Below are 230,686 nucleotides of genomic sequence, written 5' to 3'. Positions count from 1 at the left end.
CGGTCATATTTATAGGTTCTAAAATTTCCCTGTTGATCAAATCTTCCGAAGGAAATATCAGGATCTGCGGTAGTGGTCATAATATAAAATCCATCTGAGGTGGTTCTGCGCAATTTGCCAATGGGAATTTCTTTGTTGTTCTCAATCCTGAAAATATTTATCCCCTTCTCATCGGGAGTAAACCTGAATTTTTCATCATTAAATGTATAATCTGAAGATTCCTGGATATTGTAATAGGAGGGGCGTTCGTATCCTATTTCTGAATTTTGGCTACTATTATCTTTGTCTTTTGAGGTTCTTTCATTGTTTTGTCCAAAAGTGAATCCTGAGAACAGAATGCACAATAAAATTAATGTCTTTCTCATAATTGCCTGATATTATTGTTCTTATAAAGATAAAACGCATTGCTGTTAAGTCTTAATAAAGCTTCGTTACAATTTTCCTAAAGCTTTGATTTTATCTTCTTTGAAGATGAATAAAGAAAGTTGATATGATCATTTTAGGCTTGTTGATAAACTTCACAATCTCAACATTAAAACCTATCTTTGCAGCCGCAAAAACAAAGCATCAATTCAATATGAAAGCAGGAATAGTAGGACTACCAAACGTAGGAAAATCGACTCTTTTTAACTGTTTATCCAACGCCAAAGCGCAAAGTGCAAATTTTCCATTTTGTACAATAGAACCAAATATAGGAGTGGTAAATGTGCCCGATTCAAGATTGGAAAAGCTGGAGTCACTGGTAAACCCGGAGCGGGTGCAACCTGCAACTGTTGAAATAGTGGATATTGCAGGGCTCGTTAAAGGAGCAAGCAAAGGAGAAGGTTTGGGCAATCAATTTCTTGGGAATATTAGAGAGACTGATGCTATTCTGCACGTCCTGCGTTGCTTTGAAAATGATAACATTGTTCACGTTGATGGTTCCGTTAACCCGGTAAGGGATAAAGAAACTATTGACATGGAATTACAGCTCAAGGATCTTGAAACGGTTGATAAGAAGCTGGAAAAGGTAAAAAGAGCTTCCAGAACAGGAAATAAAGATGCTCAAAAGGAAGAGGCTGCTCTTCTTAAAGTAAAGCAAGGGCTGGAAGCCGGAAAATCTGTTCGGGCAATAGATCTGGAAGAATCTGAAAGAGAAGAATTTATCACCAATTTACAATTGATTACAGATAAACCCGTAATGTATGTGTGTAACGTGGATGAAGGATCGGCTACTACAGGGAATGCTTTAGTTGATCAGGTAAAAGAAGCTGTAAAGGACGAAAATGCGGAAGTTTTAGTACTTGCTGTAGGAACTGAAGCTGATATTACTGAACTGGATGATTATGAAGAACGACAGATGTTTCTTCAGGATATAGGACTGGACGAACCGGGATCAGCAAAACTTATCCGCTCTGCATATCGACTTTTAAATTTACAAACATATTTCACAGCAGGGGTTAAGGAAGTAAGAGCCTGGACCATTCCCGTAGGAGCCAGCGCGCCTCAGGCAGCGGGTGTTATCCATACTGACTTCGAGAAAGGCTTTATTCGTGCTGAAGTTATTGCTTATGAAGATTTCGCCTCTTACGGAAGCGAAGCTAAAGTAAAAGAAGCCGGAAAAATGAAAGTTGAAGGGAAGGAGTACATAGTGAAGGACGGGGATGTAATGCACTTTAGGTTCAACGTGTAGGTTAGTATTGAGATTTTAGTATTGAGATAAGGTTGTTGAAACAGAGGGAGGGGCTTCAAAAGCTCAGACTGACTACAAAGTCCCAATGAGCCTGTCGAAGGGTATTTAGAGTTATTGTTACTTAAAATAAATTTTAACGGGAGTCATTATTTACTCACTACTCACCACTTCTTACTAACATTTTCTCTTAACCCTTTGTTAATTACTTTAAGTGGCCCCTATTTTAACTTTTTAAGGGAAACCTTATATTAGCGACTCAACCGCACCTACTAGTTATGAGTCAAGACACAAAATATACAGAGGATAATATCCGGTCGCTGGACTGGAAAGAGCATATTCGTATGCGTCCCGGTATGTATATAGGAAAACTTGGGGACGGTTCTACTGCCGATGACGGGATCTACATCTTACTAAAAGAGGTCATAGACAACAGTATCGACGAGTTTGTAATGGGCTCTGGAAAAACTATTGAGATCTCAGTTCAAAATCAGCGGGTAATTGTGAGGGACTATGGTAGAGGGATACCGCTGGGAAAAGTGGTGGATGTTGTTTCCAAAATGAATACCGGAGGTAAGTATGATTCCCGAGCCTTTAAAAAATCTGTTGGATTAAACGGAGTTGGAACAAAAGCAGTGAACGCTCTGTCCTCCAGCTTTAAGGTTGAATCCACACGTGATGGGAGGTCCCGTACTGCCGAATTTGAAAAAGGAAATTTGGTAAACGAGGAGGAGCTTGAAGAGACTTCAAGACGTCGTGGCACAAAGGTTACTTTTATTCCGGATGATTCCATCTTTAAAAACTTTAAGTATCGTGACGAGTACATTGAAAAGATGCTTAAGAATTACGTTTACCTCAATCCCGGGTTAACGATAATCTTTAATGGAGAAAAGTATTATTCTGAAAATGGTCTAAAAGATCTTCTTGGTGACAGCATCAAAGAAGATGATCAGTTATATAAGATTATCCACTTAAGGGGAGACGATATTGAAGTGGCTCTTACTCACAGCAAATCTCAATATTCTGAAGAATACCACTCCTTTGTTAACGGGCAAAATACTTCACAGGGAGGGACACATTTAGTTGCTTTTAGAGAAGCTCTTGTAAAAACCATTAGAGAATACTACGGAAAAAACTACGAAGCCTCAGATGTAAGAAAATCTGTGGTTGCAGCAATTAGTATTAAAGTAATGGAGCTAGGTTTTTGAAAGTCAGACAAAGACAAAGCTGGGATCTACAGATATGGGAGGGAAGCTTCCTACTGTGAGAACCTATATTAATGACTTTGTAAAAACTCAATTGGATAATTATCTCCATAAAAATCCTGAGACTGCAGATAAACTACAGCGTAAGATCCTTCAGGCAGAACGGGAAAGAAAAGAACTTTCAGGGATTCGAAAGCTGGCAAAAGATCGTGCTAAAAAAGCTAGTGTCCACAATAAAAAACTAAGGGACTGCCGTATTCACCTTGGCGACAGTAAAAAAGAAAGGTACCTGGAAACTACGCTTTTTATTACCGAGGGAGATTCAGCAAGTGGTTCAATTACGAAGTCCAGAGATGTTAATACTCAGGCGGTTTTCAGTCTAAAAGGAAAACCTTTGAATTCTTATGGGCTTACTAAAAAGATCGTTTATGAAAATGAAGAATTTAATCTTCTTCAGGCGGCGCTTAATATTGAAGAATCTATAGAAGACCTAAGGTATAACAACATTGTTATTGCTACAGATGCCGATGTGGATGGAATGCATATACGTTTACTTCTTATAACCTTCTTTTTACAATTTTTCCCGGAGATCATTAAAGAAAACCATTTATATATCCTGCAAACTCCACTGTTTAGGGTTAGAAATAAAAAAGAAACGATTTATTGCTACAGTGAGATGGAACGTCAATTGGCGGTTAATAAATTAAATGGGAAAGTGGAAATTACGAGATTTAAGGGGTTGGGTGAAATTTCACCAGATGAGTTTAAACATTTTATTGGTGAGGATATTCGTCTTGATCCCGTAATGCTGGATAAGGATATGTCTATAGAAGAATTATTAAGTTTTTATATGGGAAAAAACACTCCGGACAGGCAGGAGTTTATTATAGACAATCTAAAAGTTGAACTTGATCTTATCGCAGAGTAGCCTATGAGATTTAAAAATACTACTGAAACGAAGATAGTACCTTCGGTTTACATCTTAATAGTTGCTGCTTTTGTCACAAATATTTTTGTGAATATAGAAATTATGGCTTCAGATGATGAGAACAACATGACCTTCAGTCATTTTCTTCCGAATATCCTATTGCTTCTGTTCGGAATTTATTTTCACAGAATAGGCCAGTTGTTTGAATTTGATAGCGATGGAGAAACCCTCAATTTTAAGAACAATGGCGTTTTCTTTTCAAAATTTATGGAGTACAGGGTGAAAAGAGCCGAATTTCCGAAGTCAAAATTGATTAATTTTGAAGTCAGCGATTATGGCATCTGGAGCAGCTTGAAAATATTTATTCGCAGTCGTCGAAAAAAGGGCCCGCGAACTTACAGGTTCAATATTACTTTCCTGGGAAAGAAGAAAAAAAGAGGCATGATAGAATCCCTGAGAAAAGTATTGGAAAAAAATAAAGCACTTACTTAATGGACATCGATAATCCTGAAATTATACCCGAAGGCGGGGATGATCAACAAAAAGAGCAACTTATACGTGTTACTAAGCATGTATAAGGATTGGTTCCTTGATTATGCTTCCTATGTAATTTTAGAACGAGCGGTACCTAGCTGTTGAGGATGGTTTTAAACTAGTTCATCGCCGCATTATGCATTCCATGAAAGACCTGGATGATGGGCGGTATAATAAAGTAGCTAATATAGTTGGCCATACCATGCAGTATCATCCTCACGGAGATGCGAGTATTGGAGATGCCATGGTACAGATTGGTCAAAAAGATCTTTTGATAGATGCTCAGGGAAACTGGGGTAATATTCTCACAGGTGACCGGGCAGCTGCACCTCGTTATATCGAGGCGCGTTTATCCAAATTTGCTTTAGAGGTTCTTTTTAATCCCAAATTAACTGAATGGCAATTATCCTATGACGGCCGTAAAAAAGAGCTAGTTAATCTTCCGGTTAGATTTCCGCTTTTGCTTGCACAGGGAGCAGAAGGGATAGCAGTTGGTTTAAGCACCAGGATCCTGCCTCATAATTTTATTGAATTAATAGACGCTTCTATAAAACACCTCAAGGGGAAGAGCTTTAAACTTTTTCCCGATTTTCCCACTGCCGGAGAAGCTGATATCACAGATTATAACGACGGTAAGCGTGGTGGCCGCGTAAGAATTCGGGCGAAAATTTCACAATATGACAAGACCACTCTCGCCATAACTGAAATTCCTTACGGCACAACCACTACCACTCTTATTGAATCTATACTTAAAGCAAATGATAAGGGGAAGATCAAGATCAAGAAGATAGAAGATAACACAGCAGAAAATGTTGAGATTCTAATCTACCTTCCGCCAAACATTTCTCCGGACAAAACTATAGATGCATTATATGCTTTCACAACTTGTGAAAATGCCATTTCTCCTTTGGGTTGTGTCATTATAGATAACAAACCTGTTTTCCTGGGAGTAAGTGAAATATTAAGAAGATCAACAGATCATACTCTGAGTCTGCTAAAACAGGATTTGGAGATTAAGCTGGACGAATTTGAAGAGCAGTGGCATTTTGCTTCCCTGGAGCGAATTTTTATAGAGAACAGGATCTACCGTGACATTGAAGAAGAAGAGACCTGGGAAGGAGTAATAAGAGCTATAGATGAGGGATTAAAACCTCATATTTCGCATTTGAAACGTGCAATTACAGAGGAAGATATCGTTAGGCTTACGGAAATAAGGATTAAAAGGATCTCTAAATTTGACATTGACAAGGCCCAGCAAAAGATTGATGCCCTGGAAGGGGAAATCGCCCAGGTAAAGCATCACCTGGATCACCTTACCGATTATGCAATTGCTTATTTTGAGCGTTTAAAAAAAGAATACGGGGCAGGAAAAGAACGTAAGACAGATCTCCGGCTGTTTGATGATATTGAGGCTTCCAAGGTTGCCATGCGCAACACCAAATTATATGTAAACCGAAAAGAAGGGTTCATTGGGACCTCTCTTAAAAAGGATGAATTTGTCACTGATTGTTCAGATATTGACGATATAATTGTCTTTACAGGAGATGGTAATATGATGGTAACAAAGGTTGATGCCAAGACCTTTGTGGGAAAAGATATTATTCACGTTGCTGTCTTCAAGAAAAAAGATAAAAGAACAATTTATAACCTGGTTTACAGGGATGGGAAAAATGGTTCTTCATACATCAAGCGTTTTGCTGTTACTTCTGTTACCAGAGACAGGGAGTACGAGGTAACACAGGGAAAAAAAGATTCAAAAGTTCTTTATTTTTCAGCTAACCCCAATGGAGAAGCTGAAGTTATTACAGTTTACCTGAGGCAGGTAGGAAGTATTAAAAAGCTGCGATTCGAAGTAGACTTTGCTGATATGATGATCAAAGGCAGAAACGTAAAAGGAAATATTGTTACCAAATACGCAGTCAAAAAAATAGAATTAAAGGAAGAAGGAGTATCTACATTAAAGCCTCGTCGAATTTGGTTTGACGACAGTGTAAAACGACTTAATGTAGATGAAAGAGGAGAACTTCTGGGAGAATTTCGGGGAGAAGATCGTCTTTTGATCATTACCCAGGACGGTGTTGCCAAAACTATTAAGCCGGAGCTAACCACACGCTTTGATGATGAGATCATAGTCCTGGAAAAATGGGTTCCAAGAAAACCAATTTCAGCAATTTATTATGAAGCTGAAAAGGAAAAATATTACGTAAAAAGATTTCTAATTGAAAATCCCGACAGGGAGGAGAAATTTATTGGGGAGCATGAGAAGTCCTTTTTAGAAATTGTTTCTACAGATTACATTCCGCAGGCAGAGCTGGTTTTCTCTAAAATTAGAGGTAAAGATTCAAAACCTTCCGAAGTCATTAACCTTGAAGAATTCATTTCAGTAAAAGGAATTAAGGCTCTTGGAAACCAGTTGACTACAGAAAAAATAAAACAGATTAATCTTTTAGAACCAGTTCTTTACGAACCCGAAGAGCTGCCAACAGAAGAGCTGGAAGTTAAGGACGAGGAAACGGTTGAAGGGCAGGATATATTGGCAGGAGAAATTAGAAAATCAACTCCTGCAGAGAGCCAGACAAAATTATTTGATGAGTAATGGGATTGCTTAAAGAGTTTAAAGAATTTGCCATTAAAGGCAATATGATTGATATGGCGGTAGGTATTATTATAGGTACCGCTTTTAACCGTGTAGTTGATGTCCTGGTAAAGCAGGTAGTAATGCCTCCGCTTTCTATGATGACCGACGGTATTAATTATGCAGATCGTAAAATTGTGCTTAAAGAAGGAGTAGCTGAAGCTCCCGGAGTTGTTGCTGCAGAGGAAGTGGCCATTGGCTATGGAGTACTTATCGAGGCAATGATCGATTTCCTGGTAGTAGGTTTTACAATTTTTCTTGTAGTAAGACTAATGAACTAGGTTTAGAAGAAAAGCTGAAGATCCAAAAAACAAAACTGTTGAAACTCCCAAAGATATTCAGTTACTTTCCAATTTAAATGATCTATTGCAGGAACAAAATGAGATTTTAAAGAGAGGGAACAGCAAGAATTAATCCTGTAGTTTTTTTACCTCTCCTTTTTTCTTATTGCTCTCACCCACAAGACCGTATTCAAAGGTATATGAGTCTTTACTCGTTGTTAGGATTTTCATGTGGATAGGCTGCCTCTCTGCACGATTTTTAGGATTGAGATTTTTTAGTATGTACTCGCAGTTATTTATCCACCGCACCGAAGAAGTGTCGGTTTTTCCTCTAAAATGATCTATTTCTATAGAATCATTCCTTACAAAGGTGGATGTTATCATTTCTCCGTTTAAATAAGATTCAAACTGAAAGGTTCCTGTTTTGAAGCGATCACAGTCCCTTTCGGGAGAATAACAGGCAGTAAAAAGCATTAAAAGAAGTATTAGGTATGGGTAATTCTTCATTATTTAAATAATCTGATTAGTCTCGGGGCAAAGCTTTTATAACTTTCTACAAAATAAAGCTATTTAATCAGGAAATTCAATTTTCAAAGGCATCAAAACTACCATCAGTATAGAAGAAAACGATCTTTTGAATGGCTTTTCCCTTACCCGATCTTTCAGTTATTGTAGAACCAGTGTGATTTTCTTTTTCTATCACTAAGCTTCTCCTGTATAGCAGAAGAAGTGGAAGTGTTAGGCGTGGGTTGATTAGCTTTTTCAGATGGCACAGAAGTATTTCCTTTGGATGGAAAACTTCCTTTTCCATTAAGCAGCCAATATAATTCCACTTCGGGATATGCCTGAACAATTTTTAAGACAAAGTCCAGGCTGGGTTTATTTCTTCCTGAAAGTATATGCGATATAGAAGAGCGTCCTACGTCGATTGCATCAGCAAAAGTAGCAGCAGAAATATCGTAATACTCCAGTATCTTTTGAAGTCTTAAACTGAAATTTTCACTGTTTACCATTGTAAATAAATTACTCTTATTAGTAGTTTACAAATGTAATAATAAATATAATGAAACCAGATATACATTTGTAAACATATCTTAAGCGCTTATTCAAATACTTAAGATAGGTAATACTAATGATCTAAATATTAATGAAATAGAGCTATATAATATTGCTTTAGGATTATTTCCAAAGTTAAGAAGTCAAATTTAAAGGATGTTGTTTACTTCTGTAAACGATAAGCCTAAATTTCCTTGTTTACAATTGTAAAATTTGCTTTATTTACTTTTGTAAACTATGGAAACGACCTCATTATTCATCTCAGACGTAGCAAATAAATATTCCCAAATTAAAGTAGGAAAATTGTATGGCAGGTATATCACTGCTGAGCATATTGAACCAATTCTTGAAAGGCTGAAGTCTTCATTAAAAATTAGGGAGATTGGTAAATCTACCCTCGAAGCTTCTATTAAAATTGTAGAATTTGGTAAGGGGGCCAAAAAAATCCTTGCCTGGTCTCAAATGCACGGAAATGAATCCACAACCACAAAAGCAGTTTTTGATCTCCTAAACTTTTTTCTTCCTTTCCTGATGATCCGGCGGTTAAAATTATAGAAGAGCATTTTACAATCACTATTATTCCAATGCTTAATCCAGATGGTGCGCGGGCATATACCCGGATTAACGCTAATGGAATTGATTTAAATCGTGACGCCCACCAAAAATCCCAGATTGAAAGTCAGATTTTAAATCAAATCTTTTCAGAATTCCAGCCAGATTTTTGTTTTAACCTTCATGATCAACGAACTATTTTTAGTGCAGGCCAGGATAAGGTAATTGCAACGGTTTCATTTTTAACTCCGGCTTTAGATGAGGAATGTACAGTAGCTCCTTCCCGGATCATTTCAATGAAGTTAATTGCTGCAATGAATAATATTTTGCAGCAAACTATTCCTCGACAGGTTGGAAGGTATGATGATTCATACAATATTAATTGTACGGGAGATTCTTTTCAAACTTTAAACGTTCCTACTGTACTTTTTGAGGCTGGACATTATCCTGAGGATTACCCAAGGGAAAAAACCCGGGAATTGATCTTTATATCTCTTGTCACTGCACTTTTGTCTATTGCTACAGGAGAAATGGACGATATAGAATATACAGAATATTTCAAGATACCAGAAAATGACAAGCTGTTTTATGACTTGATTCTAAGGAATGTAAGTATAGAAGATAAGATTGTGGATGTAGCCATTCAATTCAGAGAAATTTTAGAGGAGGGCAGGATAATGTTTCAGCTGTAATAGAGAAAATTGGCGAGTCCTTATCATTTTTTGGCCATAAAGAAATTGAAGGCAATAAAAACGAACTTCAAAATTGGAATAAGGAAACACCAGCCGAAAACGATATAGTTCATAAACTTCTTCTTAAAAGTGAAGTTTTAATTATAAATTATGCAAATTATTGAAAAACGCTACTAAATATTTATCGAATTTGTATTATTTTTGTGTTTCATTAAAAAAGATTAAGAGTTATGGCAAAATATAAATTAGACGATACCGATCACCAGATTCTCGACATGTTAATTGAGAATACCAGGACCCCTTTTACAGATATAGCTAAAAAATTAAATATATCGGCAGGGACAGTTCATGTGAGAGTGAAGAAAATGGAAGAAGCTCAAATAATCTTAGGATCATCTTTGGTTCTTAATTATGAAAAATTGGGGTATGCGTTTATAGCGTATGTTGGTATATTCCTTAAAAATACTTCCCAAACAAAATTTGTTCTGGAAAGAATAAATGATATTCCATTCGTAACCGTTGCACATGTCACTACTAAGCAAATTTAATGTTTTCTGCAAAATACGGGCGCGTAACACCCAGCACGCCAAAGAAATCATATTTCAGCTAGATGATATAGAGGGAGTATATAGAACAGAGACTATGATCTCTTTGGAAGAAAGTATGAATGATAAGAAACGCTTAATGCACTCTATTTTCAAGAACCTGTAACTTCTCCTAAATTTATATTAAAACCCCTTTAAGCTGAAGTGTTTGAAGGGGTTTTTTATACCTTGGTATGGGATGTTTTAATTCTCATTTTAAAAATACAATTATGACACCTGCGCAACTTGATAAATTAGATTATCCGGAATACTATCAAAAATACATACGTCTTCTGCCTCAGGATGATTTGCTGGATCTTTTAAGTTCCCAGGCTGCAGAGATGAAGGAATTTATAAGCAAATTAACCAACAATGATCTTAAGTATTCTTATGCGGAAGGAAAGTGGACAGTAGGGCAGGTGCTGCAGCATATGTTGGACAATGAAAGAATTTTTCAATATAGAGCATTGTGTATCGCCAGGAAAGACCAATCCCAATTGCCGGGATACGACCAGGACGCTTACGTTTCCAATTCACTAATAGAGGAGCGTACAACTGAAGATTTTAAAGAGGAATTTGAGGTGGTACGTAATTCCGGAATTTTACTTTTTAAAAACTTTAATGAAAAAATGCTAAGATTAAGAGGTTCCTCCAACGGTTATCCTTTAAGTACAGCTGCAGCCGGATTTATAATTGTTGGTCATGAAAAGCATCATTTAAACCTTTTTAGATCAAGTTATAATTTATGATTCGGTTAAAAACATTTTGGCGACTGCTAAGAAGGGCCTATGGGAGTTGGGTTAATAATGATCCATGGGCAGAAAGTGCTATTATTGCGTATTACACAATATTTTCTTTGCCTTCACTTCTTATCATTGTAGTAACTATAGCGGGTTATTTCTTCGGAAGGGATGCTGTACAGGGAAGGATTAGTGATCAAATAGCTGAGTTTGTAGGTAATGATGCCGCGACTGCTGTAGAATCTATGATTAGCAGTGCCTGGATCAATAATAACTCAACCTGGGCAGTAATATTTGGGGTGGCTATTTTACTTTTTGGTGCAACAGGAGTATTTTTTAGGCTTAAGATCGCAATGAATAATATCTGGAATGTCGCTGCAAAAAAGGAGAATTTTGGCAGGATGATAATGGATAGGGTGATTTCTTTTGGTATGGTACTCGCCATTGGCTTTCTTTTGCTACTGGCATTGCTAATTTCGACCGCTGTGAAATTTTTGGGAGAATATATTTCCTCTTCTGCTCCTCTTCTTACTTCTTTAGGATTGGATTTTGTAAACTATATTTTATCATTCATTTTCATTACTTTTTTGTTTGGTGCAATATTTAAGCTCCTTCCCGATGTTGTTATAAAATGGAAGATCACATTATTGGGTGCTTCTTTAACTACTGTTTTGTTTTTAATAGGTGAGTTTCTCATTAGTTATTACTTTGGGCAGAGTAATCCCGGATCGGTTTACGGGGGTGCATCTTCTATAATTTTAATACTACTATGGGTAAATTATACCTGTCTTATTTTGTTCTTCGGCGCAGAATTTACTGTACAGTATGCTTTATATAAGAACGAATCTATTCGACCAAACAGATTTGGGCAGCTTAGCCATTTACAAGGAAATTGAAAAGTTACACAGTAAAAAAGTTAAACTGGCCGAGGACCACAGGATCCTAAAAAGGCTTAAGAACAGCCTCGATATTGAAAAACAAAGACCAGATTCAGCCGATTAATAAAGGTTTAACGTCTCTTCTTCATATTTTATAATCACTTTAATAGAGATTCTCTCCTTGAGGGTGTATCTTATTTTGGAATTAATTTAAACAGAAAATATGAAAAAGAGAATAGCCATTTTGGCAACCAACGGATTTGAAGAAAGCGAATTAAAATCTCCAAAAGAAGCTATGGAGAAAGAGGGATTCCAGGTAGATATTGTTAGTACAGAGTCGGGAAAAATTAAAGCATGGAACGATGGTAACTGGTCCAATGAATATAAAGTTGACCATACTCTGGAAGAGGTAACTGCAAAAGATTACAATGCTCTGGTTTTACCCGGAGGAGTAATTAATCCTGATTATTTAAGAAGAAGCGAGAAGGCACTGACTTTCGTTCGGGACTTTTTTGATCAACACAAACCTGTTGCTGCAATTTGTCATGCTCCCTGGACTTTAATAAGCGCAGGAGTTGTAAAAGGAAGAACAATGACTTCCTTTCATTCAATTGGAAAAGATGTTGAGAATGCAGGAGCACATTGGGTGGATAAAGAAGTAGTTGTAGATGAAGGATTTGTGACCAGTAGAAATCCAGATGATTTACCTAAGCCTTTAACTCTAAATTAATTGAAGAGATTAAGGAAGGTAAGCACCAGGAGCAACACGCTTAATCCTTTTAAAAATTAATTGAAGGCTGCTAAGACTTTGCTAAACAATTTCAGCAAAGTCTTAGCAGTCTTTTTTATTTATCATCTTCTTCCTCGTCTTCTCCATCTTCTTCTGCGGTTGCGGTGTCATCGTCTTCCACATCATCTTCCACATCCTCTTCTATACCTTTTTCTGGTATATCTACTATTGGCTCATTAAAGTCTGAATCTTCGTAGTCATCTTCATCATAATTTGCCATCGTATTCTCTAATCTGGTGCTCACTTTTACCAGATAAATTGAATCTTCGGTTCTTACTTCTACAGCTTCAATAGTCTCGTTCTTGGCATTTTTAAAAGAGATAATTTGGTCATCATCGTAACCATCAGGATACTTCTCAACAAGAAGGCTCAGGATCTCGGGAGTAAGTTTTTTGTAATCTACAATAACTCTTTTCATAACTAATTTTTGAGTGTGCAATTATAATAAAAATTGGATGACATGTGCAATTTCAAAAATAATTTATAAAAATTAAATTGAACTGCCACTACAATTAATGCTTTTTAAGATCTATATAGTACCTAAGTGCTTCAAACTGAAGATCCCGGGACACTTCGAGATCAATTACAGGCTTACCAATTTGCTCTAAAAGAACAAATTTGATCTTTCCGTGGGAATTCTTTTTATCGAATTTTAACAGCGCAAGGATCTCTTCAAGGTCCTCTTCTTCAAGGTCTACGCGGAAATACAATTGAAGGATATTATTAGTAATTTCTTCTAGTTCTTCCTCGTTCAAGCCTTGCTGCTTGTGAGAGAGATACGCGGCTATTACAATTCCTGCCGCAACCGCTTCCCCGTGTAGTAAAGTTTTTTTATGCGGGTGTGTAAGAAAATAAGATTCTATTGCATGACCAAAAGTATGGCCAAAATTTAATGTCTTTCTCAGGTTTTCCTCTAAAGGATCTTTCTGTACCACGGCAGATTTAATCTGCACCGATTCTACAATTAGATCATCCAGATCTTCAAGAGTAAGTTCCTTAAGATTTACCGCTTTTCTCCAGTAGTCTTTACTGGAAATTAAACCATGTTTTAAAATTTCGGCAAGGCCACTCCTCATTTCTGCGGAAGAAAGTGTGCTCAAATAATTGGAATCAATCATTACCATCTCTGGCTGAGTAATTACCCCCACCTGGTTCTTTAAATTCCCCAGATCAACACCTGTTTTACCACCAACTGAAGCATCAACCATAGATAGTAAAGTAGTGGGTATATTCACATATTTTATACCTCGTTTAAATGTACTGGCCACAAATCCTCCAAGATCTGTAACAACACCTCCGCCCAGGTTTAGCATAACGCTCTTCCTGTCTGCTTCCAGTTCTGATAATGCATTCCAAATCCCGCTACAGGTGTCAATGTTCTTGTGTTCTTCACCTGCTTCCATTTCAATTACCTCAATGTTTACTGAAGTTTCCAGGCGGGGTAGAAAGTCGGGAAGACAAAATTCCCTGGTGTTGCTGTCCACCAAAACAAACAGGATTGAAGGTGCACTTTCTTTTAGGAATTTATTAAGTTTTTCATAGGCTTCACCGGAGTAATAAACTGGTGCCTGCACTGCGTGGGTTCCCATATTTTTCAAGTATTTGCTGATGTTTTAAAGTTCGAAAATAAGGAGAATTTTAATAAAAATTCATTTACCAATAATTATCTTTGTTGTATTAATAAAACCGCAATGATAACACAAAAAATTTTCAATGATACAGAGACGGCTTTTAAGCTGAAATCTGATGATGAACTCAATAGAGCGTTATTTCTATTTGGGATGATCAACAGGCCTGCTTTGGTGAAAATTGGAACTTCTCTTACCAAAATGTCTTTAAAATTGCATTTGCTTAGTAGAGGGATTAATAAAAGCTACCATCTTTAACCAATTTAGTGGTGGCGAGTCTATGGAAGATTGTTTGCCTACCATAGAAAAAATGTATACTAAAAAACTACACAGTATATTAGATTACTCAGTAGAAGGGAAGGAGCAGGAGGAGCAGTTTGATGCTGCAATGAAGAAAAAGATAAGTATTATTGAATTTGCTGCGAAAAAGAAAGAGTTGCCATTTGCAGTCTTTAAGCCAACAGGTATAGGCCGATTTGAAATATGGGAAAAAGTTACTTCCAGAGTGACCCTTACTCCTGAAGAAGAGGAAGAGTGGAAAAGGGTGCAGCAACGTGTAGAAAATATTTGTGAAGCGGCCTATCAAAATGATATAAGTGTATTGGCAGACGGAGAAGAAACCTGGATGCAGGACTCTGCAGATGAGCTAATGGAACGAATGATGAGAAAGTACAATCAGGAAAAGACGATCGTATTTAATACTTTACAATGCTATAGATGGGATAGACTCCAGTATCTTCAGGATTTACATAAAAAAGGGCAACAAGAAGGATTTAAAATTGGTGCTAAAATCGTTCGTGGCGCTTATATGGAAAAGGAAAATGAACGTGCCAGGAAAATGGGTTATGCATCCCCTATCTGTGAGAACAAAGAAGCTACCGATGTAAGTTTTAATGGTGTACTGGCCTATTGCCTGGCTAATATAGATGATATCTCAGTATTCATTGGAACACATAATGAAGTAAGCAATTATCTCGCTCTTCAAATTATGGAAGATAAGGGCCTTGCAATTAACGATGACAGGGTTTGGTTTAGCCAGTTATATGGCATGAGTGATCATATTAGTTATAATCTTGCAAGAAAAGGATACAATTCAGTTAAACTGGTTCCCTTTGGTCCTGTTAGAGATGTAGTTCCTTACCTTATAAGGAGAGCGCAGGAAAATACATCGGTTCGAGGTCAAACAGGAAGAGAACTGTCTTTGTTAATTGAGGAAAAGAAAAGAAGAAAAGGAGAGACAACAAAAGCTACCAGAGAGAATAAAGCTGTCCGGGTAAAGGAAAAAGTGGAATAAATACCTGCTCCATATTTTAGTTTAAAAAATGAAACCGAAGATTAATCTTCGGTTTCTTCCATTGTATGATAGACGTTTTGAACATCATCGTCTTCTTCGAGCCGTTCTAAAAGTTTTTCTACATCTGCAGCATCTTCCGGAGATAATTTTTTGGTGACCTGCGGGATCCTTTCAAAGCCCGATGACAGAATTTCAATTTCCCGGTTTTCCAGTTCTTTCTGGATAGCTCCAAAACTTTCAAAAGGAGCATAGATGTGAATTCCATCTTCATCTTTAAAAACTTCTTCGGCACCAAAATCTATTAATTCCAGTTCGAGTTCTTCGGGATCTAATCCATCATCGGCAATACGGAAATTACAGGTATGATCAAACATGAATTCTACAGATCCCGATGTTCCCAGGTTTCCATCGCACTTACTAAAATGCATTCTCACATTTGCTACCGTCCTGTTATTATTATCTGTTGCTGTTTCAACAAGAACAGCAATCCCGTGCGGGGCATAACCTTCAAATAAAACAACCTTATAATCCCCCTGGTTTTTATCACTTGCTCTTTTTATTGCACGCTCAATATTATCCTTGGGCATATTGACACTTTTGGCATTTTGTATCACAGCCCTTAAACGAGAGTTGGTATCAGGATCTGGACCTCCCTCTTTAACAGCCATTACAATATCTTTACCAATACGTGTAAATGCTTTGGCCATTGCTGACCAGCGTTTCATTTTTCGTGCTTTTCTAAATTCGAATGCTCTTCCCATAATAGTTTGAAATGTGGCGTAAAAATAAAAAAAACGCTCTGGTTTTCATTAAAAAAACAAGCCTCATATAATATCTTCAGCAGCTTTTAATCGGCATTTACGATTTCTTCAATTGCCTGAGCCAATTTGAAATCTTTTTCGGTAACTCCCCCGGCATCATGAGTAGACAGGGTAATTTCAAGTTGATTATAGACATTGCTCCAGTTGGGATGATGATTAAGAGCTTCAGCTTCAAAAGCTATACGGGTCATTAAAGTGAAAGCTTCTTTAAAATTGGCAAATTCAAAAGAGGTTTGTATACCCGATCCTGAATAGGACCAACCTTCAAGAGATTCTAATTTTGAATTTATTTCCTGTTCTGATAATTTTTTCATTTTTTAAAAATTTAGGTGAATGTGCTGATATGAGTACGAAAGTTACGGAAATTAGTGTAGATGGATTGGCTATTTACTTACTATGCATTTTATATTATAACAGATGCTTTCACGACATCCTGAATGAAAACCTGAAGATTTTTAGGCAATAAATTATCTTTTGGTAAAACGGCCAGAAAACGGTCATAATTAGAATCGTACACCTGTTTTAGCAAAGGATTCTTATACCCCAAAGTTTCAGCTATATCGACAATAAGATCGTGTTGATGGGTTAAATCATTGCTTCCCAAATGAAAAACTCCCTGCTTTTTTCTGTTAATGATATAATGAATTTGCTGTGTTACTTTCATTATATCTGTAGCATTTACTACAACATTTGGAAAAACTTCCAATGCTTCACCAAATTCAATTTTATTTTTAATTTCTACCACCCTGGGAGAATTGGCTCCAAAAACCATGGGTAGTCTAATGATATTATACTTGTCATTAGGTAGCCTTAGAAGCGCATTTTCTATTTTTATTTTGAACCTTCCATAAATACTTTGAGATAATGTTTTATCATATTCGTAGGAAGGATAATTGGTAAAGGCATCAAATACGTTCGCTGAAGAAATAAAAATTAATTTACAGTCATTTCTCAATATATAATCTATAATAGAAAGATGAGTTTGAACCTGCGTCTCAAAATTCCCTCTAATTGCAGAAATTATAACTGTGGGCCGTAAATTTTCCAGGAGTATCTGGATGTTTTCCGTCTCCTGGTCATATTCAAAAAATTTTTTGTTGTTGCTGTAGGGAGAAGAATTATTAAAGTAGGTACCGTAAGTATCAAAATAGGAGCAGAGCTCTTTATATAAGGCGTTGCCTATAAAGCCGCTTGCTCCTAAGATCAATATTTTTTTCAATAGAATTATCCTTTATAAAAAGGCAACTTCACCTGGGTTGCAGGAATAGCCTTTTTCCTTATTTGGATATAGATCTTTTCCTGACTCTTAGCTATTTCTGAAGGAACATAGCCTAAACCTATTCCTTTATCCAGTGACGGTGACATAGTGCCTGATGTGACTACGCCAATAATCCTGCCATTCTTATCTACTATTTCATAGCCGTGTCGTGGAATACCTCTCTCATCCAGCTCAAATGCTATAAGTTTTCGTTTAGGACCTTCTTCTTTTTCTCTCTTCAAATTATCTGCATTGATGAAGTCTTTCGTGAACTTGGTGATCCAGCCCAGGCCTGCTTCAAGAGGGGAGGTGGTGTCATCTATATCATTTCCGTAAAGGCAATATCCCATCTCCAGTCGCAGGGTATCTCTTGCTGCTAATCCAATAGGTTTTATTCCATAATCTGCTCCTGCTTCCATTACGCGGTTCCAAATTTCTTCTGCATCATCATTCTTGAAATAAATTTCAAAACCACCACTACCCGTATATCCGGTAGCAGAAATAATTACATTCTTTACTCCTGCAAATTCTGCAACCTCAAAAGTGTAGAATTTCATCTCCTTAAGATTTACTTCAGTAAGAGACTGCATCGCTTCCGCTGCTTTTGGACCCTGAATGGCCAGTAAAGAAAACTCGTCCGATAGATCTCGCATGGTTGCATCCATGGTGTTATGTTGTGCAATCCAGTTCCAGTCTTTCTCGATATTTGAAGCGTTAACTACCAATAAATATTTTTCAGAATTAATCCTGTAAACAATAAGGTCATCTACAATACCACCCTCTTCATTAGGCATACAGGAATATTGCGCCTGGCCGTCTACAAGTTTTGAAGCATCATTGCTGCAAACTTTTTGAATGAGGTCCAGTGCACTTTCGCCAGTAATTAAAAATTCCCCCATGTGCGAAACATCAAAAACTCCCACTCCTTTTCTTACGGTCTCGTGTTCACTGTTTACTCCTTCGTAAGAGACAGGCATATTATAACCAGCAAAAGGAACTATTTTAGCATTTAGATCCTGGTGAATTTTATTAAGGGCAATTTCTTTCATTTGTGTAAAAATTTGGGCAAATTTATCTATTTCAGACTGATTAAGAAGTAAATTAAGGAAGATTTATAAAGAAATTATAAGTGTGCCGAAATGGCTGATCCCAGGATATCCTATATTTGAAGAAACCGAAAAACTAGAACGTATGAAAATTTTTGATGTTAAGCATTTGGCTGAAGCTGATAAAGTGACAATAGAAAAGCAAGGAATAACATCAGAACAACTCATGGAACGGGCCGCTACTAAAGTTTATGAGGAAGTACATAAAAGACTAAATAATAATCCTTTGCCAATAAAAATATTTTGTGGAATAGGAAATAATGGCGGTGACGGATTGGTTTTAGGGAGATTACTTTTAAAGGAGGGATATAATGTAAAAGTGTATGTAGTAAATTTCACCAACAGACGTTCTCCGGATTTCCTGCTGAATTATAATAGATTCCAGGAAATAAGCAAGAAATGGCCAATACTTTTAAAGGGAGAAGATGATTTCCCTGAAATTGCTAAAGGAGATTTTGTCATAGATGCTATTTTTGGAATTGGTCTTAATAAGCCCGCAGAAGATTGGGTGGCTACTTTGATCAGGCATATTAATAAAAGTGGAGCTTTTATTCTATCCATAGATATGCCTTCAGGTTTATTTTCAAATAAACCTCCGGGTAAAGACGATGCAATTATTTATTCAAATTTTACTCTTACTTTCCAGGCCCCAAAACTAGTTTTCTTTCTTCCCGGCACTGCAGAATATGTTGGTGATTTCCAGGTCCTCGACATTGGTCTGGACAGTGAGTATCTCGCATCGGCTCCTGCAGCGGCACAACTCATCAATAAATCTGAAGCAGTTAATCTTTACAAACCAAGAAAGCAGTTTTCTCATAAAGGAGATTACGGCCATAGCCTTATCATGGGAGGTAGCTACGGAAAAATAGGCAGCATTTCCCTTACAGCTACAGCGGCTTTGAAGGCTAAGTGCAGGAATGGTAACAATTTATGCTCCCTCCTGTGGTTATGAAATCCTTCAAACTGTACTTCCCGAGGCCATGGTGATCACAGATACAGGCGAGAGAGAACTCGAAAATATTCAGGTAGAAATGCAGCCTTCCGTAATTTGCTTCGGGATGGGTGCAGGAACTTCAGAAAAAACCCTGGAAACTTATGCAAAATTTCTTCAGAAGCTAAAGGAGCCTCTGGTTATTGATGCTGATGGTTTAAATATGCTTTCAAAAAATAAAAAATTAATTGATTATGTTCCTAAGGGCTCAGTTTTAACTCCACATCCTAAAGAACTGGAAAGGTTAATAGGGGAGTGGAAAGACGATTTTCATAAAATTAAAAAGGCTAAGGAATTTTCCAGGAAACACGAACTAATACTTGTTCTTAAAGATGCACACACTATAATTGTATCTGGCGACGATCTATATGTAAATAACACAGGAAACCCCGGGATGGCTACGGCAGGAGCTGGTGACGTGTTGGCAGGAATTATTACCGGGCTCATCTCTCAAAAATATGAACCTCTTATTGCTGCCGTCTTTGGAACTTATTTACATGGCAGGGCAGGAGATCTGGCTGCAGCCTCTATGGGTTTTGAAAGTATGGTAGCCGGGGATCTTACCCGTTTTCTTGGAGAAGCTTATAAGGATTTGTTTAAAAATGGTAATTAAAGGGCTTTCACTTGGAAATTTATAATTTATTTTTGCATTTGTTTAATGATGTAAATGATCAATTCTAATTGGCCAATTTACAGATTAAACCTTTTGGGTTAAGATTTTGAAACAGAAGATCCTGTTTTTGTACCCTGGAATTAACTAATAAATATCCCCTTAATGGAGCCCTATCACTATATAAGTTCAGACGTTTTAGACCTGCACATCATTTATAACATTATCAAAGAAAATAAAAAGCTGGAATTAAGTGAAGAAGCCCGGGCAAATATTGAGAAATCCCGGAATTATCTGGATGAAAAGGTAAAAAAGAATGAGAAACCAATCTACGGTATTAATACAGGTTTTGGCTCTTTATGTAACGTAAAAATTTCTGCTGAAAATCTTACAGAGCTTCAGGAAAATCTAGTAATGTCACACGCCTGTGGTACAGGAGATCTTGTGGCAAAACCCATTATAAAACTGATGTTGTTTTTAAAAATACAATCTCTAAGCTACGGTCATTCGGGTATTGCCCTTCAAACAGTAGAAAGATTAATTGAGTTTTATAACCGGGATATTCTCCCGGTCATTTATGAACAAGGTTCTCTTGGAGCTTCAGGTGACCTGGCGCCTTTGGCGCACCTGGCTTTACCATTAATAGGAAAGGGGGAAGTTTATTTTGAAGATAAAATTGTTGAAGGTGGTGAAATTCTTAAGCAATTTAACTGGGAACCCTTAAAACTGAGGTCTAAAGAAGGTTTGGCACTCTTAAACGGGACCCAGTTTATGAGTGCTCACGGTGTATATGCTTTATTGAAAGCCTATAAATTGTGTTACCTCGCCGACCTTGTTGGAGCTATATCTATTGATGCCTTTGATTGTAATATGTCTCCATTTGATGAACTGGTACATATGGTTAGACCGCACAGGGGACAAATCAAAACAGCAGAAAGATTAAGAGAATTTCTGGCAGGAAGTGAAATTGCTGTCAAAGAAAAGGAAACTGTGCAGGATCCTTATTCGTTTAGATGTATCCCGCAGGTACATGGTGCAACAAAAGACACTTTATCCTTTGTGCGAAAGACTTTTAAAACCGAAATTAATTCAGTTTCTGACAATCCCAATATCTTTATTGATGCCAATAAAATAATCTCCGGAGGGAATTTTCACGGACAGTCCCTGGCCCTTGGATTGGATTTTCTCGCCATCGCTATGGCAGAAATAGGAAATATTTCTGAAAGAAGAATTTACCAACTGGTATCAGGTCTCAGGGGTTTACCTACTTTTTTAGTTGAAAATCCGGGCCTCAACAGTGGATTTATGATTCCACAATATACCGCTGCCAGTATTGTTAGCCAGAATAAACTATATGCAAATCCATCCAGTACAGATTCTATAGTTTCCTCAAACGGGCAGGAGGATCACGTAAGCATGGGGGCAAATGGGGCTACAAAAATTTTGAAGGTACTTGATAACTTATCCACCATTCTTTCAATAGAACTTTTTAATGCTTCCCAGGCCCTTTACTTTAGAGAGCCTTCAAGAACATCCTCCATTCTTCAGAAGGTAATTGGAGATTTTAGAAAAAGAGTTCCTTTAATTATGGAAGACCAGGTAATGGCTGTTCACATAAAAAATGCTAAAAGCTTTATAGACTCTTTCGAAATAAAGGAAGACTTACTTTTTGATTAAATTTTGTGCTGTATCCAGTTAAAGGCATTGTCTAAAGTATCAAAGACTTCAAACGAATTAGCATCTTTATAGAACTGCCGCTCAAGTAAAGTATTCTTTTTGCAGGTGTCGTTCGTAGTAACAACAGCTATGGCCTTCAGGTTTTCAACATTGGCTGATTCCAGATACACCATTGGATTAACAGCATAGGAATGGATCCTGTGAGAGATATAACCGTAAGGTTTATTTACATAAAAATTTTTTCCTATTTCAAGAAGTTGACGGTTGTTATCAACGTCAAATAATATTCCTTCATTTAGTTCGGCAATAAGAATATTTTCTCTAAACCAAACTTTTCCAAAGTCCAGGTGAATAATCGATTTAGTCATAAGATTGTAGGGGAAATCATGAGCAACAAATGTAGTAATTAATGTTCTTGAGAAATTAGAAGAATAAAAATTTTTATGAGTTAAATAATAAAAAAATGCTTCCAAATTACTCTGGAAGCATTTAACAAATTATCATATTAAAACAGAGATTTATGACTCTGTTTCTTTTGCAGCTTTCTCAATGCTAATTGAAAGCTTCTCATTGGGCTCATCTAAATCCATAAAGATCTTATCTCCTTCACTTAGGTTTGAAGTAATAATTTCTTCAGCAAGAACATCTTCAATATATTTTTGAATAGCCCTGTTTAAAGGTCTTGCACCATAATCTTTATCAAAACCTTTTTCAGCTATATAATCTTTGGCTTTATCGCTCAAGGTTAATTGGTATCCAATAAGTCCAATCCTGTCATATAACTTCTTAAGCTCAATATCAATGATCTTGTGAATATCCTCTCTTTCTAAAGAATTAAAAATAACTACATCATCAATTCTGTTCAAGAATTCCGGTGCAAAGGCTTTTTTAAGTGCACTTTCAATTACGCTTCGGGTGTTTTCATCAATTTGAGATCGTTTTGCCGCAGTACCAAATCCCACTCCCTGTCCAAAATCTTTAAGTTTTCTGGAACCTATATTAGAAGTCATAATGATTATGGTATTCCTAAAGTCAATCTTTCTACCCAAACTGTCTGTCAAATACCCATCGTCCAGGACTTGTAGAAGCATATTAAAAACATCGGGGTGAGCTTTTTCAACCTCGTCCAGTAAAAGAACCGCATAAGGCTTTCTGCGCACTTTTTCAGTCAATTGTCCACCTTCTTCATATCCAATATATCCCGGAGGCGCTCCAATTAATCTCGAAACTGCGAATTTTTCCATATACTCACTCATATCAATTCTAATGAGTGTGTCTTCATTATCAAATAATTCTTTTGCAAGAATCTTTGCAAGTTGTGTTTTACCAACATCAGGTTTGTCCCAAAAAGATAAATGATCCAATTGGTTTATTAGGATCTTTAAGTCCTGCGCGGTTACGTTGAATTGCTTTTACTACTTTATTTACAGCGTCATCCTGGCCAATAACTTTACCTTTAATACGCTTTGGTAATTCTGCGAGCTTATTAATTTCAGTTTGAGCTATTCTGTTAACTAAGCACACCTGTCATCATAGATACAACATCAGCAACGTGGTCTTCAGTAACTGTCTCTTTATGCTTTTTAGACTCTTCTTCCCATTTTTCCTGGGCTACAGATAACTGCTTTTCAAGATTCTTTTCATCATCCCTTAATTTGGCAGCTTCTTCATATTTCTGCTTTTTAACAACGGCATTTTTACTCTCACGAACCTCTTCCAATTTGCGTTCAAGGTCAAGAATTTGCTTAGGCACTTCAATGTTCGTAATATGTACCCGGGCACCTGCTTCATCAAGAGCATCAATAGCCTTGTCTGGTAAAAAACGGTCGGTCATATACCTGTTGGTTAATTTAACACAGGCATCTATGGCTTCGGGGGTGTAAGAAACGTTGTGGTGCTCCTCATATTTATTCTTAATGTTATTAAGGATCTCCAGGGTCTCGTCTACAGAAGTTGGTTCTACAATAACCTTTTGAAATCTTCTCTCTAATGCCCCGTCTTTTTCAATATACTGCCTGTATTCATCCAGGGTTGTAGCACCAATACATTGAATTTCTCCTCTGGCTAAAGCCAGTTTGAACATGTTGCTCGCATCAAGGCTTCCTGTGGCACCATAAGCACCAACTATAGTATGAATTTCATCAATAAATAAAATGATGTCATCATTCTTTTCGAGTTCATTCATTACAGCCTTCATTCTTTCCTCAAACTGGCCCCGATATTTTGTACTAAGCTACAAGACTTGCCAGATCTAATGTAACTACACGCTTATCAAAAAGTATCCGTGACACCTTACGCTTTACTATTCTTAAAGCAAGTCCTTCTGCAATTGCAGATTTACCTACACCCGGTTCTCCAATAAGTAAGGGGTTGTTTTTCTTTCGTCTGCTAAGAATTTGGCTTACCCTTTCAATTTCCTTTTCTCTACCAACAACGGGGTCAAGCTTATCAATTTCGGCCATTGCAGTTAGATCCCGGCCAAAGTTGTCCAAAACAGGAGTTTTTGACTTCTTATTGGTTTTGCCAGTAGTGCTGCTAAAGGGATTATCTTTTGTAGCATCATCTGTACTGCTGTCTTCATCGCTAAAGGATTCAGCTCGCGGCGCTTCCAAAAAGTCGTCTTCGTTAGTGATCATGTATTTGAATTGGTCTTTAACCCCATCATAATCAATTTTTAGCTTATTAAGGAGTTTTGTTGTAGGGTCGTTCTCATTTCTGAGAATACATAACAGTAGGTGAGCTGTATTTATAGATGAACTTTGGAAAAGTTTAGCTTCCAGGAAAGTCGTTTTTAAAGCTCGCTCTGCCTGCCGAGTTAAATGCAAATTCTTCTTTTCATTAGAAATAGCACCAGAAGCAGGATTAGCGGGACTTAAAATTTCAACTTTTCGCCTTAAATGGCTAAGATCGATATCCAGGGCGTTCAATATATTTATAGCTTTACCGTCTCCGTCTCTAAGTAGGCCAAGCATCAAATGCTCAGTTCCTATAAAGTCATGACCCAGCCTAAGAGCTTCCTCTTTACTGTAGGCTATGACATCTTTGACTTTGGGTGAAAAATTATCATCCATCTTAATTTCCTTTCTCTTAAATTTTTAAATCATATTCAAAGGTTCAAAAACTGTACCTATTAATATGTCGTAAGCTAATTGACAAAATAACTTTTAATAATCAAAATTCAAGTTAGGTAACTTATTAACCACGGCAGCCTAAATATTTGTTAATAAAATTTGCCAAAACACCAGCAGTTACGCCTAATAACAACAGCAAAATGCGTAAATTGGCACGTTAGATTTTTGAACTAAATTAAAGTAATAAATATGGCTGAAGGAGAAAAATTAATTCCTATCAACATTGAAGATGAAATGAAATCGGCCTACATTGATTATTCAATGTCGGTCATTGTGTCACGTGCTCTTCCTGATGTTCGTGACGGTTTAAAACCAGTGCATAGAAGAGTCTTATTTGGAATGCATGAGTTGGGAATACGCTCCAACACTGCACATAAAAAATCTGCCAGGATTGTTGGAGAGGTATTAGGTAAATACCATCCCCACGGAGATACTTCAGTTTATGATACTATGGTTCGTATGGCCCAGGAATGGAGCTTACGTTATATGCTTGTTGATGGCCAGGGTAACTTTGGATCTGTTGATGGCGATAGTCCGGCTGCAATGCGATACACAGAGGCAAGAATGCGTAAGATCGCAGAAGATATGCTGGCAGATATTGACAAAGAGACTGTAGACTTTAGATTAAATTTTGATGATACCCTGGAAGAACCAACTGTTCTGCCAACCCGGGTTCCAAACCTGCTTGTAAACGGAGCCAGTGGAATTGCCGTTGGTATGGCAACCAATATGCCTCCACATAATCTTTCTGAAGTTATAGATGGCACCGTAGCCTATATTGAAAATAACGATATAGAAATAGATGAACTAATTACTCACATTAAAGCTCCCGATTTTCCAACTAGGTGGTACTATTTATGGATATGATGGAGTAAGAGAGGCCTTTAAAACAGGACGTGGAAGAATTATGGTTCGTGCTAAATCTTCACTAGAGGAAGTAAATGGCAGAGAGTCAATAATTGTAACTGAAATTCCCTACCAGGTGAACAAAGCCGAAATGATCAAAAAGACGGCAGATCTGGTAAACGAGAAGAGGATAGATGGAATTGCTTCTATAAGAGATGAATCTGATAGAAACGGGATGAGGATTGTTTATATTCTTAAAAAGGATGCCATTCCAAATATTGTTCTAAACACCCTTTATAAACATACTGCGCTTCAAACAAGCTTCAGTGTTAATAATATAGCTCTTGTAAAAGGTCGACCTGAGATGCTGAATCTTAAGGATATGATCTATCACTTCGTCGAGCACAGGCATGATGTAGTGGTAAGAAGAACTACGTATGAATTACGTAAGGCTGAAGAAAGAGCACATATCTTAGAGGGATTAATCATTGCTTCAGATAATATAGATGAAGTAATAGCCTTGATTAGATCCTCTTCAAATGCTGATGAGGCAAGAACGAAATTAATAGAACGATTCCAACTTTCAGAACTGCAGGCTAAGGCGATTGTAGAAATGCGATTGAGACAGCTTACTGAGTCTTGAGCAGGATAAATTACGTGCAGAATATGACGAACTTCTTAAGACGATAGAAGATTTAAAAGATATTCTTGCCCGTAAAGAGCGAAGAATGGAAGTTATAAAAGAAGAACTTCTGGAGATCAAATCTAAATATGGAGATGAGAGAAGATCTATAATTGAATATGCTTAGGTGGCGATCTAAGTATAGAAGATATGATTCCCGATGAGCAGGTGGTTATTACCATTTCCCATGCCGGGTATATCAAAAGAACTTCCCTTACAGAATATAAAACCCAGAATAGAGGAGGAGTAGGTCAAAAAGGTTCTACAACTCGAAGTGAAGATTTCCTTGAGCACTTGTTTGCAGGAACAAATCACCAGTATATGTTGTTCTTTACTCAAAAAGGAAAATGTTTCTGGATGAGGGTTTATGAAATTCCTGAAGGAAGTAAAACTTCAAAAGGCAGGGCAATTCAAAACCTTATAAACCTGGAGCCAGATGACAAAGTCAAAGCTTTCATTTGTACCCAGGACCTCAAAGATGAGGAATATATCAACAATCACTATGTTATTATGGCCACAAAAAAAGGCCAGGTGAAAAAAACTTCTCTGGAGCAATATTCGCGTCCAAGAATCAATGGGATCAATGCAATTACCATTCGTGAAGATGATGAACTTCTTGAAGCAAAGCTTACCACAGGCAATAGCCAGGTAATGCTGGCCATAAGAAGTGGTAAAGCCATACGTTTTGAGGAAAGCAAGACAAGGCCAATGGGACGTAACGCATCTGGAGTAAGAGGTATTACTTTAGCCGATGATAAGGATGAGGTGGTAGGAATGATTGCAGTAAATGACCAGGAAGCCGATGTACTGGTGGTGTCATCCAATGGCTATGGAAAGCGTTCAAAACTTGAGGATTACAGGATTACCAACCGCGGTGGTAAGGGTGTTAAAACTATATCTATAACTGAAAAAACAGGAGAACTTGTAGCTATAAAAAATGTGACAGATAGTGATGATCTTATGATCATTAACAGGTCTGGTTTGGCTATAAGGATGAGTGTGGACAATTTAAGAGTTATGGGTAGAGCTACTCAGGGAGTTAGACTTATAAAAGTTAAAGGAAATGATGCCATTGCAGCTGTTGCAAAAGTGATGCAAAATGAAGAGGGTGAAGTTGATCTGGATGATGCCGTGACTCCCGATAGCAATGACGCTATAGGAGATGGCACAACAATTGCTAATGATAGTGAAGAATAAATAATCATAAAACCAAAATCAATGAAAACTAAATTATTTTCTATAGCACTATCATTTTTATCGGTGGTTGCTGTAGCTCAAAAGAAGGAGATTCGAGATGCAGGTAAAGCTCTTGATAAAGGTAGTTATGCTGAAGCAAAAACACTTCTTCAACAGGCAGAATCCAGCATTTCAGGTGCGAATGATAAGGTAAAAGCTGATTTTTACTTATATAAAGGTCAGGCTTATCTAGGAGCAGGAGAAAATGCAACAGTTGAGGATTTGAGAACAGCAGCTGAAGCTTACAAAAAAGCGCAGGAATTTGGAAGTGATGAGGCAGTAAATGGTCTTGCTTCTGTAGGAAATGCACTGGTTCAAAGTGCTATTAAAGATCAAAATACCGAAAACTATTCCAGCGCTGCCGAAAAATTGTATACAGGTTACCAATTGAACAATAAGGATACTGTATATCTTTATTATGCGGCTTCAAATGCTATTAATGCTCAGGATTATAAAACTGCATTAAAGTATTACGAAACTCTTAGGGATCTGGGATATACCGGAATTGAAACCGAATATGTGGCTGTTAATAAAGCTACAGGAGAGGAAGAAGTAATGAACCAGGCTCAAAGAGATCTTATGGTAAAATCTGGAGAATATATTAATCCTCAGGATCGTGTTACTCCTGCGAAAAGTGGTGAAATAGCTAAAAACATCGCCCTTATTTACATTGCTGAAGGAAATAATGACAAGGCTGTCGCTGCTATGGAAGCTGCAAAACAAGCAAATCCTGATGATTTGACTCTATTACAATCTGAAGCAGATATGTACTACAAAATGGGGGATAAAGAAAAATATCGTGAGATTATGGAGAGTATTGTAGAGAAAGATCCGAAGAACCCTACTTTGTTTTACAACCTTGGGGTGACTGCTTTTGAAGTTAGTGATCACGATACAGCAATTAAGCATTACAAAAAGGCTTTGGAAATTGATCCTACTATGACAGATGCAAGATTGAACATTGCTGCTGCAATACTTTCAAAAGAAGCCTCTATTGTAGAAGAAATGAACAGCCTTGGAATGAGTAAAGCTGATACTAAAAAGTATGATGAACTTGGTGAAAAACGTAAAGAAATATATCGTGAAGCTTTGCCATACCTCGAAAAAGTAATGGAAAATAATCCAGATAACCGTGAGGCAATGCGTACTACAATGAATATCTACTACCAGTTAGGAGAAAATGCAAAAGCAGATGCCATACAGGAAAAGCTTGGAGAGCCACAGGCTCAGAACTAAAAATTATATTTTTTAGCAAAAAGAAGGCTGCCAAATGGCAGCCTTCTTTGTTTTATGCTTTCCAGGATAGGAATTAAATTATTTTTTTGATTACCCTCAGTTGGTGAGTATGTTTTTTTAAATCAACACTAAAAATTCCGGAATGATCTATTCTGTCAATACGAACTTTTCCGTCTACGTGGATTATATAATTATCTTTCATCATTATTCCTACGTGATTAATAACTCCTTCAGCATCATCAAAGAAAACAAGATCTCCGGGTTCACTTTCCTCAATAAAGCTTAAAGGCTCTCCCTGGGTGGCCTGTTGGGCAGAATCTCTTAGTAAGGAATACCCGTTCAACATATAAACAATTTGGGTAAGCCCACTACAATCAATACCAAATGGAGTTTTACCTCCCCACAAGTAAGGAGTGTTAAGGTAAAGTAAAGCAGTCTCTACAATAAAATCCTTATCTCTCTTTCCTGAAAGGATATTTCCTTCAAACACAAAATCTTCCCGGGCAGCATAATTAAGGACCGAGCCCATTGGAATAGCAAGTAAACTACCTGCCTCTTCAGAAACATATTCAATAAGATCTGAGGAATAGATCCTTGGTGAATTGAGGAATTCGTCAAAAACTTCTTCGCTAATTTTCAGGATTTGCCGATTGCTTATCCAGCCTTCATAAGAATCAAATGCAATACGAATTCTACTCCATCTTCCCCGCTCTTCGAGGATTTTGAAGTATTCACCATAAAGTAACTGGGTAACCATTTCTGCAGTATCGGCTGGTTGAATTCTAACCGGAACGATACTAAGATTGCAAATTCCGTATTGCATCAAGGATAGGGTGCAAAGTTTAACTTAGTCTCTTTGAATAATTATTGCAGAAGCACCACCACCACCATTGCATATGGCTGCAGCTCCTGTCCTGGCATTATTCTGTTCCAGCACACTTAAAAGAGTGATAATAATTCTTACACCTGAGCAGCCGAGGGGATGCCCCAGGGATACAGCTCCACCATTTACATTGGTGTTCTTATCTGTAAGTCCCATTAATTTCATATTAGCCAAACCAACTACAGAGAATGCTTCGTTAAATTCAAAGTAATCGATTTCATCTTTTGATATACCCGCTTTGTCCAGGGCACGTGGTAATGCCTTTGCAGGTGCAGTTGTAAATTTATTAGGATCCTGTGCAGCATCTGCATAACCTCTTATCGCTCCTAAAACTTTTAAACCTAACTCTTTTGCTTTTTCGCGAGACATGAGCACTACCGCACCTGCTCCATCATTAATTGTAGATGCATTTGCTGCAGTTACTGTACCTTCTTTAGAAAAAGCTGGTCGTAAAGATGATATTTTAGAAATATCAACATTCTTATATTCTTCATCTTCCTTTACTATAACTGCATCTCCCTTCCTTTGTGGTACTTCTACAGGGACAACTTCATTATCAAATTTACCTTCTTTCCAGGCTTTGGATGATCTCTCATAGGATTGAATTGCAAATTTATCCTGGTCTTCCCTGGTAAATTCGTGCTCTACCGCACATTCATCTGCACATACTCCCATTGCCATTTGTCCATATGCATCTACAAGCCCGTCCTTTTGGAGTCCATCGACCATTGTCGCTAAGTCCAAATTTTTGTCCGCTTCTTAAATGTATATAGTGAGGTATCATACTCATATTTTCCATTCCTCCGGCCACAATAATTTCAGCATCACCTAAAGCAATAGCCTGAGCTCCCTGCATCACAGCTTTCATCCCGCTTGCGCAAACTTTATTTACCGTTGTACAGGAAACGTTATAAGGAATCCCGGCTCCAAGAGCAGCCTGTCTTGCAGGAGCCTGTCCTAATCCTGCCTGTACCACATTTCCCATTATTACCTCATCTACAAGTTCTGGTTTAAGACCAATTTTATCTAATGCACCTTTTATTGCAATTGAACCTAATTTGGTTGCAGGCACAGTAGATAAACTGCCCAAAAAACTTCCTATGGGTGTACGTGCAGCACTTACTATAACAACTTCTCTCATGGCTTTCATTTGTTGAATTTCATTTGTTGCGAATTTAAACATTTTATGAAGAACAAACCAGGGCTTCCCAATGCATGAGGTTTTTTTATTACTTTTGATTAATTGGATTTTCCTAAATGAAAAACTTCGTCAATAATTTCTATAAAAATCAAGCCTTATTCTACAAGGTTTTTTTGTTTATACTTACCTCGGTATTAATAGTCTATCTTCTACCGAAGGGAGGAAAATTTAAATATGAGGTCACAAAAGGAAAACCCTGGCAATATGAAAACCTTTATGCACCTTTTGATTTTGCAATCCTTAAAACAGATGAGGAAATTGTAAAGGAGAAAGATCAAATAATTTCTAATCATATTCCATACTACAATTATAATGAGGAAGTTGTTGAAAAAGTAAAAGTTGAAGCGGAAGAGAAAATATCAGAAGTTTTCCCAGATAGCATTTTGTCTCGAAGAGAGCGAGCTATATCAAATTTTGTAGATGAAGCTCTGGAGGGATTATATGAAAATGGTATCCTGCAGGAAGATTCTCGTATAGAAGAAGATCAACAGGTATATCTAAAGCGAGGGAACATTGCTGACGAAATTAACTACGGAAAGATTTTTACCCAGGAGGAAATCCCCGAATATCTCACAACCAACATTAATAGAAGCAGTTTGTCTTCCTTACGACCGGAGCTGCTGGAATTGTTTTACGAAGTCATTGAACCAAATGTAACTTTTGACGGTACTTTTACTCAACGGGAATTAGACAGTAAGCTTAATGCCATTTCTTATACCCGCGGAAGCATAGAGAGAGGGACAATTATTATATCAAAAGGAGAAATAGTTGAAGGGGAGAAGCTCGATATTCTAAATTCGCTTAAACAGGAATATGAATCTCAATTATGGAGTGAATCCAGCTATAACTGGATCTTATTTGGGTATAGTCTCCTGGTAAGCCTCGCTTTGTTGATGCTGTTATTGTTTATTAGAAAGTATCGCAGGGAGATCTATGAGAACAATGTTAAGATTACGTTCATCTTTTTCAATATCCTGCTCATGGTCTTCCTCACCACCTTGGTAGTAAATTTTGAAGCCAAATATGTCTATGTTGTACCCCTGTGTATATTACCCTTAACCCTTAAAGCATTTTTCGATTCCCGGTTGGGTCTTTTTTCCCATGTGATCACGGTTCTCATTTTGGGCTTCGTAGTACCCAACAGTTATGAATATATGTTTCTCCAAATTATTGCGGGAATAGTGACTATTCTTACTGTTTCTGAACTTTACAAAAGAGCTAATCTCTTTATTTCGGTTGGGCAGATTACTTCTATATATATTGTTGTTTATTTTGCCTTCACAGTAATTCAGGAGGGAAATGTACTTGACCTGAATTCAGAAATGTTTTTAACTTTTGTTCTGGGAGGTTTGGCTACCCTTTTTGTACAACCTCTTATATATATCTATGAAAAGCTTTTTGGACTTGTTAGTGACATGTCGCTTCTGGAACTTTCAGATACTAATTCGAAGCTTTTAAAAGAATTATCAGAGAAAGCTCCGGGAACTTTTCACCACTCCCTTAATGTTGCAAACCTTGCTGAAGCTGCTGCCAACGAGATTGGAGCAAATGCAATGCTGGTGAGGGTAGGAGCTCTTTACCATGACCTGGGAAAAATGGAAAATCCTTCCTATTTTTCTGAAAATCAGGCGAGCTCCGTCAACTCCCATGATGAACTTTCTCCAAGGGAAAGTGCTGAAATTATCATAGGCCATGTTATCACAGGTATAGAAATTGCCAAAAAGAATAACCTGCCGGATAGGGTGATTGATTTTATTAGGACACACCACGGCACTAGCACAGTTTATTTCTTTTATATGAAAGAAAAACAATTAAATGATGAAGCCCTTGCAGCCGATTTTCGTTACCCGGGGCCAATTCCTTTTAGTCGGGAAACTGCTATTTTAATGATGTGTGATAGTGTAGAAGCAGCAAGCAAAAGTCTTAAAGAACCTACGACGGGAAAAATTAATGATTTTGTAGAGAAAATCGTAAATAAGCAAATGGAAGAGGGGCAGTTTATAAATGCAAATATTACTTTCAAAGAAATCCAGCTCATAAAAAAAATTCTCAAGCAAAAGCTCAAGAATATTTTTCATTTAAGAGTGGAGTATCCGGAATAATTTATTGAACATTAAGGATTTCTATTTCTTCATCGTTCAATTTAAAGGTATCTCCTTTTTTCTTCCCTTTTAATTTTTCAAATATTGGGGCATCTGTAGAAATTACCTGTACAGCACTTCCGTCGTCCATGTGGACTTTTCCCAACGGAACTGCTATGAAATAATAGTTCTTGTCTGTTTCTACTACACTTCCAAATTTTATAGTTTCACTATAATGCTCCCGGTCTACCTGATTTAGAGTTTGTTTCATCTTCCGCGCATTGTCCAGATGAGCTGCACTTCTTTCAAAATCGCCCAGAGTTTGTCCCCCGCTGCCTTCCTGATCATAATCTGTATGAATATCATTAGATGCCATGGACTCTTTTAAACTATCCATTTGATTTTGATATTGTTCTATGAGATTATTTATTTTTTCTAAGCTTTGATAGAAAATCTGTATTTTTTTATTACTCATTACTTTTTGTTTTGTTTTAAAAGTAATTATCCCTTTTCTATTGAAAGAATATTTTACAAAACTTTAATAGGGCCGCCTCATGATAAGAGACATTAGCCTCTATCCTTATTTTAATTCTTTATAAGTCTGTAGCCTAATATGCAATCATTATAAGTTTGTAGACTTATTTTTATTATTTATAAGGATAGGGACTTATTTTTGTTATATTTGATATATGATAGCAGTTCTTACAGCCGATCTTATTGATTCTACTCATTATGAGGAGGAGGTACTTGAAATTGTTCTTAATAAACTAAGGGAAGAATTTCAGGAAATTTATAGACAATATGGGGAAGATATGGTACGCTTCACTATCTACAGAGGAGATAGTTTCCAGGGTATAATTAAAAGACCCGAAGAAGCTCTGCAAATAGCTCTCCAAATCAAATCAGCAGTTAACAGTATTCACCTTAAGAAGACCCGTAAGAGTCGGAACTATTCAAAAATAGCCGACTTTAAATTAGCAATTGGATTAGGAACACAGGAGCTGGACCGGGAGGAGATAACAGAATCCAATGGGCAGGCCTTTCAATTTTCCGGCAGGACCCTGGATGAGATGAAAGGCAGCAGCAGGCATACCGGAATAAAAACGCCGCGGGACGATGTAGATGAAGAATTTAATACTTCCTTTTTACTGCTGGATACAATAACCGATAAATGGAGTACAGCCTCGGCAGAAGTGGTTTATTATCTCTTAAAGGGTTTAAAAGAAAGAGAAGTGGCTTCTGAAATTAATATCAGCCAGTCCGCAGTTAACCAGCGTAAAAAAGCTGCGGGATGGGAGGCAGTGTCACTTTTATTAACGAGATTTCGGGAGGTTATTAAAAAACAATTTATCAATGGAAAGTAGCCTTCTTCTAATACAACTTTTCCTCGCTCATATTTTAACCGATTTTGTGCTTCAGCCCACATCCTGGATTGAACATAAGAGAAAATATAAAGCAAGCTCTTATTTACTTATCATCCATGCCCTGCTGGCAGGAGGACTAAGTTTAATATTTCTTCAAAACTGGGAACTGTGGTATGTAGCGGCTTTTATTAGTATCACACACTATTTGATTGATCTGTGGAAATTGCTGCAGGAAAAAGACAATCTCACCTATTTTTTACTGGACCAGCTTTTTCACCTGGTAATAATTATTCTTGCGTGGCTCTATATAATCCAGGGATTTGATTCTGTTATACCCACTCTGCAATCTCTTCTTAATTCTACAGAATTTTTAGGAATTACGGCAGCATATATAATAGTTATATTCCCGGCAGGATTTCTAATAGGAAAAGCAACCCAGCGCTGGCAAAATGAAATTGCAGAAGAATATCAAAAAAACAGTCTCGAAGCTGCAGGAAGATATATAGGAATATTTGAAAGAATCCTCGTTCTCACGTTTATACTCACAAATAATTTTGCAGCAATAGGTTTGCTTATTGCTGCAAAGTCTATTTTAAGGTTCAGCGACAAATCTGAAACTTAGTGCCAGAAAACAAACTGAATATGTTCTTATAGGAACACTTATGAGTTTTGCACTAACTATTTTACTGGGCCTGCTTGTAAAGGCTCTGGTCCTCTAATAACTGGATATTACTAAAAACCCTCTCTTTTACAATATTCATCATTCTCTTGTTCAGGGCAGAGGAATTCTGGATATAAGTTTCATATTCCTCAAGAGTGAACTGTCCAATCATAATTCCTTTTAAGCTGTTCCTGAATTTAATATCCCTCTGTATGGCATTTTCAATAAACCTCATCTTTTTTTCTACAGTAAAACCGTAGAAAACATTTTTATGTTTAAAGATGTAATTCCTGAAAACTTCCACAAAAAGTTCATCCTGTAGCTTAGCTACGGTCTTAAGGTTTTGTTCTGGAATCTCTCGTCCCGGCTCATATTTTCTGAAATAATTGCTGAAGGAATTTCGGGCCTTAGACGAAGTAATCGTAAATCTCGCTGGTTCATAATAGTTGAGTTTCTTAAATATACCTTTTTCTTGAGCCTGGTCATAGAATTCAGTTTTAACTTTTAAACTACTTTATGAACAAATCCTTCAGTTAAAATCCTCTTAATCGCCCTATCCATTGACTCTCTAATTTTTACCTTTAAACAAACAGGAATAATCATGATCAAATCGAAAAATCCCTATACAGGAGAAGAGTTTGCAGAAGTTGAAGAATTTTCAAAAGATCAAATTGACGAAGCACTTGCAACTGCACAAGAAACTTATAAAAATTGGAAAAATACAGGTTTTGTACACAGGGCAGACTTAATGTCAAAAGCAGCAAAAGAATTGCGAACAAATAAGAAAAACTACTCTGAAACTATTACTAAAGAAATGGGAAAACCTATAACCCAATCTATAGCCGAAGTTGAAAAGTGTGCGTGGGTATGTGAATATTATGCTGAAAATGCAGAAAAACATCTGGCACCCGAAGAAATTGAAACTGATGCTTTAAAAAGCTATGTTTCTTATGAACCAATTGGGATCGTACTGGCGGTCATGCCCTGGAATTTTCCTTTTTGGCAGGTATTTAGGTTTGCGGTACCTTCTTTAATGGCGGGAAATGTAGGGGTTTTAAAACATGCCAGCAACGTCATGCAATCTGCAGGTAATATTCAGAAAATTTTTGAGCGGGCTGGTTTTCCTAAAGGTTGTTTCCAAAATTTACCTATTGGCAGTGACAAGGTGGAGCAGGTTATAAAGGATGAAAGGGTAAGGGCGGTGAGCTTAACAGGCAGTGCTCCGGCAGGACGTGCAGTTGCATCTTCAGCAGGAAAGGAAATTAAAAAATCTGTTCTGGAATTGGGTGGAAGTAATGCGCTCGTTGTTTTAAAAGATGCAAATTTAAAGGAGGCAGTAAAAACCTGTGTACAGGCAAGATTTCAAAATACAGGTCAAAGTTGTATTGCAGGAAAGAGAATACTTCTTCAGGAAAGTATTGCTGAAGATTTTATGAAGAGTTTTGTAGAAGCAGTAAAAGAATTGAAAGCTGGCGATCCTATGGATGAAGAGACTTATGTGGGGGTTATGGCAAGGGAGGATTTAGCTGAAGATCTCGAGGAACAGGTAAGGAAATCAATAGAGGCAGGGGCTAAAGTTGTCCTGGGAGGAAGTCGTCGGGGAACTTTTTTTTGAACCTACAATTCTTTCTGAAGTTACTGCTAAAATGCCTGTTTTTGAAGAAGAAACATTTGGACTGAGTAGTTTCAGTGACTACTTTTAAGGAGGTTCAGGAAGCAATTGACCTGGTGAATACATCAAAATTTGGACTTGGAGTTTCAGTCTTTACTGAAGACCTTAAGAGCGCAGAAGACCTGGTACCGCAGTTCGAGGATGGAGCTGTTTTTATAAATGAACTTGTAAAAAGTGATCCTCGACTTCCTTTTGGCGGTACAAAAGAATCTGGTTACGGGCGGGAACTTTCCCTGCATGGAATTAGGGAATTTGTAAATAAGAAAACTGTTTATATCAATAAATATTAGCAATGAAATTTGGGAAAGTAGAAAACCCGGAAGAGATTGATTTTACTCTGCCACCCACTCATAAGGTCACAAAAGAAACTTTTAAGCGGTACAAGACCAAAAATTTTAAAAATGTACGCGTTGGTTGCGCCAAATGGAACCTAAGCAGGAGCTCAAGAAATTTTATCCAAAAGGAACATCAGATGAGCTTCAGTATTATTCCTCACAATTCAACTCTATTGAGTTAAACGCTTCCTTCTACAGGATGTTCCCCGAAGAACAATTTAAAAACTGGAGAAAAAAAGCCGAAGGTGACTTTCAGTTTTTTCCGAAGGTACCAAGGATCATAAGTCACATCAAGCGATTGAAGAATTGTGAAACTTTGGTGGACGATTTTATAACAAATATTTCACCACTAAAGAAAAAATTAGGAATGGTATTTTTGCAAATGCCTGATAATTTCCAGCCTAAGTATAAAGATCGTTTAGAGCCATTTCTTAAACATTGGCCTAAAGAAATACCTTTGGCGGTTGAATTAAGACATACTTCCTGGTTTAATGATGAAGAAATCAATAAAGAGATCATCTCACTTTTTAAGAAGTATAAGGTTAGCAATATCCTTGTTGACAGTGCAGGCAGAAGAGATATTATGCATATGCAGTTAACAACTCCTACCGCATTTATACGCTATGTAGGGGCTAACCATCATGGTGATTATAAAAGATTGGATGACTGGTTAGATAAATTAGAAGAGTGGTATAATTTGGGATTGAGAAATGTGTATTTTTTTGTACACCAAAATGTAGAAATAGAATCTCCGCTTCTCACCGCGTATTTTATTAAAAACTTCAACAAAAGATTTAAGACCGATATTAAAATTCCAAATATCCTTAACGATGAGTAAACAAAATATTGCTGTAACTGTAGACGTAGTAGTTATCTATCAAAAGGAGGAGCCTATGCTTCTCCTTGTTCAACGGAAGAACGACCCATACAAAGGAAAGTGGGCGTTACCCGGCGGATTTTTAGAGGAGGAAGAAAACCTGGTAGAGGGTGCTATGAGAGAGCTTAAAGAAGAAACCAATCTTAATATCAAAAGCCTTACGCAAATTGGAGCGTTTGGAGAGCCGGGGAAGAGATCCCAGGGGCAGGAATATTTCCATTGCTTACCTGGGTATAGTTGATAATGAAGAGGAGGTAAGGGGAGGAGATGATGCTGCCGATGCAAAGTGGTTTGGATTTTCAGAATTACCCGACCTGGCATTTGATCATTACAAAATAGTCACAGCAGCAACCGCATTATTATAATTTTAAATTCAAAAATAGTTATGAGATTTCATACGAGAAAATGGGTAAAACCTCAGGATTTAAATCCTAATAGATCCTTGTTTGGAGGAAGGGTTTTGGAATGGATAGATGAGGAATGTGCTTTATATGCAATAATTCAATTGGAAAATCCCAAAGTAGTTACTAAATATATGAGCGAGATAAATTTCCAAAGTTCTGCCGTTGAAGGTGATATTATAGAAATAGGAATTGAAGTACTAAAGTTTGGGAGTTCTTCCCTAAGTCTTCGTTGTGAAGTGCGCAATAAAATGACGAGACAAACTATTCTAACAGTAGAGAACATTGTAATGGTTAGCCTGGGAATAGATGGGAAACTTAGCGCCTCATGGAAAAACGCAGGTAGAATTTGTAAAGGATAGATTGAAAGATTAGGATTTTGGGTTCTTTTCATCTTTAGATAAACGTACAGGAAAGTTTTTTTCTGGTCCGTATAGTTTGATTTCCTGAATATCGGCAGGCAGGTAATATCCAGCTTTTTCCAGCTCTTCTTTGACCTTTCTTATTACCATTCCTCTCTGTATAAGCGCGCCTCTTCGAAAATCTGTAGTGTCTACCCAAAAAAATACTTTCAGGTTTACAGTACTTGTTGCAAGTTCTTCTTCAATTACAAAATTTTGATGATCCTCATCCTCGATCACGTCTGGTATTTCTTCTATAACCTTCATAATTATAGCTTTTGCACCATCAATATCATTTTCATAAGCAATACCCACCACAAAATCCCAGCGGAAAAATCCATCTTCAGTAAAATTAGTTACAGGTTCTGTAAGTACATCGCTATTAGGAATATACACATCTTTCCCATCAAAAGTTTTTAATTTAGTGTACCTAAACTCCAGCGCCTTCACTTTTCCGAAGTTATTACCTACCTCAACCGTATCGTTAATATTAAAAGGCCTGTTGAACGACAGTTTTATTCCCGCTATAAAATTTTCACCAATATCTTTAAAGGCAAATCCTAAAACAACAGCACTTGCTCCCGCTGCGGTAAGTATTCCTGTAGCAATACCACCCAATCCTGCTGCTCTTAAACCTATCATTATTGATATTACAATGAAAAGGATCCTTATTGATTTTCCCAGGAATTTACTCATTAAAGGATCCCTGGTCCTGTAAGATATCCTGTTTTTGGCGAAATTTCCTATCCAGGTGCCCAGTAGTACTCCAAGTATAATAATGAGTATTCCCATTCCAATATTTGGAACTTGCTCTATGAAAGAATCATAAAAACTTTTGAAAGCTTCATCAATAGAAGTGACCTGAAAACTATCGTCCTGTTCCATTTCCTGAAGATACAATTAAAGATATTCAACTATTATTAAAGAAATGTTATGTGAGTCTAAGTCTTCTTTTTAGCTTCTTGAGAATTATCTTTTCGGGCTTCCCGGATTTGTTTATTGGCATCTTCTAAATCTTCACCTGAAGCGTCTTCCTGCTCCTGTTGACCTGCGCCTTCTGGTTCCAGGCTAATTTCAAAAACGGCAGGAAAATGATCGGAGCCTATTTCTTCTCCCAGAGTTATAGATTTTAGGCGGAATTCATCTGAAGCAAAGAAATGATCAAGAGGCCACCGCATTAAAGGATTTTTAGCATTGAAAGTATTGTAAAAACCACGTCCCACCCGCGGATCTAAAAGTTCGCTGATTTTCTTGAACATAGAAGTAGATTCAGACCAGGCTACATCATTAAAGTCTCCTGCTACTATTACGGGAATTTCTCTGTTCCTTACCTCTTTTGCAACTAACATCATTTCCGCATCTCTATCGGTAGAAGAAGGATTGTGTTGTGGCATTGGTGGAGTAGGATGAATAGCATAAAGTTTGAATTCCTTTCCATCCCGCAGTTGTATAATTGTATGAATAGAAGGAATACTGTCATCTACCAGATATTTTATTTTTGGATCTTTTAGTGGTAACCGGGAATAGAGCAACATACCGTAAGTATTATCAAGAGGTTCTTCAGCCCGGTATTTATAATCCTTAACAGCAGGTCTAAGTTTATTCATCCACTTACTGTCTGTTTCCATAAACAGTAAAACATCAGCATCTTCTTTTGCTATTTCAGCCTTTATCTTATCATAATTTTCGTTGGTTTGAAGTACATTTGCAATATAGAATTTAACTGAAGGAGCAGTAGTCCCGGAATTTGTTTCCTTCATTTCCACATTTCCGTGTGGAAGGTAGGGCAGGATCCGGACAACCTGAAAGGTAAGGCAGGCACCCAAAACTCCAACTAAAATATAATCCTCAGCTGCTTTTAAATTAAATCTGAAAAAATAAACGAGCAGCGCGACCAGGGTTAAAATGGTAAGTTGGGTATGAGGAAAATCAAAAATCCGAATCCACCAATAATCTGCAGCAATAAAGGGAGCAAGGGTGAGGATGATTGCCACCAGCGCAAAACCTTGTAAAAAGGGCTTTAATTCCATGTGCAATAGTTGTAGTTTTAACTGCTGAAGGTCTTTAATAATCTGCTAAAGTAAAGGATCGTAATCCTTATTTTATGTTCTGCTTTCTGCTGAAAAATACTCCCTGATATCATCCCCGGATGGAGATTCAAACAACTTAAGTCCAAAGTAAGGAACAGCGGCTATTACATGATCAAAAATATCAGCAGAAATATATTCAAAGTTTTCCCATCTTTTGTCCCTGCTAAAACATAAAATCTCCAGGGGTATACCCATAGAAGTAGGGGCGAGGTGCCTTACAATTATATACATCTCTTTATGAACTGCAGAATGTTCGTGAAGGTAAGCATCTACATACTTTCTAAAGATCCCAAGGTTGGTTTGATTTCTTCCGTTTATTGGCAGCTCCTTATTAACATTATTTGATAGATTATATCTCTCAATTTCCTTTTGCCTGTGGTCCAGGTAAGGAGCAATAAGAGATATTCTTTTTAAAATTTCAAGATCATTAGAGTCAACAAATTTTACTGAACTCTGTTTAATAAAAATTGCCCGTTTAATCCTTCTACCGGGTGATTCCTGCATCCCTCTCCAGTTTTGAAAAGAATCTGCAATTAAACTGTAGGTGGGTATTGTTGTATAGGTATTGTCCCAGTTTTGAACTCTTACTGTGGCAAGGTTAATTTCCGTCACCGTACCGTCAGCTCCATATTTGCTGAAGGTAATCCAATCTCCAATTCGAACAATATCATTAACAGAAACCTGTATGGAAGCTACAAAACCAAGTATGGTATCTTTAAAAATTAGCAGCAGGATAGCCGAAGCGGCACCCAGGGAAATTGCGAAATTAATAACAGATCTTCCGGTGATTTCAGAAAAAATAAACATAATTCCCACCACCCATATAAATATAATAACAACCTGGATATAACTATCGATGGGTTTATCCCGGTACTCTTCCTGAATTTTGAGAAAATTCTTGGTAGTTCTTAATAAGCTTCTGCAAATCCATACCCCCAGAATAATTGCATAAATATTGACCAGAAGTTGTACTATCCCAAGTGTCCATTGGTGGTTAATAAGGATGTAAGGAATAGTATAATTTATCAGGATCAAAGGAAAAATTTGTCCTACATATTTGGGGAAGTTACTTTTAACCAGGAAATCGTCAAAAGTAGTTTTGGTTTTGTTTGTAAAGGCATTAAACGTTTCTATGACAAACCTTCTTATAATATAATTTATTATTATAACAAGTAGAACCAGTACAATTAGATTTATGAAGAGGTTAATATAACTTGCCACATAAACGTTCATTCCCTGACGTAAAAAATATTCTTCCAGAAAGCAAAAAACAGAGCTGAATTTGAAAAGGTCTTCCATACCTAAAGGTATTTCTTTTCAATATAAAAAGGACCAAACGGTACTACAGAACATGCTAAAGCAATAGCAAGAGTCTGCTTTTGCCAATTTAGGGGTTTGTACATAATAAATGCTCCCAGGACATAAGCCACAAATAAAATTCCATGCGCCATTCCAACAACCCTCACCATTTGAGGAAGATCAAAAAAATACTTAAGTGGCATAGCCAGAAAAAGCAACACTAAAAATGATATTCCCTCAAGGATACTTATCCATCTAAAAATTCTAATTTGATTTTCCAGACCCATATTTATAATTTTAGGGCAAAGATAAATTTTATAAAGTGAGTTTTGTAATGATTTGTATATATTAAAGCAGTAGAATATGTACCGTTTAATTATACATTAAATCTAATCTCTTATCAAAAAATAAAGCAATATTGAGCATTTTCCTTAATTTGCGCCCCCCAACAAATAACTATTATGAAAGGAAAAATATTAGTAACCGGAGGTCTTGGTTTTATAGGTTCTCACACTGTAGTAGAACTGCAGGAACAGGGTTATGAAGTAATAATTATAGACAATTTATCAAATTCTTCAATTGACGTTCTTGCGGGTATTACCAAAATCACGGGGAAAACTCCGGAGTATGAAAATTTGGATCTTCGCAATAAAGAGGCGGTTATTGATTTTTTTGAAAACCATAAAAATATTGAAGGAGTAATTCACTTTGCTGCCTCGAAAGCAGTTGGAGAGAGTGTAGAAAATCCGCTTTTATATTATGAAAACAACATTTCCACTCTGGTATACCTTCTTAAACAATTGAGCAAAAAAGAGCAGGCGAACTTTATTTTTAGTTCCTCCTGTACGGTTTACGGGCAGGCAGATGAATTACCTATAACCGAATCGGCTCCTGTAAAGCAGGCGATGTCTCCATATGGTAATACTAAACAAATTGGAGAAGAAATAATTAAGGATACCTGTAAAGTCCATCCTGATCTTAGAGCAATATCTTTGCGCTATTTTAATCCTATTGGCGCACATCCAAGTGCCGAAATAGGTGAATTGCCTATAGGTACTCCTCAAAACCTCGTTCCTTTTATTACCCAAACAGCTATTGGAAAACGAGAACAATTAGCAGTATTTGGAGATGATTATCCTACTAATGACGGTACGTGTATTAGAGATTACATTCACGTGATGGATTTAGCAAAAGCGCATGTAATAGCCCTGGAGAAATTGATGAAAAGTAAAACTTCAGAAAATTATGAGGTCTTCAATCTTGGTACCGGAAAAGGAAATTCAGTTCTTGAGGTCATAAAGACTTTTGAGAATGTTACAGGGGAAAATTTGTCCTATAGAATTACTAACAGAAGGGAAGGAGATATAACAGCTGCTTATGCTGATACCCACAAGGCGAATGAAGTGTTGGGATGGAAAGCAGAACAGGGCCTCAATGAGGCTCTTAGAAGTGCCTGGCAATGGGAACAGAAAGTGGCGCGGAAGGAAAAGCAAAATTAAAAAAGGCCCGGTTTAATTTCCGGGCCTCTTTCTTATGATGTTCCATTCACATAAAAAGCGTGAATTATTCCTGGTAACCATCCAAGTGCGGTTAATAGTAAACTTATTAAGAAGGTTGTACCCAGCCCATGTTTTAAAAACACGGCAAGAGGTGGTAGTAAAATATTTAAAATAAGAGTCATAACAGTTTTTTTTGGTTCCATTCTAATTTAAGCATCTTTTAATCCATTGTAAAAAATAGAATGGCCTTTAGTTTAACTTTAACTGGATTGGGACAGCTCGTTAATGTCCTTTAGCATATTTAAAAAATTATCTTTACCAAAAAATTAAAATGGGATTTTCATCACTAGGAGTATCAAAAGAAATAGAGAAAGGTTTGCTGGAAATGGGCATTGTAACTCCCACAAAGATTCAGGAAGCAGCAATTCCTGTTTTAACGACACAAAGAATTGATTTTATAGGGCAGGCGCAAACAGGAACTGGAAAAACTGCAGCCTTTGGACTCCCTTTACTTTCAAAAATAGATCCTTCAAAGGATTGGATTCAGGCTTTAGTACTGGCTCCAACCCGGGAACTGGGGCAACAAATTGCAAGACAACTTTTCAAATTCACAAAGTATTCTGACAAAGTTTTTACTGAAGCTGTTTACGGAGGCGAAAAAATTGATATCCAAATTAGCCGTCTTAACAGGCCTACCCATATAGTTGTAGCAACACCCGGAAGACTTCTCGACCTTTTGAACAAGAAAGCTCTTGACATTTCAAAGATAGAAACTCTCGTATTGGATGAAGCAGATGAAATGCTGAGTTTAGGATTTAAGGAAGATCTTTCCCGAATACTTAAAAAAACTCAGGGAAAGCGGAATGTCTGGCTTTTCTCTGCCACTATTCCAAAGGAACTTGATGAGATAATAAATAGTTATGTGTCACCTGATGCCTTGCGAATAAATATTGATAAGGAGGATGCTGTAAATACCGGAATTGAACATCACTATGTCACCGGGGACGATAATAATAAATTAGATACACTCACGCAATTTTTAAAATCACAGGGAAAAAATAGAGGTATCATTTTTTCTAGGACAAAAGCGGTGGCCAAAGTCCTGGCAAAACAATTGGCATCAAAAAATTATGAAGTGGGCCTTTTGGAGGGGGATATGCATCAAAAAGACCGCGATAAAGTTATGAGAGCATTTAAAAACAAAAATTTACGCCTCTTGGTGGCTACAGATGTTGCTGCAAGAGGAATTGATGTGAGTAATCTTGCTTTTGTAGTTCATTACCAACTCCCGGATCAGGTTGATTATTATACCCACCGAAGTGGCCGTACTGCCCGAGCCGGAAAAAAGGGTATTTCCCTTGTCTTAATTAACAACAAAGAAGTTAACCGTATTTGGGAGCTGGAAAAAACTTTGGGAATAAAATTTCTACGGATAAAATAAGTTATGCTTTAAAATGCTTGTATTTAGCCATCATAAACATATAAACAGCATATCCCACTAATCCTGCCGCTACCAATCCTAATAACCAGGCTCCATAAGAAGAATCCTGTAGAAAAGAAAAAGCTTCCCGTGTAGTTTTAATTTCTGAGGGGTTTGAAGTTATGGCCGCGTGTAAAGCAAAATATCCGGTTATGAGGAAGAGTACTCCTCTGGAGGCCAATCCAGTATATGCAGAATTTTTTATAGTTTTTCGGCGTTTTTCTTCACTTATAGATTTAAAGTCAAACTTCTCCATAAAATCTTTTTTGTATATCCTGATAAATTGATAAATACCCACCCCAATTATTATTAATCCTACGGCACCCAGTACATATAAACCAGTTTCTGTAGCAAGAAAAGATGAGGATTTCCCGGCACTGCCACCTGATCCTTGAGAACTTCCCGATCCAATTACCCTCCATATAGACATTGCAGCCAGACCAAGGTAAATTAATCCACTAATGAAATAGGCAATTCTTTTAACTGTACCTTTTTTATCCTCTCCAATACCTTCAGGATCCTGAATAGATTGTACAAATCTCCAGGCTGCATAACAAAGTAAACCTAATCCAAGGATAATTAATAATACATTTCCAAAAGGCTGTTCGTCCAAAAATTTCAAAACCTGCAATTGTCCTGCCTTTTGCCCGCCCAGGTTAAAAGCAGCTAAAAAAGTGAGAACACTTAGTAATTCCGTAAACACTTCCTTTAGCTATATAACCTGCCCGGGCCATTTTTTTCAACTTCCTGTCCATTTCAATTTTATTTTTGGTTAGTATTTAAAAATAGGGGAAATAGAGGAGGCCGAAGCAGAAATTATAAATACTTTAAGTATTTAAATGAGAAAAATGGAAATTTACACCATTTCGAAGATTACGAGTGCGTAGAGATAGAATCTTACGAATCTTAATAAGCCAAACATCAGATAACTCATAAATGGAAATCTTATAAAACCTGCAGCAATACTTGTCATCGCAAAAGGAATGGGCAATAAAGCTCCCACAATAATTAGAAAACCACCCCACTTCCTGGTATTTTTTATATGCTTCGCAAGGTTGAGCTCCATCTGTATTTTTACAGCGGGGATTTTAGTAATAGATACTCCAATGAAATAAGAAACTATACCTCCAAGATAAGAGGCAGTAGCTAACAGGGTGAGGTAAAATATAGGATACAGAGATTTTCCAGCCCAAGCTATAAAAAGCTCAGGTGGTACAAGCCCCAGGAGGGATTCTGAAAGAAAGAAAACTCCCAATATTCCTGCTGGAGGATAGGTTTCCGTAATGGTAACCAATAACTTATTAAGGTCAATTACAAAGTAATCCAGGGCAAGGATGGCTGCAATGAAAAGTATTATAGGAATAATAGCTTTTTTTACGCTTTTACCAACAAACGAATAAAAACTAGGTATAGCTATAATACTGGTGCAACAATCTCCAACGAGGCTTTTTTTGAGATTTCTCATCCTTGTTTTTCATTCACCTTTATAATTTTAAGAGGGTTCTTTTAAACAAAAGGCCAGGTGAAAATGTTTAAAAAAGAAATATGACGTTATATTAATTTTCTTCTGCATACTCCTGTAGAGCTCTGCTATACTCCCGTAAATCTATCTCGTTATTTTTAATGGAAGTATCACTCATTAGAGAAAGAAGGTAATCAAGACTTTCTTCAGGATTAATTTCTTGTGAAGCAGTAGATTCTTCATTTTCATCTAAAGGTTCATCATCGGGAATTGGAATATCAAAGGTTTGGTATTCTTCTATATGCTCGTAAGTAAGACGAATCACTTTTGCCAGCAGGGGATCTTCATCTTCCACTGCATATGGACGAAGCTCCTTTAGATCGTCAACAATAGTGTTTATAATAAGTCCATTGCGCATTAAATCACGCTGAATTTTATCGAGTAATTTTTGTCCTTTTGGATTTTTCAAGTTTTCCTGATTTTATATATGATTTCAAATTTCTTTTTCAAAAAGCACCTGCTGCTTGTTTTTGAAGCAGCTGCAAAGTTAAGGGTTTAAAGCTTTTTCAAAACATTTTTGGGTAATTTTTATCAAACTATTTCGATCTCTGATAATTTAATATTCTTTATAAAGAGAGCTATTTTTTGATAAGAATTAACAATTAATTAGAACCAAATATTTCTAAGCGATAAGGTTCTTTAGTAGTTTTAAGGATTAAATAAAAAGTATTGAATATGAGATCATTTGAAGGAAAAGTTGCCCTTATTACGGGTGGGAGTAAAGGTATTGGATATGGTGTGGCAGAAGCACTGTTAAACCTGGATATGAGAGTGGCAATTACAAGTCGAAGTGAAGATTCAGCAGTGAATGCTGCAAAACAACTTACTCAATTAGGAAGGGGTAGAGTACTGGGACTTGTAGCAGATGTTAGAAATTATGAAAGCCAGCAGAAGGCTGTAAACGTTATAATGGAAAAATGGGGTCAGCTTGATGTTGTGGTGGCGAACGCAGGAATAGGACATTTTGGCTCTATTGAGGATCTTAGCCTGGAGGAATGGCAAAATACTATCGACACAAACCTTAGTGGAGTTTTCTACAGCATAAAAGCTGCACTTCCTGCACTTAGAAAATCACAGGGATATGTAATAACCATCTCAAGTCTTGCAGGCACTAATTTCTTTGAAGGAGGAGCGGCTTATAATGCAAGCAAATTTGGGGTCACAGGAATGACTCAGGCTATCATGCTGGATGTGAGAAATCATGGGGTGAAGGTAAGTACAATCATGCCGGGATCTGTTGCTACTCATTTCAATGATCACGAACCTTCAGATAAAGATTCATGGAAAATCCAAAAAGAGGATATCGGGGATTTGGTAGTGAGTCTTCTCCGAATGAATCCGAGAGCACTTCCCAGTAAAATTGAAATACGACCTTCCCAACCTCCTCAAAAATAAGTTTGTATTTTAGATAAATGAAAGGTGTATAAATCAGATTTCCGAATTATACACCTTTTATCATTGAATAATATTTCCATAAGGTATAAAATGCCGGGTGCGTTAACCCTTATGTATCATTTTAGCCTGCCTGTCAACTAATTCTGCAATTTCATTATAAACCTCTTCCTGTAAAAAGTGTTTGGAGGGAAGTAAAGAAACTTCTTTTATTCCTGCTATCTCTTTAATTTCCTCCCCGTAATGTTCGTATTTTAAAGCTGGGTCATCTGCGCCCCAAATCGCTTGTATAGGATATGAAACCTGTTTTACTGCCCTATAACACAGCTCCCTGTCCTCATTGGTACCGGGAAAATTGCGCATGATCTTCAAAAATGCTTTTCCGTTATCTTCTTTCTTTAGTAGGTCCACATAAGCTTTTTGCTCTTCCGCCGGAATTTGGTGAGCATTGTTAACCCCCATTTTGGAGAACATTACGGGCCAGGTAGCGTGAGTGATCATTGCCAATTCTGCTTCACCTAATATTTTTTTCTCGAAAGGTCTCATCACCAAAGGCTTTTCAAAATTGACCACATCAATCCAGGTGTTTAAAATAGTAAGAGAAGCTACTCTAAAATTATTATTTGCGGCAAGAGCAAAACCTATTGGTCCACCTAAATCATGTACGATTAGATGAAATTTTTCAATTCCCAGTATGTCAATTGCTTTAATTAAAAAATGAGCAAAATTTTTAAAGTCATAGCTATAGTTTTCCGGGCGTTCTGAAAATCCGAGTCCGGGAAGATCTACTGCAATTGCTCGATAACCTTTATTGGCCAGAAAGGTTACAACTTTTCGATACAGGAAAGATGAAGTAGGCACGCCATGTATACAAATTACTGCTTCCCCGCTTCCTTTTTCAAGAACAAAGGTTTTAATTCCATTTATTTCTATATACCTGCCGGAATTTTCATGTTCCTTTAGTACTTTTTCGACATCCCTACTTTCAGTTTTGCTCATCTTCTTCAATATTTACTTTAAGATAAGTTCTCAATTTTCAAAAACAAAAATTCTCCAGCTAAATAAAAGTTAAGGTTATCCTGAACTAATTCCAGCTTCACTTACATTATAAAACTCTGGTTTATAAATAATTAAATTGTGACAAAACTGATGTTTAATTGAATTTAAATTTCTTGATTTGTAGATTAGGGTAAATTTAAATGGATAGTAGTATGAATACGTACCATATAAATCGGAGACTACAGAATGTGCTGACGTACTTTTTTGTTGCAAGCCTCCTTTTTGGGCTCTTCTCCTGTAAGAACGAAAAGAAAAATCAAACTGAGACAGAAAGTAAACAAACTACACAAGATTCAACAGATGCAATGAAGACAGCAGGAAAGGTTAGGGAACGAACTTTTACAGGCGACATTTCACCAATTAATACTGAGATAAACGGCAATACTGAAGTTAGTGGAACAGTAAAACTCCGATTAGAGGGAAATTTAATGAGGATTGTCGTTACTGCTGAAGGACTTGCACCCAATATGATGCATATGCAACATTTACAAACTTCAGAAGCAGGGAAAAATACTCAATGTCCCGGTAATAATGCAGACTCCAATAATGACGGAATAGTTGATGTTACTGAAGTTTCCCCAAATGCCCGGGGAATTTATATGATCCCTTTGCATATGGGACCATCTTCTTTGGATATGATGGTGGACACTTATCCCAGAACAAATGTGAATGGGGAAATGTATTTTACCAGGACGATTAGTCTTGATAGCCTAAGAGAGGCAGTAGGTGAAAGTTACAAAATGACCGATCTTGACTTTACCAGGTTTAATTATGTAGTCCAGGGCGTTAGAGAAGGAACCGATATACCATTGACCGCCCAAACTGTAACTAAGCATTGCTATGAATTTAAGCATTCCCGTAGGTTGTGCAAGGCTGGAAGAATGATTTTAAACACACAAATCCTCTGAAATCCACCAATTTGATGGCTTATTATATCTATTTTTACAATAGTTTCTCATTATTTTTCCAGGAATAGTAACTTTTAGCAACCGTAATTTAACCATGGTTTATAGTATCTATAAATTATTGATAATTAGGGTTTAAGCTAATTCGTAAATAGGTAGAATTGTAGAAAGAGAGCAGTAGAAAGTAATAAATAATAAAATTCAAATTTTCTTTTCCTCCGGGTTTTTTTCTTATTTTGAGAGTATGAAACCAGCCCTAACTAAAACCTTAATCTATGGAAAGGAAAATTACTATTATGCTGGCTTTCTTATTCTTAACTAGCGCATGTTCTCACGATGGACCCCCGGCCCGGGAAAATATGCTGAAAAACAAAAGTTTTGTTTATTTATTTTTTAGTACAGAAGAAGAGTGCCGGGAAAACCAACCAGAACCTGATTTTTTTCAGAATTGCCACCAACAGGTAGATTTCTACAAAAACAACGTAGTAGAAATCATGCTTACAGACATTATTCACAGAGGAACTTATGATGTTATTGGAAATGTAGTAATCTTACAGTTTGAACCAACTGCCGAAATACCTGACGGTATAATTCTTTTCGAAATTATTAATGGTTCTAAATTGTTTAAAACCGACAATAAGACGATGTGGAAAAAAGTGTCAGGAGATTCCATCTGGAAATAATTAATTAAAAAACGAACTACCTGTTTTAGAGCAGGTAGTTCGTTTTTTTATTGATCAAATTTTTACAACCATTTTACCCTTATTTTTACCTTCAAAAAGGTCTATAAAGGCTTGAGGAATATTTTCAAAACCTTCTACAATTGTTTCAGAATATTTTAATTTATCCTCCTGTAGCCAGGTTGAAAGTTGTTTTATAGCTAAGTCCAAAATCTTTGAGGTAATCCCTCACAGTAAAGCCTTGCATTAATACGCTTTTCTTAATTAAAATACCTTCCGGACGAGGTCCCGTGGGAATTTTGGTGTTATTATATTGAGAAATTGCTCCACAATTTATAACTCTTCCAAACTTATTGATATTGGCGAGGGCGGCGTCTAAAATTTCTCCTCCAACATTGTCAAAATAAACGTCAACTCCATTAGGACAGGCTTTTGAAACAGCAGCTTTTAAATTATTTTCAGCTTTGTAATTTAGTCCTTCATCGAAGCCCAAACTGCCGGAAATTTCATTAATTTTTTCGTCACTTCCTGCAATACCTACAACCCTGCAACCTTTTAATTTACCAATTTGACCCACAATACTTCCTACAGCACCTGCTGCGCCCGAGACTAGTAAGGTCTCTCCAGGTTGTAGCCTTCCAATTTTCTCGAGTCCCAGGTAAGCTGTTATTCCTGTTAATCCCAAAACTCCAAGAAACGCAGATAGGGGTGCACGATCTGGATTAACTTTATTTAAACCGTTTCCTGTAGAAGTTTGTACCAGTTTCCATTTTAGCATCCCGCTTACATATTCTCCCTGTTTAAAATTGGAGTTTCTGGATTCTATAATTTCAGCAACTATGGCCGATTCAATGGGTTCATCAAGATTAAAGGGTGCTATATAAGATTTCTCATCCCTCATACGACCTCTTAAGTAAGGATCTACAGATACATAAATACTTCTTAATAAAATTTCTCCATCATTTATTACTGGTTCCTCTGATGCTTTAATCTCAAAGTCCTGCAAAGAAGGTTTTCCTTCAGGACGTTTCTTTAAATAAATACTTTTATTCATAGTCTTATTATTGTAGTTCAATAATGGAAAATACGGTATTTCCTTCGTATTTTCTAATCCTGATGGGAATGTATTAACCCTTATTTTAATTATATTCTGTTGTTTTTAAACAATAACAATTAGGATATTCGCATTTGGTTATAACTTTGCCATAGAAAAATCTCCAACATTAGTCTTTGTCTTTGAACTTATCATTCTCTCATATTATTCCTGCACTTTCCAAATTTTTCAAAAGTACAGACTTTGTCAAGGGCTGCATTTTAGGTACTGCAATTACATTGCCTATTGCAGTTGGTGTACAGCTGGAGAAATTTGAAATAGGCCTGGCTATTTCTCTTGGAGCTTTACTTAGTTCTCCCAGTGATGTTAGTGGCAGCCAAAGGCATAAGAATTATGGGATTTTTCTATCGGCTATTTGGGCAGTGGTAGGTAGTTTGGCAGGAGGATATTTTATAAAAGATTCTTTGTATGGGTTACCTATTCTGGGCCTGGTTACTTTTTGCTTATCCTATGTTTCAGTTTTTGGTTTCCGGGCTTCTTTTATAAGTTTTTCAGGACTTTTCGCTCTGGTGCTTTCTTTTGCTAATATATCTAATGTTCTAGAGATCTATGAACGTGCATTAATAATAGGAGCCGGGGGATTATGGTATCTCTGCCTTTCAAATCTTTGGCACTGGTTTTATCCAAAAGCCCACACAGATGAAAACCTGGCAGATACTTTTGATCTTACTGCGCAATATCTTCAGGTTAGGGGTAAGCTTATTTCCCAAAAGGAGGATCGAAGCGATAACATCCTTCGCCTTCTTGAACTTCAAACAAGTATTAATGAGAAACACGAAGTTCTTAGGAATATCTTAATATCATCAAGGACCACTTCCGGAAATTCCAATTTTGAAAGAAAAAGGCTTCTTGTACTAATCCAATTAATAGATATTCTTGAACAGGCTATGTCACACCCGGTACATTATGAAACTATGGACAAGCTTAGGGAAAAATACCCCGGTTTAATTGAGAAGTTTGAACACCTCAATTTAAAAATGGCAGAAAGTCTTCGTTCTTTGGGAGCATCAATTTCAACAATTCACAACCTAATCAAATTTAATTTAAATCTTCGATTAAAAGATATAAATCAAGCGATTTTAAGTACCCTTCAAGGCGATGAAGAAGATTATGTAATTCTCCAGAATTTACATGATTACCAGGAAAAGCAAGTGCACAAAATTTCAGAAATAGAACGTCTTCTTCAAAATCCAGATCTTCGGAAGATAAAATTCATGAGGAAGGACGAAGCGGTAAAATTTATTACACCCCAGGAATACGATCCTAATTTACTATTAGAAAACTTCAGCTTTAAATCATCTGTTTTTAAACATTCGCTTCGTATAGCTATAGTTGTAATGGTGGGTTTTATTGTAGGCGCTTATTTTGCTTTACAAAATTCTTACTGGATACTCCTAACGATAATTGTCATTATGCGGCCCACTTATGGGCTCACGAAAACCCGCTTCAGGGAAAGGACCATAGGAACTCTTATAGGAGCTGTAATAGCCACAGGAATTGTTTTACTTACCCATAACCTTATATTGTATGCGATTTTAGGAATACTATCGCTAATCCTTGCCTTTGCAATGTTACAGAAGAATTATCGCGCATCTGCAGTATTTATTACTTTGAGTATAGTGTTTGTCTATGCATTGTTAGAGCCTAATGTAATAAATGTTATAAAATTTAGGGTAATTGATACAATTATTGGGGCAGGGCTTGCCGCTTTAGGAAATACCTTTCTCTGGCCTTCCTGGGAAATTTACGGGATAAAATCTGTGATCGCAGATAGTGTTGCTGCTAACAGGGAATATTTTAAGGAGGTAATAAAATATTATCAGGAAAAGGGAAAAATTCGTACCTCCTACAAGCTTTCACGGAAGCAGGCCTTTTTAAAAATGGGAGATTTAAGTGCTGCTTTCCAACGTATGACCCAGGAACCTAAAAGGAAACAACACAACCTTGATAAATTTTATGAACTTACAGCACTTAATCATAATTTCTTATCTTCACTGGCCTCCATGGGAACCTACATTCAAAATCATACGACTACCGAAGCCTCCGGGCAACTTTTAAACTATGCTGCCGGGATAGGAAAGCACCTCGAAAACTCCCTTGCAGTTTTAAATTCACAAAATAACTTTTCTCAACAAAAAGTTGAAAAACAGGAGGAAGCTGAAGAATATTTCAGGCAAAATTATAAAAGCCTTCAAATTAATGATAGAAATTCAGGTATATCTACAGGCCCTTTTCATGAAAAAATTACAGGAAGCCCAATTAATTTATGAGCAGTTAAGATTGCTTCAGGATATATCAGTAAAACTTGAAAAAGCTATTTTAAAAATTGACCTGGAGTTAAAATGATTAAGAAAGCTTTAAAAAAATACCTATCTACGTTAAAAAAGGAACAACTGGAGGAGCAGGTAATGGATCTTTACCAAAGATTTGGAGATGTGCGTACCTTTTATAATTTCATATTCAACCCCAAAGAAGATAAACTTGTAGGCGAGGCAAAATTTAAAATCTCGAAAGAATATTTCCCGCCTAATAAACGCAGGGCAAAAGCACGGCGCTCTATCGCTCACAAACAAATTAAAAATTTTCTTACTCTGGGAGTAGAGCCTACTTTGGTAGCAGATCTAATGCTCTATAACATTGAAATTGCTCAGACTTACAGTGCAGATAATCGCTTAATTCCGGATGCCTTTATAAAAAGCATTTTCAAATCTTTTGAGCAAGCTGTTGATTACATAATTCAAAATGGTTTAACTTCCCAATTCGTTGTAAGAATACTAAAAGTGAAAGAGGAAGCTAAATTTCAAAGATGGAATAACTCCGAAAAATTTGAAGCTCTTTTGGACAAATTTGAATGATTAGATACGGGGACATTAATTATACTTTGGAATTGATGACAAGATGGTTTTTCTTACTCTTTCTTTTTTGTTCCTCCCCACTTATGGCCCAACTTGGTTTTTGTGAAGGAAGTAAAGGAGATCCAATCTTTCAGGAAACATTTGGTACAGGTGACAACAGTGGTCCCGCATTGCCATCAAACGCTACAAGCTATACCTATGTAACTGGAGATCCCAGCGATGGACAATATACTATCTCTAACAGGATCGGGCAGAACATTCCTTCCTGGCACTCTTATTTTCCCTCTGGTACAGAGTCTAATGGAAAGGCACTTGTAGTTAATGCCAGTTATACATCTGGACAATTTTACAGAACTGAAATTGTCGAGTTTGTGTGAAAATTCGAGCTACGAATTTTCAGCTTATCTATTAAATGTACACGACCCCGGAAGCGGTGTTTGTCCTAATGGAGGAATTCCCATTAACGTGCGGTTTGAAATTTGGGATGAGACTGATACTAATAAATTAAAAGAGGGGAGTACAGGAACTATAAACTCCAGTTTTACCCCAATCTGGAAGCAATATGCTTTAACTTTTCAAACTGTCGCGGGACAAAATTCTGTAATCCTAAAGATGTTCAACAACGGGGAAGGCGGTTGTGGTAATGATTTAGCTATTGATGATATTACCTTTAGATCCTGTGGAGATTTTACTGAAGTGTTAACCGTGAGTGGTGAAAACTCAGTGACTATTTGTGCTGAAGATACTCCACAAAGTTTTACTCTTGAAGCCACTCCCGACTTTTCTGTGTATACCCAACATTTTTTTCAGTGGCAGGAAAGCCTTCAAAACGAAATCTGGACAGATATACCGGGTAAGACAGACGCCGTTTTTGTTACTCCTCAATTGTCCTCTTCAAAATATTATCGAGTCAAGGTAGCAGAAGCTGAAGTAAACCTGGCGAATAATTTATGTAGTTCTGTCTCAGAAGCTTTTTTTGCTGAAGTAATAGAAACCCCTAATCCTCCTGTAAGCTCTGGTGATGTTGTAATTTGTGGTAATGCTGAAATATCTTCCTTAAGAGTGAACGTTTCTTCAGGAGAAGTTGTGAACTGGTACGATGCAGCTTCAGGAGGAAATCTTTTAAGCGCAGGAACTTCTTCGTTTTTACCCACAGAAGAAGGCACCTATTATGCTGAAGCTGTAAAAAATAGTTCCTGCGAACCAAGTTCCCGTACTGCAGTTACTCTCACAATAAATTCTGTTCCTGAAGTGGAGGATGAAATCCTGCAGTTGTGCAGCGAAGGATCCTTAGAGCTAAATGCGGGAGTGGGAAATATGAATTATCTATGGAGTACAGGAGAAACCAGTCAAAGTATAAATACTATGGTTGCAGGAAATTTCAGAGTTACCATAACCACACAGGAAGGTTGTAGTATAAGCAAGAACTTTGATGTTGTACCTGTGGAAGTTCCGGTTATTCAACAAGTTAGATCAGAGGGTAGTACAGTAATAGTTGAACTGGAAAATCCCGAACGCTTTGAATTTTCTTTGGACGGTACGAATTTTCAATTATCAAATGTTTTTAATTCTGTAAGGGGCGGTATATATACGGCTTATGTAAGGGATCTTCAGCAGTGCAATACGTTAAGTCTTCAATTTCCTCATATTGTGGTATCCCAATTTATTACTCCAAATAATGATGGGTCTAATGATTTCTTCGAGCTAAGAGGGGTGGAGTATTTTGAATTTTCAGAAATAAGACTTTTTGACCGTTATGGGAAATTGCTGAAGAGCGGAAAGGGAGTGGGCTTCAGGTGGGATGGTACTTTTAATGGACGACCATTACCTGCTGAAGATTATTGGTACGAAATACTTATAGAGGGTTTCAGAAACATCAAAGGACATTTTAGCTTAGTTAGGTAGATAAACTTTTATGTTTTTAATCCTTGAGAATTCAGCGTCACCACGAACATTCCTGTGAATATTATAAGCATAATAGCTTCAAAAGAGATATTCAGGTCTAATAAAAATCCTACTAATAAGGGACCTAATGCAGTACTAAAAACTATGAACATGATAAAATACCGCGTATTGCATTCATTTTATCGGTTTCATACATCTCGGCTATAACTGCTGTTTTTTACGGTTCCGCCTATGCCCAAAGTAATGCCTGCAAGAATTAAAATTATAAGCGCACAATACTCTCCATAAAAGCAAAAGGTAATATTCCGAGGGTCAATAGAATTAGGAAATACCTAAACATAACTTTTGCAGTGAATTTATCTACCCACATTCCACCAAAAATGGAGAAGAAAAAACCGGGTTACGGCATAAACAGTAAAAATAGCAGCATAAAGGTGAACGGATCAATATAAATAAAAAACCACCCCGTTTAGAGGTGGCAAATTAAAAATGAAAAAAGGATTATTTTTTATCCTTCTTTTGGTTTCCGCTTTGTGAACCGCTTTTTGCAGGTGCTTTCTTTTGATCTTGTTTAGAGTCCTGCTTTTTGTCAGATTTTTGATTCTGTGCCATGATTAAATTTTTAAAATGGTTAATAAGTACTAAAGTAGCCCGAAATCATTTTCGCAAGCTTCTGATTAGTATATTTTTAACAACGCTAAAGCTGTTAAACTTTTCTTCTGAAAAAGCCATGGAAATGTGAAGAATTAAGTATTAGATATTTCTAATAAATTGGGGAAGACTTTCTTTCAGTTACTACAGAAAGCTTAAATTTGAGTACGATAAACCTATGTTGGGAATATGACTCGCAAAAAAATCATTCAGCTAATCCAGGAACAAAAACAGTTACCCAATCTCAAATATGCCATTAAGGAAAAAACCGAAGCTTTTACCAAATTATTATTTTACACTTTGTTTGACGGGGGTACGCTACAGAGAGGAAAATATTGATAAGCTGGAAAAGGACTTCAAGGAACTTGCGGAATTGGTATGTTGGGAACCTGGGAGTAGCTGCAAAGAAATCTGGGAATCGTATTTAGAAAAATTACCTAAGATACTGGAGAAACTTAATGAGGATGCCCGTGCAATAACCGATAATGACCCTGCAGCTAACTCTCTTGAAGAAGTTTACCTTGCATACCCTGGATTTTTTGCTATAGCTATTTACAGGCTTAGCCACGAATTCTATAAGATAAATGTTCCACTGGTGCCTCGTCTTATGACAGAATGTGCCCATAGACTTACGGGGACTGATATTAATCCCGGTGCCGAAATTGGGGTTCCATTCTTTATAGACCATGCAACCGGGGTTGTGATTGGAGAAACAACGGTAATAAAGGATAATGTTAAGATTTACCAGGGAGTAACTTTGGGAGCTTTATCTGTAGAACGAGGCCTGCGAAATACTAAACGGCATCCCACCATCGAGAATAATGTAACTATATACGCAAATGCAACTATTTTAGGTGGTAAGACAACTGTGGGAGCCAATAGTATTATAGGCGGAAACGTTTGGTTAACATCATCTGTTCCCGAAAATTCAATGGTATCTCATAACCCCCAGATCAATATTAAAAACACAGCAAAAACATGAGTAACTCTATTCTTAATCTCATAGGAAACACTCCTTTAGTAGAGACTACCACCTTAATTAAAAATCCTAAAGTTACTTTACTGCTTAAGCTGGAAGGGCAAAACCCGGGAGGGAGTGTAAAAGATCGTGCCGCTTACAATATGATAAAAAGTGCATTAGACCGGGGGGAAATTACAAGGGAGACGAAATTAATTGAAGCAACGAGTGGAAATACTGGAATAGCATTAGCAATGATCGCAGGAATTTTCAAATTAAACATCGAGTTGGTGATGCCCGAGAATTCTACCATTGAAAGGGTGCAAACTATGAAAGCTTATGGTGCTAAAGTTACTTTAACATCTGCTGATTCGGGAATAGAAGGAGCCAGGGATTATGCTGAAGAAAAAGTTGAAAGGGAAAAGCTTTTTATGATCAATCAATTCAGCAACAACGACAATTGGCAGGCACATTATAAAACCACGGGTCCTGAAATATGGCGGGATACTAATGGCCAAATCACACATTTTGTTTCATCCATGGGTACAACCGGAACGATTATGGGAACCTCGACTTTCCTTAAAGAAAAAAATTCACAGGTCCAAATAGTAGGAGTACAGCCCGCAGATGAAGCAAAAATTCCAGGCATTAGAAAATGGCCGGAGGCTTACCTTCCAAAAATATTTGATCCTAAAAAAGTTGATAAGGTATTGGAGGTGACTGAAGATGAAGCAAAAGAGATGACACGCCGCCTCGCTAAAGATGAAGGAGTTTTCGCGGGAATGAGTAGTGGGGGAGCTACTGCTGCAGCGGTACGACTATGTGAGGAAATTGAAGAAGGAGTGGTAGTTTCAATAATTTGTGACAGAGGTGACAGATACCTTTCTTCTGATCTTTTCGGGTAAAAAGCTGTTTGGAAAAGCAGATAATAATTAGGGACAATATTCTTTTTTAGTTAATCCAAAACAGTTCAACAAATATTAATTATCTGCAATTATTGTACTTCTTTCAGGTCATATGTTTATAGCTTTAGAATCTTATTTGTTAACTACTTCCACTTTATAAATTTCATTGTCAATTCAATCCTTTTGACCTGCTGCCACATATGTATAATCAACTAAATCCCCACCTTGATTATTCAAAAAAATCTCATTCCGCAGAGCCACTTGCATACACGCATTTTTAAAAAATGATATACCAGTTTTTACTATTAAGAATGCAGGTGTTTTCTATCCATTTCTTTACGTAATAGAGAGTTAATAAACTTTGAACTGACTCTTTTTCGAGCTTTTTCAAAAGAATACATTCTCTAAGAAAATGATGAGTTTGTAAAAATGTTCCCGTTCATAAACCTTTGTTTAATGAACAGGGGGAATAGTAGAAAAAATAAATATTACGCCTTTTAATGAAGCCAGTATTAGGGAGTTGGTTTAGGAAAAGCTTTTCTGGCGATGTGTAAATTAAAGGTAATAAAAATGAATATTTAGCCTTCAGAAAAAATCATTTTTTTAATTTTTGCTCAGGATTTTCATTTTAGCCTAAAAATCTGCTATTTTTGCAAAATTGCTATTTAGATAAGAGATATGAGCGTGGAGACCTTTGGACTTGAAGAAAAAAAGAATGACAAAACATTATACGATTACCAGCAGGTAGATATAAATAAGATATTTAATGTAATTGATGCCCATCCCCAAAAGTATAACCTACTATACCAGCTACCCACGGGTGGAGGTAAAACAGTTATATTTTCTCAGATAGTCAGGGAGTATATCCAGCGCTATAACAAGAAGGTCCTTATTCTCACCCATAGGATTGAATTGTGTAAGCAAACATCAAAAATGCTATCAGAATTCGGGGTCATTAATAAAATAATAAACAGTAAGGTAAAGGAATTGCCAGATCAGGAAGAGTATATGTGCTTCGTGGCAATGGTAGAAACTCTGAATAACCGTCTTCACGATGAAAAACTGGAGATATCTGATATTGGAATGGTAATTATTGATGAGGCCCATTACAATTCTTTTAGGAAGCTCTTTAAATTCTTTTCCAACTGCTTTATTCTGGGAGTTACAGCGACCCCGCTAAGTTCAAATATTAAACTCCCTATGAAAGACAACTATAGGGAATTGATAGTGGGAGATTCAATTTCATCTCTTATAGATAAAGGTTTTTTAGCCAGGGCAAACGTATATAGCTATGATGTGGGGCTACAATCTTTAAAAGTTGGTATTAATGGGGATTATACTGTAAAATCTTCAGAAGAGCTGTATTCCAATATGTCGATGCAGGAGAAGTTGTTGAGTGCTTATATGGAAAAATCTCAGGGGAAGAAGACGCTAATCTTCAATAACGGAATTAACACTTCCAAAGAGGTATATGAAACCTTCCGCAATGCTGGATTTCCGGTAAGACATTTAGATAACACCACCAGTAAACAGGACCGGAAACAGATCCTTAAATGGTTTAAGCATACCCCCGATGCCATTGTAACTTCGGTAAGTATTCTTACCACAGGATTTGATGAACCTTCAGTAGAAACAATTATTCTGAACAGGGCGACAAAATCGCTTACGCTGTATTTCCAAATGATAGGACGTGGCTCCAGGGTGTTACCGGGAAAAAGTGAATTTACAGTTATCGATCTGGGAAATAATATGGCCCGTTTTGGACATTGGAGCTCACCCGTTGACTGGAAACAACTTTTCCGTTCACCCGATTTCTATTTTGAAAGCCTCTTGAGCGACGAAGAAATTGAAAGGGAATTCAAATATGTTATGCCGCCCGATCTACGGAAGCAATTTGCAAATTCAGATAATGTAGATTTTGATGTGGAAGAGGCATATGATGATGTCATAAAAAGGGGTTTAAAATCCAAAGCCGTCCTGGATTGGTCTATGGAGCAACATGTGAAAATGTGTGTTGAAAATAGCGAAGATGTTTTTGATGCCAGGATACTTGCAAAAGAGCTTAAGGATGATATTTCTTCGCGAATAAAACAATACTCTTACTGTATTAGTAAAAGCACAAAAAATTACAGGGAATGGCTGGAAGAGGATTATTCCAGAAGATTGCGCCTTGAAATTAATAAAGAGTTTTAGACAAAATTTAATTTGCAAAGAAGGCGTTATTATTATCTCATAAAGATCCAGTATTTAGGTTACTACTTCACGGATGGCAGCGACAGCCTAATTTTAAAACCGTTGAAGGACTAATTAAGAAAACCCTGAAATTTGTACTTCCCGGGCAGCAAACCAAGATCCTTGGCAGCAGCCGTACAGATGCCATGGTATCTGCAAATGAATCTGCTTTTGAATTGTTCCTCGAGGAGACGCCTTTAAATAATTTATTGTCTTTTCTGAAGTATTTTAATGAAAATCTTCCACCGGACATAAGAGCGTTACAGATTGAAGAAGTAGATGCTGATTTTAATATTATTCAACATCCCAAACAAAAAGAATACTTATACCTGTTTTCCTTCGGAAGTAAAAATCATCCTTTTTGTGCTCCGTTAATGGCCAATTTTCAGAACGATTTAAATATTAGAAAAATGATGGAAGGAGCCAACTTATTTGAAGGGGAACACTTCTTTAAAAATTATACCGTAGAACCCTCTGAAAACGGGAAGTTTTTACGAACGATAACTACTTCAGAAATTGTAGAAAACACTGTTTATACAGCTAATTTCTTCCCCGAGAAGAGCTATATCTTTAGAGTGAAGGGCAGTGGATTTTTGCGGTACCAGATCAGGTTAATGATGGGAACTTTGATCCAGCTGGGAAAAGGAGAAATAGAAGTTTCAGATATTAAGGAAAGCCTGAAAGAAGGGAACGAAATGCTCATCAATTATATAGCTCCTGCTTCGGGACTTATTTTGAATAAAGTGGATTTTCAGGAAGTGGATCCACCCCAATCTTCGACCACCCATCGATGAGAGGCATCACCACCCCGGTCTTCGACCACCCCTCCATAGGAGGGGAATTTAAAACAGGTTCCTTATATTCCCCTCCGCCGGAGGGGTGCCCGCAGGGCGGGGTGGTCCTTCCTGCGCTGGAAACACCTTCAACTATAATGTTTAATTATAAACTCTTCCAATTCCCGCATGACGTTATGAATATCAAATTTTATTCTTGTAGTTGGAATACGGAAAATCTTTAATCCTAGTTTCAATAAATATTTCTCTCTTCGGGCGTCATACAATTCTTTCCCCTTGTGACTGGAACCATCAATTTCTATTATCAGGCTTAAAGACTTTACGTAAAAGTCAACGATATAATTTCCTATAATTTTTTGTCTGTCAAAATCAATTTTGTAAAATTTTCGACGATGAACCTGCTTCCAAAAGATAACTTCAGGCAGATTTCCGGCTTTTCGTAAAGCCACAGCTCTGGATCTTAATGCCGGATTGGCTAGGTAGGTTTGTAGTGAAGTCGCGGTATACAGGTATAGAATTGATAGTGGTTAAAATGATTCTTTCTCTCTCTTCGGCTCCTGAGGTCGTATCTTGATCCATCTACTTAAGGTAGTGAGAAAAAAGTAATTCGACCACCCCTCCGGAGGAGGCACTGTCCACCCCGGTCTTCGACCACCCCTCCAAAGGAGGGGAATTTTAAAAACGTGTACTTATATTCCCCTCCGCCGGAGGGGTGCCCAACGGGCGGGGTGGTCCTTCCTCCGCCGGAGGGGTGCCCAACGGGCGGGGTGGACAGTGCCTCCTCCGGAGGGGTGGTCAACGGGCGGGGTGGTCATTTTGTACCGTAAGCGAACATTACTCCTCCTTTTCCAGGATAGCCAGTGAGAATTTTATAGTATTATAATCGATCGCTTCTTCAAAGTGTTCAAAATAGGCTCTTAAGGTGTCAGGGTTATTCAAATCTTCTTTTGCTTTCCTTACTGCTTCAAGATCTTCTTTGGACACAAGGCGATGCACATCAATGTCTTCGCCATCAGAATATAATTTAGATAAATGCGAATAAATAGTTGTTGTGGCCAGTTCACGTTTTTGGGAAATTTCTTCCACACTTAAGCCTTCGTTATACAATTTCCGGGTGAGCATATAGGTATTGCCTTTTTCTTTTTTCTTCGGACTTCTTTTTTCCTTTGAATATGCAATGATCTCTTTAATGAAACTATACCCGTAATCCTGCATCTTTTTCTTTCCAACACCAGCAATTTGAATGAATTCCTCATCGGTCATAGGACGCGATTTTTCCATTTCCTTAAGCGTGGCATCACTAAAAATATGGTAGGCAGGAATATCTTCTTCTCTTGCAATTTTCAGCCTTAATTGTCTAAGTTTTTCAAATAATCCGGAAGCTTTTCCTTTTGCCTCATCAGTGGATTTCTGCAGATCTTCAATAGTTTTTTCAGGAGCTTTTGCCAGTTGCACTTTTCCGCTTTCAAAAAGAACTTCCCTCGCCAATGAGGTTAGCCTTAAATGATTGTGAAGGTGAAAAGCTATTTCTATATATCCTAAGTTTATTAGCTGAATAATGAACTGCTGCCAGTCTCTCCAGGATATGTCTTTACCAACACCATGTGTTTTGAGCTCCTGGTAATTTTTCTCTAAAACTGCTTCATTCTGGGAGCCACGAAGAATATCAATAACTGTTGTAATAGGTTCTTTACCTTTAATTCTGTAAATGCAGGAAAGCGCCTTTTGAGCTATAACAGTACCATCAAAAAATTCTGGGGGATTTCTGCAAATATCACAGTTGCCGCAATCTTCCTGCTTAAGTTCTCCAAAATAATTCAGCAATATTTTCCTCCTGCAGGTCATAGCTTCAGAATATTGTTTCATCCTGTCGAGCTTTGCCAGCTGCACCTCTTCATTTTTTGAGTTTGCAGCGAATTTTTGCAGTTGTACCACATCAGCATAACTGTGGAACAAAAGAGTTTCAGAAGGTAGTCCATCTCTTCCTGCCCGGCCTATTTCCTGGTAGTAACCTTCCAGGTTTTTTGGCATGTTGTGGTGGATCACCCAGCGGATGTTCGATTTGTCTATTCCCATTCCAAAGGCAATAGTTGCACAAATAATTTGCTTCCTGTCGTTTATAAAATCGTCCTGAATTTCTATCCTTTCCTGATGTCCAAGATAGCGTGGTAAGCTTCAGCTTTAATGCCTTTGGCCTTTAATCGGGCCGCAATTTCCTCAGTATTCTTTCTGCTAAGGCAATAAATAATTCCACTTTCATTCCTTCTGGCTTCAACAAATTTCAGAATTTGATCAAATCGCTTAATTCCCGGCCTTACTTCCAGGCTCAGGTTTTTCCGGTCAAAAGAGGCAATGTGTTTTTTCGCTTTAGGAATATTGAGCTGGTTTACAATATCCTTTCTCGTGGCTTTATCAGCCGTGGCAGTTAATGCAATGACAGGGGTAGAGGGGAAGCGGCTTTTGAGATAACCTAATTGTGTGTAAGCAGGCCTAAAATCATGACCCCAGCTGGAAATACAATGGGCTTCGTCTATTGCTATGAGACTAATTATTCCCGGATTAACAAATTTGTCAATTATTTGAAGACTTTCCGGAGCTACGTAAACTAATTTCAATTCGTTATCCTGAATTTTAGAAAAGATCTCCTGATGTTCACTTTCACTCTGGCTACTATTAAGAAATGCAGCGGGAATTCCATTGGCAGTAAGACCGTCTACCTGGTCTTTCATTAAAGCAATTAATGGGGAGATGACGAGCGTGATCCCCGGAAGCAAAATTGCAGGAAGTTGATAACAAATCGATTTTCCTCCTCCTGTAGGCATGATGACCAGATTGTCTTCACTTAAGCAAAAACTGAATCAATGATCTTCTTTTGAAGAGGCCGGAAAGTATCATAACCAAAATATTCTTTAAGGGTCTTTAAAAGTTGTTCTGCTTCCATTTTGCAAAGATATTATTCTGAAATCACAAACCCTTCCGCAGCAAGAATTAATCCTACCGGAAAATCGCCACAGCTGCTGTTCAAAAGAATTATTACATTTATAAAAATTTAGTTTTTATGGTTAAACGTACGAGGCTTTTATTAAGGAGGCCCAAAAATACCAAAGCTTTAAATCAGGCGCCGGGAACTGTAACCTACATTGGAAGGAAGGAATCTGTGGAAACCCGGTTGGAAGTAATTGATTATAATAAAGAGAGCTTTGATCGCTACACCTCCTTAAGGCCCGAAGACGCCTTTAATTTTGAGAGTGATGATAAGATCACCTGGATCAATATTGATGGGCTGAGTAATACTGAGGAAATAGTGAAATTAGGTAGGTATTATGAGCTTCACCCTCTCATCCAGGAGGATATCGTAAATACAAATCAACGCCCAAAAATCGATGAATATCAGGATTACATCTTTTTAGTAGTAAAGATGCTTTACTTTCCTAAGGACGTAACAGATAAAAATAATGGCTCCCTTATAAGTGAACATCTGAGTTTTGTTGTAGGAAAGGACTACGTCTTGTCTTTTCAGGAGGCAGACGGGGATGTATTTGATAACGTTAGGGAGAGGTTGGCCAACTCCAAAGGGCGTCTTCGAAGTAATGGATCAGATTATTTATTATTTGCCCTTCTGGACGCTATTATTGACCAATATTTTGAAGTGGTAGATGTAATAGGTGATAAAATCGAATTGCTTGAAGAAAGTCTTTTTCAGTCTCAGCCCAATGATGACATTACTTTTGAGATCCAGGAATTGAAACGAACGATCCTTAGGATTCGTAGGGCAGTATTTCCTTTAAGGGAAGTTTTGAGCAGGCTCGAAAAATTGGATAGTGATTTTATAGATGAGAAGACAAGGAATTATTTTCGCGATCTTTATGACCACGTCATCCAGGTTTCAGAAAATATTGAGATCTACAGGGAAATGACATGGGGCCTGATGGATATGTATATGACGACCATTAGCAACAGGATGAACGAAGTAATGAAGGTGCTTACAATTATAGCTACTATCTTTATTCCTCTTACCTTTATTGCGGGCATTTATGGGATGAATTTTGAATATATGCCTGAGTTACAGTGGGAATACAGCTATTTTATATTATGGGGTATTATGTTACTCATTTTTTTGATTATGCTTTACTATTTCCGAAAAAAGAAATGGTTATAGACTCACTCTTACGTTCAAAATTTAAGTTTTATGAAAAATATATTTTTAAGCTCTCTTTGTTTCACTTTAGTTTTAACCTCCTGCAAATTCGAACCTCAAACAACGGGGGAAGAAGTTGTAGAAAATCCTTTAAAAATGAACCCGGTGTACATAGGAACTTATACCAAAAAAGAGGGCCATGTTGATGGACAGGCCGTAGGTATTTACACAATTTATCAGCAGCTGTAACAGGAGCTTTGGCATTTGGAGACACAGTTGCTACAGTTACAAATCCTTCTTTTGTAAAAACATCTGCAGATAATAAAAATTTGTATGCGGTAAGTGAACTGGGACCAAACGATGGCGAAGCAGGATTTGTGTACTCCTACAAAATCAATGATGATCACAGCCTCGAGGAATTAGGGCGAATTTCTACAGAGAGCTATGCACCCTGTCACATCGCTGAAGACAGGAAGGGTAAGTACATTTTTGTTGCCAATTATATGGGGGGAGTTGTTATGATGTATGAGAAAAAAGCAGATGGAAGCCTTGAGAAGAAACAGAAAATAGTTCTTGAAAATCCGGAAAAATCACATCCACATTCGGTAAATATTTCTGAAGATAATAAGACTGTATATGTAACAGATTTAGGGAATGATCGCATCTGGATCTTTAATCTTAATGAAATCAAAGGGCTACTGGAACCACATAAAAACCCTTTTATACAACTAATACCAGGTGCAGGACCCCGACATTTTGCTTTTTCAAATTCTTTTGAATACGCCTATTCTATTAACGAGTTAAACGGAAGTGTGAGTGCTTTTAAATTAAGGAACAGTGGAGAATTAGAACATATTATGGATATTTCTTCTCTACCAGAAAATTTTGATGGAGAAAATTCTTCTGCAGATATTCACATTCATCCTTCAGGTAAATTTTTATATGCATCTAATAGGGGGCATGACAGTATCGTGACCTTTAAAATAGATGAAGAAACAGGTAAATTAGAAACTGTTGGATTTACTTCTACTGAAGGTAAAGCACCGAGAAATTTCGCGATTTCCCCTGGAGGAGATTTTTTATACGTAGCTAACCAGAACACACATAATATTGTAGCGTTTAGAATTAATTCTGAAACAGGACTTCCTCGATCCATGGAATTGGAATTGGAAGTAAAATCACCCGTATGTATTGAATTTCTGAATTAGAATTCTTGCAGGTATATTTAAATTGGACCATCGACATGAGCTGGTATTTTTTATTTAAGAATAGGTTGAGCTATGCGTGGTAAATCCTAAGGAAATTCGGTAGAATTAGTTTTTAATGTAAACGACCATACCAAACCTGATCTTACAAACTCACTATTGCTCTTTACTAAACTACTAGAATTAAAGGTGATAAAGTGAAGGACTTCTGCGCAAATGGAAGAAATTACGAAAAACCAGGAATTAAAGTGTATTTAAAATCTGGCAATATAGAAGCAGGTGTAGAATAAGTATTGAGAAAAATTATCTGTAGAGTAGCAATATTTTTATTGATTTAATCTAACCTTATTTTCCCATTATAATAGTCTAAATATCAGGAGTCAACGGTGTTTTCAACTTTCCAGTTAGTAAATAACTCTTTTAATAAAATATTTCTACTTACCAGATAAAAAGTTAATGTGTGTATCTCAACGAAAATTATTGAACTTGAACGAATAAATATTAAAGGCTCTAAAAATCTTCATAGATTCGTCTCAATTAACAAGAAAGTCCCCTTGTTATCTTTTTAAAAAGCCGATTTTTTATACCCCCGGGATATCATTGATTGGAACATTTAGTTTTTGATTAATTCAATTTCTATAATGTTTCTAGTCAAATAGATATTATATTCTTACAAATATCCCGATTTAAAAAATTGTGCAGAATCTTCCTACTGAGAGTATATTAACCCAGGTAATTCTGTGTTGATATTCGTCCTGGAAGTATTTCCTAAAGTTGAGGGGTCAATCTTAAAAATTTATAAACCAGAATATTTTATCTGCGCCCCTAAGTAGAGTAATTATTTGGTCTTAATAATTAAATTATGAAAAGATCCTTTTTAATTATTCCTTTCTCTGTGATCATTAATTTAATGATCATAAATGCTACTTTATACATTTTGACTCCCGAAACTTACTTAGAATATGGTGTTGCAGTTTGTCTTAATTTCTCGTGGTTAATTATTGGGATTGGTTTAAATTTTTATAGCATTGAGAGAAAAGAAAAATTTATTACGAAGTATCACAAGTTTTTAAGGCATTACCTGGTTTTTTCTCTCTCCTATTTTTCGGTTTTAGCTTTTGCTAAGATTAATTTTGATTCCCAAAAACAAATTCTTATTTTATCTGTCTTACTCATTTTGCTCTCTATTTACAGAGGATTGTTTTTTGAATTCAGAAAAAGGTACAGACGGGAAGGTGGAAATTACTTAAGAGTAGTGGTTTTAGGAGAGGATAAGAACCTTCCTTTTCTTGAGGAGATCTTTAGTAAACCTGATTATGGCTACAGATATTTAGGATATTTCCACGGGAAATTAAAAAATTCAGGTACTGATGATAAGTATTTAGGAACCTTTCAAAATGCCTTTGACTACATCCTTGAAAATGAGGTTGACGAAATATATTGTGCGATAAGTCAATTTACCGTAGAAGAATTAACCGATCTTCGAAGCTTTGCTGACAATAACTTAAAGAAATTAAAACTAATTCCGGATAACAAGGGCTTTTACACCCATTCTATGGAGTTTGAAATATTTGATAATGTTCCTGTCCTCAACATAAGAAAATCTCCATTGGATAAAAATTATGCAAAGTATGGAAAGAGAATATTTGATATCGTTGGGTCCTCACTTGTAATATTTTTCGTGCTATCCTGGCTTATGCCGCTTCTTTACATTTTAAACAAAATGGAATCTAACGGTCCTTTGTTTTTTAAACAACAACGTCACGGTTTTAATAAGAAGACATTTTGGTGCTACAAATTTAGGTCTATGGCAGTTAATAAGGAGGCAAATATGCAAATGTGCACCCGGAATGACCTAAGGATTACCAAAGTAGGAAAATTCATTAGAAAAACCAGTGTAGATGAATTGCCTCAATTTATAAATGTTTTTCTAGGTGATATGAGTATTATTGGGCCCAGGCCACATATGGAATTTCACACTGTTCAATACCAAAAAAATGTAGATAAATATTTAGTGAGGCATTTTGCAAAACCCGGTATAACAGGACTTGCCCAGGTGAGAGGGTATCGTGGAGAGATCATAAGAAAATCTGACATTGTTAACAGGATTAGAATGGATATTTTTTATCTTGAGAAATGGTCATTTCTTTTGGATCTTAAAATAGTTTATCAAACAATTTACAATTGTCTTCAGGGGGAAGAAAAAGCTTATTAAATTACACAACTATTTTTTATACTTTTAGCCCAATCTACACTTACATGAAAAAATCAATGATCACTTATATTTCTTACTACCTAAGAAGTATAAGAGCTACCTACTCTGTTATACTTATAATAATTTTTATTTCTTTCACCTCTTGCGTTAACCTTAAAAAGGCCAACAACTTTTATAATGTTCCTGAAACGGAATTTAAGTTGAATAACGAAGACCTGGAGCCTGTAATTAAGAAAAATGATTTATTAAGCATTTCGGTTACAAGTTTAAATCCTGAAGCCACTGAAGTTTTTAACGCCTCTAATGTTCCTGTGGCACAATCATCAACTTCAAATCGAACAACTTCTGAAGCATCTGGTTATCTTGTAGACCAGGAAGGTTTTATTCGTTTCCCTATATTGGGTAAGATTAAAGCTGCAGAAAAATCCAAGCAGGAATTAAGAGAAGAAATTACCCAGGAATTGGTAAATAGAAAGCTTTTATTGGAGCCTATAGTCGATATTAGGTATCTTAACTTTAGAGTATCGGTACTGGGCGAAGTAAAGAATCCAACTGTGGTAACCATTCCCAGTGAAAAAGTAACTTTACTGGAAGCGCTGGGATTAGCCGGGGATCTAACCGTATATGCTAATCGAGACAATATTTTATTAATTAGAGAGGAAGATAATATAAGAAAGCTGGTAAGACTCGATTTAACATCTGATGAAATATTTACTTCTCCATATTATAACCTAAAGTCTAATGACATAATATACGTAGAAGCTAATAAATCAAAAGTAGCATCTACTAGTAGAGCTAATCAATGGCTTCCTATTATATTAAGTTCTCTTTCTCTAGCAGTAATTGCCCTGGACAGATTTTTTTAACATCAACCTGAACCATGAATTACAACTCAAAAAACTCTAGAGAGGACAGTCTTTTTAGAGTAATTATTCAGACATTCTTACCATTTTGGCCACTGTTTTTAATACTCATTGTAGGTTCTCTTATTTCAGCCTGGGCTTATTTACGAATAGCCACTCCAATCTATGAAGCATCAGCTTCCATAATAATTAAAGATGAGCAAAAAGGAGTAGATGACTCCCGGATTGTAGAAAGTATGAATCCTTTTGAGTCAAAAAAAATTGTTGAAAATGAAATTGAGGTTTTACAATCAAGGGATTTAATGAATTCTGTGGTAAGAAGCTTATATCTATATTCACCAGTACAGGAAGATGCAGGGATGAAGTCGAAGCCCGCATATACTTCCAGTCCGATCAGGATTATTGTTAAAGAACCTGAAAGGATTGAAATATCCAATGAACCAGAGAAATTTTCATTTAATTATGACAATGAGAAAGAAGAAGTTCTAATCTCTGGTGAAAGATATGGGCTGGATAATTGGATAGAATTTTCCAATGGGCAGACTTTAATGTTTGTTAAAAATGACAGAAGAAACAAGAGCACCTCTGCCTCGCTTTATTTTAATTTGGTAAATCCTAAAATAATTTCAGAAGGATTAGTAGATGGTCTGGATGTAAAGGTTACCAATAAATTATCTTCCGTTGTTAATTTGAGTATAAAAGATCCGGTACCCGAAAGAGCTGAAGATATACTAGACAACCTTATCAAGGAATATAATCGAAAAATAGTAGAGGACAGAAAAGAGCTGGCCTTAAATACTCTTGCTTTTATTGAAGACCGAATAGAAAGTGTAGAAAAGGATCTGGACCAACTTGAAAATAATGTAGAAGAATACAGGTCCAGTGCAGGAGCTATAAATTTAAGCGAGCAGGGAAGATTATATCTTCAGGACGTTGGAGAAAATGATAAACAAATTACAGAACTTGAACTTCAGCTAGCTGTTTTAAATAATGTAGAAAATTACGTTATATCTAAGGGTAGTACAGGAGGCATTGTTCCCTCAACTCTTGGAATTAATGATCCTATCCTTTCCCAGTTGATTGAGAAGCTTTATAACTTAGAGGTTGAGTATGAGAGGTTGAAAAGAACAACCGCTGAAAATAACCCTATTTTGACCTCTATTACTAATCAAATAGAGAAAATTAGACCTGGGATATTAGAAAATGTTAATAGCCAGAGACAGAATTTAAAATCACGATTAAACAATCTAAATTCAAATAATCAAAGATTTAATTCTACTTTAAGCAATATTCCCGAGAAGGAACGCACTCTTTTAGAAATTACCAGAAGAAAAACAGTGAAGAATGATCTCTTCTCTTATTTACTTCAAAAAAGGGAAGAAACAGCATTGTCAAACATACCTTCTAATGAAAACAGTACGATAGTTAATAAGGCAGAGGCATCAATTAGTCCTGTAAGCCCAAAACCACTTTTTGCTTATGTAGTTGCCTTTTGCGTGGCTGTAGTGACAGGAATTGGCTTCGTTAAAGGGAGAGAGGTTTTAAGTGGAGCTGTTCTCTTCAGATCAGAAATTGAAAAGTATACTGATATTCCAATCATTGCTGAAATATTTCACGTAAAAACGGGGAAGTCTAAGAGATTCCAAAAACCTCAGGAATTTATTTTAATTGAACAACTACGGCAGCTAGGCGCCAGGCTTGGTTTATATCGAAGAGACTTCAAGCAAAGAAGAATTTTGATCACCTCAGGAATTTCGGGTGAAGGAAAAAGTTTTGTGAGTTCTAATCTCGCTTATAGTTTTGCTCAGTCTGGTAAAAAGGTAGTTCTTGTGGATATGGATTTTAGGAAACCTTATGTTTCGGAATTATTTGACCTTTCTGCTTCAAAAGGAATTATTGGCTTTCTTAAAAATGAAATAAATTATAAGGACACTATTCATCCCTCCGGGGTACATCCAAATTTGTCAGTTGTATCGACAGGAGCGAGGGGAGATGATTATTCCGAAATATTATTGAATGGAAAACTGGAAATTCTCATGGAGGCACTTTCTGAAGATTTTGAATATGTAATTCTTGATTCTGCTCCTATTAATGTTCTGGCTGAAGTCAATCTACTGGCAGAATATAGTGATAAGACCTTATATGTTGTAAGACATGGACATACTTCCAAGGAAGCTGTTAAAAGGCTTGATGAATCAACCAGTTTGCAGTCTCTTAAGAATGTCTCGATCGTTTTTAATGGTTTAAAAACCCGTGGTATGGTAAAAACAGATTATGGTTATGGATATGATTTGAAACACATGATGAATTACACCAATCAAAAATCCTAAGTACCTTAGTGGTAACTTTTAGTCGGAATAAATAAGTCTGTTTTTTAAATCATTAGATTTTAAAGTTGATGTAACAGAAAACAGAATCTAAGACAAATAGGCGTTCCTTTTCCAGAAAACTGTTTTTCCGGATTTTAAAAAGTACTTATGAAAATGATGTAAATTTCATCTGGAACATTTAATAATATAAACTTATTTCACATAGAATAATTAGGTCACCTTGACTAAAATTTTCTTTATAAAGTGTTACCCGGTTAGTGTTCAGCCCTTGTTATAACTTCAAATGTAAGGAGGTGTGTTATTACCTTTAGTATCTTGCCCCTCAATTAATAATGAATAAATATCTCCAACCTTTATTCTCTTTTTATCAAAAATTCCTGAATAAGGGGCACACACGCAGCATCAAAGCAAAAAAAAATATCATTACCTCACTTTTTATAAAAGGGGGAAGTATTGGTATTACTCTTCTGCTGGTACCACTTACCATTAATTATGTAAACGCTGAACGTTATGGTATTTGGTTAACTATAAGCTCAATTGTCGCCTGGTTTAGTTTTTTTGATATAGGACTCACTCAAGGATTAAGGAATAAGTTTGCAGGGGCAAAAGCTAATGGAGATGATGAAAGTGCACAGGTTTATGTAAGCACAGCATATGCAGCCTTAGGAATTATTTTCATAGTTTTATGGGCGATATTTCTGCTGGTAAATCAATTCCTGGATTGGAGCGATATGCTTAATGTTTCAGCGGAATATACCAATGAAATTTCTTTATTGGCCGTTATTGTCTTTACATATTTCTGCCTACAATTCGTTTTACGAATAATTACAACAATCATTACAGCAGATCAAGAACCTGCAAAAGCATCTTTAATAGATCTTATCGGGCAGGTGGTCGCCCTCTTAATAATTGCAATCCTAGTTTCAACTACACAGGGTTCATTGATCTTTTTGGGTCTCGCTCTTTGTATAGCCCCGATTCTTGCTTTGGCCGGAGCTAATATTTTTTTCTTTTCTGGAAAGTACAAAGCATATAAACCATCATTGACTAAAGTTAAATTTTCCCACGCCAAAAGCCTTTTTAATCTCGGAGGTATATTTTTTATCATTCAAATAGCCAGTATTGTGCAATTCGAATCTGCAAACATTATAATTTCCCGGTATTTTGGCCCAGTCCACGTTACTGATTATAATATAGTATATAAATATTTTGGGGTGCTAAATATGGCATTTATGATTTTTATAAGTCCATTTTGGTCCGCTTCTACTGAAGCTTTTTTAAAGGGAGATCTTAATTGGATTAGAAACAGTATAAAAAAATATAATCTTTTAAATATCCTTTTCGTATTAGGAGGTTTAATTATGTTGTTATTTTCGAAAACCGTTTATACCTTATGGCTGGGGGAGGGAACGGTAGACATAAATTTTGAATTATCTCTGTGGGGATTCATTTACTTCTGCACTATGATGTTCGGGTCTAAATATGTTAGTTTTTTAAATGGAATAAGTGCTTTGCGAATACAGTTTTGGACAAGTATTTTCAGTCCTTTTATATTCATAGGTCTGGTTCTTCTTTTCCTCAATTACTTTAAGATGGGTGTTTATGCATTATTTATGGCTTCTGTATTAGCAAATATTAATGGTTTTATATTAGCTCCGTTGCAATATTATATGATAATTGTTAAGAATAAAAAAGGCTTCTGGCTTAAATAATCATGGATAATTTAAAAATACTCCATCTTCAATATAAGACTACAGAAGCGAGCCCTGCTAACAGGCTTCATAAGGCTTTTTTAAAAGCAGGAATGGATTCCAGCCTGTTGTGTTTGTATAATGAACTGGACGAACAAAAACCTATAACAAGTTTAGGAAAAAAGGCCAAATGGATATCTAAAATAAACACCTGGGCTGAGGCCTTTTTGAAAAGAAAAATGACTTCTCAATATGGTATTTTTTCTTATCCTGTTATCGGGTCAAACATTTCTGAAGTAGAGGTAGTCAGGGAAGCAAATGTTATATATATTCATTGGGTTCTTAACGGATTTTTGAGCCTTGACAGTATTGAACAATTAATGAAGCTCAACAAGAAGATTGTATTTTTCATGCACGATATGTGGACTATTACAGGAGGTTGCCACCACAGTTTTGGTTGTGATAAATACATGGAACAATGCCATAATTGCAAATTTTTTATAGGTGATAAAGAAAAGGATTTGTCATACCAGGAGTTTAATAAAAAGAAAAAATTATTTTCCACCCATGATAATGTATACTTTATAGCTCCAAGTAAATGGCTCTATGATTGTGCAAAGAAGTCTTTTCTTACAAAAAATAAACCTATATTTTATATTCCTAATTATTTGGATAACAACATCTTCAAACCTTTTGAAAAAAGCGTTGCAAAGCATCTATTAAATTTTGATAAGGATGAAGTCGTTATTGCCTTTGGTGCCATTTCTATAGAAAGTCCATATAAAGGTTGGGAGTATTTAAAGGAGGCGCTGGAATTATTACACGAAAATGTTGAATTTCAAAATATTACCATATTAATCTTTGGTAGTGGTTATAAAAAGGAAATTACCGAAGCAATACCATTTAAAATAAAATTTGTAGGATATCTTTCTAATGAATATGCTACAAATCTTATGTATAATGCAGCAGATTTATTTATTGCTCCTTCTCTGGCTGAAGTATTTGGCTATGTCATTCTGGAGTCTTTGAGATGTGGTACATTGTAGTAGCTTTTAATACAGGAGGAATTCCAGATCTAATTGAACATAAAAAAAATGGATATCTGGCAAATTACAAGGATGCTAAAGATCTGGCAGCAGGAATACAGTATTGTCTTAGCAACCACACCAGGGGATATGCATTACCACAATTCGATGAAGCCATAATTACCAACCAGCATATGGATTTAATTAAAAGCATGCAGGATTAAACTGAATGGATAGAAGTTTAAATACATTTCTGCAAACAAGCTACCGGGAACGTGAACTGGTAAATTTAATGTGGATGGGATTTATCCTATACACATTAAGCTATACATTAACCACCACCACTTACGTAAATCCTGTAATTTGCCAGGTTTTACAAATCATTGGCTTACTAATATTTATACCCTCCTTTTTTACCCTGATAAATTTTAGAATAATTAACAATTATTTACTAGTCTTCTTTACCCTTTATATGGTATGGGTTGCATATATAGTCATAAGGGGGGTACCAACAACTGGTGATGGAATCAAATTTATGATTTTTGATGCCTGGTTTGGTGGGATTCTATATTTGAGCCCTCTGTTTCTACTTTTGCCACTCAAACTTTATTATCTAAAAAAACTTTTTCAGTCCATAATTATCCTCGCAATTGCCTTTTTATTTTATGATGTTTTTTTCATAAGGGATCTTTTGAGCCAGGGGGAGAGTCTTACCAGTATGTATATTATTGAGTATTTCTCAAAAACCTTAGCAGTGCTTAGCTTTCTTTCTTTTAATGGCGTATCGGTATCACTCCGGCCAAAGAAAATTTTTACTTATCCTAACATTGCTTGTTACCATTTTTTTCGCTCTTTTAAGGGCTCGTCGTGGGCTACTTTTTATGTGCGGGTTAAGTGCTATGATTTCGTATATACTCTATTTGTCCCAAACAAGAAATAGATATTTTATTGTTATTCTCACTATTATAGTTGGAGGGATACTATTGGTTGTTGGTTTAGAATTTTTTACCTCCAGCAAAAGTGGCATCTTTGAATATATAACAGACCGTGGATTAGAAGACACCAGATCTTCGGTAGAGTTGTGTTTCTATCAGGATTTAAACCCGAAAGAATGGATAGTAGGGAAAGGAATGGATGGTGAGTATTATTGTCCCGGGATAGATCCCGATGATGTTACAGGGTATAGGAAAACTATAGAAACCGATTATCTACAATTAGTACTTAAAGGTGGTTTAGTCTACGTTTTTATTTTCATATTGATCACGATCCCTGCTATAATCAAGGGACTTTTCTTTTCAAAAAACCTATTAACCAAAGCTGCAGCGTGTTGGATCATATGGGTTCTTTTAAATATGTATCCTGCAACCGTGAATACATTTACATTACAGTATATTTTACTTTGGATTGCAGTAGCCATTTGTTTCTCTCCTTTTCTTAGAAACATGGAAGAGGAAGATATGACTACCTATTTTCGAAATCAAAATTTACATAACACTTAAAAAAATTCTCTATAATGGCCCAGCCCCGTGTTCTAATATTAAATCAGCCTTTCGTAGATAATACTGGGGGCGGTATAACACTTTCTAATTTATTTGCTAATTGGGATAGAGATAAATTAGCAGTTGCGTGTTCGGGATATTTGCTTACAGATAATATGAACCACACGCTTTGCAATCATTATTATCAGTTAGGAGATAAAGAACGTAAATGGATCTTTCCATTTAATCTTTTGAGCCGAAAATATTATTCAGGACCTATAATGATTTCTGATGGCGCAGAAAACCAGGACAAAGTTATTGTCAAAAAATCCAAACTTCGCGTTAAGATGATTCTTGATTATATCCTTCCAGTTTTTAATTATGTAGGATTGTCCCATTTTCAGGCAAAAACGGGGGTTTCTCCAGAGTTATGTAATTGGTTAGATAGTTTTAAACCTGATATTTTATACGTTCAGTCTCACACCAGGGAGGATATTTTATTTGCAATTGAATTATATGATTATTTAAAAATTCCTATGGTTTTCCATATGATGGATGACTGGCCTACCACTGTTGGAATAGAAGGCCCAATGAAAAACCATTGGAAAAGGAAAATAGATAAGGAATTTAGACTTTTATTAGATAGAGCAAATTTATGCCTGGGAATTAGTGATTATATGGCTGAGGAATATAAAAGACGTTATGGAAAAAAATTTGTTACTTTTCATAACCCGATAAACTTAGAATTTTGGAAAAAGGCCCAAAGAAACTCTTACGAGCTTCCCACAAGTCCAACTCTTTTATACGCAGGAAGAATAGGACTTGGGATTGACAAATCCCTAAAAATTATAGCTGAAGCGGTAAAAGAGGTTAATAATGACCTAAAATCCAGTATAAAATTTATAATACAGTCTCAGGATGCTCCTACATGGATCAAGAATTTTACGAATGTTTACCATCAGGAATTTGTAGCATATGAGGATCTTCCAAAAGTTTTTGCCCAGGCCGAAGTTTTAATCCTTCCCTACGATTTTAGTCCGGAATCCACCAGTTTTATAAAATATTCCATGCCTACAAAAGCTTCAGAATATATGGCTAGTGGTACGCCAATACTCATATTTGCCCCGCAAGATACTGCCCTGGTTCAATATGCTGAAAAATATTCCTGGGCAGAAGTAGTGACAGAAAATAATATAAAGGTATTAAGTGAAAAATTAAAGGACATGTTTTTGGATGAATCCCGGCGGGAACGAGTGGCAACAACAGCAAAAAGTATTGCCGCAAACCGACATAATTCCACTGTAGTCGCGGGAGAGTTTGAAAAAATAATATCTACCGCGGCTGAAGAAAAGTAAAAGTTGAAAAATAGATCTTTTCTGACAAATGAGATTACTGAAATTTTTAAAATAAAGTACTTCTGCAGCGAAAATTATAATTTTCGAACTGCCAAAAAATTTCGGTATTTGTTTTTTAATTTATAGAGGAGTTTTTTATTACCACTCTGAAGTTGAAATATGAAAGCTCCTTCAGAATATTACATTAATAAAATTGAGATGAAAGGTATAAGCGTAATTATTCCTACTTACAATAGGGAGAAATTAATTGGTGAAGCTATTAAAAGTGTGCTGGATCAGGACTATAACGGGAATGTGGAAATAGTTATTTCTGATGATGGCTCAACAGACAATACCGTGGAAGTTGTATCATCCTTTGGTTCTAATGTTACCTTCTTACACAAGCCAGTCGATTGCCTATCACAGGGAGCGTCAGGTGCCCGAAATCGTGGGATTTTAAAAGCTTCACAGCCCTATATTTGTTTCCTCGATTCTGATGATCTTTATCTACCGGGACATTTGAAAAAAATGGTTTCGGCTTTAGAAGCTAAAAGTGAATTTTCCTTTGCAATATGTAACTCTTTAGAAATGGTTGAAATAAATAACAAAAGAGTTTATCGCTTAAGTGGACAAAAGCCAATATTGACAATAGGGACCTGGAAAATCTTTCTATAACAACAATTCATTTTGCAAACAGTAATGGTTTTATGTTTAAAAGAAATGTTTTTAGTGAGGTAGGTCTTTTCAATGAAGAAATTATAGTAGGTGAAGATTCTGATATGTGGATGAGGATCAATGAAAATTTTAAAGGTGTACATTCAAACCATTATGGATCCGTAATTCGAAATCATAAGATGCAACAGTTAACCGATATTCCAAAGAGTAGTTTAAGGGAGAGTCATTATGCCGTTTATAGAAATGCTATTAAACGATATCACGAAAAAAAATTAAATAATTCCTATCGGCTACAGGCTCTATGGTTTCTTGCGATTAAATATAAAATAAGCCTATTGCCTATATTTAGTTCCTTTTATATTTATATGAGTAACCGTAATAACCGGAAAAAAAATGAGATTATTCCAGATACCTCATGGCATTCTCTTGAATTTTTTAAAGGTTGAAAAAAGGATTAGCCTCCAATTTATTAATTATTATTCCCGGGTAACAAATAGGTAAAATATGACTTCAGATAAATTATATGATTTATGCGTGATAGGAAGTGGACCTGCAGGTATAATTACTGTTCTTGAATATAATAGAATAAATCCCCAAAAGACCATCCTTCTTATAGAATATGGTTTTAGTGGCCAGCCTGAGAGAAACAATTTAGATGATTCAATTGACGTTAAAAACCCTGAAAATCATCATAACCCCTATAATTGTACAAATAAAGGTTTAGGTGGTACTTCATTAACCTGGGGAGGACGATGCGTGATGTTTGATGATATAGATTTTATGAAAAGACCTTTGATCGATGAAAATTGTACCTGGGATTTAAACTTTTTTGAGGAGGTAAAACCTCATACTTCTAAAGCAGCAGAATATTTTGAATGCGGGGAACCTATATTTGACCTTAATCAAATAGCTGATTTTAAAAATACGACAATAGCAGAAAACTTTGAAGATGGCTATGTAACAGATAAGAATGTAGAAAGATGGAGTATGCCTACTCGTTTTGGGAAACGCTATAGGAAAGACCTGGAAAAGGCTGAAAATATTAAAATCCTGGAAGGTTACCAGGCGCAAAAATTTGGGGAGCTCGATGAAAACGGGAAAACAGGTTCTATAACAATAAGAAATGTTAGAAGTAATGAATTATGTGATGCGCAGGCGAAAAATTTTGTAATCGCCGCAGGGACCCAGGAGAGTACCAGATTATTACTAAAGAACAAGCATCTTTTCAAAAAATTAGAACAAGTTCCAACTGCACTTGGAAAGTTTTATCAATGCCACCTTCTTGGTAAGATCGCTTCTGTTATTTTTAATGGAGATCCTAAAAAAACAGATTTCGGTTTTTTAAGAAATCAGGATGGAACCTATATGCGAAGGCGCTTACAGCTTACAACCCAATATTTAAAAGACAATGATCTTCTAAATACGGTATTGTGGCTAGATAATCCTTTGTATTATGACCCCAAGCACAAGAATGGGGCTATGTCTTTTATGTATTTAGCCATGTTAATTCCTTTTTTAGGAAAAAAGCTTGCGCCTCCGGCGATTGCTCACAGTATTACAAAAGGAAAAACAATTGGTGTTCGTAAACATTTATGGAATTTATCCAAAGATTTACCGGGTTCTTTAGTCACTCCTGCAAAAATTTTTTATAAACGTTATCTTATAAAGCGAAAGCTTCCGGGTATATTTTTGTTTAGCCCATTGAATAAATATGCGCTCTATTTTCATTCAGAGCAATTACCAGTTTTTGAAAACCGAATGGAACTAAGCAAGGATGAGGAAAAATTAAATATATATTATGATTTTGCCGATAAAGACATTGATTCAGTTATTAAAACACACCAGGCTATAGATAAATATTTGAGGGACATTAATTGCGGGAGATTGGAGTACTGGTACAAAGAAGAAGATCTTCCCCGGGTTATTAGAGAAATCTCTATGGATGGTGTACACCAAATTGGTACTACGAGAATTGCAGATTCTCCAAAAGATGGTGTGGTAGATAGAAACCTTAAAGTTTATGGGACTGAAAATGTTTTTGTGTGTAGTAGTTCAGTTTTTCCAACATCAGGGCAAGCAAATCCAACTTTTTTTTTAGGAGCATGCGCTATTCGATTGGCTAATTATTTAAAAAAAGAAGATGAAGAAAATTGAACTGGCTAAGGGAATCAATGCATCTGTAATTGGTTTTGGTTGCTCTCCAATAATGGGTCCTGTTGATTCAAAACAAGGAAAATACGCAATAGATCTGGCTCTTGAACATGGTATCAATTATTTTGATGTAGCAAGGTCTTACGGTTATGGAGAAGCAGAAGGATTTTTAGGTAGAATTTTAAAGAATAAAAAAAACGAAGTTTACGTAGCTACTAAATTTGGTATTAATCCTAATTGGAAAGCAAATTCCTTTAAGAAGTTAAAACCTTTATTTAGATATGTTCAAAGCTTAAAATCAAAAGAACCTGCAAATCCTGAAGTAAAAAAAACAGCTCCCTCAGAACTTTCCAAAAAATTACTGGATCGCATTGAACCCTTACGTGGTAAAGATATGAGGAAAAGTTTGGAGAAAAGTTTAAAAGAACTTCAGCGGGAGTATGTAGATTGCCTGTTTATTCATGAGCCCCATCATTCATTAAAATATGTGCAGGAACTGAAAGAAACTGCAGAAATTCTTAAAAAAGAAGGGAAAATTCGCAGCTTTGGACTTTCAGCCCTTCATTCTCAAGAAAAGCTTCACAAGAAATACCTGGACAAATTCGATCTTTTACAGTATGACAATCCCATGGTAAGAGACGATTACGATGAGTACAAAGACAGTGGAAATGAACAACCGGACATTATATTTTCTCCTTTTAAGGGTGGACTTAGCCAGCTTAAAACCAACTCAAAAACTTATTAAACTTTTAACTGACTTTCCTAATAGTGTGATCTTATGCTCCATGTTTAACCCAGATCATATTAAACAAAACATTAAGATAGCTTTGGATGTGACAGACTAAAATCCCGATGATACATAAATAGTGTTGAATCCAGGTTGTATTTAAAGTACAGTTACCATTAAAGGTTTTAATAAATCAAATCCCAGAGGCCACAATATTTAATTTATTGTGGAAAGTACAATCCTTTGAAATGATCAATTATTTTCTTTACTGCTTATTTGGAAATGGGTAAAATTTATTATTAAGGACAAAGACAATCCGTCTATTATAAATAAAAATTCCTGTGTTTAGGCTTGGTAACTATTTACCAATGTTGGTATATTGCTGCCCATTCCATAATCGTTTTGTTGTGAAAATTTTCGATATTAAAAATTTTAAGATCACATAGATCTTTCCGGAAATATTCAAATTTTGATCTGTTAGCTGTTTATTATGAAAGTATTGTTTATCTGTTCTAATAATGTAGAAATGATTTCCGGTGGAGGCTCACAATGCACAAACCGAAATTATTTATCACTTAAGGAAATCGTTGGACCAGAAAATATAGAAATTGTTCAGTTAACCCCTAAATTAAATTTTACATTTGCCTCTGTTGTTTCAAGAATATTCAATTATTTATCCGGCTTTAACGCGGGGCTAAGCAAGAGAGAAATTCAGAGAATAATCGAGCTTTCTAAGAATTCTCAATTCGTATATATTGACACATCTGAACATGGAGCCATTTGTTATCACCTGAAAAAAAACAATTATAAAGGGAAGATTATTACCTTCTTCCATAATGTGGAACATAGCTTATATCTTCAAAGGGTTAAAAAAAATCCGTTGCTTTTCTGGAGGAGTATAATCATTTATTACAATGAGAAGCTTGCTGTAAAATATTCTAACAGGATCATTGTTCTTACTTCCCGGGATCGGGGGAATTAAAAAGTGTCTATAAAAATTTAAAAATTCCCGAAACTTTTGTTATACCTATCAGTTTTAAGGATAAATATCAGGAAAGGTCTTCTTCAGGTAAGATGGGATCTCCACTCACATGCTTGTTTGTGGGAGATGCCTGGTTTGCAAACTTACATGGAATCCAGTGGTTTATAGATAATGTCCTGGATAAAGTAGATATAAGACTTCAAATCGCTGGTAAAGCTTCAGAAGTATTAAAGCAACAGAGCACGCATGAGAAGATTGAATATTTAGGTTTCGTTCCTAATCTATCAACTGTAATTATTGATGCTGATATTGTCCTGGCACCAATTTTCAAAGGTGGGGGTATGAAAGTTAAAATTTGCGAAGCATTAATGTTCGGTAAACATATTTTAGGTACTGAAGAAGCATTTAACGGCTATGAGATAGATTTGGAAAAAGTTGGAGCTGTTTGTAATACCGAGATAGAATTTGTGAATGCTATCAATAAATTTTCCAATTCCAGGGAGGAGAAATTTAATGAGTATAATAGGAATTGCTTTCTGAATAAATATTCTTTCCAGGCAACCTACAAAGAATTTAATAAAGTTCTCTTTGACGGAAATCAACAACAGTAAATTAGGTTAAACTATGAAAATATTGGCTGTAGCCTCTGGAGGAGGTCATTGGATGGAGCTTCTAAGACTTTTACCTGCATTCGAGCACGAGGAAGTGATTTTTGCATCAACCAAAAAGTGTTATAAGGAAATGGCAGCAGGTTTTAAATTTTACGCTGTACCAGATACCAATCGTAATAAACCACTGTATTCTATTTATTCATTTTTTAAGATATTTTACGTTGTCGTAAAGGTTTGGCCTAATGTAATTATATCTACAGGTGCTTTACCTGGTTTAATAGCTCTAATAATTGGAAAAATCTTGGGAATGCGGACTATATGGGTGGATAGTATTGCTAACGTAGATGAATTGTCCTATAGTGGTAAAATAGCTTCAAAATTTGCAGATAGAACCTATACGCAATGGCCAGAGTTAGCTAGTAAAAACTGTTTGTTTCACGGAAATATTCTCTCATGATTTTTGTCACTGTAGGCACACAAGAACCTTTTGATAGGTTAATAAAAGCGATAGACGAAGTTTACTCTGAGATGGAGGACAAAGATTTAATCGTGCAGGCTCCATTAGAAAATTTTGAACCTAAAAACTTTAAAACAGTTCAGTTCATTAATCCATCTGAATTTTCTGATATTTTCGAGCGTGCTGATTTAATTATAGGCCATGCTGGTACGGGAACAATACTTTCTGCATTAGTGAAACAAAAGCCATTAATTATTATGCCCCGCATTTGTAAATATGGGGAACATAGGAATGACCATCAACTTTCAACAGTACAAAAATTTGGTTCATTTGAAAATATTCATGTCGCAGAAGATGAAGAAGCTTTAAAAAAGTTACTTATTGATGTAAGTCCAAATGACATAAATGCTTCTAAAAAATTATCAGAAGGTGCCTCTGAAGAATTAATCTCTTCTATAAGAGACTATATAAACAGGAAATGAAATCTATAGAGGCTTAAATTTATTATTAAAGGAGTCTGGATAAAATCTTATGGAATTACGTTTTCTCGGTTTAAATAGGGGGATTGTCCTATAAATCCAGGTTAATATTTCCCCCGTCTAAATCAGAGTATACACTTCCTCCAGTACCTTCCTTGTTAACCTGATTTCTTATTAAAGTATTGGCAGTTGCTCCGGGATAGAAAACGATTGTACTGGCGTTATCTCTGGTCGTAGCTAAAGTGTTATCAGAAAATGTATTATTACTACTTTGATTTTCTGCGTATAGTCCAATTCCACCATCAGATGAGTGGAAATTTTCTGTAAAAGATGAATTTTTCACTTCATTCAGATGAAGAGCATCAGCATAGAAGGAATTTTTTTATAAACTAAACCATCACAATTATTAAGTTCAATTAAATGAGATCCTGCACCGCTTACTCTTCCGGAATTTCTTATAATTATAACGTTTGTCATAAATTTGCTTCCCCCAGCTCTTCTGTTCATTGATATAGGATCATACACGTTACGTTCAGAAGAAAATGTATTGTTTTCTACCAAAACATTATTCCATGCCACATTTTCAATCCCAATGTCATTCGCATCGAAAATCACATTATTAGAAATAATTGCGTTTTGTCCCGTACCACTCAAACTTACGGCCATCCCAAAGGGTGATTGTAAGCCCAATCTTTCAAAATTGCATTCCGTTACTTTAATATCGGTTATTCTAAGAATATCGTCTGGATGATGATTAACGGTTTCAATGGCCATTCTACCTATATCATAGAAATTGCACTTGTAAATAGTTATATTTTTTGATCGAGAGCTTTGGTAGGCCGCAAATTTTAAAGCATTTGAAGCCACTCCGGGGCAGGTGAAATTACAATTTGCAATGGATATATTTTCTACACTTCCATCAAAATATACAATGCCGGGACCATAATCGGCATTTGTTTGGTTGGAAGTAGATTCAAAAGAAATATTATCAAAGCTTATATTATTAGTGGTACCTCTAAAATGTAACAAGGTTTCTAAACTTCCTGTAATAACTGCTCCCTCAGCACCAGCCACTTTAAGATTAATGATATCGTAAAGATAAAGGGTATTGTTTAACTTATAATTACCAGCTTTCAAGTACAAGTTTCCTCCAGATTTTAGTCCTGCTATTAGTTCGTCAACATTACTAATTACAGTTACATTGTCTGGAGGGGTTTCCTCAATTTTATTTAATGAATAATAATAGTTTTGCGCAGTTAGAGAACCGCAGCTAAAAATAAAGAGTAGGACCAGGAATTTTTTCATTAATGTATAATGTAAAATTTATTAGCTGTTAATTTACGCTACGTAATCTTTTTGGTTATATAAATAATTTATCCGGCTTTTCTCTTAATTTAGAGCTACCCCTGTTTTTCTAATGCTTTGACAATACTAATCGGGATGATATACTCTAATGTAATCTATCTCTAAACTGGCGGGAAATAAAGAGGGATCAACTCCATCTCCTCCATACTGTCCTCCTATAACTATACTTAGTTAATAAATAGAAAGGTTTATCAAAAGGCCAGTTTTGGTCAGTAGGTGTAGAGGGTCTTAAAAAAGTATAGGTAATATTTTCTGAATTGTCAATGTAGAATTTGATATACTTATTTGTCCATAATATCCCATAGACATGAAAATCTGCTCCAGGAGATTCCAGGGAATATTCAGAACTAATTAATGTTCCGTTTGCACCATTGTTAGTGCCGCTATGTATATAATTATAAATTTTATTAGGGTCGTTTGTAAAGTGCTCTACAACATCAATTTCCCCCGCAAGAGGCCATCCTGCAACATCTATATTATCACCAATCAAAGCCATTTTTGTCCAGAGACCTTTGGTTTGCTGCCGGGGCAACTTTGCATTTATTTCAATTCTCCCATATTGAAAGGCATATTTACTGGTTAACCGGGCAGAAGTATAATCTCCAGTTTTCTCCTTTGCCAGGATCTTTAAAGTTCCCCCGTTCATTACCACATTTTCCTTCTGGTAAGTCTGCAATTCGTCTGCAGTATTAGGATTGTTGGGATCGTTAGATTCAAAAAACCATATATCCTCCAACTTTGTTGAGCCATCAAATTCTTCATTCCAAACTAATTCAACATTGCTCCAATCAATGTCACCTTCATCTGGAATAGGCATTTTTACCCTAATTCTTTCCTGAAGTGGTTCTGGTTCCTCAGAATCATCACTGGAACTACATCCTAAAAGGACAGTATTAAGGATAACCACTACAATTGCACGAAAATAAAACTTACCCTTTTTCATTGTATACTAAGATTTTTCTTAAGTGATCAGTATTCTTTTGTCTTAAATTTTTATTTTATTATGGGCGCGAATATAATTAAATCTGCTACTATTTTACAATTCATTTCGCCTACCCAGTTTCTTTCCTTTTGCACATATATTAGTTCCCGGCACATTTTATATTGTCCATTTTCCGGGGTGTACTTATAAATTTACAGGTGATAAGGGTAATAGAAAATGAAACATTTTATTATAAAACAATATAAGAGTTGTTCGCTATTTTTCTTATGAGCCCGTAAGTATAAATTTCATTGTTCCCAATGCTTTTGTTACCGCCAGATGTTCCGTTTATAACTACCCCTGTTCCTCCGGTAACTGTTAGAGTAGTACCGTGAACTTCTAAATTAATAATGTCTCCAATCTGCATTCCTGAAAACGTTGAAGTAATAGTTAATGTTGCTGAAGTTATACAGGCAAGAGTATTACCTACATCAGTACTAATTGCATTCCTGGAAGAAGACAATGAGACTACACGTGCCTTTGGAGAATAGTTCTCTTTTACATGTACTAATATTTCAGCTTTTATAGCATCAACTTCCTCCTGGGTATAAACCTTAGGTGCACCATTTAAGCTAGCGTATTCTCCGTCAAAATCATCTGCTGCATTGGTATCCCAGTTTTCAAAAGAAATAGAATTCCCACCGGAAATAGTTAAGGTTTGACCTTCCAGATTTAGGTTTTGAGGAGAACCTCCTGTTGATTCTATACCTTGTATTAGATTGTCTATTTCTGATTTACTATATAATTCAGGTTTATTTTGAAGATCAACATACTGACCAGAGAACAATACTGGCTTATTCTGAAGATCCTCATAAGAACCCGAAAAATCGTCTGCGGCATTGGTATCCCAGTTTTCAAAAGAAATAGAATTTCCACCGGAAATAGTTAAGGTTTGACCTTCCAGATTCAGGTTTTGAGGAGAACCTCCGGTTGATTCTATACCTTGAATAAGATTGTCTATTTCTGTTTTACTGTATAGCTCAGGTTTATTTTGAAGGTCATCATAAATACCCGAGAAATCATCTGCTGCATTAGTATCCCAATTTTCAAAAGAAATTGAATTCCCACCGGAAATAGTTAATGTTTGACCTTCCAGATTCAGGTTTTGAGGAGAACCTCCTGTTGATTCTATACCCTGAATAAGATTGTCTATTTCTGTTTTACTGTAGAGCTCAGGTTTGTTTTGAAGATCCTCATACTGGCCAGAGAACAATACTGGTTTATTCTGAAGATCCTCATAAGAACCCGAAAAATCATCAGCTGCATTAGTATCCCAATTTTCAAAAGAAATAGAGTTCCCACCGGAAATAGTTAAGATTTGCCCTTCCAGATTTAGGTTTTGAGGAGAACCTCCTGTTGTTTCTATTCCCTGTATAAGATTGTCAATTTCTGTTTTACTATACAGTTCAGGTTTATCCTGAAGGTCCATATACCTTCCCGAGAAATCATCTGCTGCATTGGTATCCCAGTTTTCAAAAGAAATAGAATTTCCACCGGAAATAGTTAAGGTTTGACCTTCCAGATTAAGGTTTTGAGGAGAACCTCCGGTTGTTTCTATACCCTGTATAAGATTGTCAATTTCGGATTTACTGTATAATTCAGGTTTATTTTGAAGATCAACATACTGGCCAGAAAACAATACTACTTTATTCTGAAGATCCTCATAAGAACCTGAGAAATCATCTGCTGCATTAGTATCCCAATTTTCAAAAGAAATAGAATTTCCACCGGAAATAGTTAAGGTTTGACCTTCCAGATTAAGGTTTTGAGGAGAACCTCCGGTTGTTTCTATACCCTGTATAAGATTGTCAATTTCGGATTTACTGTATAATTCAGGTTTATTTTGAAGATCAACATACTGGCCAGAAAACAATACCTACTTATTCTGAAGATCCTCATAAGAACCTGAGAAATCATCTATGGCATTAGTATCCCAGTTTTCAAAAGAAATAGAATTTCCACCGGAAATACTTAAGGTTTGACCTTCCAGATTCAGGTTTTGAGGAGAACCTCCGGTTGTTTCTATACCCTGTATAAGATTGTCAATTTCTGTTTTGCTGTAGAGTTCAGGTTTATTTTCGAGATCAGTATATTGACCGGAAAACAAAATGGGCTTATTCTGAAGATCCTCATAAGAACCCGAGAAATCATCTGTGGCATTAGTATCCCAGTTTTCAAAAGAAATTGAATTCCCACCGGAAATAGTTAAGGTTTGACCCTCCAAATTCAGGTTTTGAGGAGAACCTCCTGTTGTTTCTATACTTTGTATAAGATTGTCAATTTCTGATTTACTATACAATTCTGGTTTATTCTGAAGGTCATCATAAATACCCGAAAAATCATCTGTTGCATTTGTATCCCAGTTTTCAAAAGAAATAGAATTTCCTCCGGAAATAGATAAAGTTCCCCCTTCCAGATTAAGATTTTGAGGAGAACCTCCCGTTGTTTCTATACCTTGAATTAGATTGTCAATTTCTGTTTTACTATATAGTTCAGGTTTATCCTGAAGGTCTATATACCTTCCTGAAAAATCATCTGCTGCATTTGTATCCCAGTTTTCAAAAGAAATAGAATTCCCTCCGGAAATGGATAAAGTTCCTCCTTCAAGATTTAGGTTTTGAGGGGAACCTCCAGTTGTTTCTATACCCTGTAAAAGATTGTCTATTTCTGTTTTGTTGTAAAGTTCTGGTTTATTCTGAAGGTCATCATAGAGACCTGAAAAATCATCCACTGCATTTGTATCCCAGTTCTCAAAAGAAATTGAATTCCCTCCGGAAATAGATAAAGTTCCCCCTTCCAGATTTAGATTTTGAGGAGAACCTCCGGTTGTTTCTATACCCTGAATAAGATTGTCTATTTCTGTTTTGTTATAAAGTTCTGGTTTATTCTGAAGGTCATCATAGAGACCTGAAAAATCATCTGCGACATTGGTGTCCCAATTTTCAAAAGAAATTGAATTCCCACCGGAAATAGACAGCATATCTCCTTCCAGAGTAAGATTTTGTCGGGGAACTCCTGTTGTTTCAATACCCTGAATGAGATAGTCTATTTCTCTCTTGTTATAAATTTCCGGTTTATGCTCAAGATCGTTATAATTTCCCGAAAAACTTGAAAGAGGGGTTCTTTCAGTAACAACATTTAGAAAAATTTCATCTATTTCATCAGCTGTATAAAAATCGGGTAACTGCGAAGGGGAGATTATACCTTTGAAGGAATCGGCTGATTTGGCGTGTAAAGCATATGGTACACTCAGAAGTTGGCTAACACCATTGAGTTTATAATTAAAACTCCCTTTGGGATCTACATGAGTTTCGATAAAAAAGGGCCCTTTAGCCCAATTTATCTCATTAAAATGACCCTTACTTATGGTCCCAGAACCAATTTCGAGAGATAAAAGCCCATTTTTATTAGTCATTATATTATGCAATTCTTCATATACTGTGGCTCCATTTGAAGAACCCTGTCGTAGAACAATTTTTAAATTAACTTTTGAATTTTCAATAAGGACTCCATTATTATCCCTTATTACAGCCTGGTAGCTAATTTTTTCGGGAGTTTGTCCAAAGGCGCTAATATGAATTAACATCATTAGCGAAAATTTAAAAATCCATTTCATTTTTTTATTTTTTTATTATTTTAAAAGTTTTAATACGTTCTGAGCCATTTGTTATGTGTAATAGATAGACCGCTACGGCTAATCCCGATACATCTACTATGGCACCGGGATCTAGAATACGGCCCTCTTCAATGAAATTACCGTGCAGATCTGTTAAATGATATTTCAGGGATTGACCAAGATAGGTAGAAGCCTCTATTTTAAAATAATTGGTAGTGGGGTTGGGATAGGCAGCCAAATTTATGACTTCTTTATCTTCTACAATTTCTTTTGGACTTATGGAAATAATAACCTAGGGGTTGCTGGACACCTTCGGCGGTATAAAGGCTATTCTCATTATAGGATAAATAGTTAACCTGGCCAATTGAATAAGAAATACTGCCTTCTTCGCCAGATATATCTCCACCAGATGTGTTTATCGAACTATGTAGATGTTTGTTTGTAGTATCGTTGTTTGGGGTATTTTGACTTTGACATAACAGTGGAGAGAGTACAATGAGTACTATAATATAATATTTCATAGGGTCGTAGGGTTGGGGGGAGATTAAGGATTTCCATTAAGTTTATTTTGTGTAATATTTAATACTTCCTTAACTGATACTTCGGCTAAAATAGCATAAAAATCGGACGAAATACACTTTTCTATACTTAACATCAATAGTTTATGATTTTTTGTAGGAATATAATTACAAGGGAAATTATAATTATAACTTAAAGGATTCAAAATAGTGCCAAGTGTAAATCTACCTTCTTAAAAAAATTAGATGTCAACAGCTATAGGACCGGGCGGGACTGTTAAAATTTTATCAGCTTTTTTATTTGAAAAGAAGATTACAATATTTTGTAGAGATGTGAGATCTCCTGGGGAAATATTCCCCAAACAATTATGTGATGAGGGAGAGATAAAACGTTTTAGAGAAACAGTATTTCAAAATTAATTATTAAAACTGGCTTTTCTTTAAGGAAGTTTAAAAATCAAAAACAGATAAGGATAAAAGAGGAAAGCGAGCTCAATTTGTTATGTGGCGTACTTTCATCTAATGGTGAAAAGTCGATCAGAATTCTGAGTCGGGCACCTTTGGAAAAGTTAAGTGGAGGTCCCTAAGCTACCCCAAAAAGGATATTACCTTATATCAATGTCGAGGGGCCTCTTCCTTTTTGGACGTTATAGTGATTTTAAATAGAACTGATGCGAACCACTGGTGAAAACACACGAAAAATAAAAAAGGAGATTCCAGTAATTTGGAATGACAGTAAAGAACAGAGTAGAGGAGAAGAAAGAATAGAGGAACTACTAATGTAATCCCTGGAAACTTTTAACGTCAGGGTTGAAACGATATACTAATTTCACTTCACCATAAGAATTAAAACATTTATCTAATAACATCATTCCTAATCGTTCCCCTTTATATTCTAAAATGAAATCGTAAGGATAATCTTCATGATAGATTTCAAAGGAATCGTTAATTGCTTTAGCCAAGTGTATAGAATCTATAGAGAGTTCCAATTTATTGGCTAAAACCCTTTTAGTGGCCTTAGATGTTAATTCTCTCGTATTCTCTTCGAGGATATTACTAATTTTAGAATTTGGAGTTTGAGGAAAATTTTCCGGCGATGAAGTAAGTTTTTTCCAGAAGCTATTCAGAAAATTTAAATCCCATTTCTTGGGGTCACTTTCTGAAGAAAAATTATTATTATTTAATCCTTTATTTATGCGGTCGTTCTGTAGGCATCCTTCTAAAATATATGAAGAAGCTGAGACCGGATTTACAAAAAAGTCAGAATTACTTTTCATTTAGTATATATTATTAGAAGTATTGTGTAAAAACGTGTTGTAGGAAAACAAGTATGAGGGAAACTATAATTATAATTTAAGGATTCAAAACAGTGCCAATTTTAAATCTGTTCTCTTAAAAAATTAAATCTCAATAATAATAGGCCTCCAGGTGACTATTAAAGTTTAACAAGATTCTTATTTTTAAAAGAATGTTAAACTATTTGTAGAGAGGTGAGATAAACCTGGGGAAATATTCCACAAAAAGACATTTAATCGGGTTGATCTAATCTTTTAAAGAATTTTTCTAACTTTAAATTCATACTATCGGAAACCTCGGAATAGCATTCTAAGAATAACAAATCCATGTCCTTATGAGACGAATATTTATTTTAAGAGAGCATTAATGACAAGGATGCCACTAATATAAAAGGACAGGAATTAGAACAGGGAGTAAGGGAATAGTAGAGAAATTAATATAATCCCCGGAAGCTTATAATATTAGGATTAAAACGATATACTAATTTCACTTCACCATTAGAATTGTAACATTTATCTAATAACATCATTCCTAATCGTTCCCCTTTATATTCTAAAATAAAATCGTAAGGATAGTCTTCATGATAGATTTCAAAAGAATCTTTAATTGCTTTAGCCAAATGTATAGAATCTATAGAAAGTTCTAATTTATTAGCTAAAACTCTTTTAGTAGCATTAGATGCTAATACTCCCATATCCTCTTCGAGGATATTACTTATCGAAGTATTTGGGGTTTGAGGAAAATTTTCTGGCGATGAAGTAAGCTTTTTCCAGAAGCTATTCAAAAAATTCAAATCCCATTTCTTTTGGGGGTCACTCACTGAAAATAAATTGTTGGTTAATCCACTATTTAGACGATCGTCTTGTAAGCAACCTTCTATGATGTAAGAAGTTTGAGCTGGATTTACAAAAAAGTCAGAATTACCTTTCATTTAGCGAGTATGTTTTAGACGTAATGCATAAAAAACAGGTGTAAGATATATAAAATAATTGAAACTTTAACTTTATTTTCTGGATATTTAGTTTTTCCTACAACAAGGAAATTTCGGTTATAAATTTAGATGACACTCTAAAATTATATTTAGGTAAACCAGTCTGAAGTAAATATTCCTTTGGCTAAAAATATTAAGACTAATCTGGTGATAAATTGGTGATTTTATTACTCGTAACCTGGAATTAGTTAAAATATGGGAGGGACCTTAGAAGACATTCTATTTTAATAAAGCATTACAAATAAAATTTAATTAAAAAATTTGACCAGCAATAGTTCCCTGTATATTTACTACCTGTATAAGAGAGATAAGGAATCTTATTAGAACTTTTTTATTCTATTTAATAAAAATGGGAAGTATCAGGAATTACCAGGACATTAAACAATATTCAAGATTTCTTATATGAAATATATTCTTGTTACTTTGTGTGTTTTTGTTGTTCAAATTAACTTTTCTCAGGAACATAGGAATGCGAAATTTGGAATTCGCGCTTAACGCAAATTTTTCTCACATGAATTTTTCCAAAGGATCTCCTCCTCCAGAAAGTGCCGTAAACACGAATTGGCAACCAGGGATAACTGCAGGTTTTCTAATGCTTGTTCCCTTAACAGGAAATTTTTCTGTTCAACCGGAATATTTATTTTCACAAATGGGAGGTAAGGTAGCAGATGAAAACTAAGCAGTATAAAATGTATTACGTGAGTTTACCAGTCCTGGTGAATTGGCAAATGCTCAATAATTTTTCATTATTGGCAGGACCTCAGTTTGATCTCCTAATAAATGGAGACGATAAAACAGACAATAATACCGCTTCTCTTGAGCGTGAGATTGAACATCGTAGTATTTTTTTTATTGGAGGTTTAGAATATGCTATTACAGAAAACCTGGTTTCAGGAGTAAGATATATGCATGGGTTTAATCATATTGGTATTAACAGGGAAACCGGATATGAAGAATTTAAATATGATGGGGTGCAGATAAGTCTTTCTTACCTCTTTTAGAGCGTCTTAACTATTTACATTTGTTCAAAGGAATGTATTGGCTATTGGCCTTACATTCCTTTTTTATGTTTTAAAATTAACGTGTGCGTAAAACTTTATCTTTTATTTAACCCTGCTACTACGGCATATCCTTTAGGGTTTGTGGTGATTTTCCTAATTTAGGAATTCAGAAGAATTTTAAAACCACACTATGAAAATAGGATTTCATGCCTCTCACGAACAATTTGCTCCAAGTCGTTTACTAAAACTCGTCCAGCAGGCTGAAAAGTAGGTTTTCAGGCCATAAATTCTTCAGATCATTTTCATCCCTGGAGCGATAAACAAGGGGAAAGCGGATTCGCCTGGAGCTGGCTGGGAGCAGCTATGCAGGCCTCAAGTTTAGATTTTAGCGTTGTCAATGCCCCGGGACAGCGCTACCATCCCGCTATTATTGCCCAGGCTATGGCCACCTTAAATGAAATGTTTCCTGACAGACTTATAATTTGTGCCGGGAGCGGGCAGCTTCTTAATGAGAACATAACCGGGGAGCAATGGCCTCCTAAAGAAATACGTAATGCCCGATTAAAAGAATCTGTAGAAGTGATGCGGGAATTATGGAAGGGAGATTATTTAACCCACAAGGGTATTATTAAGGTGGAAAACGCCAAACTTTTTACCACTCCGAAAAAGACTCCAACTGTATATGGAGCCGCCATCACTCCTAAAACAGCAGCCTGGCTGGCCCATTGGGCAGATGGTTTAATTACTATTTCCAAGCCTTTAGATGAACTTCAAAGAATGGTGGATGCCTTTAGAGGAAATGGTGGTGAAGGAAAACCAATGGCTTTAAAAGTACAGATCTCCTATTCCTCATCCTATGAAAGAGCCCTGGAAGGAGCCTGGGAACAATGGAAGAATAATATTTTCCCAAGTAGGCTACTGGCAGATATTGATACAGCTGACAAGTTTGATGACCTTGGGGAGAAAGTTAGAAAAGAAGATCTTAAGGATTACGTGATCATTAGTGATAAAGCTGAAGCATTTATTGAAAAGATTCAGCAGTACCACGAAATGGGTTTTGAAAGAATTATAATCCACAATGTAAATAAAGAACAGGAAGAATTTATAGAATTCTTCAGTAAAAATGTTTTAGCCCGGTTTAAGTAAAAAGAATTGATAATCCCTCAAAAAGGAAAAAATGAATAAATATTGGTATAAAAATGCAGTGATCTACTCATTGGACGTTGAAACATTTAAAGATTCAAATGGTGATGGAATTGGAGATTTTAAAGGACTAAAAGAATCCCTCCCATATTTATCCAGCCTGGGAGTAACCTGTCTATGGCTCCTTCCTTTCTTTGACACTCCTAATAAAGATAATGGTTACGATGTACGGGATTACTATAAAGTAGATGCGCGTTTGGGAGATATGGGCCATTTTGCAGAATTAATAGATTCAGCAGATGAAGCAGGAATAAGGGTAATAATTGATCTTGCTGTTAACCATACTTCTACACAACATGAATGGTTTCAAAAGAGCCGTAAGGGTAAAGATTCAAAATATAGAGATTTCTACATCTGGGTAGATGAAAAACCAAAAAATGATAATAATAATATGATGACCGGGGGAGAGGACGGTGGTTCAAACTGGAAATATGATGAAGAGGCAGATGCTTTTTATTACCACACCTTTTTCTCGCACCAGCCCGATCTAAATATTTCAAATGAAGACGTACAAAAAGAGATATTCAGGATTATGCATTTTTGGCTGAAATTGGGAGTTTCGGGATTCCGGATAGATGCTGCACCTCACATGTTTACCGAGAAAGGAAAAGTTGATTTTGGTGAAGATCCCCACAGCATTTTTAGACATTTTAGGGAATTTGTAGAAACGCATAAAAAGGATGCCATTCTTCTTGCTGAAGTTGATCTTGAACCAGAAAAGTACGAGAAATTCCTGGGAGATGAAGATCAAATGCATATGCTGTTTAATTTTTACGTCAACAATTTCCTCTTTCTCTCATTTGCAAAAGAAGAAGCAACACCAGTGGCTAAAGCATTGAAAAAGATGCCACAAATCCAGGAGAAAGAACAAATGGCCATTTTTCTTCGTAACCACGATGAATTAAATCTTGATAAACTAAGCGATAAAGAGAAAGAAGAAGTTTTTAAAGTTTTTGCCCCCGATGAAAACATGAGGATCTTCGGTCGCGGGATAAGAAGACGTTTAGCATCAATGCTGGGTAACGATAGAAAAAAGATAGAACTTGCTCACAGCCTGCTATTCACTCTCCCCGGCACGCCTGTTCTTCGTTATGGTGAAGAAATAGGAATGGGCGAAGATCTTTCTATGGAAGGCCGTAGTAGTGTAAGAACTGTCATGCAGTGGGCCGACAGGAAGAACGGAGGGTTTTCAGATGCTCGTACCGAGAAGTTAATAAGAAATGTTATTTCTGAAGGTGATTTCGGTTACCAGAAAGTAAATGTAAATGACCAGCACCGAGATCCTGATTCTTTATTACACTGGATGGAGAGAGCGATAAACACCCGAAAAGAATTTCCGGAATTTGGCTGGGGGAATTATGAAGTTCTGGATACCGGAAGTTCCAAAGTGCTCGCGCATTGCAGACAATCAGATAAAGGATTGGCGATCGCGCTTCACAACTTTTCTTCCGAAGAACAAAAGGTCAAATTAAAACTGAAAGAATCTGAGGATATCATAGATATTTTTGGAGATAAGAAATACAAAAAATTTAATACTGATACACAGGAAATAACGCTATCACCCTATGGTTACAGGTGGTTGCATAAAAGACACAACTTCTTATGATCGAAAAGCAATTGAATGACTTTTTATGGTGGCAAAAAGAGATTGTATATCAAATTTATCCGCGGTCTTATAAAGATACCAACGGAGACGGAATAGGAGATCTCAAAGGAATTAGAGAGAAACTGGATCACATAAAGGATCTGGGAATTAATGTGGTTTGGATCTCTCCCATATATCCTTCCCCTATGGCCGATTTTGGATACGATGTCAGTGACTATACAGGCATTCATCCAATGTTTGGTACAATGGAAGATTTTGATGAATTACTGGCTGCAATTCATGATAAAGGAATGAAGCTAATTCTCGATTATGTACCAAATCACTCTTCCAGTGAACATCAATGGTTTAAGGACTCCAGAAGATCTAAGGATGATCCCAAAAGAGATTGGTATATATGGAAAGATCCTGCACCCGATGGTGGACCACCAAACAACTGGTTAAGTGTTTTTGGAGGAAGTGCCTGGGAATATGATGAAACTACGAATCAATATTATTATCACGCATTTTTAAAAGAGCAGCCGGATCTCAACTGGCGTAATCCGGAGGTTAAAAAAGCCATGTTTGATGTACTGCGCTTCTGGATGGATAAAGGTGTTGATGGATTCAGGGTAGACGTCATGTGGCATATGATCAAGGATGAGCAATTCAGAGATAATCCTCCAAATCCTGATTATACTGAAGATAAATCCCCTTATGATAAACACCTGCAGGCTTATACTACAGATCAGCCGGAGGTTCTTGATCTCGTGAAAGAAATGCGAAAAGTCACCGATGAGTATGATGAACGGCTTATCATTGGTGAGATATACCTTCCGGTGGAACAGCTGGTAATGTATTATGGCGACAATAATAATGGAGCTCATTTACCTTTTAATTTTCAGCTGGTACTGATACCCTGGAAAGCTGCAGAAATTAAGGCTGTAATAGATAAGTATGAAGGTGCACTGCCTGCTGAAGCCTGGCCAAATTGGGTGTTAGGAAATCATGATCAATCCAGGCTGGCAACCAGAATAGGAACTGAGCAGGCGAGGAATGCGGCTATTTTACTCCTAACCTTGCGTGGCACTCCCACTATTTATTATGGAGAGGAAATAGGAATGCAGGATGTTCACATTCCGCCGGAAATGGTAAAAGATCCACAGGAGAAAAATATTCCCGGGAAAGGACTGGGAAGAGATCCTGAAAGAACACCTATGCAGTGGGATTCTACTGAATATGCAGGTTTTTCAGATAAAGAGCCGTGGCTGCCACTTATGGAAAACTATAAGAAAATTAATGTGGAGCAGGAAAAGGATGATGAAAATAGCATGTTGAGTTTTTACCAAAAACTCATCGCTTTACGACAAAAGGAGCTTAGCTTTTCAAATTGGAAGATATGAACCTTTATCATCAGGGGAAAATCTTCTGGCCTATAAGAGAGTAAATGAGGGGAAACAATTTCTGGTTGTACTGAACTTAGGCAAATCTGAAGAAAGCGTTAAGCTTAAAGATACCCAGACTCAGGGAAAAATTTTGATTAGCACAAAAATAGAGAGAGAAGGAGAAAAGATTAATTCTGAATTCCATTTAGGAGCTAATGAAGGTCTGATAGCTGAAATTGAAAAGATTGAATAAAACCGGAAAAAGAGTTATGAAAGCATTAGGAAAGAAAATATGGGTAATTGCTGAAGGTTATATTCCCACGTACGGAACAGGAAAGGAACCGGAATTTACCAGTCACGAAACCGCCTGTATTTTAAATACATCAGATGAGAAGGCAGAAGTAGAAATTACCATCTTCTTTAGCGATAAAGATCCTGTGGGACCATACAAAGTGACAGTGGAGGCACAGCGCACAAAACACTTACGATTTAATGATCTTAAGGATCCTGAGCTAAGTGCCTCTGGGAACAGATTATGCTTGTGTTATAGAATCAAATATTCCTGTTGTAGTTCAGCACACCAGGCTGGATTCAAGACAGGCAGAAAATGCGCTGCTTTCAACTATTGCGTATTCCGAATGAGCTTATAAAATCGATTAATCTGCTCTGAAGAGAAAATATTTTTCAGATTATTATTCCTTCAGAAATTCAATGTTTAATTCATTTATGTTACTACAGCTATAATTTTGACAGGGCCATTCTAGTCTTAGCAATTATAGACAGTGCATTTTCCGGAGAAAAATTTTAAAATATTAGTGCTGTTTTTATCTACTCTAAAGCTTTAGGAAAGAGGAATTTTTTATATTCTCCGTCCAATACAGGTTTTAATTTTTATTTATCTTTATAGTAACCTTCAACTATTCGGAAATGAAAAAAATCTCTCTGCTTTTTTATGCTTTCGTGGTTTTGTTCCTGAGTGCAGGTTGTGGAGCCGGAAATTCCACTTTTTCTGAAATTTCCAGAGCACCGGAGGATGTGCCTGATGCATTTGTTCTTCAGGAAGGAGTAGTCTTTGATGAAAATTCCTGTAAGAGCCCTCTTATCGATCCCCGGGATGGCACCCAACTCATGATCATTAGATCAAGTAATTCAATCGGGGATTATTTAGGACCGGAGGGCAAATACGGCTTAAGAAGAAAAGAACTTTTAAGGATCAACTGCAAAACAGGGGAGGTGATAGGTATTGTAAAAAGATAATTTTTTGAAGGAAAAACTTCTTCCCTGCTAATTCTATTCTCTCTTCTCTCTTCTCTCTTCTCTCTTCTCTTTGTATTCGGTAATTTTTTAAACTTCCTCAATAACAAAAAACCCATCATTTCCCTGTGCCTGATATAATGGCATAAAGATGTAGGCATCCCACTCGCTCTTTAATTCTTTGCCATTTTGCATAGCCAAAACTTCTCCTTTTTTTATTTTTTGGAAATTTTTATATCCCGGCTGCATTTTAAATTCATCATCTTTTTCTAATCCATGTCTATGGATTATTTCAAAAACTTTTTGATCCGGTGCATTCTTGCTTGCAAAATTTTCAACACAATCGGGATAGCAGGAAATACTTTTAAGATTTAAAGAACAGGCTTCTTTTAATGCCAGCCAGATCATACCCTCGTGATTTTCTATAGATTCTGTATTTTCGTGTTGCCCGGCTTCAAAAGTAAATCCTGTAAGACCTGTTCTGCTTAAGTAATGGTCAATAGCTCCATATACTATATCACTGAAGCCGCGCACGATGTACGTAGGGAATTTCTGTGCCCATTCATCATTGTCATTAACAACCTGAACTGAAACATATGGAAGACTATCTGAAGAGGTGGTGTGGCAATCCAGAAAATATCTTTTTCCGTAGTCTTTTTCAGGATACTTTTCCAGTATTTCAATGATCTCGTGCATTTCCCGCTGCTCGTGTGTATCTTTTTTCTTCCGGGTAATGCTGTCTTCTTTCCAGGTCCTGTTAAGATCTTCTTCGATAAATCTTTGTCCCTTTTGAAGCGCAAGTTTGTTGCCTGCTACTCCTACAATTTTACCTTTTATTTCAGGTTGGGTTTTTTCCAGTTCAGAAAAAACTTTTTTAGTGCCTTGACTCCGCTGGGCTCATTTCCATGAACAGCAAGTGACAAAAATTAATGGACCATTTTCATTTCCATATTCACCTAAGATCCTGTCTGTAATTTCCACTTCTTTTTCCATTTTTCTTTTTAAACAAGTGTGGCTAATTCCTTATTAGAAATATGGCCTTTATACTTTTGTTTATATTCTACCTTTTTCTCTATTGATTCAATGATAGTAGTAGTAAAGTCGGGCAATCCTACGCTTTGCATAACTTCCAGTCCTCCCGGACTAAGTACATTGATTTCAATTAATTTATCCTCAACTACATCGAGCCCTACAAAGAACAACCCGTCCTTAATAAGTTTTGGCGCAGTTAATTCTATTATCCTCTTCATATCTTCAGTAAATTCACTAAAATCTGCTGAACCACCCAAAGCCAGGTTGTTCCGGAATTCACCTTCACCACTTTTTCTTCTTACCACGGCATGTTTTCCGTCTTCCTCAAGTACTCTTCCGTTTAACAGCAACACCCGCACATCTCCATCCTTTACAGCAGGTAAAAACTCCTGTGCAATAATATATCCCTGCTTATTAAGTGCAGTGGTAATTTGATTGATGTTCTTTTCGTGTTCATCTATAAGATAAACATCCTGACCTCCTGAGCCTTCCAGCGGCTTAAGGACGATCTTTCGATTGTGTTTCTCATAGAAATCCATTATTTCATCTTTGCTCCTGGTAATTATAGACGCTAAGTTTAATTTCTTCAGGTAATTCTTCAAAATACAATTTGTCTATAAAGGCATGAGAAAGAGCAAAAGCATCATTTAAAACGAGGACATCCTCTTCCTGCATCATTCTTCCAAATGCAACCCCGGCATGTTCCGCCCATTTTCTGCTGTCTTCTTCCTCAGTAGGATTGTTTCTTAGGAAAATTACATCTAATTCCCGGGCAGATATTCTTGTCTTTCTTGCATCTTCACTCTTTAGTTGTTCTAGGAATTCTTCAGCATTGGCAGGATTTTCTCCTTCAGGGAGTCCTATACAGTGCAATCCTAAAGGTGCACTGGAACTAAAGCTGAAATCTCCAACTGTAGCGACATAAACTTCGTGCCCACGCTGGTGAGCTTTTGTCATTATAAAGACAGAAGTCTTGGGCTTTTCGGTTTCAAGGCTATTTATTATAAAACAAATTTTCATAGATATTTTTTAAGTTTTGATTTGAGGCTACCAGCATTAATCCATGGTAGCTAACTCGCGATTGGAGATCTTATCTCCGTAATTTTTCTTGTATTCCAGTTTTCGTTCTATAGCTTCTATAACCTGATCAGAAAAATTAGGAAGTCCCAGATAAGGGAAGCTGTCCATTCCACCGGGGCTAAGAACATTAATTTCGATTAGTTTGTCTTTTACTATATCCAAACCAACAAAGAAAAGTCCATCCCTAATAAGTTTGGGAGCTGTTATTTCAACTATTTTCTTCATTTCTTCAGTATATTCGGTGCTGTTGGGTGAGGCTCCCTGGGAAATATTACTACGGAATTCACCTTCACCGCTAACCCTGCGGATGATCCCAAAGTGGCCATCTTTTTCCATCACTTTTCCATTAAGAAGCAGGACTCTTACGTCTCCATCTTTTACAGCCGGAAGGAATTCCTGGGCTATGATGTAACCTTTTTCTGTAAGAGTTTCAATAATCTGATTGAGATTTTTTTCATTCTTATCAATTAAATAAACTCCACGGCCTCCTGAACCTTCAAGAGGTTTAAGGATCATCTTCTTTTTATGATCTTCAAAAAACTGAAGGATATCTTCTTTTTTTCTTGTTATTAAAGATGCAGGTTTAATACTGCTGGGCAACTCCTCAAAATAAAGTTTATCTATAAATGCGTTGGAAAGAGCAAAAGCATCATTTAATACAAGTACACCTTCCTGTTGCACCAGCCTTCCAAAGGCAATTCCTGAATGTTCTGCCCAGGTGCGTCCAGCTTCTTCTTCAGTTGGATTATTTCTGATAAACAGCACATCGAGATCCTTAACAGATATTTTTTCTGATTTAGCCTTTTTGCTTTTAAGGGAATTGATGTATTCTTTGGGAGTTTCTGACTTGGCATTTTTACCCAGTGTTTTACAATGCACTGTTAACTCCTGATTGTTGTTATAGTTGAAATCTCCAACTCCCATTATATATACCTGATGCTTTCTCTTAAAAGCTTCATGCATTAGATATACAGTGGTTCCGGCAGTTTCCGTCTCAACACTGTTTACAACAAAACATATTTTCATGCGCTTATCATTTTAGAAAGGGGTAAACCTTTTCTGATTAAATCTAATTTCTTTTCGGTGTCTTCGGTTAATAAATAACTGGGTCGTAGAACTCCTGAATTCAGAATTCCACGATTCGTCAACTCCTGTATTATTTTTGTGTGTTTTATTCCGAATTTTCCTGCCAGCAAGGGTTCGTATTCTCCGCCGTCCTGCAGGTATTTTCTCAATTCCACCAGGCCTTTTAAATAGATAATATCTTTCAAAAATCCACCTCCCTGCATAATCCGGGAGGTTATATTAAATGCCCGCTCCGGAAGGAAACCGTACTCTCTGGTTAGCAACCGGAATATTTCCCGAAAATCACCACCATCCATTAATGCAGCTCCTGCAACCACTCTTCCTGCCAGTGTACGTAACCTAGGTTTGCGGTTAAACCATCCACAAGGTATTCAGACATTACAGCCAAACCTTCCTGCAGGGGATCATAATCTGCCAGGCCAATCTTTAACTGTTGTAATGGTTGCCAGCTTCCGTTATGAAAAGTAAGCACGTGTGTTCCCACCTCGTGTTGTATCAAAGCCATAGCTTCTTTCTTCCGCATCAGGTAATCGTCAGGCAGGTACAATTCCCCTTTGGAAACCATCATGATATTCACATCTTTTCTAATATGAACCCGGGATTTAAAATTGCTGTCCTGCTGCCTGAAATATTCAAATTCCTGCCGGGCCATACTGCTGAACCCCCTGGAATCTATAAGTTCGTCTTTCGGTGGCTTTTCTACTTCGTTTACATCCTTCAGCAATTGTTCAGCCTCCTCACATAACATTCTTTCCACACCTTTGTACAATCTTATACTATTGTAAAAAAAGTTGCGGGTACCACGCTCATTCAGCATAGTTATTTGTTGATCCAATTCCTCTCTTTTTTCCCTGAAGAGGTAAGACATAGCCGGATCATCAATATCTTCTATTTTTAAATTATAGAGCTCTCTTTTTAATATATCAGGATCAATAGGTAAAAGTAGTAATGGTAATCGAGCACCTTTTCATATTTACTTTCAAAAAAGGTTTGTTTAATATTGTGAATATTGGAAGGGGAAACCAGCCATAAGAACTGATAGCTGCTTTCTATTTTGGTAAGTTTTTTATCTATTTCAAAGACTTTCTCTTTTAGGGTCTTACGTCCAAGAGCAGTAGAACTAAGCAACCTGATAAGAAGTTTGAACCCTTATATAGTCATACATGAATTTATGTATGGCCGGAATTAAATAGTCCTTGAATCCCCGGAAAAATACAGGGTACAAATTTTCTTCTTCATCCCGGTAAACAGGCGGAATTTCAAGACTTATTAAAACTGCCCCACATTCTTTGGCAGCTTCCAGATCCATTAAACATTTATCACCTTCAGCGTGACGATGCGGCGTATCTTTGATTTGTGCCTGCAGGTAAAGACCCGAATACACATTATTAATCTCTTCCAGTTCCTGCTTCAGGACATCCAGCGCGGTAGGAAGTTTATTGGCTGGTGCTTTTATTAAAAAGGTATTACTTCCTGCAACGCCTGCATACATTTCAAAAAGCATATAGGCATTAAAAGTGGCAGACAGTTGATTGCTGATCAAATAAAGGAGTTTTTGATATCCTTCAAAATCCTCGTTTCCTATAATTAAATAGGAAGCCTCACTAATAACCATTCTATAAGTTCCGGGATCATTCTTTCTTTGCCTGTAAATGACGAGATAGGGAATTTCCTTTTCAATATGAAGTATTCCCCCGCCGGGGAGGGAAGCATTAACTTCAGTCTTATTTTCAAGTTTGGTTAAAATTTGATCTATTGATTTATCATTTATAGTTGATAATTCGATCATGGAGGTTTTTTTTCTGATTCGTATATATAATGTGAGATTTTTTTGCCTGTCTCACTTGATTTTATTAGAATTCGGTTATCAGTAAAAATAAAAATTATAATCCAGCTTAATACTGCTGACACTTTACTTTATCTTTTATTTAAGAGTCCCCGCCAGCATTTTTTTATTAATAAGGTGCATCAAATCGTAGATTTTATTTGCTCAAAAACAGGAAAACCTCTAATAAAAAAGGAAGGGTTAAAGAGTTCATTTATAGGAATTTTGAAAATTTACTCTAATCTAAAACCTTCTTTTATTTTCCATTTTAAAAATTGCTAAAACTACTTCCGGAAATAAAATAACAGGTTAAACTACTGCTAATGAAAATGAAAGGAAATCTTGTCTCGGGAAGAATAAAGAAGGCCGGAAAATTAAAATTTTCCGGCCTTCTTTAAATCTAAAAATATTTTATTATTGTTTCTTTTCAGGAATAGTCCAAAGGTAGATTCTGGTACCATCAACTTCTTTGGTTTCTTCCGGTTCCCAGTCTCCCATTGAAAATGCGTGGGAAACTATTCTTGTTCCGGGTTTCAACTGCTCCATAAGGATAGGTTTTAGTCTTTCATTTAAAGAGCTTAAAAGATATAGTGTAACCACAGAAGCCTCACTAAAATCTGATTCAAAAAGGTCTGCCTGAATAAATTCAACCTTATCAGTCACATAGCTTCCTTTGCATTCGCATTAGCCTCATCAATTCTTTCAGGATCAATATCAATTCCTACTCCTTTAGCTCCATAGTTCTTTGCGGCCTTTATTACTATGCGCCCGTCCCCGGAACCCAGATCATAAACAACATCAGATTCTTTTACGTCTGCCAGTTCTAACATAGCATCTACTACCGGGGTGCGGGTGGGAACATATACGACATCCTGGGCAAATGCTATTGGACTAAAAAACAATATCATAATAATAGCTGCGAAATACATTTTTAAAGTTTTCATAGGTTCTCTTTGTTTAGTTGCAAATATTTATATTCATATATTCATCTTCAGGAAAATAAGAAGCAATAGAAACTAGCTTCCAAAAACCTATAAAAGGTACAACAATTTACTGGTCCCATTCTCTATGTCAAATCCTCTTTTTAAATTTAAATTTTTATTCCTAATTATAATTGCCGTTTTCTTTAGCAACAGATGGTTTTATGACAAGAATTAAAGCCCCTGCGAGCAAAACTCCAATTCCCACCAATGCTCCCCATCCCGTATATGCAATACTTGAATAGAGCAGATATGCACTTGTAAAACAAAAAACAAGTGGAAGGACAGGATAAAATGGGACTTTAAATGGACGTTCCACGTTGGGCTCCCTTTTTCTTAAAACAAATATTGAAATCCCCACCAGTAACAGGAAGAACCAGAAAACCGGGGCGGTATAATCTATCATAGTTTCAAACCCACTGCGGGAAAAAAATCCAAAACTTACCAGTACAAGAGCGATTATACCCTGGACGATAAAGGCATTGACAGGACCTCTAAGGGAATTTTTCCATTTCCCCAGATAGCCAAAAACTTCAAAATCTCTTCCCAAAGCATAGTTTGACCGTGCTCCTGTAAAAATTGTTGCATTGGCCGATGTCATTGCACATACTGCTACAACTATGGAAATTAAACTTACACCAATGGGCCCAAAAGCAGTCCCCATTAGATCTCCTGCTACAGCTTGAGAGCCTGCCATTCCTTCAAGACCAAGTCCTCTTAGGTAAGCAAAATTCACTAGCAGATAAACAGCTGTTATAATAATTATACTTAAAACTAAAGCACCTGCCATTTTTTTACGACCCGAGCGAATCTCTGCCGAGATATAAGCAGCTTCATTCCAGCCTCCAAAAGTCAATAACACAAAAACCATTGCCAAACCAAAACTGTTGTTCGAAACAGATTCAGGAAAAAAAGAGTAGGAAACATCTGTAGCTGCAGGGACGAAAAAGAGTCCTACAATTATTATAAGTACAACTCCCAAAACTTCTAAAGTAGTAAGTACTTTTTGAGCGCTTAAGCACCAATGCTTATACCTATAATATTGACTGCTGTTAACAGTATTACAATTATGCCAGCATATAGAACTGAAGAAAATTCTCCCAGGCTATAAATTTGGGTGGCATAATCTCCAAAAATAAAGGAGAGGAGTGCAATAGAACCTGTTTGGATTACACTTAGCCTGGCCCAGGCAAATAAAAAAGCCGTTCTTTTCCCGAAGGCCCTCATCAGGAAATGGTAATCTCCTCCTGTATTTGGGAAAGTCGTGGTAAGCTCGGCATAACACAGAGCACCAATAAGGGAAACCAGGCCTCCAATTAGCCAGGCAGTAAGCATCATTCCTCCCGATTCTACACTTCCCGCAACTAAAGATGGAGTTCTAAAAATTCCCGCTCCAATTACAATTCCCACAATTAAGGCAATTGCATCTGATACTCCCAGCAAGTTTAGGTTTACCTTGTTGATTATTTTCCGGCTTTTTGGGTACTAAGATTTCGTCTTGAGACATGAAAATGAGGTTACCGGATTTATATCTTCCGGTAAGCCACCTTTTGCCTAAACAATTTCCGGAATCAACATCTAAAAGAAAAACATTTTAAAGATAAGAGTTTTAATATAAATAATACCAGCAGAAATTAACGAAGATTATCCTATAACCGTAATACTTTAAGAAAAACCTATTTCAAGATCCCCGGTTTGGCTTTTACACTTCCCATTCTAAAAAAAGCTTATTTATATTTTTTTCAGAATACGTTCTACAGTATTCCAGTTTCGGGTGGTGATATCCTTTCCGAAGAAATCTTCCAGAAACTTCATGGCATTTGTTGTCTTTGATGCTGAAACGTCTAAAACACTAAAGACAGCTTTTCCCACTTGATTAATAATGCTGAAGGATTCATCAGGGGTTGTCCAGGGGAGGTCGGGGAGGGGATCTCTGTTTTTCTTCAGAAAAGAAACATATAGCCTTATGTCTTTTGTAATAGCAATATCCTGAAAAGGAGCAAATGTATAAAGTTTCCTAATTTCTTCAGCAGTAGTAATAATTACAGGAACCGCAAAGCCATAAGTGGTTTTAAGATGCTCAGTGATTTTTTCTTCCAGTTTCTCCACGCCAACACTTTCAGAATAAAAAATTACATTTCCGGAATTAAGAAGTGTATGGACATTCTTCATTCCTATTCCCTCCAATTCTTTCTTAAGCTCTGCCATCGCGATCTTATGATGCCCTCCTACATTTATACCTCTTAAAAAAGCGATATATGTATAATTAATCTGACTCGATTTCATAGTGTTCTACAATTAGATATTAGATGCTCTAAACTCACCTTGATCAAGGTTAATCCTCTTAAACGCACGGGTTAGCAGGAAATAGAAGGAGAGGGAAATTATAAAAGTAAACAGGAGGTTGGGAATATCTCCGGTTGTAAAATTGTTGAAGAATACAAAAAGATCTACAGGGATAATAAACATAATTATCTTATAAAGTAGATGCAGAAGTGTGAAAAATATTAGCAGCCTCAGGCCAATTACAAAAGAGAGGGAAATTGCACGTTTAAGAAAATCTCTTTCTTTATTAATAGAAAAAGCTGTCTTCAAAGTTATAATCAAAATTATCAGGACGACGAGGAACTCTGCAAAGTAATACCACTCGCTAGTATAGCCGCTGAATTCGGGAAGATAAATAAAAATTAGTGCGACAACTATATGTGCCAGCAAATAGTGCAGGCCTGTTTTTTCTGAAAGTTTGTTTGTAATGAGTCTTCTTTCCAGTTCTTTAATTCTAATCCAGATCAATGTTATTTGTTTTAACGCCATATCCGTAAAATGGCGATTAGAATTTATTATAAATTATATTTTTATTTAATAGCCAGGCGGGTGGAGCAGGACTTATATTTATCCGCGTCGGACATTTGTTGCAAGAGCTGAACCTATTAAAAACATCCCAAAGCCTATTCCCGCACAAATACCTGTTATAGTAGTATAGGGTTCACCTTCCACAAAAAAATAAGAACTGCAACCAATGATGAACAATAAGATCCCGGCTATCTTAACTTTATTTAATTTCATGATTGTAAAGTCTTTAATTGAGAATAAAGAAACGTATACCAGTAAATCTATTGATTTTCTTAAAACTATCGAAGCTGGTGAGAAGAAAATTACTGATGAAATTTCATCAATCCAAACAATAGAAAAAAATTTCAAAATTTACTTTTGTTGTAAACTATCCGCTGGATTTAAGAAACTTTTACCTCTCTCCAATTTTTTTTAGTACTTCTTTAAGCGGATGGGCTTTTTGCTTCCCTTATTTTAGTATAAATTGAAAAAGGCAGAATGGAATCTAAAGAAGAATTAGTCCACAGAAGCTGTAGGATGTTAAAATAACTAAATTAAAACCATGGGAAAAGATACTGCAAGAAACAATAATGATGGACACCAGGCAGATAAACCTGGTGAAATTCCAGTTTCGGGCTGGAAAGAAATAGGCTCACGTGTTTTATCAGAAATAAAAAAAGACCACGTTCAAATAGTTTCGGCAGGGGTAGGATTTTATTTTTTCATGGCACTTTTCCCCACTATAGTTGCAGCACTCTCTATTTATGGTCTAGTTATGGACCCTTCTCAAATTCAGGATCACATTTCGGGATTAAATAATGTACTTCCGGCAGAAGCTGCGGACATGATTCAGGGTTTCATCGAGCCAATAGTTTCAAAACCTGACAGTACGCTTGGCTGGGGTGTGATTTTAAGCATTCTTATAAGTATATGGAGTGCCAACCAGGGGACAAACGCCCTTTTTGAAGGTGTAAATATTGCTTATAACGAGGTGGATAACAGAAATTTTATTAAGAAGACTGCCCTTACCCTTGCATTCACCATTGGCGGACTTATACTGGGAATTCTGGCTGTTGTGCTGGTTATTCTTTTCCCTGCCTTTGTTGAACATATTCCGGTAGGATCAAGCATTCAAACAGTTTTGAGCTGGTGCCGCTGGCTCATTCTTGCAGCCTTTATTATTTTCGGCCTTGGACTTATTTATAAAAAGGCACCAGACAGAGATAATCCTGAATTAAAATGGATTAGCTGGGGCTCTATTGTTGCCACTGTGTTTTGGGTGGCTCAGTTCGCTTTTATTTTCCTGGTATGTAAATAACTTCGGAAGCTATGATGATATGTACGGCAGTTTTGCAGCTGTAATTATTATGCTCTTATGGCTTTTCCTTACCTCCTTTATAATTCTTCTTGGTGCCGAAATTAATTCAGAAATGGAACATCAAACCCAAAAAGACACTACAGTAGGACCAGATGAACCTATGGGGCAAAGGGGAGGTTATCACGCAGATAATGTAGCAGGAAAGGAGAAATAAATTTTTTCTGTTTCTGAAATATACAATTGGTCTAAAAAGAAAGTTGCGAGTAGTAAGCCATTCCTAAGTGAATTCTGGAAATCGCAATGAAGATTGAAAGAGGCTGCAACTATTCCAGGAATGAGGAAAAAGCGGCCACCTCTATCACACTATAGGTTGCAACCCATTTACACCATAAAGCGACAGCAGCAATTTAAAGTAGTTCCAGGTACTTCCGGCTCATAAAAGCAGCAAAACAACTGAAATCCAGATCTATATTCCTGCAAATATTTTTTTCCAGACAAAAATACTCTAGATTCGTAGACATAGGTAGTATAAATGTACTATTGCATTTATAGATGTGTTGTAGCACATTTGAAAATAACTCATCGACAAAATGCATATAAAACAAATAAAAGAAGGATATACTATTGATGCTGGGGCACCTATGCCAACTATTTTGTCAAATGAACACCAAATTTATTTGATTTTCTATGTGAGTATGGTTAATCCTGATTGGAACGGACCCAGGATAAATGAGCGGACCGAGAGCGATGAACGATTTGTAACGATCAAATTTGACCGATATGCACAATTCAAGTTCGGAAATCCAAATGATGAAGCGATTAGTGGCCATCCTTTATATAAATTCGGACTTCAACCATACTCGGTCCAAAAAGTAGTTGAATCCGAATGGATAAAAGAATTGACTAAAATGAATTCTATTCACCCATATCATAATAACGAACAATTCACGAAATATCAACATTTCATTTTTTTCTTTCACGACACTTGTTTTGAAATTGTAGCGGAAGGTTATTCAATTGAACAAAGTGAAGAGTTGACTTTGAAAGATGAAATTCAGCGGGTAGTGAAATTTTTGTAAATAAAAAACGTGCTACAACATTAGTAACCGTTGCACAAGCCTATAATTTCCTCTACAAACAAGATTTCCTATTATATTTAAAGCTTTTTAAGCAAGTGATGCTCTATTCACAAACACTTTTTGGGAAGAAAAAAGGAGGACCAAAACAGCTTGAAAAGCCATTAATTCAGCTTTTATAATAGAAGGAGCGGCGTCTTGGCATTTTTGCAGGGCATTTGCCCCGGACTTGACTTTCCTTGTGGTAAACTTCAGGTACTTCTTCAGGTTATACGCAATGGCGGCCAGGTGCATACATTTGTTGGCCTGGCGAATTCCGATGGTATTTACTTTTCTTAGTCCCAGGAATTCTTTAAGGGTACCAAAAACGGGTTCTACCGTGCCTTGTCGTTTGCCTTTCATATAGCGGCCACGCCTGCTTTTTACCCGTTCAATATTTCTTTCGTATTCTTCCCGAAAGGCGGTAATATTGATCCTTTTTTCGTGGCTCTTGCCAATGCAGGCTTTTTTTATTGGGCAGTCTTTACAATCTGCTCTTGTAGTAAAATAGTTATCCTTTAAGTTTCCATTCTCCATTTTCTGCTTCCGGAAGGTTACCTTTTTTCCTTGCGGGCACAGCCAGTAGTTGCCCTCTTTAAAATATTGGAACCCTTCAGGTCCTCCTTTGTAAGTGCCGTGTGGTGGAATATAGGGTGTAAGACCTTTATTTTCCAGGTATGCATAATTCTCCCCACTGCTATAACCTGCATCTGCCAGCAGATTTTCCCAGATCAATCCTTCCCTGCGTAAACGCCTGTTCAATCTTGTAACAGTATCCTTTAAATATTTTGTGTCTTTCTTATCTGCATGGTAGGCCTGTACATCTGTTATTACGTGGGCTTTAGTATCTACGGTCTATATTGCAGAGGTAGTTAAGTTTCCTGGCTTTTCCGGGTTTGACACTGATCCTTGCATCAGGATCTGTGGGGCTGTAGTGGGTTTTGTTGCTGGTATATTTACTGCCTTTGTTCTTTGCACCGGGTTTCATATCCTGGTCCTTACTCCATCTTTTATTACGGCTCTTAATTTCCTGTAATTCTTGTTTACTGGCGGTAATTTCCTGTTGTTCTTTAGGGGCTTTGTTCTCTTTGGCTTTTCGGTCCCTGCTGCTTTGCACACGCAGCTTTGAGAGATGCTCTTCAAGATCTTCTGCCGGGACTTTAAGCTCCAGGCTATCCATAGAAGCATTGGCTTTAACAGGAGCTGAATCAATGGCTTGTGTATGCCCGCTTACCAATCCTGCTTCTACACATAGTTTAAAAACCCGGGTGAATACTTCCTCAAAGACATCATCGGTAAAAAGCTTTCGGGTACGGCTTATGGTGCTGTGCCAGGGTAGTTCTTCATCTACATCATACCCAAGGAAATAAAGGATGTCCAGCCGCATTGCACAATGATCCATTACGCCACGATCTGTAGTAATATTCTCAAGATATCCCACCAGGCAGATCTTGAAATACACCACGGGGTCGATACTTTTTTGTCCGCTCTCCCCATAGAACTGGTGGGTGAGTGGATAAAGGAAATCCAGGTTGAGAGCCTCTTTTAACCTGCGATAAAAATTTTCTTTTGGGATTCGATCACTTAACCTAAAGGAAGTGAAGAGTTTTTCCTGATAGTCTTTTTTGCCTTGCATTCCATGAAATTACCTAATTTCGGTAACTTGTGCAACAGGCACATTGTATATAAGCCAAGGCGAATTTAATTCTTCGCAATGGCTTTTTTGTATATTTATAGTATGTGCTAAACCGAAGAAATAGCAAATAAAATCCGCTACGGCTCTATTACGAAAACATAAACTAGGGATACAGTGTATTTAATCCTGACACTACTTGCAGTTATACTTCTTATAGGATTGAGTTATTTAAGATTCATGTTTCTGGAAGATTTGAGAGGTAATAAATTTAAATCGAAAGCCTATTATATATGGTTTCCTGGAGGATATTAAATTTATTTATGGAAAAAGAAAATGGGTAAATTTCATTAATGAGATGTATTTAAAAACAAGATTAAAACTTCGATAGTTCAAATAATACCACTAAAGTCTCACAAGGAACCAAGAAAGATATTGACACACGTACAGCGCTTTTTACATCATATCCTATGAAAAGCAATAGGTCCCTCTTAATTTAATAATAAAACGTCACCTTTTGGTAGTAATTTAATTGCGGAGAAAGTATTTTCTACTAAAGTGTAACTTCTGCCTGGAAAGAGGAGTCTAACATTCGAACATCAAATTGGAAGAATGTAATGTCTTGTTTGAATTAACTTAAACATCCAAATGAAATATTGCATCTTTTTTATAGTCTTTTCCTTGGTTGGTCAACAAGCAGTAGCCCAGGAAACACAGTTAAACTCAATTATACAATCTTATGCTACTAAAAATAATTTTAATGGTACAGTGCTGGTAGAGAAAGACTCCGCCATACTTTTCCATAAAAGTTTTGGTATTGCAGACCGAAGGTTTAATATTCCCATAAATAATGAGACCGTTTATAAAATAGCGTCAATAACAAAAGCTTTTACTGCGGTCCTAATTCTTCAACTTCATGAACAGGGCGAACTTGATTTAAATAAACCCATCAAAAACTATCTGCCAGATTATCCAGATGAAGTAAGTTTAAAAGTTACTCCGCATCAACTTCTTAATCATACTTCTGGTATCATCTTAATAGACACTGTTTCAAGTGTGGAAAATGCTATGAAATATGGATTAGGATTGTATTCAACACCTAACACGACGAACCAACTTTTGAAAAGCTTTATAAATTGCTCTCTAGTAAATGAACCTGGGTCAAAATTTAACTATAATAATGCAGAATACTTTGTTCTGGGAAAAATCATTGAAGCGCTTTATCAGAAAACTTACGAAAAGGTACTAAACGAAAAAATTCTGGAGCCCTTAGGTATGACTACTTCAGGAATGGCTACGGAAAAGGATATTATCAGGAATCTTGCCAGTACATATTTTTCTGAAAACAATTCCGATTCTTTGATAAATGATATTCCCATGTTTATAGAAAATTGGTACGCTGCCGGGGCAATGTATTCTTCACCTCCTGATTTACTAAAATTTTCCAACGCATTGTTTGGACTCAAGTTGATTAATAAAGAAAATTTAGACTTAATGTTAACTCCCGGACTTGATGATTATGGGTATGGGGTATGGATTAAAGGAAAGGGAGATGAAAGAGTAATGGAGCGTTATGGGAGTATAATGGGATTAAATGCGGTGTGGATGCGACATTTAAATAAGTCAACGACGATTATTATTCTTAGTAATACGAACTTAACTAATTTAGGAAATTTTGCAAGTGAAATAGGTAGTAATGTGCCTTAGAGCAAGACTATTTTTCCACAATACCAATAGATAGCAATCATTGGGAAACATCCTGAAACGGTCTCTATAAATAATAAAAGATATGAAGCATAAAAATAATGATACTGATACCATAATCCTCAAATCAGGCGAAGGGAGAATTTACAATTGTGGAACTATGACTGCTATTTTCAAATCAGATGAAAATGAAACTAACGAAAAATATAGTATATCAGAATGGTGGCTCGAACCAAACTCTGGCGGACCTGGCCCTCACCAACACGAAGAAAATGATGAAATATTTTACGGAATTGAAGGCACAACATCTATACTTGTTGGGGATAAATGGATAGATGTGGATAGGGGAACTTTTTTAAGAATACCAAGAAATACAATTCATGATTTTGCTAATAAAACAGACGAAAAATCGGGTTTACTAAATTTTTTTATTCCGGGTGGGTTTGAGAAAAATATGCCTGCAATCGAAAAATGGTTTGATGAAAAATAACGAACGGCTAACTATCTATTAACCCAAGAAATAAATTCAAATAGATAGTTTATTTTATTCAGTAATGGCAGAAAATAGTTCGTAATTGGCTATGCTACTGATGAGAAACGGATGGAATTAATATTAACAGAAACTGAAGAAGGCGAAATTTTAGGTAGCAAAATTAATTGATTTATAATAGTTTAATTATTGGAAGGTGACTCGGTTATGATAAAAAATATCATGATGAAACAAATGACCTCATACAATTAATACTCTTTAAGGTTTACCTAACTTAATACAGTTCGTGAAAAAATTGAACCTTAAGTTTATAAATTTACTATTCCATCGCCCACTTTTGCAGTTTCTCAAGTACGGCAAATTTGTAGCTTCTGCTAATGGGTAAGGCTTTGCTTAGCTACTTCCAGGTATTCATTTGTATAGGATTCCAGGGCAGCAAGGGAAATAATAAATGAACGATGAATTCTTATAAAATTTGCCCCGGGGAGCTCCTTTTCTATATTGCTCATAGTTTCCCGTATCACAATTGAGCTAGGTTCCTGTGTGGATCTTTAGGTAATCACTTAAACTTTCTATGTAGCAAATATCTCCAAAATTGATCCTTATCATTTTCCGGTCTGCCCGTACAAACATAAAATCATGGAATACTTCGTTTTTCCTGGAAAATTCTTGCTCATCTTGGCTAAAATGAAAATTGGAAAACGTATTTACAGCTCTTAAAAGGCGTTCAAAAGAGATAGGTTTCAGCAGGTAGTCCACTGCCTGTAGATCAAAACCATCTACAGCATATTCCCTGTAAGCAGTGGTAAAAATGATCTTAATTTCAGAGTTTATTGAACGGGCAAAAGACAATCCTGAAATCTCGGCATATTAATATCCAGGAAGATCAGGTCTACTTTTTTGGTATTAATTAAACCAAAAGCTTCCCCGGCACTTTCACAGGTTCCCAGCACTTCCACGTGGTTGATCTTAGCTAAATGCCTCGCAATCACCTCTCTTGCCGTGGGTTCATCATCTACTATGATACAGGAAATCTTTCTATCCATACCTAGGTGTACCTTAGAATGAATTAAAGAGAGATGGGCTTCGAAAGTGTTGCCATTTTTCTCTGCGGAAAATGAATGCTTAGTTGGGATATAATAACTGCAGACGTTTCTCAAGATTTTTTAAACCAAGGCCGTTTTTAGATTCAAAATTCTTTTCACTTTTAACTGAATTTTTTATGGTAAACCAAAGTTCTTCCTCATCTGTCTTAAGGCTTATAGCTATTCTCAATTTACCATCCACCAACTGCCCATGCTTAAAACTATTCTCCACAAACGGAATAAGCAGCATAGGAGCTATATCAATATTTTCAAATTCCGGGGGGAGGTTAATATCAATTAGCAGGTTATTGCGGAATCTCATTTGCTCGAGTGCAATATAGTCCCTTATATGTTCAATTTCGCTGCCCAGGCTTACCAACGGCTTATCTGTCTGGTACAACAAGTAATCCAACAGATTGGAAAGTTTCAGGATCATATCGGGTGTTTCCTCACTTTTTGCGAGAGCATGGCCATAAAGGGTATTGAGGGTATTAAAAAGGAAGTGGGGGTGTACCTGCAATTTCAGGTAATTCAACTCCTGTTCTTTCAGCTTTAACTGGGCCTCCAGGAATTTATTTTCCAGTGCCCGATTTTCAGCTATAGAAGAATAATTCTTCTTCAGCAGTGTGAAAGCACTCACCAATACCACCACAAGATATACCAGCACTACCATAGACAATAAACTACGGCCGGGAGCAGGCATTCCGTGGTAATTCATATTCAGAATAAATACCAGTCCGTAGAAAATAGAGATCACAATGGCAAAAGCAGAAAGCACCAGGGTGTAAAAACTATAGAGACCAAACATGAGGTATTTCTTTTTCAGCAAAAAATAGGGGAGGAGGTAATAAACGGTGGTATAAGTAGTGGCCATTGTCACGGGCAGGAGAAATAGAGCAAAGGAGCCGGAGGAAAACAGGTTCTCATTTGGTGCGCCCAGAAAATAGGAGTAAAAGCTAAGGACCAGAAACCAGAAAAGGCTGTGGAGCACGATTTTCCTCAAAAAAATATATGTGATAGTTCTGGCTGTCATAGATCTACAATATCCAATTATTTTCAGAAATTTTGAGCCACTTGCGATGAATAACGTATTTTCTACTGGTTTTGACCAAGCTCAAAGAAAATTACCAAAAGAAGTAAAGAATCTGCTGTAAAAGGTCGAAAACCTGTAACTGGTATCTTTAACTTATCTCGGCTAAGCAATAAGCAGTAGGTTTGGGAATATATAAATCGAAAAAATTTAAATTATGATAGTAGCACTAGAACTGCAGGCACAAAAAGGATTTTTCGAAGTAATTGGAGAAAGATTTGAGGAAGGCGGCTTTTTTATAATGATGATGATCCTTCTGGTTTTCCTATTGGGCATTTTTCTCCTGATAAGAGGAATTTATTTCGCGAGGAAAAAGATCCTAAAATTGCCAGAACCATTATTCTACTCAATTCCATCGGTCTTTTTGCACTGGTACTGGGAGTGTTCGGTCAATTGATCAAACTCATTGAGATCCTGGATTATCTTAGTTCCTTTGAAGATACGACCCCAAGAGATTTTGCCGATGGCCTTAAAATAACCATGTTGCCAACGCTATTTGGCGCTTTTGTCTTTTTATGTACCCGTTCTTCCAGCATTGTTCTTAATTGGGTAAAGCCGATTCACCAGGGCAGATAATAATGATAATATTATACTCTACCAGAAATTAAGATGAAGGATTGATAAATTTGGACTATTACAGCTAAAAAGGATCATTAATTTTAAAGAGTGCTTTGAAAATAAAATTTGCAGCTACTTCTATTCCTTCCTCATAAGAGTTCATTAGTTTCCCAGACGCTGATTCCTTTTTCTTATCTTTTAAAAAAGTTCAAAAGATTTTGGAATAATAGCTGTTTCAAAGAAGTAGAAAGAAGATTCACCCTAACACAGTTAGTATAGATAAGAAAATTAGATACTTATCACGGGAATTAAATGAACAGTTTATTTCTAAAATTCTTCTAGATCACCAGTCTCAATTACGAAGGCCATAAGTTCAGCCATTTTGCCCTTGTGAAACCGCCAAAAATCACAGTACGAATAATGTGTAGGTTTGCCATTTTGGTCCTCTAAGGTGATGTTACCAATTGCTGTTACATAATCATTCTCGCCTATTAATTCTTTTACATCAAATTGAGGAGGTTTAATATAATTTACAGCCATATACTGTCTCACTGCTTCTTTTCCCTCTAGTACTCTTTCTCCCACAAAAGTCCATTTAACATCCTGGGTACAATAAGCTAAAAAGCCCTCATTGTCCCCATTTTTCACTGCTTCATTTGCTTTTATAAGCGTTTCTTTATTCCTCTCGATCATAAGATTAAATTTAAAATTTATTGTACAAGCTAAAAAAATTCTCACAAAAACATTCATGTTCCGGGGTTGTATTACCGGATTTATTCAGGCTAAAATGTTTACTGTTTTGAAGGTGACCTGGGAATTTTCATATAAAAATTGCTTCTTTTCTATAAGAGTGGTCCATAAGTAAGGCAAATTGAAGGTATCAGGTAATTTCCGGAAACATTTTATATAAACGGGAAAATATTTAATTCAATCTTTTGGACTCAACTGGATTAATAGGTTCCCTAAAAAAAATAAGGGCTGCCAGGAATTGAGCAGCCCCTTTTTACTATTTTTAATGTTCGTGGCCCTCGTGACCTTCTTCAATGTGAAGTTCCAAAAATGCCTGGGTCTCATTACAAGGCGGCATCTGTAACAAATACCCCAAAATGGTAATGCCCTTCACTAATGGGCTCGCCGTTAATTTCTGCTGGAACCGGAATGTGATGATGTGCGTTAAAACTTTTTTGTCCCGCTTCTATAGTAAAAACTTTACTATAACTCCAGGGGTTGTCCTGATCTCCCTCTTGTTTAACATAAGCGTGCGTATGGCCATCAAAGCCATTGTGAACTTCAATTTTATAAGAGGCCAATTCAACATTATCTGTAAATAAAGCATCAAAATGTATTTCCTCTCCCGGAGAAATTCCTTCCTCATTATGAGGCTCTTCAATATTAATCACAGGGGATTGAGTGTCAATAATATTGTCATCTTCTTCGCTACAAGATGCCAGAAATAATGCGATACTAAGACTTAATAAATAATATAATCTGATTTTCATTTTTTATAATATTAGTTTGTATAATTTTTTTAAAGAAACTTTAATGACTTTTAAACTTTCTATTTTCCGGAGGTCCCCTCAGCTGAAAATTGAAATCTGGTTGATGTACGTAAAGTTCAAGACCGTCAATGTTTACACTAATCTCGAATATTTCATTTGCTGATATTTTCTGAAAAATCTTTAACGGAAGAAACATTGAAAAACCCTGGAGATGAAATATGCAGAAATGCACAGGTAAGTCAGGGTTACTTTTGGCAACTTCCAATATCTTATCGGTAGCAGGCTGATGCGGCACAACAAAATAATGCAGATTACCAGCTATTTGTGGGAAAAGAAAAAATACAAGAAGAAAAGCAGCGATAAGTCGTTTATATGTCTGCATCACTTAAAAGGTATTTTAATCATCAATTGGATATTTCGTCCCATCTCCGGAATTTTCAGAGCACGATAAAAACTTGTATGATTGTAATATTTAATGTTGAAGATATTTGTAGCCTGTAGGTTGATAGTAGTTTTAAACCCATTCATATTTACTCTTGTTCGGAATCCTCCTCCCAAAAGACTATATCCGGGAGTAATTTCTTCATTTTGAGCAATGCGTTCCTGCCTGAAAGCAAAAGTTACATTTGAAAAAAACTCCGCATTATTAAATGTTTTGGATCTTTTTAAAAATTCATAACCTATTTCGGCATATCCATTTATGGGCGGCGTAAAAGGGAGTGGAAAATTTTTCGATCTGTCTTTGTTGATCTGCTTAGTGTATAAATATTCAAAGCTGAAAAGTGTTTTCCACTTTTCAGCAAAAGTCTTGTTTAAACTTATTTCTACTCCACTAAGTAGGGCGGAGGTTTGAGTAAATTTATAGATCTGTCCTGCGTGCGGAAGTATAGAAAATTCCCCGCTGGGGTTCAAAAAAATATAATTCTTGAAGTAATACAGGTAAGGACTAACCGAGGCATTAAAAGAATTTTTACTGTAATTCAATTTTGTGTCTATTACAAAGCCTTTTTCTGAATTCAGGTCAGGATTTCCCTGTTCGTGTCGGAAAGAGCCGTGATGAATTCCGTTTGCACCTAGCTCTATGGCAGTAGGCAACCTGAAACTTGTACCAGCATTAACTGAAAAATCCAGGTTTTGATGAAAATTGTACAGTAGTCCTCCCATCAGGTTGAGATTGAAGAATTTTCGCTTTATATCTTTACTTCTGGTAGCGTAATTATTTGCAATATCTTCAGACTAAGCCATTCTCTAAAAGATAATTATACAAATTTGTATCGTGAAATTTCTCAATTGCAATGCTGCTTTGATTAAGTCGTGTGCCCAGGCTTAGTATAAGATTTTCTGAAACCTGATAGGTATGTTTGGTATAAATAGCCAGATCACTTCGCAAATATTCCGGCAGCAAAAAGTTGAATCCGCTAATGTTATTGTCTTGAAATTGTGCCTGTGCTCCAAAAGTACTGCTATGATTAGGATTCCAGTCTTTGTTTAATTTCAGTTGGGCATCATAGGTATTTAAATTAAAATCCAGTTCTAAATCAGGATTAAATTCAGGGGCAGACTGAGCTGAATAATGTGTGTGGAAGCGACTCCATTCCTGTCGATGGTTATTTTGAATTCCTAAAATTACCTCCCAGGAATGGTCGTGATAAAACCATTCATTCTTTTGAATAATCTTAAAATGATTCACACGCTGAAAAGGGTATGTAATGTTTCGCCGATCGCCATCATCCTGCACTCTTGATAGGGACGGGATACCATGAGCTCCTGGAAAAAAACCAGCTTTGAAATACACATTGCTTATACTTAAAGTACTTTTATAATGCTCACCCAAATATCCCGCCTGGCCATATAGATCTATCTCTTTTCCGGCAGAATTTTTTACTCTTTCATTGTAGATTGGGATGTTCCTGGTTAAATAAACAATATTATCTGTAGGAACTGAATAATCTCCAAATTCACTTCCAGTAGCTTTAATTTTGAAATAAAATTTCTCTGGCCGGAAAGATAAGTTGATGGAGGTGGCAAGGGTGTTATTAATACTTTTTGCGAGACCCAAAATTTCTCCGGAAAATCCTTCGGGAGGTACGTTGTCATTAATAATTTTTATTACTCCACCTATTGCTTCACTTCCGTGTTCAATGGCTCCAACCCCTTTAATTATCTCAACATCTTCTACTGAAAAAGCATCTATTTCAAGACCGTGATCTGCACCCCATTGCTGCCCCTCTTGTTTTATACCATTCTCTGTTACTGCCACCCGGTTAAAACCAAGCCCCCGAATAATGGGCTTAGATGCTCCCGCTCCAATTTCCATAGCGTTAATGCCCGGTAACTTTTCAAGGGTATTCGCCAGGGAGCCGTCGAATTGCTCTTGCAAATAGGTATCACTTACTCTTATAATATTTTCAGAAGAAGTACGTCTTTGTATACTTTTAAGAATAACGGTCTCAAGGCTGGCTCTTTCTTCTTTTAATTGAAAATTAACTTCAGCATCTTGATCAAGTGAAATAATTGTGTCCAGGCTTTTAAAACCTATATAAGTAACAAGAATTCGATGTCGGCCGCTTCGAAGATTTGCAAAGCGATATCTGCCATCAGCATTGGTAAGGTCAAATTTATTGCTAATATGAATATGGGCCCCTTCTGAGAGGTATCTGCTGATCATCAACCACTTGCCCCTGAAGATTGGAGGATTGTGAAAAGCTGAAATTGGAAAAAATGGTAAAAAGTGAGAAAACAAATACAATTTGTTTCTTTGACTTACAGTCCTCAACAAGACTATATTGATGCAGGTACATATTCAGTTACTATTGCTTCAGCTGAAACCGAAAATTATCTTTCTGCTTCCAAAGATGTGACTTTGGTGATCGACAATGCGGAAATCTCAGGAGTAACTTTTGAAGATGATACTTTCACCTATGATGGCAGCGAGCACAGCATTTTTGTAACCGGATTACCTGAAGGTGCAACAGTAAGTTATGACAACAACAGCCAGATCAATGCAGGTACTTATACAGTGAAAGCGACTGTCCGTATGCAAAATCGACAAGATGAGGAACTAACTGCTCTAATGACGATTAATAAAGCGACACAGGTAATTTCCTTTTCTGCCATTCCGGAAAAGAACTTGCCAGCCGACAGTGATTTTCAATTGAATGCTATAAGTTCTTCAGGATTGCTTGTAGACTATACCTATTCTTATCAAAGCTCAATGCCTGCTGCTGAAGTAACGAATGGTGGTTTTGTAAGATTGCTTCAGGCAGGAGAAATTTCTATTACGGCCACTCAGCCAGGAAGTAATAATTATGAAACAGCTGCTCCAGTAACGAGAATTCTTAAAATAAATAGCAGCGTAGCCCAGGTATTGAGTATTTCAATTAATGGGGAAGTGGTAGAAAATCCATCCGCAGAAATTTATTATTTGATGGAATGTGGAAACGACGAAGATGAAGTTGCCATACAACTTGCAGTCAATTCACTTGCAACAGTAGATGGGGGTAATTCTTTTACTCTTTCAACTCCTGCCCCTGGTATTTACAACAGGAGTATAAATGTAAGCTCACCAGATGGAAGTGTTACTAATACCTACAATATTAGGATAGAGAGGCGCTTTACTTTTGATGCTATTGTAGAGCAAAAGTTTAATAACCTGTTGTTAATTAATAATAATCCTGAAACTAATGGAGGATATAAATTTGTCTCTTTTGAATGGTACAAAAATGATCGACTTGTAAGTACAGAGCAGTATTTTTCAGAAGGTAATAATGCTGAAGATCAACTTGATCCTACCGACAGATTCTATTTAAAATTGACAACTGTTGAGGGTGAGGTGTTGCAAACATGTCAAACTTCTGTTCAGGTAAGAAGTTCTTATAAAGTGACCCTGGCTCCTAATCCCGTAAGTGTAGGTGAGCAATTACAGTTATTTGCCGATTTCCCTGCCGAAGAATTGAAGACTATGGAGATTTCAATTCATAATTTATCAGGAGTACTTCTCAAAAATATGGCTTCTAATCAAAAAATTACAAGTATAGACCTTCCTGCTTTTATACAATCGGGAGTATATGTTCTCACCTGTAAGACCAGTAAAAGTTCCAGAACCATAAAATTCATAGTGAAATGATGAGCTTTAAGTGTGAGGAGCCTATAATAAAAATTTAATATAGATAAATGAAAACAAAATATAATAGAAAGCATATTTTAAAAAACCTGATGACTTTGATGCTGTGTTGTGGTTTTGGCATTTCCAGTGCCCAGAACAGTAACGAAATTTCAGTGTATGCTCAGGGACTTTTTCCCGATTGGATTATAAGGTCATGAATGATAAAAATAATATGGAAAGTGGATTGGGAGTTGGCGTTCATTATGCATTCTTTTTTAGCAACAATTGGAGCCTGGGATCTGGCGTGGAGTACCAATATTACGAGGGTACAGCAAAAATTGATGCCCTGCAGGATTTTAGTAAGGCAATAGATATTGAAGGAGAAAATTTTGATTTCCGTTACAGTGCTGTAAATTACAATGAACAACAGTATGCTTCTTACCTGAATATCCCTCTCATAGTGCAATATGAAACTTCAGGCAATATCCGTTTATTCTTAGCGGCTGGGGCCAAAATAGGTTTTAATATAAAAGCGGCTTACGAAGTAGAAGCATCTTCATTAGTGACTAGCGGCTACTACAGTCAGTATGATGCGGAATTAAAAAATCCTTTGTTTGCTGGATTTGGAAATTTTGGTAAGTACGAAACAAGCAGATCTTCTTTAAACCTCAGTACATCTTATATTGCAAGTGGGGAAAGTGGAGTAAAGTTTTTACTTGAGGGAGAGCAATCCTTATATATGGGATTGTTCCTTGATTATGGCTTGAATGATATAAGTAAAAATGAAGGTAAAGATGTAATAGCATACGATAATCAAAATCCAACCAGTTTTATTGGATCCAGTCTGTTAGAAAGTAAAAATAAAATAACTTCCAAAGACTATATCAGTGATGTTAAGACCATGTCTTTTGGATTAAAACTGCGTTATGCATTTGGGCTTTAATATTTAGGCAAAAAACGCTATTATAACATAATGGAACCCCTGTACCTTTTGGTTTACGGGGGTTTTAATCTTCCGTTTACCTGTATATTGTACTGGTAAATTTACCCAGGCCATTGAAGCACCAGATTCTTCTTGTAAAAGCTTGAAATTTATGTCACCATTTCCCGAATATGAAAAAAGAACTTACAGGTGCATATCCTCTAAAAAATGAAGGTGAAATAAGTGAAAGGGTATATTAGAATTTATAATCAGCCAATTTTAATAGTTTTTAAACAGATACACCTTCCGTCCTTTTAGTACGTCGGAATAGACCATTTATCAGCTTAAGAATTATTAAAATACAAAACCACGAAAATCCTACATAAAATTACAAATTAATATTCCGGACAAATTTGCCTCAAAATACAGCATCGTGTTGATGTGCCACGACTGATTGACCTTCCGGACTATCAAGCCCGCCAACTCATACAGTTTATATACTGGATAATTTATAGAGTAAATAAAATCAGTGCTCCTCCCGAATTTTGTGAAAACTGTAACAAAAACCACCTGGTAACTACTTATATAAAAGGGAGGATTAAGGCGCCCATCACTTAAATGTTTCATCCTAAATTGAAAAAATGAAATTTACCAAGGTATTTCTAGGCATCGTTTTGTTTATTGGTTTTGCCTCGTGCAGTAGCGACGATGCTTTAAATGATGTTGAACAAAGATCAAAATCTTACGAGTTAATCGATATACAATGGAAGTTAGACGAAACTGATGGAGAAAGTATAGTTGAAAATAAAATTCCTGAATTTCATTTCCGAAATGATTCAGATACAATTATGGAGGTGATTATTGAGCCCCTTAAGAATATTCAGGGTAGTTCTATTTTTAAATTTAATGACTCCCTGGCCTTTGAAGAAATTATATATACTGAAGTTAAGGTGTCTATTCCCAGGGAGTTAAGTTTATTATCCCAGGAATACAGTTATTTAAATGGAGGGGTCAAAGTGGCCTTTACACAGGAAGAATCATTGTTCCCTTTTTCCTGGAATTTCACAGATTCCTTTACCCTGAGTAAAGGAACAAAGTTGACCTCAAACTACACCGTTTTCCTGAGAAAAAATAAGGCAACTTTTGTAGCAACATTTAAAGAAACCACTACAGGTGAGACTTTAGAACTGGAAGGTACCTGGACAGGTATGTTTTTTAATAATATAGAAGAGAAGTCTGTACTTGAGGAGATTGATCCTTCAAACTAAAAGATCTGTTTACAGTAATTTCTAAAAACAATTCTTAATCTGTGCTGGTTTTAGGACAGTGCGTTATTACCATGTGTTTTTTACTAAATCTCCGCACGGCATTGCATTGGTTCTATAGAGCATTTTACGTAGAAAAATGAAAATTTCCATTTATAATCTTTTCCTATTCAATTTTATAAGTCTTTTTACCTTTTCGCAGGAAATTGAAATGAGCGGAATTCTTATTGACTCTGAAACCAAAAGTCCTATTGAATTTGCAAACATTGGTGTAGTTGATAAAAATAAAGGAACAGTTTCCAATCTCGACGGAAAATTTAGGATCAAATTTTTACCAGAGTTTTCAGGGGATAGTCTCACAATTAGTCACGTTATATATAAAACTGTAAAAATTCCTATTAAAGATTCAAAAAACCTGGTCATTCAACTTCAACCAAATGAAAATCAATTATCGGAGATTATTATAACGAACAAAAAGAAAAAAAATAGAAAAATTGGAGTAAAAAGTTAAAACCCCTTCGTATGGATGAGTACCATCTCAAAAGAAATGGACATTATAGAAAGTGCAAAACAGATTAAAATTCCAAACAATAAAACTGTTAGAGTCAAGGCTGTAAATTTTTATTTGAGACGTGGATTTGAAACAGATAGCGCTTTTGTAAGAATAAATTTTTATAAAGATTTTGCCGATTACCCTGGTGATAAAATAGTTTTTGAAAATGTAATTCAGCGCAAACAAATTAAGCAGGGGTGGATAAACATTGATCTGGAAAAATATTCTGTTTATCTTGAAGAAGACTTTTTTGTGGGAGTCGAAATCATTCCGGACTCTAAAAAACCCCTCGAAGTTTTTATGGGAGCTATACTTACTAAAGGAAATGCTTATATGAGGGAAAGTAGTTTAGGAAAATGGAAAGAATTGCAAGGGGCCCAATCGATTAATGTTGAAGTAGAATATTAAAAGTCTATGCACAACACGACATTCCAGGTAATCAATAATCTGCTTTCTTAACTTTACTAATTAATTTGTTTATTCCAATCCTGTAATTTCAGTACTATTTAACCTTTCTTTAAATAAAACGTAAAACTTGCCTTTAGTGCCTGATTAACCTTCAGAAGACCTGACCTGACTGCTCATATGATTTTAATAAGAGATGTTTTGCTTCGCCCTCAACATTCATGCTTGATCCTCCATTTTATGCTTGATCCAGTTTTACCCAATTTGCATGCAAATAAAAAAGGCTTCAAACTTTTAATAGCTTGAAACCTTTAAAGTGAAGTGATCGCGTCAGGATTCGAACCTGAGACCGCCTGCTTAGAAGGCATATTTTACTCCTATTTCTTTATTTATTGCTATTCCTTAATTCCTTTGTAAATATAGGGTTTACACAATTATTAACTATCTTTCATTAATATCTGTTATGCGTTTATTTATCCTTTCCGTATGCAAATCTTATGCAAATGACTTATATTTATAGTTGTTAAGACCTAAAGATGAAAAGTGAATATGCTATCTCTATTTATTTAGATACAAGAAGATCTAAATCAAATGGAAAATTCCCGGTTAAATTGAGAGTGTACACACCTAATCCTAGGGTGCAAAAACTTTATCCAACCGTATTTGAATTTACGGCCTCAGAATTTGAAAGTATCTGGAACACTTCAAAACCTCGAAAGGAACACAAACCTCTTAGGAAAAAACTTCAAGCGGTAGAGGTGAGGGCTAGTAAAGTAGCTGAAGAAATTACACCTTTCACATTTGAACAATTCGAAAAGAAGTTATACCGGAGTGCTGGGGATGGTGTGAACGTCAAATACCAATACACATTAGCAATACAGGAATTTTTAGATAACAAGAAAATAGGAACTGCTTAAGCACTTATGATCTTAGCCAAAAAGCAATAAAGGATTTTGTTGAGACTCATTTAAAAAGGAAGTACAGCAAACTGACGTTATTTGATATTACTCCGCGTTTCCTTCAGGATTGTGAAACTTACATGAAAGACGAGAAGGGTAGGAGCCTAACTACTGTAAGTATGTATTTGAGAGCCTTGAAAGCTATATTTAATAAGGCTATAGATGAAAAGGAAATTGAGAAGGATTACTATCCATTTGGTAAAAGAAAATATCAAGTTCCTAACTCCTCCAATGTAAAGAAAGCCTTATCTAAGGAGCAGCTAAGTCTATTATTTAATGCAACTCCTGAGAATAAGCACCAGGAGAAGGCTAGAGATTTTTGGTTTTTCTCTTATGCCTGTAATGGAATTAATATTAAAGATATTGCACAGCTAAAGTTTAAACACATTCAGGAGGGCAAATTTTCCTTTTACAGGGCTAAAACTATAACAACCTCCAAAGCCCAGTTAAAGCCTGTTACAATCTACTTAAATGAATATACACAGTCTATTATAGAAAAGTATTCAAAAGATGTTAGTAATCCAGAAGATTTTGTATTTGATATTATATCTGAAAAAGATACTCCTGCCGAACAGCATCTGAAAGTAAATAATTTTAATAGGTTTATTGGACAACATCTAAAGAGATTAGCCGCTAAAATAGGATTGCCCAAAGAAATTTCCGCTTACTGGGCGAGGCATAGCTTTGCCACCTCAGCCGTTAGGAATGGTGCGACCATGGAATTTATTCAAGAGAGCTTAGGCCACAATAATCTATCTACTACCCAAAGATATTTTGCAGGTTTTGATAGTGATACTAAAAAAGAATTTTCTAAAACTATAATGGATTTTAATATTTAAAAGTTTACCCCCTATGGATTTTCAAAAAATTATATTGGAAAGTTTCTTAAACCAAAGCAAAGGTAAAAAATTACATAAGCGTTTTATAAGGACATATGAAGATGCGGAAAAATATCATTATGATGCAGAGGAATTTTTTGAAGGTTTAATAGGTGTAATTGAGATTTGGGAAGGCCATTTAGAAGATAAAGTAAATGAGCAAAAAACCAAATTATACGGATATAGAAACAAGGTCATAAATGGTACTGCAAAAATAACTAGTATCGAAGGAAAAACTAAGGAGGAAACTAAAAATGAAATATTAAATCATTGGAAAAGTGATCTAGAAAAAATCAGCAAAAATGATTTCAAATTACACATACAATTTGATGGAAGCTACTTCGAAATTTCTTATAATGAAATTCTATACATAAAAGAATCAATTGAAAAAGCATTCTCATTAACAGTAAACCAAAAGGACGACCTTCAACAAATAGATAAAAATAAACCAGTACAATCTGAAAAATTAAGTGACCTCATAACACACAAAAAAAGTTCTGAAATTGTAGAAAAGATTAAAATACAATACAGAAATATTAAAGGAAAACGTTTAAAGTTATTATTGCGTGCTTTTCAGTACTTAGAGTTATTGCCTAAAGAACGCATTGCAAAAAGGTTCCACGATTGTTGTAAAAATGAGTTTGATTGGAAAATTGCAAGTTATAACGCAATGAATGGATACAATTATAATGATATTACTGATAAAGCAGAATTTGATAGTATGAAAGTTTATCTTGAAACCTTGGTTAAAAACTGAATAAACAAGTTGTTCAAACTTGTATTTTCTTTTATACAAGTTTATACAACTGAATATCAATAACTTAACATTTATAAATAAGATAATTTTACAGCAGTAATAATTCTAAAACTGTTGTAAAATGAAAGAAATTTTAACATTCGACCAGTTACCCACAGCGGTAACTATGCTTACCCAAGAAATTAGCGAATTGAAACAGTTGTTACTCAATAAGAGCAGACAACATCCCACCGAACAGCCTGAACAGCTTCTTACCGTACAGGATACAGCTGTATTTTTAAGCCTTTCAGTCCCCACTATTTACAGCAAAGTGAGTAAAGGAGAATTGCCTGTGATGAAGCGCAGTAAACGGCTTTACTTTTCCAGAAAAGAATTACTGGAATATGTAAAAGGAGGTAGGCAGCAAACTAATGCTGAAATCGAATCTGAAGCTAATCTTTACTTAAAAAAATAAGGCAATGGAAAGTACCAATTCCCAAAGCCTTAATAATAATTTCCAACGGGCTAAAGATAGCAAATTTAAGGCACAGTTAGTAAAAGTATACGAGGCTTTTAAGGAAAAGCCGATGACGATGTTAGAAGCGGATAATTACACCGGAGTAATGAGATCCAACATCTGCTACTACATAGATATGCTTCTAGAGCAAGAACGAATAGCATTAATAAGAAAACGAAAATGCAGTATTAGCGGATATTCCAAAGTTAACGAGTATACCGCTGATCCTTCTCTATTTCCAAAGTCTAATCAATTAAAATTGTTTTGATATGGAAAGAGAGAAAATTCTAAAGATTTTAGCGAAACCTCGATCCATAACCAGAATACTAAAAGAGATTAATAATACTGAATTAAACATTTTTATAGAATCCTTCTTATCACTTCTTAAGGAGGACAAAATAGAAATGATAGGATTTTATTCCTGCGAATTTTCAGGAAAGGAAACACCTTATTATTTAAGTTATACTACCCCACTCAAAACGAACCCACTTAACCTCCCCCGACATGTCCAATGCCATAAAAACTAGCCCTGTTGAGGGTGCGCAAACTGCATGTTTAGAAATAGAAGATTTAGAAAAGGATTTTGAGCAGCGAAAGGAATCTTCTGTAGAGGATAAATTAAGTAAGGCTAAGTTAGATCCATTTGAAGACATTCCAGAGGAAACACCAGTTTTATTGATTAATGGTATAGGGGCTGCAACTTTAGGAAATATCTTAACAGTTACAGTAAAGCTAAATCTAAAAAATCAATGTTCCTGGCATTATGGTCAGCAGTTCTTTTAGGTATAACCAATATTAAAGGGTTTGTTTCAGGTTTAGGACAAGTTAAGGGAATCTATTTTGATACTGAGCAATCTAAAAGGCATGCACACTTGCAATATAAACGTATTTGCAAGCTCTTAGGAACGAACATAAGTAAAGGTTTGTCTTACTATGTTTTAAGGCCATATTCTCCCTCAGAGAGGCTTAAAATGATTGAAGAAGCTATTTACAAAACCCCGGGAATAACCTTTGTAGTAATTGACGGTATAGCAGATCTTTTAATGAAAGGAGTTAATGATGAAGAGGAAGCCATTAATATAACAACGCTATTAATGAAGTGGAGTCTGGAAAAGAATATTCATATCTCTACAGTGCTTCATCAAAACAAAAGCGATTCGAATGCAAAAGGTCACATAGGAAGCTATTTAATTCAAAAAAGTGAAACCGTTCTATCCATAGAAAAAGACTCCACAAACAAAGATGTATCTATTGTCACTTCACCTTATGCGAGGGGAATGGAAATAGACGAGCTATATTTTAGTGTAGATGAAAACGGAATCCCTTTCTTAGTAGAAGATTTTAAGTCAACTAAAGAAAGAGAGAAATCTAAGTCAAAAAATCCTTTTGACTATGAAAAAGAAGTTCATTACTCAATATTATCTGAAGCTTTTAATAAATGTCAGGAGGTTAAATATAAAGACTTGCTGGACAAGATAAAATATGTTTTAGCTACTTATTCAATTTCAATAGGTGATAGTAAATGTAGAGATTGGATAACCTACTATAGAGAGCAGGAAATGATAATTCAAGAAGCACAAATGAAGCCCTACAAACTAGGTAAGTCAGTAAGATAAGTTAGTAGGGTATGTTGCCCCCTTACATATGGGGGCTAACACACCACCTTACCTCGGTTAACATAGTTAACACACCACCAACATACAAATTAACATACCTCTTGAAAAACCCTATAAACAAAGGAAAAAATGAATAATTCAGGCTTTAAATATACGCTGGAGCGTGGTAGCAAGAAGGTTAACTGCCCTAATTGTCTGAAAAAGACGTTTGTTAGGTATGTAGATATAGAAAGTCAATCTTATCTTCCTGACTCTTTTGGTAGGTGTGACCGTGAGGAGAAATGCGGATATTTTAAACAACCTGAAAAAGAAAATAATTTTACCCCGGTAGATCCTGCAACTATAGTTATACCGGAACCAACTTTTTTACCTCTTGATTATGTGGATAGATATTATAACACTGAAGAAGAAAAAAGAAACAACTTTATTATCTTCCTAAGATCTTTTTTACCTCAAAGTAAAGTAGAGAAAATTGTAAAGGAATATTTTATCTCTACCTGTTTTCACTGGAATGGGGGAGCGACAATATTTTGGCAAATAGATCAAAATGAAAATGTAAGAACTTAGCCAAGTTATTTTATACGATCCTGTTACAGGGAAAAGAAAGAAAGAGCCGTTTAGCCATATTACCTGGGTGCATTCTCTTTTACAGAAAAAAGGAAAGCATAAAGATTTTGTTTTATCTCAATGCCTTTTCGGTTTACACTTAATAAGGGATTACCCGGACAACAATATGATTGCCATAGTAGAGGCTCCTAAAACAGCGTGCATTATGTCTGCTATTTATCCTAAATATTTATGGTTAGCAACCTGTGGATTATCCAATATAAAACCCAGACTATTTAAACCACTAAAGGAAAAAAAATAGTATTATATCCAGACCTTGGAGCTTTTGACAAGTGGAATGAAAAAGCGGAAGTTTTAAGAAAACACGGTTTTAATGTTGAGGTTTCGGATTTATTAGAAGTGAAATGTAGCACTTCAACAAACGGTTTAGACATAGCAGACTATTTTATTAATCAGCCTAAGAAGCAAATACATTAAATCAATGAAAGAACTACCAAAACAATTTTCCGGCAAAGGACAAGTAAAAGGATATGAGTTTAATCAAATTTCAGCCACACCATATGGCTATATTTACGCGAAAACATCTGCTGAAGGGTCTAAGACTTTTGAAGTATTTAAACGCCTAGAAAACGCTATTTATAACTGTATTTCATATCCTACAGATAAAGCTTTCGGAATATGGGCTTGGAATCCAGGAACAAAAGAACGTGCCCTTAAAATTTTATTAGAGATAGGAGAAAGGGAAGGAGCAAAGAAATTGAAACTGAATGCAGTGAATTCACCACCTTAAATATCTTTACATAGACGTAACCGTTATATCGTCCCTAATAAATTATAGCAAATACCAAAAAAGTAAATATTAATATTAAACTGTGATAAAACTGTGAAAAATCCACGTAAACAAGAGAATTTAAAGCCCTTCAAAGAAGGAGAGGATTCAAGAAGAAATTTAAAAGGAAGACCAAGAAAGAAATATTCTGAACACATAGCCGATTTACAACAGAAAGGCTACCAGGCTCCAACAAAAACAGAATACTTTGATATGATGGGGCTTCTTTTGGCAATGGAGGAAAAAGACCTGAAAGAATTTGAAGAGGATCAAACCCGGCCATATTGGATAAGATTAATTGTTATTGACTTAAACAGTAAGAGCACACGTCAACGAATGATGAGCGATTACCGGGATTGGCTTTTCGGTAGAGCTGAACAAAAAACGGATATAACTTCTAAAGGTGAGAAGATTTTAAAAGAGGAAAAACCGGACTTAACCCACATGACTCTTGAAGAACTCAAAGCCTTAAAGGAACTTCAGAATAAGGCTTTTGGAATACCACCTAAGGAAAGGAACAAAACCAAATATTAAGACAAGGAAGACTTCTCGGGAATCATAACGCGTGCACGTGAAATAGTTCTGACACGATAAAAAGGTCAAGATTAGGTCAAGATTTGAAAAACTAAAACAAGACTAAAAATTTACCAGGTAACACCCTAAGATTACCCTAAGGATTTTATAATTCGTACTAAGATTACACTAAGGATTTAAAAATATTAAATTGCAATACAATGCCTTTAAGTAAATTAGCTATTATGAAAAAACTACTACTATTCATTTGTATTATCTTCTTTTCGTGCTCATCGGATGAGGATAGAGATAATGGAGAAATGTGCTGCGGCACTTCCATTGCTGATATTAGAGAAAGTTACCATACTATGTATGGAGAGTTATTAGCAAAGGATAATCTAACCGTTCAACAGAGAAAAGAAGCTGAACAGGAGTATGCTTACAGGATAGAAAACCCTTGCGAGAGTTACAGGAAATCTCTTGAAAACGCTGGAGCTTCTTGTGAAAATCCTAATTAAGCAATCAGAAAAACATCGGAATAATATAGCCGCTAAGCAATATCCCTGGAATGGGATCGCGACCTAGCTTAATAATATATCCCTATCTATTCGCGCGTATAGGGTTTTCTTACACTATAAAAAGAATAGCAGTTGATTGCCTGGAGTAAGTTTAATTGAGCCGCTACACGCGCACATGTAAGACCCCAATAAAATCTTCAGGATCAGGAAATAATAACGAGATTTTAACGAGGGTGAAGAGTTTGTCGGAATCACTACGCGTGTAAATAATTAAGTTTTCGGAAACCATAAAAAAGGGATTGATAGTCCGAAGTAAGTTTTTTACAGTCTACACGCGAACGTGATATTATTTTACCAAACAACCCCAAGTTAACCCCAAGGATAAAATCGAATAAATATCGAAGTAATGGCATTATTAGTACAAGGTTAGTACAAGGATAACAACAAGATTACAACAAGGTACAACGGTAATGTAACGGTAAGGGTAAAAGATTTTTTCCATATCACAACACGTGTACGGGGAATTGTTTTTCGCACGATAAAAAAGAGCTAAGGTTCAGCTAGGGGTAAAGGAACTTCAGGAGAAAGAACGAAGATTTTCTAACGGTCACATGATATTTCACTTGAGCAAGTTTTTAACACGATAAAAAAGAAAACTTATTGGGAATCACATGACGGCATTAAAAAACCTGAACATTAAAACTTCATTGGTATCTGTTCGCGTGTATAGACACTTAAAAAGGAAGAGTTTTCCGACCCTATAAAAAAGGGGTGAGGTTAGGGTTAGAATGCAATAGTTTTATTTCAGGAAGCCAAACAATAAAAAACCCTCACAACTTCAATAATAACGGCAACTTAAACACCTTTACGATACTTCAATATACTGCAAGGTTTAGAATATCGCACTATCTGTTACCCGTGTGTAGACAAGGGCAAGATTACGGCAATGATTTACAAAAAAATAATAATAAAATATTATTTAGAATAATTCTAAATAGTGAAGAAAGTATTACCTTTATAAAGCAGTTTGAAAGCCTGTTAAAACAAACATTTATGGCACACGTATTTAAAATAATTGGTAACGTTTACACTACAGGAGTAACGGGAGAAACCGCAACTGTAAAAAGCGAATACGAATTCATTAGTCAACCTTTTTCTAATTGGGATGAATGTCGTCGTAATATGAACTTAAAGCACAGTGAATTTATGGCTAATATTAATCCAGCTGCTGCCGAAATATTATTACATGGTCAATATGTGGGGTACTACAATATCGGCAATCAAACCTTTACAAATATAGGCCGTGCAGGTGGTATACGTACAGAACCAAATGATTTATACAGTGCAAATAGACATAATTTGATCCGTGCTCTATTCAATTCTTTTAACTGGTAGTTATGACAGGATATAAATTTAAGTTCTTAAGCCTAACGAACCAAGGCGAAGATGTACACAGTTATACAAGTCCTGTTTATTCAGGTATAGATTCCAACCTTGATCCTATATTTAATTATTTGGCAAACAAGGAAGCCTGGGCACTAAGCATTAAATCATTGGAATAATATAGTAAGGGAGTTTGGCACTTTAGGACATACAGAATTGAGAGTTTATAGGGTAGTCAATGGGTTAGAAACCTTATTCGATTATGGCAGTATGATATCCTCTAAGGAATTTCTAGAAGCGCATAATCTAAGACCCTCCGAAAGAATGTTAGAAAGTTTATTTAGTAACTACGCAGCAAGTTGAAAGATAATAAAAACCGAAGACCGGGGAGAGAGGGGCTGCCTTCAGTCTGCTAAACTAACTATTATGAAGCTGCTAATATATTCAAACTTAATTAAAGTCTAAAAGAGTAGCGGGAACAGGAACTATTAAGGTAGTTCTAGAATGTGAGTGTTCTTAAATCATATTAATCTCTGTAGACGTTTTCTAAATTCTGCTCTCTGCTCTTGATCTTTGGTCATTCGTTTAGGTTCAGGTCGTTTTCTGGTTTCTGCAATCAATCTTTTCAGATCCTCGAAGTCGATACACTCCCTTGCAGATACAATTCTTAAAAGGTCATCTGTAGGAACGTGATCTTTTGCTATTTGTAGATATGGATCCATATTTTATTTACTGCCTGAAAAATGATTCCGAATTTTAAGAAGATAAACCTGATCAACCTTCATTAATACTACTTAAATCAATCTCACCGATTCCAATATAGTCACCGTTTTTTCTAATGTACAATGCTTCCCGGGTACTTTCCAGAGGAGCTTCTTTAGTTGGGTTAAATAACTCCCTTATATCCACATCCAGAGCGTCCGCTATACTCTTTAATAAATCAGGTTTTGGGAATGAATTGCCACTTGCAATATTTGATACCGCCACCGGGCTAACTCCCACTTTTTCCGCTAAGTCTTTCCCAGTCATATCCTTCTCTTTTAGAAGCTCTTTTAATCTCAATAGATCCATAAAAAAATTATATTTAGTTTGTGTTCAAAGATACTAATTAAAGCAATACCTAAATAATTTAAAAATAAATTAATGTAAAACTTGTATAGTATTAAAGTTATACTTAAATTAGCAACATAATAATTAAGGTATTACATTAATATTAAAGAAATGAATACTACAGAATTTAAAACCGCAATATCAGAAGCTAAAGAAAGCCTAAGGGGAAAGACCTTAACTGTAAAGTTCGTGAATGGTGGAACTATTAAAAAATTAAGCTTTACCTCTCTTAAATCATTCGGTAACGCAATCCTTGAAATGGAAAAATTAGGTGCAGGATTCGGATTCATTAAAGTAGGTAATCACATAGTAGAAAGAGGAATTTATAAAGCAGCAGATTTTCAGAAAGTGTTAAACAGGGGAATATGGAGCGAAGTAACATTTTTAGCAACAACAGTAAAATAATTATAAACCAACTTTAATAATTGAGATTATGGAAACTTCAAACAAAACCTTTAGAACAAGAGTATTTAAATGGGCTCACGAGCTTGTAAAATCTACAGGCAAAAGCTTTGCGGTGTGTTTAGCTAAAGCTTGGGCTTTGTATAGACTTCGTAAAAGAATGGCAACTGAGACGGTTAAAATAGCTTTTGAGAAAGCAGACGGATCTTTAAGAATTGCCTACGCTACTCTTAAGAATGCTGCGGAAAAGATTAAAGGAACCAGTACACCAAATTATAAAACTGTTACCTACTTCGATGCTGAAGTAAATAGTTTAAGATCCTTTAAGGTTGAAAACTTTATAGCGGCATACTAGCTAACCTGGGGGTGCTTCCAGAATAAGGAAAAACCCCCAAATCGGAAATTGGAAGTACAACTTAAATTAATAGATCAATCAAATGAATAACTTAAACCAACTTTTCACAGGATTCTCCACATTATTTGATCCTAAAGCTTCAGAAGAGGACAAAGCACGTGTTAAGGCTTCAATACAATGTAGAGTGGAAAACAACTTGGAGCTGATTAATAGAGTGGCAATGGAAAAAGCCTCAATCCAAAAGGTAACTATTCAATTTAAACAATCTTAAATAATATGATTTATTCAGATTTTACAGACAGACAAAAGGCGGAGTTACTACAGGACATTGTAAAAGATGCAGTAATGTTTAAGCAGCTATTTATAATAATGGATGCTGTACAAAGAACCTTCGCACCTCACGAAGATACAATGTATTATGCCGCTGATTATTCCGGTATCTACAGTGCATTTAATCTTATAGGCTATCCTTTTCCACAAACATTAGAAGAAGAAGAAAGAACCATTCCTATTAGAGAGGAAATGGAAAGAATCTTTGATAAAACGATTAAAAAGAACTCTAAAAGAAAACTAAGATTTAGAAAAGATGCTACAGCATTAGCAAAAAAAATAATTTTTAAATGGAACGTATATCTAAACACAATTAATCAAAATAAAACTTTATAAATAAACTAAAAATTAGAAATTATGATAACAGTAAACTTACCAGAAGAAAAAACCAAAGCCGCAAAAAACATAATGGAATATCCAGGAGGCCGGGCTAACAGATATCTTCTATTAGATATTAAAAGATTAGATATTACAGACAGAGAAATTTTTGAGTCTTTAGTAGAATTAATGGGTATAAGAATGCAAATAGAGTCTATAAACAAATATTTAGAGAGCACCGGAGCAAAAGAAATAATTCCCACTCTAATATTAAATGAAGTTGTAAACCATGCATTATGGAAAGAGCCTTTAAATGATGAGTATTTAGAGGAATATTTTAACCTACAAAAAACCTATAAAGAACACTCAAAGTTTTTAGATAAGTTTTCCAATACAGGAGATACTTTCTTTGATACAAAATTAGATTTAGCCTTATTAGGAGCTTCTTTTAAGGATCAATGGTCAACAGAGCACACTTTAGGTGCTAATGAAGAATTTTATGCGGAAATCGAGGAGGAAATAATAACTATTACTGAATCTTTTACTTATGGCTTAATCGATTATAAAACCTTTATTGAGAGAGCTAAAGAACTGGCTGGCTTAATAACAGAAGAAGCGGAAAGGTTACAGAAAAAGAGAAATATTGAAGTTTATAAAGCAAAGGAAATTAAAAGGCCTAAAGGATAAAACGTAATTCCAATAGTTAAAGCCTCGCATCCACTTGCGGGGTTTTTTAATTTGTACCTGATTTAACTGCTTTGACGCTTACTTAAAAGAGCTCCTAACTTATTTGCTATAATATAATCTTCTGTAACTAATCCCAAGACTGCCATAGTAAGCGAACTAGGTGAACGAAGCTCATTATCTACTGCTTTACGCCCCCAATTTGCATTTCGTGCTAGGCTTTCCGAATGTGCTATACGAGCAACCATGGCCTGCCCATAAATTTCTTGAACGACGAATTCAATTTTCTCTGCTAGGTGCTCCGGGTAAAGATTTTGCCAATATCGGATAACTTCCCCAAACATTTCAAAGCCGCGGTTAAGGAGGACAACTCCACTGGGTTCATTGGCATTAGGAGGTTCCCATGCTGCTGCCACTCCAAGCTCTAACTCTTCTTCATTTACCCAGCGGTAATTAGGGATACCTCTAGGCACGTGTGTTTCTTTTGCTTTTTCTTCTCCAGATGCTGTAAATCCAGCGTTTAGCGACTTATCTTCTTGTCTAGTTGTAAATGAGCTAGTTTTAGAACGAGGTTTATCTTCACCAGGTTGTTCCGTGATCGTAAATAAGTTTATCGTTTGACCAGGTAATATTTTTTCCTTCCCTTCTTCGGCTAATTTGTTAATTCTTTGATTCCATCTCTTACTAAATCTTGCCGCTAATTTATCTCTCCACTTTGTATCCTCTATGGTCCCTGTGGATGAATCAATTGCATTTTTTAACGCATTAATAATTTCAGGAGGCAATTGAGATGAGAACTCTTCTCCCCATTCTGCCCAGGGTAAGGGTTCACTTAGCTTTTTTAGTACCCATTATTTTCAGCGAGTTTCTAGCAGTATCTGGATAAACACCAACATCATTACTTAAAATTGGAGGTATAGCAATTATGGTCAGGTTTTCTCTGACTTTTGATGCAGATATACCAAAACTACGAAAAAGAAGAATGATGAGTTTTTACGTCGTATAATTCATTGTCGTAAAGTGCAGCAATGTAACCTTTTTCGTGGGCGTTAGAATGAATGTTAGGTCTTTCACCCTTCCACAAATACCATTTTAATTCAGTGCCATCCTTAGCTGTAATCTTTCCGGTTGCCCCCATTTCTCCTTTCTTATGACCTGGAAATATTAAATGTTGCTTTGCTCCTTTTACTCTTCTTCTATTCCAGCGATTGTCTTTTTTCCCTTTATTAAACAAACTGCTTCTTGAAGCCTCTTCAATTGACTTCGGCATCTTTTCTTTTTTCTTTGATCTTAATTCCTGTACGAAGATTTCAACATTTTCAGGTATTTCCCATATCCGTTTGTTTAGATATGCTGAAATTCCTTGTAGGGAAAAGCTTTCACCTCTGCCTTTTTCAATAAAAGTATTTTCTTTACCCGTATTACCTAAACAAATTACAATCGTTCCACTAATTTGTAACCACGAAGGCTTTATTTTACCCCAATTAATGCCGAATTCTTTATCGTTGTAAGGGCTTACTACAGTGTTGTATTCTCCATCATCAGTTTGAATAATTTTAGCTCCATATTCCCCTGTTGAAGGATTTTTACACAACCACAACATTGATCCTACTGGATCATTTTCAGTCCAGGATAAAACGACGACACCTTTATAATTCCAGGGTAAGGTGGAAGTTTTAGCTCCGATTCCGTAATTTTCGTGAGCACCTCCCACGGGTTTGCCGCCACTGCCGAAAGTATTAAGAAAAGTTTCCATTTCGCTTGCGTTCATTCCCTTGCCGTTATCAGCGACCATAAATCTATAAACGCCTTGCTTTTCTACTCCTTGCCATTCGGGCCCAAATTCAATTTGTGTTGCTCCAGCTTCTATTGAATTTTTATACAATTCTCTTACAAACTGCATTTCACTCCCTTCACGATATGCGCGATCTATTAAATTTTGAACTCCTTTCACGCTCATTTTTTCAATGTGAATATTTTTTTTCATAACCGAAAGGATTAAAAAATTTGGCTATAGAAGTTACGATAAAAAAGGACTCAGAATGCGATGTAAACAATCTTTTGGATAAAGCACTCGAAAAACTTGATTAAGTGTAGGTGATCAGGAGATAAAAATATAGGGAAAAAGGGAAGTTTCTATTTTTGGTATATTAATTTATAAATCGGTTCAATTCTTTAATAACGGTTGCAGCGTTAATAGTATGAATTAAATGCCATTAACGGCAATTTATGGCATCATTCAACGGCTTCAACGGTAAATGCAACGGCTAATTCAACGGTAAAGCAATGGTACGGTTGCAACGGTACGGTTGGCAGGTATTTGTTTAATTTAAAACCTGAGCTTATTAATTTCTGAAAGAACAAACTGACCCAATTTAAACGGGCTGTGCTCTAAGCTCCACCTCATAGGGAAAAGCGAAGTTTGAAATATCTTTACCTGATAACCAACTATCCCAATCCTCTTGCCTCAACACTACAGGCATACGCTGTGCCTGTTGCACAAGTTACCGAAATTAGGTAATTTCATGGAATGCAAGGCAAAAAAGACTATCAGGAAAAACTCTTCACTTCCTTTAGGTTAAGTGATCGAATCCCAAAAGAAAATTTTTATCGCAGGTTAAAAGAGGCTCTCAACCTGGATTTCCTTTATCCACTCACCCACCAGTTCTATGGGGAGAGCGGACAAAAAAGTATCGACCCCGTGGTGTATTTCAAGATCTGCCTGGTGGGATATCTTGAGAATATTACTACAGATCGTGGCGTAATGGATCATTGTGCAATGCGGCTGGACATCCTTTATTTCCTTGGGTATGATGTAGATGAAGAACTACCCTGGCACAGCACCATAAGCCGTACCCGAAAGCTTTTTACCGATGATGTCTTTGAGGAAGTATTCACCCGGGTTTTTAAACTATGTGTAGAAGCAGGATTGGTAAGCGGGCATACACAAGCCATTGATTCAGCTCCTGTTAAAGCCAATGCTTCTATGGATAGCCTGGAGCTTAAAGTCCCGGCAGAAGATCTTGAAGAGCATCTCTCAAAGCTGCGTGTGCAAAGCAGCAGGGACCGAAAAGCCAAAGAGAACAAAGCCCCTAAAGAACAACAGGAAATTACCGCCAGTAAACAAGAATTACAGGAAATTAAGAGCCGTAATAAAAGATGGAGTAAGGACCAGGATATGAAACCCGGTGCAAAGAACAAAGGCAGTAAATATACCAGCAACAAAACCCACTACAGCCCCACAGATCCTGATGCAAGGATCAGTGTCAAACCCGGAAAAGCCAGGAAACTTAACTACCTCTGCAATATAGCCGTAGATACTAAAGCCCACGTAATAACAGATGTACAGGCCTACCATGCAGATAAGAAAGACACAAAATATTTAAAGGATACTGTTACAAGATTGAACAGGCGTTTACGCAGGGAAGGATTGATCTGGGAAAATCTGCTGGCAGATGCAGGTTATAGCAGTGGGGAGAATTATGCATACCTGGAAAATAAAGGTCTTACACCCTATATTCCACCACACGGCACTTACAAAGGAGGACCTGAAGGGTTCCAATATTTTAAAGAGGGCAACTACTGGCTGTGCCCGCAAGGAAAAAGGTAACCTTCCGGAAGCAGAAAATGGAGAATGGAAACTTAAAGGATAACTATTTTACTACAAGAGCAGATTGTAAAGACTGCCCAATAAAAAAAGCCTGCATTGGCAAGAGCCACGAAAAAAGGATCAATATTACCGCCTTTCGGGAAGAATACGAAAGAAATATTGAACGGGTAAAAAGCAGGCGTGGCCGCTATATGAAAGGCAAACGACAAGGCACGGTAGAACCCGTTTTTGGTACCCTTAAAGAATTCCTGGGACTAAGAAAAGTAAATACCATCGGAATTCGCCAGGCCAACAAATGTATGCACCTGGCCGCCATTGCGTATAACCTGAAGAAGTACCTGAAGTTTACCACAAGGAAAGTCAAGTCCGGGGCAAATGCCCTGCAAAAATGCCAAGACGCCGCTCCTTCTATTATAAAAGCTGAATTAATGGCTTTTCAAGCTGTTTTGATCCTCCTTTTTTCTTCCCAAAAAGTGTTTGTGAATAGAGCATCACTTGCTTAAAAAGCTTTAAATATAATAGGAAATCTTGTTTGTAGAGGAAATTATAGGCTTGTGCAACGGTTACCGCTGTTTGTTGTTATGTATCCGACTCATTAACTCATTCGCTTCTGTAGTTAAAATTGAATAAGAGTTTATTAGCTCATTATTATCTGGTTTTTTCCAGGTAGAATAAATTCCGGCAAATGCAAAAATCTCTTGGCCTTTTGGTTGAATTAAATACTTCTGCTTCTGTTTTCCTTTAGGATCTAACCACTGCCATTCATAATAACCATTAGCAATTGTGAGGCAACGGTTCTCAACGGAATTTCTAAACGCTGGTTTTTCTGTAGCAGTTTCTATTCTAGCATTTAAGGTAGATTTTTTGATATTATCAGATTTAGCCCAAAAAGGTATTAAGCCCCAATTGAACATCTGTATTTCTCCCTTGTTTTCAGCAGTTATTACAGGAGTTCTATTAAAAGTATAAGCATTAATTTCCTCCAAAAGTTGGTAAGCTTCAGGATCAACAAAACGAGCATCGAAAGTCCTTTCAATATCGCTTAATGGGAATTAAGTTTAGTACGGTAACACATCTTCGTTATCGGTTTACCAGATAATTTTGAATATCACCACAATCACAAAGTTGCAACTGTTTTTTATCTCTTGCTGGAAGCACAATATAGTTTTCGCCTCCGTAGTCTATACAATACCCTTTAATCCCAGTAAGGTGATTTCCTTCAGTTGTAGTTTTGCCGTTCATTACCACTTTATCTACAAGGATTACACACTTCATTAATTTTTCCCCCTCCATTAAATCCTCTAGTACATCATCTCCTAATGCCCAGGTAGCAGGTATAACGTAGTGCGGTTGATCTTCAGAAATAATATAGACAGTTCCTCCCTTTTCGACTTTTGAAGAAGGCTCATAAACCTCTATACAATCAAAATGGGAAGTAGCTAAAGTATCTTCTATCTCCTGTGGGTCTTTTACTAATGATATTTCAAGTTTCATATTGCTCTTTTTATAAATTTACGGATTATTACCAGAAAGTGAATTAAACTTAAACAGAGCTATGAGTAATTGGGATGGCCATAAAAAAAGCGGGAACCCCAAGTGCCCGCTTATCTAACCAATAGGGCTGTAACCCCTTACCCCCCAAATTGATAGGTTAAATATAAAATAATTTCAGATTAATTTGTCACCATTGAAAAATATTTTACCTTTTTAGCTCCCTCAAGAATAGAAGATTATAATTAATAAATCTGTAGGGGAATGGCTTTCCATAATTTAAAACACCTTAGGCATATCTTGTTGGTTTTATTTCTATTCAACTATTTATGTGCATTCTTGTCATTAACACTCATAAGCTCTTTTTTAAAATTCTTTGAGGAGCTTATTCTTGTTGGGTCGGGTTTTTTGCTCTTGTTGTTTTTCTCTTTTTTGCTACCTGCTGAAAAATTGGGTGATGAAGATCTAATTGAAGAAAGTCGCACAATGAAAAACTATAATAGAAATAGGAATAACTATTACAAAGGCAAGAATAAAAATTAATAGAATCCACAGTTATGGAAGATGACGACGGAATGATAAAAAGCAACGGAAGGTACTGGAAGTGGGTTCTTCTGGTATGCAGTGTTCTTTTGGCAGCCTACATTGTTTCGAAATACGTTTCATAAAAGAAAAAGCGAGCCATCCCTACAATGTTCGCTTAATCCCACAGTTAGCTAAAGGATTAAGCCTTACATCTAATGTAACCATAAATTAATGTTTTTTAATGGATTCGTTTTGAATTATTTAGGAAGAAAAAAGCAGGTCGATGCGTAGGAGCACAAAAGACCTGCTTAAGTGGATTAAAGAAACGTAAATCCCTTATGTCAATAATCCTACTACAAGATAATCAGAAAATATAAAATATTTCGCCTTCGGTTATAATTATTAAATGTAAAGTGATTAATAATTCTGATATACTATGCCACTATACCGAGCTCCTTTAAACTTACGGAAGCTAGAGGAGGTTAGCACACGCCCAAAGGTAGAAAATAGCTTAAATGAGCTTATACTGGATTATTTTTATTCAGGGAAGAGAGTAGGCCCTAGTGGCCAGATTGAATTGAAAGTGTGTACACTAATAACTGAGTCTAAGACTAATCTTTATTTAAGATCCTGCTATTATTCCGGAGATAAAGCAACTTGGAAAGATGTCATTAAGGAGCAGTTGAAAGAGCATTTAAGCACCATTGGATTAGAAGAGGGATTAGTTAAAAGTGAAACCCGGTACTTTGAAGTTTCTCCAGATAAGCACCTGGAATTAGAAAGGTATGAAGCAACTATAAGAGACTTAACACACAAAATCCAGAACTTCAATAAATAACTACCACTAAAAAAGAGTTAAGGAGGCCAAACTATTTTAATCTTATTTGTAAATTAATGAGGTGAAAGGATTCTTTATTATATTGAGTTTGCTCTTTTCTGGTATTAGTGCTTAGCCAAACCTCCTTTGAAAGCCCCTTTACGGAATTTTTGAATACAGGTGAGATAGAATCGTTTGAACGTACTATTTCTATATTTCCCACAGAAATTAAAATAATCTCAACTACTAAGGAGGGAGGAAAAGTAATTCAGACTCTTTACATAAATGATATTATTGATTTTCAAAAAGGAAATTCTCCTCTTATTAAAACCTACTACTGTAAATCAAAAGATGAACAGACTTTATACCAGGTGAGTGTACCAATAACTGAGAATGTTGATCAAATACTTCTTACTCAATATAATTTATCTACCAAGGAAGCACACGACCTTCGATTTTTAATAGATTCGCAGAAGGCTTTACCTATAGAAAAGGTGGGATATTTTTAGTTTTTATTAAATGAAAATTACGCTTTACGAATTCTTAGCCTTACCGGATCAGGGACAATATGATGTTGTATTTAGCTCTGGGGATTATCTAGACATCCGCATTGAAGAGAGTAGGAGGTATGTGCTCTATGCTGTAGATCGCTTCTTTGTAGAGGTAGAGTACGACAACGATAAAAATAAAATTAAAGGTAAGAGAGCATTTGTTCAGGGTGAACTTTTAGATAAATATACAGGTATTTAAGAATTTTATTCCTTTACAACCCTTCTTATTATTACTGGCAGGGAAAATTGAATGTTTGGTTAGAAAATCTTTTGGGTTTTTAGTTATTAAGAATTTCTATATTTGGATTCATTTTATAAAGTATTGTGCGCCAACAAAATTTTATTGAATTGTTCACCACTCATTTCTTAATATGAATCGACAACAAAAGGAACTGTATTCGGATATTTTAGAGTCGCAACTAGTATTAGCTGGTAGTGTTCATCACCTTTTAAAAAAATACAAAGAAGATAATAAAGATTTGATAAGATTAAGTGGTAATAAACCGGAGCTTGTCGAAAACTTATTACACTGTGTTGAGGAAGGTGTTATAGACATTAAGGAAATCCAAGCTTTAATTAAAGATTCTGAAGAATTCGGAGATCAATATATTTATATCTATAAAACTTTAGATGGCGTTAATGATTCCGATTACCACGATGGCAAAATGATTGCAGATGCAATTCTTCCAAAAAATGAAAGGGAAAAATTTCCTAAAATAATGGATATGCCAACAAAAACCGAATGGGCAGATTTTCGTTCTCCTAATCGAGGCATAAACAATTCTTGGTTGGTAAAACTGTATGACAAGAAAGTCAGACGGGAGCGACAGAACGAATGGGTTGATGATTCTACAGGATTTTTCCACATAGTTTATAAAGAAAAACCTTCACGAGTAATTTTAATGGCCGAATGGGATGGTAAACAATTAGAAATTAAGATAGGAAGAACTACATCTGATTCCACAACCAGTGTTTTGGATACTCGTAGAAAGGTAGAACAACTAATTGCACCTGGAGTTTTTATTCAGAGAGATTTCACAAAAAAAGATCTCTCAGACACTATACATAATATCTTAATAAACTGGGATACTAACAAAAATATTTATAAATTGTTGAGTGTAAAATTGGTTGATTCTCATAGTGGTCAAGCCACTATTAGCACCAATGGGGAAGATGAATTGGATCTTCTTTCGGATAAATCGCGAAAGGAGGCTATTGAAGCTTATCTTAATTCTGAAGGAAGACCCAACAGCTTGGCGATTCAGCTTTTAGCTGAAGGTTCTGGGGATGTTTTATCCAGTGATGTGAATGTCGTTCTAGGGAAAAACGATATAAATGAAATTATAATTCCAGCAAACATAAGCCCGCAGGAGTATAAATATGTCAGAAAGAAAATTGCAGAATTTAGCTAAAGAATATCCTGAATATTCGAAAATTTTCAAAGCTATCTTTGATTGGTTTGTCCAACATCCAGATCAAAGGGCCATCACCATGGATCATTTTTATTCTGATAAATACCGTTTTTCATTTGAAGATATAAATACCTCTTTTATGATAATGGAAGAGTACGAAATACTTCGCACAATTTATAGGGTTCTAGACGAAGACGGATCTAAAATTGGTTCTGATTTTGACAGTGTATACGATATCCCAAATGAGGTGTCAACAGTTTGGGGTCAAAAAAAGGACAAAGGTGACGTCATAATTGTTCCTTTCTACCTGTTAGAAAGGAGATATTCCGAATCTATTGACTAGTCAGGACAGGATTAGAATTTTTGAACGATTAACAAAAGAATTTCATCAGGAACTAAAAGGTCAATGGCGCAATAGTAGTGACTATACAAATAAAGGCCATGAGTGGATCAAGAAAATTGAATCTGAGTATAATGATTCTATATTAGTTGCCAAATTGTACGATGTACTTCTAAGCGAAACAAAGCACTTTAATAACATTTCCGGGGAGAGGCTGCCTGAATCTTTAGAATATGAAGATTTTGTGCTCGTAATGAAGGGTGGAGGAATTAAAGGATTGGCTTATGTTGGAGCACTTGAAATATTAGAAAATCACTATGACTTTTCTTGGTATACGGGTACTTCAGCAGGCGGGATAACTGCTATTTTGCTTGGTTCAGGACATACAATTGATGAGCTGAAAGAAATTTTATCTAAGAAAAACTTTGCGGATTTTAAAGACGCTAATTGTTTTGTTGCGATTAAGAATCTTATAATTAAAGGTGGTCTATACGAGGCAAAATCCTTTACAAAATGGCTAGAGGAGTTGTTAGCGGTAAAATTAGAATCATCTACTGCGGTAAGGTTGCAAGACCTCCCGAAGAAGACTACTGTTTATGCAAGTAGAAGGGACAAGAAAGCGTTAATCTTTAGTTCTTTTGAGGATAATACCAAAGAAAAGAACGCAGCTTTTGCAGCACGCTGTAGTATGTCCATACCTTTAATTTTTACACCTCAATCCAGTGAAGGTATGCGGGTTTTCGACGGGGGAACTCAAAATAATTTTCCTGTTGAGATTTTGTTGGAAAATTACCCAAACGCAAACTTCCTTGGGCTCTACCTGGGGCCTGAAACTTATAAAAAAGAAGATGAAAGTTACCTAACGGAACTTTTAGCTATCTGGACGGAAGCCACAGATTTTGAAGTTTTAAAAAAATACAAGGATAACATTATTGTCATTGACCCTTACCCCATTCGCACAACACAATTCAAGCTCACGGATCAAGAAAAGAATTTTCTTTTAGAGAGTGGAAAATTAGCCGCACTAAATTTTCTTCATCGCATCGGGAGAATTGATAAATCTGAATATGAGTTCGCATCAAGAAAAAAAAGTTTGGAAGAAACAAGGGGAACCCTCGTTAGAAAACGGAAGAATAAGAAGAAATGGAGAAAACGGTTTTTAATAGGGCTATTTTTTCTTTTGTTGGCTTTAATATTCTTTTTAATAATTAATTAATTACCAAAACCATCATTATCCTTCAGCAAATGACGAAGGAAAAAACATAAACCCGTTAATAATTGATCTAGGAAAACTGATGATTGAATATCCGCAGTACGTTTATCGTACAAAATAAGGAACAAAAAGCAGAGAAAGAGGGATTCATTATTCCTACTAATCTTTTGAATTTAATTATTTTTGATCTTCCCCTGGAGGATAAATATGCAAGTGATTGTTGGTTATATTTATAGTGATGTTGGGCTTCTCCTCTTTTGTTGGTTCTGCTTTAAGTGGTTTTGATTCCCCTAAAATCTCAGGAAACTCACGCATGTAGTAAGCAGAATCTTTAGTAAAATCTATAGACTTCTCTTCCTTTTCTATCAGCTTCTCTTTCTTTTGCCTAAAGAACAACAGCCAAAGAATATAGGCTACAAGTATTATCCCAACAAACTCTATCATATTTATTAAATGTAGGTAAATTATCTGTTCTACACCTTAGATAATAATAACTTTTAAAGCTCCTTTTATGCAAATTGTATGCAAATAAAAAAGGCTCCAAACCTTTGACAGCTTGAAACCTTTAATATTAGCGTGATCGCGTCAGGATTCGAACCTGAGACCGCCTGCTTAGAAGGCAGGTGCTCTATCCAGCTGAGCTACGCGACCGATTTCGCGGTGCAAATATAAGTTTCTTTATATTTAAAACAAGCATTTTTTTAGCAATTATTCATACAAGTGCAGGATTTTTACGTAAATACTTTATTATCAGTAGTCCTGTTAGAATAAAAAATTTCAGTATGTCTGTTTGAAACCTATAGCTTGTACTTTCCTAATTTCAGAACTAAACAGCACCCAGAGCAATTTCTACCATAGTTCTGAAAGTTTGTTCCCGGTCATGTGCAGAGGTAACTTCTTTGGTAACCAGTGAATCAGAAATGGTGAGTATGGCAAGGGCATCTACCTTATACTTCGCGGCAATACTGTAAAGACTTAAGCAGTTTCCATTTCTACACACAACACTCCATAGTCTGCCCACTTTTTAAAACCTTCAGGATCTTCTTCATAAAAATCATCAGAGGACAATATATTACCTGCTTTTATCGGGATCTTATGTTCCTTTGCATATATGGCCGCTTTCATAAAAAGATCAAAACTGGCAGTAGGGGCAAAATCAGCTCCCATAAAGCGGGGTTTGTTCACTGCAGAATTAGTGGAAGCCGCCATTGCAATAACAATATCCCTCAATTTTACTTCCTTTTGAAAAGAACCTGCAGATCCAACCCTAATAAGATTTTTTGCTCCGTAATGATTGATGAGTTCGTGACAATAAATTAATGTTGATGGAATTCCCATTCCCGTTCCCTGTACAGACACTCTTTTTCCTTCGTAAAATCCTGTGTAGCCAAACATTCCCCGTACCTGGTTATAAAGGAAAGCATCTTCTAAAAAGGTTTCGGCAATCCATTTAGCTCTTAAAGGATCCCCGGGGAGGAGAACGGTCTCTGCTATTTCTCCTGTTTTTGCAGCAAGATGAATACTCATTAGTCCTGCTCGTTTGGGGTAATGAGAGCTATTCCTGCTGAAGTTCCAAGTCTGTTCGCACCTGCATCTATAAAGGCCTGTGCAGTTTCGGTATCTTTTATACCTCCCGAAGCTTTAACCTGTAGTTTTCCTCGAACAGCATTCTTCATCAATTTCACATCTTCTAAAGTTGCACCTCCTGCAGCAAATCCTGTTGAAGTCTTTACAAAATCCGCCTTCGCATTAAGTGCAGCGTGGCAGGCGGCGATTTTTTCCTCTTCGGTAAGATAACAGGTTTCAATGATAACCTTTAAAATACGATCACCTATTGCTTTCTTTATTTCTGCTATTTCATCTTCCACAGCCTTAAAATGTTCTGATTTCAGCCAGCCTATATTAATTACCATATCAATTTCATCGGCTCCGTTTTCTATACATTCCCGGGCTTCAAATACTTTTGTTTTGGTACTCATTGCTCCCAAAGGAAAACCTATAACGGCTGCAATTTGAACAGGAGAACCCTTCAACATAGATTTTGCAAGGACTACGTGGCTGCCATTTACACAAACTGCAAAGAATTTATGCTCTTTAGCCTCAACACATAGGTTCTTAATGTCTAAAGGGGTCGCCGTAGGCTTTAAAATTGTATGGTCAATATACTTGTTTAATTCCATGAGGGGAAAATTGGATGTGCGTTTTGAAGGGTTTAAACTACAAAAATATTGGTATTTATATGTCAGATTTATGATTTTGATCAGTAAAAAAGAAAGAGGCAATAATATGATTTTAGTGATAATTCCTGCTGATATTACGACAAAATTTTTTTTATCGCCTTAATTGGGATTTCATAATTTTGCTTAAATTGGTCTTATAATATCTTTAGTAAGATGTAAGGGATTAGAAAGTACTCGAGTAAGTTTTCTCCCTCATTCCGAAGAATGCATAATAGTAGGTTAGTTATCAGAAACTAAATAAAAATTTAAATATTACTAAGGTAAGTTGAACCTGATATTTACAGGTTAACCTTGTAGGATAGGGAGAGTGCTTAATAATTAGTTTTCACAAGAAGACTTTGGAAGAAGAGAATCCAGATCCTTTCCGGAAACAGGTAGGAAACCCCTACCTGTTTCTGCTTTTTTGATTTATCCCGAACCCTAAGGATTTCTTTATTTTATAATTTGGAGGAGCTTTTAAATCGGCAGAAAATGTATAATGATTATATTTTTGATCATTCTACTGTTATTAACGCAAATTCTGCTTTACTTTTGCTGCCAGTTTTTACAATCTGAAGTTTTTACTTACTTTTCGAAATAAAATTTTATGCAAGACATATCCTTGAAGATAGCAGCAGGATCAACTATAAAATTTCCTATTGACAACATTGATAAGGCAGAAGGGGTAGTGCTTGCCGGAGATGTGGGAGGTACCAAAACCAATATTGCTCTTTTTCGAGTTAGAAATGGTTTTCTTCAACCTCTATTGGAAAGAACTTACCAAACCAAGGCCTATTCCTCGTTTTTTCAGCTTTATGAAGATTTCCAAAAAGAAAACTGTCCTGCAATAGATAGTATTTGTCTTGGAGTTGCGGGCCCGGTGATAGAAGGCAAAGTTTCAGGAACAAATTTTTCCTGGGAAGTAGATGAAAACGAGATAAAACAAAGATTAGGAATACGAAAAGTAGCAGTGATCAATGACCTTGAAGCTAATGCTTATGGTCTTGCATTACTGGATCTAAAAGATTTAAAAGAAATTAAAGGTGGAAAAATCCTTCCCGGAAATGCAGCCATTATTTCCCCCGGAACAGGCCTGGGAGAAGCGGGATTGTATTGGGATGGCAAATTTTTTCATCCATTCCCGGCGGAAGGCGGACATTGTGATTTCAGCCCACGGAATGAGCTCGACGTATTATTTTGGAGATTCCTTCATGAAGAATTTGGAAGGGTAAGTTGGGAACGGATCATTTCGGGAAGAGGGCTTCAGAATATTTACCGATTCCTCTTAGCTCATCATGGCACACAGGAGCCGGAATGGTTTAAAGAGCGGATCTTAAATGAAGATCCAGCAGCGGTTATAAGTGAAAGTGCCAGGGATGGTAATTATGATTTGGCCAAAGAAAGCATCAATTTATTTGTAAGATATCTTGCTACAGAGACTGCTCAACTGGCTCTTAAGCTTAAGGCAACGGGAGGGATCTATATTGGAGGTGGTATAATGCCAAAAATTCTTCCTATGGTAGATGTGGAGCTTTTCCAGTCTACCTTTATGCAAATAGGAAAAATGCACCCTTTAATGGAAAAAATTGTCGTTAACATTGTTTTAAATGCACATACAGCCAAACATGGGACTGCTTTGTACGCTACAATGAAATTGAGAGAATAGGACCAGGAAGAATAAATAAAAAATGCCGGAGCTTTAAAACCCCGGCATTTTATTTTAGTATTTATTCGGTTAATCAAGTTTATCTACTGTAAAAGAAATTTTCGCATTGACTCCATACGACACTATATTGTTATCTGTGACGTTGGCTGTCATTTCTTTTATGTAAACCGATTTAATATTTTTCACACTTTTAGAAGCTTCCTTTACGGCATTTCGTGCTGCATCATCAAAACTTTGTTCAGATGAGGCGATCACTTCAATAACTTTTACAATACTCATAATTTTATTTTTAAGTTATACATTCATTTACATTAGATAAAATAGGAATATTTATAAGCCTAATCAAATGATTAACAAAAGATTAAACTGAAGGGGAGGAGATGGGGCTCTAAAAATGAATAGGAATATAATTCAGCAGTAAAAGAACTGGCTTCTTAACGGAAGATACCTCTTATAATTTGACCATAGAGGTTTTGACCAAACGTTCATTATTGTAGACCTTTCAGCTTCTTGTAAAAACCATCTGAGTATGTATCGCTTATGGGTATAATTCGGTCTGATATCTTTATCCGTTTTTTTTCGATATGGTCTATCTTATCAATGGAAACCATAAAAGAACGATGCACTCTTACAAATTTAGCAGATGGCAGCAGTTCTTCCAGCTTACCAAAACTCAGCAGGGTCATTATCTTTTCTATGGCAGTATGAATGCGCAAATAATCCTTCATACCTTCTATATAGATAATTTCCTGTATAGGCAGCTTCTGAATACGATGCCCCACCTTCAGAAAAATAAAGTCGGACTCTTGGGGAACATCAATTTTTGTTTCTTTTATTTCCGGCTTTTGCTGAGAAACTGATTCCTGGTAAAGGCGTAATACTCCTTTATAAAACCGTTCAAACGAAATCGGCTTTAAAAGGTAATCTTTCACTTCCAGGTCATAAGCCTTCAGAGCATATTGGTCATAGGCTGTCGTGAGTATGATCATCGGTTTTGGATTCAGCATTGGGATAAAACTGAGTCCGTCCAGATCCGGCATATTAATATCCAGAAACAGCAGGTCCGGTTTATCCTGCTCCATTTGTGCAGCCGCTTCAAGCGGAGAATAAAATATTCCTTTCAGCTCGAGAAAAGGAACTTTAGCCACATATTCTTCCAGGATTTCCTGAGCCAGATGCTCATCATCAATTATATAGCAGGTGAGCTTTTCTCTCATGAACTTGCGTATGAAGATTAGTAATATTCATTTCCACCGTAAATACATCTTCTGTCTTTTTAATGTCGAGACGATGCTGATCAGGATAAAGTAATTGCAGCCGTTTCTGAACGTTTGGCAAACCAATTCCACCCGGTTCTTCCAGTCCATTTGCAATCTTCTTTTCCCTTGGGTTTTCCACCTTAAAAGTGAGGGTATTCTCTTTTACTGAAATTGTTAGGTTTATAGCACCAGATTCCAAACGTGCCGGACTATGTTTATACGCATTTTCCAAAAGATGGATAAATAAAAGCGGTGCAATATGGCAGTTTTCTATATCTCCTTCTACTTCAAAATTGACAATGGGAGAGTTTTTATAACGAAGCTGCTGCAAGGCCATATAGTCACTTAAGTACTTCATTTCTGTAGAAAGGGGTACAGTGGTAGAGTTCGATTCATAGATCATATAACGCATTAATGAGGACAGCCGCATAACAGCTTCCGGTGCTGCCGGAGCCTGTTTATATACTAATGTATGAATATTATTAAGGGTGTTGAACAGAAAATGCGGGTTGATCTGGGATTTTAAATAATAAAGCTCAGCTTCCACCGCCTGTTTTTCCAGCTGCTCTTTCTTAAAGGTATTTAAGACGAGGTTCTCAGTAATTCTCGCCAGCCATCCAAGAAAGATAAAGGGAAGAATAATTGAAATGAGGGACACCATGTAATATTCAAAAAAAAGATCAGGAGTATTCAGCTTTTTGTAATGCAATAAAATATACATCAAAGGCCCGCTCAATATAATCCAGGCCAGCGCAAGAAAATAAGCACCTTTCTTTTTTTTACCTGAATAATGGGTAAGAAGAAAGAAGTGGCTGTAGAAAACATAGAGGCTCGTCAGCAGTATTGCCACGGTTAACTTAAACCAGTAGACAGTTTCCTGGGTGGTTTGCAAGGCTATTAAAAGGCTAAACAGGATCCAGAGAATAACGTGTACCCTTAAGAATATCTTTTTAATTCGCTCCATAGAACAAAGATATTATTTCCAGCTGTTCTATTATTACCTAATCTACCGGGGGCTATTTTCAATCTGCCAAATAGGAAATTGATCATGTAATTGCTTTGACCGAAGCAAAGGTGGCACTCGTCGAATAAATACCCGGAGCGGTATATCACTTTTTTTAATTGAGACTATTAGTACTTCATTTGGTCTGAATATAAGCGATAAAAGATCAAGCCTCGCTTTCAGCAATCAAGAAGTAAAAGAAGTAAATCAGAAACAATGGAAAATCATCAAATTCACCTGTCCATTAAAAATGTCTCTAAAACCTACGCCAACGGGGTGCAGGCATTAAATAATATTTCACTGAATATTCCTGCTGGAATGTACGGACTGCTTGGTCCTAACGGAGCAAGTAAATCTACACTTATGCGCACCCTTGCGACATTGCAGGAGCCGGATGAAGGACAAATATTTTTAGGGAATTTAGATGTACTGAAGCAAAAGGACGAGGTGCGGCAAACATTGGGATACCTGCCGCAGGAGTTCGGACTATACCCAAAAGCCAAAGCGGAGGATCTCCTTGATTACTTTGCTGTCCTCAAAGGAATTACCAACCGGGCTTCGAGAAAGGAAGTAGTGGAAGGCTTACTGAAACAAACAAATCTTTGGGAAAAGCGCAGACAGAAGTTAGGTGGATTTTCAGGCGGAATGAAACAACGGTTCGGGGTGGCAGTTGCACTTTTAGGAAATCCGAAGCTAATGATCGTAGATGAACCTACGACTAAGCCTGGATCCTGCGGAAAGGGTTCGTTTTCTCAACCTTTTGAGTGAGTTAGGAGAGAACGCTGTAGTAATTTTATCCACTCACATTGTAGAAGATGTAAGCGAGCTTTGCACCCGGATGGCCATTATTGCCAATGGGCAAATATTACAGGAATCGGAACCTTTACAAGCAGTAGAAAACCTTCAGGGAAAGATCTGGCGCCGCATTGTTGAAAAAAGTCAGGTAGCTCACCTGGAGCAGGAGCATAAGGTAATTTCGACTAAACTTTTAAGCGGAAGAACAGTAGTGCATATCTATAGCGAGGAAAATCCCGGCAACAGCTTCGAAGCCGTAGCTCCCGATCTGGAAGATGTTTACTTCACCACTATGGCAGGGCATTATCAAAAGCAGGTGCTGCAAAAGGAAGGAGAGGTGCAGTCATGATTTTCCTAAAGATCTTTACCTCTGAGTTCGCCTATCTGAGAAGCCGAATCTCCACCTGGCTTTATTTTGCAGTCCTCCTGACTCTTACAATTGGTATGAAGCTGCTCGTGGCGACCGGAGATGGTGTATTCCCAAATAATACAGCTCATATGACAGGTTTGACGGTAATTGGCGGATTAATCTGGCTTATTATTGGTGCCTCTGTGGCCGGAGAAGCAGCAGCACGTGACGTTCAAATGCGCATACATCCTCTTATATATACCTCTCCGGTTAAAAAACTCAACTACCTGGGAGGCTAGGTTTTTGCAGCCTTTGCAGTAAATGCGCTGGTAACACTTACTCTTCCTTTAGGTATCATGCTTTCCTTCTATTTGCCGGAGTTTATTCCGGGCATGGAACAGGAGGAATTATTAGCTTTTAGACCGGAAGCCTACCTGAATATCTATTTTCTGATTGCTTTACTTAAGTGGTTTTTGTGGCAACAGCTTTACAATTCACATTTGCAGCACTAAGCTTAGCAGGTGATGACAGCTTATATTGCCAGTTTGTTATTGGCTATTTTTCCTCAACTCGTGGCCGCCTCACTCACGAACATTTTTGGAAACTGGGACTTTAATCGCGTTCTGGACCCGGTGGGGATATTGGGAATCGTGGGCGCCGAAATGGCGACCTGGTCTGTTCCCGAAAAAAATTACCGACTAGTTCAACCGGAAGGTATGTTTCTTCTGAACAAAATCCTTTGGTTTTTCGTCGCAGTGGGATTATTAATTTTTACCTACTTCCGCTTCAGTTTTGCTCATCCGGTAACAAAAAGCTGGTTTGGCAGATTTAAAAGGAAGTCAAAAGCTTCGTCTGAAATTTCTGCTGACACCGGAATTATAAGAGCAGCTGCTATTTCGGTTCCGAAGGTACAACAAAACTTCGGCTTTGGAACCTATATCAGTCAGACACTCACTATAGCCTGGGCATCATTTAAGAAAATAGCCACACATCCACTGGGACTTACCCTCGTTGGTGCTATTGCTATTATTTCCGCAGCATTTGGCGACCTTATCATAAATGAGCAGGGAATTCAGTTGCTTCCAACAACCCAGCAGGTGATTTCTTATTTTACAGCTCCTGTTAGTAATATTGGTTCCCCCTGGGTTATTATCCCGCTTCTCATTATGTTCTTCACCGGAGAGCTTATATGGCTTGAGCGGGATAAAGGGATAAATGATATTGCTGATGCAGCACTTAGCACCCGATTGGGTACTTCTTACCGGTAAGTTTCTTGGTTTAAGTCTCGTTATTGTTACCTGGATAGTCATACTTATGGGTGGAGGTATTCTGATGCAATTAATCCTGGGTGCAGATAATCTGGAAATAAGCCTTTATCTAAAAACTCTTTTTGGACTCCAACTTATAGACTACCTGCTCTTTACCGCAATTGCTTTTGTGGTACATATTGTAGTAAACCAAAAATATATTGGGTTCATGGTGGTACTTTTAGTTTTCAACTTTATGGCTTTTCCAACAAAATTTGGCATTGAACACAGTATGCTTGTTTATGGTGACGGGCCGGGATGGTGGTATACAGATATGCGTGGTTTTGGAGCTTCGCTGGGTCCCTGGCTGTGGTTCAAGGCTTATTGGATAGCATGGGCTATACTGTTGGCAGTAGCAGCAAAATTGCTGTGGGTACGGGGAAAGGATCGAAGTTTAAAATCTCGCTTTCAGATTGCTCAGCAGCGATTTACAGGCTCAATTATTTGGATAAGCATCTTAGGTGCGGGGCTTTTATTCACCCTTGGAAGTTTCATTTTCTATAACACGAATATGCTCAACGATTACCAAACTGAGTCTGAACTCACTGAGAGGCAAGCCGAATACGAGCGGCGTTATGGCAGGTACAGAAATACCCCGAAACCACAGGTAACAGCTACAAAATTGCAAGTGGAACTTTATCCGGAAAGGCAGCAAGCCGAAATCCACGGAACTTATACTCTTGTAAATAAGGATTCAGTAGCTATAGACTCTATACATATTGGAAGTGCTTCGGGCAGTGAATTTACTGAAGTGAAATTTGATCGGTCACTTACCGCTTAGCGTGGTCATAGACAAAGATCTCAGTCACCACGTCTATGTATTGGAGCAGCCATTAAGACCGGGAGATTCCTTAGAATTAAATTTCCTGGTTCAATATAATCCGCAGGGGTTTAAACAGAAAGGTATAAAACCATTGGTGGTGGAAGGTGGCACCAATTTTACGAATTTCGACCTGCTTCCCACGATTGGTTACTTCAGCGACAGGGAATTAGATGATGCAGTTATAAGGAAAAAGTACTTACTTACTGCGCGTCCTGAAATGCCTTCCCTTTATGATCCTGAGGCTCGTAAAAAACCTATGAACAAAAATCAAACAACATTTGAAGCTATAATAGGTACAGCCATGAATGAAGTAGCCGTTGCGCCCGGGGCTTTACAACGAACCTGGACAGAAAATGACCGACGCTACTTCCATTACAAAACCGATAGTCAAATAGGAGGGGAGTATTCTGTATTATCAGCAGATTATGCGGTAATAGAAAGCAAATGGAAGGATGTGGCAATTAAAATCTACTATCATCCCGGTCACAATCAAAATATTGATAAGATGATGAATAGCATACAGGCTTCGCTGGAATATTATACAGAGCAGTTTGGAGCTTACCCTTACAAAAATTTTACAGCAATAGAGAGAGCAGGTCCGGGAAGTGGTGCAAGTGCAGATGCAGGAATTATCTATTATGGAGAACAGTATGGCCTAATGAACCCCGATGACAGCCCTACCTGCTTTGACCTTCAATATTACATAATGGCTCACGAATTAGCGCACCAGTGGTGGGGATTAGCAAGATTAAATCCTGCTTATGTTGAAGGAGCTAGGTGTTTTGATTGAAGGCCTTGCCGTTTATTCCGGTTTGCAGGTTCTTGAAAAGACTTATGGGGGTGGCCATTTGCAGAAATACATAGAATTTTTGCATTCTTCTTATGCAATGCCCCGCTCCCTTGCATCAGCTTCTTTACTTCAGGCAGATGAACAGTTTTTATACTATAAAAAAGGAGGACTGGCAATGTATGCTTTGAGTAAATATGTTGGTAAGCAAAAAGTGAATGCTGCGCTACGTAATGTTCTGCAGGATCACGAGACAGGAAAGCTTCCCCTGCCTACAAGCCTTGACCTTTATAATGAACTACAACAGGCAACGCCGGACTCCCTGAATTATCTTCTGAAGGATCTCTTTGAAGAAAACACCTACTGGCGACTCAAAACCAAACAATTTGCAGCAGAAGAAAATCAGCAGGGAACCTGGGATGTTACTTTTAAAGTAGATGCCGAAAAGTTTGTAGTTGATTCAGCCGGAACTGAAAAAGAGGTGCCGATGAATGATTGGCTGGAAATCGGAATTTATGAAGGAGGGCAGCCACTTTATCTGAAGATGCACCGAATAAAATCAGGAGAGCAGACAATAAAAATATCTGTACCACGAAAACCATCCAGCGGCGGAATTGATCCAAACTACCTTCTGATCGATGTGAGACTGGATGATAATATAAAGAAGCTGGCAGGATGACAATTCTGCTTCGAGTCAATTGAAAACGCTTAATATTAAGCTTTATGTTGCACCAAAAAATTTTAATCTGAAGTTTAGAGAGATGAATAATCGGCAATTCTGTTTATGGTATCAAAATCTTCGTCACCTAAACGATTGCTTAGATCGATGGATAGGGTAGGGATTAAAAAAAGATATATAAAACCAAAAATCGAATACTCCATACTCGTTCAGATTTTGAAAGAAATGAAATATCCTGTGTATTTAAAGTTATTTCCGGCAATTCGGGAAATCAAATTGGTAAAATACCGGGATGTCGTTTCTCCTTCAGAAATTCATTTACAGCAAAAAAGCGCAAGTACTAAACCTTAAAAGATGGATAGTACGTGCGCTAAATTGAAGTAATAAAATCTATTACCGATTTTTCAACTTACTGGCATTTATTCCGAGTCTATAATAAGATTTTTAAAAGCTGATCCAAATATAAGATAACTGGTATTTCCTCCAATGGTACCTTCATTTTGTCCCCATAAAAATGGCCAGTCGTCGTAATTTTCAAAGTGATCTGGTTTCCTGAATAAGATACCGGGGGCAACATTGCCGGGAATAAAAGAAAAATCTGCCCTGTTATTTCCATAAAATACTTCCTTCGGACGTGCCGCACCCACTGTGGCTACCAAAGAATAATTGTGGTAAGGATGGTTTCCAAATAGCCAGTCGGTAGTTTTAAATGCGTGGCTGGCATCAATAATATCCGGGAAATGTTGATTGGCAAAGCTAATGGTGGTACCAAAGTTTACAATAAATCCACTTCCCGCCCAGTTCCCAAGGCCGATTGGTACCCCATAAGGATTGTCTTTTTCAAGTTCTTCAATATAATCTTTATACTTTACAACATAAGGGCGCAGCTTCTCCTTATAAGAAGCATCCATGTGTGGAATGGCGTGCAATGCAGTTGAAATTACAAAACTGACATTACGATCAAGAGCAGGCCATAAAAGTTCCAGAAATTTTTCTGAAAACTGTTTCTCTTCTGTAGAGATGTAAAGTTGAAGATTAGTAGAAATATCTGCTACTGAAGCCCATTCTCTGTCGGTACTATCCTGCGGCTGTGTTGCCAGTAATTCTGTGGATTCTTTTAGAAGCCTTTTTGACTGATATAAAGCTCTTTCAGAAAGATCTTCATTATATCCTTTTAATGCACGGCTGGCTGCGGCAAACATTGTTGCAGCCCTAAGATCAAGAGCAGGATTACGGCTTGTAAATGCCCACATGTCATCTTTAACTCCGCTGGACTCGCCATCAGCGGCAACCTCATAAGGACCCAGTTCCGGATTATAAGGAAGTCCATCAGTTAACGAGGCCGCGTCACCAAGATGATGGTAATTATAAAGAACCGAATTAGAAAGTGTTTGTGCCATATGTCCAATAATTTCAGCCTGAGCTACGAGGTTCAAAGTACCATGTTCAATAAACTGCAGGATATCGGGAGTACCATCTGGCCTGTGTAGAACAACATGTCGTGCTTTTTGATCAACAAAGGTCTGATCTCGTAAAGGTTTAAAAGATTCCCAGGTTTGCACAAAATTCTGTACTACACTAATATTCGACCCCGTCTCAATGTCAAAATCTCCGGCGTCAAAAAAACCACCAACATTTAATCCGGGGATCAATTCCAGTGCTTTGTATTTGGTATCTGTTGTTGGTCCCTGATCGTGAAGATCAAAATGATCGGTATTTGGCGGAGCCTGAAGGTAACCATCCTTAAACGGCTCACCGTGCCACACTCTGTATCCTTCCTTAACGAACATATGATTCATATGGATAGGAATCCAAATATCGCTGGTGGCGTCGGTGATCTTATCATAAACGCTGTTGTTTATTATGAAATTATTGGTTTTCTTATCACCATATTTTATATAGTAAATACCCGGGGTATCCACTGAAGAAAAATCAAATTTCACATAATGATATTTATAATAATCCCCCCAGGGAACAATAGTTCCACTAAAAACCTCAGTAGCTTTCCCGTCTTCGCCAATTTTGTTAATTGATGCGTTTTCAAGTGGTTTATCTTTCTTGTCCAGTTCAATGACAGAAACTTTTTCCTGAGATGGAAGGTAACCTACCTGTGAGAAGCCAATATTAGGTTCTCTTATCCAGCCTTCAATAGCATTAGGCTCAATTGTCCAGGTCAAAACTTTTCCTGTTTTACCTGCCGGAAGTAAGCTGCGCACTACATACCACCCATTTTGTGCCAAAACCCGCCCGTCAAAAAGCATTAGATCGGCTGCCTGAGAAGTAATTTTTACCATCCGGGAAGGTTCATCGGGTGCAATAAGAAGAGTGCGTCCTGTTTCAAGTGGAAGTGGTTCTATAAATTCCCCGGTACCCCTGTCATCATAGGTTTCATAGCCTTTGAATTGCTTTAATTTTTCACTGATAGGCCGGGTAGTGGTATTACCTACTACATAGCGCGGGAATCGATTTATGCGCCCGTCCATTATATAGGTTTTAGCCCAATATTGTGAGGGTAGAAATTCAAGATTAAATCCTGCACTTCCTTCTAACTTCTTAGGAACCTACTTTATCAAGATAAACAGCTATTTCCACACCTTTACCCTTAGCAGTAACAACAACTCTGGATTCAAAATCAAAATCTTCATATCTTAAGATCGTTTCAATACTATTTGATCCACGATTTACCTTTCGGCTTGGTATGGCGGGAACGAGATCCCACTTGCTCCGGAGTGCTGGACAGTCTTACCGCCCCACCCTGGGCAGTCCTTACTCCATGGTGAATCAATTCTATTCCCGCAGTCTTTTCATCGTTAAACCCACTTGAGAAAAGGTTGTTGTAGACGAGAACATTAAGGCCTTGTTTTTCAAAATATTCAAGATCATTAAGTTTCAACTCCTGACACCATGCAGTACCCGATGAAGCAAATAGCAGCATTACAACTGATAAAATTGTAAATCTTTTCATATTATCAAAATTTGGTTTCCCTAGAAAATTTTATTTTTCTTACTGCCTAAAAAATTTAGCAGCAGATTTTAAAAAATTGGACTAACTAATGTTCAGCAAAATTTTAACCTCAATATACATTTTTAAACGTCCTGATTTATACTGTGCTTTAAATTAATCTTTTAGAAATCTCAGTATCCAAAAAATAAAAGTTTCTATTGGATAAGAATTAATCGTTCTCAAGTAATTCCTGAATAATATGAAAAAAGGGTTTGACTTAAATAGTCAAACCCTATTAGTTATGAATAGTAAGTATAAAGGATTTGGCCCTCTCAACCTTCTTCTGCCATATTATTTCGAATTTATGGGTTCGAATTCTATGGCTATTTTGTTGTAGTAGATAGTAGTTGTTGCTTCAAAACCCGAATCAGTGCCCACAATAGCCCATACCTCTCCATTTTCATCAGTTGTAACAGTAAAACTGGATTCGTTCGTAAGAGTTTTTAATTTATAAATATTTTCTTCCAGACCATTGGAAAAATCTCCGATTACGAGCATATCATCACCCGAACTAACCTGACTTCCTATATCAATATTCATGCGGTAATGATCTAAATCGTCTACTTCCTTTTTCGGTTCTATAGTGGTAGCCCCGGCTTTTATAACTACTGAACTGGCCGGAGATCCCCCTGCTCCAAATGAATTACTAGCTGCATTGGTAGCAACTTCTACGGTAAAAGTAACATCGTACACCTGATTTGCTCTTAAACCCGATATTTTCTTTTTTATATACATAAAAAGATCATCGCTATGGTTATTTCCGGATTGTTTGAGAGACTTTTGATTTTGATCGAGGGGTTCCGGCAGGGGACTGTGATTGAATTGTAATTCATAGAAATCTTCTTCTCCAACCGGGTAATCTGCGAAGTGGCCTTCCCATCCTTCTGCATTAGTACTGAAATCGTAGTTTACTACATGAGAATCAATTTTTTTTACAGTATCGTCATCATTTGAACAACTGCTAATCATTACCGCAAGGCCTACTAACAAGTGAATTTTACTTTTCATTGAATATTAAATTATGTTTTAGTTACTATTCAATGACAGTAGAAGTTGAAAAGGTTGCGTTGAAATTTTTCTTTTAACCCGATGAAAAACGTATTCTCCCCCAATTTGAACTTTTTAAATTAATCTTTTGTCCAGTGAATTAGCATAGAACCGGGTACTGAAGAGTTTAATGTAACTCTATGATTCAGGCAGTTTCATAATAACCCTTTAAAAGAATGAATTATTTGGGTAAAGAAAAGGATGGAGAAGGAAGTAGGTTCAGGTATGTAAGTTCTTAAATTAAAATTGAGCTTTCTGAAGACAAATGTCAAATTAATCGAAAGGTTCTTCTAAGATAGTGATTTAGGAGAAGTATTGTATTTACTGGGTCATTCACTGAAAAAGCTGTTATTAAACCATATTATCTAAAATGATTAAAAACAAAAAACACTGAAAATCAATAGATTAACAGTGTTTTATATCCACTTATTAGGTGGTTCGTCGGGGTGGCAGGGTTAATTTGCCTCTCCCGTAATACCAGTAAAATCAATACTTTTAATTATTTTCTTTCCTCCAGGTAACCGAATAGGTAACTTGTTGAATGATATAATCGACAGGTTTAAATATAAAAATTAAAATGAAACATTCAAGACTAAAAAATTATGATTTTTAAGATAAAATCATAAAAATTAATGATTTATTGACTGTACGTCTATAATCGCGCGGCGATACGCGTACAAATTAGGAGTGCCATCGTCACGTACTTCTAATATTATATGAATGGTCTTTCCACCTGCATCCTCAGGAATTTGCAATTTTGCTCTGGCAGAGGAATTGTTTTGAATCTCAACGGCACCGTCATATGAGCTGGGTTCATCGTAGAAAGACCAAGAGAACATTAAATTATTACCATCCGGGTCTGCAGAACCCACTGCGTTAAGTTCGACATTTGAACCGGGATAGGCTTTTAACTTTAATACCTGCCTGGAATTATCTCCGTTTAATATAGCTACAGGATGATGATTTGCTTTTGAATATTCATCTATAATACTCCAATCCATTCGAGCTGCAAAATCATTGTTATAGGCTTCGCTCCACCGCTTTATAGCTTCGGAACCCTCTGATGTATTACCATACATGTAATATGGATCATATTTTGTTTCGTTCTCCTCTTCCACACAGGACATGCTTCGAATAGCTGCTTTCTTGGTAAAGCCAAAGCGCCCTCCCCAGCCACCCTGGTCAATTAGGTCCGGGTCATTAAGACCTGTAGGATATACGTGCATAAATGCGGGTGTATCACCTTCGGTAGCATATTTCCGATCTGGATAAGCCTCTCCCAAAGGGCCATGGCTTTGAATATGTTTGTCTATATATTCGTCAGAGGGTGCCCAATCATAGACCTCCGTGGCCCGGATGTACAAAACTTCCGGAAAGTTCCTGGCAATCCACGCGCCCGAATCTCCCTGTCCCAGTATATCGAACAGGCGTAATTTACTCAGGAATTTTTCTAACTCAGCCGGAGAACGGGTTTCCCGCACTTTCCAAATAGCCTGAGCTACAGTGTTCATGCCTCCCCATCCCATCACCCAAACAGGGCGTGGATCATCCTTATCTACTGCTTTTATAATTAGTTCAGAACCAGGGCTATCTTTTCCAGTTCCAACATCGCCCATTCCATATTCATCCTGACCCAAGACAGATATAGAACGCAAATATGCAGGAGTGGGATAACCATCAGCATGTATTTTTAGATTAGGATAAGCTTTAGCATAAGCATCAACAAGTCTGTCCAGCATATCAGTATTGTCCTGAGATTTTTTCCAACATCCTGTAGCGACAATTAGACCTTCTATATCAAATTCGTTAGCGCTAACCAACTGGCGAACCATGGATTGTTCATCATCTGGATCGGCACCAAGATCTGTAGTGTTTATTATTCTAGGTTTAATATAACCTACCTCTGATTTCGATTTTTGAAATCTTTCTCCCAAAAAGGATTTACAAGAAACTGTTATAAAAAAGACAAACAAGTGAATCAGGAAAATTCTAAATTTTATTCTTAGCATAGCTTTTAAAAACTTTTGGCCTAATGGCTATAGATTTTTCAATAAGAGGTAAATTTAACATCGATATATTTACAATACTAATCTGATATTCATACATACATGCCGAATCCCGATAAATTATATACATTTAACGAAACACGAAAAGAGTTCCACCCATACGGTTTAACATGTGAACTATGGAAGCCCCATTTGATGAAAAAACCAGACAGACATAATGAAATTGAAATAAACTACTTCACAAGTGGAAGCATAACTTATCTTTTTCAAGGCTCTAAAATAACCATTCCTGAAAACAGCTTGTCCTTGTTCTGGGGTTTGGTTCCACATCAAATTATAGACTATACAGGCTCTGCCCCCTATTATGTATGTACCATTCCGCTAACTCAATTTTTAGAATGGAAACTACCTTCTTTTTTTACTGACAGAATCCTTAGAGGTGAAGTTATCATAGAAGATTCAGGAGAGCATTCGACGTTTGATAGATTCCTTTTTAAAAATTGGGAAAAAGATCTCGCTGAAGACCACGACATTAATGCAACTTTATATGAAATGCGTGCGAGGTTATTAAGATTGACCTCTAGGTTTTCCTCATTAAAAAAGGATGAACGTTTACAAATTGATACGGATGAAATAAGCAAGGTTGAACAAATAGCTTTGTTTATTGCTCAAAATTTCATGAATCCTATTAAAGTTAGTGATATTGGAAGAAAAATTGAATTACACCCTGATTATGCCAACTTGATATTTAAAAAAGCTTTTGAAACAACAATAAATAATTTTATAATTCAGGAAAGGATAATGCATGCTCAACGAAAATTAATTACCTCAGATAAAAAAATTGCAGATATTGCTTTTGATTGTGGATTTAATTCAATAAATCGTTTTAATGCAGCTTTTCGGAAATTGAATAACTGCACTCCCAGAGAGTATAGAAAAAAGTACCTTTAAAAAAATAGACCATTACAGTTACTTCTATTAATTCTCATTTTCAGCATCTATAGAAAACTATAGAAAGGAAATATTATACTTAAATATTGAGAAAAATTTGACAAAAAATAGGTTAGGGTATTTCCTTCCTCTTAACGAGGAGGGGAATAGCAAGAGGGTAACGGGCAGAGCCCCGTTACTTTTTTTATATTCCCCTCATTTTCAGATATTTAAATGTGACTGAAAAATAAAAAATTAGTAAATTTGCGTCAAATGCCTTCGGAAGCCGCATTAGCAGGTAAAAATTTGCGTCAATTCTACTCTCTATTTACAATTTTACTACTTCAAGCTTCAACAGGAAGAGAAACAAAAATTTAAATTAGAAGCTCTTTTTCTTGAGTCCATCAGATTGTCTTCACCGATTTTTTTTATGCTCTATGTAGAAAGAAATGAAGGTAATTTTTGCTTTAGAAAACTTGCCTCGCAAAATAGTATTAGTTCTGGTAGATTTGGGGCTTGCAGCACTTCGCTACGCTTCGTTCGCGTCCTTTTTCTTTTCATCAGCAAAAATTCCAAAAACAGAAAAATTATCTACCCAATTACCCAGGACACATATTTGGGGAGATTAAGAATAAAAACTCTACTTTTTAGATTTACCCAATTACCACAAACAGGAGTAGATGGGTAAATTAATAATTTTCTCTTTACCCCATTTCTAAACCTTATGAATAAAGGGACCAGAAGCTGTTGGGGTAGATGGGTAATTAATTTTCATAAAAAAATATATCATAGGATCTGAAAAAGAAAGTTTTGCCGTTTTTCTTTTTTTTGTCCGTTTACTTCTATTACAATTTTGATTGTAGTAAATCCATATCATCTCCAATTTTTTGGTCAACAACCCTTGCATAAATTTGCGTTGTAGATAATTTAGTGTGCCCCAGGAGCTTGGAAACTGTTTCTATAGGCACTCCATTAGAAAGCGTTATAGTGGTCGCAAAAGTATGCCTGGCCACGTGAAAACTCAGCCTTTTAGAGATCTTACATTGTTTAGCCATTTCTTTAAGATAATTATTCGTTTTTTGATTACTGTATATACGGTAGTAGAATTTCAGTAATAGGGCTCTTATACTTTTCCAGAATGAGCTGAGCTTTCTCCAGTAAAGGTATTTTCATAGGTGTTTGACTCTTTTCCCTTCTGCAGTATATCCAGTCTTTGCCGTTTATCCCTTTTATTATGTTGTCGGTATTTAGATTTTTTACATCTATGTAAGATAGACCTGTATAGCAGGCAAAAAGAAAAATATCCTTTGTGGTTTCTAAAGTAATACGTGTAAATCGGGTATTCTCAATAAAATGTAACTCCCTTTGATTTAAATATGCACGGTCAAATTTTTCAAATTTCATTTTGTAATCCCGAAAAGGATCTTTATCCATCCAACCGAGTTTGATAGCTAAATTGGTGAGTTTCTTGAATCGCTCCATGTGCTTCATGATCCCGTTATTGCTTAACTGCTTCTTTTTGTTTTTATCCTTTTGCCTTCGCAGAAACTTATCAAACCCCGTTATGAATTGGTAATTTATATTCTTAAGGTAAATATTAGGTGTGCTATGGTCTTTCTCCATATAATCTATTAAATACTTTTCTGTAGCTGCATAATTCTTAAGGGTACCCCACTTAAGAATGTCGCCCATAGTAGTATTATGGTGATCCAGAACATCCTTTAAAGTTTTGAAGGTGGAATCAGATCCCAGGAATCTAGCTTTAACAGCTCTAGCAGTAATAATTATGTCTTCTTTAAGTAAATCTTCATAGCACTGGAGCAATTTAGCATACTTAGCATCCAGATAATTATTTAAAATTGTGGCCTCAGGACTTCTTCCTTTCATCCGGTGCGCACGATTGTCCCAGGCTTCTGGATAACAGTACCGGGACAAACTTATTTCAGCTCTTTGGCCATTGACGGTTACCCGGGCGTAAATAGGTAACCGAATATCTTTACTCTTTGATTTATTAAGCCAAAGGAGAATTCGGAAAGTGTTTTTAGCGTTCATAGTCGTTGTTTTAGGTAACTCGAAAAAATTTTCTACGAAAGTCAAATCACCCTAAAGCCCTATAACTACTGAAAAGATAAGAAAAATAAGTAAGCTGGACAGGTAACCGAATAGGTCACTTTTTATTTGATTTTAAACAAAAAAAAATGATCTCCAGTTTTATTAAAGTACTGAAAATCATTTATTTAGGTATTATTTGATGCCATTTAATATGGCAAAAGTCGGGGTGGCAGGATTCGAACCTGCGGCCTCCTGCTCCCAAAGCAGGCGCGATAACCGGGCTACGCTACACCCCGAGGACAGCTTGCGCTGTAAAATTTCAAAAAGTCAAATTCCAAATTCCAACTTTAAACCTGAAACTTTGAACCTTGAACCTTTTCAGCGGAGAGTATGAGATTCGAACTCATGCGACAATTGCTCGTCGACAGTTTAGCAAACTGCTCCATTAACCACTCTGGCAACTCTCCTTTATAAGAACTTCACAAATAATTTTGCGGTTGCAAATGTAACTTTTACCTGTTTACAATGCAAACCTTTTAGAACTTTTTTACTTCAAAAGTAGGCGGCAAAAAAGTAAAAGCTTTGCCATCAGAAATTTATCCTTCAAAATATTTTTTAAACAGGAGAATGATCTTCCTCCATTTCTATAAGTTTTGCAAAATTGTGAAGAATGCGGTCATGTTTTTTTACAAAGGGATTTGTCTCATCCCAAACATATCCTGCCAGTACTGCACAAATTTGGGCTTTGATAATTGGTCTTGGATTGGGATGGAAAATGATCTTTTGTAAATTACCGGAATACCACTCTCTCACATAGGAAGAGAAAACGTCTACACCTCTTTTTACATATTCAATATATTCTTTTTCCCAATTTACGTCCTCACCCTTAAATTCTCTTAAAATAAGCTTTGCGGCTAAAAGACCTGATGCCGTTGCAAAAGAAACCCCGGAGGAGAATACAGGATCAAGAAATTCTGCACTGTTTCCTGTAAGCACAAATCCTTTTCCGTAAAGTCTTGTCACGTTTTTTGAAATGTTCTCTACTCTCTTCGGTGTAAAAAGAAATTTATAATTGTCAAATCTTCCGCCGTAATACTGCAACTGCTGCATCATTTCCCGCATTGCTGCGGAATTATCTTCAGAAAATTGCTCAAACCACTCGTTAGGTGCTACAAAGCCAAGACTTGAATTTCCGTTAGAAAAAGGAAAATACCAAAACCACACCTTTTGCTCCATAACTTCGAAAGTAATTACTTCACCTTCTTTACCCTCTGGTCGATCGGTTTCAGTAATATGAGTAAAAATAGAGGAGTGTGCAGCAATTTGCGGTTCAGCTTCAAGATCTAACTGGCTGGCAAGAACTCTTCCGTAGCCACTCGCATCAATAATATGTTTTGCTGAAATTTCTATTAATTCACCTTCTCTTGTCTGGATTGTTGAGACAGAAGAACCGTCTTCATCAAAATGGACCTCAAGGAATTCTGCTCCAAATTGGATGTCAATTCCCTTTCTTAGAGCTTCTTCAGCAAGGACCATATCAAAATCGGCTCTGGGCAATTGCCAGGTCCAGTCCCATCCTTCACCGTATTTCTTACTGAAGTCAAATTCTCCAATTTCATTATCTCTTATAAAACGGGCACCAAACTTTTTCTGGAAACCTGCTTTCTTTACCGCCTCCAGTAATCCGGCTTCCTCAAGATTATCCATACACTGGGGGATAAGACTTTCACCTATATTAAACCGGGGAAAAATAGCTTTTTCAACAACCCTAATAGATACTCCATATTTATGTAAGTAAGAAGCTGCCACTATTCCGGAAGGACCTGCTCCAATAATAAGAATATCTGTAATTTCCTTTTTCATGCCGTTTCATTTGCGATGTAAATATAGTACATTTGTTAAATATTTAACAAGCTGCTGCAGCAACCCTAACCCCAAATCATCAAGAGAAAAAAGTCTATGCTCAAGATTAATGATGCCCTCCAATTTGAAGATTTTTTTGAGGTACTTTTTAGGAATAGTGAAATAGAAATGAGTTCTGAAATCCTGGAACGGGTTTCTTCCAGTTTTGAATTTCTAAAGATCTTTGCAAAGGATAAGATCATCTACGGGGTTAATACTAGGTTTGGTCCTATGGCCCAGTACAGGATCAAAGACAAAGACAGAACGAGCTTACAGTATAACCTCATACGAAGCCATGCAGCTGGAATGGGAAAAATAATGGAGCCTATATATGTGAAGTCTCTTATGTTGGCGCGCCTGAATACTTTATCTCTTGGAAAATCCGGTATTCATCCTTCAGCTATTCACACGATGCAGGAGTTGATCAATAAAAACATAACCCCGGTCATATACGATCACGGCGGGGTAGGAGCGTCGGGAGATTTAATTCAGCTTGCCCATTTGGCTCTGGTGTTGATTGGAGAAGGAGAGGTGCTCTATAATGGGAAAAGACGAAAAACTTCAGAAGTCTTTGCTGAAGAAAATATTGAGCCAATAAAAATTGAAATGCGGGAAGGGCTGGCATTGATCAATGGCACTTCAGCTATGACCGGGTATAGGGATTGTAAATGTGATATACGCTCAGCGGCTGCTGGATTGGGCAATTTTTTGTTCTTCAGCTATCAATGAAATTGTAGAAGCTTACGACGATCATTTGTCGGAAGAATTGAATAATTCCAAACGTCATCTCGGTCAACAGAAAGTAGCTGCAAAAATGAGGCAGCATCTTAAAGACAGTAAACTTACCCGCGACAGGAATGAACATTTATACAGCGGAAAAAATCCTGACAGCTACTATTTTAAGGAAAAGGTGCAGGAGTATTATAGCCTTAGATGCGTACCACAAATTCTGGGGCAGGTATGGGATACTATTGAGTATACCCGGAATATTCTTATTGAGGAAGTGAATTCTGCAAACGATAATCCTATTATTGATGTAGAGCGTCAACATGTTTATCACGGCGGAAATTTCCACGGTGATTATATTGCGCTGGAGATGGACAAACTAAAACTCGTAGTGACAAAACTGAGTATGCTGGCTGAAAGGCAGCTGAATTATTTACTAAATAACCTAAGCTGAACAATATTTTACCACCCTTTGTAAACCTGGGAAAACTGGGGCTGAACTTTGGAATGCAGGGTGCGCAGTTCAGCGCCGTCTCCACAACAGCTGAGAATCAAATGCTGTCTAATCCAATGTACATCCATAGTATTCCTAATAATAATGACAATCAGGATATTGTGAGTATGGGCACAAATGCCGCTACAGTTACAAAGACTGTTATTGAAAATGCTTTTGAGGTACTGACAGTAGAAGTCATAACTATAGTACAAGCTTTGCGTTACCTGAATTTCAATGGGAAGCTTTCTTCTGCAACCAGGGAAAAGATGGAAGTCCTTCGCGAACTGGTGCCTGAGATAAAAGAAGACGTACAATTTTCTCCAATTCTGGAAAAGGTAAAAATTTTTATTAAGGAGAATGATGCTTATGAAAATGAATCAAGAGACAAGAACCAAGAGACAGGAAAATAGAGTAGAGAGAAGAGATTCAAGAATCAAGAGACAAGAACCAAGAGACAAGAAAATAGAGTAGAGAAATAAGAGGCAAGAATCAAGAGACACTTTTTAAGACAAACAATTGGAATTTGGGATTTGGTTTTGGGAATTTGAATGAAAAACATTAAACCTTGAACTTTTATACTTTGAACCTTAAATGAGAATGAAATACGCACTAGTTACAGGTGGTTCCAGGGGAATTGGTAAGGCAATTGCAGTTAAACTTGCTTCAGAATTAAATTATAATATTTTGCTGAATTTTAATTCGAACGAAAAGGCAGCTGCCGAAACTAAGGAAGAAATTGAAAAATTTGGAGTTACCTGTTTGCTTTTGCAATTTGATGTTTCTGATGCTTCTGCTACTTTAACTGCTCTTGAAAGCTGGAGTTCTTCCAATCCTGAAGCGGCCATTGAAGTATTGGTAAACAATGCGGGAATAACCAGGGACGCATTATTCCTGTGGATGAAGCCTGAAGACTGGAATTCTGTAATTCAAACTTCTGTTTCGGGGTTTTACAATGTAACTCAGCCTTTGTTAAAAAATATGCTCACCGCCAGGTATGGGCGTATCATAAATATTGTTTCCCTTTCGGGACTTAAAGGAAATCCGGGACAGGTCAATTATTCTGCAGCAAAAGGTGCTGTCATTGCTGCTACAAAAGCGCTTGCACAGGAGATTGGGAAACGAAACGTTACTGTAAATGCTGTGGCTCCGGGTTTCATTAATTCTGAAATGACAGCCGGGATTGATGAAAAAGAGCTGAAAAAAATAATCCCTCTAAACCTAGGTTTGGAAATGCTGAAGAAGTAGCAGATCTCGTGGCTTTTCTGGCTTCAAAAAAAGCAGCTTACATTACTGGAGAAGTCATAAATATTAACGGAGGGCTGTAATCTTAATTATGGCAAACTGGCACGGCAAATCCAGAGGTACCGTATTAGGTTTAAGGATCTACGTATGGATCATTAAAACTTTCGGATTATATGCTTCTTATTTTGTTCTGCTTTTTGTTGCCGCCTATTTTATAGTCTTTTCCTTCAGCTCAACCAAAAGTACTTATTATCTTTTCAGAAGGAGGTTGAATTATTCCGCAATAAGCGCGGCCTTAAATGTTTATCGCAGCTATTTTACCTTCGGAAGAATTCAGCTGGATCGTGTGGCTATTTCCGCAGGATTAAAAGAAAAATATACTTTTGAATTTGACGGAATTCAGAATATCAAAAATCTTCTGAAGCAAAAGAAAGGAGGAATTCTTCTTACTGCACATATGGGCAATTTTAACCTTGCACGGCATTTTTTTGACAATGAGCATAACCCTGCCGTGGTAAATTTGGTGATGACCGATTTTGAACATCAGCAAATCAAGAACTACCTGGAATCTGTCACCGGAAAATCAACTTTAAAAACGATCGTCCTGAAAGATGATCTTTCCCATATTTTTAAAATGAACGAGGCACTAAAACGTAATGAATTGCTCGTCTTTGCTGCAGACAGGTATTTAAAAGGTTCCAAAACCTATATCCAGGAATTTATGCGGAAAGAGGTACAGTTTCCGCAAGGGCCTTTTAAGCTGGCTCAGAGAAACAATATTCCTGTCTTGTTTGTGCACATTATGAGGGAAAAGAATTTCCACTATCACTTTTATGCACGTCCCGCACAGGAAAATGCAAATAGTGGGAAAGAATTATTAAAATTGTATCTTCAAAACCTCGAAGAGATGTTGCGAAAATATCCGCAACAATGGTATAATTACTACGATTACTGGAACGATTTCAAAAGCAAGAATAATGGCAGATAACGTACTGACGGAGCCGATAACTGAGGCTGAAAAAATTCTAAAATTGATCCCCCAACGACCGCCGTTCGTTATGGTTGACTCGTTATTGGAATATACTGCGCTTACGGGCAAAATGGCATTTACAATTCCTACAGATAATCTGTTGGTGAAAGACGGCAGTTTTTCTGAGCCCGGGTTGATCGAACACATGGCACAAAGTATGTCCCTGCATCGCGGCTACCGCGGGTTTCTTGCGGGGCTGGAAAGACCTCAAACTGGTTTTATTGGCGCAATTAAATCGGTAGAAATTATGTCTCTTCCAAAAGCCGGAAGCAAGCTCACTACCTATGTTGAAATTCTTCAGGAGGTGATGAAAGTTACTTTGGTTACAGCCAAAACATACGATGAAGCAGGAGAAAGGGTGGCATCATCTGAAATGAAGACGGTTACAGTAGATTAATGTCAGAAAATAATTTAAGTTCCATTACTCAATTCCGGGTGAAATTCCGGGAGTGTGATCCTTTGAAGATCGTATGGCACGGGAACTATCTAAAATATTTTGAAGACGCCCGGGAAGATTTTTGTGCCAGCCATGGCTTCTCATATCAGGATGTGATGAAACTTGGCTATTCTACTCCCATAGTAAAAACCAACTGTGAGCATAAATTGCCCCTGCACTTCGGAGATAAATTTGAAATAGAAACTACTTTTAAACCTACCGCTGCAGCAAAAATGATCTTTGAGTACAAGGTTACCAAAAATGACAGAGTGGTTTGTACAGGAGAAACTATTCAGGTTTTTTTGGATGTAAAAGGGGATTTGGTTCTGAATAATCCTCCGTTCTTCCTGGAGCGGAAAAGTAAAATGGCAATTGAAAAATGAAAGGAGTTTACCTGCTGGACGATTCAATAATTTCTCCTCTTGGATTTTCTACGGAAGAGAATCTGCAGGCGATTAGAAATGAAAAGTCTGCTTTACAACTACATAAAAGCAGCAGATTTTCTTCCGGAAGTTTTTATGCAGGTAGTCTTGATAAAGTCGCTATTTCTGAGGCTTTTGAAAAAATAGGAAATCCCGCAGATTATACTAAACTGGAGCAGATGATGCTGCTATCAGTAGATCAGATAATTAAAGCAAATCCTGAATTAGATTTAAACTCTACAGGGCTGGTAATATCTACAACAAAGGGAAATATTGATCTTCTGGGAGGTGACAAATTTTCTGAAGACCGCATTTTACTTTCAGAACTAGGAGAAGTAATCCGAAAGTTTTTTGGATTTAAATTAAAACCCATTGTAGTTTCCAATGCCTGTATTTCAGGAGGACTAGCAATGACTGTTGCTGCCAAATTTATTGAGGCGGGTAAATTTGAAAATGCTGTAGTAGTAGGAGGGGACCTGGTATCAGATTTTGTTGTGTTCGGGTTTCAGTCATTTCAGGCAATAAGCGACCAGCCCTGTAAACCGTTTTCAAATGACAGAAACGGAATAAGCATAGGAGAAGCAGCTGCAGCAGTATTATTAGGTTCTAAACCGAAGAAAAATTCAGAAAATGTAAAGATTATCGGGGAAGCTTCAGTTAATGATGCCAACCATATTTCAGGCCCTTCCCGAACAGGAGAAGGTTTGTTCAAAAGTATCCAAAGAGCCCTGGCTGAAGCTGAAATTTCAGCAGAAAGAATAGATTACGTATCTGCTCACGGAACAGCCACCATTTTTAATGATGAAATGGAAGCCATTGCTTTTCATCGCTCCGGCTTTCAGAAAGTACCGTTAAACAGTTATAAAGGGTATTACGGTCATACAATGGGTGCATCGGCTTTATTGGAAAGCATACTCACCAAACACTGCCTGTTGAACAATGAGCTGTTTTCTTGCCTTAACTATAACGGCCCGGGAACTTCGAAAGAGTTAAGTATTATATCAGATTACAGGAAGCAAGAGTTAAATTATGCTCTAAAAACAGCCTCAGGATTTGGTGGTTGCAATCTTGCAATGGTGCTGAAAAAGGAGCAGAAGTAATGGAGGAAGATCTTTTTAAAATAACTACTTATGTTCGTATAAAAGATTGCAGAATTCTCTTAAATGGGGAAGAGGTTATTTATGATGATGCTTCCGCGGGAAACAACTTTTTAAAAAAGGCCTACAAGGGCTTGAACATTGAATATCCGAAATTCTTTAAAATGGACTGGCTTTGCAAACTGGGAATTCTTGCGACTGAAGTTCTTTTTTTAGGAAAAACTCCGGATCCTGATACTGCCCTTATTTTCTCCAATTCCCGATCCAGTCTCGACACAGATCTTAAACATCAGGATTCCATTGCAGGAATTGTGTCTCCTGCGGTTTTTGTTTACACTTTGCCAAACATTGTTCTTGGAGAAATATCCATACGTCAAAAACTTCAAAGTGAAAATGCTTTCTTTATTGAGAAAAAATTTAATCCTAAATTGTTATACGACTATTCTACAATCCTTTTAAAAACAGGTAAAGCAGCAGCAGTTGTTTCCGGCTGGATTGACTTGAAAAACGATGAATATGATGTATTTTTGTGCCATATTTCACCGGAAGGGGAGATACCTTTTTCCGAAGAAAATTTAGAGCATCTATATTATTTTGAAAATGAGTGATTTAAGGACAGAGTTAAAGCGAAGCATTATAGAGCAGCTAAATCTTGAAGACATGGAGGTGGGAGATATTGACAATAATGAACCACTTTTTGGGGAAGGATTAGGCCTGGATTCTATTGACGCACTTGAACTAATCGTGCTTCTTGAAAAAGATTATGGTATTAAATTAAATGATCCCGGCCAGGGAAAAGAAATTTTCGCCTCGGTAAATACAATGGCTGAATATATAGAAGGCCACCGTACAAAATAGCCGATGAAAACAGGAATTGCCGTTACCGGTATGGGTATAATTTCGGCACTGGGAACGGGAGTTGAAGCAAACCTCTGTGCCCTCACTGCCGGAAAAAGCGGACTTTCCTATCCTGAAATTTTTGAAACCCGTCACAATTCTCTTCCTGTAGGTGAAATCAAAATTTCTGACACTGAACTGGCAAAATCCTTAAACTTACCTGAAGGCCATAGTTTCACAAGAGCTGCATTGTTGGGAGCTATTGCGGCTAAAGAATCTGTTTTGCAGGCCAAACTATCGTCGAAGGAGCTTTCTGAAACCGGTTTTATTTCAGCTACCAGTGTGGGAGGTATGGATTATACTGAAGAATATTTTGGAAGCTTCGAAAGTGAAACTGCAAACCGAAGATTTATCAGAGCTCAGCATCCGGGTTTTACCACAACACAAATCAGTAAATACCTGAATATAGGAGGATATACTTCTACTATAAGCACTGCCTGTTCCTCATCGGCAAATGCAATAATGCTGGGAGCGCGCTTAATACGAGCTGGGGAAATAAAAAGAGTAATAGTTGGAGGGACAGATTGTCTCTCAAAATTCACCCTGAACGGCTTTAAATCTTTAATGATCCTTTCTCCTGAATTTTGTAAACCTTTTGATGAAAACCGTAGCGGTCTCAACCTGGGAGAAGGAGCAGCTTTTCTTGTGCTCGAAGCAGATGATGTTTTGGAGGACAAAGAGGTTTTAGGCAGGATCAGCGGATATGGAAATGCCAATGACGCTTTCCATCAAACGGCCTCATCAGAAACCGGAGAAGGAGCCTTTGAAGCAATGCAAAGAGCATTTAAGGTTGCCAAATGTAACCCGGAAGAAATCGACTACATTAACGCACATGGCACTGCTACAAAAAACAACGATCTTTCTGAAAGCATTGCAATGCAGAGAATATTTGGATATGCGCCTCCTGCTTTTAGTTCCACGAAAAGTTTTACCGGACATACCCTTGCAGCTGCTTAGGTGCGATAGAGGCTGTTTTCAGTTTGTTAAGTATAGATAAGGATACAATTTTTCCGAACCTTCATTTTGATACTGCTATGGGCGAAACAGGATTTATACCTGTTACTGTTTCCGAAAAAGGATCTATTCAGAAGGTGTTGTCTAATTCCTTTGGTTTTGGCGGTAACTGTACATCTTTAGTTTTCAGCAAATGAAAACGAAGATTTACATAAACGGCATCGGAAGTATTTCTGCACAGGAGATAAAGGAACTTTTTGAGGAGAAGGTAATTCGTTACAATCAGAATATAATTCCTGCCGTATCACCTGATTTTAAAAAGCATATTCCGGCAATGCAGCTAAGACGCATGTCTAAAGGAATAAAAATGGGACTTACAGCTGCAAAGACTGCCCTTGAAGATGCCGATGTTGAAGTTCCCGACGTGGTGATTACCGGAACCGGGCAGGGATCTAAAATTGATACGGAGAAATTTCTACAGGAAATGCTGGACAGGGAAGAGGAAACTCTATCCCCAACCTCATTTATTCAGTCTACGCATAACACAATCGGTGGGCAAATTGCCCTGAACCTTGCGTGCAAAGGCTATAATATGACCTACAGCCAAAACTCTGCTTCGCTTGAGTCAGCTTTAATTGATTCCCTACTTTTTCTTCAGGAAGATTCCGAAAATACTGTACTTGTTGGAGGGGTAGATGAAATTTCAGAAAAAATTACTTCTTTTCAGGTGCTGGACGGGCAGGTAAAGTCTGAAGCAATTGATAATCTTCAGCTTCTTAACAGTAGTACTCCCGGAACTATAATCTCGGAAGGTGCTCATTTTTTAACGATTTCAGCTGAGAGTACAGCCAATTCTTATGCTGAACTGGTAGATGTTTCAGTGGTAAATTCTGAAGACCCTAAAACTGTTTCAGAAAAAATTCAGCAATTTCTTCTGAAGAATAATCGGTCACTTAAGCAGATATAGATGTGGTTATAGTAGGAAAGAATGGTGATATACGGTTTGATCATTTTTATGATGAGTTGTCGAATAAGTTATTTTCAGAAAAAACTCAACTCGCTTTTAAACACTTAAGTGGAGACTACGATACGGCAACAGGTTTTGCTGTTGTTCTTGCTTGTAATATCTTTAGAAATAAATTTATTCCCCCGGTTTTAAAAATAAATGAAATTCCGGGTGGGGAGCCAGGGGAAATTTTAATTTATAATCAATACCTTGGAGAGAACCACAGTTTTATACTTTTAAGATCAATTGAGCTTTAAAACTTTAAATAAAATAGTACTGGCCATTCTTCTTATAGCGGCTATGCTTTCTGCTTTACAATTAATTCCCGGACTGTTGATAATAGGTTTTATACTGGGATATGTAAGTTTTCTGCTTTTCGTTTCTACAAATATCCAATTGAATTTTTTCGTGCAGGCATATAACAATAATCCTTACGAGGAAGAGGACCGTATCGCTCTTACTTTTGACGACGGACCTGTAGAAAACACGCTAAAAATCCTGGAAGTCCTTGACAAGTACAAGGTAAAAGCCAGCTTTTTCTGCATTGGGAATAACATAGAAGAGCATCCTGAAATTTTTAATCTTATCCTGAAAAAAGGTCACTTTGTGGGAAATCATACTTATACCCATACCCGCAAAATGGGATTCCTATCTGTGGAAACTCTTGTCGAAGAGATCCGCAGGTGTGATCAGGTAATGAAAGAAACAGGTGGAATTACCCCCACGACTTTTAGGCCACCCTTCGGAATCATTAATCCAAGGACACAAAAGGCCCTGGACATTACGGGGCACAAAGTGATTGGTTGGAATTTGCGTTCTTACGACGCCATTATAGAATCTGAAGAAATTGTGGTGAGGCGGGTGTTGAACAGGATTAAGCCCGGGGATGTCATTTTATTTCACGACAGTAAGGAGAGAACCGTAGAAATATTGGAACAATTGTTGATATTTTTGAAAGCTAATAATTTTGACCCTGTAAGGGTTGATGACTTATTTCAGATAGATGCATATAATTAAAATTTTTCTCTTGCTTTTACCTGCTATACTTATAGCTCAAAAGAAAGAACTTACCGATGCGGAAATTAAATCTTTTAAAACCGAAGTCGCAAAGCACGCAGAAAATCTGGAAAGTCTTTCCAGTGATTTTAATCAGGTAAAGTATATGCAGCTTATGAAGGATGAGGCTGTAAGTGAAGGAAAACTATACTATAAAACACCCGATGTACTTAAATGGGAATACCATGAACCCTATAATTATCATATCCTTTTTAAAGAAAATCAATTATTCCTAAATGACGATGGCGTCAAGAGTTCAACGAACTTAAAGGCTAATAAATTATTTGGAAAACTGGTAAGCCTAATTTCCGGCAGTGTCAATGGAAAACTATTAGAAGATCCTGAAAACTTTAAAGTTACCTATTATAATTCCGGAAAAAATGTACAGGCCATAATTGTTCCGCTGGATGAATCTGTCAGGGAAATGTTTAGTGAGATCATTATGATTTTTAACGGAGAAAATTTTGTGGATTCTGTTAAGCTAATGGAGGAAAATGGGGATTATACGCACATTACCTTCAGGAATATAACACTTAATGCGAAACTGGATCCGGCAGTTTTTCAGCAGTAATTTACAGGGTTTTCAAAAATTAGTCCTCTTCTTTAATATTTTGAAAATATTCTCTCTATTTTAGTGCTCTATCTGAAAGATGAGAAGATGCTACTACAAAACTTTTATTCGGTCAAAAATACTACTGAATCATCCGGTGTTTATACTACCGAACTCGCAATAAATAAACAACATCATCTTTACGACGGACATTTTCCTGACTTACTTAGTGACTCCTGGTGTAATTTTGATGCAGCTATTCAAGGAAGAAGCAGAGCGTCTTTCTAATTCCAAACTTCAGCTAAAGACAGCTTCAAATATTAAATTTATGGCTGTTGTTAATCCCAACGAGGATGAAAATTTGCTTTTGGAATCTTCTGTTGAAACAAAAGATTCTACTATTTCACTTAAAGGAGTGGCTAAGCACAGGGGTGCTATAGCTCTTAAATTCAGCGCAGTATACTCCGTCTTGTAAAGTGACAACTTTTAAAGTTCAGCAGATTAAATATTAAGTACTTTTGCAGAGATAAGATTAGCCTGTTTTGAAAAATCAACCTGTATATCAGTCCAGATTTGACGCTCTTAAGTGCTGTATTCTGGTGCCTACCTATAACAATGAAAAAAGCCTGGCGAGTGTTCTCCGGGACCTTATGTTGTATACCAGCAACATCATCGTAGTTAATGATGGCTCCACAGACAGCACCCATAACATCTTAAAAAATTTTTCTGACCTAAATATTTATGAATACGATCAAAACAGGGGGAAAGGTGCGGCCTTAAATTATGGATTTAAAAAAGCTGAAGATCTGGGCTACGCGTATGCCATCACTATAGATTCTGACGGGCAGCATTATCCCGATGATCTGGACATTTTTCTTAGCGAACTGGAATCAAAAGAAGGAGATAAAGAGATTTTATTGGTCGGTGACCGAAATATGGGCAGGGACGGAATTCCCGGAAAAAGCACAACAGGAAATAAATTTTCTAACTTTTGGTATCTAGTGGTAACCGGAATTAATTTAAGGGACACCCAAAGTGGATACAGGCTTTATCCTCTTAAAATTGTAAACCCAATAAAGCTTTACACTAATAAATTTGAATACGAGATCGAGATCATTGTAAAAGCTGCCTGGAGGGGAGTGGATGTGAAAAACGTTCCAATTAAAGTATTCTATGAAGATAATCGCGTGACTCACTTCAGGCCTTTCTGGGATGTTACGAGGATCGTGCTGCTTTATATGTGGTTTGTACTGGTGAGTTTCTTTTATATCCATCCCCGTAATAAATACAGAGAATTCAGGGAAAAAGGATTTAAAAGATTCTGGAGAGAAGATATCATTAAGAGCCAGGAGCTAGCACATAAGAAAGCAGCTGCTGTTGCTTTGGGAGTTTTTGTGGGGATGTCGCCTTTTTGGGGTTTACACACCTTGCTGGTATTTTTGCTGGCCGCCGCTTTTAAACTTAACAAGGTTACGGCATTTCTATTCTCCAATATCAGCATTCCACCTTTAATTCCTATTATAGTATATGCAGGATATCAATTAGGCTCCTTAATAAAGGGTAAAGGTTTTGCCTGGGAACTCCGACTTAGCGATTTTGATTCCAGTGCAGAGGTTTTCAGCGGCCTGGGCCAATACCTGCTGGGCAGTTTTGTTCTTGCAGGAATAGTCGCATTCCTTCTTTGGATTGTCTTTTATTTCTTATTTTCGGTATCTAACCAAAAGCAGGTGGTGAAACCTTAAATGTTTCAGATTCACAACTTCTTATTACGACACAAATTACTTGCAGTTGTCGCACTATTATGTTTTATTGGCGCCATAGTTTTTCTTGCCTTAAAGATCAATCTGGAGGAAGATATTGCCAGCCTGATTCCTTCCGGAGAAAGGCAGGATGTACTGCGGAAGGTGCTGGATCAAACAGAATTTTCAGATAAACTAATTATTACTGTTTCTTCAACTTCTGAAGAACCCGATCCCGAAGAGGTAACATTATATGCGCAACAGTTTTTAGATTCCCTTGAACTTCAACTGCCGGAATATGTAGAAGATGTTCAGGGTAAAGTACCGGAGGAAGGCATCAGGGAAATCTACAATTTCGTTTACAACAACCTCCCTCTTTTTCTAAATGAAGATGATTATTCTGAAATAGAAGAAAGACTTCCCCGGGACAGTATCAAAAACCTACTTGAGGAAAATTATAAAACTCTCATCTCACCCACGGGATTGGTTACCAAGGATTTTATTTTTAAAGATCCTCTATCCATTACCAGCCTCGGACTACAAAAGCTTCAGGAATTACAGGTAGATGAAGATTTTGAATTGTACAACAACTTCCTGATCACCAAAGATCACAGGCACGTACTCCTGTTTCTTTCTACAGCCTTACCCGCTTCTGAGACCGAAGAAAATGCACTTTTTATCAGGAAGCTGGACCAAATTCAGCAAAACCTTAATCAGGAATTCGCAAAGGTAGAAGGAGATTATTTTGGTGGAGTTCTTTACTCCATAGCCAACGCGAGACAAATTAAAAAGGATATACAATTAACCATTGGTATAGCCGCTTGTATTCTGCTATTCATTTTGATTTTTTACTACAGAAGGCTCTACGTGCCTCTTGTTTTATTTCTCCCGGTCGTCATTGGAGGACTTACAGCTGTAGCTGCTTTATACCTTATTAAAGATACTGTATCTGCAATTTCCCTTGGAATAGGGGCCATTCTTTTAGGTATAAGTATAGATTATTCTTTGCACATCCTTACTCACTTCAAAAGTAACAGGAATGTGGGAAAACTATATCGCGAGGTGACGGGTCCGGTTTTAATGAGCAGCTTTACAACTGCTATTGCGTTCCTATGTCTGTTATTTGTAAGAAGTGAAGCCTTAAATGACCTGGGAATCTTTGCAGCGATAAGTGTAGTGGTATCTTCAATCTTTGCACTGATCCTGATCCCTTTGCTTTACAAGATCCCCGAGACAATTCGGGAGAAGCCAACTTTCATCGACAAAATTTCCTCCTTTAGCTTCCATAAGAATAATCCATTGGTCATTATAATCTCATTGATGTTTGTGATTGGCCTGTTCACTTTCACATCGGTTAATTTTAATTCAGACCTGGCAGAACTAAATTATGAGCCGGAAGAGATAAAAATTAAGGAGCAGAAGGTTCAACAAATTGCCGGGAGAGCTGCCAAATCAATTTATCTCGTATCCTACGGAAACTCTATTGATGAAGCCCTCGAAAACAATAACGAACTATACGGGGAGCTTCAGGAATTGGAGGAGGAGGGGGAAATATCCAATTTCAGTAGTATAGGAGGGGTGGTGCTCTCTACCAGAACGCAACTGGAGAGGATTACCAGATGGAATGAATTCTGGACAGAACCTACAGAACAGCAGGTACGGAAGAATTTGGTCCGGGAATCGGACAGCTTCGGCTTTCGTGCTGAGAGTTTTGATAGTTTTTATAATCTGCTTTCAGAAAATTTTGAAACGCTTTATCTGGACGATTACAGGAATATTTCAATTTTATACCTTGATGATTTCATTTCTTCCGGAGAAAATTTTGCCACGGTTACAACCTCCATTAATGTTGAGCCGGAAAATCTTCAACAGGTGATCGACAGGTTTGATGGAAGGGATAATACAGTTGTCATTGACCGAAAGCAACTTAACGAAACTTTCCTTGGAAACCTGAAGAATGATTTCAACAGATTGATTGGCTATTCCTTACTGGCAGTATTCCTGATGTTACTATTCTTTTACAGGTCTATTGAGTTGACTTTACTCACTTTAATTCCAATTGGTGTAACCTGGGTAATTGCCCTGGGATTAATGGCAATTTTAAAAATTGATTTTAATATCCTGAATATTATTATTTCCACCTTCATTTTTGGCCTGGGACTGGATTACAGTATTTTTATCACCAATGCTTTTTTGAAGGAGTACGAATCCTCAACCAAAGTTCTCAATACCTATAGGACCTCAATCTTACTATCGGTTATTACAACCCTTCTGGGGATTGGCGCTTTGTTCTTCGCAAAACACCCGGTACTGCGGTCCATTTCTGTTGTTTCAATAATAGGCATTTTAGCCGCAGTATCTGTGGCCTTTGTTATACAGGGCTTTATTTTTGACAGGCTCTTCGTAAAGAGAAAAAAAGAGGGAAGACCCCCTTTTAGTTTAAGCAGCCTCTATTATAGATCGAAGTTTATTGGAAATGAAAATCAGCTCTATTTTAAAAAGGAGGTTTACGATAATTACAGGTATAAAAAAGCGTTTGACGAGGTAAAGAGAGAATTCGAAACTGATAAGGAGCGATATCTAAAAATAGCAGAATTTCTGGATGAAAAGGATCAGGTATTACATATTCACTCCGGTTATGGAGTTCTTCCTGTTTTTCTTTCTTACAAAAGTGGAGCTACCGGAATAACAGGCTATGAACCCGACCCTGAAAAAAGTGAAGTAGCAGAAAATACTTTCAGAAATACATCAAATAATCTGAGTTTCACTTAGCTCTATGCCTGAAAATCTGAAGGATTTTAATACTGTCATTCTATCTGATACTTCTAAGGAACCTGAAGGTATTGATCTAAAAAGACTGCTGGGATCCACATTAAAAAAAATAGTAATTCTGGATCCCGATTATTCTTATAGGTGGATCTTAGATTATAACTTTGAAATTGCTTACAGACAGAATGAGGTTGTAATGCTGAAGAAAGTTGAATAGGGTTTATTTTGAAAAGAAGTTGTTTCTACATATCTGTCATTTTTTTAATCCTCCTCAATTCCTGTGGAGTCAGAAAATCAATGGAGGACCGACCGGATATCTCCGGAATTGAAACTATTGATACACTTCGCACAAAACACAATGACAGCCTATACAGTATAGGGAAAAATACTCTTCTTAAAAACAAGTACGGAATTTGGGAACTTTACATTGAAGGAGATGCCCTGGAACGTGGATTGGTAAACGGCAGTCTTACCCGGGAATTAATGTATAAGCAGGAAGTAGCGATCATGGAAAAGATCGAGAGCCTTGTTCCCGCGGGGGGATATCAAAATTTCCTTAGTAAAGTAGTTGCCTGGTTTAACCGCGAAATGTATTTACACGTACCGGAAGAATATAAAAAGGAAATTTATGGGGTTTCACGTTTTGCTCAACACAAGTATGATTCATTTGCTCCACCGTACGTTCGGTCTCTTTATTTGCACGGGGCTCACGATATAGGCCACGCATTACAGGACCTTATGCTCGTGGGTTGCACGTCTTTTGCTGCCTGGGATCAAAAAACAAGTGACGGAAAGCTTCTGTTGGGACGGAATTTTGACTTATATGTGAGCGATGAATTTGCAGAAGAAAAGATTGCTGCTTTTGTAAATCCTGAACAAGGCCACAAATTTATGATGTACACCTGGGGCGGAATGATAGGAGTGGTAAGCGGGATGAATGAAAAAGGCCTGAGCGTAACCATAAATGCCGGAAAATCAAAAATTCCATTAAAAGCAAAATCTCCGGTTTCTCTTGTTGCGCGGGAAATTTTGCAATATGCTGCAACTACAGAAGAAGCAATTCAAATAGCAAAAAATAGGGAAGTCTTTGTTTCAGAAGCTATTATGCTAGGAAGCGCAGCTGAAAATAAGGCTCTAGTCATTGAGGTAGCACCCGGAAAATTTGGGGTTCACGAGGTAGACAATTCCAACCATTTAATTTGTAGCAACCATTTTCAGAGTGATACCTATAAAAAGGATCGGCGGAATCAACAGGCTATAAACGAAAGCCATACCCGGTACCGATTTGAACGAATGCAGGAATTGGTAAATAAGAATGAAGTTTTGAATCCCGGGAAAGCAGCAGCTATCCTTAGAAATACAAAAGGTTTGCAGGAAGAGGCTATTGGCCTGGGAAATGAAAAAGCAATTAATCAATTACTTGCACACCACGGAATATTATTTAAGCCTTCCGAAAGAAAAGTGTGGGTATCCGCAAATCCATACCAATTAGGGACTTTTGTAGCTTTTGATCTCGAAGAAGCTTTCAGTAAATTTTCTGAAGGCAGGAGGGAGAGCGTGGTTTCTGAAGAAGATGTAATACCTGCAGATAAGTTTTTAGACTCCCAGGCTTTCAGAAATTATAGAGAATTCCGTTCCTTAAGTGAGGAGGTGTCACGGAGTATTGTTAAAAGAGAAACTATTTCCGAAAAAAATTATTTAAGCTGCCTGCGTTAAATCCGCACTTCTGGAAGTCGTACTATTTGGTAGGAGAGTATTATTACACCCAAAAAGATTTTAAAAATGCGGTGATTTACTTTAAGCAGGCGCTAAAAAGGGAAGTTTCTACTTTACAGGAGGAAGAGTTTCTTCGAAAAAGAATTGAGCAGAGTTACAGAAAAATATAAGAAATGTCCAACCTTCATAAAGCATCAATTGAGGAAATTAAGCAGGTACAATGGCTACAGCTTAAAAAACAGCTGGCATACCTTCAACTAAATTCACCTTTTTATACAGAGCTTCTTGATCATAGAAATGTCAATGTTCAAAATATTCAGTCCTACGAAGATTTTAAAAAGCTGCCGATAACAACAAAGGAAGACCTGCAGCAGTCTAACGACAGATTTTATGCTGTTCCCAGGCACGAGGTTATCGATTATGTTACTACCTCAGGAACTTTAGGTAGTCCTGTAAGTATGGGATTAAACGATGCCGATCTCGAGCGGCTGACAACAAATGAATTTGGATCTTTTAAACTCGCGGGAGTAGAGAAAGAGGATATTGTGCAAATCACGACAACCCTGGATCGCAGATTTATGGCGGGACTGGCGTATTTCCTGGGACTTCGGAAGTTGGGAGCGGGAATCATCCGCACCGGAAGCGGGTTACCACAGCTACAATGGGATTCTATTGAAAGGTTTAAAGCGAAGTATCTCGTAGCTGTACCTTCATTTTTGTTGAAAATGCTGCTGTACGCCAAAGAGAATAATATAGACTTTAAAAACACTTCAGTTAAAGCGGCAATCTGTATTGGGGAGCCAATAAGAGGTGTAGATTATTCCCTTAACGCACTTGGGTCCAGGATAAGTGAACTTTGGGACATAGAGTTATTTTCGACTTATGCTTCTACCGAAATGGCTACTGCTTTTACAGAATGTGAGGTTCATAAAGGAAATCATATTCAGCCCGAATTAATTTTTACTGAAATCCTGGACCTTGAAGGTAACCCCGTTCAACCGGGAGAGATCGGTGAATTAGTAGTTACACCTCTTCAATCTCAAACGATGCCACTGCTAAGATTTGCAACCGGAGACATGCTCACCTACACCAATGCTCCCTGTGCCTGTGGAAGAAATACAGAAAGACTGAGTTCTGTCGTGGGACGTAAAAAACAAATGATAAAGCTAAAAGGGACCAGTATTTATCCGCAGAACGTAATTGAAATCCTGACAAATTTTGAAGGAATAGAAACTTTTGTCATTGAAGCAAGAAGGGGAGAACTCGGCACAGATTTGCTTACAGTAAAGGTAGCTGACTCCTTTCCATTGGACAGAGTAAAAGTATTGATAGAGCACTTTAAATCCAGACTGCAAGTTACTCCGGATTTACAACTGGTAAAAAAGGAAGAAATTGAAATCCTGAGAATTCCTGAAGGAAGTAGGAAACCGCAATATTTTAGGGACTACAGGTGAGAAGAGACCACCTAGGGGAATAAACCTCACAGGTTTTTAAAACCTGTGAGGTTTGATTAGAAAAATTCTAACGTAAACCGATTAAAAGAAGTCTCTAGTTCTTAAGAATTGTTGTGTAGAAAAGCCAGAGCAACAGTTCTTTTCTAAGACCTCACAGGTCTCGAAGACCTGTGAGGTCTATAGCATTAACTAAATTTTCTCACAAATAAGAACGATTTTCTCATTCTTCATATTAGTAGTGAAGAACAAATAGCTATTTCCCCCGTCTTCTATTTTCAATTCCTTCCTGATAGCTTCAACCGATTTTGGAAAGTTCCTGGTAGCGATATTAGCCTTTTTTAGATCATCTCTCTTTTTGAGTGCTTTTCTGTTGTAGGGTAAAGTTTCAATGAGTTTAAATGTTCTACCGGGAAAATCTCCAGGTTCATTTGAGGTGTACAGATGAGAATTAAAATGCAGTTTTTTCGTTCCCGTAGCCATAGCCACTTCAGCAAATAATCCGCTCTTCATAACCGCTGCATTGGGTTCAAAAATATAATCCTGAGGCAAACTTAATGGGGCATCAGTAGTGGCTTTAGACAAAGAAGAAGTGAAAACCTGTTTTTTATTTTTCTGAAAATTGATTGCTGTTATAGTTATTTCTTCTGAAGGATTTGTTTCCAAAAGCCAGAGCAGCTCTTTCACCTCGTTTCTCACCGCCACAATATGTATTGCTGAAACATTCTTTAATTCAGATAATCCGGCTTTAAAATCAAGTAAAGGAGACATTTTAATTAAAATGCAATCTGCCTTCTGAAAAAACAGCTGCAGATTTGCAGGAACATCAGGAGTACACTGTTCCAGCAGAAAAACTTTTCCGCCGTAGTCATCTCTTCTTGCAGGATCGAGGTAGATCCAGTCAAATTTTTCCTCTGAAGCTTTAAGGTATTGGAGACTGTCACCTGTTACAGTTTTGATATTATCTGCACCAAGGATTTTAAAATTATGACTAAGCTATTTCAGATAGATCTTCATCCTGTTCACAATGGATTACCTGTTCCACATTTTCAGCAAAAAAGAACGCGTCTATTCCAAAACCACCTGTTAGGTCGATCAGCTTCTTGCCGTTGACAAGACTTGGCTTTATATCGAGCGGTTATTTCCGAAGAAGTTTGCTCAAGATTTATGTTGGGAGGGAAAATAATACTTTCAGCATTAAACCACCGGGGCAACTTCTTATTTGCTTTTTTCTTTGCTGTAATTTGAATTGCTAATTCTCTGGAAGATATATTTTTAAAGGAACTACCTTTAAGTATAAGTTTAGATACATCAGCATCAATATTATTAAGAATAAACTTCTGAACTTCCTCCTGTAAAAGTGCTTTGTTCAATATAAATTATTAAAGATCCCGGGTAAGTCTTTTTACGATCTTATATTCACTAAGTGACTCCTTTGCAATAACTTTTAAAGCAGTATAAAACGGAATCGCCACTACCATTCCCACGACTCCAAACAGAAGTCCCGCAATTAAGATAATTAAAAATATCTCAAGGGGATGGGATCTTACACTGGCGCCGAATATAAGTGGCTGACTAATGAAATTGTCTATAAGCTGGGCAATTCCATATCCCAGCATTACATATACCACTCTTGGCAAGATAAACGTTTGGAAATCGGCTCCCAGGTTACTGGAGATTACAAATAATGCCATAAGAATTCCTGCAAATATTGGTCCCAGGTATGGTACCAAATTTAGTATTGCACAAATAAAAGCTATAGCAACAGGATTATTAATCTCAAAGATACTGAGCAAAAGTATGTAGAGGATAAAAAGTACAGTGATTTGGAGGGTAAGCCCTACGAAATATCGAGATAAAAGAATTTTTATCTTATTAAAAACCCTCTGGAATTTATCTTCTTCCCCTTTATTAGCAAAAACAAGGATACTATTAAGCATCAATTTACTGTCTTTAAGAAGGAAAAATGAAATAAAAATTATAGAAAAAACAGCAATAAGAGTAGCACCAAGAATACCAAAAACACTATTGAGAAATCTTGGAATCATATTCATATCAAGGCTCCTCATAAATTCGCTTTGCCTAAGGCTCTCGAGGATATTAATTTCTTCTACACCCAAATAGGTATTTACCTGATCATTTAATTCGTTAATATCGCTTTTAAAGGCTTCTATGTCTATCTGCCCAAGATGATAAGTTTGTTCAATGACTATAGGTACAAAAACTAAAATAATTCCTACAAAAACAGAGAGGACCAGGAGAAGGACCATTACTACTGCTATTTGATTTGGAATGCGTAAGGTAGATCGTAAAAAGATAACGACAGGACGGCCTATTAGCGATATTACTGCGGCAACAGCTATATAAACAAGTACACTTTGAATAGTGTATAAAAAATACAATAGCAGGAAAATTCCCACCATTATACCTACTGCCCGTAAAATTCCGTAAGAAAAAGATTTAGCGTTCACCTGGTAAAGATATTATTTCTCATGAAAGGGAGGAAGTGTTTTTGTAATTTCATAAAGAGCAATACCTGTGGCCTGGGCGACGTTCATGCTGCTGTTGTGGCCAAACATTTTTATATAAATTTTTTTATTGATTAGATCGAGAACTTCTGAGGAAATACCATACCTCTCATTTCCTACAACTAGAAGCACCTTATCCTTATCTTCAAAGCTAAGACTATTAATTGGAACACTATCTTCTGTTATTTCCAGGGCCATTGGATAATAGCCACGCAAAAGGTAACTTTTAAGCGCCTCCTCTGTACTTTCCCATTGTTCATAAAATACTGTTTGAAAAGTGGTCCTAGCTGTTTTTTTCAACCTGTTACTGCTGATATCGACTGGTGTACCGCAAAAAACCACTTTTTCAATATTGAAAGCATCTGCAAGTCGAAAGAGGCTTCCCAGGTTTGCATCCCCAATAAGATTATCTGAAAGAACAATTAGCGGAAATTTCTTTAATTGTGAAATGTGTTCGTTATGTGATAGCTGCATACTCAATTTTCAAAAACATATTTAATTATGTTCGCCCCCATTTGCAATGCTTTAAGCCTTACTTCTTCAGGATCATTATGTACCGCCGGATCTTCCCATCCATTTCCCAAATCACTTTCGTATGTAAAAAGACAAACAAGTCTCTTGTTTTCAAAAATGCCAAAGGCCTGGGGAGGTAGGCCGTCATGCTCGTGAATCTTTGGCAGTCCGTTCGGGAAAGAATAAGCTGCATTAAAAATAGGATGGCTTGCATGGTAGTTCCTGAAGTTCCTTATCAGGAAAAACTTTTTTTAATTCCTTCCGCAGGTATTCATTCATACCATAATTATCATCTATATGTAAAAAACCTCCACTCAGGAGGTAATTCCTAAGATTTGTTGCTTCTTCATCACTAAAGTAAACGTTTCCATGTCCCGTCATATGAATAAAGGGGAACTGGTAAAGGTCAGTACTTCCGGGAGTAACAGTCGCGGGTTTGGGATTTATAGCAGTATTAATATTTTCGTTACAGAATTTAATTAGGTTGGGAAGTGAAGTGGGGTTGGAGTACCAGTCTCCTCCTCCCTGATATTTTAAAACTGCTATTTCCTGTGCAGAAATGCTCCAGCTTAAAACGGCAATAAAAATTAAAAGTAGGCTCCTTAATTTCATGGGCAGGCGTGTACTGCGAACGTACATTAATAAAACCGAAGATATAAAAATATAAAAAGCAGAAGGTTTAAGTTATCTTAAAGAAAACTTATAAATTTCCTTATATTTCATTTGCCAGAGCGGCGGTATGGCAGGCAACTATTGCTGCAGTTTCTGTTCGCAGGCGGCTATTTCCCAGGCTCACAGGGACCCAGCCATTGCTAATGGCCATTTCTATTTCTTCTGAAGAAAAATCTCCCTCGGGACCAATAAGGATTGTAGAGTGACTGCCGGAATTTAAAACAGATTTTAAAGATTTTTTTTCATTTTCCTCACAGTGAGCTATAAATTTATCTCCCTTAATTTTTGAAGAAATAAATTCTGAAAACAGGATCTCCTTATGAAGAACCGGGATACTTAAGTGCAGGGATTGTTTCATAGCACTTTGCAGCACCCTTTCAAATCGTTCCAGTTTAACTACTTTTCTCTCACTGTGATCACATATAACAGGAGTAATTTCGCGAACTCCAATTTCTGTGGCTTTTTCTAAAAACCATTCATACCAGTCGTTCATTTTGGTGGGGGCGACGGCAAGATGAAGATGATAATCCGGCTCCGGTTCTTTTTCTGTTTCTATGATATTTGCCAGACACTGGTTAGGACTTACGCTAATAATTTCTGTTTTAAACAAAAATCCTTTTCCGTTAGTTACATTAAGAATATCACCTTCTTTCTTTCGCAACACCTTTACAATATGCCTGCTTTCATCTTTCGGAAAGACAACCTGTTGATCATTGTCGGAAATGCCTGGATGAAAAAATAACTGCATAACTTAAATTTTATACCTGGCCAGAGCAGTGACTGAAAGATCTGTAAATTCCTCCTGTAAATATTTGTAGTAGCCCACTATTCCTATCATGGCAGCATTATCTGTAGTATACTCAAACTTCGGAATAAAAGTTTTCCAGCCATACTTTTTTTCAGCATTTTTCATGGCAGTTCTTATTCCGCTGTTAGCTGAAACTCCTCCGCCAATTGCTATTTGGTTTATACCGGTTTGTTTCACTGCCTTTTTCAACTTGTCCATAAGGATCTCTACAATTGTATACTGAATAGAAGCGCAGATGTCATTGAGATTTTCCTGAATAAATTCCGGATTATTTTTTACTTCCTTTTGAATAAAATAAAGAACCGCTGTTTTAAGTCCGCTAAAACTGAAATCCAGCCCTTCCACTTTGGGTTTTGTAAATTTAAATGCCCTGGGATTTCCTTCTTTTGCATACTTATCAACCAAAGGACCACCGGGATAAGGTAGGCCCAGGATCTTAGCACTCTTGTCAAATGCTTCGCCTACAGCATCGTCTATCGTTTGCCCTATAACTTCCATTTTAAAGTAGTCGCTCACCTTCACAATTTGTGTATGCCCGCCGCTAATGGTCAACGCCAAAAAAGGAAAGTTTGGCTTTTCAAACTCCTTCTCATCAATAAAGTGAGCCAGGATGTGAGCCTGCATATGATTTACTTCAATAAGTGGAATTTGTAAACCAAGGGAAAGTGATTTTGCAAAAGAAGTTCCTACAAGTAAAGAACCCATAAGACCCGGTCCTTTAGTAAAAGCAATTGCAGATACATCTTTTTTGTCGATATTTGCTTCAACAATTGCCTGATGAATTACTCAAGCACAATATTTTGCTGATGTGCTCTGGATGCAAGTTCTGGAACTACACCGCCGTATTTTTTATGAACCTCCTGTGTAGCAACAATATTAGACAGTAATTTATCGTTGTGCAGGACAGCAGCAGCGGTATCGTCACAAGATGATTCTATTGCTAGAATATAAATGTCGCGGGATTTTGCCATTATTTTAGAAGGGGCATATTTGTTTTTACAATCCACAAAGTTATAATTTAAAAGCGTATCAAAAAATTCTGGAAAATACTAATTAGAACAGTCGTTGCACTGCTTTTGTTCTTCGTGCTTTTATTGATCTTATTTTCCATCCCTGCCGTACAAACATCGGTGGCAAAAAAGCTAACTAAATCCATTAAAGAGCAGTCAGATGTTCATATCTCTGTAGGAAGGGTTAGTCTTTCATATTTGGGAAAAGTGAAGCTTAATGATGTTTACATAGAAGATCACCATCAGGATACCCTTATTAACGTAGTAGAATTAAAAACTTCGATTCTTAGTCTCTCCAATCTTATTAATAATACTCCCAGACTTGGAAGTACTACAGCCAAAGGTTTCACTTTTAATATGGTTAAATACCAGGGGGAGGAAACAGATAACCTGGGTGTTTTTCTGGAAAAATTAAAGACTGAACCTACCGGAAAAAAGAAATCCTTTGAACTTTTTATAAGAGACATTTATATTACCGATGGTTCCTATAGTTTTATAAATGAAAACCTGAACAATCCCGAGATGGTCATTTTGGAAAACCTGGACTTGCAGGCAGAAAATTTGAAAGTCGCAGGAAGTGACGTTTCTGTCTCAATCAACGCGTTAACTGCGCAGGAAGGAAGAGGATTGGATATTACCAATTTAAAAACTGAATTTTCCTACAGCCCTACAGAGATGCACCTGGATGGCCTCTTTCTTGAAACCCCCAGTTCTACTCTGGATGCCGATATAAACCTCGTTTATGTCATATCCGATTTTTCTGATTTTGAAAATAAAGTAGCGATAGAAGGTGTTTTTAGGGAGTCCCGAATATCAACCAACGATCTAAAGGTGTTCTATGAACCATTTGGAGAGGATCAAACTTTTGTACTTAACAGCAAGATCACAGGAACATTAAATGATTTTATACTGGAAGACCTTGAGATGAAGGGGCTCGACCGCAGTAGCATTGATGGAACTTTACACGTTGTAGGAGCCTTTGCTGATACTGAGGAATTTCGCCTGGAAGGAAATTTAGAAAATTTATCGTCTAATTATTATGACCTTGTAAATCTTCTTCCATCTGTCCTTGGGGAGGTTCTACCCGTCACCCTTCGCGACTTTGGAAACCTGCAGCTTCAGGGAATTGCTGTAATTACTACCAGTATGCTCGATGTAAATGTTTTCATAAAAACCCAATTAGGATCAGCAAAGGCCGATATAGTCTTAAGTGATTTCAGCAGTTCCACAGCTACCCGTTATAAAGGGAATCTTGTTTTTAATAATTTCAATATTGGACGCTTTCTAAACAAAAAAGAACTGGGTAAGACAAGTTTTGACATAAATATAGATGGAAAAGGTTTTACCGCAGAAAGTCTTAACACAAATGTTAGAGGAAGAATTTCGTCCCTTACTTACAACGATTACAGGTATACGGGAATTCTCGTAATGGGAATGGTTAGAAATTCAATTTTTAATGGAAATCTTGTATCGCAGGATCCTAACCTGAGAATGGAATTTAATGGTCTTCTGGATATTTCTCAACAAGAGAATATTTATGATTTTGAAGCCTCAGTGGGTTATGCCAATTTACACGAGTTGAACTTCGTTACCCGCGATAGTTTATCGATATTAAAAGGTGATATTATTATGAATATGCAGGGAAATTCCCTGGATAATGTCTCCGGAAATATCTATCTCCTAAATGCAACCTATCAAAATCCTACCGATCTTTACTACTTCGATGATTTAAGTATTACTTCAGAATTTGACGAGGAAGGAATAAGAACCATAGCAGTTAGCTCGCCAGATGTTATTAGTGGGCAGGTTACAGGAAATTTCAAAATTTCAGAAGTAGGGTCCCTGGTAGAAAATTCTATTGGTAGTATCTATACTAATTACAGGCCGAATACAATTACCACTAATCAATACATGGAATTTGATTTTGACATCTACAATAAGATTGTCGAGATTTTTTATCCTGAAATTACCCTCGCTCCCAATACCTTCATTAGGGGGAGGGTAGAATCTGATGAATCTGAATTCCGGCTGACTTTCCGTTCTCCCAGGATTGAGGCCTTTGGTAATATGATGGAAGGCATTAATATCCAGGTTGATAATACAAACCCTCTTTACAATACCTTCGTTGAAGCCGACAGTGTTGCTACCAGCCTTTACAATTTTTCAGAATTTAATTTAATTAATGTAACGCTTAGAGACACCCTGTTCATTCGTTCAGAATTTCAGGGAGGAAAACGAAATGATGATGTATTTAATATAAACCTCTTTCATACCATTAATGAAGACAATAATTCTGTTGTTGGTATTCAACGTTCAGACGTAAAGTTTAAAGATAACATGTGGTATCTAAATGAAAATAGTAATAAGAGTAACAAAATAGTTTTTTCAAACAGCTTCCGCGACCTCACAGTAGATTCTCTCGTATTAAGCCATCAAAACGAAATGATAAGGTTGAGCGGTGAAAAGAGGGACTCTACTTATAAAAATTTCAGAATTGAATTTGATGAAGTCGACATCGGCAAAATCACCCCCGAAATAGATAGCCTTGAACTTGGGGGAATACTAAATGGCAGGCTTAATCTCCTGCAGGAACAGGGGGCATTTTTTCCCAACACTTCCCTTACAATTGATGGGCTGGCTATTAATGAAATTCCCATGGGAAGACTTACTATAGATGTAAACGGTAATGAAAACCTTACGTTTTACAATATAGATGCTACTCTTATGAGAAAAGGTTTTGAGTCTCTTAGTGCTATTGGTGAAATAGATGCTACAGGAGAGGATCCACTAATAAATTTAGATGTAGCCCTGCAAAATATCAATCTCTCGGCTTTCAGTCCCCTGGGAGGGGAAGCAATAGATAATATCAGGGGCTTTGCATCGGGCGAGGCGAAGGTGACAGGAGATTACAGAAATCCTGATATTAACGGGCAGCTGGAACTGGAAGATGCTTACTTTAGAATTCCCTATCTTAATATAGATTATAACCTCGAAAATACCGCAATTGTTGATCTTACAGAACAACGATTTAACTTTAATAATGTAAAAATACTCGATACTAAATACCAAACTACAGTAATATTGACGGCAGTATTTTCCACCAAAATTTTAAAAGCTGGTTCCTTGACCTTGAAATTTCCAGTGATCGCATGCTGGTACTCGATACCGAAGCTGAAGTTGATGCCCTTTACTACGGAACAGCTTTTATAGATGGTCTCGCTACTATTAAAGGGGCTACAGATGAGCTGGTGATCAATGTAAACGCCGCAACCGAACGGGGAACTATATTTAAAATTCCCTTAAGTGATGCCGAATCTGTTGGAGATAATTCTTATATCCATTTCTTAAGTCCGGAAGAAAAAGCTTCCAGGCTGGCGGGAGAGGAGATAGAACTACCTGAGGTAAAAGGTTTGGAACTCAATTTTGACCTCGATATTACCAATGATGCTGAAGTAGAAGTAGTAATAGATCAAACCAGCGGAAGTACATTAAGGGGACGGGGAGCAGGAAGCATGCTTATTGAGATCAACACAAACGGCAAGTTCAACATGTGGGGAGACTTTGTAGTGTATGAGGGAGTTTACAATTTCAAATATGCAGGACTGGTTCAAAAGATCTTCAGGGTTAAACCGGGAGGAAATATCACCTGGAATGGTAGCCCAACCCAGGCCGAATTAGATGTAAGTGCTGTTTACGATGTCACTGCTAATCCTGCGGTGCTGCTGGAAAATCCATCTTTGAACCGAAAAATTCCTGTTGAAGTTGTCATTTTATTACAGGGCCAGATCGCACAGCCGGAACTTACATTTGATGTGGAATTTCCAAATGCCAGTAGCGCCGTACGCTCAGAGCTTGAGTATAGGATGAATGACCGCGCAAGCAGGGAGTTACAGGCTTTATTCCTGGTTACCCAGGGCTCCTTTTATAGTGAAATGGCAATTGGTCAGAATGCTATAACCGGGAATTTAGTTGAAAGAGCTTCCAGCATAGTAAATGATATATTTGCTGACGAGGATGGGAAGTTCCAGGTAGGTGTAAATTACGTGCAGGGAGACAGGACACCCGATCAACAAACAGTAGACAGGTTTGGTTTGACCCTATCTACCCAAATAAGCGACAGAGTCCTCATTAACGGAGCCGTAGGAGTTCCTGTTGGAGGTGTGACTGAATCTGTCATAATTGGGGATGTGGAAATTCAATTTCTTTTAAATGAAGAGGGTACTTTGAGAGCAAAAGTATTTAACAGGGAAAATAACATCCAGTTCATTGGAGAAGAAATAGGATTTACTCAGGGATTAGGTCTAACATATTCGGTTGACTTTGACACTTTCAAAGAGCTTATTCGAAAAATTGCCAATACGCAGGCAATCAAGCAAGAAGAGGGAGAAGGAGTTTCAGATAAAAAATCTCTGGCTCCTGAGTACATTGTATTTCCGGAACAATAGATTTCTACTGGTTTTTCAAGTAGATCTAAATTGAGTACTTTTTAATAAATTCATAAATTAGCAGGTTAAAGATTAAAATAAATAAATGGCGAAAAAAATTAAACGAATTGGAGTATTAACATCGGGAGGAGATGCTCCCGGAATGAACGCAGCAATTAGAGCCGTAGTTAGAGCCTGCGCTTTTTACCACATTGAATGTATTGGGTTTTACCGAGGATACCAGGGAGTAATTGACGGTGTTTACGAGGAACTTGGGCCAAGGAGTGTTCGAAATATTATTTCCAGGGGAGGTACAATTTTACAATCTGCACGATCTAAAGAATTTCTTACTGTTGAAGGCTAGGCAAAAAGCAGCAGATACCATAAAAAAAGCCGGGATAGATGCTCTTGTTCTAATTGGTGGGGATGGTACATTTAGAGGAGGAAAAATTTTAAATGAAGAACATAATATTCCTGTTATAGGTGTGCCGGGAACTATAGATAATGATATCTATGGCACCAACTTCACCATTGGTTATGACACTGCTCTTAATACTGTTGTAGAAGCTATTGATAAAATCAGGGATACTGCCAGTTCGCACAACAGGCTGTTCTTTGTAGAAGTAATGGGAAGGGATGCCGGATTTATCGCTTTAAACAGCGGGATTGGAGCAGGAGCCGAAGAGATTTTAATTCCTGAAGAAAACCTGGGACTGGAGCGGCTGTTATTTTCTTTGGAACGCAGTAGGAGATCAGGGAAAACATCCAGTATTGTTGTTGTTTCTGAAGGTGATAAGATTGGAAAAAATGTCTTTCAACTTGCAGAATATATAAAGGAAAATCTTCCAGATTACGATGCGAAGGTTACTGTTCTTGGACATATTCAAAGAGGAGGAAGCCCCACCTGTTTTGACAGGGTTTTGGCTAGCAGGATGTGTGTGAAAGCAGTAGAACTTTTATTGGACGGGAGAACCAACATCATGGTAGGTTTGATCAATAACAAGATAGAAGCAACCAGTCTTGAAGACGCCCTTAAATCAAAACCTGATATCAATAAGGATCTTTTAAGGATTTCTGATATATTATCTACTTAATTATGACAATAGCAATAATAGCCCATAATGGGAAAAAGGCAGAAATGGTTCAATTTCTAAATGAACATAAGGAAGTTTTAATGTCCAAAGGAATTAAGCTTATTGCCACTGGGAATACAGGAAATAAAACTGAAGCAGCTGGTTTTAAGGTAGAAAAACTTTTGTCGGGGCCATTGGGAGGTGATGCACAAATCGCTTCCCGTCTCGCAGAAGGTCATGTACAAATGATCCTTTTCTTCAGAGATCCTCTCGACAAGCACCCTCACGAACCGGATATTGTAATGCTTATGAGGCTGTGTGATGTGCACGATATTCCTATAGCAACAAATCCCGCAACCGCAAGGTTAATGATGAAGGCTATTTAACTGCTATAGCGCTTATTTCTACATTAACAAACTTCGGGAGATTTGCAACTTCAACTGTTTCTCTGGTAAGTGCTGTTTCAGGATCAAAATATTTCCCATAAACTTCATTGATCCTTGAGAAGTTGTTCATATCGCTAATGAAAATAGAAGTTTTAATGACATTTTCAAAAGTCATTCCTGCCTCAGTCAAAATAGCCTTTAAGTTTTCCATCACCAGTTTCGTCTCCTCTTCCAGGTTTCCCGTTTCCAGCTCGTTAGTTTCAGGATTAATAGCTATCTGCCCCGATGTGTAAAGCATATTTCCCGTTAACACAGCCTGATTGTATGGTCCTATTGGTGCCGGAGCCATCGATGTCTTAATTATTTTCTTCATAATATTAAAAGCACTTTAAATTAAACAATTATATCAGTTACCAGATTATTGTATTCCTTCTAATATTTCAAACTTCTAACTTATTTCCAACTTCTAACTTATTTCCAACTTCCCACTTCCAACTTCTACCTTCCCACTTCCAACTTCTACCTTCTAACTTTGATATTACCTACAAAGCTCTGTCCGGTACTCTTCTCTTGTCGTACTTAATATCCCTAAGAATAGAGGATTTTATACCAATAAAGAAATACCAGGAGGCACGGGGACTAAAAGGCACCCAGTTAAATGACATGTTCCAGCTGTCAAGATCCCGTTGAAATCTTAATTGTGTATAAGTAAAACCTCCTTCTTTAATATCAAAACCCGAAGAGCCACCAACTACCCATTTAGGGGCCAGTTCAACATCTCCTGAAAACATGATTGAGTGGGAGGATATTTCATTCTGGCGAGCCATATTGTTATAGGTCATTGTGTATGCAAGTCTTAAATTCCACGGAATTTTATAATTATACCATTGATCATTTTCTCTTTCTTCATCATTTTCAAAAGGATCTTCTTCATCATCCATAAATCTCCCATCTATGTCAGTTTCTTTTCCGAAGAGATCATCGGGTCGTCCTCCGTTTCTAAAGGTCTCATTCTCTATTTTATCTTTGTTTTCATCCCCACCTTCAGCAAAATCTTTGCTTGAAAAATTATAACCAAAACTTACATTGGCCATAGTAAATCGAAAGAGACTACCTCCGTTCTGGATATTCAGTTTATCAATGCGGCGGTTATTGTTATCAAGAGCATACAAATCCAAATTGGCGGCTACGTTTACATCAAGTTTGTTTTGAATAATAGGAATACTTCCCCTAAGACTAACGGGTGCAAGTCTTAAGGAATCCCCCGCAAGGTTGTAGGAGGTTCCAATGCTAAAGTTGTTAAGCAGGGTGATCTTCTTGGGTTCTGTGGCAGTACTGTCCTTGTCCCTAACTTTTGCTTCAACAGTATTACTAAGGCTCAACCCAATAGAACTTGAAAAATTCCTTCCCGGCGGGCTATACAATGACCCCTGGAATCTTGAATATTCAACTAATAGGTTAAGACCGGGATCCTGCTCGTTAATGATTTCATACTCATCCCAGTACTGGTCAAATGCAGGATTAATACTATAATTTATCGAAGGTCGCATTACGTGCCTTATAGCCTGGATCTTTTTATCGTTTCCAAAGTTTTTAAGTCCGTAAAGAGTAGTTCCTACACTCGTACTAAAATTATAGCTTCGGAAAGAATCAAAACCTCTAATAGTATCCACTATAACCTCTCTTAAGTTGGGATCATAAATACGGTCATAAGTTTTAAATACCCAGCTCTCCTGGTAGTTGGCACTGGAACTAACACTAAAATATTTAAAAACTTTAAAATTGGTGGAAAGCGGGATACTGTGCTGTACGCCATAATTCGCATCCCGAAACATTTCAGGAGACAGGAAAAGAGAATCGGTTGTGGAAATTCGGTTTTCGCCTCTAAAGTTATACTGAAGGTTAATATTCTCAATAATCCCTTTTTTAGTTCCCACTTTTGGAGCCAATGGGTAAATTCTTCCCATACTACCCTGGACCGTGGGCAAAGTCATATCTATTTGCTGCGTCCTTGTATTTTGCTGATGAGTAGCAGCAACACTTAAATTAACATTTGGTTCTCCTGAAAAAGTTTTTGAATAAGATACAGAAGATCGTAAGGTGTTATTTAAGAAATTGGCAGTATTGGACTGGTTTACCGATTCCTGATAATAATTACTACTACCCAGGTTTACTGAAGCTGAAAACCTTGAACTTGGATTCGATTTCTGGTCCTGGGAATGGGTCCATTGCAGGTTGTAAACGGTTTGCTGCGAGAAATCGGGGAAACCCCTCTCACTATCCAGAAGGTTTTCATACCTGAAATTTATATTTCCCCTGTACCTGTACCTCTTGGCATAATTTGATTCTGTTCTTAATCCATAACTGCCGTTTGTATAGTAATCTCCCAAAACCAAAAGATCTACATAATCACTTATAGCAAAGTAATAACCTCCGTTTTGCAGAAAATAACCTCGCTGATTCGTTTGTCCAAAAGAAGGAATAATAAATCCTGATGTCTCTTCTTCAGTCATTGGAAAATATCCAAAGGGCAGACCCAGAGGAGTGGGTACATCTGCAATGTACATATTAACAAGACCACTTACTATCTTCTTTTGAGGTACAAATTTTATCCTTCGGGCATAAAAATAATAATCAGGATTCTCCTCGTTTTCAGAAGTTGTAAATCTTACATTCTGCATATAATATACAGAATCGTTTTGTCTTTTTGTCACCTCACCTAACACATTAAAAGTTCCCTGCGTGGTTCGGGAATTATACACAAGTGCTTTCTGGGTTTTAAAGTTATATCTTATAGAATCCGGTTCAACAGTATTTTGGCCCTGGGTAAAAATTGGTTTTTGGGAATAGGCTCCTGTTGAGTCGGGGATACCAAAAGCATATACTTCACCTTTTTCATTATCAACAATGATGAGCCCTGCTGTCATTACCATATCACCATAAGTGATTTGGGCCTGATTATAGAGGTACATCCTGTTTTCCTTAGGATTAAGTCTCATATAATCTACAGCCGTGTAACTAACAACATCTGTAAGCAATCTGGGTCGTTGAACAGTATCGGTTTTTACCGTGTCCTGTTGTATTGCCATTTGAGGATTTGGGACCAGAGAATCACCTACTGTTCGTACAGAATCACGTTGCGCCTCAATACGAACTTCATTAGCAGTTTCAATTTCCTGAGCTTGTAAAATATGAGGCGCCAGCAACAAAAAAACTGAGGAAAAAAGAATGAAGAGTGAGTTTGTCCGCAATGGTATATGTGCTATTTTTGTAAGTGTGGCTTGCTTTTTGAATAGTCAAAATTACATATATTTTTTTAGCTTCCTTTTGGGATTCAGAAAAAATAAACCATTAAAAATAATCGCCCTAATCGTATCGTTAGTTATATATGAGAACGAACCAAATTAAACTTTTCGTGTTAATCTTTTCCGGCTTTTTATTTATTGCCTCTTCCCAGGCACAAAATAAACCCGGGGATTCTAAATTTGTAGTAGTGCTGGATGCAGGACATGGAGGAAAGGATCCCGGCAACAGGGGAGGAGGATACAAAGAAAAAGATATTGCCCTTAATATTGTTAAAAAGGTAGGCCAGGAACTTGAGAAAATAGAAAACATTGATGTCATTTATACCCGGGATTCTGATGTTTTTATTCCTCTTGATAAGAGGGCAAAAATTGCCAATGATGCAAGAGCAGATCTTTTTGTCTCTGTTCATTGTAATGCTCATAACTCCCAGGCTTATGGTACAGAAACATTTGTATTGGGTCTACACAGGAACCAGACCAACTTTGAGGTAGCTAAAAGAGAAAATTCTGTAATATTCTTGGAGGAAGATTATCATGTTACCTATGATGGTTTTGATCCTAATTCCCCTGAATCTTATATAGGTATGATGATCATGCAGGAGGAATACCTGGATCAAAGTATCCTGTTGGCAGATTTTGTTCAGAAGAATTTTACCAATGACCTTAAAAGGAATAACCGTGGAGTAAAACAGGCTGGTTTTCTTGTGCTCCATCAAACATATATGCCAAGCGTTTTAATTGAAACAGGATTTCTTACCAATAACAGTGAGGGATCTTACCTTAACAGCAGTACTGGACAAAGTAAAATGGCAGATGCTATAGTAGAGGCAATTGTAGAGTACAGCCATACTATTAACCTTGCATCTCTTGAAAATTTGACCCAGGAAGCTGCTGTTGAAATAGTAACTACAGAAGCTGAAGTGGATATTTATGAAAATATTACTTTTAAAATTCAGCTTGCTGCAAGTTCTAAAAAGCTGGAACCTAAATCTTCAAATTTTAAAGGTTTAACTCCTGTTTTTAGAGAAAAAGAAGGAAAGCTATGGAAATATTACTATGGTGCTACCTCCAGCTATTCTCAAATTCAAAAACTACACGAGCAGGCCAAAAAAAGTGGATTCCCCAGCAGTTATGTTGTTGCTTTTAGGGCAGGCAACAAGATTACAGTTAATGAGGCGTTAAAATCCCAGAGTAAATAGGGGTACATTCCTATATTTATTTCTAAATTTGTACGGATTCTAAAAAACAAGCTTTTGAAATATTCCAAAGAGGTTAAAACTGGTATTCTGGCAATCATTGCTATTTTAATACTTATTTTTGGTTATAGTTTTCTCAAAGGCCGCAACCTCCTTGATTCAAGCCGAACATTTCATGCAATTTATGCCGATGTTGAAGGACTTTCAACTTCATCCCCGGTTACCATTAATGGTCACAAGGTTGGGCAGGTAACAAAAATTGACTTTTTAGATAAGACAGGACTTTTGGTTGTAACCTTTACTGTAGACTCAGATTTTCAATTTTCAAAAAACAGTCTCGCCCAGATCTATGGGGGTGGAATTATTGGAGGAAAATCCCTTGGGATAGTTCCTGAATATGAACAAAACCAGGTTGCAAAGAGCGGTGACACCTTACCCAGCGATATTGAGGAGGGTATAATGGAACTCGTGAACGAACGACTCACCCCTTTACAAATTAAAGTGGAAAGAGCCATAGTGAGTGCTGATTCTCTTCTTACTTCTATAAATGAAGTATTAAATCCTGATACCAGGAATAATATAGCGGTAGCAGTACAGGATCTTGCCCAAACTTTAAACTCTCTAAAAGGTACAGCTGAATCATTAAACGGAATAGTATCTGGTAACGCCAGTAAAATTGATCGAACTTTGACTAATCTCGATGAGATGTCGGGCAATTTCAATAAGTTTTCTGATTCTCTTACGCAGGTGGATATAAGTGGAATGGCTGCCAATCTTGAGGCTGTCATTGCCGACTTTGAAACTATTTCCAACAACCTAAGTAGTGGACAGGGTACAGCAGGAAAATTACTTACTGATGATGCCGTTTACAATAACCTGGACAATGCCACAAAACAACTGGAGCAGCTCTTACAGGACATTAAATTGAACCCTAAACGATACGTACACTTTTCTGTATTCGGAAAAAGCGGCAGGCCATATCAACTAAACAAGGGATTCTCTAAACTAACTTCTATGCAAATATTGGCTCAAATTCTTTTTGTTATCGCCCTGGTAGCGGGTATAGGTTTTTTTGTCCGCAACCTTCGCAAGCTTATAAGAAATATTAAAGTGGGCCGCCCTATCGATCGCAAAGACAATCCCGGAGAAAGATTTGCCAAGATGGCAAGAGTGGCCTTTGGCCAGTCTAAAATGGTTAAACGTCCTGTTTCTGGGATCCTTCACATAATAGTTTACCTGGGATTTATAATAATAAACATTGAGGTTCTTGAGATAATCATTGACGGAATTTTCGGCACCCATAGAATTCTCTCTTTTATGGGTGGATTTTATAGTTTTCTTATTGGTGCCTTTGAAATTTTTGCAATCTTGGTTCTGGTAGGTGTTATCATTTTCTGGATTAGAAGAAACCTAATAAATATCTACAGGTTTTTAGGCAGGGAACTAAAAGGTTGGCCAAAGAATGATGCCAATTACATTTTGTACTTTGAAATGGTCCTTATGTTCCTGTTCCTCACTATGAATGCTGCAGATCATCAATTACAAATAAACGGTGCCGCTAATTATGCACATGCAGGAGGAATTGTTGGTTCGTTTCCTATCAGCCAGTTTATGCTTCCCTTATTAGATGGAATGTCTAATTCTGCTCTGATCATTATTGAGCGGGTAGCCTGGTGGCTTCACATTTTAGGAATACTTTTCTTTTTGAATTACCTCTATTATTCCAAACATTTACATATTCTGTTAGCTTTTCCAAATGTCTATTTTTCAAAATTAACTCCTCTTGGTAAATTCGATAATTTAGAATCGGTTACCCGGGAAGTAAAGTTAATGATGGATCCTGATGCCGATCCCTATGCAGTACCTGCTGAAGGAGAGGAAGAGGAAGTTCCTGAAAAATTTGGAGCTTCAGATGTTATGGATCTTAATCAGGTACAATTGCTTAATGCCTACACCTGTACCGAATGTGGAAGATGTACTGCGGAATGCCCGGCAAACCTGACAGGGAAATTGCTTTCTCCCCGGAAAATTATGATGGATACCCGGGACAGGATAGAGGAAGTTGGCCAAATCCTTAGTGAGAAAGGGAAATTTGAAGACGACGGAAAGAAATTACTGGATGATCATATTCTAAGAGAAGAAATTTGGGCCTGTACAAGCTGTAATGCCTGTGTCGAAGCCTGTCCTGTAGGAATAGATCCTTTATCTATTATTACAGATTTAAGGAGATACATAGTAATGGAAGAGACCGCAGCACCAAATGAGCTTACTGTGGCAATGAGCAATATTGAAAATAATGGTGCTCCCTGGCCATATAACCAAATGGACAGGCTTAATTGGGCAGAGGAAAAATAATTACAGCAGCAAGAAAATTAATTTTGAATTCCTACTTTTCTAAAACAGTGAATCTTAGGGAAAAGATATTCTAAAATGGCAGAAGCAATAAAAGTCCCAACAATGGCCGAATATATGGCTGAAGGTAAGAAACCTGAAGTTTTATTCTGGGTGGGTTGCATGGGAAGTTTTGATGACAGGGCAAAAAAAGTAACTAAAGCATTTGTTCGAATTTTGAGTGGAAGCTAAGGTTGATTTTGCTGTTCTCGGTACCGAAGAAAGCTGTACAGGAGATCCTGCTAAAAGAGCGGGCAATGAATTTCTTTTTCAAATGCAGGCTGTCACAAACATAGAAGTTTTAAATGGCTATGAAATAACCCGGGTAGTTACTGCCTGTCCTCACTGCTTTAATACCATAAAAAACGAATATCCTGCCCTGGGAGGTAATTATGAAGTGATGCACCATACCACTTTCCTCAAATCTTTGTTGGATGAAGGCAGGCTTAAAGTAGAGGGAGGAAAATTTAAAGGTAAAAGAATAACCTTTCACGATCCCTGCTATCTTGGAAGAGCTAATGGTGTTTACGAAGCGCCCCGGGATCTTCTTCGAAAGCTGGAAGTAGAACTCGTGGAAATGCGAAAATGTAAAAAGAACGGCATGTGTTGCGGGGCCGGGGGAGCACAAATGTTTAAAGAACCTGAGCCGGGAGCAAAAGATGTGAATATAGAAAGAACAGAACAGGCAATGGAAGTTCAACCAGACGTTATTGCAGCAGGTTGTCCTTTTTGTAATACTATGTTGACAGATGGGGTAAAAGGTAAAGATCAGGAAGGAAAGATAGAAGTAATGGACGTTGCTGAAATGATTGCAAACGCAAAAGATCTATAATCTTTACCAATATATAAATACACCAAAGCCTGCAGATTTAAGTTAAAACTTCTCAATTAAGTGGTACTATATTTGAAGCTAAGCCTTTAATAAATTAGCTTTGTAAAAACGAAATCCACTAATTAATGCTTATACCTTTTAATGAAATGCCTGATTCTTCCCGTATATGGATTTATCAGGCCAACAGGTCTTTTTCCGATTCTGAACTTCAGGAAATTACCGCAAAACTTGAGGAATTCCTTTCTGCCTGGACAGCACATGGTGCCAATCTCAATGCTTCTTACGAATTGAGATACAGGCGTTTTATAATTATTGCCTTAGATCAACAGGTGAGAGCTGCGAGCGGTTGTTCCATAGATGCTTCAGTCAATTTTATCCAGCAACTGGAAAGAGATTACAATGTTGATCTTCTGGATAAAATGAATGTAAGTTATAAACAGGGAGAGTACGTCGCTTTTAAAACACTTATTGATTTCAGAAAAATGGCAAAGGACAAAGCTGTTTCTCCTAATACAATAGTTTTTAATAATCTCGTTAATACAAAAGAAGAATATTTGAATGACTGGGAAGTACTAAGCAAAAGACAGCTGGCACAACCTAGGTTCCTAAAATAATCCCTGCTTCATGAAACCCTGCCTGCCCCCTTTACTTGTTTTTATTTCTATTTTTTTTCTCACAAGTACTTTAGCTGCACAACAACAACATCCACTTGTTACTCAGGATTACGAGAACCAGAGGAAATGGGTTGATAGCCTGTACAATAGTATGAGTCTTAAGGAGAAAGTGGGGCAGCTTTTTATGGTTGATATTTTTTCCAATAAGTCAAAGGCAGAAACAGATAAAATTAAAGGACTTATTAAGGAACAACATATTGGAGGTGTTATTTTCTCTAAAGGCGGTCCTCAACAACAGGCAAAACTTAACAACGAATATCAGGAATTAAGTCGGGTTCCCCTTTTGGTTGGAATGGATGCCGAATGGGGATTGGCTATGCGCCTGGACTCTACCTTTGCTCTACCCTGGAATATGACCCTGGGAGCTGTGCAAAGTCTTCAATTAATAGAAGAAGCAGGAGCCGCTATTTCTCGTCACGCCAGGAGGTTAGGTGTTCATATAAACTTTGCGCCTGTGGTAGATATAAATACCAATCCTGACAATCCTATCATTGGAAACCGTTCTTTTGGTGAAGAAAAAATTAATGTTACAGAAAAAGCTGTAGCTTTTATGAAAGGGATGCACAGGGAGGGAGTACTTTCCAGCGCAAAACATTTTCCAGGGCACGGTGACACCAACAGTGATTCCCATAAAACCCTACCTACTGTTTCATTTTCACGGGAAAGGATTGACAGCGTAGAACTATACCCTTACTATAAACTTATTAAAGAAGGAGTCTCAAGCGTTATGGTAGCACATCTAAATGTGCCAGGTTTAGAAACCGAAGCAAAATTACCTTCTTCATTATCTAAAACGATAGTTTCAGAACTTTTAAAAGAGAAACTTAAATTCATGGGTCTGGTTTTTACTGATGCACTTAATATGAAAGGCGCATCCAATCACACCGCCCCGGGAGATATTGATCTTGCCGCATTTCTAGCTAGTAATGATATTCTATTAATTTCAGAAAATATCCCAAAAGCTTCAGTAAAAATAATGGATGCTTATAAGAGTGGTTTAATTAGCGAAGAGAGACTGGCACATTCTGTAAGGAAGATCCTGATGGCGAAATATAAGGTGGGTCTCCATAATTATACTCCTGTAGACACTGCTTCCCTGGAGGAAGATCTTTTTACTGTTAAAGACAGAGTCCTTTACGATGAGTTGATGGAAAATGCTGTGACAGTTATTAAAAATGATCTTGGGATTTTACTGGTTAGAGATCTTGAAACCCGAAAGATCGCTTACGTACAATTTGGGGATGATAGTGGTGACGCATTTCTAAAACAACTGAGAAGATACTCCAAAATTGATCGTGTAAAAGCTGATAATCTGCAGGAAATAATTTCGAAACTCAAGGCGTACAATCTTGTGATCATTGGGTATCACAAATCGAATGCATCTCCCTGGGCCAGGTACAAATTCAGCAAAGAAGAAGCTACATGGATCCACGAAATTTCCCGAAATAATCTTACAGTTTTAAGCGTGTTTACACGGCCTTACTCGCTATTAGATCTAAAATCAACCAGTTTAATGGAGGGAATAGTAATGGGCTACCAAAACAGTCCAGAAGCACAGGAGAAGACTGCTCAAGTAATTTTTGGAGCTTTGGAAGCAAGAGGTAAGCTGCTTGTAAGCATTGGTTCAGATTTTCCTGTAGGTACAGGATTTTTTACCCGCCCCATAAACAGGCTGTCCTATGGTTTACCTGAGTCGGTTGGGATGAATTCCAAAGTGTTATCAGGAATAGATTCAATTATAAACATTGCTATAACCAAAAAAATGACACCGGGGCTGCAGGTTATGGTAGCCAGAAAGGGGAAGATTATTTTTGAAAGGAACTCCGGCTTTCATACATACGAGAAAAAAATTCCGGTTTCAGATTCTTCTGTTTACGATCTTGCGTCTCTCACAAAAATACTTGCGACACTTCCTTTGATCATGCAGCTCGAGGAAAGAAATGTCATTGATTTTAATTCAAAATTGGGGGACCTTATGCCATATTTTAAAGGTTCTAATAAAGAAAACATCAGGCTTCAGGATATGTTACTCCACTACGCCAGGTTAAAGTCATGGTTGCCATTTTACGTTCCAACAATAGATAGATCTACAAAAAAACCATCTGTAAAATATTACAGAGAAAAACCCATGGAAAATTTCGAGATCCAGGTAGCTGATGAGATGTATATTAGGAATGACATTAGAGACTCAATAATGGAAATTATACGAAGCAGTGATTTGGAGAAGAGACTTGAATATAAATACAGCGACCTCCCTTTTTACATTATGAAATATTACCTCGAAGATTACCATAAAACCTCTCTTAAGTATATCACTTCAAATGAATTTTACGCCCCACTGGGAGCAAGTTTTACTGGTTACAATCCTTTAGATCGCTTTGGTCAGGATCAAATTGTCCCTACCGAAGAAGATAATTTATGGAGAAAACAGTTGGTCCATGGTTATGTTCACGATCAGGGAGCAGCTATGCAGGGAGGTATAGGAGGACATGCGGGTTTATTTAGCAATGCCAATGATGTGACTAAAATCATGCAGATGTATTTAAATGGGGGAAATTATGGAGGGAAACGGTATTTACAGGAGGAAACCCTGTCTAAATTCAACAATTGCTATTATTGCGAAAATAATGTAAGAAGAGGTGTAGGTTTCGACAAACCTCAGTTATCAACTTGGGGTCCTACTTGTGGTTGTGTTTCACTCTCCAGTTTTGGTCACACCGGATTTACAGGTACCTTTGCCTGGGCAGACCCTGAAGAAGAAATTGTTTACGTATTTTTATCTAACAGGACCTTTCCCGATGTTGATAATAGAAAACTGATAAGGGAGAACATCAGGGAAAAAATCCAGCAGGTCATTTATGACTCTATTGAATTTTGATGTACTGTCACGGCATTAATTAATAAGATTACTACATGAAAATAGCCATAGTGTGCTATCCTACCTTTGGAGGTAGTGGGGTTGTTGCAACCGAATTAGGGATGGCCCTTTCCAAACGCGGCCACGAAATCCATTTTATTACCTATAAACAACCAGTAAGGTTAGAACAACTCACAGGAAATATTCATTTTCACGAAGTCAATGTTCCGGAATATCCTTTGTTTCATTTCCAACCTTATGAGCTTGCTCTAAGCAGCAAATTGGTGAATATGGTAAAGCTTTATGAAATTGAAGTTTTACACGTGCACTACGCCATACCTCATGCTTATGCAGGATACATGGCAAAGAAAATGCTGGAAGAGGAGGGAATATATATTCCTATGGTAACGACTTTGCACGGAACAGATATAACTCTTGTAGGTAATCATCCTTTCTATAAACCCGCGGTAACCTTCAGCATTAACAATAGTGATGTTGTTACTTCTGTTTCACAAAGTTTAAAGGAGGATACGCTTAAATCGTTTAATATTACAAGAGAGATCAATGTGGTACCAAACTTTATTGATGGATCTAAATACTTAAAGAGTCTAACTGCATGTGACCGCAGCTTAATGGCAGCTGATGATGAATTTATAATTTCCCACATTAGTAACTTCAGGCCTGTAAAAAGAATTCAGGACGTGATAAGGATCTTTAATTTAATATCTCAACAGAAGAAAGCTAAATTAATAATGGTAGGGGAAGGACCAGAGAAAGAAATGGCTGAAAATCTCGTGTATAATCTTGGACTACAAAACAAGGTAGTTTTCCTGGGTCAAAGTAACGAGGTAGACAAAATCCTCTGTTTTAGCGACCTGTTCCTGCTACCTTCAGAAAAAGAAAGTTTTGGTTTGGCTGCCCTGGAAGCAATGGTAAATAGCGTTCCGGTAATTTCAACGAATACAGGAGGTCTTCCCGAAGTGAATATCCAGGGAATATCGGGGTTCCTTAGCAATGTAGGAGATATAGAAGAAATGGCTAATAACGCCTTATCCATTCTTGAAAACCACCAGACTCTTAATAAGTTTAAAAAGGCTGCAAGAGAACAGGCACAGGCTTATGATATTAAAAAAATAGTTCCTGTTTATGAAGGACTTTACAGTTCGGCACTTGATAAAATAAAAAAGAGCGCAAATTTAATTTGCGCTCTCCTTATATATCTGTAAATTCTTTTTAGAACTGGTATCTTACACCTAATGCAATATCAGGAGAAAATTCGTTTATAACGTCATAATCGTTAAATCCAATTTCTGGTCTAAAATCAAGAGAAATCAGTAAAGGAATATCAAAATTATATTCAATTCCTATATCACCTGCAATAAAAAGGAAAGTACCATCATTCCCTCTTCGGTCGATATGTCTTTTGTCTTCAACACTTCCAATACCACCACCTAAGCACCAACGTACCAGTTAAATCCGGCTTCAATGTTCCAAACCCATTGATAAAGACTTAGTTAGTTTAAAAGCATCAAAATTACTATCATTTCTCCAGCCAAGATCAAGTTCCAGTCTGTTATTGTTCGTGCCTAGTGCTCTTTGATAAGACACTTCAGCTCCCAGGCCATCACCACCACCAAAACGAAGACCTATTGCATTATCTGCAATGTCCTGTGCCTGGGTCGTGAAAACCGAACCTATAACAAAAACTGCTAAAAAAAATACTTTTTTCATATCTAATCTGTTTTAATTTTGAAGCAAATTTAGTTGTTAAAATTGGATGCTGATATCAGCTAAAGCCAATGTATTGTTAATAATCTTTAAAAATCTGTTAAGCGTAAACCCAAAATACTTAGTATTTTTAGCCTGTTATGAATGAAACTCTTAAAAATTTAGCAGAAGCCATTGAAGGTGAACTGCTTTACGATAATCTATATAAACACATTTACGCGACAGATGCATCTGTATACCGGGAAATTCCGCTGGCAGTATGCTATCCTAAAACGAAAAATGATATCAAGTTATTACTTGATTTTGCAAAAAAATCGCGAGTAGGGCTTATTCCCAGAACTGCAGGTACATCTTTGGCAGGTCAATGTGTGGGAGACGGGATAGTGGTAGATGTTTCCAAATATTTGAACCGAATACTTCACATTGACCCCGTAAATGCCATTGCCATTGTTGAACCGGGCGTAATACGAGACGATCTTAACAGGGAGTTGAAAAAACACGGCTTATTTTTTGGACCTAATACTTCCACCTCAAACCGATGTATGATAGGAGGTATGACGGGAAATAATTCCAGTGGAACAACCTCTATTAAATACGGTACCACCAGGGATAAAGTCCTTAAATTGAAAACAATCCTCAGCGATGGCAGCGAGGCTACATTTGGAACTGTTTCTACGGAAGAATTTCAGGAAAAGAGGCAACATCAAAATTTTGAGGGAAAGATCTATAATGAGATCTATAATTTACTTTCTCCACCTGAAGTTCAAAAAGAAGTAAGGGAAAAATTTCCCGATCCTTCTATTCACAGGCGTAATACAGGGTATGCAGTAGATGAACTTATTTCAACTGAAATTTTTTCAGAAGATGAGCGCCAATTCAATATGTGTTACCTTCTTGCGGGAAGTGAGGGCACCCTGGCTTTTTCAACTGAAATTACGCTGCAACTGGATATTTTACCACCTCCCAAAGCCGCAATGGTAGCAGCACATTTCTCAAGTATTGAAAACTGCATGTTGGCAGCAGCACCCTCTATGGAAAGCTCCCTCTACACTTGTGAAATGATGGACAAGGTAATTCTTGACTGTACAAAACGTAATTTAATGTACAGGGAAAATCGTTTTTTTATTGAAAGAGATCCCAAAGCAATTCTAATGCTGGAGCTACGGGCAAACTCACAGGATGAACTGCAGGAGCAGGTTAAAATCCTCTTAGAGAGATTGGAGGCTACAGGTCTTGCCTATGCACTTCCGGTTCTTTTTGATGGGCAAATTGATTTGGCTTTGGAGTTAAGGAAAGCGGGACTTGGATTATTGGGTAATATGGTGGGTGACAGGAAAGCCGTCGCCTGTATAGAAGATACAGCAGTGGCACTGCAGGATCTCTCCAGCTACATTTCGGAATTTTCTGAAATTATGAATAATTACGGGCAGGAGGCAGTTTATTATGCCCACGCGGGTGCAGGGGAAATTCATCTGCGCCCCATTCTTGACCTTAAGAAGAGAGAAGATGTTGTTCTTTTCAGAAAAATAACTGAAGAAGTTGCTGTCCTCGTGAAAAAGTATAGAGGATCTATGAGCGGGGAACATGGCGATGGCAGGTTAAGAGCAGAATTTATAGAATTCATGATAGGAGGGGAGAATTATGAATTGCTAAAGGAGGTAAAAAGGATTTTTGATCCCGAAAATATTTTCAATCCCGGAAAGATCGTAAATACAGCCCCAATGGATACCTTTTTAAGATATGAACCCGGTAGAAAGGAACCTGTAATTAAAACTTTAATGAACTTTGATGATTCTGAAGGAGTTTTAAGGCTGGCTGAAAAATGCAATGGAAGTGGGGACTGCCGAAAATCTGTAGAAGCAGGAGGTACCATGTGCCCTAGTTACCGTGCAACAAAAGACGAAAAAGACACTACCCGTGCCAGGGCAAACGCCTTAAGGGAATTCCTCACCAATAGTGAAAAACCTAACCGTTTTGACCACGAAGAGCTGCGGGAAGTGCTGGATCTATGTATAAGCTGTAAAGGCTGTAAGAGTGAATGCCCTTCTAATGTTGATATGGCAGCTTTAAAAGCAGAATGTAGTTACCAGTATCAAAAAGCCAATGGTAAAAATTTAAGGAGCAGAGCCTTTGCCAGTAATGGCAGGATGAATGGCCTTGCATCAAAAGTTCCGGGAATTGCGAATTTCTTCTTTAAAAATAATATCACTTCTTCCCTGGCAAAGAAGGCAATGGGGGTTGCTCCACAAAGAAGCCTTCCAACCCTTGCATCTCAAACGCTGTGGTCTTATTACAAGAAGAATAGATCCAGGCTTTCTGTAAGCAAACCTGTTAAAACCGTATACCTGTTTAATGATGAATTCACTAATTACCTGGATACACCTATAGGCATAGATGCCCTCGAACTTTTAAGTTCCTTAGGGTATCATGTTGAAATTTTAAAAAATGCTGAAAGTGGGAGAAGCCATATCTCTAAAGGATTTTTAGAAGAGGCAAAGGTCCTGGCAAATAAGAATATTGATCTTTTTAAAGATAAAGTTAGCGCTGATGCTCCCTTGCTGGGATTGGAACCATCAGCTTTACTAACTTTTAGAGATGAATACCTACGACTTGCAAATGATCCTTCTGCTGCCGAAGAACTTGCAAACAATTCCTTTTTGATAGAAGAATTCTTAAAAAAAGAAATTGCTCTGGGAAATATTAAATCTACCTCTTTTACCACAGACGTAAAAGAAATTAAGATTCACGTGCATTGCCACCAGAAAGCCATGTCAAATTCAGCTGTAACTTTTGATGTTCTCAATTTTCCTGAGAATCATAAAGTAACTATTATCTCTTCCGGATGCTGTGGAATGGCAGGTTCTTTTGGTTATGAAGAGGAACACTATGAAGTAAGTATGAAAATTGGGGAACAGAGTCTTTTTCCTGCTGTACGTAAGGCGCCGCAAGAAACTTTAATTGCTGCAAATGGTACCAGCTGCAGGCATCAGATTTTTGACGGTACGAGCAGGATTGCCAAACATCCTGTAACTATACTTAGAGAAGCTTTGGCATAGGAAGACATATTTGAAAGTCTTCTCCTCAATATAAAAGGAAATAGACTTTTAAATATGTTCTTAAAAAATTACATTTGTTCAAAATCGATTTTATGGCCGGAAATTCCTTCGGAACCCTGTTCAAACTTACCACTTTTGGAGAATCCCATGGAGCCGCGATAGGCGGTGTTATAGACGGCTGCCCTGCCGGAATAGAATTAAATCTGGAGAAGGTCCAGGAAGAACTGGATAAGCGTCGCCCGGGACAATCTGCTATTGTCACACAGCGAAAAGAACCTGATACAGTTGAATTTTTATCAGGAATTTTTGAAGGGAAATCTACAGGTACTCCAATTGGATTTATTATCAGAAACTCTAATCAAAAATCCAAGGATTATTCACATATTAAAGATACCTATCGCCCGTCTCATGCAGATTATACGTATGACGAAAAATATGGAGTGAGGGACTACCGGGGAGGAGGGAGATCATCTGCCCGCGAAACCGCTTGCAGGGTAGTAGGGGGAGCAATTGCAAAACAGGTTGTACCACAAATCAGTTTTACAACTTACACAGCTTCAGTTGGAGAAATTGAACTTGATAAAGATCACTCAAAACTGGATTTTTCATTGATTGAATCTAACCCTGTTCGCTGTCCCGATCCGGCTTCCGCAGAAAAAATGGAAGCTTACATTAAAGAAATCCGAAGCGAAGGAGACACTGTGGGTGGAACTGTACAATGCGTAATAAAAAATGTTCCCAAAGGATTAGGGGAACGTTTTTCGACAAACTGCATGCACAATTGGGCAAAGCGATGCTTTCCATTAATGCGGTTAAGGGTTTCGAATTCGGAAGCGGATTCGAAGGCACCAAAATGAAAGGAAGCCAGCACAATGATAAATTCAATGCTGATGGTACCACTGTTACCAACCTGAGTGGTGGAGTACAGGGGGGCATTTCCAACGGAATGGATATTTACTTTAGAGTAGCCTTTAAACCCGTAGCTACTATTATGCAAAAGCAGGATACCATTAATGCCAAGGGAGAAGAGGTGGAAATGCTGGGGAAAGGACGTCACGATCCTTGCGTGGTCCCACGTGCAGTACCAATAGTTGAAGCAATGGCCGCATTGGTAATTGCCGATTTCTTTTTGCAGAATAAAACTTCAAAAATTTAACAAGCTGAAATAACCAAGATGAAGAAATTAGCACTGCACTGGCAGATCCTACTTGGCATGGCCGCAGGAGTACTTTTCGCTCTACTCCTGAGCAACTTTAGTTGGGGAGCTGAATTTATTAGTGACTGGATCAAACCATTTGGTAATATATTTATCAATGCTCTTAAATTAATTGCAGTACCACTTATTCTTGCTTCTCTTGTTAAAGGAATTTCTGATCTCAAGGATATTTCAAAGCTTTCAAAAATGGGAACCCGTACCATTGCCACCTATATCATTACGACTATTGTAGCCGTTTCTATAGGTCTTGGAATGGTAAACCTAATCCAGCCCGGGAATGCAATCACTGAAGAAACCCGGACCGATCTCCTAAATAATTACGCAGGTGATGCAAACACCCGCATTGCTGACGCACAGCGACAAAAGGATGCAGGCCCGCTACAGGCTTTGGAAGATATCGTACCCAGCAACATTTTTGCAGCAGCCAGCGACAATGGAAATATGCTGCAGGTAATCTTTTTTGCAATCTTTTTCGGGTTAGGATTAATTCTTATTCCAGAGGCTACAGCTAAACCTGTAAAAGATTTTTTTGACGGATTTAATGATGTGATCCTAAAGCTTATAGATCTCATCATGTTAACTGCTCCTTACGGTGTATTTGCTCTGCTCGCTGCACTTGTTATAGAGTCTCCCAGCGCAGATCTTTTTGCCGCACTTGCTATGTATGGCTTAACGGTAATCCTGGGTCTTTTAATTATGATAGGTTTTTACGTTTTATTAGTCTGGATTTTTACAAAAAACACTCCGGCATTTTTTATAAATGGAATAGCACCTAGCCCAGCTTCTCGGTTTTTCTACAAGCTCGAGTGCAGCGACTCTTCCTGTGACCATGGAAAGAGTAGAGGAACATATGGGAGTTCATAAAGAGGTGGCTAGTTTTGTACTTCCCATTGGAGCTACAATTAATATGGATGGAACAAGTCTCTATCAGGCGGTAGCGGCCGTGTTTATTGCCCAGGCTTTTGGAATGGATCTTACTTTTGGAACACAATTGGGTATTATTGCTACCGCGACTCTCGCATCTATAGGGTCAGCGGCTGTACCGGGAGCGGGAATGGTTATGCTGGTTATAGTTCTTGCCCAGGCAGGAATACCCGAAGCAGGACTTGCCCTTATTTTTGCTGTGGACAGGCCACTGGATATGTGCCGTACTACTGTTAATATTACAGGAGATGCCGCTGTGTCTATGCTCGTAGCAAAATCTGTTGACAAACTTGGACCGCCTAATGTGGTGGAATGGGATGATAATTATCCTCAAGAAGATAAAAGGACTGAAGAAAAAATTGAAACCAGGAGATAGAAATTTACTTCATATTCTTGATCCCTGAAGAGTTTTCCTTAGCTAAAAATAATTGCTATTAAAGTTGAAAAAGTATGCTTCCAATAGTATACTTTTAGCTGTTATTTCAAACATTCAATTTTGTGAAAACAAAAAAGCTGGCTCTGCACTGGCAGATCCTTTTAGGAATGGCAGCGGGGATTCTCTTCGCTATTCTTCTCTCAAAATTTTCCTGGGGACCGCAATTCATCAAGGACTGGATTAAACCTTTTGGAACCATTTTTATCAATGCGTTAAAGCTAATCGCGGTTCCGCTGATACTTGCATCTCTTATTAAAGGAGTATCAGATCTCAAAGATATTTCCAAGCTATCGAAGATGGGAGCCCGCACCATTTTCACCTTTGTAGCTACTACCGTTGTTGCAGTTAGCATAGGATTAGGACTGGTAAATATAATTCAGCCGGGGAACACTATTTCCAAAGAAACCCGCAACGACCTTCTTACCAGCTATTCCAGTGATGCTTCTTCCAGAATAGCAATGGCGCAACAGCAACAGGAAACAGGACCGTTAAAAGCTCTTGAAGATATTGTGCCGTCCAACATATTTGCTGCTGCCAGTGATAATACAAATATGCTGCAGGTAATATTTTTTGCAATCTTCTTTGGCCTGGGATTAATTCTTATTCCAGCAGCATCAGCAAAACCTGTTAAAGACTTTTTTGATGGTTTTAATGATGTTATTTTAAAATTAATAGATCTTATAATGATTGCAGCACCTTACGGGGTTTTTGCTCTTTTGGCTGCTCTTGTAGTAGAATCCCCCAGTAGAGATCTCTTTTCTGCTCTTGCAATGTATGCTGTGACGGTGATATTAGGATTAATTTGTATGATGGGAGTATATGCTACAATGGTATATGTCTCTACAGGCAAATCTCCGGCTTTCTTCTTCAAAGGAATAGCACCTGCCCAATTACTCGGGTTTTCTACAAGCTCAAGTGCAGCTACATTACCTGTTACTATGGAACGCGTAGAAGAACATCTTGGTGTTCATAAAGAGGTATCCAGTTTTGTTCTGCCAATAGGTGCGACTATTAATATGGACGGAACCAGCCTTTACCAGGCCGTAGCGGCTGTTTTTATAGCCCAGGCTTTTGGAATGGATCTTTCCCTTGGTGCTCAACTCGGAATTATTGCTACCGCCACTCTGGCTTCTATTGGTTCGGCAGCTGTGCCGGGAGCAGGAATGGTAATGCTTGTTATTGTTTTGGCTCAGGCAGGAATCCCTGAAGCCGGGCTGGCATTAATTTTTGCGGTAGACAGACCACTGGACATGTGCCGTACTACTGTAAATATTACAGGAGATGCAGCAGTTTCGATGATGGTGGCAAAATCGGTAAATAAGCTGGGAGATCAGAAGTTTGATAATAATCATACTCCTTCAGAAGAACCAGGTGAGCCTGAACAGGAAAAAATTCTACAAAATTAGTTCAGAAACTTAGCTTTTAATTCCGGGGTAGGAATCATACACGCATCCTTTTTTCCGAACCATTTGTAGCGGTTTTTTGCAACAATGTCATAAATGCTGTCTCTAAACGATTCCGGCAGAAATGAGAAAAATCGTAGCGAGGAGTAACCTCCGGAAAGATGTTTTGAGATTTCCAGAACAGCAGCCGACTTTTGATAATAAGCCACTCCCGGCTCTATTAATATCACCGAATTCATTGCTTCCTCTACTTCTATACCACGTTCAGAAGTAAGTTTTCTTCCCGTCTCGCTCTGCAGGGACGCAAACCTGAAAACATCCTTTTTATCACGTTCAATAATAAAGTTGACAAAATTGTTACAAAGGTTACAAACCCCGTCAAACAAGATGATTTTTTTATTTATAGGTAGACTTTCAGTCATAATTTATTTTAATTTTTTCCAATTGTTGAAACAACTATTCGTTAATCGGAACAGTATTTTTGGTTTTTAAGAGGACTAATAACCACAAAAGCCACTTAGGTATATTCATTTACTATTATTATGCATACTCAATACTCAATACTAACTTCTCATGTCTAACATCTAAGATCTAATATCTCATTTCTTCTTAGCCTGCACCAGTTCCAGTTGATCCAGGGAAACACTGGTAGTAAACATTCCGTAGTTTACAGTTGCTTTTCCTTTTTCTATATTATCAATAGACCCTACTGCTTTTCCATCTTCCAGCCGCACTCTGTCCCCAACTTTTAAATTGGCCTTTGGCTTATTGGCTTCCTTTTGTTTCTCAACTTCTACTTTTTTCTTTTCTTCTTTTTTGCGCTGCCTTATTTCTTCAACTTGTTTCTCAGCTTCCTTAATAACCTTTTGTTCTTTCTGTTTCTTGACCTTTTTCTCTTTTACTGTTTCTTGTTTCCGTTTGGAATTTTCAATCTCAACGATTTTTAAAAATTCACCAATAAGTTCCTTTTTCTGTTTATTGCTGAAGTACTTTTCGCTAAGATCATTGATCTTTTGGCCCAGATAAATCAGGCGTTGATTAGAATCATATAACTCCTGATAACTTTCCAATTTTTGCTGAACGCGGGAATTTATCTCTTCCAGTTTATCTTTTTCTTTTGCTGCATTTAATTCTTTCGTCTTTAAAGAATCTGTAGTTTTTTGAAGTTTACTTCGTTCTTTTTGAAGATCTGCAATGCTCTTGTCAAATCTGATCTTACCCCGCTCGACCTTCTTCTTGGAGCGATTAATAAGGCTGTAGGGAATTCCATTTTTTTGTGCTACTTCAAAAGTAAAAGAACTTCCCGCTTCTCCCAGTTGTAAACGATACAAAGGTTCTAAACTACGCGAATCAAACATCATATTGGCATTGGTCATATGAGGTAATTCATTCGCCAGCATCTTTAGGTTTGTATAGTGCGTGGTGAGAATTCCGAAGGATTCCCTTTCATAAAATACTTCCAGAAAAGTTTCAGCTAAAGCACCCCCTAATTCAGGGTCGCTTCCTGTTCCGAATTCGTCAATGAGAAAAAGAGTTTTGTCGTCACACTTCCGCAGGAAATAATTCATATTCTTAAGCCTGTAACTATAGGTACTCAAATGATTTTCTATGGACTGGTTATCTCCAATATCCGTGAGAATTCTTGTAAAAAGGCACATCCTGCTATATTCATGAACAGGTATTAAAATCCCGCTCTGTAGCATTACCTGCAGTAGCCCAACTGTCTTTAGGGTTATACTTTTACCTCCCGCGTTAGGTCCTGAAATAACTATGATCCGGTTATCCTGCTTAAGTTCGATACTCTGCGGAAAAGTTTTTTCTCCTTTGCGGTTATTTGAGCGTAGAAGGATAGGGTGGTAGGCATCTTTTAAATGCAGTTCCCTGTCTTTTGTAATTTTGGGCAATAAGCCATTTATCTCTTTTGCGTATTTCGCCTTGGCCGCAATTAAGTCAATCTCACTCAACAATTCCTGGTAATCCTGAAGAAGTTCTCTATAAGGTCTTATAAAGTTCGTAAGTTCTTTTAAAATGCGATTGATCTCTTCCTTCTCCTCATATTCCAGATTGTTTAATTCCCGGGTATGCATCATTGTAGCTTCCGGCTGTATATAAACTATGCTCCCGGTTTTTGAATTCCCCAGGATACTGCCTTTTACCTTTTTGCGATACATGGATTTAATCGCCAGAACGCGCACATTTTCTACTACGCTCTCTCTAATCTCATCCAAATATCCATATTCATTGTATTTAGAAAGGGCAGCGGTGAAGCTGGAGTTGATCTTTCCCTTTACTGCATTCATAGACCTGCGGGTCTGTAAGAGAGCAGGGGAGGCCTCATCTTTTATTTCTCCAAACCTGTTAATTACTTCTCCTATTTTTTCGGTAATGACTTTGGTGTATTCTACAGGCGCGGTAGTCTCATACAGGGTAGGATATAACTCCTGAAATTTATTGAAAAATTTTATTTGAGTGTTGGCAGTATCAGATAAAGCTGTGATCTTTCTAAAACCTCCCAGTTCCAAAACAGCTTCATCTATTCCCAACATTTTAATCTCTTTGTGAACGCTTTCAAAACCGTGATTAGGAATTTTGCTGTCCTGTTGCCAGGATTTGACATATTCATTGGTTTGGTTGAGGCCAAAAACAGTATTTTTTCCGGTTGTATAGGGAACGATCTTCAACGCCTTTTCTATTCCCATTTGCGTGATACAAAATTGACTTATTTGCTCACAAATTGTAGGAAATTCAAGATCTATAAGAGTTTTTTCTGCAATTTTTATCATAGTATTTTTTCCCCTAATTTTAGGTGCTGCAAATTTACTCAATTAATAATGAACGTAGAAATACATCCCGGTTGGAAGAACGAGTTAAAGGATGAATTTGAAAAGCCATATTTTAAGGAACTCATATCATTTGTAAAACAGGAATACGATCAAAATACCTGTTATCCTAAAGGCAGACACATATTTGAAGCTTTTAATAGAGCTACATTTGATAATGTAAAGGTGGTAATATTAGGGCAGGATCCTTATCACGGACCGCACCAGGCCCATGGTCTTTGTTTTTCGGTTTATGAAGATGCAAAAATCCCACCTTCCCTTCGAAACATTTACAAGGAAATTGAAGATGATCTTGGAAAGCCTGCTCCTCAAACAGGAAATTTAGAACATTGGGCAAATCAAGGGGTACTAATGTTAAATGCCGTTCTAACGGTGAGGGCTCATGAAGCAGGTTCTCATAAAAAAAAGGGATGGGAAAAATTTACCGACAGGGTTATAGAAATAATTTCTGCTGAAAAAGAAAATGTGGTTTTCTTACTCTGGGGAGGCCCTGCAAAGAAGAAAGGAGCCAAAATTGACTCCTCTAAACATTTTATTTTGGAAAGTGGACATCCTTCTCCACTTAGTGCCATTCGTGGTCACTGGTTTGGAAATAAACATTTTAGTAAAACGAATGATTATCTCATTCAACATGGGAAAAGACCTATTGAATGGTAAATCGAATTAAAATCTAAAACCAAGATTTACATTGAATTGACCCACAATAGTTGGGGAATTGTTGCTCAAAAGGTTTCTACCAATTCCTGTACCAAGGTCCAGAAAAAATCCCTGCCTGGATACAAATTTACCTCCAAGACCAAATCCAAGTGCAAGGTCTGTATAGTTATCTGTTTGCACCCTTACTTCATCTGCGGGGCCAAAAGTAGTTCCGGTTTCATATTCACCGGAAGATATCATGGCCAAACCATTTACGTAGAAACCCCAGGCGGTGCGGTCTCCAAAGAAATATTTATATTTTCCTGTGAGGGAAGCCTGGCGGGTGTAGGCTTCATCTATGTCTTCAGAATCCCTGTTGAGCGCCAGTATAAAAGCTTCTATAGCCCAACTGCTATGAGGGTTGAGTATTCTTTCATATGCAACATCAAGAGCTCCAAAAACAACAAGGTTAAAAGCACCAACACTTAATTCATTTTTAAGAATATCCCTTGCAAAAGTCTCTTCCTGAACCTGTACTTCCTGGGTACGAAACACCTGTGTGGAATCTTCCTGCGAAAAACCTCAAGCAAAGGAGAAAAATACAAAAACTGCAGTAATAAGTTTTTTCATGAATTTTAGAGTAAGTTAAAATTAATTCGAATCTGCGGCCAAATTAGAAATAATATTTAAAGTTAAGCAGTTTTTCGTCAATTAATTTCAACCCATAAAGCGTATCCTGAACTTTTTGAACTTCTTCTTCGCTTATTTGCTGTTGACTCCAGGTAGTGAGATTAAGCCATTCCCTAATATCCTCGAGCTTCTGGTCATATCTTGCTGCAAAGATGTTTTCAATGTTCTCTGTCTCCTTTAGACTAACAGATTTAGCATTTAGAACGCCCAGCATTTTCTCCAGCTCCAGCTCATTATTCTTTATAAAATTCTCTGTTGCCGCAACCACAAAACAAGACCAGGGAGTGGGGCAGTGCGCCACCCTTCTAAAAGTACCATTATCCACTAAAGGTTTTGTTGTAAATCGTTCCCACATAAAATACTGAGCCCTGTCCTCCTGTAGTGCAGCGACAGCACCTTTTATGTCTCCAACAATTTCAAATTGGAGCTCATCTATGTCCCAAGACTCATTTTCAGCATTAACATAAGCCATTAGCTGTGATCCTGAACCGTTTCGACTGATTGCCGCTTTAGTTCCCTGAAGTTGAGAAATATCCTGATAACGAGAATCCGCAGCAACGTGTATTCCCCAAATCAGGGGAGAAGCTATGTATTCCTGGATTATACGGGAAGGATTTCCTGCAGAAATATCTTTTATGATCCCTTCAGTAAGTATTACCGCCACATCAATTTCTCCGTTTCTCAGGGCTTTATTCATTGCCCCTGTACCGTCGGGAAAATCACGCCACTCTACATTCAGTTTCTCGTATTCAAAATCTCCTTCTTCCCTGCAAAGGTGCCAGGGGAGGTTAAAATGTTCCGGAACTCCACCAACTCTAATTGTTTTCATTACTGTGTTTTTCTGTCAGGTAATTATAAATTTCCACCTGGGACCTAATTGCTTTCTCACCTTTTGGCCTTTGAACATATTCATTTGTTTCAGCTTCATCCTGTATCCTTGCTTTGACGTTGTCATTAAGCTGAATGTTTAGAATATCTTTAAATTCCTGTGCAATTTCCTCATCAAAAATAGGTGCTATTACTTCAATTCTTCGGTCAAGATTTCGTGTCATCCAGTCTGCACTTCCAAAGAAGACTTTTTCATCTCCGCCGTTTTCGAATACATAGATCCTTCCGTGTTCAAGGAACTGATCTACAATGCTGGTTATAAAAATATTTTCACTCATTCCTTTTACCCCTGGAATAAGGCAGGTGAACCCCCTCACAAGTAACCTAATTTTCACTCCTGCGTTACTTGCTTTGTAAAGCCATTCGATCATTTCGGGATCTTCCAGGCTATTCATCTTTGCGGTAATTACAGCTTTTTTTCCGGCTAAGGCATTTTCAATTTCCAGCATTATCATAGCTGTAAAATTTCTTCGGGTTGAAAAAGGGGAAATAAAAAGACGTTTTTCACGAGGGACTATTAGATCACCTTTAAGAACTTTAAAAATTCTTGACAGCTCTTTCGTCACATATTTATCTGCCGTGAAAATTGCGTGGTCACAATAGACCCTGGAGGTTTGACTATTAAAATTACCTGTACCTATATAAGCGTAGTTTTTAGATTCGCCCTTTTCCTTTCGTGTGACCAGTAAAATTTTGGAGTGTACCTTAATCTTTGGATAACTATAAATTACATGAGCGCCTTTCTCTTCAAATTTCCTACCCCAAATAATATTATTTTCTTCATCAAAGCGGGCCTTGGCCTCTACAAAAACTGTTACTTTTTTACCGTTCTCTAAAGCAGTAAGGAGGCTGGAGGTAAGGTTTGATTCATCTGCAACACGGTAGAGTGAAATATTTATTTTTTCAACCAGCGGATCATTGGCAGCCTGGTCAAGAAATTCCTCCACATAATCAAAAGACATATAGGGAAAATGAACAGATTGATCTTTTTTTGCAATTACTTCAAAATAATCACTGGCTTCGTGAAGAACTTTATGTTTAACCGGGGGTAATTCCCGGCGATGAAGAGCGGGATTATTAGTAGGATCAGGAAAACCAAAAAAATCACTGAAGTTATGGTACCTGCCGCCAGGCATCATATCTATTTTTCCCAATTTCAACAGCTTTCTAAGTTTTTTTTGAACCTCATCGGGCATGGCTGCATCGTATAAAAGCCGGGTAGGTTGTCCATCTGTACGTTGAGCCAGGGAATCATAAATTTGCTCAGCCAGCACTCCTTTAAATTCATCTTCTATATATAATTCAGCATCCCGGGAAAGTTTTATTTCATAGATCCCGGTAACTTCTTCTTTTGGAAAAAGTTGAGGAATTTCACTTCTTACAATGTCATCTAGAAAGGTAATAGTACTGTTGTCAATTTCAATAAACCTTCCGCAGTCATCTGCCGGAATGGTAACAAATCCCATTTTTTCATCATTAGAAAAAGTAACTGCAAAATACAGGAGGTTGTTCACTAAAAACAGATCTTTGGATTCTTCAAAATCCAGGATGCGCACTTTTAAATTCTCTTTGATGTTCTTCTGAAAAAATTCATCAACGAACTTCTGCTGCGTTATGCTGAAATTTTCAGAATCTTTTAAAAAAATACCATTCTCTGCAAGCTCCGGAATAATCTCGTCGTGATAAATTTTACCGAATTTTTCCTGCTGAAGTTTCACTTCTTCAAGGATTTGCTTTGTCACCTTGTTTGGTCGAAGTGCAAGTTTTTTCCTGATGCTCTTTTCAACCCTCTTAATTTGCCGAAGTTGGGATACCCGTACCCGGAAATACTCATCGAGATTAGAAGAAAAAATAGCCAGAAATTTAATCCGTTCGTAGAGAGGATTTAATTTATCTTCGGCCTCCTGCAACACCCTTTCATTAAAACTTAACCAATTAAGATCACGATGTTTTAAACGAATTTGGGTAGGTGATATCATAGTAGTATTTATTAGCTCAAAAATACTAAGATGGAAGGGGGTGGGGGTTTAATATTCTGTTAAAGTAAAATCTTTATCCTGCGATCCTCTCCAGTGCAATTTTAATTAACCTGTCTATAGTTTCACCCGGATTCACGCTAAATTCCCCGGTAGCCCTGTTAGCAATTATAGCATTTAAAGAAATGGTCTTGTGGCCAAGCATCTTTGCCAAACCATAAATTCCCGAAGTTTCCATTTCCATATTGGTAATTTTTTTTCGGTTATAGGTAAAGGTATCCAGCTTTTTGTTGAGTTCCGGATCCTGTAGAGGCAGTCTTAGGATACGACCCTGTGGTCCATAGAAACCGCAATTAGTAACTGTCATACCTTTAATAAATCCTTCATTAAATTTCGCAGCCAAATTTTCATCGCAGGAAACTATGTAAGGCTTCCATTTCAAACGAAGCTCCAAGATGTTCTGCGAGAGCTTCAGCCATTTCTTTATCCTGAACATGCTCACTTCTATAAAAATGCAGAAGAGAATCTAATCCAATTCCGGCTTCTGAGAGCAGGAATGAATTTACCGGAATCTCGGGTTGAATAGCTCCTGAAGTTCCAATTCTTATAATTTCCAGGGAAGTTGGTTCTGCTTTAATTGTTCTTTTCTCAAAATCTATGTTTACAAGAGCGTCCAGCTCGTTCAACACAATATCAATATTGTCTGTACCAATTCCGGTTGAAACAACAGAAATTCTTTTTCCTTTGAAAAATCCGGTCTGGGTATGGAATTCCCTTTTTTGAATTATATACTCTACTTCATCAAAATACTTAGTGACAGCCGAAACCCGGTTTTGGTCTCCCACAACAATTACTGTATTTGCAAGATGTTTTGGCAATAAGTTTAAATGGTAGATGCTACCGTCAACATTCTGAATAAATTCTGAAGCTTTTAAAATCATTTATAGTTTTAATATTTTGTGAGAATCTGAGTCATATAGAAAGTCATATTTCTTTACTCCTCCCAAACACTCATCATTCTTTAATTCCCGGTAAAAATTACGGGTACCGTTTAATGCCTCTTTTCCTTCTTTTGATAATGAGACCTTATCTTCTTTTACATCCAGAAAAATATGAAGATGGTCGAGCATCCTTTTAATTTGCATATCACCCAGACCAAAATACCCCTGATATTCCAGAGTGTAACCTACTAAATGGCCTATGCTGGTAATATTATTTTTCTCAACCAATTTGAGAATATTACGCTCTAAAGCATTTAATCCGGTTATTGAATTAGGAAATCTCTCCAGGTGGGCCCTCACGCAACTCGATAAATATTCAAAATTCGTCTTTGTTTTTATTAAAGCCTTTAATTTTTGAGGATTATCACCATTGTATAATTGCCAAATAAGTGCTGCCATTTCAAGATCATCCAGGTTTAGATTTATCCTGTGGTCATAGTGATTTTGAAGATGTTTTAATGACAACTGGGAAAGGGGTAAAATTTCTTTTTCACCCTCTAATCTTTTGCTGCAAACCAGGGAAACAGGAATATCTTTTTTATTTTCCAGAAGATGGCTTATTACTGCCAGCATATTTATGTGGGAAAAAAGATCAAATTCAAACCACAGTACGATCTCATCGTAGGAGTTACAAACCGTAAGTTTGTGCAGCTCTTCAATAAATTGCTTTTGATAATCTTCCGGAGAAATATTATAAGTATCGAAAAGAAATTTTGATCTTAATTGTAGGAACTAGTCGCTTTCCAGTTCAAGCACTGTTGGTCCTTCACAAAGCATTTCCCGCCAAACCACCACATCTCCGGTAATTCCCACTTCCTGAAGATTAGTAGTAATATCATCTCCATTCGTAATATGCAACAGCTGTGACATAAATTTTTAATTAAATTTGTAGCACTATCCTCCAACCCTTTTTACTCTGTAACCCTGCTCTTTTAGTAACTGCATTACCTTTTCTCTTACATCCCCCTGGATAATGATCTCTCCATCTTTAACTGAACCTCCAACTCCACATTTCTTCTTGAGATCTTTCCCCAGGCTAATAAGATCTTCTTCCCTGCCTTCAAAACCTTTTATTACAGTAACAGTTTTTCCTCCTCTTCCCTTAGAACTAAAATGAGCTTCAAGGTTTTGAGCATGGGGAGAGGGAGTTTCCTGCTCCTGCTCCTGCTCACCGTCCGGAACAAAATCACTATTAGTTGAGAAGACCATTCCTCCCAAATCTTCCAGTCCCATTTTCTTTTTTGCCATTTTTTATTTTTTAATCAACCCAATTTCTACAAGACGTTGATGCAAAAATTCTCCTGCAGTAATATCTTCATACTGTTTTGGGTGATTCTCATCAATACATTCTTCCAGACAGTTTAAGGGCATCTCGCTCCTTGGGTGCATAAAAAACGGAATGGAATATCTTGGCTTGTCCCATTGATCCCTGGGAGGATTAATTACTTTGTGAATTGTTGACCTTAATTTATTATTGGTATGTCTTTCTAACATGTCACCCACATTAATGACCAGCTCATCTTCCTTTGGTATAGCATCTATCCACTCACCGTCTTTTCGTAAGACCTGAAGCCCTCCGGTAGAGGCGCCCATCAATAAAGTAATAAGATTAATATCACCATGTGCTCCGGCGCGTTCTGCTCCTTTTGGTTCCTCAGTTATTGGGGGATAATGGATTGGCCTAAGGATACTGTTTCCGTTACTGGCCCAGTGGTCAAAGTAATGTTCATCTAATCCAATATAGATTGCCAGTGCGCGTAAAACGTAAATTCCTGTTTTCTCCAGCATTCTGTATGCTTCCATACCAGTGTGGTTAAAATCTTTTAATTCCTCCACCTGCACGTTCTTGGGATAATCCTCAATTAACTGTGCATCTTCAGATGGTTCCTGTCCAAAATGCCAGAATTCTTTTAGATCTCCTTCTTTTTTCCTTTCGCATGTTCTTTTCCGAAGGAAATATAACCCCTCTGCCCACCTAAACCTTCTATTTCATATTTCTTCTTTACTTCAACAGGAAGGTCAAAAAATGCTTTAACTTCTTTATATAATTCATCTACCAGTTCATCGCTTAAAAAGTGATTTTTTAGGGAAACAAATCCTATTTCTTCATAAGCTTTTCCTATTTCGTCTACAAATTTTTGCTTTCTCTTCGGGTCATTAGACAGGAAATCTGCCAAATCTACACTTGGTATATTATTCATTGCCATGTTGGGAATATTCTAAGTTAACACACAAAGTTAAAGAAAATAAGCTTAGATTATTTTAATCTTTAATTATAAGACATGGCTGCACTTTAATTAAATTTGGACATAAATCCTTTATTTATGGAAACCTCTGCCGGGGCATCTGCTCCTATAGTATACGATAGACAGGAATTACCCAACGAACAATTAATTCGTCTTTACAGGGAAATGTTGAAATCAAGACTTATTGAAGAAAAGATGCTCATCTTGTTGCGCCAGGGGAGAATTTCTAAGTGGTTTAGCGGTATGGGCCAGGAAGCTATAGCTATAGGAGTTACCCTTGCTCTTGAAAAGGACGAATATATCATGCCCATGCACAGGAATCTGGGGGTTTTTACCGCAAGAGAAATTCCTTTGTACCGCTTATTTTCGCAGTGGCAGGGGAAGAAAAATGGCTTTACTAAAGGCCGTGACCGCAGTTTTCACTTTGGGACACAGGAATACAATATAGTGGGTATGATCTCTCACCTGGGACCACAGCTGGGAGTTGCAAATGGGATAGCTCTTGCTCATAAATTGAAGAACGAAAAAAAATTAACTGCAGTATTTAGCGGGGAAGGTGGTACCAGTGAGGGAGATTTTCACGAGGCACTCAACATAGCTTCTGTTTGGGATCTTCCAGTGCTTTTTTGTATTGAAAATAATGGCTACGGACTTTCAACTCCCACCCATGAACAATACAGGTGTAAGGATTTAATAGATAGGGGGCTGGGATATGGAATGGAAGCTCACAAAATTGAAGGAAACAACATTCTTGAGGTTTATAACAACGTATCCCAAATTGCCGCAAGCGTAAGGGAGAATCCGCGGCTAAGTACTCTTAGAGTTTATTACCTTCAGGATGCGGGGGCACGAAGAAGCCAGCGGTACAAAATATGTTCCCCAGGACCTGATGGATGATTGGGCAGCAAAAGATCCTATAAGTAATTTCAGAAATTATCTCATGGAGGCAAATTTGCTTTCTGAAGAAACAGACAACGAATTTCAAAGAGAAATAAAATCTGAAATTGATGAAAATCTTGATATTGCTTTCGCGGAAGAATCAGTAACTTCTAGTGAAACTGATGAATTAAATGATGTTTATAAATATTATGATTATCAACACTTTGAAGAAAATACAGAAACAAAGGAGGTTAGATTTATAGACGCTATTTCTGAGGGCTTGAAGCAGTCCATGCGGCGCCACCCGGACCTTATTTTGATGGGACAGGATATAGCAGACTATGGCGGAGTATTTAAAATTACCGAAGGCTTCCTGGACGAATTTGGGAAAAACAGGGTGAGGAATACTCCAATTTGTGAATCGGGAGTAGTAGGAACCGCAATGGGCCTTTCCATCAATGGCATGAAAGCAATGGTAGAAATGCAATTCGCCGATTTTGTGAGCTCAGGCTTTAATCCCATCGTCAATTATTTAGCAAAAGTAAATTACCGCTGGAATCAAAATGCTAATGTTGTAATAAGAATGCCTTGTGGAGCGGGGG

The 230,686-nt window shown here is 37.0% G+C and carries 210 protein-coding genes, 3 tRNA genes and 36 pseudogenes (2 of these 249 only partly in view); 146 read left to right on the top strand and 103 right to left on the bottom strand.

Annotation, left to right across the window (positions count from 1 at the left end):
* Nucleotides 1-365, bottom strand: partial view of a hypothetical protein gene (locus LZ575_RS03790; protein WP_235328685.1) — the 5' portion only. The gene continues 172 nt to the left of window position 1, outside the view; only the first 365 of its 537 coding nucleotides appear in the window; its start codon is at nucleotides 363-365; its stop codon lies off the left edge, out of view.
* A gap of 212 nt (nucleotides 366-577) precedes the next feature.
* On the opposite strand from LZ575_RS03790, the gene ychF reads away from it, so the two are divergent.
* The 5 genes and pseudogenes from ychF to mscL all read left to right on the top strand — a co-directional run bounded on the left by ychF (nucleotide 578) and on the right by mscL (nucleotide 7,385).
* Nucleotides 578-1,672, top strand: a complete 1,095-nt coding sequence (ychF, locus tag LZ575_RS03785) for a redox-regulated ATPase YchF (protein WP_235330668.1) — start codon at nucleotides 578-580, stop codon at nucleotides 1,670-1,672.
* Between the two features lie 275 nt (nucleotides 1,673-1,947).
* Nucleotides 1,948-3,802: pseudogene (locus LZ575_RS03780) on the top strand (DNA topoisomerase IV subunit B).
* A gap of 3 nt (nucleotides 3,803-3,805) precedes the next feature.
* Nucleotides 3,806-4,294 (top strand): hypothetical protein, encoded by a 489-nt coding sequence (locus LZ575_RS03775; protein WP_235328669.1) that lies wholly within the window; start codon nucleotides 3,806-3,808, stop codon nucleotides 4,292-4,294.
* A pseudogene (locus LZ575_RS03770) lies at nucleotides 4,294-6,932 on the top strand (DNA gyrase/topoisomerase IV subunit A). The gene LZ575_RS03775 and the pseudogene LZ575_RS03770 overlap by 1 nt, the downstream one beginning before the upstream one ends.
* A pseudogene (gene mscL, locus LZ575_RS03765) lies at nucleotides 6,932-7,385 on the top strand (large-conductance mechanosensitive channel protein MscL). The pseudogenes LZ575_RS03770 and mscL overlap by 1 nt, the downstream one beginning before the upstream one ends.
* Here mscL and LZ575_RS03760 read toward each other — a convergent pair.
* Together LZ575_RS03760 and LZ575_RS03755 are read right to left on the bottom strand one after the other, a co-directional pair.
* Nucleotides 7,382-7,759, bottom strand: a complete 378-nt coding sequence (locus LZ575_RS03760) for a DNA topoisomerase IV (protein ID WP_235328662.1) — start codon at nucleotides 7,757-7,759, stop codon at nucleotides 7,382-7,384. The pseudogene mscL and the gene LZ575_RS03760 overlap by 4 nt on opposite strands.
* 155 nt (nucleotides 7,760-7,914) lie before the next feature.
* Complete coding sequence (locus LZ575_RS03755) at nucleotides 7,915-8,265, bottom strand: helix-turn-helix transcriptional regulator (RefSeq protein WP_235328660.1); 351 nt, start codon at nucleotides 8,263-8,265, stop codon at nucleotides 7,915-7,917.
* Between the two features lie 280 nt (nucleotides 8,266-8,545).
* Here LZ575_RS03755 and LZ575_RS03750 point away from each other — a divergent pair, with 280 nt between their 5' ends.
* The 6 genes and pseudogenes from LZ575_RS03750 (at nucleotide 8,546) to LZ575_RS03725 (ending at nucleotide 12,528) form a co-directional block, all read left to right on the top strand.
* The gene (locus LZ575_RS03750; RefSeq protein WP_235328658.1) at nucleotides 8,546-8,863 is read left to right on the top strand and encodes a hypothetical protein; all 318 of its coding nucleotides are present in this window, start codon (nucleotides 8,546-8,548) and stop codon (nucleotides 8,861-8,863) included.
* Complete coding sequence (locus LZ575_RS03745; RefSeq protein ID WP_311196089.1) at nucleotides 8,857-9,552, top strand: hypothetical protein; 696 nt, start codon at nucleotides 8,857-8,859, stop codon at nucleotides 9,550-9,552. The genes LZ575_RS03750 and LZ575_RS03745 overlap by 7 nt, the downstream gene beginning before the upstream one ends.
* Nucleotides 9,553-9,782: 230 nt before the next feature.
* A pseudogene (locus LZ575_RS03740) lies at nucleotides 9,783-10,263 on the top strand (Lrp/AsnC family transcriptional regulator).
* Nucleotides 10,264-10,366: 103 nt separating this feature from the next.
* Nucleotides 10,367-10,885 carry a DinB family protein gene (locus tag LZ575_RS03735; RefSeq protein ID WP_235328656.1) on the top strand — a complete coding sequence of 173 codons (519 nt, stop codon included), beginning with the start codon at nucleotides 10,367-10,369 and terminating at the stop codon, nucleotides 10,883-10,885.
* Nucleotides 10,882-11,772 (top strand): YihY/virulence factor BrkB family protein, encoded by an 891-nt coding sequence (locus LZ575_RS03730; protein WP_235328654.1) that lies wholly within the window; start codon nucleotides 10,882-10,884, stop codon nucleotides 11,770-11,772. Before LZ575_RS03735 ends, LZ575_RS03730 begins: the two co-directional genes overlap by 4 nt.
* Before the next feature lie 205 nt (nucleotides 11,773-11,977).
* A pseudogene (locus tag LZ575_RS03725) lies at nucleotides 11,978-12,528 on the top strand (type 1 glutamine amidotransferase domain-containing protein).
* Nucleotides 12,529-12,599: 71 nt separating this feature from the next.
* Here the strand turns inward: LZ575_RS03725 and LZ575_RS03720 are convergent.
* Together LZ575_RS03720 and aroB are read right to left on the bottom strand one after the other, a co-directional pair.
* Nucleotides 12,600-12,962 carry a hypothetical protein gene (locus LZ575_RS03720; RefSeq protein ID WP_235328652.1) on the bottom strand — a complete coding sequence of 121 codons (363 nt, stop codon included), beginning with the start codon at nucleotides 12,960-12,962 and terminating at the stop codon, nucleotides 12,600-12,602.
* A 94-nt stretch (nucleotides 12,963-13,056) separates the two neighbouring features.
* Entirely contained in the window at nucleotides 13,057-14,133 is a 1,077-nt protein-coding gene (aroB, locus tag LZ575_RS03715) for a 3-dehydroquinate synthase (RefSeq protein WP_235328644.1), read from the bottom strand.
* 102 nt (nucleotides 14,134-14,235) lie between these two features.
* Between aroB and LZ575_RS03710 the strand changes: the two are divergent.
* Nucleotides 14,236-15,466, top strand: a pseudogene (locus LZ575_RS03710) (proline dehydrogenase family protein).
* Nucleotides 15,467-15,507: 41 nt separating this feature from the next.
* On the opposite strand, the gene LZ575_RS03705 reads toward LZ575_RS03710, so the two are convergent.
* From LZ575_RS03705 to gcvT, 4 genes are all read right to left on the bottom strand, one after another.
* Nucleotides 15,508-16,227, bottom strand: coding sequence for a YebC/PmpR family DNA-binding transcriptional regulator (locus LZ575_RS03705; RefSeq protein ID WP_235328642.1), 720 nt, complete (start codon nucleotides 16,225-16,227; stop codon nucleotides 15,508-15,510).
* An 86-nt stretch (nucleotides 16,228-16,313) separates the two neighbouring features.
* Nucleotides 16,314-16,601, bottom strand: a complete 288-nt coding sequence (locus tag LZ575_RS03700) for a 4a-hydroxytetrahydrobiopterin dehydratase (RefSeq protein ID WP_235328640.1) — start codon at nucleotides 16,599-16,601, stop codon at nucleotides 16,314-16,316.
* An 89-nt stretch (nucleotides 16,602-16,690) separates the two neighbouring features.
* Nucleotides 16,691-17,506: a sugar nucleotide-binding protein gene (locus tag LZ575_RS03695; RefSeq protein WP_235328638.1), complete on the bottom strand. Its 816-nt coding sequence runs from the start codon at nucleotides 17,504-17,506 to the stop codon at nucleotides 16,691-16,693.
* Nucleotides 17,507-17,511: 5 nt separating this feature from the next.
* Nucleotides 17,512-18,594, bottom strand: coding sequence for a glycine cleavage system aminomethyltransferase GcvT (gene gcvT / locus LZ575_RS03690; protein WP_235328636.1), 1,083 nt, complete (start codon nucleotides 18,592-18,594; stop codon nucleotides 17,512-17,514).
* 142 nt (nucleotides 18,595-18,736) lie between these two features.
* Between gcvT and LZ575_RS23195 the strand changes: the two genes are divergently transcribed.
* The 3 genes from LZ575_RS23195 (at nucleotide 18,737) to hutH (LZ575_RS03680) (ending at nucleotide 21,929) form a co-directional block, all read left to right on the top strand.
* A complete protein-coding gene (locus LZ575_RS23195) occupies nucleotides 18,737-19,603 on the top strand; it encodes an NAD(P)H-hydrate epimerase (protein WP_311195954.1) in 867 nt (288 codons plus the stop codon).
* Complete coding sequence (locus LZ575_RS23190; RefSeq protein WP_311195953.1) at nucleotides 19,569-20,255, top strand: NAD(P)H-hydrate dehydratase; 687 nt, start codon at nucleotides 19,569-19,571, stop codon at nucleotides 20,253-20,255. The genes LZ575_RS23195 and LZ575_RS23190 overlap by 35 nt, the downstream gene beginning before the upstream one ends.
* Before the next feature lie 162 nt (nucleotides 20,256-20,417).
* Nucleotides 20,418-21,929 carry a histidine ammonia-lyase gene (gene hutH, locus LZ575_RS03680; protein ID WP_235328634.1) on the top strand — a complete coding sequence of 504 codons (1,512 nt, stop codon included), beginning with the start codon at nucleotides 20,418-20,420 and terminating at the stop codon, nucleotides 21,927-21,929.
* Here the strand turns inward: hutH (LZ575_RS03680) and LZ575_RS03675 are convergent.
* Nucleotides 21,926-22,402 carry a hypothetical protein gene (locus LZ575_RS03675; RefSeq protein WP_235328625.1) on the bottom strand — a complete coding sequence of 159 codons (477 nt, stop codon included), beginning with the start codon at nucleotides 22,400-22,402 and terminating at the stop codon, nucleotides 21,926-21,928. The two genes, hutH (LZ575_RS03680) and LZ575_RS03675, sit on opposite strands and share 4 nt — an antisense overlap.
* A gap of 45 nt (nucleotides 22,403-22,447) precedes the next feature.
* A pseudogene (locus LZ575_RS03670) lies at nucleotides 22,448-25,000 on the bottom strand (ATP-dependent Clp protease ATP-binding subunit).
* A 249-nt stretch (nucleotides 25,001-25,249) separates the two neighbouring features.
* Here LZ575_RS03670 and gyrA point away from each other — a divergent pair.
* Both gyrA and LZ575_RS03660 read left to right on the top strand, forming a co-directional pair.
* A pseudogene (gene gyrA / locus LZ575_RS03665) lies at nucleotides 25,250-27,785 on the top strand (DNA gyrase subunit A).
* A gap of 21 nt (nucleotides 27,786-27,806) precedes the next feature.
* Nucleotides 27,807-29,060: a tetratricopeptide repeat protein gene (locus LZ575_RS03660; RefSeq protein WP_235328578.1), complete on the top strand. Its 1,254-nt coding sequence runs from the start codon at nucleotides 27,807-27,809 to the stop codon at nucleotides 29,058-29,060.
* Nucleotides 29,061-29,133: 73 nt separating this feature from the next.
* On the opposite strand, the gene LZ575_RS03655 is transcribed toward LZ575_RS03660, so the two are convergent.
* Nucleotides 29,134-29,883 carry a C40 family peptidase gene (locus tag LZ575_RS03655; protein ID WP_235328570.1) on the bottom strand — a complete coding sequence of 250 codons (750 nt, stop codon included), beginning with the start codon at nucleotides 29,881-29,883 and terminating at the stop codon, nucleotides 29,134-29,136.
* A gap of 24 nt (nucleotides 29,884-29,907) precedes the next feature.
* Nucleotides 29,908-31,084: pseudogene (locus LZ575_RS03650) on the bottom strand (acetyl-CoA C-acyltransferase).
* 116 nt (nucleotides 31,085-31,200) lie between these two features.
* Between LZ575_RS03650 and LZ575_RS03645 the strand changes: the two are divergent.
* Nucleotides 31,201-33,246 carry an HD family phosphohydrolase gene (locus LZ575_RS03645; RefSeq protein WP_235328568.1) on the top strand — a complete coding sequence of 682 codons (2,046 nt, stop codon included), beginning with the start codon at nucleotides 31,201-31,203 and terminating at the stop codon, nucleotides 33,244-33,246.
* A gap of 1 nt (nucleotide 33,247) precedes the next feature.
* Here LZ575_RS03645 and LZ575_RS03640 read toward each other — a convergent pair whose 3' ends face one another.
* Nucleotides 33,248-33,700: a transcription elongation factor gene (locus tag LZ575_RS03640; protein ID WP_235328566.1), complete on the bottom strand. Its 453-nt coding sequence runs from the start codon at nucleotides 33,698-33,700 to the stop codon at nucleotides 33,248-33,250.
* Nucleotides 33,701-33,914: 214 nt separating this feature from the next.
* Here LZ575_RS03640 and LZ575_RS03635 point away from each other — a divergent pair, with 214 nt between their 5' ends.
* Together LZ575_RS03635 and LZ575_RS03630 are read left to right on the top strand one after the other, a co-directional pair.
* Nucleotides 33,915-34,589 (top strand): SatD family protein, encoded by a 675-nt coding sequence (locus LZ575_RS03635; RefSeq protein WP_235328564.1) that lies wholly within the window; start codon nucleotides 33,915-33,917, stop codon nucleotides 34,587-34,589.
* Nucleotides 34,579-35,211 carry a DUF3307 domain-containing protein gene (locus LZ575_RS03630; protein WP_235328555.1) on the top strand — a complete coding sequence of 211 codons (633 nt, stop codon included), beginning with the start codon at nucleotides 34,579-34,581 and terminating at the stop codon, nucleotides 35,209-35,211. Before LZ575_RS03635 ends, LZ575_RS03630 begins: the two co-directional genes overlap by 11 nt.
* Nucleotides 35,212-35,272: 61 nt before the next feature.
* Here the strand turns inward: LZ575_RS03630 and LZ575_RS03625 are convergent.
* Nucleotides 35,273-35,691 (bottom strand): annotated as a pseudogene (locus LZ575_RS03625) (glyoxalase).
* 160 nt (nucleotides 35,692-35,851) lie between these two features.
* On the opposite strand from LZ575_RS03625, the pseudogene LZ575_RS03620 reads away from it, so the two are divergent.
* From LZ575_RS03620 to LZ575_RS03605, 5 genes and pseudogenes are all read left to right on the top strand, one after another.
* A pseudogene (locus LZ575_RS03620) lies at nucleotides 35,852-37,212 on the top strand (NAD-dependent succinate-semialdehyde dehydrogenase).
* Nucleotides 37,213-37,214: 2 nt separating this feature from the next.
* Nucleotides 37,215-38,095: pseudogene (locus LZ575_RS03615) on the top strand (DUF72 domain-containing protein).
* Nucleotides 38,088-38,375 (top strand): NUDIX hydrolase, encoded by a 288-nt coding sequence (locus LZ575_RS03610; RefSeq protein ID WP_311195952.1) that lies wholly within the window; start codon nucleotides 38,088-38,090, stop codon nucleotides 38,373-38,375. The pseudogene LZ575_RS03615 and the gene LZ575_RS03610 overlap by 8 nt, the downstream one beginning before the upstream one ends.
* The gene (locus tag LZ575_RS23185; RefSeq protein WP_311195951.1) at nucleotides 38,311-38,499 is read left to right on the top strand and encodes a hypothetical protein; all 189 of its coding nucleotides are present in this window, start codon (nucleotides 38,311-38,313) and stop codon (nucleotides 38,497-38,499) included. The genes LZ575_RS03610 and LZ575_RS23185 overlap by 65 nt, the downstream gene beginning before the upstream one ends.
* Nucleotides 38,500-38,519: 20 nt before the next feature.
* Nucleotides 38,520-38,910: pseudogene (locus LZ575_RS03605) on the top strand (acyl-CoA thioesterase).
* Here LZ575_RS03605 and LZ575_RS03600 read toward each other — a convergent pair.
* The 4 genes from LZ575_RS03600 to LZ575_RS03585 form a co-directional block, all read right to left on the bottom strand.
* Nucleotides 38,907-39,821: a mechanosensitive ion channel family protein gene (locus LZ575_RS03600; protein WP_235328553.1), complete on the bottom strand. Its 915-nt coding sequence runs from the start codon at nucleotides 39,819-39,821 to the stop codon at nucleotides 38,907-38,909. The pseudogene LZ575_RS03605 and the gene LZ575_RS03600 overlap by 4 nt on opposite strands.
* Nucleotides 39,822-39,877: 56 nt before the next feature.
* On the bottom strand, nucleotides 39,878-40,966 hold the full coding sequence (locus LZ575_RS03595; protein ID WP_235328543.1) for an endonuclease/exonuclease/phosphatase family protein: 1,089 nt from the start codon (nucleotides 40,964-40,966) through the stop codon (nucleotides 39,878-39,880).
* Between the two features lie 72 nt (nucleotides 40,967-41,038).
* Nucleotides 41,039-42,325: a mechanosensitive ion channel family protein gene (locus LZ575_RS03590; RefSeq protein WP_235328534.1), complete on the bottom strand. Its 1,287-nt coding sequence runs from the start codon at nucleotides 42,323-42,325 to the stop codon at nucleotides 41,039-41,041.
* Nucleotides 42,326-42,327: 2 nt separating this feature from the next.
* Nucleotides 42,328-42,612, bottom strand: coding sequence for a DUF3817 domain-containing protein (locus LZ575_RS03585; protein WP_235328533.1), 285 nt, complete (start codon nucleotides 42,610-42,612; stop codon nucleotides 42,328-42,330).
* A 174-nt stretch (nucleotides 42,613-42,786) separates the two neighbouring features.
* Here LZ575_RS03585 and galE point away from each other — a divergent pair, with 174 nt between their 5' ends.
* Nucleotides 42,787-43,824 carry a UDP-glucose 4-epimerase GalE gene (galE, locus tag LZ575_RS03580; protein ID WP_235328531.1) on the top strand — a complete coding sequence of 346 codons (1,038 nt, stop codon included), beginning with the start codon at nucleotides 42,787-42,789 and terminating at the stop codon, nucleotides 43,822-43,824.
* A gap of 32 nt (nucleotides 43,825-43,856) precedes the next feature.
* Here galE and LZ575_RS03575 read toward each other — a convergent pair whose 3' ends face one another.
* Entirely contained in the window at nucleotides 43,857-44,006 is a 150-nt protein-coding gene (locus tag LZ575_RS03575; protein ID WP_235328529.1) for a YqaE/Pmp3 family membrane protein, read from the bottom strand.
* A 149-nt stretch (nucleotides 44,007-44,155) separates the two neighbouring features.
* Between LZ575_RS03575 and LZ575_RS03570 the strand changes: the two genes are divergently transcribed.
* Nucleotides 44,156-45,265, top strand: coding sequence for a DEAD/DEAH box helicase (locus LZ575_RS03570; protein WP_235328527.1), 1,110 nt, complete (start codon nucleotides 44,156-44,158; stop codon nucleotides 45,263-45,265).
* A gap of 1 nt (nucleotide 45,266) precedes the next feature.
* Here LZ575_RS03570 and LZ575_RS03565 read toward each other — a convergent pair whose 3' ends face one another.
* The 3 genes and pseudogenes from LZ575_RS03565 to LZ575_RS03555 all read right to left on the bottom strand — a co-directional run bounded on the left by LZ575_RS03565 (nucleotide 45,267) and on the right by LZ575_RS03555 (nucleotide 47,235).
* The gene (locus tag LZ575_RS03565; protein WP_235328497.1) at nucleotides 45,267-46,007 is read right to left on the bottom strand and encodes a DUF1206 domain-containing protein; all 741 of its coding nucleotides are present in this window, start codon (nucleotides 46,005-46,007) and stop codon (nucleotides 45,267-45,269) included.
* Between the two features lie 153 nt (nucleotides 46,008-46,160).
* Nucleotides 46,161-46,782, bottom strand: a pseudogene (locus LZ575_RS03560) (YqaA family protein).
* Nucleotides 46,783-46,860: 78 nt separating this feature from the next.
* The gene (locus tag LZ575_RS03555; RefSeq protein WP_235328495.1) at nucleotides 46,861-47,235 is read right to left on the bottom strand and encodes a hypothetical protein; all 375 of its coding nucleotides are present in this window, start codon (nucleotides 47,233-47,235) and stop codon (nucleotides 46,861-46,863) included.
* A gap of 266 nt (nucleotides 47,236-47,501) precedes the next feature.
* On the opposite strand from LZ575_RS03555, the gene LZ575_RS03550 reads away from it, so the two are divergent.
* Nucleotides 47,502-48,221, top strand: coding sequence for an SDR family oxidoreductase (locus LZ575_RS03550; RefSeq protein ID WP_235328493.1), 720 nt, complete (start codon nucleotides 47,502-47,504; stop codon nucleotides 48,219-48,221).
* A 102-nt stretch (nucleotides 48,222-48,323) separates the two neighbouring features.
* Here LZ575_RS03550 and LZ575_RS03545 read toward each other — a convergent pair whose 3' ends face one another.
* Nucleotides 48,324-49,217, bottom strand: a complete 894-nt coding sequence (locus LZ575_RS03545) for an alpha/beta fold hydrolase (protein ID WP_235328492.1) — start codon at nucleotides 49,215-49,217, stop codon at nucleotides 48,324-48,326.
* Between the two features lie 248 nt (nucleotides 49,218-49,465).
* On the opposite strand from LZ575_RS03545, the gene LZ575_RS03540 reads away from it, so the two are divergent.
* Nucleotides 49,466-50,185, top strand: a complete 720-nt coding sequence (locus LZ575_RS03540) for a hypothetical protein (RefSeq protein WP_235328490.1) — start codon at nucleotides 49,466-49,468, stop codon at nucleotides 50,183-50,185.
* 272 nt (nucleotides 50,186-50,457) lie between these two features.
* Nucleotides 50,458-50,865, top strand: a complete 408-nt coding sequence (locus tag LZ575_RS03535; protein WP_235328488.1) for a hypothetical protein — start codon at nucleotides 50,458-50,460, stop codon at nucleotides 50,863-50,865.
* A 54-nt stretch (nucleotides 50,866-50,919) separates the two neighbouring features.
* Here the strand turns inward: LZ575_RS03535 and LZ575_RS03530 are convergent.
* Nucleotides 50,920-51,916: pseudogene (locus LZ575_RS03530) on the bottom strand (NADP-dependent oxidoreductase).
* Nucleotides 51,917-52,098: 182 nt separating this feature from the next.
* On the opposite strand from LZ575_RS03530, the gene LZ575_RS03525 reads away from it, so the two are divergent.
* From LZ575_RS03525 to LZ575_RS03490, 8 genes and pseudogenes are all read left to right on the top strand, one after another.
* Complete coding sequence (locus LZ575_RS03525; protein WP_235328486.1) at nucleotides 52,099-54,246, top strand: FUSC family membrane protein; 2,148 nt, start codon at nucleotides 52,099-52,101, stop codon at nucleotides 54,244-54,246.
* A gap of 72 nt (nucleotides 54,247-54,318) precedes the next feature.
* Complete coding sequence (locus LZ575_RS03520) at nucleotides 54,319-54,831, top strand: DUF6155 family protein (protein ID WP_235328484.1); 513 nt, start codon at nucleotides 54,319-54,321, stop codon at nucleotides 54,829-54,831.
* Nucleotides 54,828-55,208: a hypothetical protein gene (locus tag LZ575_RS03515; RefSeq protein WP_235328482.1), complete on the top strand. Its 381-nt coding sequence runs from the start codon at nucleotides 54,828-54,830 to the stop codon at nucleotides 55,206-55,208. The genes LZ575_RS03520 and LZ575_RS03515 overlap by 4 nt, the downstream gene beginning before the upstream one ends.
* Complete coding sequence (locus tag LZ575_RS03510) at nucleotides 55,153-56,736, top strand: T9SS type B sorting domain-containing protein (protein ID WP_235328480.1); 1,584 nt, start codon at nucleotides 55,153-55,155, stop codon at nucleotides 56,734-56,736. Before LZ575_RS03515 ends, LZ575_RS03510 begins: the two co-directional genes overlap by 56 nt.
* 840 nt (nucleotides 56,737-57,576) lie before the next feature.
* Nucleotides 57,577-58,369: pseudogene (gene epsC, locus LZ575_RS03505) on the top strand (serine O-acetyltransferase EpsC).
* Nucleotides 58,366-59,250, top strand: coding sequence for a cysteine synthase CysM (gene cysM, locus LZ575_RS03500; protein WP_235328478.1), 885 nt, complete (start codon nucleotides 58,366-58,368; stop codon nucleotides 59,248-59,250). The pseudogene epsC and the gene cysM overlap by 4 nt, the downstream one beginning before the upstream one ends.
* A 678-nt stretch (nucleotides 59,251-59,928) precedes the next feature.
* Nucleotides 59,929-61,443, top strand: coding sequence for a DEAD/DEAH box helicase (locus LZ575_RS03495; RefSeq protein WP_235328476.1), 1,515 nt, complete (start codon nucleotides 59,929-59,931; stop codon nucleotides 61,441-61,443).
* Between the two features lie 185 nt (nucleotides 61,444-61,628).
* The gene (locus LZ575_RS03490; protein ID WP_311195950.1) at nucleotides 61,629-62,276 is read left to right on the top strand and encodes a tRNA pseudouridine(38-40) synthase TruA; all 648 of its coding nucleotides are present in this window, start codon (nucleotides 61,629-61,631) and stop codon (nucleotides 62,274-62,276) included.
* A gap of 128 nt (nucleotides 62,277-62,404) precedes the next feature.
* On the opposite strand, the gene LZ575_RS03485 is transcribed toward LZ575_RS03490, so the two are convergent.
* Together LZ575_RS03485 and recQ are read right to left on the bottom strand one after the other, a co-directional pair.
* Nucleotides 62,405-62,725, bottom strand: a complete 321-nt coding sequence (locus tag LZ575_RS03485) for an endonuclease domain-containing protein (RefSeq protein ID WP_235328474.1) — start codon at nucleotides 62,723-62,725, stop codon at nucleotides 62,405-62,407.
* 385 nt (nucleotides 62,726-63,110) lie between these two features.
* Nucleotides 63,111-65,217: pseudogene (gene recQ / locus LZ575_RS03480) on the bottom strand (DNA helicase RecQ).
* A gap of 117 nt (nucleotides 65,218-65,334) precedes the next feature.
* Between recQ and corA the strand changes: the two are divergent.
* The 18 genes and pseudogenes from corA to LZ575_RS03385 all read left to right on the top strand — a co-directional run bounded on the left by corA (nucleotide 65,335) and on the right by LZ575_RS03385 (nucleotide 84,640).
* Nucleotides 65,335-66,435 carry a magnesium/cobalt transporter CorA gene (gene corA / locus LZ575_RS03475; RefSeq protein ID WP_235328472.1) on the top strand — a complete coding sequence of 367 codons (1,101 nt, stop codon included), beginning with the start codon at nucleotides 65,335-65,337 and terminating at the stop codon, nucleotides 66,433-66,435.
* Between the two features lie 30 nt (nucleotides 66,436-66,465).
* Complete coding sequence (locus LZ575_RS03470; RefSeq protein ID WP_235328470.1) at nucleotides 66,466-66,663, top strand: hypothetical protein; 198 nt, start codon at nucleotides 66,466-66,468, stop codon at nucleotides 66,661-66,663.
* 8 nt (nucleotides 66,664-66,671) lie between these two features.
* A complete protein-coding gene (locus LZ575_RS03465) occupies nucleotides 66,672-67,622 on the top strand; it encodes a lactonase family protein (protein WP_235328468.1) in 951 nt (316 codons plus the stop codon).
* An 859-nt stretch (nucleotides 67,623-68,481) separates the two neighbouring features.
* Nucleotides 68,482-69,834, top strand: a complete 1,353-nt coding sequence (locus LZ575_RS03460) for an exopolysaccharide biosynthesis polyprenyl glycosylphosphotransferase (protein ID WP_235328466.1) — start codon at nucleotides 68,482-68,484, stop codon at nucleotides 69,832-69,834.
* Between the two features lie 44 nt (nucleotides 69,835-69,878).
* Complete coding sequence (locus LZ575_RS03455) at nucleotides 69,879-70,700, top strand: polysaccharide biosynthesis/export family protein (RefSeq protein WP_235328464.1); 822 nt, start codon at nucleotides 69,879-69,881, stop codon at nucleotides 70,698-70,700.
* A 14-nt stretch (nucleotides 70,701-70,714) separates the two neighbouring features.
* Entirely contained in the window at nucleotides 70,715-73,027 is a 2,313-nt protein-coding gene (locus tag LZ575_RS03450; protein ID WP_235328461.1) for a tyrosine-protein kinase family protein, read from the top strand.
* A 332-nt stretch (nucleotides 73,028-73,359) separates the two neighbouring features.
* Complete coding sequence (locus LZ575_RS03445) at nucleotides 73,360-74,739, top strand: MATE family efflux transporter (RefSeq protein WP_235328459.1); 1,380 nt, start codon at nucleotides 73,360-73,362, stop codon at nucleotides 74,737-74,739.
* Nucleotides 74,740-74,741: 2 nt separating this feature from the next.
* Nucleotides 74,742-75,967 (top strand): annotated as a pseudogene (locus LZ575_RS03440) (glycosyltransferase).
* A 675-nt stretch (nucleotides 75,968-76,642) separates the two neighbouring features.
* Nucleotides 76,643-77,242 (top strand): hypothetical protein, encoded by a 600-nt coding sequence (locus LZ575_RS03430; RefSeq protein WP_235328453.1) that lies wholly within the window; start codon nucleotides 76,643-76,645, stop codon nucleotides 77,240-77,242.
* A 14-nt stretch (nucleotides 77,243-77,256) separates the two neighbouring features.
* Nucleotides 77,257-78,576, top strand: coding sequence for a glycosyltransferase (locus LZ575_RS03425; protein ID WP_235328451.1), 1,320 nt, complete (start codon nucleotides 77,257-77,259; stop codon nucleotides 78,574-78,576).
* 159 nt (nucleotides 78,577-78,735) lie between these two features.
* Nucleotides 78,736-79,230, top strand: coding sequence for a glycosyltransferase family A protein (locus tag LZ575_RS03420; protein WP_235328449.1), 495 nt, complete (start codon nucleotides 78,736-78,738; stop codon nucleotides 79,228-79,230).
* A gap of 32 nt (nucleotides 79,231-79,262) precedes the next feature.
* On the top strand, nucleotides 79,263-79,676 hold the full coding sequence (locus LZ575_RS03415; protein WP_235328447.1) for a hypothetical protein: 414 nt from the start codon (nucleotides 79,263-79,265) through the stop codon (nucleotides 79,674-79,676).
* 58 nt (nucleotides 79,677-79,734) lie between these two features.
* A complete protein-coding gene (locus LZ575_RS03410; RefSeq protein ID WP_235328445.1) occupies nucleotides 79,735-81,384 on the top strand; it encodes a GMC oxidoreductase in 1,650 nt (549 codons plus the stop codon).
* Nucleotides 81,371-82,126, top strand: a complete 756-nt coding sequence (locus tag LZ575_RS03405) for an aldo/keto reductase (RefSeq protein ID WP_235328443.1) — start codon at nucleotides 81,371-81,373, stop codon at nucleotides 82,124-82,126. Before LZ575_RS03410 ends, LZ575_RS03405 begins: the two co-directional genes overlap by 14 nt.
* 472 nt (nucleotides 82,127-82,598) lie before the next feature.
* A complete protein-coding gene (locus LZ575_RS03400) occupies nucleotides 82,599-83,090 on the top strand; it encodes a hypothetical protein (protein ID WP_235328441.1) in 492 nt (163 codons plus the stop codon).
* A gap of 92 nt (nucleotides 83,091-83,182) precedes the next feature.
* The gene (locus tag LZ575_RS03395) at nucleotides 83,183-83,701 is read left to right on the top strand and encodes a glycosyltransferase family 4 protein (protein ID WP_235328439.1); all 519 of its coding nucleotides are present in this window, start codon (nucleotides 83,183-83,185) and stop codon (nucleotides 83,699-83,701) included.
* Nucleotides 83,702-83,714: 13 nt separating this feature from the next.
* On the top strand, nucleotides 83,715-84,158 hold the full coding sequence (locus tag LZ575_RS03390) for a hypothetical protein (RefSeq protein ID WP_235328437.1): 444 nt from the start codon (nucleotides 83,715-83,717) through the stop codon (nucleotides 84,156-84,158).
* Nucleotides 84,155-84,640: a glycosyltransferase gene (locus LZ575_RS03385; RefSeq protein ID WP_235328435.1), complete on the top strand. Its 486-nt coding sequence runs from the start codon at nucleotides 84,155-84,157 to the stop codon at nucleotides 84,638-84,640. The genes LZ575_RS03390 and LZ575_RS03385 overlap by 4 nt, the downstream gene beginning before the upstream one ends.
* Before the next feature lie 88 nt (nucleotides 84,641-84,728).
* Here LZ575_RS03385 and LZ575_RS03380 read toward each other — a convergent pair whose 3' ends face one another.
* The 8 genes from LZ575_RS03380 to LZ575_RS03345 all read right to left on the bottom strand — a co-directional run bounded on the left by LZ575_RS03380 (nucleotide 84,729) and on the right by LZ575_RS03345 (nucleotide 93,345).
* On the bottom strand, nucleotides 84,729-84,980 hold the full coding sequence (locus LZ575_RS03380) for a hypothetical protein (protein WP_235328433.1): 252 nt from the start codon (nucleotides 84,978-84,980) through the stop codon (nucleotides 84,729-84,731).
* Nucleotides 84,981-84,985: 5 nt separating this feature from the next.
* On the bottom strand, nucleotides 84,986-85,942 hold the full coding sequence (locus LZ575_RS03375; RefSeq protein WP_235328431.1) for a hypothetical protein: 957 nt from the start codon (nucleotides 85,940-85,942) through the stop codon (nucleotides 84,986-84,988).
* A 187-nt stretch (nucleotides 85,943-86,129) separates the two neighbouring features.
* Entirely contained in the window at nucleotides 86,130-86,945 is an 816-nt protein-coding gene (locus tag LZ575_RS03370; protein WP_235328429.1) for a family 16 glycosylhydrolase, read from the bottom strand.
* A gap of 229 nt (nucleotides 86,946-87,174) precedes the next feature.
* Complete coding sequence (locus LZ575_RS03365) at nucleotides 87,175-88,857, bottom strand: hypothetical protein (protein WP_235328427.1); 1,683 nt, start codon at nucleotides 88,855-88,857, stop codon at nucleotides 87,175-87,177.
* A gap of 3 nt (nucleotides 88,858-88,860) precedes the next feature.
* A complete protein-coding gene (locus LZ575_RS03360) occupies nucleotides 88,861-90,600 on the bottom strand; it encodes a hypothetical protein (protein ID WP_235328425.1) in 1,740 nt (579 codons plus the stop codon).
* A gap of 4 nt (nucleotides 90,601-90,604) precedes the next feature.
* Entirely contained in the window at nucleotides 90,605-90,838 is a 234-nt protein-coding gene (locus tag LZ575_RS03355) for a T9SS type A sorting domain-containing protein (RefSeq protein WP_235328423.1), read from the bottom strand.
* Nucleotides 90,839-91,894: 1,056 nt separating this feature from the next.
* Nucleotides 91,895-92,395 (bottom strand): hypothetical protein, encoded by a 501-nt coding sequence (locus LZ575_RS03350; RefSeq protein WP_235328421.1) that lies wholly within the window; start codon nucleotides 92,393-92,395, stop codon nucleotides 91,895-91,897.
* A 452-nt stretch (nucleotides 92,396-92,847) separates the two neighbouring features.
* Nucleotides 92,848-93,345, bottom strand: coding sequence for a hypothetical protein (locus LZ575_RS03345; RefSeq protein WP_235328419.1), 498 nt, complete (start codon nucleotides 93,343-93,345; stop codon nucleotides 92,848-92,850).
* Nucleotides 93,346-93,874: 529 nt separating this feature from the next.
* Here LZ575_RS03345 and LZ575_RS24190 point away from each other — a divergent pair.
* The 7 genes and pseudogenes from LZ575_RS24190 (at nucleotide 93,875) to LZ575_RS03310 (ending at nucleotide 99,833) form a co-directional block, all read left to right on the top strand.
* Nucleotides 93,875-94,406: pseudogene (locus LZ575_RS24190) on the top strand (porin family protein).
* Nucleotides 94,407-94,688: 282 nt separating this feature from the next.
* The gene (locus tag LZ575_RS03330; RefSeq protein WP_235330666.1) at nucleotides 94,689-95,552 is read left to right on the top strand and encodes a TIGR03885 family FMN-dependent LLM class oxidoreductase; all 864 of its coding nucleotides are present in this window, start codon (nucleotides 94,689-94,691) and stop codon (nucleotides 95,550-95,552) included.
* A gap of 31 nt (nucleotides 95,553-95,583) precedes the next feature.
* Nucleotides 95,584-97,215, top strand: coding sequence for an alpha-amylase family protein (locus tag LZ575_RS03325; protein WP_235328413.1), 1,632 nt, complete (start codon nucleotides 95,584-95,586; stop codon nucleotides 97,213-97,215).
* The gene (locus LZ575_RS03320) at nucleotides 97,212-98,594 is read left to right on the top strand and encodes an alpha-amylase family glycosyl hydrolase (protein WP_235328411.1); all 1,383 of its coding nucleotides are present in this window, start codon (nucleotides 97,212-97,214) and stop codon (nucleotides 98,592-98,594) included. The genes LZ575_RS03325 and LZ575_RS03320 overlap by 4 nt, the downstream gene beginning before the upstream one ends.
* Nucleotides 98,595-98,845: 251 nt before the next feature.
* Nucleotides 98,846-99,028: pseudogene (locus LZ575_RS24185) on the top strand (sensory rhodopsin transducer); the annotation flags it as partial.
* A 64-nt stretch (nucleotides 99,029-99,092) separates the two neighbouring features.
* Complete coding sequence (locus tag LZ575_RS24180) at nucleotides 99,093-99,218, top strand: sensory rhodopsin transducer (RefSeq protein ID WP_409187204.1); 126 nt, start codon at nucleotides 99,093-99,095, stop codon at nucleotides 99,216-99,218.
* A 285-nt stretch (nucleotides 99,219-99,503) separates the two neighbouring features.
* On the top strand, nucleotides 99,504-99,833 hold the full coding sequence (locus LZ575_RS03310; RefSeq protein WP_235328407.1) for a hypothetical protein: 330 nt from the start codon (nucleotides 99,504-99,506) through the stop codon (nucleotides 99,831-99,833).
* Between the two features lie 87 nt (nucleotides 99,834-99,920).
* On the opposite strand, the gene LZ575_RS03305 is transcribed toward LZ575_RS03310, so the two are convergent.
* The 15 genes from LZ575_RS03305 to LZ575_RS03245 all read right to left on the bottom strand — a co-directional run bounded on the left by LZ575_RS03305 (nucleotide 99,921) and on the right by LZ575_RS03245 (nucleotide 109,034).
* Nucleotides 99,921-100,604 carry a succinylglutamate desuccinylase gene (locus LZ575_RS03305; RefSeq protein WP_409187203.1) on the bottom strand — a complete coding sequence of 228 codons (684 nt, stop codon included), beginning with the start codon at nucleotides 100,602-100,604 and terminating at the stop codon, nucleotides 99,921-99,923.
* A gap of 227 nt (nucleotides 100,605-100,831) precedes the next feature.
* Nucleotides 100,832-101,464 (bottom strand): hypothetical protein, encoded by a 633-nt coding sequence (locus LZ575_RS03300; RefSeq protein ID WP_235328405.1) that lies wholly within the window; start codon nucleotides 101,462-101,464, stop codon nucleotides 100,832-100,834.
* Nucleotides 101,406-101,882: a hypothetical protein gene (locus LZ575_RS03295; RefSeq protein ID WP_235328403.1), complete on the bottom strand. Its 477-nt coding sequence runs from the start codon at nucleotides 101,880-101,882 to the stop codon at nucleotides 101,406-101,408. The genes LZ575_RS03300 and LZ575_RS03295 overlap by 59 nt, the downstream gene beginning before the upstream one ends.
* A 36-nt stretch (nucleotides 101,883-101,918) precedes the next feature.
* Entirely contained in the window at nucleotides 101,919-102,968 is a 1,050-nt protein-coding gene (locus LZ575_RS03290) for a glutathione synthetase (RefSeq protein ID WP_235328401.1), read from the bottom strand.
* Complete coding sequence (locus LZ575_RS22250; RefSeq protein ID WP_255702751.1) at nucleotides 102,965-103,324, bottom strand: tyrosine/phenylalanine carboxypeptidase domain-containing protein; 360 nt, start codon at nucleotides 103,322-103,324, stop codon at nucleotides 102,965-102,967. The genes LZ575_RS03290 and LZ575_RS22250 overlap by 4 nt, the downstream gene beginning before the upstream one ends.
* The gene (locus tag LZ575_RS22245) at nucleotides 103,324-103,911 is read right to left on the bottom strand and encodes a tyrosine/phenylalanine carboxypeptidase domain-containing protein (protein ID WP_255702947.1); all 588 of its coding nucleotides are present in this window, start codon (nucleotides 103,909-103,911) and stop codon (nucleotides 103,324-103,326) included. The genes LZ575_RS22250 and LZ575_RS22245 overlap by 1 nt, the downstream gene beginning before the upstream one ends.
* A gap of 32 nt (nucleotides 103,912-103,943) precedes the next feature.
* Nucleotides 103,944-104,156, bottom strand: coding sequence for a hypothetical protein (locus LZ575_RS03280; protein WP_235328399.1), 213 nt, complete (start codon nucleotides 104,154-104,156; stop codon nucleotides 103,944-103,946).
* Complete coding sequence (locus LZ575_RS03275) at nucleotides 104,149-104,817, bottom strand: hypothetical protein (protein WP_235328397.1); 669 nt, start codon at nucleotides 104,815-104,817, stop codon at nucleotides 104,149-104,151. The genes LZ575_RS03280 and LZ575_RS03275 overlap by 8 nt, the downstream gene beginning before the upstream one ends.
* 450 nt (nucleotides 104,818-105,267) lie before the next feature.
* Nucleotides 105,268-105,516 (bottom strand): hypothetical protein, encoded by a 249-nt coding sequence (locus LZ575_RS03270; protein ID WP_235328395.1) that lies wholly within the window; start codon nucleotides 105,514-105,516, stop codon nucleotides 105,268-105,270.
* The gene (locus LZ575_RS03265) at nucleotides 105,513-105,797 is read right to left on the bottom strand and encodes a cyclopropane-fatty-acyl-phospholipid synthase family protein (protein WP_235328393.1); all 285 of its coding nucleotides are present in this window, start codon (nucleotides 105,795-105,797) and stop codon (nucleotides 105,513-105,515) included. The genes LZ575_RS03270 and LZ575_RS03265 overlap by 4 nt, the downstream gene beginning before the upstream one ends.
* 160 nt (nucleotides 105,798-105,957) lie before the next feature.
* Nucleotides 105,958-106,815, bottom strand: a complete 858-nt coding sequence (locus LZ575_RS03260) for an APC family permease (protein WP_255702750.1) — start codon at nucleotides 106,813-106,815, stop codon at nucleotides 105,958-105,960.
* 32 nt (nucleotides 106,816-106,847) lie between these two features.
* Nucleotides 106,848-107,276, bottom strand: a complete 429-nt coding sequence (locus tag LZ575_RS22240; protein WP_255702749.1) for an amino acid permease — start codon at nucleotides 107,274-107,276, stop codon at nucleotides 106,848-106,850.
* Between the two features lie 288 nt (nucleotides 107,277-107,564).
* Entirely contained in the window at nucleotides 107,565-108,119 is a 555-nt protein-coding gene (locus tag LZ575_RS03255; protein ID WP_235328391.1) for a DUF1697 domain-containing protein, read from the bottom strand.
* Between the two features lie 12 nt (nucleotides 108,120-108,131).
* Complete coding sequence (locus LZ575_RS03250; RefSeq protein ID WP_235328389.1) at nucleotides 108,132-108,626, bottom strand: hypothetical protein; 495 nt, start codon at nucleotides 108,624-108,626, stop codon at nucleotides 108,132-108,134.
* A gap of 99 nt (nucleotides 108,627-108,725) precedes the next feature.
* Nucleotides 108,726-109,034, bottom strand: coding sequence for a hypothetical protein (locus tag LZ575_RS03245; protein WP_235328387.1), 309 nt, complete (start codon nucleotides 109,032-109,034; stop codon nucleotides 108,726-108,728).
* 193 nt (nucleotides 109,035-109,227) lie between these two features.
* On the opposite strand from LZ575_RS03245, the gene LZ575_RS03240 reads away from it, so the two are divergent.
* The 3 genes from LZ575_RS03240 to LZ575_RS03230 all read left to right on the top strand — a co-directional run bounded on the left by LZ575_RS03240 (nucleotide 109,228) and on the right by LZ575_RS03230 (nucleotide 111,062).
* A complete protein-coding gene (locus tag LZ575_RS03240) occupies nucleotides 109,228-109,983 on the top strand; it encodes a YihY/virulence factor BrkB family protein (protein ID WP_235328385.1) in 756 nt (251 codons plus the stop codon).
* Nucleotides 109,984-110,002: 19 nt separating this feature from the next.
* Entirely contained in the window at nucleotides 110,003-110,197 is a 195-nt protein-coding gene (locus tag LZ575_RS03235) for a YhjD/YihY/BrkB family envelope integrity protein (protein WP_235328383.1), read from the top strand.
* A 376-nt stretch (nucleotides 110,198-110,573) separates the two neighbouring features.
* Entirely contained in the window at nucleotides 110,574-111,062 is a 489-nt protein-coding gene (locus LZ575_RS03230; protein WP_235328381.1) for a hypothetical protein, read from the top strand.
* An 87-nt stretch (nucleotides 111,063-111,149) separates the two neighbouring features.
* On the opposite strand, the gene LZ575_RS03225 is transcribed toward LZ575_RS03230, so the two are convergent.
* Together LZ575_RS03225 and LZ575_RS03220 are read right to left on the bottom strand one after the other, a co-directional pair.
* Nucleotides 111,150-111,929, bottom strand: a complete 780-nt coding sequence (locus LZ575_RS03225) for a transposase (protein ID WP_235330664.1) — start codon at nucleotides 111,927-111,929, stop codon at nucleotides 111,150-111,152.
* Between the two features lie 10 nt (nucleotides 111,930-111,939).
* Nucleotides 111,940-112,734, bottom strand: coding sequence for a transposase (locus LZ575_RS03220; RefSeq protein ID WP_235328379.1), 795 nt, complete (start codon nucleotides 112,732-112,734; stop codon nucleotides 111,940-111,942).
* A gap of 678 nt (nucleotides 112,735-113,412) precedes the next feature.
* Here LZ575_RS03220 and LZ575_RS03215 point away from each other — a divergent pair.
* Together LZ575_RS03215 and LZ575_RS03210 are read left to right on the top strand one after the other, a co-directional pair.
* Nucleotides 113,413-114,438 carry a serine hydrolase gene (locus tag LZ575_RS03215; protein ID WP_235328377.1) on the top strand — a complete coding sequence of 342 codons (1,026 nt, stop codon included), beginning with the start codon at nucleotides 113,413-113,415 and terminating at the stop codon, nucleotides 114,436-114,438.
* Nucleotides 114,439-114,520: 82 nt separating this feature from the next.
* Entirely contained in the window at nucleotides 114,521-114,925 is a 405-nt protein-coding gene (locus LZ575_RS03210) for a cupin domain-containing protein (protein WP_235328375.1), read from the top strand.
* A 374-nt stretch (nucleotides 114,926-115,299) separates the two neighbouring features.
* On the opposite strand, the gene LZ575_RS23180 is transcribed toward LZ575_RS03210, so the two are convergent.
* The 4 genes from LZ575_RS23180 to LZ575_RS03200 form a co-directional block, all read right to left on the bottom strand.
* Nucleotides 115,300-115,434 carry a LytTR family DNA-binding domain-containing protein gene (locus tag LZ575_RS23180; RefSeq protein ID WP_311195949.1) on the bottom strand — a complete coding sequence of 45 codons (135 nt, stop codon included), beginning with the start codon at nucleotides 115,432-115,434 and terminating at the stop codon, nucleotides 115,300-115,302.
* Between the two features lie 22 nt (nucleotides 115,435-115,456).
* On the bottom strand, nucleotides 115,457-115,777 hold the full coding sequence (locus LZ575_RS23175) for a hypothetical protein (protein WP_311195948.1): 321 nt from the start codon (nucleotides 115,775-115,777) through the stop codon (nucleotides 115,457-115,459).
* A complete protein-coding gene (locus LZ575_RS23170) occupies nucleotides 115,756-115,971 on the bottom strand; it encodes a response regulator (RefSeq protein WP_311195947.1) in 216 nt (71 codons plus the stop codon). Before LZ575_RS23170 ends, LZ575_RS23175 begins: the two co-directional genes overlap by 22 nt.
* 79 nt (nucleotides 115,972-116,050) lie before the next feature.
* Nucleotides 116,051-117,001: a sensor histidine kinase gene (locus LZ575_RS03200; RefSeq protein ID WP_235328373.1), complete on the bottom strand. Its 951-nt coding sequence runs from the start codon at nucleotides 116,999-117,001 to the stop codon at nucleotides 116,051-116,053.
* 256 nt (nucleotides 117,002-117,257) lie between these two features.
* On the opposite strand from LZ575_RS03200, the gene LZ575_RS03195 reads away from it, so the two are divergent.
* Together LZ575_RS03195 and LZ575_RS03190 are read left to right on the top strand one after the other, a co-directional pair.
* A complete protein-coding gene (locus LZ575_RS03195; RefSeq protein ID WP_235328371.1) occupies nucleotides 117,258-117,497 on the top strand; it encodes a hypothetical protein in 240 nt (79 codons plus the stop codon).
* Entirely contained in the window at nucleotides 117,425-117,676 is a 252-nt protein-coding gene (locus LZ575_RS03190; protein ID WP_409187202.1) for a MotA/TolQ/ExbB proton channel family protein, read from the top strand. Before LZ575_RS03195 ends, LZ575_RS03190 begins: the two co-directional genes overlap by 73 nt.
* Nucleotides 117,677-117,985: 309 nt before the next feature.
* Here LZ575_RS03190 and LZ575_RS03185 read toward each other — a convergent pair whose 3' ends face one another.
* The 5 genes from LZ575_RS03185 to LZ575_RS03165 all read right to left on the bottom strand — a co-directional run bounded on the left by LZ575_RS03185 (nucleotide 117,986) and on the right by LZ575_RS03165 (nucleotide 121,825).
* Nucleotides 117,986-118,351, bottom strand: a complete 366-nt coding sequence (locus LZ575_RS03185) for a nuclear transport factor 2 family protein (protein ID WP_235328367.1) — start codon at nucleotides 118,349-118,351, stop codon at nucleotides 117,986-117,988.
* Nucleotides 118,352-118,731: 380 nt separating this feature from the next.
* The gene (locus LZ575_RS03180) at nucleotides 118,732-119,157 is read right to left on the bottom strand and encodes a DUF4625 domain-containing protein (RefSeq protein ID WP_235328366.1); all 426 of its coding nucleotides are present in this window, start codon (nucleotides 119,155-119,157) and stop codon (nucleotides 118,732-118,734) included.
* Nucleotides 119,158-119,197: 40 nt separating this feature from the next.
* Nucleotides 119,198-119,542, bottom strand: a complete 345-nt coding sequence (locus LZ575_RS03175) for a hypothetical protein (protein WP_235328364.1) — start codon at nucleotides 119,540-119,542, stop codon at nucleotides 119,198-119,200.
* Nucleotides 119,539-120,321 (bottom strand): TonB-dependent receptor, encoded by a 783-nt coding sequence (locus tag LZ575_RS03170; RefSeq protein WP_235328362.1) that lies wholly within the window; start codon nucleotides 120,319-120,321, stop codon nucleotides 119,539-119,541. The genes LZ575_RS03175 and LZ575_RS03170 overlap by 4 nt, the downstream gene beginning before the upstream one ends.
* A gap of 67 nt (nucleotides 120,322-120,388) precedes the next feature.
* A complete protein-coding gene (locus LZ575_RS03165; RefSeq protein WP_235328360.1) occupies nucleotides 120,389-121,825 on the bottom strand; it encodes a TonB-dependent receptor plug domain-containing protein in 1,437 nt (478 codons plus the stop codon).
* 63 nt (nucleotides 121,826-121,888) lie between these two features.
* Between LZ575_RS03165 and LZ575_RS03160 the strand changes: the two genes are divergently transcribed.
* The 18 genes from LZ575_RS03160 to LZ575_RS03080 all read left to right on the top strand — a co-directional run bounded on the left by LZ575_RS03160 (nucleotide 121,889) and on the right by LZ575_RS03080 (nucleotide 134,935).
* Complete coding sequence (locus LZ575_RS03160) at nucleotides 121,889-123,283, top strand: T9SS type A sorting domain-containing protein (protein ID WP_235328358.1); 1,395 nt, start codon at nucleotides 121,889-121,891, stop codon at nucleotides 123,281-123,283.
* Between the two features lie 193 nt (nucleotides 123,284-123,476).
* Nucleotides 123,477-124,205, top strand: coding sequence for an outer membrane beta-barrel protein (locus tag LZ575_RS03155; protein ID WP_235328356.1), 729 nt, complete (start codon nucleotides 123,477-123,479; stop codon nucleotides 124,203-124,205).
* A gap of 620 nt (nucleotides 124,206-124,825) precedes the next feature.
* A complete protein-coding gene (locus LZ575_RS03150; RefSeq protein ID WP_235328354.1) occupies nucleotides 124,826-125,452 on the top strand; it encodes a hypothetical protein in 627 nt (208 codons plus the stop codon).
* Nucleotides 125,453-125,588: 136 nt separating this feature from the next.
* Nucleotides 125,589-125,960: a carboxypeptidase-like regulatory domain-containing protein gene (locus LZ575_RS03145; RefSeq protein ID WP_235328352.1), complete on the top strand. Its 372-nt coding sequence runs from the start codon at nucleotides 125,589-125,591 to the stop codon at nucleotides 125,958-125,960.
* Between the two features lie 15 nt (nucleotides 125,961-125,975).
* Nucleotides 125,976-126,410, top strand: a complete 435-nt coding sequence (locus tag LZ575_RS03140; RefSeq protein WP_235328350.1) for a hypothetical protein — start codon at nucleotides 125,976-125,978, stop codon at nucleotides 126,408-126,410.
* A 533-nt stretch (nucleotides 126,411-126,943) separates the two neighbouring features.
* Nucleotides 126,944-127,324, top strand: a complete 381-nt coding sequence (locus LZ575_RS03135) for a hypothetical protein (protein WP_235328348.1) — start codon at nucleotides 126,944-126,946, stop codon at nucleotides 127,322-127,324.
* Between the two features lie 26 nt (nucleotides 127,325-127,350).
* Nucleotides 127,351-128,205, top strand: coding sequence for a site-specific integrase (locus LZ575_RS03130; RefSeq protein ID WP_235330663.1), 855 nt, complete (start codon nucleotides 127,351-127,353; stop codon nucleotides 128,203-128,205).
* A gap of 13 nt (nucleotides 128,206-128,218) precedes the next feature.
* The gene (locus LZ575_RS03125) at nucleotides 128,219-129,001 is read left to right on the top strand and encodes a hypothetical protein (protein ID WP_235328345.1); all 783 of its coding nucleotides are present in this window, start codon (nucleotides 128,219-128,221) and stop codon (nucleotides 128,999-129,001) included.
* A gap of 121 nt (nucleotides 129,002-129,122) precedes the next feature.
* Entirely contained in the window at nucleotides 129,123-129,455 is a 333-nt protein-coding gene (locus tag LZ575_RS03120) for a helix-turn-helix domain-containing protein (RefSeq protein ID WP_235328343.1), read from the top strand.
* A 4-nt stretch (nucleotides 129,456-129,459) separates the two neighbouring features.
* Nucleotides 129,460-129,765, top strand: a complete 306-nt coding sequence (locus tag LZ575_RS03115) for a hypothetical protein (protein WP_235328341.1) — start codon at nucleotides 129,460-129,462, stop codon at nucleotides 129,763-129,765.
* Nucleotides 129,766-130,001: 236 nt separating this feature from the next.
* Nucleotides 130,002-130,280: a hypothetical protein gene (locus tag LZ575_RS03110; RefSeq protein ID WP_235328339.1), complete on the top strand. Its 279-nt coding sequence runs from the start codon at nucleotides 130,002-130,004 to the stop codon at nucleotides 130,278-130,280.
* Nucleotides 130,247-131,113 carry a hypothetical protein gene (locus LZ575_RS03105; protein WP_235328337.1) on the top strand — a complete coding sequence of 289 codons (867 nt, stop codon included), beginning with the start codon at nucleotides 130,247-130,249 and terminating at the stop codon, nucleotides 131,111-131,113. The genes LZ575_RS03110 and LZ575_RS03105 overlap by 34 nt, the downstream gene beginning before the upstream one ends.
* A 129-nt stretch (nucleotides 131,114-131,242) precedes the next feature.
* Entirely contained in the window at nucleotides 131,243-131,680 is a 438-nt protein-coding gene (locus LZ575_RS22235; RefSeq protein WP_255702748.1) for a PG0870-related protein, read from the top strand.
* Nucleotides 131,681-131,687: 7 nt separating this feature from the next.
* The gene (locus tag LZ575_RS24175) at nucleotides 131,688-131,981 is read left to right on the top strand and encodes a DUF6371 domain-containing protein (RefSeq protein ID WP_409187201.1); all 294 of its coding nucleotides are present in this window, start codon (nucleotides 131,688-131,690) and stop codon (nucleotides 131,979-131,981) included.
* 180 nt (nucleotides 131,982-132,161) lie between these two features.
* A complete protein-coding gene (locus LZ575_RS03095) occupies nucleotides 132,162-132,470 on the top strand; it encodes a hypothetical protein (protein WP_235328335.1) in 309 nt (102 codons plus the stop codon).
* A 93-nt stretch (nucleotides 132,471-132,563) separates the two neighbouring features.
* The gene (locus LZ575_RS03090; protein WP_235328333.1) at nucleotides 132,564-133,043 is read left to right on the top strand and encodes a hypothetical protein; all 480 of its coding nucleotides are present in this window, start codon (nucleotides 132,564-132,566) and stop codon (nucleotides 133,041-133,043) included.
* Nucleotides 133,044-133,267: 224 nt separating this feature from the next.
* Entirely contained in the window at nucleotides 133,268-133,540 is a 273-nt protein-coding gene (locus LZ575_RS03085) for a hypothetical protein (RefSeq protein WP_235328331.1), read from the top strand.
* Nucleotides 133,541-134,311: 771 nt separating this feature from the next.
* A complete protein-coding gene (locus LZ575_RS03080) occupies nucleotides 134,312-134,935 on the top strand; it encodes a hypothetical protein (protein ID WP_235328329.1) in 624 nt (207 codons plus the stop codon).
* A gap of 509 nt (nucleotides 134,936-135,444) precedes the next feature.
* Here LZ575_RS03080 and LZ575_RS03075 read toward each other — a convergent pair.
* Complete coding sequence (locus tag LZ575_RS03075; protein ID WP_235328327.1) at nucleotides 135,445-135,645, bottom strand: hypothetical protein; 201 nt, start codon at nucleotides 135,643-135,645, stop codon at nucleotides 135,445-135,447.
* A 52-nt stretch (nucleotides 135,646-135,697) separates the two neighbouring features.
* Entirely contained in the window at nucleotides 135,698-135,952 is a 255-nt protein-coding gene (locus LZ575_RS03070; protein WP_235328325.1) for a helix-turn-helix domain-containing protein, read from the bottom strand.
* Between the two features lie 192 nt (nucleotides 135,953-136,144).
* Here LZ575_RS03070 and LZ575_RS03065 point away from each other — a divergent pair, with 192 nt between their 5' ends.
* The 4 genes from LZ575_RS03065 (at nucleotide 136,145) to LZ575_RS03050 (ending at nucleotide 138,125) form a co-directional block, all read left to right on the top strand.
* A complete protein-coding gene (locus LZ575_RS03065) occupies nucleotides 136,145-136,438 on the top strand; it encodes a hypothetical protein (protein WP_235328323.1) in 294 nt (97 codons plus the stop codon).
* A 28-nt stretch (nucleotides 136,439-136,466) separates the two neighbouring features.
* Nucleotides 136,467-136,790: an SH3 beta-barrel fold-containing protein gene (locus tag LZ575_RS03060; protein ID WP_235328321.1), complete on the top strand. Its 324-nt coding sequence runs from the start codon at nucleotides 136,467-136,469 to the stop codon at nucleotides 136,788-136,790.
* Between the two features lie 276 nt (nucleotides 136,791-137,066).
* Complete coding sequence (locus LZ575_RS03055; protein ID WP_235328319.1) at nucleotides 137,067-137,456, top strand: hypothetical protein; 390 nt, start codon at nucleotides 137,067-137,069, stop codon at nucleotides 137,454-137,456.
* A 21-nt stretch (nucleotides 137,457-137,477) separates the two neighbouring features.
* Complete coding sequence (locus LZ575_RS03050) at nucleotides 137,478-138,125, top strand: hypothetical protein (RefSeq protein WP_235328317.1); 648 nt, start codon at nucleotides 137,478-137,480, stop codon at nucleotides 138,123-138,125.
* 62 nt (nucleotides 138,126-138,187) lie between these two features.
* Here LZ575_RS03050 and LZ575_RS03045 read toward each other — a convergent pair whose 3' ends face one another.
* A complete protein-coding gene (locus tag LZ575_RS03045) occupies nucleotides 138,188-138,907 on the bottom strand; it encodes a hypothetical protein (RefSeq protein WP_235328315.1) in 720 nt (239 codons plus the stop codon).
* A gap of 182 nt (nucleotides 138,908-139,089) precedes the next feature.
* Nucleotides 139,090-140,109, bottom strand: coding sequence for an ATP-binding protein (locus tag LZ575_RS03040; protein WP_235328313.1), 1,020 nt, complete (start codon nucleotides 140,107-140,109; stop codon nucleotides 139,090-139,092).
* Between the two features lie 543 nt (nucleotides 140,110-140,652).
* Here LZ575_RS03040 and LZ575_RS03035 point away from each other — a divergent pair.
* Nucleotides 140,653-141,732 carry a transposase gene (locus tag LZ575_RS03035; protein WP_235324926.1) on the top strand — a complete coding sequence of 360 codons (1,080 nt, stop codon included), beginning with the start codon at nucleotides 140,653-140,655 and terminating at the stop codon, nucleotides 141,730-141,732.
* Between the two features lie 17 nt (nucleotides 141,733-141,749).
* Nucleotides 141,750-142,235, top strand: a complete 486-nt coding sequence (locus LZ575_RS03030) for a transposase (protein WP_235324925.1) — start codon at nucleotides 141,750-141,752, stop codon at nucleotides 142,233-142,235.
* A 60-nt stretch (nucleotides 142,236-142,295) separates the two neighbouring features.
* Here the strand turns inward: LZ575_RS03030 and LZ575_RS03025 are convergent, their stop codons facing one another.
* Both LZ575_RS03025 and LZ575_RS03020 read right to left on the bottom strand, forming a co-directional pair.
* Nucleotides 142,296-142,718, bottom strand: a complete 423-nt coding sequence (locus LZ575_RS03025) for an SOS response-associated peptidase (protein ID WP_235328311.1) — start codon at nucleotides 142,716-142,718, stop codon at nucleotides 142,296-142,298.
* Between the two features lie 94 nt (nucleotides 142,719-142,812).
* Nucleotides 142,813-143,226: a hypothetical protein gene (locus LZ575_RS03020; RefSeq protein WP_235328309.1), complete on the bottom strand. Its 414-nt coding sequence runs from the start codon at nucleotides 143,224-143,226 to the stop codon at nucleotides 142,813-142,815.
* A 1,105-nt stretch (nucleotides 143,227-144,331) separates the two neighbouring features.
* Here LZ575_RS03020 and LZ575_RS03015 point away from each other — a divergent pair.
* From LZ575_RS03015 to LZ575_RS02990, 6 genes are all read left to right on the top strand, one after another.
* On the top strand, nucleotides 144,332-144,586 hold the full coding sequence (locus tag LZ575_RS03015) for a hypothetical protein (protein WP_235328307.1): 255 nt from the start codon (nucleotides 144,332-144,334) through the stop codon (nucleotides 144,584-144,586).
* 149 nt (nucleotides 144,587-144,735) lie between these two features.
* On the top strand, nucleotides 144,736-145,074 hold the full coding sequence (locus LZ575_RS03010) for a hypothetical protein (protein ID WP_235328305.1): 339 nt from the start codon (nucleotides 144,736-144,738) through the stop codon (nucleotides 145,072-145,074).
* Between the two features lie 10 nt (nucleotides 145,075-145,084).
* Nucleotides 145,085-145,315, top strand: coding sequence for a hypothetical protein (locus LZ575_RS03005; protein WP_235328304.1), 231 nt, complete (start codon nucleotides 145,085-145,087; stop codon nucleotides 145,313-145,315).
* A 172-nt stretch (nucleotides 145,316-145,487) separates the two neighbouring features.
* Nucleotides 145,488-146,528, top strand: a complete 1,041-nt coding sequence (locus tag LZ575_RS03000; protein WP_235328302.1) for a hypothetical protein — start codon at nucleotides 145,488-145,490, stop codon at nucleotides 146,526-146,528.
* On the top strand, nucleotides 146,512-146,871 hold the full coding sequence (locus LZ575_RS02995; protein ID WP_235328300.1) for a hypothetical protein: 360 nt from the start codon (nucleotides 146,512-146,514) through the stop codon (nucleotides 146,869-146,871). Before LZ575_RS03000 ends, LZ575_RS02995 begins: the two co-directional genes overlap by 17 nt.
* Nucleotides 146,864-148,084, top strand: a complete 1,221-nt coding sequence (locus LZ575_RS02990) for a patatin-like phospholipase family protein (protein WP_235328298.1) — start codon at nucleotides 146,864-146,866, stop codon at nucleotides 148,082-148,084. Before LZ575_RS02995 ends, LZ575_RS02990 begins: the two co-directional genes overlap by 8 nt.
* A gap of 174 nt (nucleotides 148,085-148,258) precedes the next feature.
* On the opposite strand, the gene LZ575_RS02985 is transcribed toward LZ575_RS02990, so the two are convergent.
* The 4 genes and pseudogenes from LZ575_RS02985 to deoC all read right to left on the bottom strand — a co-directional run bounded on the left by LZ575_RS02985 (nucleotide 148,259) and on the right by deoC (nucleotide 150,261).
* Nucleotides 148,259-148,525, bottom strand: coding sequence for a hypothetical protein (locus LZ575_RS02985; protein ID WP_235328296.1), 267 nt, complete (start codon nucleotides 148,523-148,525; stop codon nucleotides 148,259-148,261).
* 133 nt (nucleotides 148,526-148,658) lie between these two features.
* Nucleotides 148,659-148,732: transfer RNA gene (locus tag LZ575_RS02980), tRNA-Arg, on the bottom strand.
* 175 nt (nucleotides 148,733-148,907) lie between these two features.
* Nucleotides 148,908-149,608 (bottom strand): annotated as a pseudogene (deoD, locus tag LZ575_RS02975) (purine-nucleoside phosphorylase).
* On the bottom strand, nucleotides 149,608-150,261 hold the full coding sequence (gene deoC, locus LZ575_RS02970; protein ID WP_235328294.1) for a deoxyribose-phosphate aldolase: 654 nt from the start codon (nucleotides 150,259-150,261) through the stop codon (nucleotides 149,608-149,610). The pseudogene deoD and the gene deoC overlap by 1 nt, the downstream one beginning before the upstream one ends.
* A gap of 646 nt (nucleotides 150,262-150,907) precedes the next feature.
* On the opposite strand from deoC, the gene glk reads away from it, so the two are divergent.
* Nucleotides 150,908-151,966 (top strand): glucokinase, encoded by a 1,059-nt coding sequence (gene glk / locus LZ575_RS02965; RefSeq protein WP_235328292.1) that lies wholly within the window; start codon nucleotides 150,908-150,910, stop codon nucleotides 151,964-151,966.
* Between the two features lie 69 nt (nucleotides 151,967-152,035).
* Here glk and LZ575_RS02960 read toward each other — a convergent pair whose 3' ends face one another.
* The 3 genes from LZ575_RS02960 to LZ575_RS02950 form a co-directional block, all read right to left on the bottom strand.
* Nucleotides 152,036-152,245, bottom strand: coding sequence for a dodecin family protein (locus LZ575_RS02960; protein WP_235328290.1), 210 nt, complete (start codon nucleotides 152,243-152,245; stop codon nucleotides 152,036-152,038).
* 209 nt (nucleotides 152,246-152,454) lie between these two features.
* Nucleotides 152,455-153,183, bottom strand: a complete 729-nt coding sequence (locus LZ575_RS02955) for a LytTR family DNA-binding domain-containing protein (RefSeq protein WP_235328288.1) — start codon at nucleotides 153,181-153,183, stop codon at nucleotides 152,455-152,457.
* Nucleotides 153,152-154,189, bottom strand: coding sequence for a sensor histidine kinase (locus tag LZ575_RS02950; protein ID WP_235328286.1), 1,038 nt, complete (start codon nucleotides 154,187-154,189; stop codon nucleotides 153,152-153,154). Before LZ575_RS02950 ends, LZ575_RS02955 begins: the two co-directional genes overlap by 32 nt.
* A 255-nt stretch (nucleotides 154,190-154,444) precedes the next feature.
* Here LZ575_RS02950 and LZ575_RS23165 point away from each other — a divergent pair, with 255 nt between their 5' ends.
* From LZ575_RS23165 to LZ575_RS02920, 7 genes are all read left to right on the top strand, one after another.
* Nucleotides 154,445-154,996 (top strand): ATP-binding cassette domain-containing protein, encoded by a 552-nt coding sequence (locus LZ575_RS23165; protein ID WP_311195946.1) that lies wholly within the window; start codon nucleotides 154,445-154,447, stop codon nucleotides 154,994-154,996.
* On the top strand, nucleotides 154,989-155,372 hold the full coding sequence (locus tag LZ575_RS23160; RefSeq protein WP_311195945.1) for a hypothetical protein: 384 nt from the start codon (nucleotides 154,989-154,991) through the stop codon (nucleotides 155,370-155,372). The genes LZ575_RS23165 and LZ575_RS23160 overlap by 8 nt, the downstream gene beginning before the upstream one ends.
* A 95-nt stretch (nucleotides 155,373-155,467) precedes the next feature.
* Entirely contained in the window at nucleotides 155,468-155,671 is a 204-nt protein-coding gene (locus LZ575_RS02940) for a hypothetical protein (protein WP_235328284.1), read from the top strand.
* A gap of 222 nt (nucleotides 155,672-155,893) precedes the next feature.
* Nucleotides 155,894-156,640: a hypothetical protein gene (locus LZ575_RS02935; RefSeq protein WP_235328282.1), complete on the top strand. Its 747-nt coding sequence runs from the start codon at nucleotides 155,894-155,896 to the stop codon at nucleotides 156,638-156,640.
* Nucleotides 156,600-157,460 carry a hypothetical protein gene (locus LZ575_RS02930; RefSeq protein ID WP_235328280.1) on the top strand — a complete coding sequence of 287 codons (861 nt, stop codon included), beginning with the start codon at nucleotides 156,600-156,602 and terminating at the stop codon, nucleotides 157,458-157,460. Before LZ575_RS02935 ends, LZ575_RS02930 begins: the two co-directional genes overlap by 41 nt.
* Complete coding sequence (locus tag LZ575_RS02925; RefSeq protein WP_235328278.1) at nucleotides 157,438-158,292, top strand: hypothetical protein; 855 nt, start codon at nucleotides 157,438-157,440, stop codon at nucleotides 158,290-158,292. The genes LZ575_RS02930 and LZ575_RS02925 overlap by 23 nt, the downstream gene beginning before the upstream one ends.
* Nucleotides 158,264-158,968, top strand: a complete 705-nt coding sequence (locus LZ575_RS02920) for a hypothetical protein (protein ID WP_235328276.1) — start codon at nucleotides 158,264-158,266, stop codon at nucleotides 158,966-158,968. The genes LZ575_RS02925 and LZ575_RS02920 overlap by 29 nt, the downstream gene beginning before the upstream one ends.
* Before the next feature lie 419 nt (nucleotides 158,969-159,387).
* Here the strand turns inward: LZ575_RS02920 and LZ575_RS02915 are convergent, their stop codons facing one another.
* The 4 genes from LZ575_RS02915 to LZ575_RS02900 all read right to left on the bottom strand — a co-directional run bounded on the left by LZ575_RS02915 (nucleotide 159,388) and on the right by LZ575_RS02900 (nucleotide 164,953).
* Nucleotides 159,388-161,451 carry a cellulase N-terminal Ig-like domain-containing protein gene (locus LZ575_RS02915; RefSeq protein WP_235328275.1) on the bottom strand — a complete coding sequence of 688 codons (2,064 nt, stop codon included), beginning with the start codon at nucleotides 161,449-161,451 and terminating at the stop codon, nucleotides 159,388-159,390.
* Nucleotides 161,452-161,633: 182 nt separating this feature from the next.
* The gene (locus tag LZ575_RS02910) at nucleotides 161,634-161,933 is read right to left on the bottom strand and encodes a hypothetical protein (RefSeq protein ID WP_235328273.1); all 300 of its coding nucleotides are present in this window, start codon (nucleotides 161,931-161,933) and stop codon (nucleotides 161,634-161,636) included.
* Nucleotides 161,934-162,263: 330 nt separating this feature from the next.
* Nucleotides 162,264-162,980, bottom strand: a complete 717-nt coding sequence (locus LZ575_RS02905) for a hypothetical protein (RefSeq protein ID WP_235328271.1) — start codon at nucleotides 162,978-162,980, stop codon at nucleotides 162,264-162,266.
* 668 nt (nucleotides 162,981-163,648) lie between these two features.
* Entirely contained in the window at nucleotides 163,649-164,953 is a 1,305-nt protein-coding gene (locus LZ575_RS02900; RefSeq protein WP_235328269.1) for a DUF1593 domain-containing protein, read from the bottom strand.
* 267 nt (nucleotides 164,954-165,220) lie between these two features.
* Here LZ575_RS02900 and LZ575_RS02895 point away from each other — a divergent pair, with 267 nt between their 5' ends.
* Nucleotides 165,221-165,976 (top strand): helix-turn-helix domain-containing protein, encoded by a 756-nt coding sequence (locus tag LZ575_RS02895; RefSeq protein ID WP_235328267.1) that lies wholly within the window; start codon nucleotides 165,221-165,223, stop codon nucleotides 165,974-165,976.
* Between the two features lie 824 nt (nucleotides 165,977-166,800).
* Here the strand turns inward: LZ575_RS02895 and LZ575_RS23155 are convergent.
* The 5 genes from LZ575_RS23155 to LZ575_RS02875 all read right to left on the bottom strand — a co-directional run bounded on the left by LZ575_RS23155 (nucleotide 166,801) and on the right by LZ575_RS02875 (nucleotide 169,870).
* On the bottom strand, nucleotides 166,801-167,010 hold the full coding sequence (locus LZ575_RS23155; RefSeq protein ID WP_311195944.1) for a tyrosine-type recombinase/integrase: 210 nt from the start codon (nucleotides 167,008-167,010) through the stop codon (nucleotides 166,801-166,803).
* A 28-nt stretch (nucleotides 167,011-167,038) separates the two neighbouring features.
* Complete coding sequence (locus LZ575_RS02890) at nucleotides 167,039-168,007, bottom strand: site-specific integrase (protein WP_311195943.1); 969 nt, start codon at nucleotides 168,005-168,007, stop codon at nucleotides 167,039-167,041.
* 221 nt (nucleotides 168,008-168,228) lie between these two features.
* Nucleotides 168,229-168,303 (bottom strand) — tRNA-Pro (locus LZ575_RS02885).
* An 86-nt stretch (nucleotides 168,304-168,389) separates the two neighbouring features.
* Nucleotides 168,390-168,474, bottom strand: a tRNA-Ser gene (locus LZ575_RS02880).
* Nucleotides 168,475-168,622: 148 nt separating this feature from the next.
* Nucleotides 168,623-169,870 (bottom strand): NAD(P)/FAD-dependent oxidoreductase, encoded by a 1,248-nt coding sequence (locus LZ575_RS02875; protein WP_235328265.1) that lies wholly within the window; start codon nucleotides 169,868-169,870, stop codon nucleotides 168,623-168,625.
* Nucleotides 169,871-169,966: 96 nt separating this feature from the next.
* Between LZ575_RS02875 and hutH (LZ575_RS02870) the strand changes: the two are divergent.
* The 20 genes and pseudogenes from hutH (LZ575_RS02870) to LZ575_RS02775 all read left to right on the top strand — a co-directional run bounded on the left by hutH (LZ575_RS02870) (nucleotide 169,967) and on the right by LZ575_RS02775 (nucleotide 187,499).
* Nucleotides 169,967-171,541 (top strand): annotated as a pseudogene (hutH, locus tag LZ575_RS02870) (histidine ammonia-lyase).
* Nucleotides 171,542-171,728: 187 nt separating this feature from the next.
* Nucleotides 171,729-172,456 (top strand): annotated as a pseudogene (fabG, locus tag LZ575_RS02865) (3-oxoacyl-ACP reductase FabG).
* 8 nt (nucleotides 172,457-172,464) lie between these two features.
* Entirely contained in the window at nucleotides 172,465-173,361 is an 897-nt protein-coding gene (locus tag LZ575_RS02860) for a lipid A biosynthesis acyltransferase (RefSeq protein ID WP_235328263.1), read from the top strand.
* Nucleotides 173,351-173,800 carry a hypothetical protein gene (locus LZ575_RS02855; RefSeq protein WP_235328261.1) on the top strand — a complete coding sequence of 150 codons (450 nt, stop codon included), beginning with the start codon at nucleotides 173,351-173,353 and terminating at the stop codon, nucleotides 173,798-173,800. The genes LZ575_RS02860 and LZ575_RS02855 overlap by 11 nt, the downstream gene beginning before the upstream one ends.
* The gene (locus LZ575_RS02850; protein WP_235328259.1) at nucleotides 173,800-174,222 is read left to right on the top strand and encodes a thioesterase family protein; all 423 of its coding nucleotides are present in this window, start codon (nucleotides 173,800-173,802) and stop codon (nucleotides 174,220-174,222) included. Before LZ575_RS02855 ends, LZ575_RS02850 begins: the two co-directional genes overlap by 1 nt.
* Nucleotides 174,219-175,361 (top strand): beta-ketoacyl synthase N-terminal-like domain-containing protein, encoded by a 1,143-nt coding sequence (locus LZ575_RS02845; protein ID WP_235328257.1) that lies wholly within the window; start codon nucleotides 174,219-174,221, stop codon nucleotides 175,359-175,361. Before LZ575_RS02850 ends, LZ575_RS02845 begins: the two co-directional genes overlap by 4 nt.
* The gene (locus LZ575_RS02840) at nucleotides 175,361-175,966 is read left to right on the top strand and encodes a hypothetical protein (protein WP_235328255.1); all 606 of its coding nucleotides are present in this window, start codon (nucleotides 175,361-175,363) and stop codon (nucleotides 175,964-175,966) included. The genes LZ575_RS02845 and LZ575_RS02840 overlap by 1 nt, the downstream gene beginning before the upstream one ends.
* The gene (locus LZ575_RS02835; RefSeq protein WP_235328253.1) at nucleotides 175,959-176,216 is read left to right on the top strand and encodes a phosphopantetheine-binding protein; all 258 of its coding nucleotides are present in this window, start codon (nucleotides 175,959-175,961) and stop codon (nucleotides 176,214-176,216) included. The genes LZ575_RS02840 and LZ575_RS02835 overlap by 8 nt, the downstream gene beginning before the upstream one ends.
* 3 nt (nucleotides 176,217-176,219) lie before the next feature.
* A pseudogene (locus LZ575_RS02830) lies at nucleotides 176,220-177,406 on the top strand (beta-ketoacyl-[acyl-carrier-protein] synthase family protein).
* A complete protein-coding gene (locus LZ575_RS02825) occupies nucleotides 177,403-178,176 on the top strand; it encodes a beta-ketoacyl synthase chain length factor (RefSeq protein WP_235328251.1) in 774 nt (257 codons plus the stop codon). The pseudogene LZ575_RS02830 and the gene LZ575_RS02825 overlap by 4 nt, the downstream one beginning before the upstream one ends.
* A gap of 2 nt (nucleotides 178,177-178,178) precedes the next feature.
* Nucleotides 178,179-178,472 (top strand): hypothetical protein, encoded by a 294-nt coding sequence (locus tag LZ575_RS02820; protein WP_235328249.1) that lies wholly within the window; start codon nucleotides 178,179-178,181, stop codon nucleotides 178,470-178,472.
* Nucleotides 178,462-179,232, top strand: coding sequence for a polysaccharide deacetylase family protein (locus tag LZ575_RS02815; RefSeq protein ID WP_235328247.1), 771 nt, complete (start codon nucleotides 178,462-178,464; stop codon nucleotides 179,230-179,232). Before LZ575_RS02820 ends, LZ575_RS02815 begins: the two co-directional genes overlap by 11 nt.
* Nucleotides 179,233-179,242: 10 nt before the next feature.
* The gene (locus LZ575_RS02810; RefSeq protein WP_235328245.1) at nucleotides 179,243-179,842 is read left to right on the top strand and encodes an outer membrane lipoprotein carrier protein LolA; all 600 of its coding nucleotides are present in this window, start codon (nucleotides 179,243-179,245) and stop codon (nucleotides 179,840-179,842) included.
* 87 nt (nucleotides 179,843-179,929) lie between these two features.
* Nucleotides 179,930-180,109, top strand: coding sequence for a hypothetical protein (locus LZ575_RS02805; protein WP_235328243.1), 180 nt, complete (start codon nucleotides 179,930-179,932; stop codon nucleotides 180,107-180,109).
* Nucleotides 180,072-180,296 (top strand): hypothetical protein, encoded by a 225-nt coding sequence (locus LZ575_RS02800; protein WP_235328241.1) that lies wholly within the window; start codon nucleotides 180,072-180,074, stop codon nucleotides 180,294-180,296. Before LZ575_RS02805 ends, LZ575_RS02800 begins: the two co-directional genes overlap by 38 nt.
* A 67-nt stretch (nucleotides 180,297-180,363) precedes the next feature.
* On the top strand, nucleotides 180,364-181,563 hold the full coding sequence (locus LZ575_RS02795; RefSeq protein ID WP_235328239.1) for a DUF2062 domain-containing protein: 1,200 nt from the start codon (nucleotides 180,364-180,366) through the stop codon (nucleotides 181,561-181,563).
* Nucleotides 181,564-184,332: an MMPL family transporter gene (locus LZ575_RS02790; RefSeq protein ID WP_235328237.1), complete on the top strand. Its 2,769-nt coding sequence runs from the start codon at nucleotides 181,564-181,566 to the stop codon at nucleotides 184,330-184,332.
* Between the two features lie 4 nt (nucleotides 184,333-184,336).
* Nucleotides 184,337-184,546: a hypothetical protein gene (locus LZ575_RS02785; protein WP_235328235.1), complete on the top strand. Its 210-nt coding sequence runs from the start codon at nucleotides 184,337-184,339 to the stop codon at nucleotides 184,544-184,546.
* A gap of 80 nt (nucleotides 184,547-184,626) precedes the next feature.
* The gene (locus LZ575_RS02780; RefSeq protein ID WP_311195942.1) at nucleotides 184,627-186,045 is read left to right on the top strand and encodes a C45 family peptidase; all 1,419 of its coding nucleotides are present in this window, start codon (nucleotides 184,627-184,629) and stop codon (nucleotides 186,043-186,045) included.
* Between the two features lie 173 nt (nucleotides 186,046-186,218).
* Nucleotides 186,219-187,499, top strand: a complete 1,281-nt coding sequence (locus LZ575_RS02775; protein WP_235328233.1) for a phenylacetate--CoA ligase family protein — start codon at nucleotides 186,219-186,221, stop codon at nucleotides 187,497-187,499.
* Nucleotides 187,500-187,688: 189 nt separating this feature from the next.
* Here the strand turns inward: LZ575_RS02775 and LZ575_RS23150 are convergent, their stop codons facing one another.
* The 7 genes and pseudogenes from LZ575_RS23150 to tsaD form a co-directional block, all read right to left on the bottom strand.
* Nucleotides 187,689-188,267 (bottom strand): THUMP-like domain-containing protein, encoded by a 579-nt coding sequence (locus LZ575_RS23150; protein ID WP_311195941.1) that lies wholly within the window; start codon nucleotides 188,265-188,267, stop codon nucleotides 187,689-187,691.
* Between the two features lie 278 nt (nucleotides 188,268-188,545).
* Nucleotides 188,546-188,869 (bottom strand): hypothetical protein, encoded by a 324-nt coding sequence (locus LZ575_RS23145; protein WP_311195940.1) that lies wholly within the window; start codon nucleotides 188,867-188,869, stop codon nucleotides 188,546-188,548.
* 9 nt (nucleotides 188,870-188,878) lie between these two features.
* Nucleotides 188,879-189,967, bottom strand: coding sequence for an AI-2E family transporter (locus tag LZ575_RS02765; protein WP_235328231.1), 1,089 nt, complete (start codon nucleotides 189,965-189,967; stop codon nucleotides 188,879-188,881).
* A 12-nt stretch (nucleotides 189,968-189,979) separates the two neighbouring features.
* Nucleotides 189,980-190,498 carry a TrmH family RNA methyltransferase gene (locus LZ575_RS02760; protein ID WP_235328229.1) on the bottom strand — a complete coding sequence of 173 codons (519 nt, stop codon included), beginning with the start codon at nucleotides 190,496-190,498 and terminating at the stop codon, nucleotides 189,980-189,982.
* Between the two features lie 2 nt (nucleotides 190,499-190,500).
* Nucleotides 190,501-191,149 (bottom strand): annotated as a pseudogene (locus LZ575_RS02755) (DUF4159 domain-containing protein).
* Between the two features lie 100 nt (nucleotides 191,150-191,249).
* The gene (locus tag LZ575_RS02750) at nucleotides 191,250-191,957 is read right to left on the bottom strand and encodes a 16S rRNA (uracil(1498)-N(3))-methyltransferase (RefSeq protein ID WP_235328227.1); all 708 of its coding nucleotides are present in this window, start codon (nucleotides 191,955-191,957) and stop codon (nucleotides 191,250-191,252) included.
* A gap of 3 nt (nucleotides 191,958-191,960) precedes the next feature.
* A pseudogene (gene tsaD / locus LZ575_RS02745) lies at nucleotides 191,961-192,988 on the bottom strand (tRNA (adenosine(37)-N6)-threonylcarbamoyltransferase complex transferase subunit TsaD).
* A gap of 159 nt (nucleotides 192,989-193,147) precedes the next feature.
* On the opposite strand from tsaD, the gene LZ575_RS02740 reads away from it, so the two are divergent.
* The 4 genes and pseudogenes from LZ575_RS02740 (at nucleotide 193,148) to LZ575_RS02725 (ending at nucleotide 198,910) form a co-directional block, all read left to right on the top strand.
* Nucleotides 193,148-196,237, top strand: coding sequence for a hypothetical protein (locus LZ575_RS02740; RefSeq protein ID WP_235328225.1), 3,090 nt, complete (start codon nucleotides 193,148-193,150; stop codon nucleotides 196,235-196,237).
* On the top strand, nucleotides 196,120-197,472 hold the full coding sequence (locus tag LZ575_RS02735) for a translocation/assembly module TamB domain-containing protein (protein WP_311196088.1): 1,353 nt from the start codon (nucleotides 196,120-196,122) through the stop codon (nucleotides 197,470-197,472). Before LZ575_RS02740 ends, LZ575_RS02735 begins: the two co-directional genes overlap by 118 nt.
* Before the next feature lie 85 nt (nucleotides 197,473-197,557).
* Nucleotides 197,558-198,545, top strand: a pseudogene (gene pfkA / locus LZ575_RS02730) (6-phosphofructokinase).
* A 2-nt stretch (nucleotides 198,546-198,547) separates the two neighbouring features.
* Nucleotides 198,548-198,910, top strand: coding sequence for a methylglyoxal synthase (locus tag LZ575_RS02725; RefSeq protein WP_235328223.1), 363 nt, complete (start codon nucleotides 198,548-198,550; stop codon nucleotides 198,908-198,910).
* On the opposite strand, the gene LZ575_RS02720 is transcribed toward LZ575_RS02725, so the two are convergent.
* Nucleotides 198,903-199,283, bottom strand: coding sequence for a RidA family protein (locus LZ575_RS02720; RefSeq protein WP_235328220.1), 381 nt, complete (start codon nucleotides 199,281-199,283; stop codon nucleotides 198,903-198,905). The two genes, LZ575_RS02725 and LZ575_RS02720, sit on opposite strands and share 8 nt — an antisense overlap.
* A gap of 169 nt (nucleotides 199,284-199,452) precedes the next feature.
* Nucleotides 199,453-202,161, bottom strand: coding sequence for a putative LPS assembly protein LptD (locus LZ575_RS02715; RefSeq protein WP_235328218.1), 2,709 nt, complete (start codon nucleotides 202,159-202,161; stop codon nucleotides 199,453-199,455).
* 137 nt (nucleotides 202,162-202,298) lie between these two features.
* Here LZ575_RS02715 and LZ575_RS02710 point away from each other — a divergent pair, with 137 nt between their 5' ends.
* The 7 genes and pseudogenes from LZ575_RS02710 to bshA all read left to right on the top strand — a co-directional run bounded on the left by LZ575_RS02710 (nucleotide 202,299) and on the right by bshA (nucleotide 211,391).
* Nucleotides 202,299-203,414: an N-acetylmuramoyl-L-alanine amidase gene (locus LZ575_RS02710; protein ID WP_235328216.1), complete on the top strand. Its 1,116-nt coding sequence runs from the start codon at nucleotides 202,299-202,301 to the stop codon at nucleotides 203,412-203,414.
* A 54-nt stretch (nucleotides 203,415-203,468) separates the two neighbouring features.
* A pseudogene (locus tag LZ575_RS02705) lies at nucleotides 203,469-203,744 on the top strand (MlaD family protein); the annotation flags it as partial.
* A gap of 681 nt (nucleotides 203,745-204,425) precedes the next feature.
* Nucleotides 204,426-205,766 (top strand): (Fe-S)-binding protein, encoded by a 1,341-nt coding sequence (locus LZ575_RS02700; protein WP_235330661.1) that lies wholly within the window; start codon nucleotides 204,426-204,428, stop codon nucleotides 205,764-205,766.
* 75 nt (nucleotides 205,767-205,841) lie between these two features.
* Nucleotides 205,842-206,634: pseudogene (locus LZ575_RS02695) on the top strand ((Fe-S)-binding protein).
* Nucleotides 206,635-206,759: 125 nt separating this feature from the next.
* Nucleotides 206,760-207,243: pseudogene (locus LZ575_RS02690) on the top strand (ABC transporter ATPase).
* A 15-nt stretch (nucleotides 207,244-207,258) separates the two neighbouring features.
* A complete protein-coding gene (locus tag LZ575_RS02685; RefSeq protein WP_235328212.1) occupies nucleotides 207,259-210,186 on the top strand; it encodes a glycoside hydrolase family 3 N-terminal domain-containing protein in 2,928 nt (975 codons plus the stop codon).
* Between the two features lie 35 nt (nucleotides 210,187-210,221).
* A complete protein-coding gene (gene bshA / locus LZ575_RS02680; protein WP_235328210.1) occupies nucleotides 210,222-211,391 on the top strand; it encodes an N-acetyl-alpha-D-glucosaminyl L-malate synthase BshA in 1,170 nt (389 codons plus the stop codon).
* Between the two features lie 7 nt (nucleotides 211,392-211,398).
* On the opposite strand, the pseudogene LZ575_RS02675 reads toward bshA, so the two are convergent.
* A pseudogene (locus LZ575_RS02675) lies at nucleotides 211,399-211,896 on the bottom strand (hypothetical protein).
* Between the two features lie 137 nt (nucleotides 211,897-212,033).
* Between LZ575_RS02675 and LZ575_RS02670 the strand changes: the two are divergent.
* The 4 genes and pseudogenes from LZ575_RS02670 (at nucleotide 212,034) to LZ575_RS02655 (ending at nucleotide 218,931) form a co-directional block, all read left to right on the top strand.
* The gene (locus tag LZ575_RS02670) at nucleotides 212,034-214,949 is read left to right on the top strand and encodes an FAD-binding and (Fe-S)-binding domain-containing protein (protein ID WP_235328208.1); all 2,916 of its coding nucleotides are present in this window, start codon (nucleotides 212,034-212,036) and stop codon (nucleotides 214,947-214,949) included.
* Between the two features lie 92 nt (nucleotides 214,950-215,041).
* A pseudogene (aroC, locus tag LZ575_RS02665) lies at nucleotides 215,042-216,105 on the top strand (chorismate synthase).
* An 18-nt stretch (nucleotides 216,106-216,123) separates the two neighbouring features.
* Nucleotides 216,124-217,465 (top strand): annotated as a pseudogene (locus LZ575_RS02660) (dicarboxylate/amino acid:cation symporter).
* Nucleotides 217,466-217,632: 167 nt separating this feature from the next.
* A complete protein-coding gene (locus LZ575_RS02655) occupies nucleotides 217,633-218,931 on the top strand; it encodes a dicarboxylate/amino acid:cation symporter (RefSeq protein ID WP_235330660.1) in 1,299 nt (432 codons plus the stop codon).
* Here the strand turns inward: LZ575_RS02655 and LZ575_RS02650 are convergent.
* Nucleotides 218,928-219,350: a thiol-disulfide oxidoreductase DCC family protein gene (locus tag LZ575_RS02650; protein WP_235328206.1), complete on the bottom strand. Its 423-nt coding sequence runs from the start codon at nucleotides 219,348-219,350 to the stop codon at nucleotides 218,928-218,930. The two genes, LZ575_RS02655 and LZ575_RS02650, sit on opposite strands and share 4 nt — an antisense overlap.
* A gap of 177 nt (nucleotides 219,351-219,527) precedes the next feature.
* Nucleotides 219,528-221,711 carry an endonuclease MutS2 gene (locus LZ575_RS02645; protein WP_235328204.1) on the bottom strand — a complete coding sequence of 728 codons (2,184 nt, stop codon included), beginning with the start codon at nucleotides 221,709-221,711 and terminating at the stop codon, nucleotides 219,528-219,530.
* A 48-nt stretch (nucleotides 221,712-221,759) separates the two neighbouring features.
* On the opposite strand from LZ575_RS02645, the gene LZ575_RS02640 reads away from it, so the two are divergent.
* The gene (locus LZ575_RS02640; RefSeq protein ID WP_235328202.1) at nucleotides 221,760-222,425 is read left to right on the top strand and encodes a uracil-DNA glycosylase; all 666 of its coding nucleotides are present in this window, start codon (nucleotides 221,760-221,762) and stop codon (nucleotides 222,423-222,425) included.
* A gap of 6 nt (nucleotides 222,426-222,431) precedes the next feature.
* Here the strand turns inward: LZ575_RS02640 and LZ575_RS02635 are convergent, their stop codons facing one another.
* The 8 genes and pseudogenes from LZ575_RS02635 to LZ575_RS02600 all read right to left on the bottom strand — a co-directional run bounded on the left by LZ575_RS02635 (nucleotide 222,432) and on the right by LZ575_RS02600 (nucleotide 229,160).
* Nucleotides 222,432-222,959 (bottom strand): hypothetical protein, encoded by a 528-nt coding sequence (locus tag LZ575_RS02635; RefSeq protein ID WP_235328200.1) that lies wholly within the window; start codon nucleotides 222,957-222,959, stop codon nucleotides 222,432-222,434.
* Between the two features lie 118 nt (nucleotides 222,960-223,077).
* The gene (locus LZ575_RS02630; RefSeq protein ID WP_235328198.1) at nucleotides 223,078-223,923 is read right to left on the bottom strand and encodes a substrate-binding domain-containing protein; all 846 of its coding nucleotides are present in this window, start codon (nucleotides 223,921-223,923) and stop codon (nucleotides 223,078-223,080) included.
* On the bottom strand, nucleotides 223,910-225,961 hold the full coding sequence (ppk1, locus tag LZ575_RS02625) for a polyphosphate kinase 1 (protein ID WP_235328196.1): 2,052 nt from the start codon (nucleotides 225,959-225,961) through the stop codon (nucleotides 223,910-223,912). The genes LZ575_RS02630 and ppk1 overlap by 14 nt, the downstream gene beginning before the upstream one ends.
* A gap of 73 nt (nucleotides 225,962-226,034) precedes the next feature.
* Nucleotides 226,035-226,899, bottom strand: a pseudogene (locus LZ575_RS02620) (nucleoside phosphorylase).
* Entirely contained in the window at nucleotides 226,900-227,532 is a 633-nt protein-coding gene (locus LZ575_RS02615) for a hypothetical protein (protein WP_235328194.1), read from the bottom strand.
* Nucleotides 227,533-227,691: 159 nt separating this feature from the next.
* Nucleotides 227,692-227,829, bottom strand: a complete 138-nt coding sequence (locus LZ575_RS02610; protein WP_235328192.1) for a hypothetical protein — start codon at nucleotides 227,827-227,829, stop codon at nucleotides 227,692-227,694.
* A 24-nt stretch (nucleotides 227,830-227,853) separates the two neighbouring features.
* Complete coding sequence (locus LZ575_RS02605) at nucleotides 227,854-228,207, bottom strand: translation initiation factor (protein WP_235328190.1); 354 nt, start codon at nucleotides 228,205-228,207, stop codon at nucleotides 227,854-227,856.
* 3 nt (nucleotides 228,208-228,210) lie between these two features.
* A pseudogene (locus LZ575_RS02600) lies at nucleotides 228,211-229,160 on the bottom strand (isopenicillin N synthase family dioxygenase).
* 123 nt (nucleotides 229,161-229,283) lie between these two features.
* Between LZ575_RS02600 and LZ575_RS02595 the strand changes: the two are divergent.
* Nucleotides 229,284-230,686, top strand: a pseudogene (locus tag LZ575_RS02595) (thiamine pyrophosphate-dependent enzyme) (it continues 604 nt past the right edge of the window).

This window comes from Antarcticibacterium sp. 1MA-6-2 (assembly GCF_021535135.1).
Taxonomy (GTDB): Bacteria; Bacteroidota; Bacteroidia; order Flavobacteriales; family Flavobacteriaceae; genus Gillisia.
The sequence above is the reverse complement of the archived record's forward strand: the minus strand, read 5'-3'. Positions and strand labels throughout refer to the sequence as shown.

Coding starts and splice junctions, on each gene's coding strand:
- ychF (WP_235330668.1), top strand. CDS start 578: ATGAAAGCAGGAATAGTAGGACTACCAAACGTAGGAAAATCGACTCTT.
- LZ575_RS03775 (WP_235328669.1), top strand. CDS start 3,806: ATGAGATTTAAAAATACTACTGAAACGAAGATAGTACCTTCGGTTTAC.
- LZ575_RS03760 (WP_235328662.1), bottom strand. CDS start 7,759: ATGAAGAATTACCCATACCTAATACTTCTTTTAATGCTTTTTACTGCC.
- LZ575_RS03755 (WP_235328660.1), bottom strand. CDS start 8,265: ATGGTAAACAGTGAAAATTTCAGTTTAAGACTTCAAAAGATACTGGAG.
- LZ575_RS03750 (WP_235328658.1), top strand. CDS start 8,546: ATGGAAACGACCTCATTATTCATCTCAGACGTAGCAAATAAATATTCC.
- LZ575_RS03735 (WP_235328656.1), top strand. CDS start 10,367: ATGACACCTGCGCAACTTGATAAATTAGATTATCCGGAATACTATCAA.
- LZ575_RS03730 (WP_235328654.1), top strand. CDS start 10,882: ATGATTCGGTTAAAAACATTTTGGCGACTGCTAAGAAGGGCCTATGGG.
- LZ575_RS03720 (WP_235328652.1), bottom strand. CDS start 12,962: ATGAAAAGAGTTATTGTAGATTACAAAAAACTTACTCCCGAGATCCTG.
- aroB (WP_235328644.1), bottom strand. CDS start 14,133: ATGGGAACCCACGCAGTGCAGGCACCAGTTTATTACTCCGGTGAAGCC.
- LZ575_RS03705 (WP_235328642.1), bottom strand. CDS start 16,227: ATGGGAAGAGCATTCGAATTTAGAAAAGCACGAAAAATGAAACGCTGG.
- LZ575_RS03700 (WP_235328640.1), bottom strand. CDS start 16,601: ATGAAAAAATTATCAGAACAGGAAATAAATTCAAAATTAGAATCTCTT.
- gcvT (WP_235328636.1), bottom strand. CDS start 18,594: ATGAAAGAAATTGCCCTTAATAAAATTCACCAGGATCTAAATGCTAAA.
- LZ575_RS23195 (WP_311195954.1), top strand. CDS start 18,737: ATGAAAATTTTTGATGTTAAGCATTTGGCTGAAGCTGATAAAGTGACA.
- LZ575_RS23190 (WP_311195953.1), top strand. CDS start 19,569: ATGGTAACAATTTATGCTCCCTCCTGTGGTTATGAAATCCTTCAAACT.
- hutH (WP_235328634.1), top strand. CDS start 20,418: ATGGAGCCCTATCACTATATAAGTTCAGACGTTTTAGACCTGCACATC.
- LZ575_RS03660 (WP_235328578.1), top strand. CDS start 27,807: ATGAAAACTAAATTATTTTCTATAGCACTATCATTTTTATCGGTGGTT.
- LZ575_RS03655 (WP_235328570.1), bottom strand. CDS start 29,883: ATGCAATACGGAATTTGCAATCTTAGTATCGTTCCGGTTAGAATTCAA.
- LZ575_RS03645 (WP_235328568.1), top strand. CDS start 31,201: ATGAAAAACTTCGTCAATAATTTCTATAAAAATCAAGCCTTATTCTAC.
- LZ575_RS03640 (WP_235328566.1), bottom strand. CDS start 33,700: ATGAGTAATAAAAAAATACAGATTTTCTATCAAAGCTTAGAAAAAATA.
- LZ575_RS03635 (WP_235328564.1), top strand. CDS start 33,915: ATGATAGCAGTTCTTACAGCCGATCTTATTGATTCTACTCATTATGAG.
- LZ575_RS03630 (WP_235328555.1), top strand. CDS start 34,579: ATGGAAAGTAGCCTTCTTCTAATACAACTTTTCCTCGCTCATATTTTA.
- LZ575_RS03610 (WP_311195952.1), top strand. CDS start 38,088: ATGAGTAAACAAAATATTGCTGTAACTGTAGACGTAGTAGTTATCTAT.
- LZ575_RS03600 (WP_235328553.1), bottom strand. CDS start 39,821: ATGGAACAGGACGATAGTTTTCAGGTCACTTCTATTGATGAAGCTTTC.
- LZ575_RS03595 (WP_235328543.1), bottom strand. CDS start 40,966: ATGGAATTAAAGCCCTTTTTACAAGGTTTTGCGCTGGTGGCAATCATC.
- LZ575_RS03590 (WP_235328534.1), bottom strand. CDS start 42,325: ATGGAAGACCTTTTCAAATTCAGCTCTGTTTTTTGCTTTCTGGAAGAA.
- LZ575_RS03585 (WP_235328533.1), bottom strand. CDS start 42,612: ATGGGTCTGGAAAATCAAATTAGAATTTTTAGATGGATAAGTATCCTT.
- galE (WP_235328531.1), top strand. CDS start 42,787: ATGAAAGGAAAAATATTAGTAACCGGAGGTCTTGGTTTTATAGGTTCT.
- LZ575_RS03575 (WP_235328529.1), bottom strand. CDS start 44,006: ATGACTCTTATTTTAAATATTTTACTACCACCTCTTGCCGTGTTTTTA.
- LZ575_RS03570 (WP_235328527.1), top strand. CDS start 44,156: ATGGGATTTTCATCACTAGGAGTATCAAAAGAAATAGAGAAAGGTTTG.
- LZ575_RS03550 (WP_235328493.1), top strand. CDS start 47,502: ATGAGATCATTTGAAGGAAAAGTTGCCCTTATTACGGGTGGGAGTAAA.
- LZ575_RS03545 (WP_235328492.1), bottom strand. CDS start 49,217: ATGAGCAAAACTGAAAGTAGGGATGTCGAAAAAGTACTAAAGGAACAT.
- LZ575_RS03535 (WP_235328488.1), top strand. CDS start 50,458: ATGGAAAGGAAAATTACTATTATGCTGGCTTTCTTATTCTTAACTAGC.
- LZ575_RS03520 (WP_235328484.1), top strand. CDS start 54,319: ATGATTAAGAAAGCTTTAAAAAAATACCTATCTACGTTAAAAAAGGAA.
- LZ575_RS03515 (WP_235328482.1), top strand. CDS start 54,828: ATGATTAGATACGGGGACATTAATTATACTTTGGAATTGATGACAAGA.
- LZ575_RS03510 (WP_235328480.1), top strand. CDS start 55,153: ATGCCAGTTATACATCTGGACAATTTTACAGAACTGAAATTGTCGAGT.
- cysM (WP_235328478.1), top strand. CDS start 58,366: ATGAGTAACTCTATTCTTAATCTCATAGGAAACACTCCTTTAGTAGAG.
- LZ575_RS03495 (WP_235328476.1), top strand. CDS start 59,929: ATGAGCGTGGAGACCTTTGGACTTGAAGAAAAAAAGAATGACAAAACA.
- LZ575_RS03490 (WP_311195950.1), top strand. CDS start 61,629: ATGGTATCTGCAAATGAATCTGCTTTTGAATTGTTCCTCGAGGAGACG.
- corA (WP_235328472.1), top strand. CDS start 65,335: ATGGTTAAACGTACGAGGCTTTTATTAAGGAGGCCCAAAAATACCAAA.
- LZ575_RS03470 (WP_235328470.1), top strand. CDS start 66,466: ATGAAAAATATATTTTTAAGCTCTCTTTGTTTCACTTTAGTTTTAACC.
- LZ575_RS03460 (WP_235328466.1), top strand. CDS start 68,482: ATGAAAAGATCCTTTTTAATTATTCCTTTCTCTGTGATCATTAATTTA.
- LZ575_RS03455 (WP_235328464.1), top strand. CDS start 69,879: ATGAAAAAATCAATGATCACTTATATTTCTTACTACCTAAGAAGTATA.
- LZ575_RS03450 (WP_235328461.1), top strand. CDS start 70,715: ATGAATTACAACTCAAAAAACTCTAGAGAGGACAGTCTTTTTAGAGTA.
- LZ575_RS03445 (WP_235328459.1), top strand. CDS start 73,360: ATGAATAAATATCTCCAACCTTTATTCTCTTTTTATCAAAAATTCCTG.
- LZ575_RS03430 (WP_235328453.1), top strand. CDS start 76,643: ATGATTTCGTATATACTCTATTTGTCCCAAACAAGAAATAGATATTTT.
- LZ575_RS03425 (WP_235328451.1), top strand. CDS start 77,257: ATGGCCCAGCCCCGTGTTCTAATATTAAATCAGCCTTTCGTAGATAAT.
- LZ575_RS03420 (WP_235328449.1), top strand. CDS start 78,736: ATGAAAGCTCCTTCAGAATATTACATTAATAAAATTGAGATGAAAGGT.
- LZ575_RS03415 (WP_235328447.1), top strand. CDS start 79,263: ATGTTTAAAAGAAATGTTTTTAGTGAGGTAGGTCTTTTCAATGAAGAA.
- LZ575_RS03410 (WP_235328445.1), top strand. CDS start 79,735: ATGACTTCAGATAAATTATATGATTTATGCGTGATAGGAAGTGGACCT.
- LZ575_RS03405 (WP_235328443.1), top strand. CDS start 81,371: ATGAAGAAAATTGAACTGGCTAAGGGAATCAATGCATCTGTAATTGGT.
- LZ575_RS03400 (WP_235328441.1), top strand. CDS start 82,599: ATGAAAGTATTGTTTATCTGTTCTAATAATGTAGAAATGATTTCCGGT.
- LZ575_RS03395 (WP_235328439.1), top strand. CDS start 83,183: ATGGGATCTCCACTCACATGCTTGTTTGTGGGAGATGCCTGGTTTGCA.
- LZ575_RS03390 (WP_235328437.1), top strand. CDS start 83,715: ATGAAAATATTGGCTGTAGCCTCTGGAGGAGGTCATTGGATGGAGCTT.
- LZ575_RS03385 (WP_235328435.1), top strand. CDS start 84,155: ATGATTTTTGTCACTGTAGGCACACAAGAACCTTTTGATAGGTTAATA.
- LZ575_RS03375 (WP_235328431.1), bottom strand. CDS start 85,942: ATGAAAAAATTCCTGGTCCTACTCTTTATTTTTAGCTGCGGTTCTCTA.
- LZ575_RS03370 (WP_235328429.1), bottom strand. CDS start 86,945: ATGAAAAAGGGTAAGTTTTATTTTCGTGCAATTGTAGTGGTTATCCTT.
- LZ575_RS03360 (WP_235328425.1), bottom strand. CDS start 90,600: ATGAAATGGATTTTTAAATTTTCGCTAATGATGTTAATTCATATTAGC.
- LZ575_RS03350 (WP_235328421.1), bottom strand. CDS start 92,395: ATGAAAAGTAATTCTGACTTTTTTGTAAATCCGGTCTCAGCTTCTTCA.
- LZ575_RS03345 (WP_235328419.1), bottom strand. CDS start 93,345: ATGAAAGGTAATTCTGACTTTTTTGTAAATCCAGCTCAAACTTCTTAC.
- LZ575_RS03325 (WP_235328413.1), top strand. CDS start 95,584: ATGAATAAATATTGGTATAAAAATGCAGTGATCTACTCATTGGACGTT.
- LZ575_RS03320 (WP_235328411.1), top strand. CDS start 97,212: ATGATCGAAAAGCAATTGAATGACTTTTTATGGTGGCAAAAAGAGATT.
- LZ575_RS03310 (WP_235328407.1), top strand. CDS start 99,504: ATGAAAAAAATCTCTCTGCTTTTTTATGCTTTCGTGGTTTTGTTCCTG.
- LZ575_RS03295 (WP_235328403.1), bottom strand. CDS start 101,882: ATGAAAATTTGTTTTATAATAAATAGCCTTGAAACCGAAAAGCCCAAG.
- LZ575_RS03290 (WP_235328401.1), bottom strand. CDS start 102,968: ATGAAAATATGTTTTGTTGTAAACAGTGTTGAGACGGAAACTGCCGGA.
- LZ575_RS22250 (WP_255702751.1), bottom strand. CDS start 103,324: ATGGATGGTGGTGATTTTCGGGAAATATTCCGGTTGCTAACCAGAGAG.
- LZ575_RS03275 (WP_235328397.1), bottom strand. CDS start 104,817: ATGATCGAATTATCAACTATAAATGATAAATCAATAGATCAAATTTTA.
- LZ575_RS03265 (WP_235328393.1), bottom strand. CDS start 105,797: ATGAAAACTTTAAAAATGTATTTCGCAGCTATTATTATGATATTGTTT.
- LZ575_RS03255 (WP_235328391.1), bottom strand. CDS start 108,119: ATGAAATCGAGTCAGATTAATTATACATATATCGCTTTTTTAAGAGGT.
- LZ575_RS03240 (WP_235328385.1), top strand. CDS start 109,228: ATGGGAAAAGATACTGCAAGAAACAATAATGATGGACACCAGGCAGAT.
- LZ575_RS03235 (WP_235328383.1), top strand. CDS start 110,003: ATGTACGGCAGTTTTGCAGCTGTAATTATTATGCTCTTATGGCTTTTC.
- LZ575_RS03230 (WP_235328381.1), top strand. CDS start 110,574: ATGCATATAAAACAAATAAAAGAAGGATATACTATTGATGCTGGGGCA.
- LZ575_RS03220 (WP_235328379.1), bottom strand. CDS start 112,734: ATGCAAGGCAAAAAAGACTATCAGGAAAAACTCTTCACTTCCTTTAGG.
- LZ575_RS03210 (WP_235328375.1), top strand. CDS start 114,521: ATGAAGCATAAAAATAATGATACTGATACCATAATCCTCAAATCAGGC.
- LZ575_RS23180 (WP_311195949.1), bottom strand. CDS start 115,434: ATGAGCAATATAGAAAAGGAGCTCCCCGGGGCAAATTTTATAAGAATT.
- LZ575_RS23170 (WP_311195947.1), bottom strand. CDS start 115,971: ATGGATAGAAAGATTTCCTGTATCATAGTAGATGATGAACCCACGGCA.
- LZ575_RS03195 (WP_235328371.1), top strand. CDS start 117,258: ATGATAGTAGCACTAGAACTGCAGGCACAAAAAGGATTTTTCGAAGTA.
- LZ575_RS03185 (WP_235328367.1), bottom strand. CDS start 118,351: ATGATCGAGAGGAATAAAGAAACGCTTATAAAAGCAAATGAAGCAGTG.
- LZ575_RS03180 (WP_235328366.1), bottom strand. CDS start 119,157: ATGAAAATCAGATTATATTATTTATTAAGTCTTAGTATCGCATTATTT.
- LZ575_RS03170 (WP_235328362.1), bottom strand. CDS start 120,321: ATGGGAGGACTACTGTACAATTTTCATCAAAACCTGGATTTTTCAGTT.
- LZ575_RS03165 (WP_235328360.1), bottom strand. CDS start 121,825: ATGATCAGCAGATACCTCTCAGAAGGGGCCCATATTCATATTAGCAAT.
- LZ575_RS03155 (WP_235328356.1), top strand. CDS start 123,477: ATGAATGATAAAAATAATATGGAAAGTGGATTGGGAGTTGGCGTTCAT.
- LZ575_RS03150 (WP_235328354.1), top strand. CDS start 124,826: ATGAAATTTACCAAGGTATTTCTAGGCATCGTTTTGTTTATTGGTTTT.
- LZ575_RS03145 (WP_235328352.1), top strand. CDS start 125,589: ATGAAAATTTCCATTTATAATCTTTTCCTATTCAATTTTATAAGTCTT.
- LZ575_RS03140 (WP_235328350.1), top strand. CDS start 125,976: ATGAGTACCATCTCAAAAGAAATGGACATTATAGAAAGTGCAAAACAG.
- LZ575_RS03135 (WP_235328348.1), top strand. CDS start 126,944: ATGAAAAGTGAATATGCTATCTCTATTTATTTAGATACAAGAAGATCT.
- LZ575_RS03125 (WP_235328345.1), top strand. CDS start 128,219: ATGGATTTTCAAAAAATTATATTGGAAAGTTTCTTAAACCAAAGCAAA.
- LZ575_RS03120 (WP_235328343.1), top strand. CDS start 129,123: ATGAAAGAAATTTTAACATTCGACCAGTTACCCACAGCGGTAACTATG.
- LZ575_RS03115 (WP_235328341.1), top strand. CDS start 129,460: ATGGAAAGTACCAATTCCCAAAGCCTTAATAATAATTTCCAACGGGCT.
- LZ575_RS03110 (WP_235328339.1), top strand. CDS start 130,002: ATGTCCAATGCCATAAAAACTAGCCCTGTTGAGGGTGCGCAAACTGCA.
- LZ575_RS03105 (WP_235328337.1), top strand. CDS start 130,247: ATGTTCCTGGCATTATGGTCAGCAGTTCTTTTAGGTATAACCAATATT.
- LZ575_RS22235 (WP_255702748.1), top strand. CDS start 131,243: ATGAATAATTCAGGCTTTAAATATACGCTGGAGCGTGGTAGCAAGAAG.
- LZ575_RS03095 (WP_235328335.1), top strand. CDS start 132,162: ATGAAAGAACTACCAAAACAATTTTCCGGCAAAGGACAAGTAAAAGGA.
- LZ575_RS03085 (WP_235328331.1), top strand. CDS start 133,268: ATGAAAAAACTACTACTATTCATTTGTATTATCTTCTTTTCGTGCTCA.
- LZ575_RS03075 (WP_235328327.1), bottom strand. CDS start 135,645: ATGGATCCATATCTACAAATAGCAAAAGATCACGTTCCTACAGATGAC.
- LZ575_RS03070 (WP_235328325.1), bottom strand. CDS start 135,952: ATGACTGGGAAAGACTTAGCGGAAAAAGTGGGAGTTAGCCCGGTGGCG.
- LZ575_RS03065 (WP_235328323.1), top strand. CDS start 136,145: ATGAATACTACAGAATTTAAAACCGCAATATCAGAAGCTAAAGAAAGC.
- LZ575_RS03060 (WP_235328321.1), top strand. CDS start 136,467: ATGGAAACTTCAAACAAAACCTTTAGAACAAGAGTATTTAAATGGGCT.
- LZ575_RS03055 (WP_235328319.1), top strand. CDS start 137,067: ATGATTTATTCAGATTTTACAGACAGACAAAAGGCGGAGTTACTACAG.
- LZ575_RS03050 (WP_235328317.1), top strand. CDS start 137,478: ATGATAACAGTAAACTTACCAGAAGAAAAAACCAAAGCCGCAAAAAAC.
- LZ575_RS03040 (WP_235328313.1), bottom strand. CDS start 140,109: ATGAAAAAAAATATTCACATTGAAAAAATGAGCGTGAAAGGAGTTCAA.
- LZ575_RS03035 (WP_235324926.1), top strand. CDS start 140,653: ATGCAAGGCAAAAAAGACTATCAGGAAAAACTCTTCACTTCCTTTAGG.
- LZ575_RS03030 (WP_235324925.1), top strand. CDS start 141,750: ATGGAGAATGGAAACTTAAAGGATAACTATTTTACTACAAGAGCAGAT.
- LZ575_RS03020 (WP_235328309.1), bottom strand. CDS start 143,226: ATGAAACTTGAAATATCATTAGTAAAAGACCCACAGGAGATAGAAGAT.
- LZ575_RS03005 (WP_235328304.1), top strand. CDS start 145,085: ATGAAAATTACGCTTTACGAATTCTTAGCCTTACCGGATCAGGGACAA.
- LZ575_RS03000 (WP_235328302.1), top strand. CDS start 145,488: ATGAATCGACAACAAAAGGAACTGTATTCGGATATTTTAGAGTCGCAA.
- LZ575_RS02985 (WP_235328296.1), bottom strand. CDS start 148,525: ATGATAGAGTTTGTTGGGATAATACTTGTAGCCTATATTCTTTGGCTG.
- deoC (WP_235328294.1), bottom strand. CDS start 150,261: ATGGAATTAAACAAGTATATTGACCATACAATTTTAAAGCCTACGGCG.
- glk (WP_235328292.1), top strand. CDS start 150,908: ATGCAAGACATATCCTTGAAGATAGCAGCAGGATCAACTATAAAATTT.
- LZ575_RS02960 (WP_235328290.1), bottom strand. CDS start 152,245: ATGAGTATTGTAAAAGTTATTGAAGTGATCGCCTCATCTGAACAAAGT.
- LZ575_RS02955 (WP_235328288.1), bottom strand. CDS start 153,183: ATGAGAGAAAAGCTCACCTGCTATATAATTGATGATGAGCATCTGGCT.
- LZ575_RS02950 (WP_235328286.1), bottom strand. CDS start 154,189: ATGGAGCGAATTAAAAAGATATTCTTAAGGGTACACGTTATTCTCTGG.
- LZ575_RS23165 (WP_311195946.1), top strand. CDS start 154,445: ATGGAAAATCATCAAATTCACCTGTCCATTAAAAATGTCTCTAAAACC.
- LZ575_RS02940 (WP_235328284.1), top strand. CDS start 155,468: ATGAAGCTGCTCGTGGCGACCGGAGATGGTGTATTCCCAAATAATACA.
- LZ575_RS02930 (WP_235328280.1), top strand. CDS start 156,600: ATGCAGCACTTAGCACCCGATTGGGTACTTCTTACCGGTAAGTTTCTT.
- LZ575_RS02920 (WP_235328276.1), top strand. CDS start 158,264: ATGTTGAAGGAGCTAGGTGTTTTGATTGAAGGCCTTGCCGTTTATTCC.
- LZ575_RS02915 (WP_235328275.1), bottom strand. CDS start 161,451: ATGGACGGGCGCATAAATCGATTCCCGCGCTATGTAGTAGGTAATACC.
- LZ575_RS02910 (WP_235328273.1), bottom strand. CDS start 161,933: ATGAAAAGATTTACAATTTTATCAGTTGTAATGCTGCTATTTGCTTCA.
- LZ575_RS02905 (WP_235328271.1), bottom strand. CDS start 162,980: ATGAAAAGTAAAATTCACTTGTTAGTAGGCCTTGCGGTAATGATTAGC.
- LZ575_RS02895 (WP_235328267.1), top strand. CDS start 165,221: ATGAAAAAACCAGACAGACATAATGAAATTGAAATAAACTACTTCACA.
- LZ575_RS23155 (WP_311195944.1), bottom strand. CDS start 167,010: ATGGCTAAACAATGTAAGATCTCTAAAAGGCTGAGTTTTCACGTGGCC.
- LZ575_RS02890 (WP_311195943.1), bottom strand. CDS start 168,007: ATGAACGCTAAAAACACTTTCCGAATTCTCCTTTGGCTTAATAAATCA.
- LZ575_RS02875 (WP_235328265.1), bottom strand. CDS start 169,870: ATGAAAAAGGAAATTACAGATATTCTTATTATTGGAGCAGGTCCTTCC.
- LZ575_RS02860 (WP_235328263.1), top strand. CDS start 172,465: ATGGCAAACTGGCACGGCAAATCCAGAGGTACCGTATTAGGTTTAAGG.
- LZ575_RS02855 (WP_235328261.1), top strand. CDS start 173,351: ATGGCAGATAACGTACTGACGGAGCCGATAACTGAGGCTGAAAAAATT.
- LZ575_RS02850 (WP_235328259.1), top strand. CDS start 173,800: ATGTCAGAAAATAATTTAAGTTCCATTACTCAATTCCGGGTGAAATTC.
- LZ575_RS02845 (WP_235328257.1), top strand. CDS start 174,219: ATGAAAGGAGTTTACCTGCTGGACGATTCAATAATTTCTCCTCTTGGA.
- LZ575_RS02840 (WP_235328255.1), top strand. CDS start 175,361: ATGGAGGAAGATCTTTTTAAAATAACTACTTATGTTCGTATAAAAGAT.
- LZ575_RS02835 (WP_235328253.1), top strand. CDS start 175,959: ATGAGTGATTTAAGGACAGAGTTAAAGCGAAGCATTATAGAGCAGCTA.
- LZ575_RS02825 (WP_235328251.1), top strand. CDS start 177,403: ATGAAAACGAAGATTTACATAAACGGCATCGGAAGTATTTCTGCACAG.
- LZ575_RS02805 (WP_235328243.1), top strand. CDS start 179,930: ATGCTACTACAAAACTTTTATTCGGTCAAAAATACTACTGAATCATCC.
- LZ575_RS02800 (WP_235328241.1), top strand. CDS start 180,072: ATGCAGCTATTCAAGGAAGAAGCAGAGCGTCTTTCTAATTCCAAACTT.
- LZ575_RS02790 (WP_235328237.1), top strand. CDS start 181,564: ATGTTTCAGATTCACAACTTCTTATTACGACACAAATTACTTGCAGTT.
- LZ575_RS02785 (WP_235328235.1), top strand. CDS start 184,337: ATGCCTGAAAATCTGAAGGATTTTAATACTGTCATTCTATCTGATACT.
- LZ575_RS02780 (WP_311195942.1), top strand. CDS start 184,627: ATGGAGGACCGACCGGATATCTCCGGAATTGAAACTATTGATACACTT.
- LZ575_RS02775 (WP_235328233.1), top strand. CDS start 186,219: ATGTCCAACCTTCATAAAGCATCAATTGAGGAAATTAAGCAGGTACAA.
- LZ575_RS23150 (WP_311195941.1), bottom strand. CDS start 188,267: ATGTCTCCTTTACTTGATTTTAAAGCCGGATTATCTGAATTAAAGAAT.
- LZ575_RS02760 (WP_235328229.1), bottom strand. CDS start 190,498: ATGCAGCTATCACATAACGAACACATTTCACAATTAAAGAAATTTCCG.
- LZ575_RS02750 (WP_235328227.1), bottom strand. CDS start 191,957: ATGCAGTTATTTTTTCATCCAGGCATTTCCGACAATGATCAACAGGTT.
- LZ575_RS02725 (WP_235328223.1), top strand. CDS start 198,548: ATGACAATAGCAATAATAGCCCATAATGGGAAAAAGGCAGAAATGGTT.
- LZ575_RS02720 (WP_235328220.1), bottom strand. CDS start 199,283: ATGAAGAAAATAATTAAGACATCGATGGCTCCGGCACCAATAGGACCA.
- LZ575_RS02710 (WP_235328216.1), top strand. CDS start 202,299: ATGAGAACGAACCAAATTAAACTTTTCGTGTTAATCTTTTCCGGCTTT.
- LZ575_RS02700 (WP_235330661.1), top strand. CDS start 204,426: ATGCAAATATTGGCTCAAATTCTTTTTGTTATCGCCCTGGTAGCGGGT.
- LZ575_RS02685 (WP_235328212.1), top strand. CDS start 207,259: ATGAAACCCTGCCTGCCCCCTTTACTTGTTTTTATTTCTATTTTTTTT.
- bshA (WP_235328210.1), top strand. CDS start 210,222: ATGAAAATAGCCATAGTGTGCTATCCTACCTTTGGAGGTAGTGGGGTT.
- LZ575_RS02670 (WP_235328208.1), top strand. CDS start 212,034: ATGAATGAAACTCTTAAAAATTTAGCAGAAGCCATTGAAGGTGAACTG.
- LZ575_RS02655 (WP_235330660.1), top strand. CDS start 217,633: ATGGCAGCGGGGATTCTCTTCGCTATTCTTCTCTCAAAATTTTCCTGG.
- LZ575_RS02650 (WP_235328206.1), bottom strand. CDS start 219,350: ATGACTGAAAGTCTACCTATAAATAAAAAAATCATCTTGTTTGACGGG.
- LZ575_RS02645 (WP_235328204.1), bottom strand. CDS start 221,711: ATGATAAAAATTGCAGAAAAAACTCTTATAGATCTTGAATTTCCTACA.
- LZ575_RS02640 (WP_235328202.1), top strand. CDS start 221,760: ATGAACGTAGAAATACATCCCGGTTGGAAGAACGAGTTAAAGGATGAA.
- LZ575_RS02630 (WP_235328198.1), bottom strand. CDS start 223,923: ATGAAAACAATTAGAGTTGGTGGAGTTCCGGAACATTTTAACCTCCCC.
- ppk1 (WP_235328196.1), bottom strand. CDS start 225,961: ATGATATCACCTACCCAAATTCGTTTAAAACATCGTGATCTTAATTGG.
- LZ575_RS02615 (WP_235328194.1), bottom strand. CDS start 227,532: ATGCTGGCAGTAATAAGCCATCTTCTGGAAAATAAAAAAGATATTCCT.
- LZ575_RS02610 (WP_235328192.1), bottom strand. CDS start 227,829: ATGTCACAGCTGTTGCATATTACGAATGGAGATGATATTACTACTAAT.
- LZ575_RS02605 (WP_235328190.1), bottom strand. CDS start 228,207: ATGGCAAAAAAGAAAATGGGACTGGAAGATTTGGGAGGAATGGTCTTC.